Source organism: Zhongshania antarctica, assembly GCF_014202945.1.
Taxonomy (GTDB): Bacteria; Pseudomonadota; Gammaproteobacteria; order Pseudomonadales; family Spongiibacteraceae; genus Spongiibacter; species Spongiibacter antarcticus.
Genome location: NZ_JACHHW010000001.1, coordinates 288,356 through 519,041 on the forward strand (window position 1 = coordinate 288,356; position 230,686 = coordinate 519,041).

The window sequence follows — 230,686 nt, forward strand, 5'->3', positions numbered from 1 at the left end:
GCCTGTACCTCAGCTTCCATTTTCATGGCCTCGGTAACCAATACCGCCTGCCCCAGTTTGACCACGTCACCAAGCGCAACCAGTACTTCCACAATATTGCCTGGCATATTGGTGCTCACGTGGCCAGGCTTGCTGGCAGCGCCGCGACCACCACCGCCCTCAGCCTTGTATTCATTCAAGGCCTCGAACACTACTTCTTCCGGCATGCCATCTAAGGTCATGTAAATATGGCGTTTGCCTGTACCTTTAACACCCACACCGGTAATGGCCACCTGATAGCTTTCACCGTGCACATCAATCACAAACTCGGTTGGTGCGCCGCCGTCAGATACCGGACGCGAACCTCCACTACCAATCGGCTCTAAGACCTCAGGCGTGAGGGTGCCCGCTTCACGTTCAGTGAGGAATGCGCGCCCCAAATCAGGGAACATAGCAAAGGTTAGAACATCTTCCTCAGACTTAGCTAAGGCCCCAACATCAGCGCGCAACTTGCTCAGTTCAGGCGGCAAAAGATCGGCTGGGCGCACATCAATCACATCTTCGTTGCCAATTGCCAGCGCCCGCAAATTTTTGTCTACCGGCGCTGGTGCGGCGCCGTAGTGGCCTTGTAAATAGCGCTTAACCTCATTGGTAATCGTGGTGTAGCGCTTGTCGGCAAGAATATTCATTACCGCCTGAGTACCCACAATTTGCGAGGTTGGCGTTACCAGTGGCGGGTAACCAAGGTCTTTACGCACCGCAGGGATTTCTGCAAACACATCGCCAATGCGGTGTAAGGCGCCCTGCTCTTTTAGCTGGTTCGCCAAGTTCGACATCATGCCGCCAGGCACTTGGTTGATCTGCACGCTAACGTCTTCGCGGGTGAATTCGCTTTCAAACTGGTGGTATTTTTTGCGAACCCCCCACAGCTGGCTCGCAATATTTTGCAGGGCGGGCAAATCTAATCCGCTATCGCGCGGTGTGCCTTTAAGGGCCGCCACCATGGTTTCGGTTGCCGGGTGGCTGGTGCCATTAGCAAAGGCCGACATTGCGGTGTCGATAATATCGATGCCCGCTTCGACAGCCTTGAGCTGGCACAAGCCCGCCAAACCCGAGGTCATATGCGAGTGTAAGGCGAGCGGTACTTTCACTTCGAGTTTAAGCGCCGCAATCAACTCTGATGTGGCCGTGGGCGTAAGCAAGCCAGCCATGTCTTTTATCGCAATGGAATCCACCCCCATATTGACCATGTCGAGCGCTTGCTGCACAAATTTGGCGGTAGTGTGAACGGGACTGGTGGTGTAGCAAATGGTGCCCTGAGCGTGCTTACCCGATTTTTTAACGGCAGCCACCGCCGTTTCTAAATTGCGCACATCGTTCATGGCGTCAAACAGCCGGAAAATATCCATGCCGTTGTCAGCGGATTTTTGAATAAAGGCCTCTACCACATCGTCGGCGTAGTGGCGGTAACCCAGCAGATTCTGACCCCGCACTAGCATTTGCAATTTGGTATTGGGCAGCGCCTCGCGCAGCTTACGCAAGCGCTCCCAGGGATCTTCTTTCAAGAAGCGCACGCAGGCGTCGAAGGTTGCTCCGCCCCACACTTCCAGAGACCAGAAGCCGATCGCATCTAGCTCAGCGCAAACCGGCAGCATGTCTTCGGTACGCAGGCGCGTGGCGATCAGTGACTGGTGGCCATCGCGCAGGGCAACATCGGTGATTAGAACAGGTTTAACTTGGCTCATGATCAATATCCTTTGCGTTATAGGCCAGCGTGGGCGGCAATTGCCGCGGCCACGGCGAGGGCAATATCTTCTGGGCGGGTTTTGTCCGAGTACTGGGTCAGCTCGGGATGGCTTTCAACAAAACTGGTATCGAAATTACCGGCACGAAAGTCCGGGTGTTTTAAAATTTGTTGGTAATAGGTCGCGGTGGTTTTCACACCCTGCAGGCGCATATCGTTCAGTGCCCGAGAACCGCGATTTAACACCTCTTCCCAGGTCAGACCCCACACAATCAACTTTAAGCACATAGAGTCAAAATACGGCGGAATGGTGTAGCCCGTATAAATAGCGGTATCAACCCGCACCCCGGGGCCACCCGGCGCGTAGTAACGGCTAATTTTGCCAAAGCTGGGCAAAAAGTCGTTCTTAGGGTCTTCTGCGTTAATACGAAATTGCAGGGCGTAACCGCGATAAGAAATGTCTTGCTGGCGGTAGGCCAAGGGTAAGCCCGAGGCAATGCGAATCTGCTCGCGCACCACATCTACACCGGTAATTTGCTCGGTAATGGTGTGCTCTACCTGTACCCGGGTATTCATTTCCATGAAATAGATTTGGTTGTCGGCCAGCAAAAACTCCACCGTGCCGGCATTTTCATAGCCCACCGCTTCGGCTGCGCGCACCGACATATCGCCGATATACGCGCGCTGTTCTGGGGTTAACTGTGGCGACGGCGCGATTTCAATCAGCTTCTGATTACGGCGCTGAATTGAGCAATCTCGCTCAAACAGGTGAATGACATTGCCGTGGCTGTCGGCCAGAATTTGGGCTTCGATATGACGCGGATTAACAATGCACTTCTCCATAAACACATCAGCGCGACCAAAGGCCTTGGTAGCCTCGGACACCACGCGATCGTATTGACGGCGTAAATCTGCCTCGCTGTCGCAGCGACGAATACCGCGACCGCCGCCACCCGAGGTGGCCTTGAGCATTACGGGATAGCCAATGGTTTTGGCGAAGCTCACGGCTTCTTCCACGTCGGCCAAGTTACCATCGGTGCCCGGCGTGACCGGCACGCCAGCGGCCGTCATGGCCCGCCGCGCTTCAGTTTTATCACCCATGCGCCTAATGACTTCAGCGCTGGGACCAATGAAGGTAATGCCGCGCTCGGCACAGACGTCAGCCAATTCCGCATTTTCTGAGAGGAAGCCGTACCCAGGATGCAGGCCATCACAGCCCGTTTCTACGGCAAGCGCAACCAATTTCCTTGGGTTCAAATAGCCTTCTAAAGGATCGGCGCCAATATTGTAGGCCTCATCGGCACGCTTTACGTGCAAGGCAAAACGATCTGGCTCGGTGTAGATCGCTGCAGAACGTATGCCCATTTCAGCGCACGCTCGGACAATACGCACCGCGATTTCACCGCGATTGGCGATCAGGATTTTTTTCAACATAGCTGAACTCCCTATTGGGGAAGAATTCCCCCCTAAGCTCGTCTTGCAAGCGCCCAAACAAACACTGCAAAGCAATACACCTAGATTTGTATGCAGCCACCGTACCGAAAAAGCGTTAGAATAAAAAATTAATAATTGTATTGCTCAGTATAAGCAATAGCTTATATCTCGACATTGGCGCTGGGGAATTAAAATGGATGTCAGTTATTTAAACCGCCTCACCCTGCGTCAATTAGACGTATTCTTGGCCGTGTGCCAACATCGCAGCTATTCCAAAGCCGCACTGCAACTGGCGCTGACACAACCTGCCGTTAGCTCCCAGATCCGCAGCTTAGAAGAAGTGGTCGGCCAAGCCCTGTTCGATTATTTAGGCAAGCAACTGTTTTTAACCAGCGCCGGTGACGTTATGCTCCGCGCAGCCAGAGACCTAAAACAGCGCTTGGTACACCTTGAAATAGAATTAACGGAGCTTCATGGTCGCTTACAGGGCAGCCTTAATATTGCCATTGAATCCAGCGCCGAATATTTGTTACCGGCGTATATCAACGAATTCTGTGCACTGCACCCAGACGTTAACATCAGCCTGCACGTCGTTAATCACCAGCGCCTACTGGAGCGTCTTAACGACAATCTCGACGACCTTGCGGTAATGACCCAGGTACCCGAGGGCCGCGCCCTGATCTACACCCCCTTTGCCGAACACCAACTGGTGGTTGTCACTCACCCCCGCCACCCGCTCGCTAACAACACGGCAGTCAGCTTAATTGAATTACTGGAATACCCGGCGTTAATTCGCGAGGCGGGCTCAGGCACTCGGCAAATTTTTGAAAACTTCTGCCGCCAACACGGCTGTATCATTCAACGTCGTCGACAGATGGGCAGTCACCAGGCCATAAAAATGGCACTGGCCAGCCCCGACCACTTTGCCGTGCTTCCGCAAGCCATGGTTGCCCACGAGATTACAGCAAAGCAACTAAGCGCTATTGCCATTGCAGGCTTTCCGATTCGACGCTCCTGGTGCACGGTCTACCCCAAGGGCAAGCACCTAAACCCGCTAACCAAGGCCTTTCACGACTTTCTTCACCAACACAATATTTAGGGCTCAAACAACATTGCCAGCCTGCCGCGACTCCCCTAAGCTCTTAGCCAAAGGAATACTGGATTTGTAAATGGACAAGGAAATCAAACCGGTAACCGCGCTGCTGATCATTCTCATCTTCGTCGCGCCCATTGCGGTGCGCTATTGGGCTGGCGGTGAACACGCACTTGCCAAAGTCGGCGCCTATTTCCTTCAAGAAGATGCCCTAGGCCAACTCAGCTTACAAGCAGACCACCTGTTAGTTAGCGTGGCCGACCACGGCGTTCATGAAGACGTTTTTGACTTCACCCTCTTTATAAACACGCCGGACACTGCCGACATAATGGGTAATATCGCCTATTTCGCGAACAACGACGTACTACTCAGACTCAGTTCGGCCGACTACGGCCCAGACAGCTATTTAAGCTTGGCTAGCAGCCCAAATGCCGACGTTGAAGCCTTACGCCGCAGACTGAGCGACACCAGCAGCAGCCCTGCGCCACTCCTGCGCTGCGACCTCAAATCCAAACGCTGCCAAAACTTCCACAGCATTCAGGCGCCGTGGCGCTACCGCGTCTATATCGACACCACCAACAACATGTATTTAACCGAAGGCACCACCCACAAAGTTCGCGCGTTCAGCGACACGGGTCAGGCGCTCGGCAGCATCGAACAAGGCATACTCTTTCCCAAGCGCATCCGCCCTTATAAAGACGGGCTTTACCTTGTCGACACCAATCACCGCAGCCTGCACTTTTTAAATAAAGCCAGTCACTTCAGCGACACCAAGCATCAGCTTAAATTTGAGCGCGATACCGAGAACAACCGCCAGTGGTTACTCGATGCCGTCTATTTCGACACCCAGTGGTGGCTTATTTTGGCAGGCGATGGCATGCGTAACACCGCGCTCTACCGCGCCAATCAAGACGGCAAAATACTCAGTCAAATCCCGCTTAGCGCAGCAGCAGAGCCTTTCGATTTATTGATACACCAAGGCCACCTACTGGTTAGCGACCTGCACAGCGGCGCGGTTTACCAGCTAAGCCAACACGGCCAACTCATTGACACCATCCATTCCCCAGCCATCGCCAATTACTTTGCAGAATTAGCGGCAAGCCGTGCTTACTACCAAAACATTATTCATCTCTGCCACCTCGCCCTCGGCCTACTCGTTATATGCGGCATTGCCAGCGCAACCATCATTGCCCGTCGCCACCGCCAAGCCAACCCCAAAGTGCGTTATGATCCCAGCGCGCTACCCGCTTATTTAAACCCGCGACAAGCGCTCTACCAACCAAGCGCTAATCCAGAATCTGTCTATTCACTCAAGGAAACCGCAATGAGTAATTTTTTAATCAGCAATATCGAAATCATTCCCGGCAAAAAAGTCACTCAGCACCTTGGTCTCGTTATGGGCAGCACGGTGAGAGCTAAGCATGCGGGCAAAGACTTTATGGCCGGGCTAAAGAATATTTTTGGTGGCGAGTTGGGCGGTTATACCGAGCTATTGTCTGAAGCCCGCACCGAGGCCACCGAGCGCATGACCGAGCAAGCCAAGGCCATTGGCGGTAACGCCGTTATCAATGTGCGCTACTCCACTTCCTCAATTACCGCAGGCGCCTCCGAAATTTTGGCCTACGGCACTGCGGTTTTTCTTGAGGACAAATAATGGAAGCCCTCTTTCAAATTGGTATTTTTGCCCTATTGCTCGGCCTTGGCTTTATCTTCGGTCGCCGCGCCGAAGCAAAACATTATAAAAGCATCTTCGCCAGAGAAGACGCCCTACGCGGCGTAATTGTATCGACAGACCGCTTCCCGCCGGTTGAGTTTATGAACCACCACTCGGGCTTGGTGAGTGGCAATGTAGTGATCTCAGTCGATTATTTCAAAGTCGTCTCCGCTGGCCTACGAGGCATTGTTGGCGGCCGTATACGCAGCTACGAGACCCTGCTCGACCGCGCCCGCCGCGAGGCTTTACTACGTATGCAGGAGCAAGCACATGCCGCTGGTGCCGAGGCCATTATCAACACCAAGATCGAAACCAGCCGCATATCCGGCAATGGCAATAAAGGCATCGCCTCGGTTGAAGTACTCGCCTATGGCACCGCCTTAATCCCCCAACCCGCCAAAACAGGCTAAGGCTGAGATGTCCTTTGCAAAGCAAAATCCCAAAATCCCCGAAGGTATTAACACATCAAGTGAAAATCCCTTAAAGGAATTCACTATTCTGCTCGGCGGAATACTGTTCGTCATTTGCGCCATTGCTGCCCTGCTGCTGATATTTTCACATCAATTGGCACCACACATTCCCTTTCGCTACGAACAAGCCTTAGTCAATAAATTTAGCGAACTCACCAGCGACAATAACAGCACTGAACAGACAATGATCGACGCCGAGCTTGCACTCCAAGAACTCGGCCAGCAGCTCGCCGACAAATCGGCGCTAGCACCCGACATAGAGCTGCATTTCCACCTACTCGATGAGCCCGATGTACCCAACGCCTTTGCCACTTTGGGCGGCCATATTTTTGTCACCACCGGCTTGCTGCGCGAAGTGCCTTCAGAAAATGCCCTTGCCATGGTGCTAGCTCATGAAATTGCCCACATTAAATTTCGCCACCCCGCCCAATCCATTAGTGGCGGCTTACTAGTACAAATATTTTTAAGCATAGTGACCGGCCAAAATGCCGTCGCGCTGCAAGGCACCGTGCAACAAGCGGGCATCATGACCGTGCTCGGCTTTAGCCGAAAAATGGAAACCGCCGCCGACCGTGCAGCGCTCAGCACCCTAGAGCAACACTATGGCCACTTGGCTGGCGCCGAAGTCTTCTTTGAGAAGATTTTAGCCAAGCACCAACAAGCCAGCTGGCAGGCGATATTCGCCAGCCACCCCGATATGCAAAAGCGAATTGAACAAATTAAAAATCGAACAAGCAGTCGACCAAAATTAAAGACAAGCCCCATAGACCCACGACTACGCAACTTTTAGGCATCTACGCCTGAGCAGCCCCAATATAAATTAACCTTAGAAAACTCATCAGATTCAGCCAAATCCGGCACGGTGGTGGCGCGCTGATACGCCAACCATCCGTAGCCCTCAAACTGAAAATTCCGCACCCGCGAGTCGGCAATAAGCACTTGCGGCGCCCGCGCTAAAAACGCCGGTAATAACAGGAAATTGCTTTTATCATATAAAACGTCGGCCACGAGAATGAGATCGTATTGCTCATTACTAGCAAAGAAATCGTCGCTGTATTCCAGCGCTACGCCATTCAAGTCGGCGTTGGCGCGGCTGGCCAAAAGGGCATCGGGGTCGAGGTCGCAGGCAATCACCGAGGCCGCGCCCGCCAGTTTGGCGGCAATACCCGCCACCCCCGAGCCACTGCCAAAGTCCAATATGCGTTTGCCCTGTACAAGATGGGGATTATCTAAAATATAGCGTGCCAACACCTGACCACTGGCCCAGCAAAATACCCAATAGGCGGGGTAATTCATAATGCGCTGGGTTTGCTCTGGACTCAGGTCTTGTTGGGGATAGTCAGCGCTGAGCAGCCACAACTTCATCTCCGGCACTTCCGGCAAGGCAGTGCTCGCCAGTTGCGCATTGGGGATATATTCCTGTAATCGCAAGGTGAGGATCTCGCAACCTGTCGCCGAAGATGCTTGCTGCAAAGCGCATTTCCTTCTATGTTAGAGGTGTGTGTGATGGCGATATTTTAGCGGAGTGTGCTATGAGTGGCCTACCAATAAAGCAATTAGTTCATGATGTTCTGCTGCAAGTTCACGAGGCAGATCAGCACCAACTCATTTACTGTCAAGACTGCCAACGGCCAGTCACCGCCGAGAATTATCGGGTGCAGGTGCAAGGCGAACACCAACATCATTTTGTAAATCCCGACGGCGTGGTATTTGAGCTAAGCTGCTTTCAGGCAGCGCCAGGCTTGATTATTGCCGGTAAAGCTACCGACCACTACTGCTGGTTTCAGGGCTTTGAATGGCAGTACGCCCACTGCGAGTACTGCACCACCCAACTGGGTTGGTATTACGAGAACGCCTTAAGCGAATCCTTTTTCGCCTTGATATCCGGCTATTTACGCGCCGGAAAATAGCCGGCGTTTTCCGGTATACTGGCCGCCAATTCTCTGCAATCAACCAGTCTAATGAGCGCCAGCCCAGAAAACCCCAATGCCGATTTTATTGTGCCCTATTGCGAAGAGGCCATTGGCTATCTGCATTGCGACGATGACCTGCTCATTATCAACAAGCCCGCTGGCCTGCTGTCGGTGCCTGGCCGCCACCCCGACAACAAAGACTGCTTAATTAGCCGCGTTGCCGAGGTCTACCCCGACGCCACGATTGTTCACCGTTTAGATATGTCGACTTCGGGCCTAATGATTATTGCCCTACACAAAGACAGTCACCGCGCCCTGAGCCGCTTATTCCAAGACCGTAAAATCGAGAAAGAATACCAAGCCATAGTCTACGGCGAGCTTGCCAGTATTGAGGGTTTTATCGACTTACCGCTGGCCTGCGACTGGCCCAACCGACCCCGCCAAGAACTCAATTTTGTTTACGGCAAAAAGGCTCAAACCCATTACCTGCGCCAAGGCATTACCGAAGGCGGCCACAGCCAAATACTGCTCACACCGATTACCGGCCGCTCCCACCAATTGCGGGTGCACACCGCCAGCATTGGCCACCCCATATTAGGCTGCGAATTTTACGCCCACCCTGCAGCAAAGGCCGCCGCAGGTCGGCTGTTACTGCACGCCTCGCGCCTGTGCTTTACGCACCCCTACACTGGCGAAATACTGGATATTCAGCACAGCGCCGAATTTATCAATTAAAGTCTACAATGAGCGTTTTGGCGTGCTTATGGTAAAAATCAGGCAGGACACTTTATGGCATGGCAGCTTTTCCAGCGCAAACACTGGCAGGTGCTGGTAATAAGCAGACGGTCAAAAATACGTGATACGCTGCATTGACTTGTTAGCGCCAACTATTTCCGATGTGGCGCGCCGGAAAAAACGCGACATCGCGCCTGTTTCATCGCGACAGCGTTCTTCCCAGCTTACTTTCAGTCCAGCAGCACCACAATATGACCGATCTGTCGATTTACCTATAAAATGTCCTTTTTGGCCAGCTTATGGTCTAGCAGTTTTTGCAGTGCACAAACGAGGGCCGTTATTGGCCGATTCGCGTCGGTCGCCACTGGCAACGCCTGGCCCGTCAGCGATGGCCAGAAGTCACTCATAAAATCAATCGAATGACCCTAATGACGCCTCAAATTCCTTAATCGGTACTGGCTTGCCAAACAGATACCCCTGATAGCGGCTGCAGCCCATACCCATGAGTAGCTGTTGCTGCTCTTCGGTTTCCACCCCTTCGGCAATGACATCGAGGTCGAGGCTATTCGCCATGACAATGATGGTGCGAACAATGGCGTTATCGCTACTATCGACAGCAAGGTCGCGCACGAACGATTGATCTATCTTGAGCTGATCGAGCGGCAGCTTCTTAAGGTGTTGCAGGGATGAATAACCGGTGCCGAAATCGTCCAATGAGAACCCGATACCAATAGCTTTCAATGTATTCATGATTGTAATGATGCCTTCGATGTTCTTTGCCGACATGCTTTCGGTCAACTCTAATTTAAGCCGTCTCGGGTTGACGGCATGGCGATGCGCGGTAGCTTGTATTTGAGCCGCGAAATCGACCTGACCGAATTGCCTGGCACTGACGTTGACCGCCAGAACGAAGTCGCGGGTGAGTGGATCTTTCTCCCATGCCTTGAGTTGGGCGCAAGCTGTTTCCAGAACCCATTGCCCGATGGGCAGGATCAGACCAGTGTCTTCCGCCAACGGTATGAATTGGTCGGGCGGTACCAGACCGCGTTCGGGATGTATCCAGCGGATTAATACTTCTGCTCCCAATGGATGGTGCGAACTGTCCACCTGAATCTGGTAATACAAATGGAATTGGCGCTTCTCAAGTGCTTTGCCTAATTCGCCTTGGAGGGATGCGCGTGCGTTAATGACATCCTGCATTTCCGGATTAAAGAATATCAGCGCGTTGCGGCCTGCCTTCTTAGCCTGATACATAGCAATGTCTGCGCGTTTAATCAGTTCGTTCGTAGATTTGCCAAGATCGCTGAAAAGGGTCACTCCGACACTGAGCGTGCTGTGGTATTCGTGCTTGCCAAGCTGGTAAGGCTGGCTAAGCGTAGCGAGAATTTTTTCGCCGACGGCTTTCGCCCGGATAGCTGCGGCTTCAATGGGTTGCTTCCTCAGGCCTTCCAGTATCACCATGAATTCGTCGCCGCCCAGGCGGGCCACGGTGTCGCTTTTGCGAACACAGCCCTCCAAGCGCTGTGCCGTCTGCTGTAGCAGCAAGTCACCGATGTCATGGCCGAGGGTGTCGTTGATGTCCTTGAAATTATCCAGGTCAAGGAACAACAGCGCACCCTCCCGGCCGGTACGCGCGCTGGAAGCAAGTGCATGCTGGAGCCGGTCTACAAGGAGCCGCCGATTGGGCAGGCCGGTGAGCTGATCAAAGAAAGCTAGGTGCTCAATTTCACTATCGGCCTCAAGGCTGTGTGCTTCAGCGAGTTGCCGTTCGAGCACAGCTTGCTGGTTCAGCGGACGGAAAACCAGGAGATAAAGGGCGGGAGAAATAATCACGGCGAGCACGATGGGATCAAGTATATAGATCAGCTCTTCAAACGTACCGTTCAGGGTGATGGTATGGATATATTCGAGTCCCAGCATGATCAAAAACTCGCCTCGGTGAACTGCCAGCGGGGGCGTACATACCGCTCAATCGCCCGTACTCTGGGTTCGAAGACACACAACGCTGTTCGAACTCCCTCTGGGGAAAGCTGCCAATCTAGAACCGACCTTGGCAGCCACGTCTTGGTCAAACCGACAGCCATTTGAAGGCCAAGAAGCGTAATAAGCGGCCCAACAATAAGCGAAACAAACGGGATTACGCTGAAGATTGCAACCAGCACCAGCAGCATTCCAAAAGTTCGATCACCGAACCGTTCGGTTAGGCTCCGGAGCGTGACTTTGGGATGATTCGTGAACTCAATGAGAGTCAAGAGGACGTCAGAAGTTCGCGTTCGTGGCTTGGCCGGAACGGTGAACAGCCTCGGGGCCCCTTCTGATTTATTTGTCAAAATCTTGAGCTTCCTATAACACTCTGGTGAAACCTAACATTTGTATATCAAGCACGCACGGCTAGCCCAATGTGGCACAGCACAAAAACTAGCGCAACTTATTGGATCTATATTTAAATAAGGGGAATTTGTATTGAGCCGTGCTTCGACAAAGCGTGTATGTGCATATGTAATTATGCTGGGTCTCATATGCTTTGTCTCACTTCCCTATGTAATTTATTTTAAAATCCATTTTCGGTGAGAGCTGGCAAAATGAGCACTCTACTCCCGCAAGCCGAACATAAAGCCTAGCGATGAGAAAATATACCCTTGTCTTCAGCTATACAAGAAGCCTTTAGCTAGCAGTGTGTATGACCGCTATTGTGACGCTGAAGCCAGACATGCCGATGATTTGCAGGGGAGCTTCCTGGCTTGATGAGACGGCTAATCTCTAGCCAACCTACGCAGCATGCCCTCGACGATGCGATGCATGTTTTATGAGACTCTCTGCAGGAATTGAAAAAGTTTCATGTAAGCCTTCTATCATTCTGAGCGTCAGTGGGCGTTTACGCGCCAAAATTTCATAGACCCGATTTTTGCGACCAATCACTGGGACAAGGTCCTCCACTGTGAGGCCTTGCTGTTCCATACGAAATTTAATAGCTTCCACTGGATCAGGAAAATCTATTGGGTAGTGTTCTCGTTCATATGCTTCAACAAGCGTCACAAGAACATCCAGCCGATCACCTTCTGGGGTGTCCGCTTCCGCCACCATTAACAACTCAATTTCTTTAAGCGTTGCTTGATAGTCTGTCGGGGTTTTAATTGGACGAATTTCCATGGGTCACCTCAGATTGTCTGTGCATCAATTTCGTCATACTGTTTATGTGTACCAACAAAACGAATGTAAACCACTTTATATGGATAGTTGATCCAAACGACCAGTCGATACTTGTTGCCGGCAATGTTGAACACAACTCTTCCATCTTTGAGAATACTGGCGCTTGAAAATTTGGCTTTTACCTCATTCGGGGACGACCAATCCGCCTTTAATGTCTCTCTATACCAAGCCATTCCGGGCTCGATTGAATCCCCGTAAGCCGGAGAGATCGCCCAAAAGGCCTTCAAAGTTGAGAGAGCAATAATACGCATGAATATATACTAGTCCCATTTTGGGATCAACGCAATAGACGCTACGCTTGGGCGTGTATATCCGCTAATGTGACTTTATCAACCGTCATCTGGATAAAAAAATCGCCTAAAATGAAGACTCAAGGCGTATATCCAAGTTTTGGCCAATATATGTTTCACATGCTTGGCCAGTTTATGGGTGAACCAACAAACTCCACTTGGCGTAATTAACCAACAACCTAGGCTAAACCTTGACTCCCCACCCCCAGCGCGTATCCTTGGCGCCGATGTTTCAGGTGCTTGCGTCGCATAATGACTGCGCGCAGCTTAAACGGGAAACAGGTGCGCTGCGCTTAACTATTTACACCAGCAATGCCTGTACTGCCCCCGCAACGGTAAACAGAGAAAACTATTCCGTCAGGCCACCTAGGTGCTGACAGCCACTGCGTAAACCGTGGGAAGGCGAATAGTCACTGCGTGAGTTTTATCACGCACTCTGTGAGTCCGGAGACCGGCCCGAAACCAAAGAATAGAACGTGGCGGGGTGTCACACCAGATTCGCTTTTTGGCGCATAGCCATAGCTAAAACCATAGTCTGCCACGCCCCCAGCCCGCGTTTTATTCCCACCTTGTTCAATAGCCGTATGCGGGCGAGCTACGGCGGGGAAATGCTATGTCTGGCCGTATTCAAAATCTAGTCCGAAATCTATTTGCCTTACTACTGCTGCTTAACGCCGCCAGTGCTATGGCGATGAATATTACCGCGATTGTTTCAGACCGCTCGGCACCTACCCTAATAGCGGGCGCTCACCAGCTGTTAGAACAACGCCAAGATTTAACAATTCAAATTCGCACCGTGCAGCAAATAAGCAAGCTAAGCGACGAGGAGCTACAGGCTCTTATCAGCCACAGCGACCGGCTTTTATTAGTGGCGATATTTGGCGAAGACGTGCCGCGTTTATTGGCCATGAATTACCCCACCCAGCAGCTGCGCACGGTATTGCACAGCGACCGCGCCCTAATGCGCCTGCAACGGGATCGTCACGGTGAGATATTTAGTCAGGGCTTGCCAGAGGATATTCTCGGTGACAAAGCCGGTGTGCAAACCGCAGTCGCTCTAACTGAAAGCCAAAAGCAAGCGCCCCGCTACGCCGACTGGTTGCAAGCCCGCGCCTATTGGCTAAACCGCTCGGTGAACAATGCCGCCAGCCTCTTGCAAATGCTGGCCAACAGCAGCGCAGCATACCCCCGCCTAGAAGAAGTTGCGCCCCTGCGTTTTGCCCTGCACCACGGCGATGACGCCGACTGGCTCAGTGCCGCCGAGTTAAATGCCCAGCTCAAGCCCGCACAGCGCACCGTGTGGATTATCGACCACGACACCGCCGACTTAAGCGGCGACTGGGCCTTGCACCAGCAGCTTTGCGCAGCGCAAACATGGCAGTGTGTTTCGGTGTTGGCGGCTTGGGGCCAGCCCAGTGTCGCGGCGTTAGAAACCATTCAAACTGCCATGCGTGGCCCGCTTAAAAATAGCCCTGCGGCTATTATTGCCCTGCAAGATTTTGTGATTGGCGGCGGCGAGGGTCGCGAAGCGGTAACGGCGATTTTAGAAGAACTCAAGTTGCCAATCTTAAAAGGCATTCGCATCAGCGAGTGGTCTAGCGCCCAGTGGCAGCTCTCTGCCGAGGGTATTCCCCGCGACTCAGTACACTACCGCGTGGCCATGCCCGAGCTGCAAGGCGTGTCGCAACCCCAAGTGTTAGCGCTAGCCGCCACCGCTAAAATCGACCCGCGCACCGGCGCCAGTGTATACCGCAGCAAACCCCTTGCCGATGAAATCCAGCGCCAAACACGGCGGCTAGCCCGCTGGCTAAGCCTGCAAGAAAAACCCAATACCGACAAACGCGTCGCCGTGGTGTATTACAACCACCCACCGGGCCGTCACAATATTGGCGCCGACAATTTAAACGTGCCAGAGAGCCTGCTCGAAATACTCCGCGCCCTGCGCGCCGCTGGCTATCACACTGGCGAGCTGCCCGCCGATGCCGACGCGCTACTCGACGTACTCCAAGCCAAAGGCGTGAATTTACCAGAAGACGCCGCAGCGCTAGAAGCCATGGCTGGGCAAATTAATTCCGTCTCCAGCCACGCCTACCAGCAGTGGTTTAACACCCTGCCCCCAGCAGTACGCGCAGAAATGGTCAACGGCCCACTCGGCGAATTACAGCAAAGTTTACAGACCCAATTGGCCGCACTGGCCGAACTCAGTTCGGTTACCGAGCGCCAAGATCAGTTAGCGCTAATTCGCGCCCGCATGGAAAACACCCTCACAGATTTACACCACGCCTTAGATGGCGTGCGCCACACCGGCCGCAGCCGCGCCTTAAATTTACTCGCCCAACTGGGCGACGAATACCAGAATTTATTAGCACAGGCGGCCAGCGGCCAAAGCCTAAATTGGCAAGCCAACCAAGAACTCAACCGCGCCTTAATCGACATGGGGATTGAAGGTATTCGCGGCTGGGGTAAAGCACCCGGCAAGGTGATGGTGTGGGACAACAAGGTGCTCATTCCCGGTGTGCAATTCGGCAATGTTTTTCTTGGCCCCCAGCCACCGCGGGGCTGGGAGTTAAACGAAGAACTGCTGCACGCCAATATGTCCTTCCCGCCGCCCCACCAATATTTGGCTTTTTACCATTATTTGCAGGACGTGTTTAAAGCCGACGCCCTTGTTCACATTGGTCGCCACTCTACCTATGAATTTTTGCCCAAGCGCAGCGTGGGACTTTCTGCCAGTGACTACCCCAGTATTGCGGCGGGAGATTTACCGGGCATTTACCCCTATATTGTCGATGGCGTTGGCGAGGGCATTCAGGCCAAGCGCCGGGGCTTAGCGGTCATGGTCGATCACCTCACGCCACCACTTGCCGCCACCGAGCTATACGACAAGCTGCTCGAACTGCGGCAATTAATTGAAAGCGCCGAAGCCGCCAGCGACGGTAGTACCAAAGCCCGCGCCATAGAAACCCTGCGCCGCAAAGTAGATGAGTTTAATTTACGTGACGAACTTATTGCCAGTATGGACGAAGAACTGCAAGTGCGCGGCGTTGGCTTTGATGAGATTGACGACGATTTCTTACTCCACGAAATTGGTCACTACCTCACCAAGCTCCAAGAGCAATTTATGCCCTTGGGCCTGCATGTGTTTGGCCGCGACTGGCAGCCCAAGGCCATCGACACCATGCTCAATTCCATGCTGCAGGGCGAAGCCGCCGACAGCAGCAAGCGCAGCGACTGGCTGAGTAAACTCAGCGCCTCACCCGCCGCTGAAATGCGCGCCCTGCTCAACGGCCTTAACGGCCAGTTTGTGGCGCCCGGCAAAGGCAATGATCCCATTCGCACCCCCGAGGCCCTGCCCACCGGCCGCAATTTTTATGCGCTGGACGGCAGCCTCTTACCCACCCGCGTTGGGGTTGAGGTAGGCACGGCACTGGCCGCCAAAGTACTGGCTGGCGAGTCTGGCGTCGCCTTTGCCAATACCGATATTGCGAATAATAAGCAGGGCATTATTTTATGGGCCTCCGACGCCGTGCGCGACGAGGGCGCGATGATTGCCTTTGGCATGAAGCTGCTCGGCGTGCGGCCCATTTGGAATAGTCGCGGCATCATTAAAGGACTAGAGCGCCTGCCCCTTGGCCCCGAACAGCCCCGCCGTTTCGATGTGGTCTTTACCACCTCGGGCTTATTCCGCGATCTCTACGGACAGCATTTATTGCTGCTCGACAAAGCAGGATTACTCGCACTGGATGCCAGCAGCGACTTAATTCGTCGCGACTATCCTGCGCTGAGTTTGGCCCTGCAAGCAGCGCTGGCGCCCTTAGACGAAGCCCAAGAGGGCGGCAGCGAACCGCTAGACAAAAACCAAGTTGCCAATAACTGGGTGAACGAGGCGCGGGAATTACTCGCCGCCAGCCCCGCAATCTCGGCCGCCGACCTTGGCCGCCAAGCCAGTGTCCGAGTATTTGGTATTGCGCCAGGTGCCTACGGCGCAGGGGTTAACCGCATGGTTGAACGCAGCGGCTCGTGGCAGGACCGCAGCGAATTGGCCGAGGTCTTTGTTAAACGCATGGGCCACGCCTACGGAGTGGGTTTACAGGGCGAGTCTGCGCAAACCCTGTTCCGTCGCCAGCTCACGGGGGTGTCACAAACCTATCTGGGCCGCGCCAGCCATCTTTACGGTTTAATCGACAATAACGACGCCTTCGACTACCTCGGCGGTTTTAATTTGGCGGTGGAAACCGTGAGCGGCAAAGTACCGGCCAGCGCGGTAATCAATCACGCCGACAACCGCAATTTGCACATCGACACCCTGCCCGAAGCATTACTGTCGGAATTGCGTGGCCGCTTCTTTAATCCCCAGTGGATTAAGCCCCTCATGGCCGAAGGCTACTCCGGCGCCCGCACCATGGGCAGCGAATTTATTGAATACCTCTGGGGCTGGCAGGTGACTAGCCCCGACATTATCAATGACCGCGTGTGGGAAGAAGTGAAAGCCATTTATGTGGACGACGCCATGCGGCTCGGGCTGGCGGAATTTTTGGCCCAAGACAATAACCGCTATGTGCAAACCAATATTTTGGCGGTAATGCTGGTCGCCATCGACAAAGGTTTTTGGCAAGCCGACGCCGCCACAGTCAAGCAATTGGCCGAGCAATTTAGCGACAATATTATTGATCACGGCAACCCCGGCAGTGGCCACACCCACGCCAACCACCCCATGTACGCACTGGTAAAACAAAAGCTCAGCCCAGAGCGCGCCAAGGAGCTTGAAGCGGTACTGGCCAAGAGCCGAATGACACCGGAAGCACCAAGCACTAACTCGCCCAGCCATATTCAGGAAGTACAGCTAGACGCGAATACTACTGCGCAAATTAGCCAGCCGGCGACCGCGTCTAAGCAGGAATCAGCAGCGGCGTCAGCTGAACAACAATCACCAACCAGCGCCATCAGCCCCTACCTGCCATGGCTATTCGCAGCGGGAATATTATTGCTTCTCAGCGGCCTGTGGCGCGGCCGTCAGCCTAAATTCTAAATGGAGTTCACTATGGTTTCCGGATTATCTCAAGGGCTTATGCATCAGATCACCTCGCTGCTACTGGAGCCGGTGATTTGGGCATTATTATTTTTTGTCGCGTTGGCGATTTACGAAGCGGGCATTTGCATCGGCGAGCGCTGCGGCGGCATTCGCAAACTCCGCGACGCTGGCAACCGCGACGCGCTGGTACTCGCGGGTAAACGCCGTATTGAGCGCGCCGACTTTATTACCCGCCTCGCGCCGATGCTGGGTTTGATGGGCACCTTAATACCTCTCGGCCCAGGCCTAGCGGCGCTTGGCGAAGGTCAGTTGCGCATTCTCACCACTGCCATGACCGTGGCCTTCGACACCACGGTGATTGGCCTACTGGCTGGCATGATCGGCTTTGTCCTCGCCCGTCTGCGCCGCCGCTGGTACGACCAAGCCCTGCACCAGCTTGCCGCCTTGGGAACTACGCAACATGGATAAGTGGCGCGACAGCGAATTTCTCGACAATAACGACGACCCCCTTGGCCCGATGGCGAATTTGGTCGATATTATTTTAGTGTTTGCCTGCGGGCTTATCGCAGCGCTGGTTTCAATGAGTCCTGACCTGCAACAGCATTTTAAGACTGAGCCCCAGAAACAGGATATTTCACTAGGCAAAGAACTGCCGAGCGTGCCAACAACAGTTCAGCAACAAATTCAAAATGGAGACGGCTACGAGGCGCTGGGGCAGGTCTACCGCGACCCTAAGACAGGGAAATTGATTTTGATTGGTGGCAGTTAAAACTGGACTTTCGTCCGGCGTTAGCTGCCAAGCATATTAATAGTCAAAGATATGCTCCAGCTCAATTTGCTGCTCGCTTGCCTTGCTGGCAAGCGCTTCAAGAAAGCGTGTTAAATCTGCGACGCCAACTAGTACAAAAATCCGCTCACGCTCATCATCAGACACCAATACTGACCTGAATAACTCACGACCCGCTAGGCCCGACACATCGGCACCCGCCAAGCCGAGCAGTGACACTACAATTTGGTGGTTGCCAGAAATATCACTGATCGCCCACTCATCGCTAGCAAAGCGTGGCATTGTTTTGGTGAAGTCGCCCCGGCGGGGAACAGACATTAAAAAGTCGTCGCCTCCCCCGGCAAGCATCTCGACGCCATCAGGTTCTTTTGGCAATCGAATGCTATTGCTGATGACACGTTGAGCCGTAAGGTAAATCCGTTTATCCGTTTCGCCATAAGTGGATTGGGCGGCGTATTTAATGGCCTTGGCGTACAATGATTTCAAGCCAAACTCAGCACTGAAGAATAACTTGCGCTCCCATTTACGCAGAGGATGATCGCCCCACAAACTGGTTTCCGCCCAGAGCCGATCCCGCCAGCCTGCAAAATCAAACTCATACCACGGCTCGTCATAAATAAGTTCACTGTATGCGCGGTGGGCCTGTTGGATAAGCTTATCTTCCTCGGTGTCTTCACCACTCGCGGTCCAGCGGGTGAAGCGGCCGATGCTGCCCTCATATGCGCCCTTGGCTAAATATTCTAATGTCGTGCTAATACCAATAACCCGCAACATGGTGCGGTATTCCGTATTCGCTGGGTAACTCTGCCGACTAATGGCAATGGCCCTATCGTAAAGCACCCAATATTCCTCAATGCTTTCGTAAAAGGGGAAATTGCTAGGGTCGCGGCCCTGCGCTAAATAGTCGGCATATTCTTTGGGCTGGAATACTAAATACCATTCAGGGATCGTCAGAAAAGTTTGTTCTTCGCTGCGATAGTAATTACCTAGATCTGTTTTGCTTTGCGCCAGTAAATCCCGATTTTTAGGATAGTATTTTACCCAAAGTAAATTCACAAAGCGGTTGTTTGGATCGAGCCGACGCTTGAGTGCAAAATAGTCTGTCGCCTTGGGGTAGGCCGCCAGAAATTGTTCCGGACTAGCCTGCAGCTGATACGGCAAATAATAGGCGCCGCCCAGACTAATGGCAGCGTCGATCATCTCGCTGCTCCACACGCTCACCGCTTTCTTTGCGGCGGCGTCAGTGCCTTGGCGGTAGTACACAACAAACGCAAAAACCTCGGTTTTAGCCCAGTTGAGTATGGTATTGGGATCAGCCTTGGCGTGCCGAACGCTGACGTTGATAATATTGGCTTTATTGCGCTGGAAGATATCCCGCATCTGCACGTGAAATTCATCAAAGCGCTCTACCGGTACAAAATATTCACGCAGGCCATAGCTGTATTCCGAACGATCTTTTGGCTCCAATTCAGCGACGTCGTAACTGGCCTCGTAATTTCGCCACTCAACCCGCTCCGGGTAATACCAAACCGGGTCAATGATGTGTTCGCGCGTCCATTTTCCAAAGTTGGAGCTAGCAACAAACTCCGCCGTTTTAACCTGCCAGTAGTAGTCTTTATCTTCGGGGATTAATCGCTCGGCAACCGTTGGCGATTTATCGGTCGCAAGCCAGCTCACGTCGCGCAGACGATTGTAGTGCGGAGGGTAAATGTCGGCGTTGTGAAAAACCACATCGCTGTTGTCGCGCACATTATCACGAAAGTGTTGGGCATAGTCTTCAGTAGCCATTACTCGCACGCGGCGCTCTACAGCAATATTGTCTTCGAGCTGCAGGGTCGCCTCGACAATTACGCCTAAACCACCGTAACCGCCAATGGCGCCGTAGAAAATATCCGCATTGGTATTCGGCGAAGCGTCTACTACGCTGCCGTCGGCGAGCAGTAATTTTAATCTCAACACGGAGCCAACCAGGGGGCCCTCACCAATATAACGGCCGTGAACATTGACACTCAAAGAGCCGCCCACAGTGAAATTGGCGTAGGTTTGCATGATTTTAATGGCTAAATTATGCGGATCAATCGCGGCCTGCAGATCCCGCCAGCGAATACCCGGCTGAACAGTAACTGTTTTAGCTGCGGTGTCAATATTCAGCACCTTATTAAAGCTGCGCATATCCAGGTGAAGACTGTCTGGATAAGCGGTCTGACCGCCTTGGCTAAAGCGACCACCACCAATGGAAACACGGCCCGATGTTGACGCCAGCACGGCCTGCACATCCGCAATTGACTCGGGGCGAAGCACCTGCCCTACCCGCACTGCATTTAATTTACCAACGTTATTAACGGTCAGCGGCAATACCGGCGGCACAAAACTGTCGTCGCCACTGCGTAATACCGTCACCGCAGTGCTTACGGCCAAAACGACTATTAACAGGATAAGAATACTTGCCAGAACACGGAATACCCGCCAAAGTAATTGTGCTGGATTGACGCGATTGAACCGGGATCCTTTTAGCTTATACAAGGCCTAAACTCCAAATTTTTATATGAGTTGAGCGTGATGAAAAAAACAACAATAAAACTGGTATCGCGACGCCAATTCATCCAGTTTCTGGCGTTGCTCGGCACGGTTGTCGCCACCCCCGCACGGGGTCAAGCGCCTACCATCAGCACTGCGCCAGCTGCGCCATTCCCACGAGCAATGATATTGGGGTTGGCAACTTCGCCTATATTTACCGCAACCCCCAGCTTCGCGAAGAATTTTTTGCCTTCTTGGTCAAGGTCTTCCCTCTATACCCAGAACAGCAACTTCATCAATTAATTCAGGCCGCCTCAGAAGTTTATAACGCCGACGAAAATGTGTATCGTCAACTGCAAAAAAAGTTGACAGATATTAAGCCGTTTCTTGGCGAATTAACATTTTCGCTACCGGCTTTAAACAAACAAAAATCGACAATGGCTGCACAAACACTGCAATTATTAGATAACGTTCATCGTTACGAAGGTTATTTAGAGATTGGTTCAACCGGGCGCTATATTGACGCACTCGAAGAGGACTTCAATATTGTTGGTGAACGCTATTTTCTTGCCGAAAAAGCGCCGAGCTATTCCTTAAGCAACATCATTGATCGCAATCAAATTTGGCCGGCCGGCGCTTATCTTCCACTGGCAGACTACCGGCCAGACATCGGTAGACATATTGCCAATAACTCTTTAGATCTCGTCACCGTATTTAATGGCCTGCATCATTGCCCAATTCCACTGAGGGAGGAGTTTTTAAGCTCGATTCGTGACGCAATGAAACCCTGCGCCTATTTGGTGATTCGCGACCACGACGAAAGCTGGACGTACAACGCCGCTGAGTTACGCCATTTTTACAGTTTAAGGTTCTTAGACAATTGGCTGAGTAATTCTGGCTTTTTAGGGGATGGCCGCCGACTTTATCAAAGTGGCGACCCCACCCATAATGCCTTAATGGTATACCGCAAAGCCTAATTCTCATTCCGTAACGACACCGGTTTCTAAGATTTGCGGTCTTTCCCAAATCTGCTGCTAGACTCAAGGTAGCAAGGGAGACTTCGCTATGATTGATATCCGCAATAAAGAGCAGGGTTCAGAGATTATCCTACGCCCCAATTGCTCGGCAGACTGGTCGGAAAACCGGCGTATCATTCAGACCATCATGCTTTTTAATGCCGTACTCGGCATGTGCTTTGCTGCTAATGGGGCGTGGTTGGTTCTACCGTTTATCGGGCTAGAAATGCTGCTGCTATGGCTAGTGCTCGCAGCGGTGTTCCGCAAGCTGCAAGCCCAGGAGGTTGTCAGTCTTGACCCGCAAAACCTGAGTATTGACGTTGGCCATCACTGCTGTGAGCATCATTGGCAGTGGCCAAGGCAATCCAGCTTCGTCTTAGTCACCGTTCTCCCCCACCCTTGGGATCCTTTGCAAATCAGTATTAGCCATTGCGGCGAGTGCGTGAGCATTGGAGATTTTTTAAATAAAGACGATAGCCGAGAATTACTGAGCGCACTGCGCAATAACGGTCTGCCGGTCAGGCATTATTGTGGCCTGAGCACCATAGAAGCCTGAGCGCCTCTAAAAACAGCCTTTACCCGACAGGGAGGCGATGTTAAAACTCTTAAGTTTTAGGGCAGTACGTTGATTGCCAAGCTACCTAAGCCGGCAATCTCACCTTCGCACCGACCCGCCTGCAGCGGCAGCATTTGACCAATTGCACCGGTTAATAACCACTGATCTGGATAAATAACCCAGCCCTGCGCCACTCGGTCGTTAATTAAAGCCAACAAATTCTGCCATTGCCCACCGAGTATATCGCCACTGACGGCCGACAATATCACGTCATTATTGCAGCTCAGCTTAACGGCGAAGGTGTCAATATCAAACCCCTTAGTGGACGCTAAGTTCTGGAGCGCTTTCGCCTCGCCTACGACAAAACTGTGTGCTGCAGCATTTGCGCGCACAATACCTAAAGCGCCCTCGGCTGGACTACGCAACAGCCCCAGATCCGGCAATTCAAATGCGGGCGCAACGTCGGCAATCAGCACTTTTAAACTGGCAATATCGGCAATTTCACCGCTGACGGTTTGTGTTAACCGAAAAGCCATTTCCAGTTCGATCATTCCGCGACCAAAGACCGACAGCTGTATGGGCTTTTCACTCGCAATTTTTGTATAGGGGGGTAAAACCCCAAACACCGCGCGGTCACTATTAAACCTTTTCTGGCCCGCGCTGGAGGTTAGCCCGGCTTTAAAGCCAGCGGGACTAAGACCATCTAAACGGATAAACATGGCATCGTGCTGCTCTGCATAGGCACGCCGCCACGCGTCTTCACTAAAAGACTGATTCTCTGCACTCGACTCTGGTGCTAATGCGTCTTCTTGTGCCAAGGCCTCGGCGTGCACCATTAGCGATGCGCCGCCAACAAACAAAAGAGTTCCCATCAACGCGAATCTCATTGCGCTCGAAGCCTGTTTTACTACAATGCACAAGCCTTGCATTCCATCACCTCTTTGCTTTTTTGGTAAGTATTCAATCAGACAAATAATACTCCACCGTAGAGACCACCCGCACCTTTTTAACGTGGGGATTATTTTTATCGCGATCTTCAATAGTGAACTGCCCCTGCGAGGCGCGTTTAATCTTACCCAAAACACTATCAGAATCGGCGGCAAATTTCTCAGCCACAGCCCGTGCTTCCCGGGTCGCTTCTTCGATCATCGCGGGCTTAATCTCGTTTAAGCGGGTAAATAAATACTCGGTTTGCGCTTGATAATTATTGCCGGTAAAGGCAATACCCTGCTTACCCAGTGCTGATAGCTGCTTGCTCACCGTGCGCACTCGCTCAATATCTTCAGAATAAACCGTTACCGTCTGCTCGGCGGTATAACGGAACTCCGCATTAACATTGCCGCCGTATTGCTGGGCAGACTTATCCGTAATTGCTGGGGCCGACACGGTGACTTCCTCAGGTTTAAAGCCCTTTTCCAACAAAAATCCTTGAATCGTTGCAATGCGCTGATCCAGCAAGGTATAAAGTTTGGGAAGATCATTATTGGCCTCAGTGAACAAAATAGGCCAAATCACGACGTCGGCTGGGTATTCCCGCTCAGATAAGCCCTTTACCGCCACACTGCGCTCCAATTGGCGGTAATCGACGGCTGCTTTACCCATTAATAAGCCAAAAACAGACAATCCCAATACCAACGCCAGCCCCAAAATCACTGCACTTTTACTATTTTCATTACTGCTATTCACAGTCAACTCCTTGTTATTACCGATTAATCCACTTGTGCTATGGGCGCCAACAGACCGCGGGTCAAATCCAATAAATCCTGTGCCGCTAATTCAATCTCCAAGCCCCGCCGCCCGGCACTCACAAAAATCGTGGCAAACCCCGCCGCTGACTCGTCGAGCACGGTCGGCAATTGCCGTTTTTGCCCGAGTGGGCTTACCCCACCCAGCACATAGCCGCTGGAGCGCTCAACATCGGCCGGCGCCGCCATTGCGACCTTCTTTACCTTTAAGGCTTTCGCCATGGCCTTTAAATTTAGCTGCCCCGCCACCGGCACTACCGCAACCGCCAAACCTTTAGGCTCTTGAGCTACCACCAAGGTTTTAAACACCTGCGCAGGATTCAAGCCAAGCTTCTCAACCGCCTCAAGACCATAGGAATGACTAGCAGGGTCGTGACTATACTCATGCATGGTATGGGTAATTTTGTGCTTTTTGGCGAGGTTAATGGCTGGTGTCATGTGGGTTGCTCCCTGCTATCTCAGATTGACTGTTGTGCTATTGCGGAGTTCCCGTCCGACGTCTGGCGTCTGACGTCGGACGACCTCCAGCCACGATTCCGCGCCACTAATCACAGAAACATAGGCGCCAGCCCCCCAATCCGGTAAAATGCGCCGCTTAAAGCATTTCAGAGGTTTCTATGACCAATCCCAAAGTCGGTTTCGTGAGTTTAGGCTGCCCAAAAGCGCTGGTGGACTCCGAGCGCATTCTCACCCAACTGCGCATGGAGGGCTACGATATTGTGCCCACTTATGATGACGCCGACGTGGTGGTGGTCAATACCTGTGGTTTTATCGACAGCGCTAAGCAGGAATCGCTAGACGCCATTGGTGAAGCCCTCAAGGCAAACGGTAAGGTTATTGTCACTGGCTGCATGGGCGACGACGCCAAAATTCGCGCAGTACACCCCAATGTATTGGCGGTTAGCGGCCCCGCGGCTTACGAAGAAGTGGTCGGCGCAGTGCACGAATGGGCGCCGCCAGTAGTAAACCACGACCCCTTTGTCGATTTAGTGCCGCCCCAAGGCATTAAGCTCACGCCCCGTCACTACGCCTATTTAAAAATTTCCGAAGGCTGCAACCATCGCTGTAGTTTCTGCATTATTCCGTCGATGCGCGGGGACCTAGTTAGCCGCCCCATTGGTAGCGTGCTCGAAGAAGCAAAGCGCTTGGTTGATGCCGGTGTGCGCGAGATTCTGGTGGTTTCCCAAGATACCAGTGCTTACGGCCTAGACACCAAGTACAAGCTCGATTTCTGGAATGGCCAGCCGATTAAAACCCGCATGTTAGAACTGTGCGAGGCGCTGGGCGAAATGGGTGTGTGGGTGCGCCTACACTATGTTTACCCCTATCCCCATGTCGACAATGTCATTCCGCTCATGGCCGAGGGCAAAATTCTGCCCTATTTGGACATTCCTTTTCAGCACGCCAGCCCCAAAGTGCTAAAGGCCATGAAACGTCCAGCGCATCAGGAAAAGACCCTCGATCGCATTAAAAAATGGCGTGAAATCTGTCCGGATCTGGTGATTCGCTCAACCTTTATCGTCGGTTTCCCCGGCGAGACCGAGGAAGACTTCCAAATTCTGCTCGACTGGCTACAAGAAGCTCAACTCGACCGCGTCGGTTGTTTTGAATACTCGCCGGTCGAAGGCGCCACCGCCAATGATCTGGAAGACCACGTTCCGGACGATGTTAAAAAAGACCGCTGGCAGCGGTTTATGGTAGTCGCTCAAGAAATCTCTGCCCAGCGCCTGCGCGCGAAAATCGGTACTCAGCAAGAAATTCTCATCGACACCGTAGATGAAGAAGGCGCTATTGGCCGCAGTGTGGCCGACGCCCCTGAGATCGACGGCAAGGTTTACTTAGACGGCTTCACCGACGTGAAACCCGGCGATGCCTTGGTGGTAAATATCATCGACTCAGACGACTACGATTTGTGGGCTAAACCCGCTTAATGAATCTGCTGCTACTGCAGCCTGAAGACTTAGGCAACCATACCAATTGCATTAGGCTAAACGATGCCCGCGCAGCACATATTCGCAATGTGCTGCGCGCCGCAACTGGTGACACCCTCAAAATCGGTTTACTCAACGGCCTCACTGGCAGCGCGACCATCACCGCGATGACTGACGCCGGTATTAGCCTGGAATTTGAACTGCACACCCCGCCACCGGCAAAACTACCCCTAACACTGCTCTTAGCCCTACCCAGACCGAAGATGGCCAGACGAATTATTCGCGCCGCCACTGAATTGGGCGTAGCCGAGATCATTCTGTTAAACAGCTATCGCGTCGAAAAAAGCTATTGGCAAAGCCCGCTAGTCAGCGACGAAACACTGCACAAAGCCATGTTGGAAGGGCTGGAACAAGCTGGCGACACCCTATTGCCAATACTACGAAGAGCCACCCGCTTTAAACCCTTTGTTGAAGACGAACTGCCAAGCCTACTGGAAGACAAAATGGGCTTACTAGCGCACCCTTATGCCAACCTAGGCCCACCACAATCTGTTAAACAAAATTGCCTACTCGCCATTGGGCCAGAGGGCGGCTTCATTCCCTACGAATGTGACAAACTTATCGCAGCTGGCATGCAAAGCTTTAGCCTTGGCCCACGTATTTTAAAAACAGAGACTGCGGTATCTACCTTGATCGGGCGCTTATTTTTATAATCCTAATTTCAGCACAATTTACCGCAGAGCACGCTCCAGATACTACAAACGGTCCTGACCAACAAACATTTCATCACCCACCGAGAATCTCGGCGCACCAAACTCATGGCGCTCTATGGCCTCATTGGCAATCGCTTTTAAACGATCTTTCACCGCATCTTTCTCGCATATGGCAAGTACCGCTGCCAGATCAAAGCCTGCAGAAACCAAAACCTCGTTCACGCCTTCTGGCGCCGTCATGTCTTTTCCGTCGACCCAAAGTGTCGTAAAAACGGCGCTGATGTAGTCATGAAACCTCTGATTGAAATTTCTATACGATCGTCACTCTGCTAAAATACCTATTTTACCGCCAAGTAACAGGATCAACCCATGGCCTTTACTGATAAAACCGCCGTACCCTACAGCGGCGATGATCTTGTTCGCTATATTGAAAAGGCTTTACAAGTTAAGCCCCCAGCCTCACGCATGGTTAGGCTTGTAGACAAAGTCATTAAGCGGATGTTCGAGCCCAAACTTATCGGCACTGAGAATATCCCCAAGCAACCCTGCCTATTTATTGCCAATCACGCTATTTACGCTGTAGACGGTCCGATTATTGGCCTGCCAATGCTCATGGAACAAAAACGGTTTTTACGACCGCTCAGCGATAAATTCTTGTGGAACTCACTCAATGAGAATCTGCTACTCAACAACGGTATTGTTATTGGCCACCCAGACGTATGTACGGCGCTAATGGAAAACGGCAGCGATTTACTGGTGTTTCCCGGCGGCGCCCACGAAGCAACCAAGCCAGCTGAAGATAAATACAAACTGCTCTGGAAGGAGCGTTACGGCTTTATCAAGCTCGCCGCTAAGCACGGCTATACCATAGTGCCCACGGCCATTGTCGGCCCAGAAGAGTTTTACGGTCATTTGATTGAAGGCCAGGATCTCCCCAACACGCTGATTGGTCGCGCGTTAAAGCGATTGGGGGTTATCACAGAAAATACTCGGAGCGACTTATTCGGCCCAGTGCCTGTAGGCGTATTCGGCACATTGATCCCGAAACCCCAGAAATGCTATATCCAGTTTGCCCCACCCCTCGACCTAAGCAAATACAAGGGCAAGCGGCTCGCGCAAAAAACCATGGTTAGCCTCAGAGAACAGGTCGCCGGCGCGATTGATGGAATGATACCGCCCTTGCTAGAACGCCGTGACGAAGAATCTGCGAACATGGGTCAGATTCGCCGCCTGCTTACTCGCTAGTAAAACTCGGTTAAAATGGCGCTTATTTAGCGCCAGCTCTCATTCAATTTATCTAAAACTTTGCGACCAGGGCACAGCCCCGCCGCACCGAAATCCCGCAACGGGGTTTTGCTGGTGCCGAGAATTCCGTGTAAATCTTGGGATTTTTCGTCCATATACAATAAGCCAGTGAGGATTTAATCCTTGGCTTTGTAATCTTTAATCAAACGCAACGCCGAGCGGCGGCTGGTGATATCTCACTCGGGGTCGGCTTTATGCAAGTGCACCACCGACCGTATTCCCTCCATTTTTGCGTTTTGTCTCTGGGAGAAACCTGCTTTTTCAGCCGTCTGTGCTAGGGTAAGCGATGCACATACGACTAAGCTCATAGGAGTTCACCCATGCAGTCCACAAAACACCTGCTCTCGGATCTGATTTGCGGCGAGCAGAGCTACCAGTACTACGATTTGCAAAAACTGGGCGACGAACGCTTGGCCCAGCTACCCAAATCCCTCAAAATTTTATTAGAAAACCAGCTGCGCCATTTCGACGGCAAAACCATAAATGCCGACATCATTGTTGCCTTCTCGCGCTGGCTCGATAACGCCAGCGGTGGCGATGACCTCAATTTTTCGCCAGCCCGCGTATTAATGCAGGACTTTACAGGGGTACCTGCCATTGTTGATTTGGCGGCTATGCGCGACGCGGTGGCCAAGTGCGGTGGTGACGTGTCAGCCATTAACCCGCAGATCCCAGTTCACCTCGTTATTGACCACTCCGTAACCGTAGATCAATACGGCTCGCCACAGGCCTTTGGCGAAAACGTCGCCAAAGAAATGGAGCGTAACGAAGAGCGCTACCGCTTCCTTAAGTGGGGCCAATCGGCCTTTCGTAATTTCAACGTGGTACCGCCGGGCACCGGCATCTGCCACCAGGTGAATTTAGAATATTTAGCGCAAGTGGTCTGGGTTAGTGAAGACGGCACAATGGCCTATCCCGACACCGTGCTTGGCACCGACAGTCACACGCCCATGGTCAATGGCTTAGGCGTGCTTGGCTGGGGCGTGGGCGGCATTGAAGCCGAGGCCGCACTGCTGGGCCAGCCTTATTCCATGATGCTGCCCGACGTTGTGGGCTTTGAGCTCAGCGGCAAACTCAGCGAAGGCGTTACCGCGACCGACCTAGTACTCAGCGTGGTAGAAATTCTGCGCCGCGAGGGTGTTGTTGGTAAATTCGTTGAGTTCTTTGGCGACGGTCTCGCCGAGCTCAGCGTGGCTGATCGCGCTACCATTGCCAATATGGCACCGGAATACGGCGCCACCTGCGGCTATTTCCCTGTCGACGAGGCTACCCTCGCCTACTTAAAGCTAACGGGCCGAACCGAGCAGACCATCGCCCTTACCGAGCAGTATTGCAAAGCCCAAGGATTATGGCGAAACCCAGGCGACTACCCGGTATTCAGCCACAGCGTAACGCTGAACTTAGACACCGTTGAACCAAGCCTAGCTGGGCCTAGCCGCCCCCAAGATCGTGTCGCCGTCAGCGATCTTGGCAATGCCATGCGCGACTATTTAGCAGACAGCGAGCGTGATTTAAACGAAACCGCCGACATTGAGGACATGAAGCTCAAACTCCACCACGGCGACGTGGTTATTGCCGCTATTACCAGCTGTACCAACACCTCAAACCCCGACGTCATGATTGCCGCGGGCTTAGTCGCCCGCAAAGCCCGCGAGCGCGGTTTACGAGTAAAACCCTGGGTTAAAACCTCCCTTGCACCCGGCTCTAAAGTCGTCAGTAAATATTTAGCCGACAGCGGCTTACAAGACGACCTCAATTCGCTAGGCTTTGATTTGGTTGGCTACGGCTGTACGACTTGCATTGGCAACTCCGGGCCGCTGCGCGAGCCCATCGCCAAAGCCATCGACAGCAAAAATATGGTGGTTTCCGCTCTGCTGTCTGGCAACCGCAACTTTGACGGGCGCATTCATCCCCAGGTCAAAGCGAGCTGGCTGGCCTCGCCACCATTAGTTGTTGCCTATGCACTCGCGGGCACGACCCTGCGCAATTTGCAAGATGAGGCGATCGCGACCGACAGCAAAGGTGTGGAGGTATTTCTCAAAGACCTGTGGCCGAGCACTGCTGAAATTCACGAAATACGCAAAATTGTCAGCGGCGCCATGTACCGCGATGCCTATCAAGACGTCTACCTTGGCACTGAGGAGTGGCAGGCCATCGAGGTTGAAAAGAGCGATACTTATCCTTGGCAAGTTGATTCAAGCTATATTCGCTGCCCCAGCTTTTTTGACAAGCCGCAACTTGCTGGCGAAGAATTCCCCGTTTTGCGGAGCGCGCGCATTCTAGGTGTTTTCGGCGATTTCATTACCACAGATCACATTTCACCCGCAGGTAAAATTGCCACCGACAGCCCGGCGGGCCACTATTTGCAAAGCATTGGTATTGCGCCCAGCGATTTTAACTCCTACGGCTCTCGGCGCGGCAACCACGAAGTAATGAGCCGAGGCACCTTTGCCAATACGCGGCTCAACAATAAGCTTGTCGACCGTGAAGGTGGCTATACATTGGCACCTGACGGGGAAACGGTGCTGCCAATATTTAAAGCTGCAGTGAAATACCTAGAGATCGAAAAGCCCCTCGTCATTATCGCTGGCAAGCAATACGGCACCGGTTCAAGTCGCGACTGGGCCGCCAAGGGCACCTTATTACTTGGCGTTAAAGCCGTCATTGCCGAGAGCTTTGAGCGCATCCATCGCTCTAACTTGGTCGGCATGGGCGTTATGCCGGTGGAGTTCGACAAGGAGATACCTAGAGAAATGTTGGATCTGCAAGGCGACGAGCAAGTTGACATCATTCCCTGTGAAGAACAACTTAGCCCCAAACAAACAGTGCGTATTGTACTGTCGCGCAGCGACGGCAGTCGCCACGAGGTACTCGGCCGACTTCGCATTGATACCCAAGAAGAGCTGGGTTATTTCCGGCACGGCGGTATTCTGCAATATGTGCTAAGCCAACTTAATAACTAAATATTGCCTCCGATTTTGCCGCTAATGATTGACCCGGCAACTGCGGATGGCATACTCAATATTTGAATATGCGGGGTAGCAGAATATGAAAGTTCATCTCGAAATTGAAATAAGTCCAGAAGAAATGCGCCGTTTGGTCGGCCTGCCAGACGCCCAGCCATTATGGGATGCGGTCTACAAACGCATTGGCGAAGGCGATACCGAGATGGTTCAACAAATGGCCAAAACCGCCTTTACCGAGGGCATGAAAACCCTCGACCTGTCGGCACGAGTGCTTAAATCCTTAAGTGGCTTAGCCACCAATCGCAAATCAGCCGACAAAACCACTGACAAACCCAGCAGTGAAGCAAACAATGATAAAAATACCGAAAAAACCGCTGCAGCAAACACTACCTCAAACAAGGCGGAAGGCGTAAAGTCCGGCCCAGTTCGACGCAGCGCCAGCAGTAAAAGCAAAGCCTAATTCCCCTAGCCCAATTCAAGAGTTTATATCATGGCCAGAAACACCACGGGTGGTAAAAAAATTGCCTCCACAGGCAAAGTCCTGCGGGTCCGAAATGCAATGATTAAGGATATTCCCGCCATTGCGGCACTGTCTAAGCGGGTTTACGACGGCACGGGAATTGATCCCTATACGCGGGCAGAATTACGCGGTCAGCTCAATAATTTTGGTGAAGGTAAATTTGTTGTCACGCTAGAAGACGACATAGTCGGCTACTGCGCCACGTTTCGGATTAGTGGTGACGTCTGTTTAAAACCCCATAGCTGGGCGGCAATCACCGCAAACGGTTACGGCACCCGCCACGACCCCGAAGGCGAGTGGATGTACGGCATGGAAGTCTGTGTAGACAGTAGCGTGCGCGGCTATCGCATTGGCCAACGCCTCTATAACGCCCGTAAAAAGCTCTGCGAATCCCTGGGTCTGAAAGGTATTGTCTTTGTCGGTCGCCTACCCAGCTTATCTCGACGCATTAAAAAATACGGCAGCGCAGAAAACTACCTAGAAGCGGTTGTCAGCCAAAAAACCCGCGACCCAGTACTGTCATTTCAACTCCATAACGATTTTGAAGTACTCGACCTAGTACCAAACTACCTAAACGCCGACAAAGACTCACTGGGCTATGGCGTACATTTGGTCTGGCACAACCCCAAGGTCGAAACCGCCGCTGCAGCCGCCCACACCAAGCGTCACGGCGGCCGCCAACCCGACACCGTGCGAGTCGGCACCGTGCAGTATATGCAGCGTCGCGTGCAGTCCTTCACTGAGTTTATGTCGTTTATTGAATACTTTGTCGACGTGGTCGCGGACTACAAAGGTGATTTCGTGGTTTTCCCCGAATTGATCACCCTACAATTGCTGTCGATTGAAGATCAGGAATTAACGCCCATTCAATCTATAGAGGCACTGACCAAATACACCCCTCGCTATGTTGAAGCGATGCAAGATTTGGCGGTTCGCTACAACATTAATATTATTGGCGGTTCCCACCCAACGCGGGTCGCCAATGGTCGCGTTGAAAACATTTCCTACGTCTTTCATCGCGATGGTCGCGTTGATGAGCAGGCCAAAATCCACCCCACCCCTAACGAAGTGTATTGGTGGAATATTGAAGGAGGCAATGAATTACAAGTCATTGACACCGACTGCGGCCCCATTGGCGTGTTAATTTGCTACGACTCAGAGTTTCCCGAGCTGTCTCGCCACTTGGTCGACCAGGGTGCAGAAATTCTCTTCGTGCCCTTCTGCACCGACGAGCGCCAGAGCTATTTGCGCGTGCGCTATTGCTGTCAGGCACGCGCAGTCGAGAATCAGGTCTACGTGGTGATGTCGGGCAATGTCGGCAACCTGCCTAATGTAGCCAACATGGATATTCAATATGCCCAGAGCTGCATTCTCACACCCTGCGACTTCCATTTTGCCCGTGACGGCATTGCCGCCGACACGACCCCCAACGTCGAAACCGTGGCCATTGCCGATTTACGCCCAGAGGCATTAAGAGTCGCTCGCAATAGCGGTACGGTGCAGAACTTGCGCGACCGTCGTCATGATCTGTATCAAACAAAATGGCGGGGTAACTGATCGTCAGACGTCCGACGTCTGACGTCGGACGGATCCCCACTACAGCGGGCAGCTCACCCCCGTCCCACCTAAACCACAGTAACCGCCCGGATTCTTGTCCAAATACTGCTGGTGATAGTCTTCTGCATAGTAAAACTCACCAGCCATGACTATTTCAGTGCTAATTTCTGGCAAGCCCGCATTGCTTAAGGCTTGTTGGTATTGCTCGGCAGAGGCATTTGCCAGCGCCAGTTGAGCCTCATCTGAGCAGTAAATTCCCGAACGGTATTGAGTGCCAATATCATTGCCTTGGCGCATGCCTTCGGTGGGGTTGTGACTCTCCCAAAACACCGCCAGCAGTTTTTGCACACTAATGAGCTCGGGATCAAACACCACGAACACCACTTCATTGTGGCCGGTCATACCCGAACACACCTCCTCGTAGGTCGGGTTGGGCGTATGCCCACCGCAGTAGCCAACGGCGGTGGTGAACACCCCAGCTTGCTGCCAAAACTTGCGTTCTGCCCCCCAAAAGCACCCAAGACCAAACACTATTTGCTGATAAGCCTCTGGAAACGGTCCTAGCAGCGGAGTTTTTAACACGGTGTGTTTCGCCGCTACCCGCATTTTTTCACTGCGACCAGGCAGCGCCTGCTCTGCAGTAGGGATAACGGCGGGTTTGCGGTAGCGATCAAAAATACTCATGGCACAGCTTCCTTTAATATGTTTCCACAAACAGACAGCTACTATGCCTTGATTTACCCCCCTCAAGCCAGCGCCACAAAGTCATAAAACCCCAAGCCCTTCAATGACTTTGGCATAAGCCCAGCAAGGGGATTTTAACAGGATTTTTTATTGCTATTTAGGGGAAAACACGTTTAAATCGCCCGCTCTTTCACCTATGCGGAGGATTTATGCTAAATGAAAAGCCTAGATCATATGCCTTCTTTGGAGGCCGGCGCTGCCACGTGTAATCCGATTACACAGTCCGACGAAAATCTCGACCACCTTATAATTCGTGACGGCGTAGCGTACGCTGGAACCCATTTAATTATCGACCTGTGGGGCGCATCCCACCTCGATGAACTCCCCCGCATGGAAAAAGCCTTTATTGACTGTGTCAATGAATGTGGTGCAACACTGTTGCATATTCATATGCATCATTTCACCCCAAATGGCGGAGTTTCTGGCGTTGCGGTATTAGCCGAGTCACACATTAGTGTGCACACCTGGCCAGAGCGCGATTACGCTGCCTTTGACGTATTCATGTGCGGCGATGCGAAACCTGAATTGGCTGTAGAGATCCTGCGGAAGGCCTTTTCACCCACTCGTATCGAGGTGGGCGAAAACCTACGCGGGAGAATGGACGATGTCTGAGTGGTTTAACGAAACCCTCCACGGCGACTACCATCAAGGTTTTAACATTCGCGAGGTCTTGTTTGAAAGCAAGACCGACCATCAGCATTTAATCATCTTTGAATCCGGCAGCTTTGGCCGAGTCATGGCGCTAGACGGTATTGTTCAAACTACCGAGCGCGATGAATTCATTTATCACGAAATGCTGGCGCACACCCCGCTATTTGCCCACGGCAATGCCAAAAACGTGCTTATTATTGGCGGCGGCGACGGCGGTCTGCTTCGCGAAGTGCTTAAACACCCAGAAGTGGAGAGCGCCGTTCAGGTCGAAATAGACCAAGCGGTTATCGATATGTGCGTTAAATTCCTGCCCAATCACTCGGCTGGGGCCTATGAAAACCCCCGCGCCGAAATTGTGATTGGCGACGGTATCGATTTCGTTAAGCAGTGCGATCGCCAGTTTGATGTAATTTTGTCAGACAGCACCGATCCTATTGGTCCCGGCGAAGTTCTATTCACTTCGCCGTTTTACGAAGGGATCAAGCGCTGCCTGAAGCCTGGCGGAATTTTTGCCGCGCAGAACGGCGTTGCGTTTATGCAGCCCGATGAAGTCAGCACCAGCTATAAGCGCCTGTCACCCCTGTTTAGTGACACCGCTTTTTACACAGCAGCGGTGCCCACCTATGTCGGTGGCATTATGACCTTCGCTTGGGCCAGCAACGAGCCTAGCGCTCGCACCCAGGAACTAAGCACCTTGCAAGCTCGATCTACAGCTAGCGGCATTAAAACTCGCTACTACAATCCAGCACTGCACGTGGGCGCTTTTGCGCTGCCTCAGTATTTGCTCGACAGCATAGACTGAGCCTTTACCCGCCATACCAATGGCGGGTAAAGCGCCGATTTAACTCTCCAAGCCCCTACCAAAAACATTCCGTGCGTCCGCCGGTCTTATCCGTCAAAATATGCTCGATTTGACTGACAGCGGTCATGGATTATTGTTAGGGTATACAGTTAATCGTTGCCACCACCAAAATTGACATACAAAGCCGTGCAGCTGCCTTATATGACTAAGCCGCGCGATAGGACCCAGAGGTATTCTGGGAAAAGCCAACACCAACAATGGCCGTATAAATGAAATTTCGTTTCCCCGTCGTCATCATTGACGAAGACTTTCGCTCTGAAAACATCTCAGGCTCAGGCATCCGCGACCTCGCCGACGCCATAAGCAAAGAAGGCATGGAAGTTATTGGCCTGACCAGCTACGGCGATCTCACCGCCTTTGCCCAGCAAGCGAGCCGGGCCTCCTGCTTTATCTTGTCAATCGACGATGAAGAGTTTGGCGATGGCAGCGACGAAACCGTCAGTCAGGCCCTAGAATCCATCGGCCAATTTATGACCGCCGTACGCCAGCGCAACACCGACATTCCGGTGTTTCTCTATGGTGAAACCCGTACCTCGCGGCATATTCCCAATGAAATACTGCGGGAATTGCACGGCTTCATTCACATGTTTGAAGACACGCCAGATTTTGTGGCTCGTCACATTATTCGCGAAGCCAATAAATATTTGTCAGCCCTCGCGCCACCGTTCTTTCAAGCTTTGATGAACTATGCCAGCGACAGCTCCTATTCATGGCACTGCCCCGGCCACTCCGGCGGCGTTGCCTTCTTAAAAAGCCCAGTTGGGCAAATGTTCCATCAGTTCTTTGGTGAGAACCTGCTTCGCGCAGACGTCTGCAATGCAGTTGAAGAGTTAGGCCAATTGCTTGACCACACCGGTCCAGTTAGCGCCAGCGAGAATAACGCCGCACGTATATTCGGCTGCGACCACCTGTTCTTTGTGACCAACGGCACCTCGACCTCCAACAAAGTAGTGTGGCACTCAACCGTCGCCCCCGGCGATATCGTGGTGGTCGACCGCAACTGCCATAAGTCGATATTGCACAGCATTATTATGACCGGCGCGATCCCCGTGTTTTTAATGCCAACCCGCAACCATTACGGCATTATTGGCCCAATTCCAAAGAGCGAATTCGACCCAGCGGCAATCCGCAAAAAGATCGAAGATCATCCCTTTGCCCGCCACGCCGAAGACAAAAAACCGCGTATTCTGACCATTACCCAGAGTACCTACGACGGTATTGTGTATAACGTTGAAGAAATCAAAGACATTCTCGACTCCACTATCGATACCCTGCATTTTGATGAAGCTTGGCTGCCCCACGCCGCCTTTCACAGCTTCTACCACAATATGCACGCCATCGGCGCCGGTCGCCCGCGCTCCGACGACACCCTAGTCTTTGCCACCCAGTCTACCCATAAACTCTTGGCGGGCCTCTCCCAAGCTTCGCAGATTTTGGTACAGGACGGCACCCAGCGGAAGCTCGATACCCACCGCTTTAACGAGTCGTATTTAATGCACTCATCCACCAGCCCCCAGTACGCCATTATCGCTTCATGCGACGTAGCCGCAGCCATGATGGAAGCGCCTGGCGGCACCGCGCTGGTTGATGAATCGATTATGGAAGCCCTAGATTTCCGCCGCGCCATGCGCAAAGTCGATGCCGATTACGGCGACGATTGGTGGTTCCGCGTGTGGGGACCAGAAGTATTGGCCGAAGAAGGCATCGGCGACCGCGACGACTGGGTAATTCACTCCGACGACCGTTGGCACGGCTTTGGCGATATCGAGTCTGGCTTCAATATGCTCGACCCCATTAAGGCAACCATCATTACCCCAGGCCTTGATGTCGATGGCAACTTCGACGAAATCGGTATCCCCGCGTCAATCGTGAGCAAATACCTTGCTGAACACGGCATTATCATCGAAAAAACCGGCATGTACTCCTTCTTCATCATGTTCACTATCGGCATCACCAAGGGCCGCTGGAACTCGATGGTGACCGAACTACAGCAGTTTAAAGACGACTACGATCAGAACCTGCCGCTATGGCGGGTAATGCCCCAGTTCGCCGCCAAATTCCCCAAATATGAGAAAATTGGCCTGCGCGACTTGTGTAGCGACATCCACAATGTGTACAAAGAATACGATCTCGCGCGAATTACCACCGAGATGTACCTGTCTGAAATGGAAGCGGCAATGATCCCTGCGGATGCCTGGGCCAGAATGTCCCACCGCAAAGTTGAGCGCGTCCCCATCGACGAGCTGGAAGGCCGCATTACCGCCATGCTGGTAACGCCCTACCCACCCGGCATTCCGCTGCTGATTCCGGGCGAGCGCTTCAATAATATTATTGTGCGCTACCTGCAATTTGTGCGTGACTTTAACTCTCGCTTCCCCGGCTTCGAAACCGATTGCCACGGCTTAGTGAAAGAGAAAGTGAACGGCGTGGACCACTACTTTGTTGATGCGGTAATTGACGAATAAATTCGTATCGGTGGCACGTTATCGTGTCCGGATAATTTAACCGCAGCTGCGTAATTATGCCCAGACTTACATTGAGCCTGGGCATTTTCTTTAGTGGTATATCGTTTTATGAACGTCGAAAAACAGGCTGTATTTTACTAACAGTAACACTACTGCACTTACACCTACCTAATACAAAAAACAAAAATTTCTATATCACATGTACCAAAAAACTTCAAAAAACAAAGCCCACACCAAGAACAAATACACAAATAAGGGAGAAGGTCACGTTATTGCTGGATCGCACATTTGTAAATTTGTTAGGCTTTCACCATAAGCAATATGTACTCAATTTTTTCTGGGAAATCGTCTCCATGATCCAGCACCGCAAACACAAACTGACCGCAGCAATACTGCTCACCAGCCAGCTGAGTTATGCACAATCTATTATTGTCATTCCGAATCTTTCCGGCAGTGATAGCGGGAGCCTCTTATCACCAGTGACAGAACCAATCGGTCAATCTTTACAGCCGACAATAAACACCTTGGACATTACGCTAGACCCTCTCACCAATCCCATCGACGCACAAATCGGAGCACCACTAATAGATGTCGCATCGCCCGTCATCACGCCGGTCCTAAAGGGCCTCGAGCCGATTATTGGCCCTGTTGATGGAATATTCCACGACATCAGCGAAGGTAGTCTTTCTGACGCACTGACAAATTCCGACCAAAATACAAGCGATGGTAACGGCATCACCAATGACTTACTTGGCGGCAAAAAAAATCGTAACAAAACCAAAAATTCCGAAACCGCATTGCGTACAGGCAACCCTGCAGAGGGCAATAATGGCAATGACAAGCCCGTTGGTAATGCCCAGGGCAAGAAGCCCAAAAACAAATCGCCAATCGAATCCGTCAGCGCCCCACTCGGGCGCAGCCTAACGCCACTGATCGACACCGTTGACGAGAGCCTTGACCCCATCACAAATGTGATTGATGACGAAATAGCAGAACCTATATTAAGCGCAGGCGCGCCTGTCATTGATCCACTGCTCGAAGGTCTTACCCCTATCACCAACCCAGTAGACGGTATCGTCTCCGATCTGAGCGGCGGTAGCCTTGAAGACGCCTTAACGACGCAAGATTACAACGACGAAGACGGCCAGGGGCCCATAAACGATTTACTGGGTAACGGGCGCACCCAAAATAGTGGCCGCGAAGCAGGTGAAAGCTCGCCCCTCCCTATTGTCACACGCCCACTTGGGCAAGCCCTAGACACATTGGTAACTGATCTCGACGAAGGCCTAGACCCGCTAACCGACGTGGTCGACAGCCAATTACTTGCTCCGGTATTGGACGTCGTGGCGCCCATTACTGAGCCTATTTTGGCAGCGGCTGAACCACTTACTGATCCAGTCGATGGCAGCCTAGCCGACCTCACCGGCGGCAGCGTTGAAGACGCATTAACAAACGATGACGACAATCGCAGCGACGGCAACGGCGTCGCCAACGATTTACTTGGCGGCAAAAAAAATCGTAACAAAACCACCAATTCCGAAACAGGATTTGGCACAGGCAACCCTGCCGTCGGCAATAACGGCAACGACAAACCCGTGGGCAATGCTCAGGGCAAGAAGCCCAAGAACAAATCGCCAATCGAATCCGTCAGCGCCCCACTCGGGCGCAGCCTAACGCCGCTGATCGACATCGTTGACGAGAGCCTTGACCCCATCACAAATGTGATTGATGACGAAATAGCAGAACCTATATTAAGCGCAGGCGCGCCTGTCATTGATCCACTGCTCGAAGGTCTTACCCCTATCACCAACCCAGTAGACGGTATCGTCTCCGATCTGAGCGGCGGTAGCCTTGAAGACGCCTTAACGACGCAAGATTACAACGACGAAGACGGCCAGGGGCCCATAAACGATTCACTGGGTAACGGGCGCACTCAAAATAGTGGCCGCGAGGCAGGTGAAACCTCGCCCCTCCCTATCGTCACACGCCCACTTGGGCAAGCCCTAGACACATTGGTAACTGATCTCGACGAAGGCCTAGACCCGCTAACCGACGTGGTCGACAGCCAATTACTTGCTCCGGTATTGGACGTCGTGGCGCCCATTACTGAGCCTATTTTGGCAGCGGCTGAACCACTCACTGATCCAGTCGATGGCAGCCTAGCCGACCTCACCGGCGGCAGCGTAGAAGACGCATTAACAAACGATGACGACAATACGACCGACGGCGACGGCCTCGTGAATGACTTACTCGGTGGTGGTGGCAGCGCACCAGCACCCCAGCCCGCCCCCGGCGACAGCAGCGGCTCACCCTTAGCGCCCGTGACTGTGCCCCTTGGTGAAGCCCTTGCGCCGGTCATTGACGCAGTTGATACCGGCTTAGATCCGGTTACCGACACCGTCGACAGCGAAGTTGGCGTGGCTTTACTCGACGCTCTGGCCCCGGTCACTGAGCCCGTGGTCGACGGCGCTGAACCCATCATCACCCCAGTCGATGCGATCGTCGGCGAGCTTACTGGCGGCAGCGTGTCTGATGCCCTGAGCAATTCCGACGCCAATACCGCCGACGGCGATGGCTTAGTGAATGACTTACTCGGTGGTGGCAGCAGCGCACCAGCACCGGCGCCCAGCAGCGGCTCACCCTTAGCGCCCGTGACTGTGCCCCTTGGTGAAGCCCTTGCGCCGGTCATTGACGCAGTTGATACCGGCTTAGATCCGGTTACCGACACCGTTGACAGCGAAGTGGGCGTGCCTTTACTCGACGCTCTGGCGCCGGTCACTGAGCCCGTGGTTGACGGCGCCGAGCCGGTCATCACACCCGTCGATGCCATTGTTAACGAACTCACTGGCGGCAGCGTGTCTGATGCCCTGAGCAATTCCGACGCCAATACCGCCGACGGCGATGGTTTGGTTAACGACCTACTCGGTGGCGGCAGCAATGCACCGGCACCCAGCAGCGGCTCACCTTTAGCGGCTGTCACTGTGCCCCTTGGCGAAGCCCTTGCGCCAGTCATTGACGCAGTTGATACCGGCTTAGATCCGGTTACCGACACCGTTGACAGTGAAGTTGGCGTGCCCTTGCTCGACGCTCTGGCGCCGGTCACTGAGCCCGTGGTTGACGGCGCTGAACCCGTCATCACGCCAGTCGATGCCATTGTTAACGAGCTCACTGGCGGCAGCGTGTCTGACACCCTGAGTAATTCCGACGCCAATACCGCCGACGGCGATGGCTTAGTGAATGACTTACTCGGTGGTGGCAGCAGCGCACCAGCACCCCAGCCCGCCCCCGGTGACAGCAGCGGCTCACCCTTAGCGCCCGTGACTGTGCCCCTTCGCGAAGCCCTTGCACCAGTTATTGATGCGGTGGATACCGGTCTTGATCCGGTTACCGACACCGTTGACAGCAAAGTGGGCGTGCCCTTACTCGACGCTCTGGCCCCAGTCACTGAGCCCGTGGTTGACGGCGCTGAGCCGGTCATCACACCCGTCGATGCCATTGTTAACGAACTCACTGGCGGCAGCGTATCTGATGCCCTGAGCAATTCCGACGCCAATACTGCCGACGGCGATGGCTTAGTGAATGACTTACTCGGTGGTGGCAGCAATGCGCCAGCACCGGCACCCAGCAGCGGCTCACCCTTGGCACCAGTGACTGTGCCCCTTGGCGAAGCACTTGCACCAGTTATTGATGCGGTGGATACCGGTCTTGATCCGGTTACCGACACCGTTGACAGCGAAGTGGGCGTGCCTTTACTCGACGCTCTGGCCCCAGTCACTGAGCCCGTGGTTGACGGCGCTGAGCCGGTCATCACACCCGTCGATGCCATTGTTAACGAACTCACTGGCGGCAGCGTATCTGATGCCCTGAGCAATTCCGACGCCAATACTGCCGACGGCGATGGCTTAGTGAATGACTTACTCGGTGGTGGCAGCAATGCGCCAGCACCGGCACCCAGCACCGGCTCGCCATTAGCGCCCGTGACTGTGCCCCTTGGTGAAGCCCTTGCGCCGGTCATTGACGCAGTTGATACCGGCTTAGATCCGGTTACCGACACCGTTGACAGTGAAGTTGGCGTGCCTTTACTCGACGCTCTGGCGCCGGTCACTGAGCCCGTGGTTGACGGCGCTGAACCCATCATCACGCCAGTCGATGCGATTGTGAGCGAACTCACTGGCGGTAGCGTATCTGATGCCCTGAGCAATTCCGACGCCAATACCGCCGACGGCGATGGCCTAGTTAACGATTTGCTAGGTAATCGCAATGCAAACTCAGCAAATAACAATCCAAGTCCAAACGACTCGGACAACGACGGTATTGACGACGGTGCCTCGGGTGAATTCAATGTGGTTGCTCGTCAAGAGCAAGCAGGGTTTACTCAGAACACATTGAATTTAGCCATTACGACAACAGCTGTCGAGGAGCAATGTGTCGATCAGGACGCAGATGGTGTGTGCGACCAAAAAGACCGCTGCGAAAATACACCTAAGGCGAGCCTTGTTCTCAAAGATGGTTGCGATCTCGGCAACATCGAGCCCGCGCGCCTCAAAAGCGTCAACTTTGGCTTTGACGATGACACGCTTAGCCCAAAGGCAACCGCGACGCTTGACGAAGCCATCTCCTTATTACAACGGTCCGAATACAAGACGATAGAAATTAATGGTCACACCGACCATTTCGGTAAGCAAGATTACAATCTACGCCTATCTCAGCGACGCGCGAACAGTGTAAAGGATTACCTTATTGAGCATGGCATAGATGCTAATCGTATAAAAATAAACGGCCTCGGCGATCAGTCTTTAATTGCTAAGATAGAAGACAAAGACCAAGCCGAGCTAAATCGTCGTGTTGACTTCACTATAATCAAATAATTTTTTATACAATTATCTTTCGGGGAGATACACAATGGCGATAGATTTGCCACCAGCATTACCGCCGGTACAAGCAACGGAAGTGCAAGTAAAGAATTACGCTAGCAACCCAGCGAGCGCAATAACCGCGAATATAAACGACATTCAACTGAAGGTGTTCGGCGACACTCATCTTGGCAATGAAGAAATCGTCCAATTGATTGAGTCATCCAAAACACCATCGGATGCCATTATTCGCCTGTCTAATCGGTATTACGAAGCAGGCCACCTGCTGATGAAAATTCGCTACTACCGCAGCTTGGACGCTATATATGTCTACGTCGATCAGCTGCGTTTAGCCGAACTACGTGGCGCAAGCCAAGTCACCGACCACTTTACTAATTTAGTGGGCGACAGCGATCTTACGATGGAGGAATTTTACAGCTCTCGAGTTATCGCCGACTTACAGGCCAAACGCGCCGGTTATCACTACAGCGTGTCCTACGAAGAGCAAACCAACAACGATCTCGTTATGGTGTTTAATCAAAAAGCTGTCGAGAATTACGACGCCACTGACTACATCTTAGAAGCCAACAACAAAGGCAACCGCTTCCTTGGCCGATATTTTGGTTTGGCGGGAATTAACCACCGTTTTCAAACCGGTACGCAATTGTCTGTGGCCTACCAGACGGCTTTCGCCGATTTGGGCGAATCCAGGGACGGCGAAAACCTTGATCAATTCAGCCTCGGCATAGACCACCCTTTTGTTAATGGACTTTATGGTGTTGAGCTCAGTTATGTAGAGTATGAGCGCAGCCCAAGTACAGAGCAGAGCAGCAGCGCCTCCTGTCTCCTCGGGGCTCTCTGCCTATTGCCCGGCACAAGTACAAGCACCACCAGCAAAATTGATATCGATGCGGAAATACTACAAGCCAGTATTCACGGACAGCAAATACTCTATAGCACCACGAGAAACCAATTTGTTCTGAAAGAAAGGCTGCAGCACATCGACTCCAAGGTTCAGCGCACAGGTCAGAACGAAAAATTACTGGAAGAAAAATACCAAACACTAGAAATTGGCGGGGAATACTCCAGAACCCAATACGACTCACAAATTACAACCGCATCGCAGCTTAATTTAGCACTCAGCGCACGAGCAGGTTTAGGGGGTAGCGGCACACTTGAGGACTACGAATCATTTAAAGCGCGGTATATAGCCGAAAATCCAAACTCAGCTGTGCCTGAAGTTGCCCCCGCGGCACGCAGTGCTGATTTCTTTACCTTGCTGCCAAGCGCAAGCTATCAAACTCGGCTATTCAGCGACACGTCGCTAAAACTCAATGCCAGCGGCCAATTCACCAACGAACAATTGCCGCAGCAGCAGCAATTTGTACTTGGTGGCATGGGCAGCCTAAGCGCCTACCTGCCAGGCGTATTAGTTGGTGATGAGGGTTATTTGCTCACAGCAAAAATCGAACGTAGATACAAATTTAATAAATTTGAGTTAACACCTGGCGTTTTTAGCGAATACGCCGGTAGCTGGTACAAAAACACCTCGTCAGCACAAAAAAATGATGACAGTCTCGCCGACGCCGGTTTAAGCCTGAGCTTAAGCTACGGCGAAAGCCTCTATACTGAGCTTGTCGCAGCGGTACCGGTTTACGACGATGTTGCGGACGAGCAGCGTTTAAACGCCCTAGAAGCCGATTTCTACTGGCGCATCCGTCTTACTTTCTAAATCACAAACCACTGACAATGGGCACGTGCCAGCGTGCCCATTGTGTTTTCGTCCTAAAAAAACATCTAACATACTTATACGCTCTAGCAACATCGCAGCGGCGATAACATCGAGTGTCGTATTGCGACATTAATCTCACCTTCTATTTATTAGGCCCCGAACCAGAAAGCCCGAATTGACATTAACAGAGCATTTCCACTACGCGGCACTTTTCACGAGCGCGCACCAATTTGAGACAGCGCTGAGCATCTCAGAGAGTCAATATTATTCAGCAAAAACAGCCCGTCTCCATATTGCCAATTAAAACCAAAACCCTCGCAAAGCCCCACTTCAAGAGGGTTTTGAGCCTGCCAAATCAAAAATAGGCGATATATCGCTAGGATACACATTTAATATTTGCTTACTGGCGTGAACTTTGCTAGCTTCAAGGTGTCCGATCAATAGTTGAGATTAGTCGTATCAGAATTAGCTTTTACCGCGTAGTAAACACCCACGTACGGAAAAGCAGTTAGCAGCAAAACACCTCGCTGTATACTGAGAACAAATCAATGGCCAGCTTGTATATGGCCAAATCGGCAAGACCCGACACTGTTTTAACCGAAAATAATACGCCATGTAATTTGGTGTCGCTTAAATTCTAAGCGTCAAAATTTTACGACGGCATAAATCGCAAAAATAGTGTCGAAAACTGAATGCTGTCATACATTTGTCATCGCAAGCAGCGATAGTGACCGACAGCAAAACAATAAATGAAACACCGTTTGGCAATGGAAGAAGGCGCAGAAGCGCAATGGAGAAAGACAATGAACAAACAGAATCAAGAAGTGAATGTTAAAAATCTGTGTAGCCGCAAATTGTGGGAACTATTAAAGAACGCCGAATGGCAGGACAAGTCTGAGCGCTTTGCAATTGAACGCGAATTATCCGGTCGTCGTCACTACATAAAGGAACTCGAGCAACTTACTGCCCGAGAAACCATGCATTAAGCACGACAATAAACGGTAACACGCCCAGTAATAGCCAGGGTAACCACCCCGCCCAAAACAGTAATTGTTCCTCACACGCTCGATGAATCGCCAGGCCCAATAGGGCCGGCACTTGTTTTGCGTCTCGCATTTCTGACACTGGAGGCATAGTGACACCCTCCAGAATCCCGCTACTTAGCAAAGCACTCGAAAATCGCCCGCCAGCCTCAACCTCACTCGCCAACTTAAAATAGCGGCTATTCACTGGCGCCTCGGGTAAACGCCGCGCGGCTTGTTTTAAGGCTTGGGGTAACGAAAAGTCAGCGCTGATACAGTCAGCCAAATGATTCATATAATGGTAGTTTTGATATTGCGTCAGCGCGGAACCCAGTCCCGGCAAGCGATAGGCTAAACCGACACAGGCGCGCCTAAACCGCGCCGAATACTGCGCCGCCTGCCAAAGCCCATAGGCTGCGCCTAACGGCAATAAGCCTACCATCGCAAGCCCAACCGCCTGCGGCATGCTGATAAAGCCACCGCTCAGCACCATCAACGGTAAGCCTAAGGCGCAAGCCACCAATATTAAAACCGGCCCCCACAAATGACGGCGCAGATTCCGCCTAAACTCGCTTTGCAAGCGATAGTGTTCAGCAAGGCGCAAATAGATTTTTGCTAAATTGCCCACTGCCAAACCCAGTCGCATAAATTGCAGCTCCCACGGGGTGAACATGCCGCCCTCACGAAGTTCGTCCAATACAATGCGCTGGCCACTGGCAAACTGATCAGCAAGTTCATCTAATTGTGCCCGCTGAGCGGCGCGCTGCCCCTTGCTCAATAAAGCGACCACCTGATCCCAATTGTTTTCGCCAGACTGACTGGCTTGATAGAGCGCTTGAAATAAGACAAAACGTTGCGCGGGGCTAGATCCTGAAACCATGAACAAATCCATTGAATACTATTAGTGGGTCTATCGCCCACAAGGCTTTATACTTTAGCACAGCTTAATTCACGGGTAGCCGCCTGCACAGGCAATTACACCCCAGTAAGGACTTAGCATGATCATTCGTTTACTTTTTGCAGTGCTTGTTCTCTACGGCCTGTATCGTTTTGTAAAAACCGTACAAGCCAAACCCGCCAATGAGCGCCGAGGCTACTATATAAGCCTAATTATTGGCTTAGGCGCCGCTGCGCTGGTACTGCTGTCAGTAACCGGCAGAGTTCATTGGATTGCGGGCCTCGTTGGTGGCGCCCTGCCCTTTTTACGGCAGTATATTCTTAAGCATATATACCATCGCATCAGCGCTAAAACCAAGGGCAGCGCGCAAGATGAGCAGGCACCACCACATCGCACTAGTAGCAATATGAATCAGCAGCAAGCCCTCAATGTCCTCGGCCTTAAACCCGGGGCCAGTGACGACGAAATCATCACCGCGCATCGTCAATTAATGCAAAAATTCCATCCTGATCGCGGGGGCAATGACTTTATCGCCAGTCAGATAAACGACGCCAAGGATGTCCTGCTCGGCAAACGTGGCAGCTGAAACGCGATTCAATTGCTCACTTAAACGCGCTAAAATTCGCCCCGTTTTGACCACCGATCATCCAAACAAGGGATTCAATGGCTACTATTTTTGTTATCCAAAACCAGCACGGACACTACCTCGGCAAACAGCAGCAGTGGCTAGATGGCCGCGATAAGCGCCTGCTATTCCGAACCACTCACAGCGACGAAGTGGCAAACGTTATTTTTGAGCAAAGCAGTAAAGATATTCACCTGCGTGCCCAAGCCTTAGCCTGCGAACTTGATGACAATAATCAACCCATAGTTAAACCCGGGCCGCCGATCCTGAGTGACACGCCCTCACTCTTCGACGATGAAACGACCGCGACAGCAGATGACACGGCCCCGCCAGCAAGCGATGATGATATTTCGGATACATGACTTGAAACTCATTGGCTTAGCCTCCATCTAAGTTCTGCCCTTAAACATTGGAAGTCTGCGTCATGATGCGAATTCTGTTATTTCTTGCCACCAACTTGGCGGTTGTTTTCGTTGCTAGTATTACCCTGAGCCTACTCGGCGTAGAAAGTATTATGGCCAGCAATGGCGTTGATCTTAACCTCAGCTCGCTGCTGGTTTTCTGCGCGGTTTTTGGCATGAGTGGGTCGCTGATCTCCTTACTCATCTCTAAATGGATGGCCAAACGTGCTACGCATGCGCAGGTCATTACAACGCCCAATACCAGCGAAGAGCGCTGGTTACTCGAAACAGTTGCCGAACTTGCGCAAAAGGCCGGTATCGGTATGCCTGAGGTCGCGATATTCCCTTCGCCGTCGGCGAATGCCTTTGCCACCGGTTGGAACCGCAATGCAGCACTCGTTGCGGTATCAGAAGGCCTGCTGCGGCAAATGCGTCGCAATGAAGTGCGTGCGGTGCTCGCCCACGAGATTGGCCACGTCGCCAACGGCGATATGATTACCTTGACGCTAATTCAAGGCGTGGTGAACACCTTTGTGATGTTTTTTGCCCGAATTATTGGCCACACAGTAGATCGCACGGTGTTTAAAACCGAGCGTGGTCACGGCATCGCTTTTTACATCACCACGTTTATTGCTGAAATGGTCTTGGGTATTTTAGCATCAACGATTGTGATGTGGTTTTCCCGCTGGCGGGAGTTTCGCGCCGACGCCGCGGGCGCCAGCCTAGCCGGACGGGAAGATATGATCGCGGCGCTACAGCGCTTGCAAGCCCAACAGGGCTTACCGACTGACCTGCCTGGCGAGATGAGTGCCTTTGGCATTAGCAGCCAGACCAAGTCAGATCTTGCCGCGCTATTCAGCTCTCATCCACCACTCGAAAAGCGCATTCAAGCCTTACGGAATGGCCTGTAATGGCCTTCACAGTAGAGCGCTCGCAACTGGTTGCCGCCCTGCATGGCATGAGCAATAGCAGCCTAAGCCCTGGCGCCAGCGGCAATGCCTCGGTACGCACCGCAGATGGCGGCATGTTAATCTCGGCCAGTGGCCAGTTGGCGGGCAATACCCGCCCCGGCGATTTAGTCTATATCGACAGTGATGGTGACATTCCCAAGAACCAGCGCAAGCCTTCTAGCGAATGGCGAATGCACTGGCAGGTTTACCTCGACCACCCGGAAGCGGGTGGCATTGTCCACTGCCACTCCCGCTACGCCACCGTACTGGCGTGCCAGCGCCGCGCGATCCCCGCGTTTCACTATATGGTTGCTATCGCGGGCGGTGACTCGATACCCTGCGCTCAATACGCGGCGTACGGCACTCAGGAATTATCAGATTACGTTAGCACCGCACTGCAACAGCGTCGCGCCTGCCTCATGGCCAATCATGGCCAAATTGCCTACGCCGCAGATCCACTGCGGGCACTCGCACTGGCAAAAGACATTGAAGAATTAGCCGCCAACTACTATTTAAGCCTACAGGGCGGTGAACCGGTGATTCTCAATGAGGCAGAAATGGCCGACGTGTTAAGCCGTTACGCCGATTACGGCCAACAAAATCAAGCTTAGAACGCTGCCCGTCCCCAGCTAATGCACAGTGAATTTTGCCCTCAAAATTCTAGCTCCCGGCGGTTTTTTATTTTAAAAGCCTGTGCTAATCTCAAGCGCACCAATATCGACCATAAATATAATACAGATCGATATTGGTGCAAGTGTGTGCACTTAAAAATGTCACACAATCATAAAGAGCCTGTCATTAGCCAAGACTATATTGGCTGACAACTGTTCATAACGGGGATGTAAAAAATGAAAAAGACTCTATTAGCCAGCGCCATTGCGATTGTGGCAACCAGCCATGCCTATGCCGACTATCAATTTGAGCTTGGCGCTGTTTATGCTCAAGGAGAAGTTGCCGACACCGACTACGACGGTTTTGGTATCGGTGGTGAATTTCATTTCGACAAAGTAGATACCAGCAAAGGCCCGCTGGCCGAAGCCAGTTTTCTCGACAAATCCTCTTCCCTAAGCTTTATCTTTGTGAGCCTAGAGCCCGATGTCGCAAACGCTGACGAAGAAGAAACGACTAATATCGGCGGCCGCTTTGTTACCGCAACCAACATCATTATCGAAGCCGACTGGACAACAGAAGACGATGGTAATTCAGACACCGACACGATCCGCGTTGGTGTGGGTACCTACTTAAATGACAATACAGATGTCGTTGTAAGCTACACCACTGAAGATGACAACAACGCCGACGTAGATTACCTCGACGTTACCTTCCACGGTGTAAACCCGCTGAACCAAAGCGCGTCAGTTGCTTTTGACGTGGCGGTTGGCTATATCGACACTGACGACGACAGCGGCTACCAAATTGCGGTAGGTGGTACTTATTACTTCAACACCATGTTCGGTATTGGATTGAACGCAGGCATTACTGACGTCGGTGATGTATCTAGCGACACAGTTGGTATTGATGCGAGCTTCTTCCCTAGTGAACAAGTTGAGCTTACCCTGTCGATCTTTGACTCAAGCACCGAGTTTAATAATATTGACGTGGATTCAGACGGCATCATGTTTGGCGCCGCTATGCGCTTCTAAATTAAAATCACTTGTCACTACCCTTAAAACCGCCGCTAAACCGGCGGTTTTTTTATATCAGGTCCCGCGCGGTTTAAGTCGCGCAGTGGGCAGGCTTTCTAAAGGATTTTCTGGCCAGGGGTGCTTGGGATACCGGCCCTTCATTTCTTTTTTTACATCGTGATAACTGCCCTGCCAAAAGCCCGCCAAATCTTGCGTTACTTGTAGGGGGCGCCGCGCTGGCGACAGCAGATGCAAGAGCAAGGGCTGACGTCCATTGCCCACGGCGGGGTTCACCGTGCAACCGAACATTTCTTGCAGTTTTACCGCCAGTACCGGCGGCGTTTGGCTGTAATCAATTTTGATATGTGAACCCGATGGCACCGCAAAGCGCTCGGGAAACAACGCATCCAAGGCTTGGCGTTGGGGCCAGTCTAGGCTTGCAGCGAGAATATCGCCCAAATTTAAACGCTTAAAATCGTGCAATGAATTGACGCCATCCAAATACGGTGCCAGCCATTCTGCAAGCGTATTCATTAGCGCTTCATCACTTAAGTCGGGCCAGTTGCCGGGCTGACAATCCAATTTAGCGGCCAGCATTAGCCTCGCCCGCCATTGGACTAGTGACTCCGGCCAATCAAATACCGACAAACCCCGGCGCTGTACGAAAGCAAGCAAGGCGGTAATCTTTTGCTCGGCAGAAATCGTATTCAAAATCTGCCGCCGCCATACCAAGCTACCAACGAGGTCACTACGTTCGGCAATAAAGCGGCCTTTGTCGTCGTTCCAATCCGCTTGCTCTAACGTTTTTACCTGGTTCGCCAACAGCCCGCCAAAATGCGCAGGATTCAGCGGCGACGCGAGTTGAATAAAATCGCTACGCGCGCCCGCCGTGCCCCCCAAGCTCGCCACGACCAACCAAGGCGACGCATTCAAGGCATCGGCCTCGTTCAAGCTCGCGGCGCGACCATTGCTCAGCACATAATCGCGGCCACGCTCGCGACGCTGTTTGGCAATACGATCTGGATAGGCATAAGCCAGTAATACGCCAGCATCAATATCCGTAGCACTGCCCTTGATGTCGGCACTTTGCGCTAAGATTCGCATGTATTGCTGCTGTTGTTTTTTCAGGCGAGCAACAATACCTTGTTGCTGACGATCCGCACGCTGCTCCCCAAGTAGCACGGCAAGCCGTGATTGAATGTCGGCACTGTCGCGGGGGCCAAAATCTCGCTCACTGAGCAGCGCAGCAATTGCACAGGCTAGCGGCGCGGCACCAAATTCACCGCCCTTTAACAACATATGTGCTAAACGAGGGTGTACCGGCAAGCTCGCCATCGCTTCGCCATGCGCGGTGATTTGCAGGCGATTATCATCGCGACACAGCGCGCCTAGGGCCAACAGTAAATCCAGCGCCTGCTGAAAAGCCGCGTCTGGCGGCGAGTCTAACCACATTAATTGACCCGGGTCAGTAACACCCCAACGCAGTAGCTGCAGCGCAAAGGCGCTTAGATCCGCCTGTAAAATTTCTGGCTCATTGTAAGCCGCCAGTTCGGCTTGCTGCGACTCACTCCACAAGCGGTAACACACGCCCTCACTTAAACGGCCCGCCCGCCCAGCGCGTTGCTGAGACGATGCCTTGGACAAACGTTTGGTGGTGAGGCGAGTCATACCCGTGCGCGGATCAAAGGCGGGCAGCCGCGCTAAGCCGCTGTCCACCACCACGCGTATGCCCTCAATGGTCAAACTACTCTCGGCAATGCTAGTTGCCAACACCACTTTGCGCTGGCCTAGCGGCGCTGGTGCGATCGCCAAGCGCTGCTCAAGCAGACTTAAATCACCATACAGCGGCGCAATAATCACATCTTTAGCAACGCTATTTGCCAAGCTCATCGCACAGCGGCGAATCTCGCCCTGCCCCGGCAAAAAGACAAGGATACTGCCCGTCTCGTCTCGCAAGGCGTCTTGCACAACCGCGCAAACACGGTCAACAGTGTTTTGCTCATGACGGTAGGCATTGCCATAGCGCAGACTCACCGGATACTGGCGTCCCTCGCTGCGTAACACCGTGGCCTGAGCCGCATCATCGCGATTAAATAAATCGGCAATACGCTGGCCATCCAGTGTCGCTGACATCAATAGCACTTTAAGTGGCGCGTCCCGCAGCTCGCCAAACAAGCTTCGCCCCTCAAGGGTGAGCGCGAGCCCCAAATCTGCGTCAAGACTGCGCTCGTGGAATTCGTCAAAAATAACGAGGCCGATACCCGCCAATGAGGGGTCGTCGTGCAACATCCGTGTCAGCACGCCCTCAGTGACCACTTCAATACGCGTTTGCTTGCTTACTGCGCTGTCCATTCGCATGCGGTAGCCGACGGTTTGCCCCGCTGTTTCTCCGATCACCTCGGCCATGCGTTCAGCGGCGGCTCGCGCGGCAATACGGCGGGGCTCCAGCATTAAAATACGCTGTCCCGCCAACCACGGCTCATCTAGCAAAGCCAAGGGCACCCGCGTGGTTTTACCGGCGCCGGGCGGTGCTTCCAGAACCAATTCGTGGCGATTTGCCAGGGCTAGACGAATATCGGGGATTAAGCATTCGATGGGTAGGTCAGCCATGTGCGGCTTAGACTCCAAGCTGGAATTACAGGTTTTTCTGGATTGGCAGTATAAAGCAGTTTGCCACGATTGACGGATGGTGGGAGACGCAAATAAAAAAGCTTCGGCTTCTAGCACCCCGCCAACTTAGCGACCTCAGTTTGGCTTAGATCTCGACTCTCGCCGGGCGCCAAACTCACATCCAAATCTAGACTACCAATGCGGTGGCGATGCAGTGTTAAAACCTCATTTTGAAAACGACCAAACATGCGTTTGATTTGATGATAGCGGCCTTCGCATAAGCTGACCTCCGCCACATAGTCAGACACAATCGATAACTGCGCGGGGCGAGTGGTGATGTCCTCATACTCAAAATACATACCCGCCGCAAAGGCCGCCACATAATCAGTGTTTAAGGGCTGGGCAACCGTCACGGTATATACCTTTGCTATTTGACGCTCCGGCAAGCTTAGCTGCCTAGACCAGTCTCCATCATTACTCAACAACAGCAAGCCCGTGGAATTGAAGTCTAGACGGCCGGCAATATGCAGTTGCTCCCGGTCATCACGCTGCAGGATATCAATAACGGTAGTATGTTCTGCATCTTTTGTCGCGCTGACCACCGCTGCGGGCTTATTGAGCATGACATACAAAGCTTGCTGCGCTTGGAGGCTACGACCGTCGAAAGTAACATGGGAAAACTGGTCAATTTGCTGCGCAATATCCCTCGCCACATGGCCGTCTACCAGCACTCTTCCCTGCGCGAGAATCGACCTAACATCGCCGCGTTTAATACCAACCTGGCGGCTAATAAAGCGGTCTAGTCTTGACTTAGAGGAGGACAAATGACGACCGGTTTAGTTTTCTTCAATTGATTTTGGGTGCTTTACATAAAGTAAGCTGCCAGTGTCAAAACCCAGTGATCGCGCTTGATTCACAAAGCGACTAATCACCTCGTCACTCACCACCGGCGTTCTGGCCAAGAGCCAGAGATAGGATTTGTTATAACCGCTAACAAACGCCGTTTCATAACGCGCTTTGTCTGCAGCAAGCCCGAGATCAAAGACCACATACGATGAGTAGAACGGGCCAAAAAATGATACTTTTAAATGAGCTGTCGATTCATCATCAATAAAGTAGGCCCGACCTTCTGCCTCACGCCATTCGCCATCCGCTGCCGAATAGCCACGATTAACAACGCGAATGCCGCCATCATCGCGCAAACTATAGTCCGCCGTCACCTGACTCAAGCCGGCCTCAAAGCGCTGATCTAAACGGGCTATTTCATACCATTTACCGAGATATTTGTCTTTATCAAAGTCGTACACCGGCGTCACGCCACTCGGCAATTTTGTGCAAGCCGCCAATAAAACCAATACAGCTAGGCAAATAAATTTAGGCATACTCCCCCCCATCAACGCTATGTCCGAGGCACAGAATATCACAGAAAAAAAATCGGGCGGTGCTTTGCGCAATTACGCCCTAACACAGCCCGATTAGCAGCGCGATGCAATGCGCTGCGACGTCAAATAGGCGACCTACAATTAGCTGTGGTCGTCTATTTCGTCTTGCACTTCTTCGACACCTTCGTTGTAAGCATCTTTGGTGTCTTCAACACCCTGATCGATACTTTCGCCCGCTTTCTCAGCAGGTCCCTTTTCACAAGCGCTAATCGCGAACATTGCGCTGGCCACAATAAAAAAGGCAACCAAAAGTTTGCTGCTTTGCGTCGATTTTAAATTTTCAAGTAATGCTTTCATGTTTGATACTCTCCATGAGTAGATTCAGTTTTAGGGATTTTCGTACTGAAAAAACTTACTTTTACTGAAATAAATATCACCTTATACGATTTTTTTCAGCCTGACATTCAACCTAGCAGGTCCCTATAAAGTAAGTTTGAAATACAACACGCGATCACAAAATAGCTCGCCTAGAAATGTCTGCATTCGGAGTTTATGACCGCGCCACCCAGCGCTATGTTCCTGAGATAGGCCATTTTTTTCCGCAATCCGCATTAATACCAACACGCCTTATCGAATAAAATGGCCATTCATCCTCAGTTATCGCCAAACCGCATCTGCAAGGCCAGCTCAATGCCACGGCCTGCTTCGGGGGCGTAATCGCGAATAAATGAGCTCGCACTGCGAATGTCGTCGTCACCTAAATTCCGGCCTTTAAGCATTATCGTGTATTGCACGTCGGCAAGATCAAAGGCCCGCGACACGGTCATATCAATGCGTTTATAGCTCGCTGTAGGCAGCTCATTGGCCCCTGGCTTGGTCTGCGCTTGAGCGTAAACCACACTTAAATCAGCCTGCCAGTTCTGTGCTTGCCAATTAAGGCGCACACCGTCATGTCCGGGCGGCAGACGAGGGGCGCTATCGCCGTTATCCAACTCACCTTTTATACGATCACCAAATAAGCTCAGGCTATAAGTCTGATTAGCACTACGGTAAAACGACCAATCAAGCTCATACTCAAGCCCTTGAAAGGTTGCATCTTGTTGCCGGTACGCGAGGACGTCTACGCCATCCACCTCGTTGCCCGTATTTTCTAAATAAATAAAATCATTAAATTGATTCGAAAATACGGCGATTTTAGCGCTGACCATCTCATACTCAGCGCGCAAGCTCAGGTCAATATTCTGCGCCTCTTCGCTGTCCAATTGCTCATCACCAAGTTCAATCGCGCCAGTGGCACCATGCACAACGTAGCTGCCGGCGGCATTGCCGATATTTGAAAAACGCTCCTCTGCTGTCGGCGCCCGACGAGAGCTAGAAAGCGATAATGACGCCGTCCAGCTATCATTCAACTCATATAAGCCCGCAAGTGAAGCGCTGATGCTATCGGTATTGTGGTCTTTTATACTGTTCTGGTCTGCAGAAAGGCGATCCATATCCGCACGCAAGCCCGCCTCAAGCGACCAATTTTTAGCGTGATAGTCCTCTAGCCAAAATAAGCCCAGCTGGCGAGTGGTGTTTGCGGGTACAAAGGACTCTTCGCCGAGCGCCGAGAAATCAGCCTCCAACCACTGCGCACCAAATACACCATGCCAGTCACCACCCCAATAGCTAAACGTCTGATGCGCCAATTCCAGCCGTCCCGTCCACGCTTCTTTATTGAATGTAGTGCCAACGTCGCCGCTGGCTTCTATCTCCTGGTGTTGATAATCGCTATACGCCAGCCGCCAGCGCAGTAGTTCCAAAAAGCCATCAAAATGTTGATCACCGGCAAGATCCCAGCGCTTTTGACTTACCGCGAGATTGACACCCTCTTCAGCCTCTTCGTCTACTACTGCGCCCACGCCGTTTTCCTCATCATGGTGATGATACACGCCAGCGGGAATACCATAGACATTGTCTAGCTCGCTATAACTTAGCCCAAAGTAGCCATCTTCAAAATGGTAGGCACTGCCTAATGTCGTGCGACGGGTGCGACCGTCGGCATTGGCAATAAAGCCCTCACTGCTTTCGTCGGTGTCCTCGATATTACGTGAATTAACCGCTAAACCCGGAATCTCTGGGTAGCCCCAGTCGCGATACAGCGAGTCAATATGCACCGCCCAGTTGCCATCACCAGCATCGACCCGAAACATCCCACTGCGACCGTCATCGACACTGCTGTGACGCAGCTCTGCCGCGCCGTTCACACCCTCAATCGCCTTGCTGGGCACTCGGCCATCCAAGACATTAATGACCCCACCAATTGCACCACCGCCATACAGCAAGGTCGCTGGGCCGCGCAGAATTTCAATACTCTCGGCCAATATTGGTTCGACGGATACAGCATGATCGGCGCTATTGGACGACACGTCTAAGCTTGGCAAACTATTTTGCAGCACCTGCACTCGCGGCCCCTGCTGGCCCCGAATAACCGGCTGCCCTACTGCAGGCCCAAAGCTGGCACTGCTCAATCCCGGCGAATGATTTAGGGTTTCGCCAATCGTCGCTGCCGCCTGACGGCGCAACTCCTCGCCACTTAGCACAGTTAAAGGCAAGGCGGTCTGCGCTTCGTTTTTATGAATAGAGGTGGTCACCAAGACATGTTCCATATGGCGATTATCTTCTGCCAATATGTTTAGTGGCTGGACACAGACGCCCGCCAGAGCAATTTTCATTTTCCAGTTCATTGTGTGTTCCTAAGTACCTAAGGTCTTAAATGGCTATTTGCACAAGACTCAACAGCCTTACCCTGCAACATAGCGCCGCAAATTGTTCTGCAGAAAACATCCAACTTAAAACCGCCGCAACGACACGGGCACACCGCGCTGATTTTCAAGCGCAAGCGGCTTATGGTCCAAGCTAATGTTTCGCGTGATGCGATTTAGACAAAAAATACCGGAGGTGCACGTGCGGGCGGACGCAGCACGATGCTTGCGCGAAAAACGCTGGGTAGCGCCAAGTCATGAGGGCTTGGCAGAGCCGCGGGAATATAGAGGCTAAAGGAGTCACTAGTAGCCGCAGCGCCACTGTAATGACAAACCGCACACTCACTGAGTGGGCTGTGCTCAGCCACATGAATATGATTACCTTGCAGCCATAGCGACCAACTGAGGCACAGTAATAACAGTGCCGCCAGTGATAGGCGTTTATGCTGAAGACTAAGTTTCATGGAGGCCAGGCAATACTGCGTTAACAAGCGAGTGGCTATGCTAACGCAGTGCGGTGAGATTGAGCAAGGATTTGCGCGCTGACGATTTACGCGTCGAAATCGATACCCAAACGGCGACCAACTAACTCGTAGGATTCAACCACATTACCAAGGCCTTGGCGGAAGCGATCTTTGTCGAGTTTCTCGCGAGTGTCTTTGTCCCATAAGCGGCAGCCGTCTGGCGAGAATTCGTCGCCAAGATGGATTTCGCCATCGCTGAACACACCAAACTCCAGCTTGTAGTCAACCAGTAGCATACCAGCGTCGGCAAACATCTTTTGCAGTACGTCGTTAACTTTAAAGGTTAATTCCTTCATGCGATCGAGCTGAGCGTCGTTTGCCCAGCCAAATGAGCGAATATGGTATTCGTTGATCATAGGGTCATGTAGGGCATCGTTCTTCAAGAACATTTCAAAAGTTGGCGGATTGAGTTCCAGACCTTCTTCTACACCCAAACGCTTCACAATAGAGCCAGCAGCGATATTGCGTACAACACACTCTATGGGCAACATATCCAATTTTTTAACCAGCGCGTCATTATCTGACAGCAGCTTTTCAAAATGGGTTGGAATACCAGCCGCCTGCAAGGCGTTCATAATGAAGGCATTGAACTTATTGTTCACCATGCCTTTGCGATCCAGCTGCTCTACCCGCAGACCATCGAAGGCCGAGGTATCATTTCTGAAATTGAGGATATAACGGTCTGGATCATCAGTTTTGAATACTGACTTTGCCTTACCGGAATACAACTCTTCGCGTTTTTCCATGGTTTGCCTCATTAGCACAAAAAGATCACGCTATATCCAGCCAGTCGAAACCAGCCTCTTGGTCGGCAGACAGCAGCGCGTCACTGTTTACCAACATCGGTTCAATCGCCATTCTCGCCAGCGCGGGCGTGTTGTTCTTTTCACTCAGGTGGGCAATGACCACGTGTTGAAGCCGGGCAACCTCGGCGTCTTCTAGCAAACTCGCGGCCTGCTGATTGTTCAAATGGCCCCAATCACCGCCAACCCGCTGCTTTAAGGAATAGGGATAAGGACCATTGGCCAACATAGTCACGTCGTGGTTACACTCAAGTAAAAGCGCATCACAGCGTTGATAGTGCTCTCTAACGACGGGCGTAATACTACCTAAATCCGTGAGCAGCCCAAACGTTTTTTTTCGGTAACTGAACACAAATTGACAGGGTTCACGAGCATCGTGGGGAACCGCAACAGGCATCACTGAGATTCCACCAATGTCGATTGCCGCGCCCAACTCCAAATGCCGCCAGTGGTGCGAAAGCCGCAACTGGCCATGCTCACCCGTGCCGTAACTGCAATACACCGGCACCTTGTATTTACGCGCCAGCGGCAACACCCCTTTGATGTGGTCGCTGTGTTCATGCGTAACGAGAATAGCGGTCAAGTCACTTGGCGCGCGCCCCAGCCTCGCCATACGCCGCTCGGTTTCCTTAATGCTGAAACCGCAATCGATCAGGATACAGCTTTGCTCGGTTTCAAGCAGGGTAGCGTTTCCTTTACTGCCACTACCCAGAGATGCGAAGCGCACTAATACATATACCCCATAATACGCTTAAGGAGATTTTCGCGTTCGGTTTCCCGCAGACGGCGACCTTTTTGGTAATTCAGGAAAATCAGCGATTCAGCCTTATCGTCGCCCACAGGGCGCAATTCCACTACGTAGCGACTCAAATTTGGGCGGCGGGCACTGAAAATTCGCGAAAACCAACCCATCTCCTCTGCATCAGGATCAAGATAGGTGAGCCAGTATTTATTCACTTCGCGACGATCATCTTCTATCTCAAAACCGGCTTTAACCAACGCTAAACCCAGAGCAGCCCACGCGCGATCTTCTGGTAAGAGAAGGCGTAAATAGCGGCCGTCAGCGCCGTCTTCGGCGCCCTCTAGAAAAATCTTACCCTTGCCATCGCTACGCTGAGCCAGCATCGACACTGACGCGTCGGCCTCGCTATCGGCTAAATACTGGGCGACAACCCGCACCATCTGCGACTCACGTTCTAGCGAGTCGGACGCCACCGGCCAAGCATCACCGCCGTTGATCTGGGTGAGTATATGAATTTCACTGGTGCCTTTTTGCACACCTTGATCTAGACGGAAACGAAAACGCTCACGCGTGCTGCCGTCACCGTTCGGATCACGCCACTCGGTTTCTATTATTGCAGTAGCGCCATCGGCACGCGCCACTTTCAATCCAGCACGACCAAGGAATACCCGCATCCGCGGCCAAACTTGATTTGGATCTCCGTCCAGCAATATCCAGCTCTTACCTTCTAAAGTTTGAATTTTAACTTCAGCAGTACCCACATTTTTAGTAAGTGGTTCAGGGCGTGGTAAATCAAATTTACCCGGCAATACCGTGTGGGTTTGCAAACCAGGCACGACATACTTATCGTCCAGCGAGGCTGAACTGATTTCGGCTGGCAATTCCAGTGGTGCACTTAATTTTGCCTGACGGTAGTCGTCTCCGCGATCACGAAATGCGCCATTATCGCCAAACATACAGCCGGACAATACCACCAGCCCGAGACTCGCTGTCATCAATCGAAATACGGTGCTGTGCATAGTTTCGCTCATTTAGTCTAATAATCCCGATTGTTTCAGGGCTTCTGCCACTTGGGGTCTAGCGGCTTCGCTAAGCAGTGTTAAGGGTAAACGAATACCGTCTTCCATCAGGCCCATCGCAAGCATGGCCCACTTCACCGGAATTGGGTTTGACTCCACAAACAGGCGTTCATGTAAAATTTGCAGGGGTGCGTCCGCCAGTTCTGCCGCCGTTTTGTCGCCAGCCATGGCCGCCACACAAACCGCTTTTACCGCTGCCGGCGCAATATTAGCAGTAACGGAAATATTGCCTTTACCGCCAAGGAGCATTAGTTCTGCCGCCGTCGCATCGTCGCCAGAAAAGACACTGAGCTTGTCGCCAACGGCATCGATAAGCGCTTTACCCCGCGCCATATCACCCGTCGCATCTTTTATCGCAATAATATTTGGGTGCTCAGCCAAACGGATAGTCGTGTCATTAGCCATATCACAGGCGGTACGACCTGGCACATTGTAGAGAATTTGGGGAATGGCCACCGCATTGGCTATCGCCATATAGTGCTGATAGAGGCCTTCTTGGGTCGGCTTATTGTAATAAGGCGTCACCAATAAGCAGGCATCTGCGCCCACTTCGCGGGCAACCTCGGTCAGTTCAATGGCCTCAGCCGTCGAGTTGGCGCCAGTACCGGCAATCACTTTCATCCGCCCAGCCACTTGGTCAACACAGGCTTTAATCACCATTTTGTGCTCGTCCATGGCCAGTGTTGCAGACTCGCCGGTAGTGCCGACTGCCACTATACCGTCAGTGCCCTGCTCGACATGCCAGTCGATTAAGCGTGCCAAGGCCTGCCAGTCTATGCTGCCATCGCTGTGCATCGGTGTTACTAGGGCGACAATGCTACCCGAAATCATGCCTGTATCTCCAAAAATGGTGCAAGCCGCCAATGGTACTGGCCTGTGCCACGCAGCTCAAGGGACAAATCACTGTAAGGCAGCGGAATCTCGAACGAATCCGTGCAAACATGGTCTATAACATATGTCTTGATGGCGTTAAGACCTATAATGCACCGCGTTTTGCCCATGTGAGACAGGAGAAAAGCCAATGCGTTTCCTAGTAATAGTATTTCTGTTTATTTTGGCGCCTATGAGTATTGCCGACCCGTGGCGCACCGACCCGATCACACCCATGGACGAGCGTTACATGGACAACAGCCGCAAGGAACTCAACGACCTTGCCCGAATTGAACTGGGCCGCAGCTTTGGCCAAGGCCGCGACAGCGACCTAAGACTGATACAAACCCTGCTTGACCGCAAACTCATCAGGGGCGACCAAACCTCACTACTGCAGGCCATGGGCATAGTGTTAGGCGATCATCTGCGCAAAGAACACAATTTAAAGTGGGTGATATATATTGATCGTGTCGGCCGCAGTCGCGCGCTAGAAGTTCCTTTTAAAGACGAGGCCATATTTCCCGTCACCCAAATTTCTAGTCGCGCTGCGGTGGGCGCCGATATTGACGTTAAGGCAATTTACGAACGTTTAGAGCGCGAAATTGTCCGCGCCAAAAAGAAGATTATTGTCCGTTAAATCGCGTTCAGTGCACACCGAGAAAATAGAGTAAAACGGGGATGCTGACAAAGCTGATCAGTGTTGAGCTAACCACCATCCCCGCCACGGTATCTGGCTCACGCCGATACTGCATCGCTAGCAAATAATTAAACACCGCTGCCGGTGTTGCCGATTGCAGCAATATCACATTGCGCAACATACCCTCTAGCTCCAAGACGTATACCGTCACCACGCCGCCACCCAAGCCAACCAGCAGCCGTAAACACCCCAGGCCCAGCGACTTTCCGGCCCCCTGCAGACGCAAGCTGCTCAAGGAAACCCCAAGGGTGATTAACATCAAGGGTATCGACATGCCACCCAGTAAACTCAAGCTATTTTGTATCGACAGCGGCAAGGTCCAGTGATTAAAAATCAAAATGCAGGCAAGTGCCCCGGCGTAGATAATCGGCGAGCTGAGCATACCCTTCACCATTGCCTTGCCGCTGAGTACAGCAACGCCAAACGAGAAGTGCGAAATGGTGGTCACCAAAAAAATCCCTAAACCAATGGCCAAACCTTCTTCACCAAAGGCAAACAAACACAACGGCAGCCCCATATTGCCGAAATTACCAAAGATCAGGGGGATCAAGAAATCGCGCACATTCAGCCGGAAAAACACGCACACAGCGGCGGCAAACGCGGCGCTAAAACCCAGCATGCAAAAACTGGCGAGCAAGACCTGCTGCAGCAACTCGGCCGAAATAGCGGTTTTACTAAGCGTACCGACTATCAGGGCTGGCGCGCCAATCCACAGCACAATTCGACGCACAAATTCGTGGTCGAAGGGCTGTTTAAAGCGCACCCAAAACACACCAATGGCAGCACAGAATATCACCGGCAGAACAACCGGCACTAAAGGCGAGATTAAGGACATGGGTTTCCGACGAGAGGTGCAGTTTGTGTGGCTAAGGAAAAGGCATTATCACGGGATATAGCGCAAATTCCAAGGAGCTGCAACGCATCCATTCCTCGTCTTACAACGTAAACACCACTACGTCACGATTGCCTAGGTTCTCAAAATGAATGCTGTTAACCCCAAGAAACTGCTCAATAGTAAATGGACCGCCGTTAGCCCCCAAAATAAGGAGAAACATTTTGTTATTACCGAAGTCGAGTTCGATGAATACCAAACCCTATACCACTGCATGATCGAAGCGGTAATGAGCAAACGCAGCTACACTTTACAGTGGCGAGAACTACGTGATGCCAACCAGTGGCTCTGTGGGTGGCAGTAAACCCACTTTCCTATGTTTAAAATTGGTCTGGACGCAACATGGCGTCGTGACCGCCATCAACGAATACGATGGCGCCAGACATAAAACTGGCTTTATCACTGAGTAAAAAGCACACCACCTCCGCTATTTGATCTGGCTGGCCAATGGCACCCAGGGGTACGCTGTCGCCAAAATCCCTCATAACCTGCCCTAAATCCTTATCGGCTAGCACTTTGTCGCTCAGCGGTGTGTTGACAATACCCGGTGCTACCGCGTTGATCCGCACACCCTGACGCGCGTAATCTGGCGCGTTGCGACGCAACCAACAGCTCAACGCGTGTTTAGAACCCGCGTAGGCCGTGTGAGCATCTTTACTCGTGATCATCTCACCGGCGGCAGCTTCGTCATCAGCCAGCAATAATTTCACGTAGTCGTCGTGAGCGGTCATGACAGCGGAGTTAGATGAAATCATCACAATACTGCCCTTGCGCCGCACCAGTAAGTCTAAAACCCCTTCCGTGACCGCAACCGCAGCGAAATAATTCACCTGACTAATTAGCGACAGTGGCCGCACCGACGGGCCAAGCCCCGCACAGGGTATAAAGCCGTCTAAGCCCGCTGGAGCGAGCGCGCGGATTCCATCAATGGCCTTTTGCCGCCCCGACGCATCTGCGAGATCAACACAAACATCGCCCTCGTACAGATCGACCACAATAACCTCGTGGCCCAAAGCCCGAAGCTGCGTTTTTATAGCCGCACCAATTCCGGTGGCACCACCCGTTAGAGCATAAATTCCCATTATTTTTATTTTCCTTGGATGGATATGCCGCTGCGTCAAGCAGCGGTCGATTAAAGCTCTCAGCTCGTGGCGATAACATCCTCGGTGCTGATTTGCTTACTCCGCTCATATTTATGCGCTGGGGTGTTCACCACCTCGCTAAGTGGTGCGGCACTGCGTGAACGCAAATTCTGCTGCGGATCGGCTGAGCCGTACAAGGTATTACGCTGAAAGGCTTGCCGACCCGCACGCCGAATACGCCCTTCCATCAGTTCAGGCGCAGCCTCTTGACCGTGAACAGCACCTGCCGCACGAGTAATGGTTTCATTCATTAAGGTGCCGCCCAGGTCGTTTACACCGGCATTGAGCAATGCTTCGACCCCCTGCTCGCCCATTTTGACCCACGACGCCTGAATATTGTCGATCAAACCGTTAAACACCAAGCGCGCCACGGCGTGCATTAAAATAGCCTCGCGAAAACTCGGGCCGCGGCGAGCGCGCCCTTTCAGATAAATAGGTGCTTCTGGCGGCACAAAGGGCAGCGGCACAAACTCGGTAAAACCACCGGTTTTTTCTTGCAAGGTCCGCACCCGCAATAAATGCCGCGCCCACGACCGGTAGTTGTCTACATGGCCATACATAATCGTTGCCGTAGAACGCAGCCCAACTTTATGGGCTGCCGCCATGACGGCGAGCCACTGCTCGGTATTGATTTTATCTGGGCAGAGAACCGCTCTCACCTCGTCGTCTAAAACCTCTGCAGCCGTACCTGGCAAAGTGTGTAAACCAGCCTCTTTAAGCTGCCTGAGATACGTCTCGAGATCCAAGCCCAAAGTCTCCGCACCCTGCCAAACCTCTAAAGGCGAGAACGCGTGAATGTGCATATCGGGCGTCGCGGCGCGTAAAGTGGCAACAATATCTAGGTAGGTTTGCCCGGTGTATTCAGGGTGAATCCCGCCCTGCATACAAACTTCAGAAGCACCGCGTTGCCAAGCCTCTTTGGCCCGTCGGGCGATTTCTTCACCGGACAAATCATAGGGCCGACCCCGCAAATTTTCGCTCAATTTTCCCTTCGAAAAGGCGCAAAACTGGCATTTAAAATAGCAGACATTGGTGTAATTAATATTGCGAGTAACCACGTAGCTAACGCGATCACCGCAGCGCTGTTGGCGCAGGGTATTTGCGGCGCGGCACACCGCAGCAAAATCACTACCACGCGCCGTGAAAAGGCGAATAATATTGTCTTCACTCAACGCCTCGGCGCGCATGGCCGCCGCAAGGATGTTCTGTATGTCCGCCGAAACCGCCGGTGCCAGCTTACTGGCTTCACTGGCGAGCAGCGCCAGATCCACTGCAGGCGCTTCAAAGTCTTGCCCGGCCACCCAGTCATCTTCTTTCGGCAAGCCTTGGCCATCGCTATAGTGAAAAACCTTGGTGTGCAAGGCAGGATCAAGCCAGCGCGAGTAGTCCTGTACATAGCGCGGATAAATAGTTAAACGTTCATGCAGGTGCTTGCCCGCCGCCGCGGTTTCTCTTGCCAAAGTTTCTAGGTGCGGCCAAGGCGCCTCAGGGTTAACAAAATCGGGGGTTAAGGGCGACACGCCGCCCCAGTCATTTAAACCCGCCGCAACGAGCTGAGGCAATACGCCAGGGCTGAGGTTCGGCGGCGCCTGAATACTCATCTGCGAACCGAAAATAAGCCGTGCAACGGCAATCGTCCACAGCAGTTCATTTAAATCGGGCTCGGGCGCAGTGGCCATTTTGGTATTCGGTTTGGCGCGAAAGTTTTGAACAATCACTTCCTGCAAATGGCCGTAGCGGCGGTGTCGCGCGCGCAATGCCAGCAGTGATTCCACCCGCTCCAAACGAGTTTCACCAATACCAATCAAAATGCCTGAAGTGAACGGCACCGCCGCGCGCCCCGCCCGTTCAATTGTCGCCAAACGCAATTCGGGGTCTTTGTCAGGAGAGCCGTAATGCGGCATGCCTTTCTCGCAAAGGCGGGCCGATGCGGACTCCAACATAATGCCCATGGATGCCGACACGGGGCGCAACATGGCGATTTCTTCATCGCTCATGCAACCGGCATTAATATGGGGAAGTACATTGGTTTCGGTCAGGACTCTGCCGGCGACATGAGCGAGATATTCTAATGTGGTCGAAAAGCCCATTTGCGCGAGCGCTTCCCGCGCCGCGCGGTAGCGTAGTTCAGGCTTTTCACCCAAGGTAAACAGGGCTTCTTTGCAGCCCATGCTCTCAGCGACTTTCACTTGCGCTAGCACCTGCTCGACAGGCAAATACGCTTGTTCGATCTTTTTGGGCGTTTTCGCAAAAGTGCAGTAATGGCAAACATCGCGGCACAAATGTGTTAGTGGAATAAACACTTTACGCGAATAACTCACCCCATTATTAAAGCCGCGATCACGTAGCTGCGCGGCGGCCTGCATCAAGGCAGGGCTGTCGCTAAGCTCGGCTAGGCGCAAGGCATCTGCCTCACTTAATCCCTCCGCTGCCACTTCCGTTAAATAGCCCGTCGCTGTCATAAGGTATTCCACTCGGACAATGCCGATTCTGTATGGGCAATCAAGGCATCAACATTGGCTTCAGTGTTCATGGTATTAAGCCGTTGCGCGATGCCAGTGTCATGCAAAAATGTCAGGGTATGGGTGGCAACTCCAGTTCTAGGCAATGCCAACAAACGCAATAAATCCTCGCGCGTATCAATGTCTTGACCGATGCCGGGCAGTTGTAAGACCTGGGCGGGAATCCCTATTCGACGGGCTTCCTCGCGATGCAATGCACAGCTATCAGCACCATATGCGAGATTTAAGGGCCGCGCGGGGTCACACACTAAGATATTACTACCGCGCTGATGGCGATCGGTAACGATGCTCAAGCCGGAGTTACCTGCAGCGAGCAGCTGCTGGTGCTGACGAATTACCGTATCGAGTTCACTGTTACAGAGTAATGGTAAATCACCATGTACCACCATCACCGTATTTTGCTCGCCGACCGCAATAGACTGTATTTTCGCCAACGCGGCGGTAACCACCGCACTCAAGCCGCGCACCGCAAAACTGCGTTCAGACCAACACTCGACACGATAATGCTCCGCTAATAACTGCGCGGCGGGGTCATCTGAGACCAGCACCACTCGTTCAAAGTCGGGGTGGACCGACATCACCGTTAAAACGTCTTCGACCATCGCATGGAATAGGCCGCGTCGCTCAGATACCGTTAGGCTACCCGACAAGCGCTGTTTGGCCTGAACAAAATCTTTTAATGGCAGCAGTGCCCACATACATTTTTTCACTTTATAGATGATTTTTATTTTAATTGCGCAGCGCAATTCCTGCAGCAAAATCCAAAACAATCTCGGCCAAACGCATTTTACTGCTCACATCACTCATCATCGTGGGCGCGACACACACTTCTATTCCCAGCGATGCGACGTCGTCGGCGCAGTCGGCGTCTTGTTCATCCAAAACATAACCGTCGAGCAGATCACCATAATGCTGGGCCACCGCAGTCGCAGTGGCTGGCATCGCCAACTCCCGCATCATTTTCGCCGCAGGGCCTTTTACCGCACGGCCAGCAATTATCGGCGACACTGCGATAACAGGCGCTTTAGTCGCATTTAATAGCGCCCGACACCCTGGAATCGACAAAATAGGATCAACACTCACAAAAGGATTAGACGGACAAATAATTACTGCGGCGAGCTCGTCACCTTGCAGGAGATCGACAATAGCTGGGTGCAACTGCGCAGTCTCGATGCCATCAAAGGCCAAGCCACGCACTTCTGGTTCACACTTGTCGCGAACAAAATACTCTTGGAACTCGAGCCAGCCCTGATCGGTGTTAACTTTGGTGGCGACTTTATCTTCGCTCATCGGCAATAGGGTCTGTGCAATGCCTAAGCCGCAGCACAGTTTCTCCGTTACCTCAGCCAGACTAGAACCGGTCGCCAGCATTTGACTGCGAAAAATATGCGTTGCGGCGTCTTGGTCGCCGATTTGAAACCACTCGTCACCGCCGAGCCTGCGCATGGCAATCCCTGTCCGCCAGCTTTCGTCCTTTAACCCCCAGCCCCGGGTTTCATCATTTAGGTCAGCTAAGGCATACATGACCGAATCAAGATCTGGGCATATTCGCAGACCCCAATAATCAAAATCATCTGCGGTATTCGCAGCAATAGTGAGTTGACCGCCCTTGAGCACGCCAGCGAGTCCCCGCGCCAATTTAGCGCCACCCACGCCGCCGGTTAATGCCAGTATTCGCCCCTGAAAATCAGAGTCAGCTAAGTGATGAGTACTCATTAGCGAAACATGTCCCTATCTCGGTCACGAATTAAGGAAGCCGAACCATCATTCGAGGGACGCAATTTAGCGCCCCGCACCAACACTAATGGCATTGCCTCGCTGCCCTGCCCCATCAAAAAAGATGCCGCGGCGGCGAGTTCATCAGCAACCGCCACTTCGGTAATCTCTAGCGCACGACCGAAGAGATCCTGCTCACCGATACGATTTTCTACCGGTTCAAAACCTGCCGTGCCTATGGCAAAACCGAGGCTGCCATTGCGCCAAGCTCGCCCTGCGCTGTCGTTAATAATAATATTAACCTGTGCACCGGTTTTAACAGCCAGTGCCTCGCGCAAGCGTTGGGCGCTGGCATCTGGATTTTCTGGCAACAGCAACAAACGAGGGTTGCTGTCATCACTAAGAATATTAGAGCGGTCAATACCGGCATTAGCATGAACATAGCCTAATTTATGTTCAACAATAACCACCCCCGGCCGACGACGTAGAACAGCGCGCGACTCGCGCAGTAAAACCTCCATGTGACGAGGGTCTTTATCGCATTCAAGCGCTAAGGCATGCGCCTCGGGGCCGGGTTCCACGTCGTTTAAAAAAGCGTAGCGTCCCTCAGCCTTCGAGACAATTTTTTGAGCCAGTACCAAGACATCGCCGTTTTGCAACGCTAAGTTCGCTTGATTTAGCGCACTTAGCGTCAACGCGCAAAGATCGTCGCCAGGTTCCACCAGGGGAATACCCGGCACCGCATGTAATGTCAGAGCGCCTTGCGTCATATTAATCAGCGATCCAGACCGGTCAGTTTAATTCCGGCGTGACACTTATACTGCTTATTGATAAAAATGAGCAGCGAGGTCATCGCCTCCACTGCCGCCGCGTTGGCGATACTGCCGGCATGAAAGCCACGCAAGCCAACGGCTTCAACCAATTCAATTACCGCCGCGCGGGCCTCTTTATTATCACCGCAGACGAGAACATCGCATTCCATGCCCTGACCATCTTGCAGGTGCACCGCAGCAACATTCTGAAATGCCGACACCACATTGACCCCTTCACCCAGTAAATTTTGTGCAATTTGACCAGCGGAGCCCTCTGCCGGCAGCTGCACTCTCGCCACTTTCGGCGGCACGAGCGGCACGGTAACATCAATTAGAATTTTACCTTGCAGGGCCTCTTTAACACTTAATAAGGTGCTCGCGTGGTGAGCAAATGGCACGGTGAGGGCGGCAATATCTGCTGCATTCGCCGCAGCGATATTATCCATCGCAAGTACCTGAACCTGGCCAGCGCCACGCTCCTGCATAAGGGCGCGCAAATCTGCCGCGGCTTCCTCGGCCTTTTCTTGGCTGCGGGAACCAATAATAATTTGGTAGCCCGCCTCCGCCCAGCGCCGAGCCAAGCCTGTTCCCAAGCCTCCGGTTCCACCTAAAATCGCAACAACTGGTTTGATCTCGCTCATTATTGATACACCTTTATCGGTTGAATTCGCTCTCGACACGCTTTACTTATTCGATACCTTATCTAAATTACGGCCATAAACTAACAGCTTACAAGTCGCGACAACAACATCGAAGACCCTATCGCATTCTTACAATCTGTTAATCCTTAAAAAGCGCCCTAGCATTACGCTATTTTTCACTGCAGTGTATATCGCCTAGATATAGGTAAACATTGTCAAAAGAGTCTAACTTAGGTCAAAAACGGTCACTCTTAGCTATCATTAGGGTCTGCCAACTAGTCAATTTAGTGTATGAAAAAGTGTGACCGAGCACGTTACAATACGCTCTTCTCTAATAATTAAACAAAGTATTTCTTGGAGTTTGAATGCAGGCATCACTTGACTACAGCGGCAAAGTTGTCATTGTCACCGGCGGCGGCAAAGGTGTTGGCAAAGGCATTAGCGAGCGCTTTTTAAGCCTAGGCGCCACCGTCATTATTTGCGGTCGCACGGAGCCGGAGCAACTACCTCAAATAGGCGAAAATACCGCCATTTTCAGCAGTGTAGACGTGCGCGATGTCGACGCTATTTTTAGCTTTGTCGAGCATGTCGCTGCGGCTCACAAGCGTATAGATGTGCTGATCAACAATGCAGGCGGCGCGCCCGCCGCCGACGCGGCAACTGTTTCACCCCGATTTTCAGAGTCTATTATTCGTCTAAATTTGCTCGCCCCGTTAAACTTTTCCCAAGCCTGTAACGCAGTGATGCAACAGCAAGCCAGTGGTGGCGCGATCGTCAACATTGCCTCCGTGAGTGCAGTCAGACCTTCACCGGGCACAGCAGCCTACGGCGCCGCCAAAGCAGGCTTAGTCAGCCTTACCACCTCGCTCGCCGTAGAATGGGCGCCAAAAGTAAGAACAAACGCGATTATTGCCGGCTTAATTCGCACCGAGCAATCGCACTTACACTATGGCGATGAAGCGGGAATAGACGCCATAGCCAACACTATCCCCCTCGGCCGCTTAGCCCTGCCTCAAGATATTGGCGATGCCTGCGTGTTTCTAGCCAGCGATTTAGCAAGCTATATTAGCGGCTCAACACTGACAATTCACGGCGGCGGCGAAAAACCCGCATTTTTAGGCGCAGCAAACGTCGAGTAAATAGACATTGCGCCGGCGCCCTTGAACAGGTGACCGGCGCCAACCATCACGCGACTCAAGCTCAGCCACACAGCGTCGCCTACACACGCTTAATTACGGTAACTAGCTATACCCCCCTCGGTTAGCTCTAATAATCATCTACCGCTAAATCCTCTAGATTAAAACCCAAGATGAGATACACGCTTTTCAATCTCTCTTTATCCATTGCTTTTTGGCATCAATACGCGACCGTGAGGCGCTAGCCATGACACCGCATCAAATCAACTGTATTCAAAAAAGTTTTCGCACTATAAATGCCGTCAGCCGCCCCTTTGCCCGGCTTTATTACTTGCGCCTATTTCAATTATCCCCTGAGTTAAAGCGACATATTAATAGCCAAGCCGACTACAAAGGCCGAAAATTTGTCGCCCTGCTCGGTACCGCTGTTCGCTCGCTCAACAATATTGACGGTTTAAAAGTGGTTGTCAGCAGCCTAGGTCGGCGTTATACCGCTCAAGGCTTGCATGATCACCACTTCGCGTTAATGAATCAGGCTTTACTTGAAACACTGAAAATGGCATTAGGTGATGAATTTTCCGGCGACGTTGCCGCCGCCTGGGCTGCCGGCGGCGCACTGCTACTGGAAACGCTCAGCGAGTCCGCAGCAAAAACCACCTTAGAACACTGCCCCTGGGGTAAGGAAATTCCTACTGCCTTAGCCGTGGTGACCTAACCACAACAATTAGGCCACAGATAAAAAAGGCGCCACAAGGGCACCTTAATTCGCTACCCGCTGGTGCTAGGCAACTCTGACAATCTTCAAGGTATTGGTGTGACCGTCAACACCCACCTCATCTCCGGTAGTGCCAAGAATTAAATCACCGCTTTCAACATGGCCTCGCGCCTGAATTTTTTCAACACAGCTCATAATTTCAATGCCCACCGCCGGACTGGATATCGCATAGACACCACGATACAAGCTCACGCGATTACAGGTTGTTGGGTTGCGACTGAAAGCGAAAATAGGAATTCCCGAGGTTAACCGCGACATCAGCAAAACCGTGCGTCCAGTTTCTGTCATTGACACAATTGCCTTTACACCAACCTGATGGTTTGCTGCATAAACAGCGCTCATTGCCACGGTTTCTTCTACAGACTCAAATTTACGCTCAATTCGATAACTTGATTTCCTCGCCGAAGGATACAATTCCGCGCCTTCGCAATTGCGCGCCATTGCCTTAACCGTCTCCACCGGATACATACCGGAGGCCGTTTCTGCCGACAGCATAACAGCGTCTGTTCCGTCCAATACTGCATTAGCAACGTCAAACACCTCAGCGCGGGTTGGGACTGGGCAACTAATCATAGACTCCATCATCTGCGTCGCAGTAATCACCGGCCGATTCAAAACCCTCGCCCGCTTGATAATGTGCTTTTGCAAACCAATTAAACTGGCGTCACCAATTTCTACGCCCAAATCACCCCGTGCCACCATTACGCCGTCACAGGCGCGAATCAACTCATCGAGGTGTTCGTCATTAGCCACCGCTTCGGCGCGTTCGATTTTGCCAATAATATGGGCAAAGCACCCCGCCGCTTCAAGCTTTTGACGGGCATCAATAATATCTGCTGCACTACTGGGAAATGACACCGCAATAAAATCGAGGCCGATATCAGCCGCAAGTTTAATGTCTTCCATATCTTTGTCGGTCAGCGCGGGTGCCGACAGGCCGCCGCCCAAACGGTTAATCCCTTTACGGGAATGCAGTTTGCCTGCACTTTCAGAGCGGCAATGTACTTTTTCGCCAACGACCCGATCTACCAGTAAACGCAAGCGGCCATCGTCTAGCAGCAGCGTATCGCCCGCCGTCACCGAGCGCGCCAACGGTTCGTAATCGACACCGAGGTGATATTCACCGCCCTCACCGTCGGCCAGTTCGGTATCCAAAATTACTTCCGTGCCTTTTTTCAGCTCGACAGGATCAACGGCTAATTTGCGAAGTCGAATTTTCGGGCCTTGCAAATCACCCAATATTCCCACAAAGCATTTGGCCTCTTCTGCCAATTCACGAATTAACAGCGCCCGCGCGCGATGCTCATCGCCATTGCCGTGGGAAAAATTCAACCGAAACACATTCACCCCGGCGCTAATCATCTCAGCAAGCACTTCGCGAGAGTCACAAGCGGGTCCGACCGTGGCCACAATTTTAGTACGACGCATGAAAACCGCTACCCTTTGAATAAATGGTGAGTTAAAGCCCTATGTTACACCCCTCACCCCGCTACAGCGACATATCGCGCGATCAGTTTTAACAGCAAAGACCCGCAGTCATTTATTCAGACATAAAAAAACCCGGCAATGCCGGGTTTCAAAACTAACTCATATCAGACTTAGATGAAGTAATCGCCGTTATCCATACCCAAGTCAACACCACCTAAATTACGCGCAAAGCTGGTGGGGTTATTGGCAACGTGCGCTCTAGCAGTGTGGATATCTAAAAATCGCTGCTGAATCTCACTACCCAGAAATACTGACTGACCGCCAGCAACTTCAAACAAGGAGTCGACAATCGCAATACTTTTACTAATCACTACAGAGGCGTGGTAGCGGTAACGCACCCGATCTTCCACCGGCACCGGCTGTCCAGCTTCGGCCAAGGCCATCATCGCATCGAAGTTGCGGAATAACAGCGCTTCCATTTCGTCGATGCCATTCACCGCTGCGGCAATACGCTCTTGCACCTGAGTATCACCGGCGAGCTTAGTCGGGTCGCCACTGGCCTTGTTTAGTACCGCATGCTTATACAGCCCAACCGCGGCCTTACAGGCGCCAATGGCTGGCGTGCAGACCACGCGGATAAAGGTTTGCGCCCAAGGCAATTGGTATAACGGCGCAGTGTTCACCGCCTGACCTGGATTCGTACAGGCAAAACCATCACTCTGCTTGTGGGTCATATAATCAGGAACAAAGGCGTCTTTCACCTCTATGTCATTACTGCCCGTACCTTCTAAGCCCATCGACTGCCAGGTATCAATAATCTGATAATCACCTTTGGGAACAAGAAATGTACGGTAACCGTCGCCAGGAATTATTGCGCCCAGTAGCGCCCATGTGCAGTGATCGCTACCACTAGACCAGCCCCAGCGCCCGCTAAGCTTAAAGCCGCCGTCAACGACAGTGACCTTACCCATAGGGGCATAAGACGATGAAACTCGAGTATGAATATTATCGCCCCAAATAGCCTGCTGGGCACGATCATCCATCACCGCTATTTGAAACGCGTGCACGGCGATGATACCGCCGGCCCAGGCTGTCGACATACAGGCTTCAGCGAGTGCAATTTGCATACGGAAAAAATCTTGGGGAGACAATTCCAAACCGCCGTAACGCTTTGGCTGTAAAGCCAAGAAAAAACCAAGCTCTTGTAACTCATCAATTGAGGCCTGCGGCACTTTACGCAGCGCTTTAGTCTCTGCCGCCCGCTCGCGCAAACGCGGTTGCATTGCGGTTATAGCAGCCATCATCTCGGCAACGATTGAGCTCTTGGCTGCGTCTTTAGCTTGCGCTTCGCCCATACTGTATCTCCTGTCATTATCTTCAATTGCACCATAGGGTGCTGCTTTCGCTAGGCCTTAATACTCGTGGTTTAAGCGTCGGGCATATTAAATTTGTGGCCCCACAAACTCGGCAAGCTCGTTACCGTTGGGGTAAACCCATCCCAATTCATTTGCAGACCGTCGGTGCCGAATTCCATTGCAAACCCAGCAGGCGTCGCCATATAAAAGGACAGCATATTGTCATTGGTGTGTCGGCCTAAGGTAGACACTACCGGTATGCCCGCCGCTTCGACGCGATCAAGGCAATAACCAACTTCATCTACTTCTGTGACTTCCAGCATCAAATGCACACAACCAACCGGGTTCGCCGCGTCTTCATATAGCGCTAAGCTGTGGTGACGCGGATTATTAACATGCATAAAATTCAAGCCTTGACCCGGATCATTGGGATCAGGCGAAAAGTGAAAATGCATGTAATCGCTGTCGCCAAAACCCAAAACGTCGGTGTAAAAAGCGTGAGTCTCAGCCAGCTTGGACGCTGGCAATACGGCATGACCAAAGCCCATATCACCGTTAAATCCGGTTTCAAAGCCAGAGATCCCCTGTGGCGAAATAAACTTACCGTAATCCAGCTCGCCACCCCAATACAACTCTAGCTCGTTGCCGGACGGATCTTGCAACTGAATTAAACCACGCACGCGACGCGATTTAGCACGGGCGGCAGATCCTTCAGTAAATTCAATACCCGCGGCCTGTAATTCTTCTTTCGCTTGTTTAAAGCCGGCTTCGTCGGCCAATTCCCAACCGCAATAACGAAGTCGGTTTTGCTCAGCTTTCACTATGGCAAAACGATAAGGCCGCTGATCCATCTTAAGGTAGACGCTACCGTCGTCACTCGGCACGTTCATCAACCCCAGTATATTTGTACCGTAATCCTGCCATTCCGACGGATTAGTCGATTCAATAACAACATAACCTAAGCTGCGAACATCCATCATTTATTCCTTTATTATCAAAGCTGGCAAGCCACGCTGTTTAGGTATTGCGCAACGCGTAATCCACCACATATTCACGACGCTCGGCAAATACTTCCGGCACGTCAGCAACATTGACGTAAAACTGTTGATACCACTGACGTAGGCGATTTATCGGGCCATCACCATCACACAGCACCGGATTGTCCACCCGCGTTTTGGTATGCCATATATGGACATCTTGGAAGAAAGCTGTGCGATTTTGCTCGGTATACTGGCGCGCCATTTCATTATTTTGCTCATCGCTCATGCCCGCAATTTTCTTCACGGCAACGCCAAAACGCAGATCAAAACTATTCAGATCAATCGGCACATGCGTCACTAACAAACGTGACGCAACTTCCATACCCTCGACCTGCCCGGTCATATACGTGTTCATATACGCGGGGCCGTGGTAAGTCGCTTCTGACTTCAGCTCGCCATCTTCAGCCAGCAATTCAGAGCCACCGGTTAACTGCTGGCAGTAGGTGTGCTTATGAACAATATTTTTAAATTCTTTAATTGGCGCACCATGTATTGGACCAAAATGTGCGACGTCAGCCATATTGTCAATTAGCTCACGTGCATTGGTATTGATGCTCATTACATCCATTTGCCAAATTGTCCACTCATCACTGAATACGTCATCTATGCGCGGTGGGCGCTGCTCTTCTATCGGCGGATTCCCTTCTGGATCAAACCACACAAACAATAGGTGATTTTCTTCCAAGGTGGGGTATGAGCGAATTACTGCCTTGGCCGGTATACGCTTAGCGTAAGGAATATCATCGCACACGCCGTCGGCACCCCAGCGCCAAGCGTGGAATGGGCAGCGGATCGAGTTACCCTCGACACAACCTTCGCTTAGGTCTGCTCCCATATGCGGGCAATATCCGTCAAGTACATGCATTTCGCCATCTTCACCGCGATAGGCAACCAAGCGCGTGCCAAAATAGTTGAGCTTAACGGGTGTGCTGGTATATTCACTGGCCAAGCCGAGGCAATACCAACCACGCGCATAGCGGTCAGGTAATTCTGCCGCTTCAATTATATGCGGCTGACGCGACACTGGCGCTGGCTGACTCATGGTAATTCTCCTGATTAAACTCTGATCGCAATGGACTTAGCATGGTGAAAAATTTTCACACATGCCCCCACGGCGCACCATCCTCCGTTTAGACGACCTGAAAAATCACTGTAATCATCTGTTTTTTATAATTATTTTTAAAATAAATCGCCGCTAAATAAAAATGTTTAGACTCCCCCAGCGAAACAGCTCACCCCGCGACGAATACCCGAGCACTCCCTAGCGCTGCACCTTCACTTTATCGAGCATTATTCACACACATTGACCATTGCAGCAAAATAGTCCAAACGCCAGATACAAAAAAGCCCTCACATGAGGGCTTTTTTGTCAGTGTAAAACCGTCACTGCAGTGACGGAAACACTTACCTCACAAATAGCATTTCGGCATACTTAGGCAGTGGCCAAAGATCATCGGCAACCAAGCCCTCAAGAGCATCAGCATGACCGCGCACCTCTAGCATTAAGCTACGTAAAGTGCCCGCTGCATACTGCATATGCGCCTCTGTAGAGTCAAAGTCATGCACGGCCAAAGCGGCACTCAACTTAGTCACTGCAGCCATCATGGCATTAGCTTCATTCGCTACCGCAGTCGCCACACTGTTATCTAGCTTAATACCCAAGGACGACATTGCAGAGCTGGTGGTCGTCAGCTGCGACAGATACTCGACAGCGGCGGGGTAAATACTTGTAGTGGCCATATCAACCACTAACTTACCTTCTACCTCAATCGCTAGCAGGTACTGCTCAGAGTAAACTTCGAAGCGGCTTTCTAGCTCAACAGGCGTGAATACACCCGTGCTTGAGAACAGCTTAACAATCGCCTCATCACGCAAGTAAGGTAGCGCGTCTGCGGTCGTTGGCAGATTTTTCAAGCCACGGTCTTCAACTGCAGCACGGTGCCATTCAGCAGAGTAACCGTCGCCACCGAAAATAACATTGCTATGCTTTTCCATCAGCACTTTAATTACTTTGATCGCCGCTTCAGCGACATTGGTACCCGCGGCTAATTCAACCTCTAACTGATCCGCAATCCAGTTCAATGAATCAGCTAGCATGGTATTCATCGCAACCAAGGGACCTGAAACCGAGGCAGAAGAACCCACAGCACGGAACTCAAAACGGTTACCGGTGAAAGCAAATGGCGAAGTGCGGTTACGGTCACCAGGATCGCGCTCAAACTTCAGAATCTGACTCAAACCCAGATCCATAAGGCCACCCACTTCCGACTTCAGTAATTTACCTTCTTTGATGTCATTGAAGACACGCTCAAGCTGGTCACCCAAGTAAACAGAAAGTATCGCTGGAGGTGCTTCGTTGGCACCCAAACGGTGATCGTTCGACGCAGAAGCGATAACAGCACGCAAAAGCGGTCCATAAAGGTGCACTCCGCGAATTACTGCACCACAAAAGAGCAAAAAGTTAATATTGTCGTGTGGCGTACTGCCCGGATCCAGCAAATTACCCTGAGTCGCGTTACCAACCGACCAGTTTACGTGCTTACCTGAGCCGTTTACGCCAGCAAAAGGCTTTTCGTGCAGCAAACATACAAAGCCATGACGCTTAGCAGTCAGCTTTAACAAGGTCATCATCATTTGCTGGTGGTCAGAAGCGATATTCGCTGCCTCATAATAGGGCGCGATTTCAAACTGACCGGGTGCCACCTCGTTATGGTGCGTCTTTGCCGGAATACCAAGTTTATAAAGCTTGTCTTCCAAGTCCTGCATGAAAACCTGCACACGTTCAGGGATTGCAGCGAAATAGTGGTCGTCAAACTGCTGACCTTTAGCCGGTGAAGCGCCAAACAAGGTGCGGCCTGCCATGCTCAGATCAGGGCGACTAGCGGCGAAGTTAGCGTCGATCAGGAAGTATTCCTGCTCAGCGCCACAGCTGGCATTCAACGTAGCGATTTCCGTTTCGCCCATCAGCGCCAACACGCGCTGACCCGCTTTATCCAAGGCCGAGTTAGAGCGAAGCAAAGGTATTTTCTTGTCTAGTGCCTCACCGGTCCAGCTCATAAATACGCTTGGAATCATCAAGGTAGAGCCGTTTTCGGTGTGCATGATATACGCTGGGCTCGTTGGATCCCACGCTGTGTAACCACGCGCCGCATTGGTCATTCGCAGACTGCCGTTTGGGAAAGAGGAGCCATCTGGCTCGCCTTTAATCAACAAACTGCCAGTAAACTCAGTGATCGCATGACCTTCAGAGTTAGTAATGATAAAGCCGTCGTGCTTTTCAGCCGTGGCATTGGTCATGGGGTAAAAAATATGCGAGAAAAACTTAACGCCTTTGCCTGTCGCCCAGTCTTTCATAGCCGCAGCAACCACATCGGCCGTCGCAGCATCAAGCGGTGCGCCGGTTTGCACGGTCTTTTTCACTGCTTTAAAAGCATTCTTAGAAAGACACTGTTCCATCTTTGCAAGATTGAAAACATCGCTTGCCCAGATTTTACTGAGTGGCTCAGGCATCGTAACGGCCTTGGGCGTACGATTAGTAATCTGGGAAATAGCTTGAACGCGCGCTTGATTGCGACTCATTAAGGTGACCTCGCCTTATAGAATATTTAAGTAATGGGTATCACTTGAGCTGACTGAGATTCAGAAACTGAAATGACTGCCGTTGTGCTAGCAATAATTGCACCAGCTTAGCGCAATTCCGACTAAATTGATAAAAAATTAATAGGCCAGCGCTTTAACCGGCGCAGTATAGCGCTAGCCGCCACAAATACTAGCCAGACAATAGCAGCCTAGGCCACAGTTATGCCCGCTGCCATATTTACCGCTATACTGCGCGCCAAAATACCCTCTACAAAAGTGACACCGCTGCCGTGCAATTTGCCTCCAACCACTTCGACGTGATCATTCTTGGTGCAGGCGCATCGGGCTTAATGTGTGCGCTGACCGCCGCCCAGCGTGGCCGACGGGTATTAGTATTAGAAAAAGCCAATAAAGTCGGCAAAAAAATCCTGATGTCCGGCGGCGGGCGCTGCAATTTCACCAACCATTTTGTAGAAGCCGACAATTTTATTTCTGCCAACCCTCACTTTTGCAAGGCGGCACTTACCCGCTATACCCAGTGGGACTTTATAGGCATGGTAGAGCGTTACGGCATCCCTTATGAGGAGCGTAAACACAGCCAATTATTTTGCCTAGATTCCGCCAAAGACATCCTTAATATGCTGCTGGATGAATGCGCCCAAGCTGGCGCAGAAATCCGCACTCACTGCTGCATCGATAAAATATCGCCACTGCCCGAGCGTGCCCACTCCGACAAGCATCAGCCCGAAGACCGACGCAGTCGTTATCAAGTCGCCCTACACCAAGGCCAACAGCCATTAAAGCTCGAGTGTCACTCACTTGTCATCGCCACCGGCGCGCTATCCATTCCCAGCCTCGGCGGCAGCGGTTTAGGTTACGACATCGCGAATCAATTCGGCATTGCCCTCACTGAGCGCCAAGCAGGCTTGGTACCCTTTATGTTCAGCGATGCAATGAAGCCTCTATGTGAGCGCCTTTCGGGGCTCGCGCTAGAAGTGGAGGTGAGTTGTAATCAGCGTAGTTTCACCGAAAATCTGCTCTTTACCCATCGCGGCATCAGTGGCCCAGCGATACTGCAGATCTCTAATTACTGGAACCCCGGCGACGAGATCCTCATCGATCTACTACCCAGCCTCAGCGCCACAGACTGGCTACTCAGCGCGAAACAGCAACAAGGTAAAAGCTTATTGCGCACGGTGCTTGCACAAAAGCTATCTAAGGGCCTAGTAGCAGAACTGCAAACCCTGTGGTGGCCTGATAGCGCCGACCAGGCAGTCGCCGGCTACAGCGACAAACAACTTATCGCCATTGCCGAAAAATTTCACGCTTGGCGGCTTAAGCCCTCGGCAACAGAAGGCTACCGCACCGCCGAAGTCACCCGCGGCGGCGTAGATACGGCTGCGATTAGCTCCAAAACCATGGAAGTAAAATCCTACGCCGGTCTGTATTTTATCGGTGAGGTGCTGGACGTTACCGGCCATTTAGGTGGTTTCAACTTTCAGTGGGCGTGGTCATCGGGGTATAGCGCTGGCCTCGTTTGCTAATTTATTGCACATCATTAAGCGTGAGCCATTGTTCAAGCACCTAAAACCCACAATCGTGATAAAATCCCGCGCTTAAAGACAAAACCGGAAATACACTGCGTTCATGCTAAGACTCACCGACATCAAACTGCCCCTACATCACAACGACACCGAGCTACGCAGCGCCGTACTCAGCAAGCTGCCCGTCGCTGAGCATGAATTACTCGGCCTCCATATATACAAGCGCAGCTACGACGCCAGAAAAAAGCACAACATCCTACTTATCTATTTATTAGATATTGAGCTCAGCCCCAGCGCAGAGCAACGCGTGTTAACACAGTTTTCCGGTAAATCCTTTATTGGCTCCAGCCCCGACACCCACTACCACTTTGTTGGTCATGCCCCCAGTAACTTTCCTAGCCCCGAGCAACAGCGGCCCATTGTGATTGGCTTTGGTCCCTGCGGAATTTTGGCAGCGTTAGTCCTAGCGCAAATGGGCTTAAAACCGATTGTATTAGATCGCGGCCAAGACGTTCGACAGCGCACTAAAGACACTTGGGGGCTATGGCGGGAGCGCAAGCTCAACACCGAGTCGAATGTGCAATATGGCGAAGGCGGCGCAGGCACGTTCTCAGACGGCAAGCTTTACAGCCAAGTTAAAGATCGCCGCTTTCTCGGTCGCAAAGTCATGACTGAATTTGTAAAAGCCGGCGCGCCAGAAGAAATACTTATGGTGAGTAAACCCCATATAGGCACATTCAAACTGGTTAAGATGGTCGAAAACATTCGCGCCGAAATCACCCGCCTCGGCGGCGAGATTCGCTTCAATAGCAAAGTAGAAACCTTACACCGCGATGCTGGCGACGATAAAAACGGCCACATCACCGGCGTCACGCTCAGCGACGGCAGCCACCTCCCCAGCCGCCATGTAATTTTGGCTGTGGGTCACAGCGCCCGCGACACCTTTGAAATGCTCTTAGCGCAGGGGGTTTACCTTGAAGCCAAGCCTTTCTCCATAGGCTTTCGTATTGAACACCCGCAATCGGTAATCGACGCAGCCCGCTTTGGCGACAACGCTGGCAACCCTATTCTCGGCGCCGCCGATTACAAGCTGGTTCATCACTGTAAAAATGGCCGCAGCGTCTACAGCTTTTGTATGTGCCCCGGCGGCACCGTGGTCGCTGCCACATCGGAAGAAGGTCGCGTGGTTACAAACGGCATGTCGCAATACTCCCGCAACGAACGCAATGCCAATTCTGCCATTGTGGTGGGTATTGAACCTGAAAAAGACTACCCCGAACACGTACTCGCGGGTATCGACTTGCAACGCCAGCTCGAAAGCTTGGCTTATCAATTGGGCGGCGAAAACTATAATGCGCCCGCTCAACTGGTGGGCGATTATCTGCGCAATACGCCCTCTACAGAATTGGGCAAAGTCATTCCATCCTACAAGCCCGGTGTGAGCCTCGGCGATTTAAGCCTCGCCCTGCCCGATTTTGCCAATGCCGCTATTCGCGAAGCCATCCCCGCCTTTGATAGGCAAATCAAAGGATTTGCCATGAACGACGCAATTCTCACCGGCATTGAAACCCGTACATCGTCGCCGATCTGTATTAAACGCGGGCGCGACTATCAAAACCTAAATACCAAAGGGCTCTACCCTGCCGGTGAAGGCGCAGGTTATGCGGGGGGAATTTTATCGGCGGGGATCGACGGCATAAAAGTGGCCGAGGCAGTAGCGATTGATTTATTGGGCCTGGACATGGCCATTCCTGACGGGCGCTAAGACAGTCTGTCAACCGCGTCGACTTGCGCACAACCGGTGAACCGTTACTTGGCCAAATTCTAAAATGGCCTCTTACCTCGGTGACGACAAAGCCTATACCGGCCTCCTCACACGCTACTTTATCGGCAGCGTCGAATTCTTACCGGTGCAAAAGGGTATTTTAGCGGGGCGCCGCGACGCATGGGTAAACTCGCAGCCTTAGAAAAATCAGATCGCTGCAACGCTGTATAACGCGGTTTGAAGAGCAGCATCCCAACTCGACGAAAGCCTTAGACTTTGTGAATGGATACTTGCCTACGCAGGCATGACTCACACGTGGATCCTGAGCGTGATTATATCGTCACTCCTGCGAAGGCAGGAGTCCATCTCTGCGGCGTAGTGCGGCATAAATGTTTGAGCGTGCGGTGCAGATTACAGCGGATATTGCCTGCTATCGTCGCCACCCAATTACGCAAAGCCGTGGCTCCGGTGATATCGCGGCACACAACTACGAAAAAATTAATTGGCTTTTGTCTACGCCATTTACACTAAGCAGCTCGACGATTTCAAATTTTTCTCTAAAGCCATCGCGAGCCACTGCGAGCTGTAGGTGCCGTGAAAGACCCCCTAGCGACACTCTTTTTATAAATCTAAGTTCCGCGTCAGCACTTCAGCAGATTTAATAATGCGGCTAACACGGTAAAGCTCATCGTGCTTTTCTTCATCAGAATAACCTGCAGGCTCGCCTGTTCCGGCGTTAACGAGCCAAGAGGTTTCAGGTCTGCGCGTACCCAGCAGCTTCTTTAATTCAGGAGCGGTAATACCTAATGCTTTAGCTGCTGCACTATTGCTGCAACGGGTCTGATTTTCGTTCAGATAATCGAGTATTAGGGTAATTTTATCTTGCATTACAATAGGATCCTTACAAAGCTAATATGCGACAAAGTGTCCACCCTTGCGAGCTGATTAACTCTGTTATCAATAAAACGGGAGTTGGATCGATCAGTATACCGCATTTCTAAGGCAATTATCTTGTTACTGTCACGAAACGGTGTCATCTGAGGTGGCATGATATTCGCGTCTCGACGTTAACATCCGCTACTCAGCCTTACTACAAATGGCTACTTCACAGTCCACCCGCCATCCAAGACCAACTCTTGGCCAGTCATATTTCTCGCAGCATCACTAATAAGGTAATTTACCGCGCCGCTGAGCTCGTCCATTTCGATAAAACTTTTTTTAGGCATCGGCTCAAGCATAATTTTGTTAATGACCTCGGCTTCAGAAATGCCGTGAACCTTAGCCTGATTGGCAATTTGCTGCTCAACGAGCGGTGTTTTCACATAAGAGGGGCACAGCGTATTAATGGTGATATTTTGATCTGCGGTTTCTAGCGCAACAACCTTAGAAAAGCCGAGTAAACCGTGTTTAGCGGCAACATAAGCACTTTTATGGGGAGATGCCACCAAGGAGTGAATGGAACCGATATTAATGATGCGGCCAAAATTATGGCGGCGCATTAAGGGCAGTAGGGCGCGGCTTAGCATTGCAGGGCCTATAAGTAAGATTTCCGTGATCAGTTTCCAGCGATCTACCGGAAAGTCTTCTAGCCTCGCAACATGCTGAATGCCGGCGTTATTCACCAATATATCGGCATAACCGCCTGCAGCCTCAAGACTTGCCACCGTCTGCGCTATATCCGTTTCGCTCGTTACATCAAGCTTCAAGGCGTTTACAGCAAAGCCCTGATCTCGCAAGTTTTTTGCAGCGCCCTCCGCCGCCTCATATTGGCTATCACTCAGCCACACAGCATAGCCTTGCCGGGCTAAATCACTGCATATCGCCAAGCCTATGCCACTGGCGGCGCCAGTCACTAACGCGACTCTCTTTCTCATTGCTCACCTGTTTTTAATTATTGTTTCTTTCCCGCACACCGCCCTAAATCCCGCCGCCATGAACGGAATCATGCGTTGATACGCTGCCTCAAAGTCGGAAGACTGGCACTTACCCCCAGACAAGCGATCAATACGCCCAGTTTGTGCCAAAGTTAACGCAAGGGCACCAGACACATAGTGGTAACACCAGTGCAGATCCGCTTCCCGCGCCTTGGGAAAAATTACTTTTAAGGCCTCAATAAACTCGCCGACATGCTTGTCAAAATTGTCCTTCATCAAGGTTTTGCTCCATACCGGCGAGGTCATTACATACGCTAATAAGGCCATGTAATTTTTCCAACCAGGATCACCACTCTCTTGCGCAAATTTCAGTGGCAATAAAAAAGCCTCGATAATTTGCTCCAAGGTTTGCGGTTGACCACTGGCAGCTTGCAGGCTATTGCGCAGCACTTCGCGACGGGTATTGCCTAATAATTCTGCCCGGCGATGAAACACCGCATAAAACAAATCAAGTTTTTTGCCAAAGTGATAACTGGCCAGCGCAACATCAACATTGGCGCCCGTCGAAATCTGGCGCATCGTTACGCCGTCAAAGCCATGCAGAGCAAACAGCTCTTCCGCGACATCCAGAATGCGCTCACTTTTTAGACCGCTGTCTTTTTTATTCATTGTTACACCCCAAGCACCAGCGAAAAATCGGTCTATGTGAAACGACGTGTCTTACGCCACCGGCCTGTAAATAAATCTGTTTTAAAAGCCGCGCTTGTTTTTTCAACAAGCGTTGAATATAGTGGCTCACGAATAATTAAAATACAAGGCGGATATTACATGAATTCGGCAGAAGTCTTTAAATATGTGCTGACTGGCGCGTACGTGATACTTGTTTATGGACTCTCTTGGATAGGGATGCGCCGCACCAAAGACATCAGTGGTTTCGCCATTGGCAATAAAGACATGAGCCCCTACCTCATCGGCATAACGCTCGCGGCATCCATCGCGTCAACGGCGACCTTTGTCATTAACCCGGGCTTTGTCTATGCCCACGGCTTGTCTGCCTATCTCCACTACGGCGTTGCAGGCTCAGCGGGGATACTTACCGCGTTTATCGTTTTGTCCCGAGGCTTTTTGCGCTTGGGCGAGGAAAGCAAGGCGCTGACAATTCCCCAATGGATATACCATCGCTATCACCATCGCGGCTTTAGCCTGTTTTTTGCCTTTATCAATTTATTATCGATCAGCTTTGTGGTGTTGATTTTAGTTGGCTGCAGCCTACTCATGACAGGTATTTTCCCAATAGAACAAAAGTCCGCCTTAATCGTGGTACTGGTCTTTGTATTCTCTTATGTATTAATGGGCGGCACCTACGCCCATGCCTACACCAACACCCTGCAAGGCATCATGATGATCATCGTGACCTTGTTATTATTTATTCAAGGCTTCCACTATTTCAACGGCGATATTTTAGGCGCATTGCGCGACATCAGCCCCGGCTATGGCGCCGCCTTCAACCCCGAAAGCAATCTTTATTACGATTTTTTCTCGGTGTTTGGCGGCGGCTTTATTGTTACCTTTGCGCTAATGCTCCAGCCCCATATTTTAACTAAGGTGCTGTATTTGCGCAGCGAAGCCGACATTGGTAAATTTATTGGCACCACCGTTATTGTCGGCACACTCTTTACTTTAATTTTAATGGTCGGCTTTTACGCCCGCCTTGCCGGCCTAGAGATCCCCACCCAAGACACCGTCGTAAGAGAATACTTGCTACATGAATTCAGCGGCAGTCCCCTCGGCGAAATCACCCTAGTGTTTATTTTTATTACCCTGCTCGCGGCCGGCATGAGCACCTTAGACGGTATTCTCGTGTCACTATCAGCAATGGTGGTTAATGACATTGTCACGCCGCTGAGTAAGAGCCAAAACAACGGACTCGCCTGGTCGCGCTGGACGCTAATCGCGGTGGGTATCATCGGCCTGCTACTGGCCTGGAATCCGCCGCCACTGATCGGTTTATTCGCGCAAAAGGGCGTGTACGGCCTTGCCGCTGCGTCATTGGTACCAATGCTATTCGGAGTACTGATACGCAAAAAGCTACCCTTGCCACTGATTGCCAGCGCCTCGTTTATCGCGCTGTTAAGTCACTTCTACTTCAACTTATTTGGCGGTGTCGCCAACCCTGCGGTGTCGGCCAGCTATGCCATTATTGGCTCGTGCACATACACCCTCGCAGGGCTCGGCATACTCCACTTATTCCAAAGCAAAAAATAATTTCACTTTAGCTATATTGACTTTTCAACGGATGTTGAATAACCTCGATTACAAATTCAACAATTGTTGAGTTAAAACCGAGTAATCTACACCGCACTAACACATAATCATAAACCTAACGCAGGTGCCCCATGATAAATATAAGAAATGATAAAAAGCGGATAGCCATGTTAATCGCAATAAGCAGCGCGGCGGCCACATACCACAACCCAGCGTGGTCACAGCAAGGCGCAGCAATCGTGTTAGAAGAAGTACTGGTTACCGCGCAAAAACGCGAACAAAATCTGCAGGAAGTACCGGTCTCTATTACCGCGTTTACTGCCACAGAACTGGCAAGCAAGGGCATTACCACCATTACCGAATTGGAAAAAAGTGTGCCCAACACGCAGTTCCGTGCGAGTCGCGCCACCAACTCTACTCTCACTGCCTATATTCGCGGCGTTGGTCAGCAAGACCCACTCTGGGGGTTTGAACCCGGTGTTGGTGTGTATGTTGATGATGTTTACTACGCGAGGCCGCAAGCAGCTGTTATGGATGTATTCGACGTAGAGCGCATCGAAGTTTTGCGTGGCCCCCAGGGTACGCTCTACGGTAAAAACACGGTGGGCGGCGCAATAAAATACATTACCCGCCGAATGACTGGCGAAGCCGAGGGCACAGTTACCCTTGCCACCGGCGCCTACGACCAACAAGACATGAACATTTCAGCGCAACTACCCATTATTGATAATGAGCTGTATATCGGCGCCGCCATCGCCAGAATGGAACGCGACGGCTACGGCAGCGTAGACACCGGCTACAATATTAATACTGGCAACTACAGCGCCAGTGAAGAGAACTACAATAAAGATATTTTAGTTGCGCGAGTCAGCGTGGAATACAGCCCCACCGATGAGCTGTTTATTCGTGTAGCTGGCGACCGTACCGACGACAATTCTAATCAGCCCTGCGGCTCGCAATCTAACGCTAGCACCCTAACCCACCCGGCCAACGGACAGTCTTTTGCGCGATCGAGCAATCCGTTTGACGGCGCCTGCGGCACAACGCATCTGTCGAATGTCGAAAACAGCGGCTTCTCACTCACAGCACAATACCAGCTAACCGAAAACACCAGCTTAAAATATATATTCGCCAAGCGGGAAGGTGAAACCCAGCAGTTCATCGACTTTGACGGCACCCCCCTCGACGCCTTTGATGTACCCGCCAAATACACCGACGACCAAAAGTCCCATGAGCTGCAAGTCAACTACAGCATTGACCGCATCGCCGTGGTTGCTGGCTTGTACTACTTTAGCGGCAACTCAGCGGGCGCATTTGATGTGGTGTTAAACGGTTTGGGCGGCACCCCCTATATGGATGGCGAGCATTATGATCTGGCGATTGGCGGCGACGTCGACACCGAAAGCAGCTCCGCCTACTTCAATATTAGCTACGACATTCTCGACGATTTAACCCTCACCACAGGCCTGCGTTTAACCAAGGACGACAAAAACTCCAACATTAGACGCTATGCTTATAACACCACTAATTCATCACCCTATACCCAGACTCAAGGCACCAACTTCACCTATGGCGACGCCAGTAATGACACTCTGCTCTCGGTGGCCACCGACATTAGCGACAAAGACGCCGATAAAGATTGGAGCGAACTCAGCCCCTCCGTCAAACTCGACTGGCGCATGACTGACGACGTAATGCTCTATATTAGCTACGCCGAGGGCTTTAAATCTGGCGGCTTTGATATGCGCGGCAACGCCGCCACCAATCCCAATGTCGCCCAGGGCTACGACCCTGAGACCGTTGAAACCCTTGAAGCGGGCATAAAATCACAGCTGTGGAATGACCGCCTACGCCTCAACTTCACCGTGTTTAGCATGGACTACACCGACATGCAGCTGACGGTACAAACCGCCCAGCCCGCACCGGTGTTCTTCTCCTCTGACGTGGTTAACGCTGGTACGGCAGAAATACAGGGTGCTGAATTGGAAGCCTTATTCCAAGTCACCAGCAATATCAGCACCTCACTCTCAGTTGGCCACATGAACGCCGAGCTGACCGAGGTTATTTCCGGTGGTACGGACGTCTCCGACAGCTGGGAAATGCTCAACGCGCCCGATTGGACCGGCCAGTTCGCAATCAATTATGAGCGCGACCTCGGTGACGCTGGCAGCATTGCCCTGAACACTGCCGCCTCTTACCGTGACGCCTCCAGAAACTTTAATAATGTGGTGTGCAGCTGCGACCAAGATAAGTCCTACACCTTGCTCGATGCAGGCGCCAACTGGTATTCCGCAGACGAACACTGGACGGTTGGCCTGCACGCAAAAAATATTGAGAACAAGACATACAAAACCGGCGGTTACAATCTTGGCTCTGGTGAACTCGCCTTTTACGGCGCGCCAAGAACCTGGACCGCCAGCGTGGCCTACGCCTTTTAAAGCAAGGTTAAAAGGGTCATGGCAAGTACTTACCATGACCCTCATGCCCACCTTTTTAATACCCACCGATTCACCTTCTTTCGAGCCATAGCCAATGCAAAATTACAGCGACTACTGGTATCAAAGCAGCGACGGCTTACGCCTTTATGCTCGCCAATACGGTAAAAGCAACGCTGAACACACCATCATCTGTATTCCGGGACTCACCCGCAATTCCGCCGACTTCACCCCGCTGTGCGAGCACCTAGCGATGCGCTATCGCATTCTTGCGGTTGATCTGCGCGGACGAGGCAATTCCGATTACGACAGCAATCCCCAAAATTATCACCCCGCCACGTACGCCCGCGATATGATTTGCTTACTCGACGATCTTAAGCTGAACTCGGCCATATTTATTGGCACATCCCTTGGCGGTCTGGTTTCGATTGTATTAGCCGCCACGGCGCCAGAACACGTTGTGGCCGCCACCCTCAACGACATCGGCCCCGAGGCCGATCAAGCGGGCTTAGATCGCATTAAATCCTATGTCAGCAACCCGAACTCCGCCAGCAACTGGGCAGAGGCCGCAGCGAATACCAAATCGACGCTTGGCCACGCCTACCCAAACTTTAGCGACGACGACTGGCAACAATTTACAAAGAATATTTACCGCGAGAACGCCCAGGGTCAACCGGAGCTGAGTTACGATCCGAATATTGCCCTGCTCTTACAACAGCAAAATGACGTTCCCCCAACGAATTTATGGCCGCTATTTAGGCTTATTCGCGACACCCCCCTATTATTAATTCGCGGCGCATTATCCGATATTTTAAGCCCGGACTGTGTCGCCAAAATGCAAGATCAGCAAGTAGACATGCAGTTTATTGAAGTACCAAACTGCGGACATGCGCCACTGCTCAGTGAGCCAAGCGCGCTTGGGGCTATTGATCGCTTCCTAAATAAAATCAAAGCAAAAGATCAACACAGTTGACGTTAACGTAAACTAGAAGTAAAGTTGGCAAATCGCAACCACAAAGCCAACTAATTTATGCCCCAGCAGACTTTTAGCATTTCTGATTTGGCCTCAGACTTCGACGTAAGCACTCGCACCATTCGCTTCTATGAAGAAAAAGGCCTAATCAATCCTGAGCGACGGGGTCAAACCCGAATTTATAGCGCCGCAGACCGGATTAAGCTCAAGCTAATTATTCGGGGCAAGCGCATGGGCTTATCGCTGGAAGACAGCAAAGACATTATTGAAATGTACCAGCCCGAGCACGACAACAGCCCCCAGCTCATCAAACTCATCAATAAGATTCGAGAACGCCAAGTTCTACTTAAAGAGCAATTGCGCGACGTCGAAGCCATGCTCGCCGAATTGGACGACGCCGAAGAGCGCTGCGTTCAAGCGCTCGCAGAAATGCAAAACACACAAAGTAAAACTGGCTAAGTCAGCTATACATAAAATACTCAATTATAGGGCACCCTACTTATGAGCAACTCCTACCCCACATTGAATTTTGGCCTTGGCGAAGAAATCGACATGTTGCGCGACGCCACCTACCAATTTGCCCAGGCGGAAATAGCGCCCCGCGCCGAGAGCATCGACAAAGACAATGCCTTCCCCATGGACTTATGGCGCAAAATGGGCGATATGGGATTGCTCGGCATCACCGTTAGCGAAGAATTCGGCGGCAGCGATATGGGCTATTTGGCCCATGTTATTGCCATGGAAGAAATCAGCCGCGCCTCAGCGTCGGTGGGTCTTTCCTACGGTGCGCATTCCAACCTCTGCGTAAACCAGATTTTCAAAAACGGCACCCAAGCTCAAAAAGAAAAATACCTGCCCAAGCTCTGCTCTGGTGAACACGTCGGCGCGCTGGCCATGTCTGAGCCCAATGCCGGTTCCGATGTCGTGAGCATGAAACTCAAAGCCGAAAAACAAGGCGACCACTATGTGCTTAACGGCAACAAGATGTGGATCACCAACGGCCCCGATGCTAATACCTATGTGATCTACGCCAAGACCGATATCAACGCCGGCCCACGAGGTATGACCGCATTTATAGTAGAGCGCGACTACCCCGGTTTTAGCCGCTCACCAAAGCTCGACAAACTCGGCATGCGCGGTTCCAACACCTGCGAACTCGTGTTTGAAGACTGCAAAGTGCCCGCCGAGAATATCCTCGGCAAAGAAGGTGAAGGCGTCAAAGTATTAATGAGCGGCCTCGACTTTGAGCGCACCGTTTTGTCCGGCGGCCCCACCGGCATTATGCAAGCCTGTATGGACGTGGTCGTACCCTATCTTCACGACCGCAAACAATTTGGCCAAAGCATTGGTGAATTCCAGCTTATGCAGGGCAAGCTCGCCGATATGTATACCGAACTCAATGCCAGCCGCGCCTATTTATACGCCGTCGCTCGGGCCTGTGATCGCGGCGAAGCCAGCCGTAAAGACGCCGCTGGCGTTATTCTTTACGCCGCAGAAAAAGCCACGCAAATGGCCCTGCAAGCCATCCAAACCTTAGGTGGCAACGGCTACACCAATGAATTTCCCACAGGCAGATTACTGCGCGACGCCAAACTATATGAAATTGGCGCAGGCACCTCAGAAATTCGCCGCATGCTCATTGGCCGCGAATTATTTAAAGAAACCGTTTAAATAAATTACGCACCACTAACAAACGCCCAGCGAACAAAAGGCACAAGGGAAATGACCGTACTCAAATCCAAAATCAATAGCCGCGACCCCAGCTTTGCTGAAAACGCGGCACATATGCAAGCCCAGGTCGACGACTTACAAAAGATCATTGCCGCGACCACCTTAGGCGGCGGCGAAAAGTCCCAGCGCCGTCATACCGAGCGCGGCAAGCTGCTGCCTCGCGAGCGCATCAACGTTTTGCTGGACGTCGGCACCCCCTTTTTAGAACTGTCGCAATTAGCAGCATATGAGGTCTATAAAGAAGAACTCGCCGCGGGGGGCATCATCACCGGTATCGGCAGAATCTGCGGCCAAGAATGCATGGTGATTGCCAATGACGCTACCGTAAAAGGTGGCAGTTATTTTCCGCTAACCGTAAAAAAACACCTGCGCGCCCAAACCATTGCCCAAGAGAATCACCTGCCCTGTATTTATTTGGTGGACTCCGGCGGCGCAAATTTGCCCCGCCAAGACGAGGTCTTTCCTGACCGCGAACACTTTGGTCGCTTCTTTTTCAATCAGGCCAACATGTCGGCCATGGGTATTCCCCAAATTGCCGTGGTCATGGGCAGCTGCACCGCCGGTGGCGCGTATATTCCGGCCATGGCTGACGAATCGATTATTGTGCGCGAACAAGGCACCATCTTTTTAGCCGGGCCGCCGCTGGTAAAAGCCGCAACAGGTGAAGTCGTGAGCGCCGAAGATCTTGGCGGCGCCGATGTCCATTGCCGCACCTCTGGCGTTGCCGACCACTACGCCCAAAACGATCATCACGCCCTGCAATTAGCGCGCAACGCCGTAAAGCGTTTAAACCGTCGTAAACCACAGTCTTTAGACGTGGCCCCCAGCCAAGAGCCAGCCTACCCTGCTGACGAAATCTACGGCATCATTCCCAAAGACAGCCGCAAGCCCTACGACGTGCGCGAAATTATTGCCCGCGTCGTTGACGGCTCAGACTTTGATGAATTTAAAGCCCTCTACGGCACCACCTTAATTTGCGGCTTTGCCCGCATTTTTGGTTATCCCGTCGGCATCGTCGCCAATAACGGTATTTTGTTTTCTGAATCGGCCCAAAAAGGCACGCACTTTATTGAGCTGTGCGCCCAGCGCAAAATTCCGCTGATCTTTTTACAAAACATCACCGGCTTTATGGTGGGTCAGCAATACGAAGCCGGCGGTATTGCCAAGCACGGCGCAAAAATGGTGATGGCCGTGGCCTGCGCTAAAGTCCCCAAACTCACGGTATTGATCGGCGGTTCTTTTGGCGCCGGCAACTACGGCATGTGTGGCCGCGCCTACGACCCGCGCTTTATGTTTATGTGGCCCAATGCCCGTATTTCCGTTATGGGCGGCGAGCAAGCGGCTGGGGTAATGGCGCAAATAAAACGCGACCAATACGAGCGTGAAAATCAAGACTGGCCAGCAGAAGAAGAAAAAGCTTTTAAACAGCCGATCCTCGACACGTATGAGAAGCAAGGTCACCCCTATTACGCCTCGGCGCGGCTGTGGGACGACGGCGTGATCGACCCCGCCGACACCCGCATGGTATTGGGTTTGAGCTTGTCGGCCAGTTTGAACAAGCCAATTGAAGACAGCAAATTTGGCGTATTCAGAATGTAAATTCAATGCCTCGCCAAAAAGCGACACAACCGTATATTCCGTATTCCAAACAGTGGAAACGCAAACATGTTCGATAAAATTTTAATTGCTAACCGTGGCGAAATTGCCTGCCGTGTTATTAAAACTGCCCGCCGTATGGGTGTGCGCACCGTGGCCGTATACAGCGACGCCGATCGCAATGCCCTGCACGTGAGCATGGCCGACGAAGCCATTCACATTGGTGGCTCCGCAGCACGGGACTCCTACTTAGATATTGAGAAAGTCATCGCCGCCGCAAAGAAATCTGGCGCCCAAGCCATTCACCCTGGCTACGGGTTTTTATCAGAAAACGCCGCCTTTTGCCGTCGCTGCGCCGCCGAGAATATTGTTTTCATTGGGCCGCCTACGCCAGCGATTGAAGCCATGGGCTCGAAATCCGCCGCCAAACAAATCATGGAAAAAGCCGGTGTGCCACTGGTGCCCGGTTACCACGGCGACGATCAAGACCCTGAGATAATTCGCAAAGCCGCCAACGATATGGGCTACCCCGTATTGCTCAAGGCAACCGCGGGCGGCGGCGGTAAAGGTATGCGCCAAGTATGGAGCGCAGAAGAGTTTGACTCTGCCCTAGCGGCTGCCAAGCGCGAAGCCATGAACGGTTTTGGCGACGACACCATGCTAGTGGAGAAATACCTCACCCAGCCTCGCCATATTGAAATTCAAGTGTTCTGCGACAGCCACGGCAATGCGGTGTATTTATTCGAGCGCGACTGTTCTATTCAACGCCGCCACCAAAAAGTGGTGGAAGAAGCGCCCGCACCGGGCATGACCGAAACCCTTCGCGCGGAAATGGGGCAAGCCGCCGTGCGCGCCGCCCAGGCCATTGACTATATTGGCGCCGGCACCGTTGAGTTTCTCCTCGACGTTGATGGCAGCTTCTACTTTATGGAAATGAATACCCGCCTACAGGTGGAACACCCAGTCACCGAAATGATCACCGGCCTCGATCTGGTTGAGTGGCAGCTGCACGTTGCTGCTGGCGGCACCCTGCCCCTTAAGCAAAACGAATTGCAAATCAATGGCCACGCCATTGAAGTGCGTATTTACGCCGAAGACCCAGACAATGAATTTTTACCGCAAACGGGTAAGCTACACTTTTTAGAAACCCCCGCAGAATCCGAGCATGTGCGCATCGATACAGGCGTTATTGAAGGTGATGAGGTCAGCGTTTTTTATGACCCCATGATCGCCAAACTTATTGTCTGGGACAGCAATCGCCAGCAAGCCCTGCGCCGGCTAAGTACTGCATTAAAAGACTATCGACTAAACGGGGTCACCACCAATATCGATTTTCTCTACACCCTAATTAGCCACCCCGCATTTTGCAGCGCCGATTTCGACACGGGCTTTATTGGTAAACACGAAGCCAGCTTGTTCAGCAAAACCGCCAGCCAGCTAGGCGACAACCTGCCCCTAGCGGCGCTCTATTTAATAATGCGCCAAAAACAAATCATTGCCGAGCGCGCCAGCCATAGTGTGGACGCCAATTCGCCGTGGAATAACGCCCACAGCTGGCGCCTGAATCAGCCGGCCCAACATCAATTTGATCTGCAATTTGGCGAGCAAGTCATCGCCATTAGCGCCACCGCACAGTCATCCAACTCTAACGCCAGCTTTGTGATTCGCAGTGGCGACGCCGAATTCACGGTCAGCGGTGAATTGCAGGGGCGTGTGCTGCTGGCCGATATTAACGGCCACCGGCAGAGCGTCAGCGTGTCTGAACACGATGGCGGCTACAGCATGTACAGCACTGAGCGCGCCGTGCACTTCAATATAAAACGTCCGGACTTAGGCGACGACAACGGCGACGCGACCGAGAATCAATTAGTCGCCCCCATGAACGGCACCGTAGTCAGCCATTTGGCTACGGTCGGCAGCGCTGTGAAAAAAGGCGATCCGCTACTGATTATGGAAGCTATGAAAATGGAGCACACCATTCGCGCCCCAAGCGACGGCACGGTAAAAGCTTTTTATTACCAGCCCGGCGAATTGGTCAGCGGTGGCGCCGAATTACTGCAGCTAGAGGCCGCTGAATGATGAATGCCAATATCCCCAGCAGCGTCCGTATTGTCGAGGTTGGCCCCCGCGATGGCCTGCAAAACGAAAAGCAGCCTATTGATATCGCCACCCGTGTGCAGCTAATCAATATGCTCACTGCCGCCGGTCTCAACACCATTGAGGCTGGCAGTTTTGTGAACCCAGCGTGGGTACCGCAAATGGCCGGTAGCGAGGAGGTATTCAAGCAAATTGATCGCCTTCCCGGTGTTCGGTATGTGGCACTGGTACCAAATAGTAAAGGCTTTGAGCGCGCCACTAGCGCTAACGCCAATGAAGTCGCAATTTTCGCTGCAGCCTCAGAAGGCTTTAGCCAAAAGAATATTAATTGCAGTATTGATGAGAGCATTGACCGCTTTCTGCCAATCATGAAGGCAGCCAAAGCGATGGACATTCCGGTGCGCGGATACGTGTCTTGCGTACTCAGCTGTCCTTACGAAGGTGAAATAGACCCACAAAAAGTCGCTCAGGTTACCGCGCGTTTATTTGCGCTGGGCTGCTACGAAGTTTCCTTGGGTGACACCGTTGGCACCGGCACCCCCGCGTCGGTCAATCGCATGTTAGATGCCGTGCTAAAGATCGCCCCCGCCGAAAGGCTGGCAGTCCACTTTCACGACACCTACGGCCAGGCCTTAGCCAATATTTACGCCTCACTGCAAAGGGGCATAGCGGTCATCGACAGCTCAATTGCAGGCTTGGGTGGCTGCCCCTATGCCAAAGGCGCAGCAGGCAATGTCGCGACCGAAGACCTCGTCTATATGCTCAATGGCCTGGGTATTCACCACGGTGTGAATCTCAACAAACTCATCGCGGCGGGTCAGTTCATTAGTGAAAAACTAAATCGACAAAGTGGTTCAAAAGTCGCCCTCGCCGCTAGCCGATAAATAAGAATGGTGCCGAAAGCGAGTAGGTTTTGCCTGCACGCATCGCCCTAGCGGCCGCTAGGGCGGGAATTCCGTCAAACATTGTTCGTCATAACATAACCTTCCCAGCCCATTAATATAATCAAACTAAGGCTTGCACCTTGGCCTCCCGCTTGCCAAATCTCCCACAGCGTTTAGGTTTAAAGGGCTTTCCCGCCACACTCTCGCCACACGGCTAAATTAAATAATCGCCATTTAACGCTCAACTATTGCACAATAAATACACCTTAGTGTAATAATAGCCTAGCGTTTAAAAATAACAAAAGGCTGTTGCGCCACAGCCGCCAGAGAGGTATTACCACCGTGATTAGCCGACAAGCATTACCCGGCAAGGGTTTCATCACACTGTTAGTGCTGAGCGCGCTGAACTGCAGCGACCTCCACGCCGCCAGTGGTACGCTTGAAGAAGTACTCGTTACCGCCCGAAAGCGCAGCGAAAGCATGCAAGACATTCCAATTGCCGTAAGTGCAATTAGCGCTGAAGACCTCCGAGACCGGGGTATTAGCAACACCAGCGAGCTCACAAAATCCGTTCCCAGCTTGGAAATTCGCAAAGGCCAAGCGAATCAGATCTATATACGCGGTATTGGCGAACGCACCGGCTTCGCGCGTGTAGACCCCACTGTTGGCGTCTATCTTGACGACTTGTTCCTACCCCGCTCCGACGGCCAGTTACTCGACACGGTCGATATCCGCAGCATACAAGTACTGCGCGGCCCCCAAGGCACCCTATTCGGCAAGAACACCACGGGCGGCGCGATGGTTGTCAGTCTCCTCAAGCCCGATGACAGCGACGATGCCTACGTCGAATTAGGCCTCGGTAACTACGCAATGAATCGCCTAAAAGCGGGCATTAACATCCCAATTAATGATCATTTTTATACCCGGGCGGCTATCAATATCACCAAAGACGACGGTTATCTCGAAGACATTGGGCCCAGCGGGAACACACCGAGCAACGACCGTCAGTCGCTGTTACTGCAAACCCGCTGGGAACCCAGCGAAAGTTTTACCCTCGACACCCAGGCGTTTCTTGGCAAGACCCGCGAGATGATGACCGGCACCACCTGTACGCTCCCCAATGAGAACGCGCTCTACTACAAAGGCCTTTGGGTAGCACACAGCGGTGACACCGATCCGTCTAACCCGCGCGCGTTCAAGGAAAACTGCGAGTCTAACTCCCGCGCTCGCCTTGGTGACCTGAAGACCAACCTCGGAGACGCTCCTCGGCTAACCAAAGATCTAGACACCCTGTTACTGGCCGCAACCGCCGAATGGCAGTTATCTGAGTCGCTCAATCTTAAAACCGTGTTGGGCCTGAGGGGCGAAAAAGAGGGGCCCATCCACGCCAGCGACCCAGACGGTGGCCCTGCGCTGTGGAGTAGCTACATGAATACTGAAGATAGCGACCGGCGCTCTTACAGCTTTGAAATTCAGCTGAATGGCGATGCCATGGGGCAGCGTTTACGCTACACCGCAGGTTTGTTCGCCATGCAAGAAAGCAATACCGAGAATTTCTCAATATCCAATGCCTTTCGCGGCATAGACAGCCAAACCCTCGCCGAAATCGGCGCCAGCACTAATCCGACGCAACCGCTACCCGGCGGAACGGTTCCACTTGTTGGCTTTATCGGCGCGCCCTTAGTGGTATCTGATTTTGATCTGGAAAACAGCACTGGCGCAATATTCGCCCAAGTGTCTTTCGATATTACGGAGCTACTCGAAATCACCCTCGGTTATCGCGTCACCGCTGAGCGCCGTCACTCCGAGCTCAGCACCACTGAAGCTGATATGGACGCTATTGGCCAGCAGTTAACGACTGGCGGCCTGTTTGGCGCGGCGAGCAATATTGCGGTCTTTGGCCCTGGCGCATCAGGCTTTTATCCCTACTTGGGGCCATTGCGCTGGCTCGATGACCCCGTCGGCCTTGCCAACCAAATTTTTACCGACGCTGATGGCGACGCATTGATCGACTACCCGCTAGACCCCGATTCCAAACGCACGGAAATGCGTGAAGAGACGTTTAGCCAAAGCACGCCAATGCTGTCATTAGCCTACAACCTACCCGACAATTGGCTAGACAGTAGCCCCCTGAACAGTGCCATGGTGTACGCAACCTGGAGCCGCGGTTTCAAATCTGGCTTTTTCGAGCCTCGGGGCGTTGACGGCTTACAGCGCGTAGACCCAGAAGTGGTGACCAACCACGAGCTCGGTTTCAAGATCGACGCCTTTGACCGCAGTGTTCGTTTAAATGGCGCGGTGTACGCTATGGACTTTGAAGATCAGCAGCTCATCGCCGTTGGCGCCGACTCGGCCCAAAACGTGGTAGTGGTATTTGGCAACGCTGGCCAATCTGAAATTCGCGGCGGCGAGTTAGAACTACTTTGGTTACCGAGTGTTCAGCTACAGATTAACGCCAGCCTAAGCCTCAATAATTATCGCTACACGGACTTCAGCGAACTGGACTTACAGGGTGCTATTCTCGGCAGACAAGACATCGTCGACCGCCGCAACGAAACCTTCCCGGTATCGCCAGACAAATCGGCTGCGGTTGGTGTGCAATACAGCTGGTCTGGGGACTACGGCTCACTTATCTCACGACTCGATCTTAGCTATAAAAGCGAGATTTTCTATGGCTTCGATCCCGCGTCTTACGCCGCCTTTAAACGCGACGCAAAATCCGCTGGCCAACCCGCCTATCAACTGCTCGATGCTCGTCTTAGTTGGCAAAACCCAGAAGGTGATCTGAGTGTCTCGGCATGGGTTAAAAACCTTAGCGACGAGCGCTACCGAATCGGTGTAGTTGCCGTGGCAGACTCGTCTGGTGTTTACAACGAAGGTTGGGGCGAACCTCGTATGTTTGGCATTGATCTGCGCCAAGAGTTTTAAAAAAATAGCGTAAGTAGGTCGCCTCCTGTGGCGATCTACTTACTGCAGCAGCAAAATCAATAGCGTAAATCGACTACAATATTAGTTCGGAAATCCCGCAAAGCACTGAATCGCTTCTAGCGCATTATCCCAATTTGCCTTGCTCGCCGTAAAAAGGTGAGCTTGGGGCATAAGCGCGACATCACCGTCTAAACTACCCGCAGGAACAACAACCACGTCCTTGCCACTTAAAATATAGGGCAGCGCCGAACCACAAATCGAACAGAAGCTGCGCTGATGCCGGGTATTTGGCAATCCAAAAACGGATACGCTGTCTTTACCTTGTAACCATAGTAACTCTCCCCCACGGCCAAATAAATTAGCCCCATGAGCGGAGCCAGAACCTTTACGACAATACTCGCAATGGCAGAGAAAGAATTTTTGGAAGTCGCCAATAAATTCAAAAGCGACTTCACCACAGAGACAAGAACCTCGGCTTTTCATAATTAAGTACGCTCTTGTTAGAGGAGTATTCAATCAAAATTAAACCATCACCTTATTGCAATACCCCACTTTTACGCAAAACAAGGACCTCAATAAGTTAGGCCGGATAAAATACAACCACCGGAATTTCACGATCAGTTGCTGCTTTATAGCTGGCATAGGGCGCAAAATACGCTTCCATCAAATTCCACAGCCTTGCTCGCTCTTCACCTGCGGCGACCTTCGCAATGGCTTTAAACTCGTCATTGGCCACTTTCACGGTAATATCTTGATTCGCTTGCAGGTTTAAAAACCACGCGGGATGCGCTGGCGCACCGCCCTTGGAAGCGATTACACAAAAACCGCCATCTCCGCTTGGCCGGTAAATTAGCGGAATAATTAAGGTCTTACCGGACTTCCGGCCAGTGGTCGTCAGCAACAAGGTAGTTAACATCCCCTCGCCGCCACCCAAGCTCGCGTCCCAGAGATGAGCCGCTTCGCCATCGTTAAGATAGGCATTCACATGATCGCTCATCCACGACGGCAAATAATCCGGCAGTTTAATATCGCTCATTGTTATACACCTCGATTTGTTGATACCTCGTTCAGCTAATTTAATAGCTGAAAATTTGCCGGCACGGCGAATACGCTGTTAGCAATATAGACTAGACCGCTTGCCGGTATTTTCCATCGACAAGCGGCCTGCAAAATACGACATGGCTTGCTAAGCCCGCCAGAATTAAGCCAGCTGCCTAACGAGCGCCTCGCCAACCGCATGAGCACTTGCTGGGTTCTGTCCCGTGATCACTCGATCTGCTTCGATAACAAACACGCCCCAGGGCTGAACTTTGCTGTAAAGTGCTGCGCTGCGTGCCAGCGACTCTTCCAATAGAAAGGGAACATCAGCAATTGTTCCGTAATCGATTTCTTCTTCGCGCGTAAACCCCGTTACCGATTTGCTGGCTAACAATTTTTCACCCGTGCTTAATATAATTGGCAGCAAGGCCGCAGGGCCATGACATACCGCCGCCAATACACCGCCGCTCTCGTAATGTTTAGCGCTGAGCTTTGCGAAGTCTTCGTTGGTGGCTAAATCCGACAGCAAGCCAAATCCACCGGGATAAAACACGGCAGCGTAGTCCGCAATATTTACCTGCGAGACCGGTAGTGTGTTGTTGATCCGATTTTGAAACTCTTCGTTGTTTAGAATCGCCTCGTTAACGCTGTCGCCCTCAATATCGGTACCGTATAACGGCGCCTTACCACCTTTAATCGATGCGATATCGTAGTCTAGCCCCGCCGCCAAAAATACCTGTAGCGCATGCGTAAGCTCAGGTGAATACGTGCCATTGGCTTGATCTGTTTCACCTAATGTTGCGTGGTTTGTCACTGGAATCAATATTTTCTTCATTGCAATTCTCCTGCCTTAAATGTGTTGAGCTGGCGTATTTACACCATGAAGCTATCTTATTAGACTGCGCTTTCAGCAACAATATGGTAATTTGACAAAGCACTATTGCCAAACAGCAACAACGAGTCAGATATGAATAATTTTGACGGTATTATCGAATTTGTCGAAGTAGCAGAAAGCCAAGGCTTCTCTGCGGCGGCAAAGCAGATGAACTGCAGCACCAGCCATGTGAGCAGGCAGGTTTCCCGTCTTGAAGCGCGGCTCGGCAGCGCACTGCTCGCGCGCACGACCCGCAGCGTAAGTCTCACCGAAGCCGGTCAGGCCTATTACCGCCAGTGCCGCGACCTAGTCGACGGATTGCAACAAGCCAATGAACAAATCAACGCTCAGCAAGTTCAGCTCAATGGCACTCTGCGAGTCAGCGCGGCCGGCCCCTTTGCCGAGCGCTATGTTGTGCCAGCGCTGATCGAGTTTGCCCAACAGCACCCAGAGCTGACCGTCGACATTGACTTTAATAGCCACAAAATTAATCTCATTGAAGACGGCATAGACTTCGCCATTCGCTACGGGAAATTAGAGGATTCTGGCTTAGTGGCACGGCGCTTACTCCCCCGCCCCTTGATGGCCGTAGCCAGTCCCCAATACCTAAAACAACACGGCACCCCTACTCATCCCAATCAACTTAAGGCGCATAACTGCATTGTGTCCAACAACAACCACTGGCAATTTGAGCACGATGGCACCGCGCTTTACGTAAAAGTGAACGGTCGCTGGAAAAGCAATAATGCCCACGCAGTCGTAAACGCCTGCGAGCAACACCTCGGTATCGCCTACATGCCAAAGATCAATTTTTTGCAGTCGATTAATTCGGGCACATTGAGCCCAGTACTAGAACCCTATTGGAGCAAAGGCGCCGGCAGCTGGATCGTCTACCAAAATCGTCGGTTTCTGCCCATGCGGGCCCGACTGGCCATCGATCATTTGATAAATTATTTTAAGGATTGGGAGGAATAGACAATTGCTTCGATACAGTAAGGTATTAAGCTGATCGAGGCTTTGCATACCACGCCAATGACCTTGATACACCCCTGCTTGCGCTCACAATACACTTGCCAACGCTGTCTCTAAATATTCATATTTAAATTTAAAACCCAGTTGTTCAAGCTTAACGGGCCGCACCTGCTTGCCAGCCAGTATCAACTCCCGCCCCATCTCGCCCATTAAAACGTTTATGACAAAGGACGGCATCGGCAAGATGGTGGGCCGCTTTAAACATTTCCCCAAAGTGGTAGTGAAATCCTTGTTCGTCACCGGATTCGGCGCGGTACAATTGACCGGGCCCTGAATGTGGCTATTGGCTATGCAGTGGTCAATGATCCCGATGAGGTCTTGCAAATGTATCCACGGCATCCACTGCACTCCAGAGCCAATTCGTCCGCCAAAGCCCAAGCTAAAGGGCGGTATCATCTTTTGCAATGCCCCACCCTTGCCACCTAAAACAATACCGATGCGCAGCAAGCACGTGCGAATACCGAGAGCCTCGGCCGCTAGAGCGCTGGCCTCCCATTGGGCACAAAGGCGGCTGGCGAAACTGTCATCACCACCACAGCTTTCATCTATCACCTCGTCGGTGAGGCCAGTGCCGTAATAGCCTATGGCGGAAGCACTTATAAATACGGCGGGCCTTGTCTTGGCATGGGTTAAATAGGTGATAATTTCGTCTGTCACCGCTACCCGGCTGTCTACAAGCTTTTGCTTTTGTGAGTCTGACCATCGTTTATCCGCAATCGGCTCGCCAGCAAGATTGATGACGACATCAAAGCTGACATCCGGGCTAATCTCGCTCAGGTGCTCAACGCCCGTCATATTGTCGTTAATCAGTTCTGGGCGGCGAGTTTTAATGACAATGTAATGACCTTGCTGGCGTAGATGAGCACATAATGCGCTGCCAATAAAGCCGGTACCGCCAGTAATAAGAAAATTCATAGACAAGACCTTGGCTGTGTATTTGACGCTATATTTAGCATACGCCATTCATCAGCAAATAGATTAGGTCATTTTCCGGGAGAGCGCGTGCCAATAACGGCTTTCGTGCGTGGCAGCTGGTCAATGAGTTAAGCACCTATTGGCGATCAAGTACCAACATAGAAATCACATCTTAAAGTGCAGGAACATGAACGCGAAAACCCAAGCGTAGCACTCACGCTTTGCGAGGCACGCTTAGTACACTCCCCCCAGAGCAAAACTTGCCGTGGAGGGAGGGATAGCGCCTCTTAAGCCTTATCCAGCGCCTGGCTAACGTCAGCAATAATATCGTCGATGTGTTCAATACCCACTGAAATTCGAATCAAATCAGTACTGACACCCGCAGAAGCAAGTTCCTTTTCATTCAACTGTCTGTGGGTTGTCGAGGCCGGGTGACACGCCAGCGACTTTGCGTCGCCAATATTCACTAGGCGTAAAATCATCTGTAGCGAATCAATAAACCGCGTGCAGGCTTCAATTCCCCCCGTAACACCAAAACTTAAAATACCAGAGGCTTTGCCGTTAGTGATTTTCTGACAGCTTGCGTAATAAGGGCTATCGGGCAACGCAGCATAATTAACCCACTCAACCTTCTCATGTTGTTGCAGGAATACGGCAAGCTTCTCAGCATTTTCGCAATGACGTTCCATACGCAGACCCAATGTTTCTAAGCCCTGTAAAAGCTGAAAGGCATTCATTGGTGAGAGTGCTGCGCCAGTATTCCGCAGGGGCACAACACGACAGCGTCCTATATAGGCAGCTGCGCCCAAGGCTTCGGTGTATACAACACCGTGATAAGACGGGTCGGGTTCGTTTAAAATCGGAAAACGCTTTTTATTTGCCACCCAGTCAAACTTACCCGAATCAACTATCGCGCCGCCGATCGAGGTGCCGTGGCCGCCGATGTATTTGGTGAGTGAGTGCACCACAATATCTGCCCCCAACTCAAATGGTCGGCATAAATAAGGGGTAGCAACGGTGTTATCAACAATCAATGGCACGCCATGTTTATGCGCTATTTCAGCTAGACGAACAATATCAACAACATTGCCCGCTGGGTTACCTATAGATTCGCAAAAAATGGCCTTGGTCTTGTCGTCAATGGCATTTTCGAAGCCCGCATAATCGTCGTGCGAGATCATTCTCGCCTCAACACCCTGACGCGGCAATGAGTGTGCAAAGAAGTTGTAAGTGCCGCCGTACAATTGGCTGGTACTCACAATATTATCGCCAACTTCACATATGCACTGAATCGCGTAAGTGATCGCCGCCATACCCGAGGCAACACAAAGCGCACCAACGCCGCCTTCCATTGCCGCGATACGCTGCTCCAACACGTCCGTTGTGGGGTTCATAATACGGGTGTAAATATTACCCGGCACTTTGAGGTCAAATAAATCGGCACCGTGCTGGGTGTCATCAAAGGTATAAGAGGTTGTTTGGTAAATTGGCACGGCTGCGGCTTTTGTTGTTGCTTCCGACGTGTAACCTTGGTGCAGGGCGATTGATTCTAGTTTCATATTATTTCTCTCCTTAGGAATAACTTTTATTAAATGACAAAAGTACTGCAGTATAGCGATTGTTTAATCATGGTCAGATTTTGTCCCTGGCATTGCTAAGTAATACAAAATTCGCCCGCGACTATACCTTTGGCGTCTTGTTCAGCACCATAAACACACCCAAAGCCATTAATACTAGGCCGACGCCTCGTTGAGCACCGAACGCATATTTTTGAACACCGAGAAGACCAAAGTGATCGATAATAGTCATTGCGATGAGCTGCCCAAGCAACACAAAGGAAATCGCATTAGATACGCCAAAGCGCGGTGCAACCCACGTTATACTCAAAATATAGAATACGACAAAAAAGCCACCAAAATACAAGTACCGGGGAGTATCTGTACCAAACAAATTGGCCGGTAGGCCTACAGTTGCAAGCAGGTAGGCTGTTGCTAAGATCAAGCCTATAAAAAACAGTATGGCTGCCGCGTGGGCTGGGCTCTGTAGCCTTTCGCCCAGACCACCGTTGAGCGCAGCCATAACGGGAATACCCAATCCAGCGACCAGCATTACTGATGAATAAATCAGGGTGTTACTCATATATTTACCGCAGTAGATAATATTTCATACTAAATTCCCAGCCCCTAGGCCGAACTTACTTTAAGCATATTTCACGACTAGATAAGCGCCACTATCACACCGTAAAACAGAACAAGAAAACCAAGCACTTCTGCTGCGATAAGCATCCACATGTGTACCGAAATAAGTTTTGACGATATGCTAGCTTTACCAACGTGAAAAGGTGGCTTTAGTTGATTATCAGTATCTTGCAAAAGCCCATGGATAAAGTAAGTAAATATAGCGCTGGCAAAATAAAGCAAAACCGCGCTTACCGCGACGGTCTCTACCATGCTAGGCAGCTGACTTATTTCAACAAATTTAGCAAGTAAGATAGCGGCAAACGCATACAGCAATGACGAGCGATGACATATATCGACATAGGGATGCGCTTGGCCATTTTCAGAAGCCATAATTTGCTGGTATTTCCAGATACCGGACAACAAACCAACAAGGAAAAATACCCCCGCAGAGATCACTGCCACGCTTTCTGCTGTTTCCATGAATTTTACTCTCGACATCATTGCTAAAGACAAAAAAACGACTACACACATTATGTGGCAAAGCACAATTTAAACTAAATTCAGCAACGATTACTGCCATTAATAGCTGCGCGGTACTGTAACAGATCTTGTTATTTAACGGTAAAAAGCAGCTGCAACTTTGCAGTTTTTAAAATTCGCAAAAACCCACAACGTTCTGGTTTGGTAACTAGTAATGATGCGTAACACAATATCTTTGAGAGCAGCATATTGCTGGCCCTAAGTTAGCCATCCTTGGCTAGGCCATGTACTTTGAATGCGGGATTTATTTCTTGCGGCTAGGTAATATCCCCATGGTCTTACAAATAATACTGAGCATCACTTCGTCGGCGCCACCACCGATTGAGGTGAGCCGGCTATCTCGGTAGGCACGGGCAACGGGGTTGTCCCACATATAGCCCATGCCGCCCCAGTACTGCATGCAGCTGTCGCTGACTTCGCGCAGCAAGCGACCAACCTTTAGTTTGGCCATAGATGCTTTGCGGGTAACATCTTCGCCGTCGATATAGCCTTCTACGGCGTTGTAGACTAAGGCGCGCAGGGCTTCAACTTCGGTTTGTAGCTCCGCCATGCGGAAGTGCACTACTTGATTGTCGAGTACTGACTGACCGAAGATCTGGCGATCGCGAGTATATTCAATGGTTTTGTTTATGCAGTCTTCCATGCCCTTTAAGCCACCAGCCGCGGCAAATAAACGCTCTTCTTGAAATTGCAGCATTTGATAGATAAAGCCGTGCCCCTCTTCACCAATCAGGTTTTTTTGTGGCACTCGCACATCGTCAAAGAAAACTTGAGCGGTATCTGAAGACCGCATACCCAGCTTATTCAGGCGTTCAGAAAATGACACACCGGGGGTATTGGTGGGCACAATAATCAGCGATTTATTGAGGTGCGGTTTATCGTCACTAGTATTGGCAAGCAAGCACAAATAGTCGGCTTGGGTGGAGTTGGTAATCCACATTTTAGTACCGTTAATAACGTAATCATCACCGTCTTTTTTGGCCGTAGTTTTAATTGCCGCTACATCGGAACCGGCGTGGGGCTCACTCACAGCAATAGAAAATACCGCATCACCAGCAATAGCGGGAACTAAAAACTCACGGCGCAGTTCGTCGCTGCCAAAGCGCGCCAAGGCGGGTGTTGCCATATCGGTTTGCACACCAATGCCCATCGACACACCGCCGCTGGCGATGCGGCCCAGCTCCTCGGAGAACACGATTTGGTAGCTGTAATCTAAGCCCATGCCGCCATACTCGACGGGTTTAGCTATGCCCAGTAAGCCGAGATTTCCCATTTTTTTAAACAATTCATGGGCCGGAAAAATACCTTCGGCCTCCCACTGATCTGCATAGGGGTTAATTTCGGTATCAATAAAGCGGGCGATGGTTTCGCGTATGGCATTGTGTTCTTCGGTAAATTTCATGATGACTCCATATTATTTATATTTGCAGCGCTTAGCCGAATAAATTGGGTACATTCGCAAACGGATACGGTGTTGGCGAAAACAAGGACGTCTCTTTGCCAATGGCCTCAGTTTTTTGAAAAGCGGCTCTCGCCGTCATACGTTGAAAATAATCTAGCACTTGAGGTTCATAAAACTGCGACAGACCTAAACCATCACCGAGGTATAAGGCATAGGCCACGGCAATATCGGCCACCGTAAAGCGCTCAGCGCAGAGAAACTCCCGCCCTGCTATATGGTTATTCAAGCGTTTGAGCCGCGCTAAAAACCATTTGTAATAATCCTCTACCACTTGGGGCTGACGGCGTTCCGGCGGCTCTAATTGCGAATAGCGCAAAACCAAGGTTTGCGGAAAGGTGAGCGTGGCATCGCTGTGAAACAGCCAATTAAGGTAGTCGCCGTATTCCGGGTGGTCTACTTTCAAGCCAAAGTCATAACGCTGGTAGCGCTCTACCAAATACAGACCAATCGCCGAGGACTCCGTCATGTGGGTATCGCCATCGACAAAATACGGGACCGTGCCCAGTGCATTGACGTCGAGGTAGTCGCGCTGAAACATCCGCGGCGGGAACGGCAGCACTTCTAGCTCATGCTCAATTCCCATTTCCTCTAGCGCCCATAGTGCGCGAAGGGACCGTGAGGTGTAGCAATGCCATAATTTTGGTTTAGTTTTAGGGCTCAATATTGCTGCCATGATTGGTGTCCTTAAAGCTTATATTGGCGCGCGGCAAGATCGCGCATAATTTCTTCGGAGCCGCCACCAATGGCGTTAACCCGCACTTCACGATAAAAGCGCTCTACGCGATTGCCCCGCAAATAACTGGCGCCACCAAGTATCTGACTCGCCTCCCGCGCGCAGTACTCCATGGTTTCGCTGGCTTGAACTTTGGCCATAGCTAAATCGCCAGGGTCGCAGCGGCCCTCAATGGCGGCCTGAGTGAGGTATTGCAAGTAGGCTTGAGTGGCATTGATTTTTTGCTTCATGCTCGCGATCTTGTGGCGAATCACTTGGTGGTCGGCCAAACGTTTACCAAAGGTTTTACGCTGCTGCGCCCACTCTACGGCGTCTTCTAAACAGGCGCGCGCAGCCGCTTCCATGGTCACCGCCAAACTTAAGCGCTCTGGATTGAAATTGGTCATAATAACCCAAAAGCCCTGGCCCTCTTCGCCCAGTAAATTCTCGGCAGGTACTCGCACATTATCAAAATAAATGGTGCCGGTGTCGGCGCACCACCAACCCTGTTTTCGATTTAGCGGCGTTCTTGCCACTCCCGGTAAGTCGGTTGGGATTAATAACATCGACACACCTCGGCCACCCTCCCCGCCAGTGCGCACCGCAGTAGACACCCAGTCGGCGCCCATCACCCCAGAGATAAAGGTTTTACTGCCATTAACAATATAGTGGTCGCCGTCACGAACAGCCGTAGTGGTGATACTGGCCACATCTGAGCCACCAGACGGCTCAGTGATACCCAGCGATATACGCTTTTCTCCGGCCAGAACCGGCGGCGCGACCATTTGCTTTAATGCCTCACTGCCGTAATTCATTACTGGCGGCAGGCCAATACCGTGAATAAGTAAATTACTGATAAGCCCACCCGCAGAACCGGCGCGGGTAAATTCTTCATTTGTGATGTTGACGTGCCATTGGTCAATACCCTCTGAAATACCACCATAGACTTCAGGGTAACCCAGTTGCAACACACCAATGTCGGCAGCTTTTTGCCAGAGGCTGTCGGGCACTTTGCCCGCCTCTTCCCAGTCATCAAGAAATGGTACGACTTCCTTTTCTAACCATTTGCGCAGCTGAGTACGCCACTCTTCATGTTCGGGGCGTAAATAGGGGTTATACAGACGCGCGCTATCAAAATTTAATGACATTGTGTTCACTCACTTTAGCTTGTTATTTAAAACGCCAAGTTAGTCTAGCGGCTCTGCAGAATTAGGCTTGGGCAAAGGTGCCAGCAGAGTCGGGAATGAGTGCCAATGAGAGGCGCGAGGCTATTTTTTGCGATAATCTCGCGGCGACTGGCCGTGCCAGCTACGAAATGCGCCAGAGAAGGAGCTCTGATCCATATAGCCCAATAAAAAGGCGATATCAGTGATACTCAGGCGCTCATCACTAAGGTATTGAATCGCAAGCTCGGCGCGCAATTCCTGTAATACCTGTAAGAACTGGGTGCCCTGCTCAGCTAAGCGGCGCTGTAAGGTACGCCGCGAGATATTAAGAGCTTCAGCTGCCTTGTCGATGTTCATATCGCCACTGGGCAGCAAACGCAGCAGCGTTTTGCGCACGGCAACAATAAAGTCATTGCTGTCGCTATTGTCTTCAAACAAATAGCGAATCGGCTGAGCCAGGGCTTGAACCCAATTTGCATCCAATTTTATCAGGGCATAATCAAGACAGGCCCGATCTAAATACACGCAACTGGTTGGCTGATCAAAGCGTAAACAGTCACCAAACTGCTGTTTTAACAAATTCAGGTCGGCGGGCTCGGCGTAGCTGAAATGCGCAGCCCGTATCGGTATTGGCCGCACGCACACGGAATTCACAATCGCCGCCGCAACCGACAGGGATGAATCACTCAGGTAGCGCTGAATGGCGCTCTCTGGCGCCAAAGGCTGCCAATCTAAACGAATAAATTCGCCCTCTCTGCGTACCTTAACCTCACCAATATCGCCCACAATTCGCAAGACACTGGGCATGACATTGAGGTATTCACGAAAGGTTGTACAGGCGGAACAGGCGTAGAGCTGGAGGTTCAAGCGGTTGACGTAGTCGATGCGACCAATATATAGACCAATATCTGGGCTTGCGACTTTCTGGGCTACCAGTTCATAAAGACGGAAAAGATCGCCCACAGGGTAACGACGATCGCTGTCTTCTAGCTCACTTAGGGTGACGCCCATCTCACTGAACAATGCCGTAATATCAGCGCCCAAAGCTTCCGCCGCCTGAAACAAGGCTTTAAAGGCCGAGCTATTTACTGCTCGCTCCGACGCTGCTGGCAAATCTGACACTGGCATTATTATGGACACTGCACAAAAATCTAAGTGTATGCGAGGCGCTCGCTACTGGGTAGCCTTAATTCTGCTCCTTCGCAAACCTGGCCGCTAAGCGCAGACTTCGCCGTAAACATAGACCTGAACAGACACTCGGCTATAATGTTTGTCTTGCTAAAATTCGCACTGTTTACTCTGGAGGCTCCTTGCGCTGTTCATCACAAACCAACACTCATCGCTCGCTATCGCCGGTCATAAAAGCGCTTAGCGTAGCTCTAATCATGCTTGCTGCGACCGGTAATTTACAGGCAGAAGTCAGCGTATCGACGCACATCTCCACTATTGGGCCAGGCATTGAATTGGGCTATAAACTTAGCCCAGCTTTTGGTGTGCGGGCTGGCTGGCAGCAATTTGCGACTGACTTTGACTTTAAGCCAGAGGACGAAAACGGTGTGCCTGGCGATGAATTAACGTATGAAGGCGATTTAGACCTGAAAAATGGCAGCCTTATGGCGGATTGGTACCCATACCAAGGTCGGTTTCGACTCACTGCGGGTTTATTACTCAATAATAGTGGCACCAAGCTCACCACCAATTGTAAAACCAACACCGCTGGCACAGTGCCTGTCGCGAATAGCTGCGAGGTTGGCGGCAGCAGCGTATCCGGCAGTGATATTGGAGAGGTCGACATTACCATCGACTTTGAGGAGAGGATTGCGCCTTATATCGGCTTAGGCTGGGCATTTCAGCAAGGTAAGAGCTGGTTTATTAGTGCCGACTTGGGCGTGGCATTTTTAGGCAAGGCTAACGCCGACATACAGACCACCGGCTCGTGTAATAACACTGAATCCTGCCGTTCCCAGCTTGACGACGAGGAGCGGGAGATTGAGGAGGACATGGAGTCTCTGAAGTTCTTCCCAGTTGCCAAACTGGGCTTTGGCTATCGTTTTTAACGCACTCAACTAGCCGAAAGGCGACATAAATAAAGAGTTGAGCGCGACAGAGGGAGGCCGAGCATGAGTACATTTGAGTTCCACACTACCAAGTCGATTGTTGTAGAGCGGGGCGCGGCGGCCAATATCGCGTCTCGGGTGCGCGACTTACACTGTGAGTCGGTATTGATTGTTACCGACCCAGGTGTACTGGCCGCGCAGTTACTCGACGCTGCACTAACGGATTTTACGCAACATAATATTAAGGTCAGCGTATTTTCAGATGTGGTCGCCGACCCGCCAGAATCAGTCATTTTTGCCGGCATCGCCGCCGCGAAGGCCGCCAACGCCGACTGTGTTATTGGTTTTGGCGGCGGAAGCTCCATGGACGTTGCCAAGTTAATCGCCCTGCTTGTCTACGGCAGCCAATCGCTTGCGGATATTTATGGTGTCAACCAAGCCAAAGGGCCCCGCCTACCGTTAATACTGGTGCCAACCACCGCGGGTACAGGATCAGAAGTCACCGCCATTGCCATTGTTACCACCGGCGCAAATGAAAAAAAAGGCGTGGTGTCACCCTTGTTGTTACCTGATGTTGCCCTGCTCGACGCAAGGCTAACACTCGGCTTGCCCCCCGCAGTCACAGCCGCAACCGGTATCGATGCCATGGTGCATGCCATAGAAGCCTATACCAGCAAACGCCTTAAAAACCCCATTTCAGACGCCTTGGCCAAAGATGCCCTGCGCTTGCTCGCCGCCAATATTCATACCGCCTGCGAACACGGCAATAATATTCAAGCGCGGGAAAATATGCTGCTCGGCGCCTGTTTGGCGGGCATGGCCTTCGCCAACGCCCCTGTGGGCGGTGTGCACGCCCTAGCCTACCCAGTGGGTGCCCGCTTCCACGTTCCCCACGGTCTGTCTAATTCATTAATGCTAGGGCCGGTATTGCGCTTTAATAGGAGCGAGGCTGAAGCCCTGTACGCAGAACTCGCCGAGGTGGTCTACCCCGCCGCCAGCGGCAGCGGCTTTCGCCGGGCAAGTATGCTGATTGAATATTTGCAAACCCTGCCCGCTGAGCTGGGAATTGCCACGCGCCTTAGCGACGTCGGCATTAGCGAACAAGATGTCGACAATTTGGCTGAAGACGCCATGAAGCAAACACGGCTGCTCATTAACAACCCTAGGGAAATAAGTTTGGCCGATGCAAAAGCCCTATACAAGGAGGCCTTATGAGCGAGAAAGCCCCCGTGCCCACACGTGACGACTACCCCCATTTTTGTGAAATTCAAACCCGCTGGCACGACAACGACGTGTACCAACACGTAAACAACGTGATTTATTATTCCTTTTTCGATACCGCCGTCAATGAGCATTTAATTAACAGCGGCGTCCTCGATATTGCAACTAGCCCTGCGATTGGTCTAGTAATTGAAACTCAGTGCCAATACTTTTCTTCGGTGAGTTTTCCTGACAAAGTGAGTGTCGGTCTAAAGGTGGTCCATTTAGGTAATAGCAGTGTGCGCTATGAAACCGCGCTATTTCGCAATAACGACACAGACGCGGCGGCCCTCGGTCGCTTTGTCCATGTTTATGTCGACCGTCAAAGCAATCGGCCCGTGCCCATACCGGACCCAGTCCGCAAGGTATTAAAAAGCATTACCGTCAATTAAGACGACAAGGAGAGCTATTCATGTCAGACCCACTGCAGCAAGTCATCGCGCTACTCGGCCTAGAAAAAATTAACGAAAACCTGTACAGAGGACAGTCCGAAGCCACCGACTGGGGTCGGGTATACGGCGGCCAAGTTATTGCGCAAGCACTTTCCGCCGCGGCGCAACAGGTCGACCCCAAGCGCCACATTCACTCCTTCCACTCCTATTTTTTGCGGCCGGGGGACCCCGAACACCCCATTATTTTTGAGGTGGAAAGCAATCTCGACGCCGGCACCATCTCCAACCGTCGCGTTAAAGCGGTGCAGCGTGGCCAAACCATCTTTTTTATGACCAGCTCATTTCAGCTCAATATCGACAGCTTTGATCACCAATCAGAAATGCCTGACGTGCCGCCACCAGAAAACCTACCAAAGGAAATGGAGTTATCTGCGGAGGCGATACGCTTGACACCCGAAGAGTGGCTGCCCAAATTTAATGCCGTTCGCGCCATCGATTTTCGTGCAGTCGGTCATGACGACCCTAACATGCCAAGCAATCATAAGCGCATGTGGATGAAACCAAACGGCCCGCTACCCAACGATCCCTGCGTACACAATTACCTATTAGCCTACGCATCAGACTTTTGTTTTTTATCTACCGCGAGCCACCCTCACAATGTGTCGTTTATGACCGAGGATATGCGCATGGCTACCATCGACCACAGCATGTGGTATCACCGTCCATTTGATTTTAACGACTGGCTGCTCTACGACATGGACAGCCCCAGCGCCTCTAACGGCCGAGGATTTGTGCGCGGCAAGATTTATGATCGCGCCGGAAGATTAGTGGCCAGCAGCACCCAAGAGGGCATCATGCGTATGAAGCGGGGGAGCTAAAAAACCCCACAGCAATCCAAACGACAGCTGTTAGTGGCTTACAATTATTGATAGCGGCGACCTAAACTGTTTACAAAAAGAAGGTCGCCCCGCTATTTAGTCAAGCCGCTCTATCGCGGCAACGGCGCAGCATCTGCAACTCAATACATATTCTTTTTATAGTCCAAGGCCAAACCTTTCTCCATCGCGCCAGGCAAAGACACTGCTGCACGGGCGATTTTTGCTTGTATGGAGTTTTCTTTACTTTGTTTTATGTGCGACTTGAATATTTCTGAAGGAATCAGATCTTTAGGCGCCATTTGCGACGGCCACAGCGCAGATTCGGTAAGCGCTATGCTCGGTTTTATTTGCATTGCGCTAGGATTTATTTTTGTAACAATCAATGGCTCCTTGCCTTGGACTGTAAATCGCTGCAAGAGACCTTCGTCAGTACAAAGCGCCGCCGTGCCTCGCAGCACCAGTATGTCTTTACACCCTGGCACCATCGCTATAATGCTAACTTTTGGCTGCTCAATAATATTGCGAAAGCTGTCAATTCTGCGATTACCGGGCCTATCCGCCAAATAAATGATGCCCTCTTCCTCTTGTATTAGGAAGTTTTCCGGGTCGCCCTTAGGACTGACATCCGCTTGCCCGCTACTATTGATAGTGGCCAGCGCTAAAAATGTAGCCTGCTGTATATATTCCGATACCGCGTCGTTTGATCGTTCAAATGAGCGAGGTGCCCAAAAATTTGAGCGACGGAAGGCCTTGGCGCAATGCAAATAGCACTCGTCTACGCGCAAAGTCAGCAGGTCGTCAGCAACATTAGCGACCGTGCCATTAACCCGCAAGGTTTCATCCATACCGCTTACGATAAACAATGCACCAAAAGACAAACCGTTCTCGACAATACTCCCCGTATCTAAAGCGCTTAAAGGAATGAGTAAATGCCTAGCATCAAGCACAGATACAAAGCCCTCGCCGCCGCCAGCGGCTGAGAGCTGAATATGCCCATCGTTACCAAATCCGAAAAACCCGAAGCGGGTATATGACAGCCAGCGCCGAGCATGCTCGTCAATATGATCGATAACTTTTAAGTCACGAGGCGCAGGGAGTTTTCCCACTCTTTTCTGTACTTGTTCAAGGCTAGTCAACTTCAAAAGTATTTACTCTCTGAAAATCTTGAGCATAATCCCGCCGTAAAGTGCGCAAGGTACGAGCGTCGCATTTGACGTGCTTGTTACTTTTTTGCCACACTCTTAACTCGCCAAGCTGCAAGCCACGTTAGAGACATGTAGTGAAAAAAATGACGCTGAATCCCTTAATTTATAGCGATTTGTCACTTTTCCACCATCCATCCAGAGATAGTCGACGTAGCGAAGCATAACCCGCAACAACCAGTAATCCTGCCATGATTCCCAGATTTTTGACGAAATTCTGCATCTCACGAGCGACCATATCATCGCTCATACTCCAAAAATTGTGCAGCATGAAATTGACAAGCAGCACGTAAACTACAAAGCCATAGGCGACAATTTTAACGTGCCGACCGGACATCAATAAAATCCCGCCAATCACGCTCACTGCCCCTGCAAACCACAAAAATTTGGGTGCGAACGCAATATCATGCGACTGCATGTAGGCTTCCATTTTTTCTGATTCAGTAAACTTGCGTAATCCCGGCACGAAAAAATAGAGACCGAGGAGGAATCGTCCAAGAGTTATGCTGAATTTATCCATTTGTTACTACTCTTCGTTAAGGGGCTTATGGGGTCAGACATTCTACAGTTGGGTAACACCGGTAGCACGCGCGTTTTTATTGTGGCGCCAGAGGCGCAACGACAATATCGTGGCTGCGCCTACCATTGTTAAACATTAGTTGCTCTGTTGAAATGCCTTTTTAATTTTTACTTGACCACTACAGAAAGAGCGTACTGAGTTCGGCAGGCAGCCTACAATGCCGATAAGGAATTACGTCAACTCACGCTTTTGATGCTAGATAATAGACTCCGCAGTAAGCTGCGAAATCCAAAAGTTTCTTACAGTAAGCACCTAAAAGGTAATGACTAAATCTACGCGGGGCTGAAACCCACCTTGCGCAACAATGGGCTTTGCCTATTTTCTAAACTGTTTAAAGTCAGGTTTGCGCTTTTCCATAATGGCCATTACCGCTTCAATATTTTCTGGGCTGCCCGCCAATCGCGCCATACCTTCGGTTTCGCCGCCCATGGCGGAGTGAATGGCTGCGCGGTGAACATTGCGCATTAACTTTTTAGTTTCCACTAGGGAGTTGACCGGCCACTGGGCAATTTCGCGGGCTTTGCCCATTGCCTTGGCAAGGACCTCGTCATCACTAAACTGAGCCGTGGCAATACCTAAGCTGACTGCACGTTCTGCGTTTATCCACTCAGAGGTATACATTAGTTCTGCGGCTTTACGGGCGCCAATAATCGCCTGTAATTGATAGCTACTGCCCCACTCTGGCACCAAACCCAATGCGGTAAAAGGGAAGCGTAAACGCAGACTCTCACCGACATAGATCACATCGGTATGCAGCAATAAGGTAGCGCCGCCACCAACGGCAACACCACAGGCGGCACTGATAACAGGTTTATCGAAATCTACCAGCGCTTTTGCCGATATCGCAAAGGGATGTTCGCCATCTGACTCTGAAAAATCATTGAGATCTACCCCAGAGGAAAAGTCGTTACCTGCGCCAGTGATGACCACACAGGCAACTGCGGGATTCTCACCGGCGGCAATTAAAGCATCTCGAAACGCCAGCCACTGTTCATTACTAAAGGCGTTTTTTCTCTTGGGCCGGTTGAGGGTTAACAGCAATACGCCATCGTCGTCGAGTTGTTGTAGTACGGTGTCGCTCATTTAGGGCCTCAATTTTGGTCTTTTTAATATTAAATGGCGTCGTGCTTTTACAACGCACAGACTTTGAATTTTACGTCAGACGTCTGACGTCGGACGTCCGACAAAGGCAGCCTTAATCATAAAATCGCACGCAGTCCGCCAACGCCGCCCGTTCAGTTCGACAGCTATTCACCGAGTCGCTGGTGTCTTCATAGCCAAATGAAAGGCCAAACAGAAGCTTATTACTGGGGTCGATGCCGAGCTCCTCGCGCACTATGTCGCAGTTAAAACTCAAGGCAGTTTGCGGACAGCTGGCTAGGCCATGAGCAGTAAGACTAAGCATGAGGGTTTGAGCATACATGCCCAAGTCGGCGGCCTCACGCAGGCCGAAACCCTCAGGCAAGAAGAGAAAAGCGACGTGGGGCGCACCAAAGAAGGTAAAATTATTGGCAAACTGTTCGCTACGGGCCGCTTTATCATCGCGACGAATACCCATTGCGCCATACAATGTTGCGGCGGCGGCGTATTGCCGCTCTTTATAAACACCGGCGTATTTGCCGTCGTAGGGAAAGTCCATTGTCCAGGCGCCGCTGTTAAAGGCGTGTGGGATTTTATTGCGCAACCGTTCTATGGATTCACCACTTGCTACAGCGACCTGCCAAGGCTGGGTGTTGCAGTTGGAGGGCGCCTGTTGCGCGGAGGTGAATGCTGCCTCTAATATTGCGCGGTCTACTGGCGCGGGCAAAAAACTGCGCACCGAGCGACGCTGCTGTACAACTGCTGAAAATATTGCTGCTGATTCGGACATTTTAATCTGCCTGTTTTACGGCGCCGTTCGCCATTAGCTCTGCAATTACCGATGCATCGAAGCCGAGCTGCTGTAACAGTGCGCGGGAGTCTTGCCCCTCTGCGATGGGGCCGTGTTTGAGTTCACCCGGCGTACGCGAAAACCGTGGCGCGGGTGCCGATTGTAAAACGCCATCGCGGCGCACTAAGTTTTGACGGTGCTGATTATGGGCGTGGGTCTCCGCTTCGTCTAGATCTAAGACCGGTGCAAAACAGGCGTCGCTACCTGCAAAAACATCACACCACTGCTCGCGGGTTTTCTCTAGAAAACGCGCTGCCATCGCCGCTCTGCGCTCTGGCCACGCCGCTTTATTCATTTGGTTCAAATAGTCGGTGGCGCCAAAATCAAGCTCGAGCTTGTCTAGGAGCTGCGCATAGAAATGCGGCTCTACCGCGCCGACTGACACCGAGCGGCCATCTTTGCAGAGGTAGTTTCGGTAGTACGGCGCGCCGCCATCCAGTAAATTTTGCTCGCGTTGGTTTTCCCAAAAGCCAATGCCTTTCAGACCGTGAATGGTGCTGAGCAATGAAATTGCGCCGTCACAAATGGCTGCATCAACAACTTGGCCACGCCCAGATTGATGACGTTCTAATAAAGCCGACAATATTCCCAGCAATAAGAACATGGAGCCGCCGCCCAGGTCACCAATGACGTTAAGGGGCACCGGCGGCGCCTCATTGGCATTGCCAAAGCTGTCGAGCATTCCGGTTATAGCAATGTAATTAAGGTCGTGGGCGGCGGTTTTGGCCAGTGGCCCGTCTTGTCCCCAGCCGGTCATGCGCGCATAGACCAGGCGCGGATTGCGCTGAGCGCAAACGTCGGGGCCGAGCCCGAGCTTTTCCATGACACCGGGACGGAAACATTCAATAAGCACGTCGGCGTTTTCTAAAAGCTGCAATACAACATCGACCGCACCAGGCTTTTTGAGATCAAGGGCAATGGATTGCCGCCCGCGCGCCGTTACATCGCCGGGGTTCGCGCCCATACCGCCACCGCTGGCGCGGTCAATACGAATAACCTCGGCGCCCAGATCAGCCAATAACATACAGGCGTAGGGTGCAGGACCAATGCCTGCCATTTCAATAATGCGGATACCGCTTAGGGGGCCGGACATAGGAAAGAACCTTCGGTTGAGCCGGACGTCGGGCGTCGGACTTCAGACATCCGACGCCAGACCAAGCCTTATTCGCCCTTAAATACCGCGGGACGCTTCTCTTTGAAAGCGCGCATACCTTCTTTGGCATCTTTAGACGCGAATACTGGACCCGCCAGTTCATCGGATTTCTGCATGGCTTCGTCTTCGCTTAGGTGCTCGGTGTGCTCACGCAGAGAGCGCACCACTGCCTTCACGGCCAAGGGGCCGTTAGCGCAAATTTTAGCGGCAAATTTCTTGGCTTCATTAAGGGTTTCACCCTTGGGCACCACGCGGTTGATTAAGCCAAACTCCAATGCCTGTTGAGCGCTGACACGGTCGCCGGTTAGCAGTATTTCTGCGGCAATGCAGTAGGGAATTTGCTTGCGCAGGCGAATAGTCGAGCCCGACATTGGGTAAAGCCCGCGTGCCACTTCGGTAACGCCAAAGATGGCATCTTCGGCAGCGACGCGAATATCGGTGCCTTGCAGTATCTCGGTGCCACCGGCCAGCGCATAGCCTTCTACCGCCAGAATAATGGGCTTGCAGGGGCGATTTTCCCGCAATAACGCCTGCCAATGCACATTGGGCACCGTGGCCATAATAGTCATGAACTCTTCCGCGGTGGCTTGGTCGCCATCGGGACCAACTTTTAAATCCATACCGGCACTGAAGGTATCGCCCTTGGCCGTGATAATAGCACAATAAAGATTATCGTCTTCGTCGAGTAGACGCCAGGCTTTGTACATACCGAGCAGCATTTCTGAGCTAAACGCATTTTTCGCTTCAGGCCGATTTAAGGTAACAATTAAAACATTGCCCTCTTGTTCGACGAGGCAGTGCTTGGTGCTGATGTTTAATTCTGTTGGCATATTCGCTCCGTTTTCTTATTGCTCGATGCTGAACGGGAGATGGGAGACGCAAAACCCGACGGATCTGTGGTTTTTTCTTAGCTTAGCGTATACCGTCTCCCTTCAAGCGTCTCCCGCCTAGGCCACTGCGCCCTTGCCACTTTCTGCAAAAGCCTTGGCCGTCTTGTAATCTGGCTTGCCGCTTGGCGCACGTGGCAGCTCTTCAATAAGGTGAATTTCGCGGGGGACTTTATAGCCCGCAATATGTTTACGGCAGTGTTCTTGCACATTATTCAGGTCGAGTTTTATACCTTTACGCGCCTGAATAACGGCGCTAACACGACTACCCCATCGGTCATCAGCAACACCGACCACAAGTGCATCAAAAATACCTTCATGGGCTTTGAGCGCGACTTCAACTTCTTCGGGGAAGATTTTCTCGCCGCCACTATTGATGCAGTTAGAGCCACGGCCAAATACGGTTATTGAGCCATCGTCCTCGAGCTTGGCGGCGTCGCCAGTCAGTAACCAACGCTTGCCATCAACCTCCAAGAAGGTTTTTGCCGTTTTAACGGGGTCATTGTAGTAACCCATAGGGATATAACCCGCGCGAGCAAAAATACCGGTTTCACCCATTTCAGCATGGCGTGGGGCCTTGCCCTCTTCCTCGACAATGACATCCATATAATCTGTGCGGCTGACATTCCCCAAACCAGAAGCAGTTTTTTTGCTGCCGTTGTCCATACCCATTTGGCCGCCCTCAGAGGAACCAAAGGCATTGGTGATAAAGACATTGGGGAAAAACTTTTTAAAGGCGTCTTGTTTTGCTTCAGAAAAAATTGCACCACCAGAGCCAACATTGAATACATTGGATAAATCCCAGCGATCTGGGTTTGCGGCCAAGCTATCCAGCAGAGGAATAGCCATGGCGTCGCCGACAATCTGTACCGCATGCACTTTCTCATCGGCAACAATTTGCCAAACTTTATCGCCGTCAAAGGATCGGTTGTGATTCAGAACCAAGGTATTGCCAGCGAGCAATTGAATACAGGCATACCACCAAGAGGCGCCGTGCATCAATGGCGCCAGGGCGATCCCGCGCAAGGGATTTTCCATCACTCGCTCGCGAATATCCTCAGGCTTTTCGCATGCCCCCAGTGGCGAGAAGTGGCCACCGCCGCCCATCGCTGCAAAGAATACGTTTTTATGCGGCCACATTACGCCCTTGGGCATACCTGTGGTGCCACCGGTATAGAGAATAAAGTAATCCTCATCAGCGCGTTCGGCAAAATCACGGGCCTTACTTTGGCTTTCGCTAGCGTTGTGATAATCAACTGCACCAATTAGCGACAGATCTTCATTGGTTTCGTCGGCCACCGAAACAAAGATTTTCAGTTTTTTAGCCGCATCGCGAACTTCAGCAATGGCGGGGATAAATTCGCGATGATGGATACAGGCCACCATGTCGGCATTATCAAAAATATAGAGCAACTCATCTTTTACATAGCGATAATTTACGTTAATGGGTACCGCACGAATTTTAAAACAGGCGAGCATCGCTTCCAGATACTCACTGCAGTTGTACATATACAAACCGACATGATCACCAGCTTTTACACCCTGCGCCGCAAGATAATGCGCCATTTGGTTGGCGCCCGCATCTAAGTCTGCAAAGCTGCTGCGCCGATCGCCACAAACCAAGGCTTCGCGCTCAGGTACTTTGTCAGCTACGGCTTCGAATAAATCGGCAAGATTAAAGTGCATTCCCATAAGGCAGTCCTTTCTTATTTTCAAGGCGATACATCGTCGCGCCCTGCAGTTTTGCGTGATTGCTATTGCTACCGTTAACCACATCATTACTGACGAAAGTTAACGGTCACTAGGCTATTGTTCGATAAAGACCAATGTAGCAATCACTGCTAGTGCTGACCATCCTCCCAAGGGACGAGGCCAGCAACCAGCAGTGCCAATAGTAACAATTAAGGCTTGTCGGCACTCACTACCCACATTGAGAAGAACTGGGCACCACCGCCATAGGCATGACCTAATGCCGTTTTTGCGCCCTCTACCTGGTGGCCATGAGCTTCACCGCGCACTTGCTGAGCCGCTTCAGCAAAGCGAATCATACCGGAAGCGCCGATCGGATTTGATGACAAGACCCCACCAGAGCAATTCCACGGTATATCACCGCCTTCAATCAAGGAGGTTGCATTATTCATGGTTAATTCCCAGCCCTTGCCAACATCCGCAAAACCAAGGTTTTCAAGCCACATAGGTTCGTACCAGGAAAACGGCACATAGACCTCAGCGCAGTCCAGATCTTTGCGGGGATTGTGTATACCAGCTTGGGCATACACATCTTTGGCGCAGTCGATACCAGCCTGAGGGTTAACCTGTTCGCGACCAGCATACATGGTCGGCTCAGAACGCATAGCGGTACCGCGAATCCAAGCGGGTTTGCGCGGCGATTTTGTGGCCAAATCTTCATTGGCGATAATCATTGCACAAGCACCGTCAGAGGAAGGACAGGCTTCCAAAAAGCGCAGCGGCTCCCAGAGCATAGGACTGTCTTCCACTTCTTTCATGGTGATATTGGGCAGCTGCAAATGTGCCAAGGGGTTTCTGGCACCGTGTAGACGGTCCTTCACTGCGACTTTAATACCGGCGTCATAGGGCGCGTCGGAGCGGCGCATATACTCGCGAATAATTGGCGCGAAATAACCACCGGCACCGGCATTCAAGTGCGGCGAAAACGGCTGCGGGTTAGACAATGCCCACATGGCATTAGACTCTGACTGCTTTTCAAACGACACAGTTAATATGCGTTTAAACACGCCGCTCTGCACATAAGAAGCCGCCACAATGGCGGTAGAGCCGCCCACCGAACCCGCTGTGTGCACACGCAGCATAGGCTTACCGTTACACCCTAAGGCGTCGGTGAGGTAAAGCTCAGGCATGATAATGCCTTCAAACATATCCGGCGCTTTGCCTAGAATAACGGCATCGATGTCATCCCAGGTCAGATCAGCATCTTCAAGTGCGGCGATAGCCGCCTCGCGCACTAAGCCTGCAATCGAAACGTCTTTACGTTTGGTTTTATATTTGGTTTGGCCTACGCCAACAACCGCTGCTAACTGGGCCATTATTTCGCCTCCAATACGGTAACCAGATTTTGTTGTAGGCACGGGCCCGAGGTGGCGTGGGCAACGCCGCGCTTGGCTTCGCCGCGAATAATACGCATGGCCACTTCGCCAACGCGAGACAAGCCAGACGCCATCATCACATTGCCCGCCAACACCCCGCCTGAAGGGTTGATCACGGTGTCGTCGCTCAGACCCAAGGCCTGCTTGAGGATAATTTCCTGGTGACTAAAGGGTGCGTACAACTCAGCAACATCCACTGGCCCACTTGCCACACCAGCCGCTTTACCGGCAATTTCGGTCGACACTGAGCGGCTCAAATCCCGCGAGCCGATATGGTGAGTCTCAATACGGTGATCGATGCCTTTAATGACGGCATAGGGCTTACCCCACTCTTCGGCTTTTTCTACTGTGCAAATAATCATTGCGCAGGCACCGTCGGAAATTGGGCAGCAGTCATGACGACGCAATGGCGACATATACATTGGCTCGTCTAATAGACTCGCGGCGTCACCGTCACTTTTAAGCTGGGCATAGGGATTACTCAAAGCGTTATTACGCGAGCGGGCAACCACTTCGGCCATGTCTAACTCGGTGATCGCGCCGGAGTCCAACATGGTGCGCGCCTGCATCGCGGCAAAGGCGATGGAATCGACCCACAGAGGTGCTAGGTAGTAGGGGTCGAGCTGCTGGGACAAAACAATGGGTAGTTCACCCGGCGATGACTTGCCAAAGCCGTAGAGCAGTGCGGATTCCGCGTGGCCCATTTGAATTTTCAACCACGCTTCGTACAGCGCCCATGCCGCGTCCATTTCGACGTGGGATTCTTTAATTGGCGGCACCGCGCCAAGGGCGTCTACGCCGGCGACAAAGGCAAATGCCGCGCCCTGCTGGTAATCACAGCTACCAGAGCAGGTAAAGTCGACGTCTTGTGCATTCGTGATACCGGCCTGCTTATAGACTTCTTGCAGCACTGGCATAATCAGTTCTACTTCGTTTTGCGCACCAGCGTCGCGCTGGCAATTGGATTGCGCAAAGGCAACTATCGCAACATCACGCATCTTATTTGCCCTCGTCGATTAATTTTCCGATTTCGCTAAACGCCATATCCGGCTCGTCGATCGGTTTGAAATATCTGATGTTTTCCATGGCGTAGCCCCATTCTTCCTCGGGTTTCCACACGGCTTCAACCCGCATACCAATACGCACATCTTCGTTCTTACATTCACTGAGCAAATGCAAGAAGCTTAAATTCGCGCCGTCTAATACTAGGTTAGCAATTACATACGGAGGCTTGATCGGGTTGCCTGGAATTGGAATATAGACAATGGTGAAGGACTCCACTGTGGCTTTATTGCCCAGCACGACCTCTTCTACCGTTGGCACGCCACAGGCGGCACAGGAGCCACGCGGTGGAATATACACATTGCGGCAATTGGGGCAGCGCTGACCTACCAGTTGCCCTTTTTTAATGGAGTGTAAATACTGCGCCGTGGCCTTGCCCGCCGTAAAATTGTAGGTAAGGTAAATTGGCGCTTCCATACCAGTAATGGTGTCAGTTGCGTCATTGGGTTTTAAATCACCCAATAAGGCCATGGCATCAGGCACAAAGCCGTTGACATCGCCCATTAAACCCTTGGTTTCTTCGGCCCAGCGCACTTTAACGCGCATGCCCGTGCTCATTGCCACTTCCTCACCGGCGTCAACCCAGTGCAGCATGGGCGTGTCGGCACCATCGAGCTGGATCATTGCCCAAGCAAAAGGCTTATCACTAGGGTGAGCTTTGCGAGGATGACTAACCCAGCACCAAGTTTTGACCACACCACTGTCGGGAAGATCGACAAATTCAGTCAATGCTGCAGCACTGACTGGATCGAACTCCACTGGTGGCATGAGTACCTTGCCATCGCTGGCTTTAATACCCACCATTTTGCGATTACGCAATGAGGTCAGGAACTGACCGACAATAGGCCCTGTCGAACGGGTATACGTGTACCCGAGGGTAAAGGCCTGGCTAAGCACTTCAGCCGATGCAGCCATCTGATTTCTCCTTCACGATTAAATACGGTAAATTCCAACGCGCGCCTGAATTGTTAACAAAAACGATTGTTACAACAGCGTCGTCCAGAATGAGATATTCTGTAAGGAGTATCTCTGGGCCGCCAAAATCAGACAATGTCGCTGCTGATCAAGTCGCTGACAAAAACGATCATGCCCAGCCGCTTCATATAGGACCAACAATGCCGCCAAAAGCCCCATACCAACACCGCAACCCCATTGTTCGCTATGCGCTGTTCACTTTAGGCTGGATTTCCTTTGTATTAGGTATGATTGGCTTGCTACTGCCGGTGATACCGACATCACCTTTTTTATTGCTCAGCGCCGCCTGCTTTTTACGCAGTTCACCGCGTTTCTATATTTGGCTGACCGAGCATCGCTGGTGGGGCCGCTATATTCTTTACTTTTTGGACGGACAAGGCATTCCACGACGCATTAAAGTGCTCATACTCAGCATGCTGTGGATTATGATTTTGAGCAGCGCTTTTTTAATCGTTAAGATTATGTGGGTTTCAGTGACGATGATTATTATTGCGGGGGCGGTTTCTATTTATATTATTAAGCTGCCGGAGCCCCAGGAGTGACGGTGGACGGGAGACGCTAAAAGCGTCGGACGTCAGACCTCAGACCTCAGACCCCCGACGTCCAAAGCCTTAGCCATATTCGCCGCAATGCTACTGGCAACCCGCTTCGCGCGCTCGGTCTTTTCACCGTTAAAGCCCTCATCAGCAGTCACGATAAAATAGTGCAGCCACTGCGCGAAATCACTTGCCCGCAAGGCCTGTTTACCGTGTATCTGCCGATGAATATTCATCGTATGGCGCTGGTATTCATTATCGCCTAATAACAGTTTTTGCCAGTACGCTTGAATACGGGGAAAATGTTCACTGATATCGATATTCGCCACATCAATAAAAATAGGGGCTAATCTCGGGTCGGCAAGCAGACGCGCATAGAAAGCATCGACAAAGGCCGCAATATGTTCAGGGCTATCGAGATCAGGCTTGGGAGTACCAACAGAGGAATCAGACATCATAATTTAATATACATAGAGGCTTAAGGTTCACAGCTTAAGCCTCTAATTCAATTGACCATTAGCCAAATACCTTATTTTTTCTTCTTACTCGACTTTTTCTCGGTAAATTTCTTCAAGCGTTGCTTGTGCTCCACTTGTCGCTTTGTCAGCACATTTTTTTTGCCTTCAAAGGGGTTTTCCGAGGTTTTATACTCAATTTTGATCGGCGTACCCATCATCTTCAACTCGCGACGGAATACCTTTTCCAAGTAGCGAGTGTAACTACCAGGCACTTTTTCAGTCTGGTTGCCGTGAATAACAATGATCGGCGGGTTCTGACCACCGGGATGGGCATAACGCAGTTTAATACGGCGCCCATTGATCATTGGTGGCGAATGGCCGTGCACTGCGCCTTCCAAAATTGTGGTGAGCATCCGGGTTTGTAATTGCCGAGTAGCCGATTCATAGGCCTTCTCAACCGACTCATACAAATGACCAACACCCGTACCATGCAGTGCCGAAATGAAGTGAATCTCGGCAAAATCAATAAACTGCAAACGACGATCTAATTCGCTTTTTATATGATTTTTCTGATCGGCGGTGAGGCCGTCCCACTTATTGATGGCAACCACCACCGCACGCCCAGAATCCACCACCTGGCCGAGTAAGTGTAAATCTTGATCAACGATACTCTCACGACCGTCCATCACCAGAATGACAACGTGCGCGTCATCTATCGCCTTCAGCGTTTTAACAATTGAGAATTTTTCTACCGCTTCGGAAATATGCTTACGCTTGCGAATACCTGCCGTGTCAATCAGGGTGTAGTCTTCGCCTTCGCGCTCATAGTTAATATACACACTGTCGCGGGTCGTGCCCGGCTGGTCGTAAACCACCACGCGGTCTTCACCCAGCATGCGGTTAACCAAGGTAGATTTACCCACATTTGGCCGACCGACTATCGCGATTTTTTTACCTGTGGCCAATGAGGCCTGTTTGTCTTCAGCCTCTTGAGGAAACTTGGCGAGCACGTCGTCCATTAAGGCCCGCACGCCTTTGCCCTGGGTAGCCGTTAGGGGGTAGATGTGCTCCGCGCCAGTTTTGTAAAACTCAGCCTTGGCCACTTCGGCATCTACGCCGTCGACCTTATTCGCAACAAAGAACACCGGCTTGGAGCAGCTGCGCAGGTGCTTGATTAAACCTTCGTCGGCCGGCATTAAACCAGCGCGAGAATCTAGCATTAGCAATACCGCATCGGCTTCATCAATGGCCTGCATAGACTGCTGGGCCATAGGTCCATCTATGCCCTCTTCGTCGCCGTTAATACCGCCAGTGTCGATCACAATATAGCGACGACTGCCATGGCTGGCCTCACCGTATTTGCGGTCACGAGTGAGACCGGGAAAATTTGCCACCAATGCATCGCGGCTTTTTGTTAGCCGGTTAAACAGAGTTGATTTGCCAACATTGGGTCGGCCTACCAAGGCGATTACTGGAACCATAATATTTTACAACTCTGCTCGGCGCTAAGCCGGTATAAAACTAATCAAAAGAATCAAAGGTCTTGCAGTTTATAAGCAGCAAGCTCACCGCTATTTCCGTAAACGTACAATAATTTACCGTCAGCGATCATTGGCGCACGCAGACCGTCGCTATCAACCCGGGTACGCGCAATTAAATGGCCATCGACCTGAGCTAACATATGTAAATAGCCTTCGAAGTCACCTACGCCAATCGCACCTTCAAAGGCCACGGGCTCGGTTAACTCGCGACGAGCCAACACCGTTTGAGTCCAGCGTGCACCCTGGCCATTGCCATCGAGGGCGTTCACACTGCCGTCGGCTGCAACGACATAAATATTACCTAAGGCACTTGCCGCGCCAACATAGCTTGAGGTTTCTTTGCCCCAAAGTGGTCGACCACTGCCAATATCGATTGCCATAATCTGACCCTGGTAGCCTGTGGCAATCACTGTTTGGCCGTCTTCCAATACTAATAAGCGACCGTCGACATCAACTAAACGTTCAATTTCGGTGCTGCCCTGAGGAACAGATATCCGCTGCTCCCAGCGCACTGCGCCATTTTCTATATCAAAAGCAACGACGCGACCGTTGGCAAAGCCAACCATAACCACGCTGCGCACAATTTTAGGGGTGCTGGTACCGCGCAAAGTAAGGCGCGGGACTTGTGAAATGTAGTTCCAAAGGGGCTTACCGTCACTAATACTAAAACCGTGAACTTCACCGCTGTATGTTTGAGCAACGACAACGTCGCCGTCGCTTTGCGGTGCACTTAGCACTTCACTATTAACCGGTGTCGTCCAAATTATTTGGCCTGTCAGACGATCCAACGCCACCACTTCACCGTCAGAGGTGCCGACGAACAGCATAGTGCCTGACACACCGATGCCGCCCGAGATACGTAAATCGTGAGATTTTTTCCAGATTTTTTTGCCAGTCACTTTATTTAGCGCAGCAATCTTACCGTTGGACGAGGCAATAAAGATTTCCTCTCCATCAATAACTGGGGTAATCCGGTGGTATGCCTCAGCCTGACCGTCGCCTAGCGAATAAGACCAAGCTTCTTTCAGCTTTTTCTCGGCCTGAAAGTCGGTAAGTCTAGCGGGCTCACGACTGGTTGGGTCCGAGGCACAGGCAACGACCATCAGCGTAGTGAGTACAAGGCCGAGTTTACGAATAAAAACCATTAGTTAGTTCCTTTTTCAGTAGTAACGGCAACGCTTAAGTCGCTGATTTTTAAATCTAGCAAGGCGTTATTGCTCGGTACTTCCTGCTCACGCGCCAACGTTTTCGCGTGCTGATAGGCACTTAAGGCGCCCGGCTTGTCGCCCTGAGAAAACAAGATATCACCGCGTAACTCAGCGGCTTGAGCGGCGTAACCGCTGCCAGCAACATCCTCTAACAAAGCCAAAGCTGCGGCATGATCGTCCAATGCAAAACGCACTTGCGCTAAACGCATTTGCGCCTGCGCTCTTAATACCGGCTCTGGCCCTTTATCTAGCACCCACTCCAACTCGCTGGCCGCAAGGTCATACTCGCCATCTTGTACCGCGTATTTTGCTTTATACAAAGCAGCAAACTGGCCATAGCTCAAATTACCGTACTGATCTTTTAAGGTATTAGCTAAATGCTCAGCCGTATTACGACTAGTGCCGTCACGCTGTACTGCAGCATCGGCGACCATTAAATTATCGAAAATAGCGGAGGCTTCTGCGCCCTGATCTTTTACATGGCCCTGCCAGCCCTTCCATCCAAAAACGATGGCCAATGCTAGGGCTATGCCGAAAACCGTCGATTTACCGTTTTCCTGCCACCATCTTTTAATGGCTTCGACTTGTTCTTCTTCTGTACGAAACGTTTCCACTTAACTTCCTCTCCGACGTAGGCAGTGCCTTAAAAATAGTATGTTAAAACTTAGTAAAAAAATGTTTGCCAATATAATCAGGCAATTCGGCCAAGGCTACCAACTGTTGTTCACTTTGACTATCGCGTAGCGACTTTACCGCAGCGTGCCCCTGGGCCAGCTCATCTTCACCCAGTACAATCGCCAGCGCCGCACCGCTTTTATCCGCTTTTTTAAACTGACTTTTAAAGCTTCCGCCACCGCAATTAATTAATACTCGCGCGGTTGGTAGCGCAGTACGTATCGCTTCTGCAAGCGTTAAGGCCGCAATTTCAGCACCGTCACCAACTGAAACAATAAACACATCGGCCAGAGCTGGTATGGCTGGCGCTACCGCGAGGGTTTCTAGCAATAAGCACAGGCGTTCAATACCCATAGCAAAGCCCACAGCCGGCGTTGGCTTGCCGCCCAACTGTTCAACCAAACCGTCGTACCGGCCACCAGCACATACAGTGCCTTGCGCGCCGAGCTTGTCGGTGGTCCATTCAAACACTGTCAGGCCGTAATAATCCAGCCCACGGACCAATTGGGGGTTGAGCTTATAGGGAATTCCCGCAGCGTCAAGGCGCGCGCATAAACCGACAAAATGTGCGCGCGACACCTCGTCGAGATAATCTGCGAGCACTGGCGCTCCAAGCAATATTTCGCGGGTTTTCGGATCTTTGGTGTCGAGTATACGCAGCGGGTTGCTGCCAAGGCGACGCAGGCTATCTTCGTCTAAATCAGCTTTAAAGCCGGACAAGTAGTCGACGAGAGCCTGACGGTAATTAGCGCGCGATTCTGCATTGCCAATACTGTTCAGTTCTAAGGTCAATGCATCACTAATACCAAGTTCTCGCCACAAACGGGCACTAAGCAGAATCAACTCAGCGTCAATATCTGGCCCGGTCATGCCAAAAGTCTCTACGCCAACCTGGTGAAACTGGCGCAAACGGCCCTTTTGCGGGCGCTCATGTCGAAACATTGGGCCGGTATACCAAAGCCGTTGTATCTGATTGTGCAGCAGGCCATTCTGATCGCAGGCACGCACGCAGCTGGCAGTACCTTCAGGGCGCAGGGTTAAGCTGTCACCATTGCGGTCTTCAAAAGTGTACATTTCCTTTTCGACGATATCGGTCACTTCACCAATAGAGCGTTTAAAAAGCTCGGTATGCTCTACGATAGGGAAACGAATCTCACTATAGCCGTAGCGGCTAAGCACATCGCGAATGCGGCCTTCCAGGTACTGCCACAAGGGTGTTTCTGTGGGCAGAATATCGTTCATACCCCTAATTGATTGTATACGTGCCAAAACTGATTCCTGTTTGCCGCTGCTGCAGCACTGCTAAATAAATGCGAAAAGCCTCAGCTGCGCGCTATGAGGTCTTTTTCCTGTTCGGCTTTAACGGCAATTTTTTCCCGAATCAATTTTTCGAGATGATCCACCAAGCCTTCGTTCTTCACTTTGTGGTCAGGCTTACCCGCCACATAGACTAAATTATTAGGCGTGCCGCCAGTCAAACCGATCTCGGCTTCTTTCGCCTCACCTGGGCCGTTGACGATACAGCCAATGACCGCCACATCAAGGGGGATGGTCACGTCATCAAGGCGCGCTTCCAGCTCATTCATGGTGCTAATAACATCAAAGTTCTGCCGCGAGCAGCTTGGGCACGCGATAAAGTTGATGCCTTTAGTACGTAGCTTGAGGCTCTTCAGTATTTCGTAACCAACTTTCACTTCTTCTACTGGGTCGGCAGCCAGCGATACACGAATGGTGTCACCGATTCCGTCCATCAACAGTAAACCCAAGCCCACCGCCGATTTAACTGTACCACCGCGCAAGCCGCCTGCCTCGGTAATGCCTAAGTGCAAGGGCTGATCAATTTGAGTCGCAATTTGACGGTAGGCCGCAACAGCCATAAACACGTCAGAGGCTTTAACGCTGAGTTTAAAATTTTGAAAGTCTAACTTATCGAGAATATCGATATGGCGCATGGCGGATTCCACCAAAGCCTCTGGCGTCGGCTCACCGTATTTACGCTGTAATTCTTTTTCTAAAGAACCGGCATTCACACCGATGCGAATCGGAATATTGTGGTATTTGGCGGCATCAATAACTGCGCGTACTCGGTCTTCACGACCAATATTACCCGGATTAATCCGCAGGCAATCAACACCGTATTCGGCAACCTTAATCGCAATTTTATGATCAAAATGGATATCGGCCACCAAGGGCACCGACACTTGCTTGCGTATTTCGCGAAACGCTTCAGCGGCTTCCATACTGGGCACAGAGACCCGCACGATATCGGCACAGGCGGCTTCTAAACGCTTAATTTGCGCTACAGTCGCGGCTACATCACAGGTTTCGGTGTTGGTCATACTCTGCACCGATATCGGCGCATCGCCACCCACGGCGACATTACCGATATGAATCTGCCGAGAGACTCGACGCTTTATCGGAGAGGCCATTTTCATAATTCACCTACCTGCACACGCACTGCGTTACTATTTACCAAAGATTTCAACTCAATTTTCTGACCGTTATACTCACTAATAACAGCTGGCCAATACGCTAAACTGATCGTGACTGGCCCCTGCACATCAAAGCGCAGTTTTTCGCCCTTTTCCTGCACGCCACTCACCACAATATCATTATGAAAATCACGTAGTTCTATCCAAACGGCCTCGACAAACTCAAACTTCAATTCAGCGGCCTGAGCAGCGCCACTGTGCTGAGAAGTGGGCGCCTCGACGCTGAGACCGTCACCGTCAGACCCCAATAGTACTTCACCCAAAGACGGTTCAACCTTAATTACGCTTAGGGGCGCAAAGCGCTCAGCCAAGATATTGACCGATAACTCCGGCGCGGGTTTACCACCCAGCACCCATATGGCGATGCACCACAAAAACAGTGACATCAACAACGCTGATATCAGCGGCGCATTCCCCGGTGCCTTAGCAATACCTTGTGGACGAGTGGGCGTATGGTCTTTGTTGTCTTCTTCGCGCCGACAAACTCGGTCGCAATCTTTTAGTAGAGGCTCTTCATCGAGGCCCAGATAGCGCGCATAACTTTTAATATAACCGCGCGCAAATAGCGGTGAGTTAAACCGCGAGTAATCATTGTTCTCTAACGCTTCCACATAACTATTAAGTAGATTTAAGGCTTCGGCTACTTCGAGCACAGACTTACCGGCGCTCGTCCGCGCATCATGTAAAACTGAACCCGGTGGCCCCGGGTAGTAATCATCATTTCCCGGCATTTAAAATTCCTTAACGGCTAGCACTGTTACCCTGCTGTATATACGCTTTATACAACAGGTACTCTTCAGACTTAGGGTATAAATTCTTGAGTGCCAGTGCAAAACTCGCATGGGTATTTTTGTCATCAAATTTATCGGCGAGACGAATCCCTAACCACAGCGCACTGGCTGATTGATTGACGTTTTTGGTGCGAAACGCGTCGTAATAACGCTGGGCTTCGGCAAACCGGCCCATGCGAAAATACACTTCGGCCAAAGACATCAGCACATTGGCGTCGTCGCCCTGCATCAAAAATGCGCGTTTAAACGCTTCTTCAGCTTTTGGCAGTTCGTTCAATTGTAAATAACAGCGACCGAGATTCACAAAAGCCTCAACCCGCTTTTCGTAGAGTAATTCCTGCACCACCACTTCGAGCTGGCTCGCCGCCTCGGCATAGCGACCCCGCGCATACAAAAAAGCCGCATAATTATTGCGAACCCGAGACACTTTCGGCGCCGTTGCAATTGAGCGCTGATAGTATTTTTCAGCCATCTCCAACTCGCCGGTATTCTGAAATACCAGCGCTAAGGCTTCCAATGTTTCCGGGTTGTTTTTGTCTTTTTCTTCTACATACTGCAAATGCCGCTTGGCCTGATTCCAGTTGCCCTGGGAAATATAATTCCGTGCCAGTTGAAGAGATGTATCAAAGGCCTTTTGTTCATCTTTTTTAGAGGCGAAGCCCCCGTTTTTGGTAGTTACACAACCATGTATCGATGCTGCAGCCACCACGACAAACAAGACCCGGGCTAATACGGTGATGCCTTTTATTCTTAACCACGACATGCAGTACGCTCCCTTAAAAATTTAAACTAGACGAATTGGCTGCGCTAGCTCTGCCTTTTGGCGATGACGCTCACTGCGTTTGGTGCGGTCTTGAACCTGACCGGCTAATTGGCCACAAGCGGCGTCAATATCATCACCGCGCGGGGTACGCACGGTCGTTACATAACCCGCCTCCGTCATCACCAACCAAAACCGGTTTACGGCGTTATTACTCGGCCGTTTGTAGTTTGACAAAGAAAACGGATTAAAGGGAATTAAATTAACTTTGCACGGCAAGTCTCGCAACACCTCAGCCAACTCTTTGGCGTGCTCAACACCATCGTTAACACCTGCAATCAAGGTGTATTCAATGGTCACAACACGGTGAGTATCATCTTGCTTGGCAATATAGCGTTTACTGGCTGCCAGCAATTCGGCAATGGGGTATTTTTTGTTGATGGGCACTAACTGACTGCGCAATTCGTCATTTGGCGCGTGTAGTGAAATCGCCAGCGACACCGTCGACACATCACCGAGCTTGTCCAGCATGGGCACAACCCCTGAGGTGCTCAAGGTAACGCGGCGTTTCGACAAGCCGTAGCCGAAGTCGTCGAGCATCAGGCTCATCGCCTCGACCACGTTATCGAAATTAAGCAGTGGTTCGCCCATACCCATCATGACCACATTGGTCACAATACGCTTATTGCCATTATTAAAGCCGTCATAGGATTTAATCGCCAACCATACTTGGCCGATAATTTCGGAGGCAGTAAGGTCGCGCATAAAGCCCTGTTTACCGGTTGCGCAAAAACTGCAATCCAGACTACAACCCACCTGAGAGGACACACATAGGGTGCCGCGCTGACCGTCGGGGATTAATACGGTTTCAACCAGATTATTACCACCTACGGCGACCGCCCATTTGCGGGTGCCATCGATGGAGTCGAGCTGTTTTACTACGGTCGGAGGACGAATCTCGGCAAGCTCCTGGAGCTTGGCCCGCAAGGGTTTGCCGAGATTGGTCATTTCATCGAAATTGTCGATCCCCGAGTGGTGTATCCACTTGAGGATCTGCTGGGCACGAAATGGCTTTTCACCAATAGAGCTGAGGTAAGCCTCCATATTCTTGCGCGACATGCCGAGTAAATTCACTCGGGGCTGTGCTACAAGCTCGGTGGTTTCGGTTTGATTTTCTGTTGCCATTATCGTGCCCTGCAATGAGTGTGAACCTACTTAAACGCGGTCACACAGCTCACTGGTAGCGAAAAAGAACGCAATTTCCCGCGCTGCAGATTCTTCTGAATCAGATCCGTGTACCGCATTGGCATCAATAGATTCAGCAAAATCAGCGCGAATAGTGCCCGCAGCAGCTTCTTTAGGATTGGTTGCACCCATCAGGTCGCGATTTTTCAGTACTGCGCCTTCGCCTTCAAGAACCTGCACAGTCACAGGACCAGAAGTCATGAAATCAATCAGTGCTGGGAAGAAAGGACGACCTTTGTGCTCAGCATAGAAGCCTTCAGCTTGATCGCGGCTTAAACGCAGCATTTTAGCTGCAACAATACGTAAGCCGGCTTTTTCAAAACGGCTGTAAATTTCACCAATAACATTTTTGCTAACAGCATCAGGCTTGGCTATGGAAAGGGTGCGTTGAACGCCCATCGGTCTTTCTCCAAAAAGTAGAACAATAACAACGGGTAATTTACCCGGCGCGAAAAATCGTCGAATTATACGCGTATTAGAGTCAAATAGGTACGCGAGTGAGGCTCAGACAGCGGGATATAGCATGGGTTTCGGTCCAGAATGGTTTTTCTACCAGAATTAACCCTACGCTCTCGCCTTGAAACTTAATCTTGCTCGTCGAGCCACGCAGTTTGAATCGCTTCAAGCACTTTTTCACCGCTGCGTTTTGGGTCATCATCAAAATCGTCGAGCTCAATCACCCACTGCCGCAAATCGACGAAATTAACGTAAGTTGGGTCAATATCGGGGAATTTCTCCGCCAATTCGATGCCAATATCCAACACATCTGTCCACTTTAAGCCCATAGCCAGCCTCTCTTTAAGCACACGCCCTGTGGGCCATTAATGTTGTTCAGACACCATATTAATCGTGTAGCGAGGAATCTCGACCACCAAGTCGCGATCGGTCACCACTGCCTGGCAGCTGAGACGCGAATCCGGCTCTAAACCCCAAGCTTTATCTAACATATCTTCTTCAAGCTCGTCGGCCTCATTCAGCGAGTCTATACCCTCGCGAACAATGACATGACAGGTCGTGCAGGCACAGGATTTCTCACAGGCATGCTCGATATGTATGCCATTGGCGAGCATAACATCGCAAATGGTTTCGCCACTGGTGGCTTCGATTACGTCGCCCTCAGGGCACAGTGCTTCGTTTGGCAATACTATGATGCGTGGCATCGTGACATCCTTACAATTCGTCCACTCGCCGGCCGGCGAGTGCTTGGTTAATACTGGCGTCCATGCGCCGCTCGGCAAACAACTCGCTGGCCTTGCCGACGATTTCAATATGCTTGGCAATACTGGCCACAGTGCCCTGCTCACGCTCGTGGTGCAGAACCTCCATTTTAGCCAATAAATCCTGCTGCTCCACCTCGCTAAGCATGGCTTCTCCGTCTTGCAACAGCGCCGCTGACAAGGCTTGCAATAAGGAGTCCGCTTCAATTTGCTGCTCACGCAGCGCGCGGGCATCTTTGTCGTCTGCCGCCGCTTCCCAGGAAGACTTGAGCATGTCGGCAATATCGGTGTCATTCAAACCATAAGCAGGCTTCACCGCAATATGGCTTTCGACCCCAGTACTCTCTTCGGTGGCGAACACCTGTAACAAACCGTCGGCATCAACCTGAAACTTTACTTTGATCCGGGCCGCGCCCGCCACCATAGGTGGAATACCCTGCAACTCAAAGCGCGCCAGCGAGCGGCAATCTTCAACCAGTTCGCGCTCACCTTGAACCACATGAATGGCCATGGCGGTTTGACCGTCTTTAAAAGTGGTAAATTCCTGCGCCATCGCCACGGGAATTGTGGTGTTACGGTGAATCACCTTCTCCGTCAGGCCGCCCATGGTCTCGATACCCAAGGATAACGGGATCACATCGAGCAACAACATTTCGTCGCCACTGCGATTACCCACCAACTGGTCCGCCTGCAAAGCCGCACCCAAAGCAACAACCCGGTCAGGGTCTAAATCGACTAAGGGCTCGCGACCAAACCACTGCGCTACCCGCTCGCGCACGCGGGGCACCCGCGTGGAGCCGCCTACCATCACCACATTGGCGACGTCTTCGCTGCGCAATTTCGCATCGCGCAGGGCGCGCTTGCAGGCGCGAATCGCGGTGTCAATCAAGGGATCAACCAAGCTATTAAACTGCTCACGACTCAGGCATTGGCTCAATTCGCCTAACACCACATCAACAACGTCCGCCTCACTTAAGGCTTCCTTAGCCTGGCGTGCAGCAGTCAATAAGCTGCGCTGCTGAAACATGTCGAGATTTTCTAAACCTGTTGCAGCAACAAACCAATCGGCAATTGCATGATCAAAATCATCGCCGCCCAAGGCCGAATCGCCACCGGTAGACAGCACTTCAAACACACCTTTGGTGAGCTGCAACACCGAAATATCGAAGGTTCCGCCACCCAAATCAAATACCGCAATCGCCATTTCATCTTGCTGATCAAGGCCGTAAGCCACTGCCGCGGCAGTGGGCTCATTGAGCAGCCGCAACACATGAATTCCGGCAATTTTAGCAGCGTCTTTAGTGGCTTGACGCTGAGCGTCATCAAAGTAAGCGGGCACGGTAATAACAGCACCCGTCAGTTCGCCACCGAGCGTCTCTTCCGCCCGAGCGGCGAGACTCCTTAAAATTTCTGCCGACACTTGCACCGGCGATATATCACCAGCACGAGTGCGAATTTTGACCATATCTTGACCCTGATCCAACAGGTCATAGGGCAGCATTTTTGCCCCGGAAGCTGCCGTGCAATCAGCAAAGGAGCGCCCCATAAAGCGCTTTACGGACATCAAGGTATTGCGAGGGTCGGCACTTGCGCCTGCCAAGGCGGCCGCGCCCACTAGGGTTTCACCGGTCTCAGCGTAATACACAGCCGACGGCAATAGATGCTCGCCACCGAGGTCTGCCAAGGTATCTGCGTGGGCATTGCGGACACTGGCAACCAGCGAATTGGTGGTTCCCAGATCAATTCCCACCGCAAGCTTACGCTGGTGCGGCTCAGGCGTTTGCCCAGGTTCTGATATTTGCATCAAGGCCATAAGTGGTTTCTGAACTCCCGGCGATTTTCACGCCTCTTATCAGTAGTCGAGCAACTCGCTCTCTTTCAGTTCAGCTTCGCTGCGCAGTTTTTCTAAAAACTGGAGCTTGGCATAAGCCGCCAAAGCCAAATCGAATTGCTGTTGATTATACGATTGCGAAAAAGCCTCTTTCTGGCTCTTCGCCGCCTGATCAAGATCGCGATAAAATACATCTAGCGCCTGTTCAGGATCACTTGCATCTTGCAATTCTGACAGCTCTTCGCGCAGCTGCATTTGCTGCATCAAAAACTCTGGATCCTGAAAGGTAGTCGAGGACATATCACTATTCACCCCCGCCAATTTCAGCAAATAGGCAGCCCGCCGCGTGGGCGACACCAAGGTTTCGTAAGCTTCATTGATAAACGAGGATTGCTGCACCGCCAAACGCAAATCGCGCTCGGAGCCATTGGCAAAACGATCGGGATGCGCCTCGCGCTGCAGTGCGCGATAGCTGCTGGTCAGGGCCGATATGTCAAGCTCATAGGCCTGAGGCACCGCCAACAGCGCAAAGTAATTTTCTTGGGGATTAAATACAGACATAGGTATTGGCCAGCCAGCAGGCCGCTAGACGGTAAAGCTCTCACCGCAGCCACACTCAGCCGACACATTGGGATTGTTAAATTTCAGGCCTTCATTGAGACCTTCTTTAACAAAGTCCAACTCGGTGCCGTCTAAATAAACCATACTTTTAGGGTCGATATACACCGCAGCGCCGTCTTTTTCAAAGACCTGATCTTCGGCTTGGGGCTCGTCGACAAACTCCAATACGTAGGCCATACCGGAGCAGCCGGAAGTCCGCACACCAATGCGAATCCCCAAACCCCGGCCACGGCCGAGCATTTGCTTTTTAATGTGACTAGCTGCTGCACTGCTTACTGAAACTGGCATGCACTCTCCCCTAATATTTAATGCAAGCGATCAAATCAGGATACGGTTCGTTTCTGACGGTAGTCAGCAACCGCAGCCTTAATCGCATCTTCGGCCAAGACTGAACAGTGAATTTTCACTGGTGGCAACGCCAACTCTTGAGCGATTTCGGTGTTTTTAATTTGCGCAGCTTCATCAAGGGTCTTGCCCTTAACCCACTCAGTGAGCAGTGAACTAGACGCAATTGCCGAGCCGCAACCGTAGGTTTTGAACTTGGCATCTTCAATGATGCCCTGCTCATTTACCTTGATTTGCAGACGCATTACGTCACCGCAAGCCGGCGCGCCGACCATACCGGTGCCGATTTCATCCGCGCTGTCGTCAAACTTACCGACGTTACGTGGATTCTCGTAATGATCGAGTACTTTTTCGCTATAGGCCATGATCTCGTCCTCTCAATCTGAGCAGCTTAGTGAGCTGCCCATACAATACTGTCTAAATCGACGCCGTCTTGGTACATATCCCACAAAGGCGACAATTCCCGTAATTTTTCAACTGCAGCGCGTACCTGCTTAATGGCGTAAGCCACCTCTTCTGCCGTGGTAAAGCGGCCAAAAGAAAAACGCAGTGAGCTGTGCGCCAACTCGTCATTCAAACCCAGCGCACGCAGCACATAAGACGGCTCCAAGCTTGCTGAGGTACAGGCTGAGCCCGATGACACCGCCAAATCTTTCAGCGACATAATCAGCGATTCACCTTCAACAAAAGCCAAGCTTACGTTGAGGTTACCCGGTAAACGCTGCTCAAAGTCACCGTTTACAAACACCTGCTCCATGTCTTTCAGGCCGCCCCAAAACTGATTACGCAACGCTAAAGCATGCTCAGCATCTTGGGCCATTTCTAAGCGACCGAGCTCACAAGCCGCACCCATACCCACAATTTGGTGGGTCGGCAAGGTACCAGAACGCATACCGCGCTCGTGACCACCACCGTGCATTTGCGCCTCTAGGCGAATACGCGGTTTGCGGCTCACATACAATGCACCAATCCCCTTAGGACCATACATTTTATGGGCAGACATCGACAGCAAGTCGATCTTCATGGTCGCCATATCAATAACAACCTTACCCGCTGTCTGCGCCGCATCAACATGAAACACTACGCCATTGGCACGACATACTTCGCCAATCGCTGCGACATCGTTAATGGTGCCAATTTCGTTATTGGCGTGCATCACGCTGACCAACACAGTGTCATCTCGCAGAGCGGCCGAAATCGCTTCAGCGGTAATCAAGCCCTTATCAGTCGGGTCTAGATACGTCACTTCAAAACCTTCGCGCTCTAATTGGCGACAGGTATCAAGCACGGCTTTGTGCTCAATTTTAGAGGTAATAATGTGCTTACCTTTTTTGCTGTAAAAATGCGCAGCACCCTTGATCGCAAGGTTGTTTGACTCGGTAGCACCGGAGGTCCAAACAATCTCACGCGGATCAGCATTAAGCAGGTCAGCCACTTGGCGACGCGCATTCTCAACGGCTTCTTCCGCCTTCCAACCAAACATATGCGAGCGTGACGCCGGGTTACCAAAGGTACCGGTCGTGGTCAAACAAGCCATCATCTGCTCAGCCACACGAGGATCAACCGGTGTGGTTGCAGAGTAATCTAAATAAATTGGCAATTGCATACACTTCTCCAAAATCTCGGTGTGACTACCTCAGCACCGAGCTAATAACTAATCTACCGCAGTCAGAATAATTGACTGCGCATTGCGCGCCTTTTGTAACTGACGCGCCGAAACCGATTGCACATCGCGCCGCTCAACCAAACTCGCCAAGCTGATATCACTTAAAAAATGGTGGATCTGATCACTTAAATCGGTCCACAAATTATGGGTTAAGCAGGTATGCCCATCTTGGCAATCACTGCTGCCAGCACAACCGGTGGCGTCCACCCGTTCGTCGACCGCATCAATAATATCGGCAACGAAAATCTCTTCACTCGGGCGACTCAGGCGATAACCACCACCTGGACCACGACTGCTGGAAACCAGCTCTTTGCGGCGCAATTTGGCAAACAACTGTTCCAGATAAGACAGGGAAATGTCCTGCCGACTAGACACATCAGCCAAACTTATGGGACCTCGGTCGCCGTACAGCGCCAAATCCAGCATCGCTGTAACGGCATAGCGTCCTTTTGTCGTCAATCGCATAGCTATACCCGTTTAATCTACGGTGCAATTATGCAATAACCTAGCAAAATGGTCAACTATATAGCCGAGGAATTTAGTAGGGTTTAAAACGCGTGGGAGCGGCGATTATAATCACTCTGCCCCATCAACACCACTATTAGGCGCCGCAGTACCGCCCGCCTCTGACGACTCATCTGCTTTGGCTTTACGCACCCAATACTGAGTAGACGTTAAAATACCGCGCAAAATATTCACTTCCATTTCATCGAGTCGTGTACGCTGATAGAGACGACGCAGGCGGGTCATTAGTTTTTTAGGTGCTTCCGGGCGCAAAAAATTAATATCCCGCAAGGTTTCCTCAAGATGAACCAAGTAGCGTTCTAAGTCTTGAGCGCCGGCCACAGGCACGTCCCAGTCGGCCATATCATTATTATTAAGCTCACCACTGAGGTGCTGCATGCGCACTTCGTAGGCCAAAACCTGCACCGCCATAGCTATATTAAGGGAGCTGTATTCTGGGTTAGCCGGAATATGCACGTGCAAGTTACAGCGCTGCAGCTCTTCATTGGTTAAGCCCCGGTCTTCACGACCAAACACGAGCGCAATTTTATGCCCAGCGGCCGCCTCGGCGTAGCCCCGCTCCATACAGTGCCTAGGGTCGAGTAGCGGCCACGGCACGGTGCGCTCTCTGGCACTGGTGCCTATTACCAACTGACAATCGGCAATCGCCTCATCCAAGGTCTCGCACACCACCGCCGAATTAAGTACATCGTCGGCACTCGCCGCCCGCCAGGTCGCTTCATCGTGGGGGTATTTACGAGGTTCAACTAAATACAGCTGACTCAGGCACATATTTTTCATGGCGCGAGCAACTGCACCAATATTGCCAGGGTGAGAGGTATTCACCAGCACAATGCGGATATTGTCTAGAGGGTTTACAGCGGATTGGTCTACAGTAGTCATGGCTGGCGCTCTTTTTACGAGCTGCGCATTCTAGCAGACCCGAGCGACTAGGTCAGCGCCTCCGGCATCCAGTGTATATTCCAACCCGTTTCGTCCGCCTCGGCGCCAAACCCCTCACAAACAGCCAAGTCAGCCACCGCAGCCAAGATCTCACCGCAAAAGATCAGCGGCAGCTGCTCACGCTGCCACGGCGGCAACCCCCACTCTTGCAGAAGCTTTTTGAGTGGCCGGTGATGGGCGTGGCCCGCCAAACGGCAGCGTTCGCCGCCGCGGCGAAACCGTATCGACACCGGACCACGAGGCATAAAAGGTCCGCCAGGCGTCGCCAATAAGCGACCTACTCCGGGAATAAGCAGCTCGCTGTGTAAGTTCCACGCCAATTCGCTCGGCAGCGAGCTTGGCGCCTCAACCACACCTAGCTCACAAAACAACTGCTGATTATAGGCGCGCAACAACACACCAGCAGCCAAACGAAATTGCGGCTGACGGTCGCCACCCGCGTAAAGGAATTGTTCAACTATCGTCCCCAGCTGGGCCGACGACAGCGCTAGGTCACTGCGATTAATAATGAATTGCCGAAGGATCGCGCGCTGGCGAATTTCTGGTAGCGCCGCCAATTTATGCAAGTTCAGCGAACCATCTTCTGCGCACAAACTGGCTAGATCTTGGCTAATATAGCCATGCAATAGCTGGGCAGTTTCCGCCTGCAAAGCCGCCGCTCTGCCAAAGCTTTGACGGTAATCCGGCCAGTGCCGCGTAAGCTGCGGCAAGACTTGCTGGCGCAGAAAATTACGGCGGTAATGCGTGTCAAGGTTGCTGGGGTCGTCGACCCAGGATAAGTCCTGAGCCACCGCATAGGCTTCAAGCTCGGCACGTGAAGTTGACAGCAGGGGCCGATACAGTTCACCCGCTCCCAGCGCGCGCCTAACGGGCATTGCAGCTAAACCTGTCACCCCCGCACCGCGAAGTAAGCGCAGCAATAAGGTTTCGGCTTGATCATCAAGGTGATGCGCCAATAACAACAAATCCCCGTCACCTAACGTCGCTTCGAACGCTTGGTAACGGGCGACCCGCGCCAAGTCCTCCACACCGCGCCGACGCCCCTCAACATTCACAACTTTTAGGGTAAACGGAATATTATAAGCGACGCATTGCTGCTCACATTGGTCGGCCCAGGCCGTCGACGCTGCCTGCAGCTGGTGATCAACGTGAATAGCACGAATTTCTGGGAAGGAGGTATCGCTGGAGTGCGCCTGCTCGCGCAAACGCCAAACTAAATGCAGTAAAACCTGAGAATCTAAGCCGCCACTAAAAGCCAGCCACCAAACTCGCCGAGTTAAATACGGCGCGAGTGATTTTGTGATGAGGGGCAGCAGTTCTGCCATTGCCGACTCCGCGCCCCTCACCACCACTTCGACGCCTTAATCAGCTGGTGCCGTAGGACATCAGGCGGTCATAGCGAATCTCTAACAGCTCTTTTTCAGGCAGGGCCTGCAGACGCTTGATCTGGGTTAGAAGATGCTCGCGAACCCGCTCGGCACTGCTGTCGATATCGCGGTGCGCACCGCCTTGAGGCTCAGGAATAGTCGCATCAACAATACCCAATTCTTCAAGAATCGTTGAGGTCAGACCCATTGCCTCAGCGGCATCGGGTGCAAACTCGGTGCTTTTCCAAATAATATTGGCGCAGCCTTCTGGGGAAATAACAAAATAGGTCGAGTATTGCAGCATGGCAATATGATCGCCCACCCCAATACCCAAGGCGCCACCAGAGCTGCCCTCACCAATAACAACACACACTATTGGGGTTTTTAATCGCGACATTACCGCCAAGTTTTGCGCGATGGCCTCACTGATACCACGCTCTTCACTGTCGATACCGGGGTAGGCCCCCGGAGTGTCAATCAAGGTTACAATCGGCAGCTTGTAGCGTTCCGCCAGCTGCATTAGACGCAGGGCTTTGCGATACCCCTCAGGCTTGGGCATACCAAAATTGCGTTTAACTTTCTCGGTAACGCCTCGGCCTTTTTCCTGGCCGATCACCATGACGGGCATACCGTTGATTTTTCCAATACCACCAACAATGGCAGCATCGTCACCAAAATGCCGATCACCGTGTAACTCGTCAAAATCAGTAAAAATTCGGCGAATATAATCCAGTGCATAAGGCCGCATGGGGTGCCGTGCTATTTTAACGACATTCCAAGGCGTGAGATTGGAAAAAATCTTTTCCGTTAATTTGCTGCTTTTTTCCCGAAGTTTAGCGATTTCTTCACTAATATTCAGGTCATTATCGCTGCCAACTAACTGAAGCTCTTCAATCTTGGCTTCCAGCTCCGCAATGGGTTGTTCAAAATCAAGATAATTGGGGTTCATCGCTCACTTATTCACTTGTTGTCGTCAGTGAAGCCTATGCTATCCAAATGGTAAATAGGCTCATTTAATAGGGTGATTATACGTCAATCATAATTGATGACCACGTTATTTGCGCCACACTCCTCACCTAAGCGCAGTAATAACTCATCATTTGGCAGGATTCGCCAATTGTCACCAAGACGAATTTTGCCACTACCCTCAGGTCGCTGATAATTTATCACGACTGGGCAGCGGCCGCCCTTGGCAACACTTAGCGCGCCTTTTAAACGCGCAATGGCATCATCGTTGACCGCTTCCACGCTCACCGACAGCTGCAGCTCTCGGGCGTGCTGGTCCCGCGCCTCGGCAATGCTGCGCACCGCCTTCACCCGCATTTTTTTGCCGCCGCTGTACTCGTCGTTGCTACACACGCCCTCAACCACGATCACGGTGTCTTTTATGAGCTTTTCCCGACACTCATCGTAGGCATCGCTGAATAAAGCCACCTCGATTCGTGCACTGCGGTCATCCAATAACACAAAGGCCATGGTATCGCCGCGTTTGTTCTTCATGGTGCGGGTACTCATCACCAATCCAGCAATGGTCTGGGGATGCTTCTCGGGGTTAAGATCGACTATTTTCCTTGGCACAAAACGACGCAATTCCGCTTCGTAATCATCAATAGGGTGCCCGGTAACATAAAGACCTAGGGTTTCTTTTTCGCCGAGCAAGCGCTCTTTGGTTGTCCAGCGCCTGACATTTTTAAAACTCGCATAGACATCACCGCCTTCGTCTTCAACGGCGAGGCTACCGCCAAACAAGTCCATCATCCCGCTTTCGACGTTGCTTGCCGCCTGCTCCGCAGCTTGCACGGCATCGGGCATGGCCGCCATAAGTACCGCGCGATCTTCACCGAGATCATCAAAGGCACCTGAGCGAATAAGCGCCTCTATAGCGCGCTTATTCACTTTGCGCGGGTCGGTGCGTTCACAAAATTCAAAGAGGTTTTTAAAAGGCCCACCACTATTGCGAGCGGCAATGATATTTTCTACCGGGCCTTCGCCCAAGCCTTTAATAGCACCAAGCCCATAAACAATTTGGCCGCGATCATTCACCGTGAACATATACTCGCCTTCGTTTACCGAAGGCAGCTTGTAGTCCAGTTTCATTTCCCGACATTCTTCAATGAAGATAACAATCTTGTCGGTATTGTCTAATTCCGAACTCATTACCGCCGCCATAAAGGGTGCGGGATAATGGGTTTTCAACCAGGCAGTTTGGTAGGAAACCAAAGCGTAGGCAGCGGAGTGAGATTTATTAAAACCGTAGCCCGCGAACTTTTCCATTAAGTCGAAAATATTCGACGCCAGCTCTTCGGAGAAGCCCTTTTCGACTGCACCTGTCTGAAACAAGCTGCGCTGCTTATCCATTTCTGCAGCATTTTTCTTACCCATCGCGCGGCGCAATAAGTCGGCACCACCTAGACTAACACCACCCATCACCTGAGCGATCTGCATAACCTGTTCCTGATACAGGATAATGCCGTAAGTCGGTTCGAGCACGGGCTTCAAGCATTCGTGCTGATACTGAGGGTGCGGATAGGCCAGCTCGGCGCGGCCATGTTTACGATTAATGAAGTCATCAACCATGCCCGACTGCAATGGGCCAGGACGGAACAAGGCCACCAAAGCGATAATATCTTCAAAGCAGTCTGGCAGGAGCCGCTTGATCAAATCCTTCATGCCGCGGGATTCCAACTGGAATACCGCCGTGGTTTCTGCACGCTTCAGCATGTCGAAGGTCGGTCGATCCTGTAGCGGAATCGACATAATATCGAGAGGATCTTCACCCAGCTTGGCACGCTGAGCGTTCACAATTTTTAATGCCCAGTGAATGATGGTGAGGGTACGCAGCCCCAAGAAGTCAAACTTAACCAGGCCAGCTTCTTCAACATCGCTCTTATCAAACTGCGTAACCAAACCGCCGCCCGCGTCGTCACAATAAAGCGGCGCAAAATCAGTAAGCTTAGACGGCGCAATAACCACACCCCCTGCATGCTTACCCACCCCCCGCACAACACCTTCGAGCTGAGTGGCCATATCCCAAATTTCTTGGGCTTGTTCATCTGCGGCTAAAAACTCTCTAAGAATCTCTTCCTGCTCAAAGGCTTTCTCTAAGGTGATACCCACCTCAAAAGGAATCATTTTTGACAGTTTATCAGCAAGGCCGTAAGCCTTGCCCTGCACTCGGGCAACGTCCCGCACCACCGCCTTAGCGGCCATGGTACCAAAGGTAATAATCTGGCTTACTGCATCGCGGCCATAATTGTCGGCCACATAATTGATAACCCGATCCCGGCCCTCCATACAAAAGTCGACATCAAAGTCGGGCATGGATACCCGCTCTGGGTTCAAAAATCGCTCAAACAGGAGATCGTACTGAATGGGGTCAAGATCGGTAATTTTTAGCGCGTACGCAACTAGGGATCCGGCACCAGAACCCCGGCCGGGGCCAACCGGAATATCATGATCCTTAGCCCACTGAATAAAATCCATAACGATCAAGAAATAGCCTGGAAACCCCATCTGCAATATAACGTTGAGTTCAAATTCCAGACGGTCGCGATATTCGCTTTGGTGAGCTTCAAATTCTGGCGAATTACGATCAAACAAAAAATCCAGACGCTGATCCAAGCCATCATGGCAGAGCTGGCGAAAGTAAGCCTCTTGCGTCAAGCCCTCTGGTATTGGGTATTCTGGCAGATAATACGTGCCTAGCTGAATAGTAAGATTACAGCGCTTGGCAATTTCAACGCTGTTTTGCAGAGCCTCAGGAATATCGGCAAACAGCTCTGCCATGTCTGCTGGGCTGCGCAAATACTGTTGGTCGCTGTAATTGCGTGGCCTACGCGGATCATCTAGAACCCGGCCATCGCGAATACACACCCGAGCATCGTGAGCTTCAAACTCACCGGCATCCAAAAACCGAACATCGTTGGTGGCGACCACAGGGCAGTTATTGCGCTCAGCTAAGTCTATAGCAGCATGAATATAATCATCTTCGTTTTGACGGCCGGTGCGCTGCAGTTCCAGATAAAAACGGTCGGGAAATACCGCCAACCAGCGCGACAAACTATGTTGGGCTATATCAGCCTTACCGGCGAGAAGTGCTTGTCCAACATCACCCTCGCGACCGCCAGACAAAGCAATTAAACCCTCGCTAGCCTGCTCAATCCAACTGCGGTACGCATAGGCCTTGCCTAAATACTGGCCATCTTGATACGCGCGAGAAATGAGTTCGGTAAGATTGCGGTAGCCTTTTTCATTTTGCGCCAGTAGGCAGATGACCGTAGTCTGATCAGGGTCATCGTCATCACGCATCAGTAAATCGCAGCCAAAGATGGGCTTAACCCCAGCTCCCATCGCCGCCTTTTGAAACTTAATTAAAGCGTAAAAATTATTTAAATCCGTGAGTGCTACGGCGGGCATGCCCAATTGAGCAACTCGCTTGGTCAGCTCTTTAACCCGCACTAAGCCATCGACCAGCGAGTACTCCGAGTGCACCCGTAAATGCACAAAGCTGTCATTCATCATTGCTCCGACTCCAGCATGGCGCGCACCGGCGCGTAGCTACGCCGATGAATTGGGGTCACGCCCAAACGCTGCAGGGCCTCCATATGCACTTTAGTAGGGTAGCCCTTATGACCAGCCATACCGTAACCGGGGTAAACGCCATCAAGCGCGATCATCTCGCGATCCCGCGTTACTTTTGCCAATATCGACGCCGCAGCAATGGCAGGTACACGGCTATCGCCCTTCACAACCGCCTCGGCCTTATAGGGCCATTTTGGCACTTTATTGCCGTCAACTAAGACATACTCCGGCTGAATCGACAAACCAGCGACCGCTCGGTGCATGGCCAGTAAGCTCGCCTGTAAAATATTGATTTCATCTATTTCCGCCACTGATGCCCGCGCAATACAGAAGCTCAAGGCCTTTTCCTGAATTTCAGCAAAAAGCGCTTCGCGGCGCTTTTCCGTGAGCTTCTTAGAGTCATTCAAACCCGAGATCGGTCGCGCAGGATCGAGAATCACGGCGGCGGTGACGACGTCGCCACACAAAGGGCCTCGCCCCACCTCGTCCACACCGGCGGTTAATTCAGGCACATCAAATTCAGCAAACAAGTCATTAATCTGGGACATTACTCACTCCGGCGCAGGCCAAAACAACATCGGCGGCCCTTTCGCTGGCGGCTTGCGCCAGCTGGCGATGAATGCCTTGAAATTCATTAATCAAACTTTCACGATGATTGGCGTTGTTTAACTGTTCCAACAACAGTGGCCCCATAACTTCGGCTCGCACTTCGTCCTGCAGAACTTCAGGTACCAGCGCGCGTTGAGCCAATAGGTTTGGCAATGAAAAGAACGGCGTTTTAACCAAGCGCGACAGCAATTTATAAGACCACTTGCCAAAGCGATACGCGACAACCATAGGGCGCTGCAGCAACAGCGCCTCTAAGCTGGTGGTTCCCGATGCCATCAATACCACATCTGACGCGGCCATTACTGTGCGCGACTGACCACTCACCACCCGCACGGGCAAGTCTTGGGAAAATGCGCCAATCGCCTGCAAAATTTGGATTTTGCGCTCGGCATTGGCGGCGGGAATCAAAAACTCTATATTGGGTTGAGCACGGCGCAGCCATTGCGCAGTCTCCAGAAATGGCTTTATCAGCTGAGCGACTTCGCCGCTCCGGCTGCCGGGCAATATTGCCAACACTGGGTGTCCGTCTTCAACGTCCAGCGTCGCTCGCGCCGCACTGCGCTGATCCGTCAGTGGAATTTGATCTGCAAGGGGGTGCCCCACACAAGTGACCGGAACACCATGCTCTTGATAAAAGCGCTCTTCAAAAGGGAATAAGGTCAGCATATGATCCACCGACTTCGCAATACCCTTTACCCTACCTTGACGCCATGCCCACACAGACGGGCTTACGTAGTGCAGTGTTTTAATACCGCGCTCACGCACATATCGCTCTATGTTTAAGGTGAAATCTGGCGAGTCGATACCAATAACTATAGCGGGTTGCCAACTTAAAAAATGGGACTTCAAGAAGCGACGCAGGCGTAGTAATTCAGGCAAGCGCTTTAAGGGTTCCACAATACCCATTACTGACAGGCGGTCCATATCGCAGAGACTGCGGCAGCCCTGCTCAATCATTAAGGGGCCGCCGACGCCTTCGAACTCCGCGTTGGGGTAACGTGTTTTGATTGCGCGAATTAAATCAGCGCCTAAAATATCACCGGAAGCTTCTCCGGCGATAATACCGATTCGTAATGGAGTCATAGAGTTGCCATTTTACGCAGCAGAAAAACGCAATTTAGCGCACAATACCGCGCTGAGATTGTTGCAAAGAGTCCGCCAATAATTGCACGTCTGGAAACTCGGCAATCAGCGGCGCCAATGCCGTCAATGCCTCTTCCACCGTGTTGTTCTGGCGATAAATAATTTTGTAAGCGCGACGAATTGCCGCAATGCTCTCGGCAGTAAAGCCTCTGCGTTTTAGGCCTTCGCTATTGATTGTTTTTGCCTGGGCTGGGGTGCCGCTCACCGTAACGTAGGCTGGCACGTCTTTACTGATGCCACAGCCAAAACCGGCAAAACTGTGGGCACCGATCAAGCAAAACTGATGTACTAGCGTATAACCACTCAATATTGCCCAATCACCAACCACAACATGGCCAGCAAGCGAGGCATTGTTTACCAAGATACAATTATCACCAATCACCGAGTCATGCCCCACGTGAACATAGGCCATCAGTAAATTCTTATTACCAATTATAGTTTTACCGCGATCTTGTATCGTTCCGCGATGAATCGTCACACCTTCACGAATCACATTATCGTCGCCAATAATGAGTTCAGTTTTCTCACCCTTGTATTTCAGGTCTGGGGTGTCGTCACCAATCGTCGAAAACTGAAAAATACGATTGTTTTTTCCAATTTTGGTCGGCCCCATCAACACAACATGAGAGCGAATTTCACAAGATTCGCCAATTTCAACATCGGCGCCAACCATCGTCCACGGACCAATCGTGACCCCAGCACCGATCACCGCACTGGGATCAATAATCGCACGAGGGTCTATAACAGCCGTAGCGTGGATATTTTCAGTCACAATCACTTACTCTTCCGGTCGATACACAAAATTGTCGCAGACGCAGCCAGTTTGTCTTCCACATAGGCCTGGCATTCAAACTTCCACAAGCCGCTTTTATCTGACACATACTGCGCTTTGAGAATAAGTTGATCACCAGGCACCACCTGACGCTTGAACCGCGCTTTATCAACGCCAGCGAACATGTAGATCGAGCCTTCCGCCGGTTTTTTATCTAGGGTTTTAAACCCTAGAATTCCCGCTGCTTGCGCCATCGCCTCTATAATCAAGACACCGGGCATAATTGGCAGTTCGGGAAAATGGCCATTAAAATGGTTTTCATTGCCGGTTACATTTTTCAGAGCAACGATTGATTCACCTAGCGTAAGCTCAAGTACCCGGTCAACTAAAAGAAACGGATAGCGTTGCGGCAGGTATTCTTTAACTTCATTGATGTCCATCAGCATGACTCAGCTTTCATCCTTTACTTGTTTTTTAACTTTTTTTCCAGAAACATGACTCGCCGAAACAATTCGTCGAGCTTCGCAAATCGCGCAGCATTTCGCCGCCAAACACTCGTCTCCATCATTCCCGTACCGCTAGAATAGGAGCCCGATTTCATAATAGATCTAGTAATTAATGCTCTGGCCGTAATATGCACTTGATCGGCAATTGTTATATGCCCCACCACGCCCACATTGCCGGCAAAAGTACAGCGCTCCCCGATAACCGTACTACCCGCAATCTGGCACGCCCCTGCCATTGCCGTACCATTCCCCACAATCACGTTATGCGCAATCATCGTGTAATCATCGCAGATCACATCGTCACCAATGACGGTATCTTCTAGGGCGCCGCGATCAATGCAGGAATTGGCCCCGATTTCGACTCGATCGCCAATTCTAACGCCGCCTAACTGGTGAATTTTTTGCCAACCTTGGACGCTTGCTGCAAAGCCGAAGCCATCGGCACCGATCACAACACCAGAGTGAATGACAACGTCACTACCGATACTTACGCCGTGATAGATCGACACATTGGCGTGAATATAACAATTATTACCGATTCGTGAATTAGCGCCTATAACCGTACCGGGACCTAACACCGTGCCTGCGCCAATGACAGCGCCTTTCTCAATAACACAATTTGCACCAACACTCACCGAGTCATCAACGTCTTCCGCAACAACGACCGCGCTAGGATGCACTCCTGCTCGGGGCTTTTCCAAGGGGTCAAACAGCGCGCTGGCCTTTGCATAAGCGAGATAGGGGTCCGCTGCTAGCAAGCAGTTACCACGATAATTGACAGCAAGTTCAGGATGGAGAATCACCGCGCTGGCAGAGCTATTCTGCAGCGCGGCTTTAAATTTACTATTTGATAAAAAACTAAGATCACCATTATTGGCGGTAGCAAGAGGCGCTATACCGGCCAATATGGTTGCGGCGTCACCCTGAAAATCTAATTCCAAGACCGCCGCAAGTTCAGCTAGGCTGAATGTTTTCGCCGCGGACATTACTTAGCGTTGTTCAACTTATCAGCCACTTTAGCGGTAATATCGTAACTGCTATCAGCGTGAAGTACTGATTTACGTGGTAGTAACAGGCCGATGTTTTCGTCTTTAACCAGCTGAGGCAGAATCGCCTGCAGTTTTGGTCCCAGCTCTTGCAGAATAGACTGTGCTTCCTGCTGATTAGCACCTTCGATCTTACGGGCTAAATGCTCGCCATCAGCACGCGCGGCGTCTATTTTGTTCTTAGTCGCTTGACGTTGTTCAACGCTAAGAATATCGAAATCTTTCTGGAACTGCTCAACAATCTTGTCGTAGTTCTTCTTTAAAGACTCTAATTCAGAGACATTCTTTTTATAGTCAGCTTGATTGCGCATAGCGGTTAAACGCTTTTTCGCCATATCGGTATTCAGCACTGCAGCTTCAACATCAAAAACCGCTATCCGACCTTCTGCAACAGCGCCGCAAGCCCATAAAGCCATAACAGCAACGGCAACTACCTTATAAAACTTCATGAAAAACTCCTATCCATTATTTTACTATCAGTTAGAAACTACGACCCAATGAGAACTGAAAGATTTCAGTATCATCAATTTTTTCTGGATTCAGCGCCCGACCTAAGCTAAAGGTCAGCGGTCCAAAGCCGGTAATCCAAGTTGCCCCGACCCCTGCTGAATACCGTAAATCCGATACACCCGGTGTACTGCAGTTAAGCTGAGTAGCACCACAACTCGTGCTGAACACATTGCCCGCATCAATGAAAAAGCCGCTGCGAACAGAGCGTTGATCTTTTACAAAAGGCAACGGGAAGAGCAATTCAATACTGCCTTCAACGAGCACATTGCCGCCGAAGGGGTCTGGATCGCGACGACGGCCACTGGTGCTATCAACCACCAGCTGCCCAGTAACAGGATCTAGAACGTAGGCGCCTTGCGCAGATAGCGCACGGGCATTGCCGTCGGCGTCTATCGCGGTTGCCGCTTGGCTTATGCGGTAAATGTCAGCAGTTGAGCTGCGCGGACCAAGGGTATTACTTTTATAGCCCCGTACCGAGCCAAAACCACCGGCATAGAAGTTTTCATAGAAAGGCAGTTCATTTAGCTCACCATAGCCGTCGCCATAACCTAATTGGGTACGGAAGCGGAAGGTAAAGCTATTCGTTAACGGTACATATAGCTGGCCTTCGTAGCCTAATTTAAAGTACTCCAGATCAGAACCGGGAACCGCGACTTCAACTGACAGCGACTGGGAGGCACCTCGGGTAGCTAATAGGCCACGGTTCAAGGTCGACTGGCGCCATGACATACCGGCGGTAAAGTTATTAAATTCTTCACCGTATTTATCTAGAAAGCCTTCTTCCTCGGGTTCTATTAAGGCGCCTGGGTAATCAGTTTCAAGCGAAGCAATATTTTCAAGCACTTCGGCAACGGTATATTTCCCAGTGGTAACGTCCTTGGTACTGACAAAATAGTTATCGATAATATCTAAGAGCCGCGGACTGGTTTTGATCTCTTTAACGGCACTTACACCAGCTTCTATTAAGGTGCGATTAAAGCCCAAACTAAAGCCCAAACGCTCAGTTTCAGAAATAGGGTAACCAAAGTTCACGCTACTACCGTAAGTATCAGTCGTATAGCTCGCTACGTTAATTTCTTCGTAGTCTGTGGTGCGGTAATACACTGAGAAACCACGGCTAACGCCATCTTCGGTGAAGTAGGGGTCTGTGTAATTAAAGTTAACACTGGTGGCAAAGTCGCTGCGCGAAACGCCGAAACCAACCTGCTGACCAGTACCAAAGAAATTGTTCTGTTGAATATTCGCGCTCAGTAGCAGGCCGCTATCCTGAGAGAAACCCAAGCTGGCGCCAAGACTACCAGAGCTTTGCTCTTCTACTTTATAGTGCAAATCAATCAGATCATCGCTACCTGGTATTTCTAAGGTATCAACCTTAGCTTCCTTAAAGAAACCTAAGCGCTCCAAGCGTACCCGCGACAATTCAATTTTATCAGCCGATGCAGGCGCGCCTTCAAATTGACGCATTTCACGGCGCAGTACTTCGTCTGAGGTACGTGAGTTACCTTCGAAATCAATACGGCGAACATAAGTCCGCTTACCAGGATCGATAAAAAACTTTAGCGCGACAGTTTTTGCGTCTTCATTGCGCTCTGGAATGCCGCGCACCTTGGCAAAGTTATAGCCTTCATTACCTAAGCGCTTGGTTAAAAACTCTTCGGTACTGGTCACGAGAGCTTGCGAGAACACTTGGCCTTCTTTTACTAAAACAAAACGTGACAAGTCGTCTTCAGGTAATACCAAATCGCCGGACAGTTCCGCGCCGCTAACGGTGTATTTTTCACCCTCTTCCACATTCACGGTGATATACACTGACTTTCGGTTAGGGCTAATGGCGACCTGAACCGAGTCGGCATTAAATAATAGGTAGCCGCGGTCCAAGTAGTAGGAGTTAAGCTTTTCGAGATCGCCTTTTAGCTTCTCACGAGAATATTTGTCTGCGCTGCTGAAGAAGGAAAACATGCCGCCTGTCTTCAATTCAAATAGATCGAGTAGGGTCTCGTCGTCGTAAATGGTATTGCCAACAATATTGATGTGTTCGATGGTCGCGTTGCTGCCTTCATCGATAATAATGCTAATCGACACGCGGTTGCGAGGCTCAGCAACCACATCGGTTTCAATACTAGCATCGTAGCGCCCCTGAGAAACGTACTGCCGAGTTAGTTCCATGCCCATGGTTTCTAGCGTCGAGCGTTTAAAGACCTGCCCCTCTGCCAGCCCCGCCCCTTTAAGGCCGTCCATCAGCGCCTCTGTCGCTAGCGCTTTGTTGCCTTCCAAGCTAATGGCGCTGATTGCAGGGCGTTCAACCACCCGCACCACCAGCACATCACCGTCAACACCAATTTGAATATCATCGAAGTTACCGGTATTGAACAATGCCCGCGAGGCATTCGCCAAAGATCTGGGTTCAATTTGGTCACCGACGCTGATCGGCAGCGCCGAAAACACCGTTTCCGATGAAATTCGTTGCAAACCCTCAATACGGATATCCGTCACTGCGAGTGAATCTTGGGCCGAGGCGAAAAAGCTCGCCGACCACAGAAAAAGACTAAGTGCTAAAAGGCGTTTCATCAACAGCTAAAAACCAAGGCTCGGGGCGACTGCCAAAACATAACCAACAGCGCCAATATGTAAGATAAAAAGCATCGCATAGACCAAAAATTACAGCCGCAACACATCGTTATATAAAGCAAATACCATGACAAAAACTACCAACACCAAGCCCAGCTGATTCGCCCAGATCTGAACTTGTTCAGCGACGGGCTTACCGGTCAGCCACTCAAAAAGCGCGTAAACTATATGTCCGCCGTCCAAAACAGGAATTGGCAGTAAATTCAGTACGGCAAGACTAACACTCAATAGCGCCAAAAACGTCAGCCAAGAAAAAAAGCCGTACTGCACTGAGGAGCTGGCCACTTTAGCAATGGTTATAGGCCCACTCAAGTTTTTTGGTGATAACAGCCCAGTCAGCATCTTTTTAATAGATGTCAACGTAAAAACGCTCATCTGCCAAGTTTTATCGACTGCCGCTACGGCGGCACCCAAAATGCCGTAATCTACGGTACGCTGCATCTCTTTCGGCCATTCTGGCATTGCAACACTGACGCCCACATAACCGTAAGCATTGGCAGACTCATCAAGTTTGCGTTCTGGGGTAATCTGTAACTGTCGCTGCTGACCATTGCGATCAACCAAAAGAGTCGCACTTTGCTCGGGTATGCCCCGCACATAGTCAACCCATTCAGACCAACTAGCAACGTCCTTACCGTCAATAGCCAACACCACATCGCCCGACAGAAGACCTGCACGCTCAGCGGGACTATCGGGCATAATTTTATCCAGCGTGGGCAACAGCGCCGGTCTATACAGGGTCACACCTAATTCCCGAACCGGGTTGGGTTCCTCGACACCTTGCATCCAGCCACTTAACGCTACCGTGCTCTCGTACACCAGATCCGAGTCGGGGTACTTGAGCGACAAATGAATATCGCCGTCCTCGCCAATGCGCTCTAACAACTGCATTTGGAGGGTCTCCCAGGTAGGCGTCGCCGTACCATCTACTGCAATAAACTCCTGCCCTGCAACAATCCCGGCCCGCGCCGCGAGAGATCCTGCCTCAACTTCAGCCACAATAGGCGCTACACCCGTCACACCATTTAAAAATATCAGCCAATATACGAAAATCGCCAAAACGATATTCGCCAGCGGTCCAGCCGCAGCAATCGCAATTCGTGATTTTGGGGTAGCGCGATTAAAGGCCTGACTTTGCAGCTCAGTGGGAACTGGAGCTTCGCGCTCGTCCAGCATTTTAACGTAGCCGCCTAGCGGAATGCCTGCGACGACGAACTCCGTACCACTGCGATCAGTCCAAGTCAGTAAAGGACGACCAAAGCCCACGGAAAATCGCAAGACTTTAACGCCGCAGCGTCTCGCCATCCAAAAGTGGCCATACTCATGCACGGCAACCAGTATTGCCAAGGTTGCTATCGTCACCAAAATTGTTTGTAAAATATCTAGCACGCCTGTCGTCCCTTATCTGAGCCTGTAAGCAGCCTTGGTAAAAAGCATTTCATTATATTACGTACTAAGCCCGAATTTTAGCGCTAATAAGATCAACAGCTAAGGCCCTCGCTGCCGAGTCCGCAGTTTGGACATCAAGCAAAGACTGGGGTTCACCAATATTTGTCTGCGCCATCACGTCAGCGATGACCTGCGCAATATCGACAAAGGCGAGCTCACCATCCAAAAATGCCGCCACTGCAATTTCGTTCGCGGCATTTAATACTGCTGGCGCCGTGCCGCCACGAATCGCGGCGTCCCTGGCCAAGCGTAAACAAGGAAAACGCTCCTCGTCTGGCGCTTCAAAATCGAGACGGGCCTGACTTATTATATCCAGGCTCGAGACCCCAGAATGAATGCGCTGCGGCCATGCTAGCGCATGGGCAATAGGGGTTCGCATATCTGGATTACCCAACTGCGCCAATACCGAGCCGTCCACATACTCTACCATCGAGTGAATTACACTCTGGGGGTGAATAATAATTTCAATCGTCGCTGGGTCTGTCTGAAACAGCCAGCAGGCCTCGATGAGTTCAAGGCCTTTGTTCATCATTGTCGCAGAATCAACTGAAATTTTGCGCCCCATCGCCCAGTTGGGGTGGGCACACGCCTGGTCTGGTGTAACGGTAGCAAGTTCATCGAGGGGCGTAGCGCGAAATGGCCCACCAGAACCGGTTAGCAATATGCGCTGAACGCCCTGGGCTTTAATGCCGCCCTCCGCGGCTAGGGGCAAGCATTGAAAAATAGCATTATGTTCGCTGTCGATAGGCAGCAGGGTAGCGCCGCTTTTAGCGACGGCATCAATAAACAACTGACCAGCCATTACCAGCGACTCTTTGTTCGCCAACAAGACCTTTTTACCCGCTTCGACCGCTGCCAGTGTCGGCAATAAGCCCGCTGCGCCAACAATCGCTGCCATTGTGATGTCAGCAGCAGCAGCGACCTCACACAAACCGGCTTCGCCGCTCAACACTTCCGTGTTACTGCCGGCGACGCGCAGCCGCTCCGCAAACTCTGCAGCCAATCCCGCTTCACGTAATACAGCGTAACGTGGGGAAAATGCCATAACCTGCGCAAACAGTTCGTCCGCGCTCGTATTGGCAGTGAGTGCGTAAACAGAATAGCGATCTGGGTGGCGAGAAAGTACATCAAGCGTGCTAATGCCAATTGAGCCAGTAGAACCCAGCACTGTAACTGACTGCATTACACCCATCCCGAGACAATAAGGCCAAGCGCAAATACCGGTGCAGCGGCGGTAATACTGTCGATCCGATCCATAATGCCGCCGTGGCCAGGCAGCAGATTACCGCTGTCTTTAATACCGCGATGGCGCTTGATCATGCTTTCCAATAAATCACCCAGCACGGAGGCCAAACCGGTAACCAGGGCTAGGCCTAACGCTGCGGGCAAGCTTATTGGCATACCCTCGGGCCAAATTCGCCACAAAATCGCCATCAGCGTCAGGCAACTGACCAAACCGCCCCAGAACCCGGCCCAAGACTTGCCCGGACTCACGGCAGGAGCCAACTTAGCTTTGCCAAAGGCTCGCCCAGTAAAATAAGCGCCAACATCGGCCGCCACAACCAAGCCAATCACCACCAGAATGAGATAGACGCCTTCGGGCAAACTCCGCAAATAGCTCAGTGCCAACCACGCCGGCACCAACACCAACAGCCCCATTACACTGCGCGCACCTTTAGAACCCCACAGACCGGAGCTTAAGGGGTAAGCTTTAACCCACAACAGAGCAATAGCCCACCACAAACAAGCGGCAATAAAAATCTCGCGTAGCACCAAAAAGTTTTGCTCGGCGTACAAACCAGACTGCCAGGCAAGCAAAGCCATGCCCAGCGCGCACACCGCAACATAGATACTGCGGCCAGTGCGGCTGACAAAGCCGCTAAGATTCGCCCACTCCCATGCCGCTATTAATACTGCCAGCGCAAAAACGCCAGATAAAGCCGCCACTGACAAATATGCCAAGGCCGCAAAAAGCGCTAATACGATCAGCACCGCGGTGATGATCCGCTGCTTTAGCATAATTTGACTCCCTTAATTTATGATGGCCGCATTATTATTCTTCATCTCGACCACCGAAGCGTCGATCTCGCTGAGCATACGCCAGCAAGGCGCGATCTAACTCGGCCGCATCGAAATCTGGCCAAAAACAATCGGTGAAATACAGTTCGCTATACGCCAGCTGCCACAGTAAGAAGTTACTAATGCGCTGTTCACCCGCGGTGCGAATACAGAGGTCTGGCTTGGGAACATCGGCCAAAGACATATGTCGATCAAACAATTCAACATCAAAATCATTCGGCGCCAGCGTGCCAGCCTGCACTTGCTCGGCAAGCGATTTAGCCGCGCTCACAATATCCCACTGGCCGCCATAATCCACAGCAATCACTAGCTGGGTATCGCGATTAAATCGGGTTAGTTGCTCGCTGTAATCCATTTGCTTGCGCAGGTTTGCCGAGAATTGATCGCGCTTGCCAATAAAACGAATGCGCACACCATCGGCGTGAAGCTGCTTGGTTTCCGAGTCTAGGTAACTCGAAAATAAGCGCATCAAAGCCTGAACCTCAAGACTCGGCCGCTGCCAATTCTCACTGGAAAAAGCAAACAAGGTCACAACCTCAACACCGCGCTCACGAACCAATTTCAGCAGTGGCCGAATGACTTCAACACCGGCGCGATGGCCAGCCGAAGACTTGAGTCCCTGGGCTTTGGCCCACCGATTGTTGCCATCCATAATGATGGCAACGTGGCGAGGAATACTTAGAGATGCGGCTGGCCGCGTAGATACTGCCATGACAAGGATTTTCGCCGCTTAGATAACCATTAGGTCAGTTTCTTTGGCCGCAAGCGCCTTGTCGACTTCTGCAATAAACTGGTCGGTAATTTTCTGAACTTCGTCTTGGGCGCGACGCTCATCATCTTCGCTAATTTCTTTTTCTTTTAGCAAATCTTTGATATCAGACAGTACATCGCGACGCGCATTGCGAATCGATACACGCGCACTCTCTGCTTCATGACGTGCAGTCTTGATATAGCCCTTGCGGGTTTCCTCAGTCAGCATCGCCATGGGAATACGAATGACGCTGCCAGCAGTACTTGGATTTAAACCCAAGTCAGACTTCATCAACGCCTTTTCTACGTCGGGAACAATATTCTTTTCCCAAGGCGTAACGGTTAAGGTCCGCGCGTCTTCAATACCAATATTAGCCACTTGCGACAGCGGTGTATCGGTACCGTAATAGGACACGCGTACACCGTCGAGCAGGCTCGGATGCGCGCGACCGGTGCGAATTTTGTTAAAATTGCTGCCTAGCGCCTCAATGGCCTTGGCCATACGTACTTTGGCGTCTTCTTTCAGTTCATTAATCACGCTGTCTTCTCCTCGCGCTTAGTGGCGGCCACTAACGTTCCTTCTTCGCCACCAACAACAATATTCAAAAGAGCACCCTGCTGCTCCATCGCAAATACCCGCAAAGGCATATTATGATCCCGGCACAAACAGATGGCCGTAAGATCCATTACCTCGAGCTTTTTGTCCAACACCTCATCATAGCTGAGGTAATCGTATTTAACGGCACTCGGGTCAAGCATTGGGTCTGCACTGTAAACGCCATCGACCTTAGTTGCTTTAAGTACCAGGTCGGCGTCCATTTCAATACCGCGCAGACACGCCGCTGAGTCGGTAGTAAAAAACGGATTACCAGTACCGGCGGCAAAAATAACCACCTCACCACGACTCAAGGCCCTAATCGCTTTGCGGCGATCATAGTGATCTACCACACCACTCATGGGTATGGCCGACATCACTGAAGATTTTATATTACTTCGCTCCAACGCGTCACGCAGCGCCAAAGCATTCATGACTGTGGCCAGCATGCCCATGTGGTCGCCGGTCACTCTGTCGAGCCCCGCCGTCTGCAATGCTGCGCCACGGAATAAATTACCGCCACCCACCACCAGACCAACCTGCACACCAATACCAACCAATTGCCCTACTTCCAGCGCCATGCGGTCCAAGACCTTGGGGTCAATTCCAAACCCCAGACTCCCCATCAGAGCCTCGCCACTTAACTTCAGAAGTATGCGCTTGTATTTCTTATCCCGGCTTACGCTAGACATTTTCTACCCCACCACATTGCACGATATTTTTAAGATTTGTATATCGCCTATAGTAAATCGGGGCCCGTAGGCCCCGTTTACTGAGTGGCTTAGCCTTTCAGCTGAGCAGCCACCTCGGCGGCAAAATCCACTTCTTCTTTCTCAATACCTTCACCCACTTCAAAGCGGACAAATTCTTGTATATCTGCGCTGCTGTTTTTCAGCAACTTGCCTACCGTCACTTCAGGGTCTTTAACAAAGGCCTGATCAACCAGTGAGCTTTCGGACAAGAACTTGCGAATACGGCCGTCGATCATCTTCTCAATGATTTCAGCAGGCTTGCCGCTTTCTGCCGCTTGGGCAGTGAAAATCTCACGCTCTTTGGCAATTTCTTCCGCCGGCATGTCTTCCGCTTTAGCAACACGTGGGTTAACTGCAGCAACGTGCATTGCCACATCGCGAGCCAACTCAGCATCGCCGCCTTTTAGCGCAACCAAAACCGCGATACGGTTATTAGAGTGAACATAGCTATCCACTACGCCATCTTCGGCAGTAACCACCAGCGCACGACGCACACCAATGTTCTCACCAATTTTCTGAACTAGCGCTTCACGCGCAGATTCCAACTCACCAGCCATCAGCACAGCAATATCAGTTTCTTTACTGGTGAACACTTTATCAGTAACCAATGCCGCAAAGGCAAGGAAACCTGGCTCACGCGCAGCGAAGTCAGTTTCGCTGTTCACTTCAACAACCACGCCGTAGCTACCGTCTTCGGCAACTTTAGTGGTCACAACGCCATCAGCCGCAGTACGACCGGCCTTTTTAGCCGCCTTCATGCCGCTTGATTTACGCAACTCTTCAATTGCCAAATCGATGTCGCCGTTGGACTCATTGAGTGCTTTTTTACACTCCATCATGCCCAGGCCAGTGCGATCACGTAATTCTTTAACCATTGATGCTGATACAGCCATCCTAAAATCCTCGTATTTGAGCTTAAGCACGGCCGTTCAAACTGACCCTACTCAATATATATCCAAAAAAAGGGGGCCGCGCCCCCTTTCGCAGACTGCTTGGCGGCGAGTATTACTCGGCAGCGCTTTCGCCTTCTGGGCTTGCAGCAACTTCAACAAACTCATCTTTTGCTACAGCGTCGTTAGCGGCGGCATTGATAGCCACGTCAGCAACAGCAGTAACATAAAGTTTGATGGCGCGAATCGCGTCGTCGTTACCAGGAATAACAAAATCAACACCGTCTGGGTTGCTATTGGTATCCACGATTCCAAAAACTGGAATACCCAGCTTATTGGCTTCTTGAATCGCGATCCGCTCGTGATCAACGTCAATAACAAACAGGGCGTCTGGCAGACCAGCCATATCCTTAATACCACCAATGGAGCGTTCAAGCTTCTCCATATCACGGCGACGCATCAGGGCTTCTTTCTTGGTCAATTTGTCAAAAGTACCGTCTAACTGCTGAGCTTCAAGCTCACGCAAACGACGCACTGACTGACGAATGGTCTTGTAGTTGGTCAGCATGCCACCTAACCAGCGGTGACTTACAAAAGGCATACCCGCGCGGGCGGCCTGCTCACCAATGATCTTGCTTGCAGCACGCTTAGTACCAACAAACAGGATTTTGTTCTTATTTGCTGCCATCTTGGCAATTGCATCCAGCGCGCTATTCATCGCAGGAACAGTATGCTCAAGGTTGATTATGTGGATCTTGTTACGAGCACCAAAAATATACGGTGCCATTTTTGGGTTCCAGTAGCGAGTCTGGTGACCAAAGTGAACGCCGGCTTGCAGCATTTCACGCATGCTTATATGTGACATGATTTTTCCTTAATTAACATCGGGTTACAAACTTGCAGAGACCCCGTAAGCCAACCCCAGCTTTACTGGAGCACCCGGGATTACGTGTCGGTTTCTGCGCGTCATTTAACCAATTACAGCAGACGCCATAATTGGGGCGCGTATTTATACCACAGAGCCCTCGTCACATAAAGCCAAAACCGCTTTTGACGCTAAAATTCCCCGCCACCTTCGCCACATTATAAGCGATGGTTTACAATAGCGTGCTTTGGTCGCCTGACACTTGCGAATATCGGTACTCTATTTATGAATGTAAGCATTAAAACCCCCGAACAAATTGCCGCCATGCGCATTGCTGGCCGCCTTGCCGCAGATGTCCTTGAAATGATTACCCCCTATGTAAAGCCAGGCATCAGCACCGGCGAGCTTGACCAAATTTGTCACGACTATATTGTTAATGTTCAAGACGCCATCCCCGCGCCCCTAAACTACAACGGTTTTCCCAAGTCAGTGTGCACCTCGTTGAACGAAGTGATCTGTCACGGCATCCCGTCAGACAGCAAAGTGATAAAGGACGGCGATATCCTAAATATCGACGTCACGGTCATCAAAGACGGCTGGCACGGCGACACCAATCGCATGTTTTATGTTGGCAATGTGCCTGAGCACGCCAAGCGCCTGTGCGTCGTCGCTCAAGAATGCTTATATCAAGCCATCGAAATCGTTCGCCCCGACTGCAAACTCAGCGATATCGGCACTATTATTGCCAAGCACGCCCGCGGCAAACACTACAGCGTAGTTGAAGAATACTGCGGCCATGGCATTGGCCTGGTCTTTCACGAAGATCCGCAGGTTCTGCATTATGGCGAGGGCTATAACCGCCGCAACGACCTGGTATTAAAAGAAGGCATGACATTTACCATCGAACCCATGATCAATGCGGGCAAAAAGCACACCAAACTCAATATGAAAGACGGCTGGACAGTAACCACCAAAGACCGCCGCCTTTCGGCCCAATGGGAACACACCATGGCAGTGACCAGCGATGGCGTAGAAGTTTTAACGGCGCGACCTGACGAACCTTTTTACCAGGAGTCCAAATGAGTAATTTGGTTCTACCGGATGCCCAGTTCCTAAGCCAGCAAGCCCCAAACACCAGCAAACCCATCAAGGTATACAAGACCTACCTAAAAGAATTAGCCAAAGACCTTAAAGAGCGCTTTGAAGCCAAAGAAAGCATTCGTGAACTGGTGGCATTGCGCTCAGCTCGCATCGACGCCCTATTGCAAAATATTTGGGCCAGCTACCAATGGCAGAATGACATCAGTCTAATCGCGGTTGGCGGTTATGGTCGAGGTGAACTACACCCCTACTCCGATATCGATTTACTGATTCTGACCACCGATGACGCCGGTGACTACCGCGACAATATTGAAAGCTTAATCACCCTCCTATGGGATATTAATCTTGAGATCGGCCACAGCGTCAGAACCATTACCCAGTGCTGTAAAACCGCCGCCGAAGACATTACCGTTGCCACCAACTTAATGGAGTCACGCCCACTGGCGGGTAACGACGTCCTGCACACCGAGCTAATGGCGCTAGTTGGACCCGATCAAATTTGGCCTAGCAGCGAATTTTTCCGCGCCAAGTGGGATGAGCAAATCCACCGCCATCGCAAATTCGCCAACTCAGAATACAATCTGGAGCCCAACGTCAAAAGCTCCCCCGGCGGCCTACGCGACATCCAGATGATTGGCTGGGTGGTAAAGCGGCATTTTGGCGCCCAGTCTATTGACGAATTATTAGAGCGCCAATTCCTCAGCCAAGACGAATTAGACACGCTAAAAGAAGGCCAAGATTATTTATGGCGCGTTCGCTTTGCACTGCATCTACTAGGCGGCCGCGAAGAAGACCGCCTCTTATTTGATCATCAGCGCACTCTTGCAGAATCCTTTGGTTTTACCGACGGCAACGGCAAGCTTGCCGTTGAACAGTTTATGCAGCAGTACTATCGCTGGGCCATGCACCTTGGCGAACTTAACGACGTGCTCATGCAGCATTTTGATGAGACCATACTGCGCGCCTGCGAGGCTGAAACCGTACTCGAGATAAACCCGCGTTTTCGCATTCGCAATGGCCATATAGAAGCCGCAAACGACAAAGTCTTTAGTAAAACGCCCTCAGCACTCATGGAAATTTTTGTGCTCATGGCCAATCACGAAGGCATTGACGGCGTCAGGGCTAGTACCATCCGCCTCATCCGCAAGTCGCGCCATTTGATCGACGACCGCTTTCGCGCCGACCCAAAGAACAAACGCTATTTTCTGGAGTTACTGCGCTCACCGAATCGAGTCGCCCTGAATTTACGGCGCATGAAACGCTTTCGCATTCTCGGCAAGTTTATTCCGGCCTTTGCCCACATCGTCGGCCAGATGCAGCACGACCTCTTCCATATCTATTCGGTCGACGCCCATACTTTAGAGCTAATCAAAAATATTAGCCGCTTCCGCTACCCCAGCATGGTGGCGCAGTACCCCATGGCCTGCCGGATAATGCAGCGCTTACCCAAGCACGAGCTACTGTATCTCGCTGGCTTATTTCACGACATCGCCAAAGGCCGTGGCGGCGACCACTCCAGCCTTGGCGCGGTAGATGCCAGAGAGTTTTGTGAATATATCGGTCTCAACAAGCGCGACGGTAATTTAGTCGCGTGGTTGGTCGAAAAGCACCTTGAGATGTCCTCAGTATCCCAGCGCAAAGATATTCAAGACCCCGAAGTCATTCGCGATTTTGCCCTAACCATGGGCGACATCCAGCACTTGGATTATCTGTTCTGCCTGACCGTAGCCGACATCAACGCCACCAACCCCACCCTGTGGACGTCCTGGCGCGCCTCGCTAATGCGCCAGCTCTACGCCGAAACTCGGCGCGCACTGCGCAGAGGCTTAGAAACCCCCATCGACAAACAAGAGTGGATTGACGAAACCCAAGCGGGCGCCATCGAAAAACTCGAAGACTACGGCTTCACCGAAACCGAAATCCGCACCCTGTGGGCCGACACCGGCGAAGACTATTTTATTCGCGAACAGATCGATGACATCGTTTGGCATACCCGCGCAATCGCGCAGCGGACCAAATCCAGCGCCAGCGTGGTCCTGGTCAAGGAAGGCGGCTTACTTGACCACGAGGGAGCCACCCAGATTTTCGTTCACACCCGGGCTCGGGGCGGGCTGTTTGCCCTTCTCGCGGAGGCTTTAGAGCAACTTGACCTTAGCATTCAGGATGCGCGTATCTACAATAGCGGCACTGGCTTCACCCTAGATACCTTTTATGTGCTCGGCGCCGATGGCGAATCCATTGGCGACAATCCCAGCCGGATCGCTCATATTATTGAGTTCATGCAGGAACACCTAGAACACCCCGAGCGTTTCCCTGCCACGATTGAGCGCCGTACGCCGCGACAAATGCGTTTGTTCTCAATACCCACGCGCACCAGCATGGCCACCGACCTTAACAAGGGCCACACCGTGCTCGAGGTCATCACCCCAGATAGACCGGGATTACTGGCGCGTTTGGCGCGAATATTCAATCAATACGATATTCGTCTGCAAAACGCCAAAATTGCCACCCTTGGCGAGCGGGTTGAAGACGTGTTTTTTATTACAGACGAAAATCAGCGGCCAATTGACGACCCCAAGCTCTGCGAAGAAATTCAGCAGGCCATTTGCCGAGAACTAGACGAAAAAGCGAGCAGCATTACCGTATGAACCCCAATTTGACGGCTCTACAGGCCTACCCCTTTGAAAAATTGCGCGCCTTATTTGCCGACATACGCACTCCCGCAATGGCCCATATTGCACTGTCTATCGGTGAGCCCAAGCACGCCTCACCAGATTTTGTCGCCAATGCCATTAAGGATAATATCGACAAGCTCAGTAACTACCCCACCACCAAAGGCATTCCAGAGCTAAGGCAAGCCATTGCCCATTGGGCAACTCAGCGCTTTAGCTTAAGCACGCTCGACCCAGAGACCGAAATACTGCCGGTTAACGGCACCCGCGAAGCGCTATTTGCCTTTGCCCAAACCGTGGTCGCACCCAGCCCCGACGCACTCGTGTGCAGTCCCAACCCTTTTTACCAAATTTATGAAGGCGCAGCATTACTGGCCGGGGCCCAACCCGAGTTCCTAGCCTGCCGCGTAGAAAACAACTTTATCCCGGACTTTGCGGCGGTCAGCCCCGACGTGTGGCAGCGCTGCCAACTGCTTTTTATCTGCACTCCGGGTAATCCCAGCGGTGCCGTAATGAGCAGCGCGCAATTAAAAGCGCTTATCGCGCTGGCCGATCAATACGACTTTGTGATTGCCAGCGATGAATGCTATTCCGAACTGTATTTTGACGAAGCTAGTCCGCCCCCCGGCCTACTGCAAGCTTGCGCCGAACTTGGCCGCAATGACTACGAGCGCTGTGTGGTCTTTCATAGCCTGTCAAAGCGCTCTAACCTGCCGGGCTTACGCTCTGGCTTCGTGGCGGGCGACGCCACAATCCTCAAAGATTTCCTGCTCTACCGCACCTACCACGGCTGCGCCATGCCGGTGCAACACCAGTTGGCCAGCGTTGCCGCGTGGAACGACGAAGCTCACGTTAAAGCCAACCGCGACCTCTATCGTCAGAAATTTGCCGAGGTACTGGATATTCTGGACGGCTGCTTAGATGTTAGTCAGCCCGATGCCTCATTCTATTTGTGGGCCAAAACCCCGATCAGCGACACCGAGTTCGCCAAGGGCCTTTTCGAACAGCAACATGTCACGGTATTGCCCGGCAGCTATTTATCTCGCGAAGTCGACGGCTACAATCCCGGAGCGAACTACGTGCGCATGGCGCTGGTGGCTGAAGCCGCCCAATGCGCCGACGCCGCCCACCGCGTAAAAGCCTATGTGCAAAGTTTAAAAGAGCGTGGCGCATGTTAAAGAAAGAACGCGCCGCATTCATTGAAAAACGCCTGCAAGAGCTGTATCCGGAACAGCTCATTCCACTAGACCACAAAGACCCCTACACCCTCTTGGTTGCGGTTTTGTTGTCGGCCCAGTGCACCGATGCGCGGGTAAACCAAATTACCCCCGCGCTATTTGAATTGGCCGACAATCCCTTTGATATGGCCGTGCAAAATGTGGAGGTTATCCGCCAAATCATCCGCCCCTGCGGCTTGTCGCCACAAAAATCCAGCGCCATAAAACGCCTGTCAGAAATTCTGGTCGAAAAGTTTAACGGCGTTGTTCCCCAAGATATGGCGGCACTGGAAACCCTGCCCGGCGTCGGTCACAAAACCGCCAGCGTGGTAATGTCCCAGGCCTTTGGCGTGCCCGCCTTCGCCGTCGACACTCATATTCACCGCTTGGCCCAGCGCTGGGGCCTGACAAACGGCAAAAACGTGGTGCAAACCGAGAAAGACCTCAAATCCCTCTTCCCCAAGGAAAAGTGGAACCCGCTACACCTGCAAATTATTTTTTATGGCCGCGAGTACTGCAGCGCCAGAGGCTGCGACGGCACGGTGTGCGAGATATGCACCACTTTGTACCCCAAGCGCAAAAAGCCGCCAACAGTGTACAAACCTTAGTAGACGACATGGCGCCGTGAACCACAGGCCAGAATTTGTTATCCTTAGCGGCTGAATTTTTCAGCCCACATGCAACAAGAGCAGAACCATGAGCACCACACTCTACGGCATTAAAAATTGCGATACCGTGCGCGCCGCGCGCCGCTGGCTAGAAACGCACAACGTCGACTTTAGCTTTCAGGATGTTCGCGACACCCCGTTAACGGCGTCACAGCTAAAAACCTGGCTACAAGTATTGGGCGTAGACGCGCTAGTCAATAAACGCAGTACCACATGGAAACAACTCAGCCCCGCGCAACGCGATGGGCTAAACCCAGACACAGCTATTGCCCTACTTTTGGAACACCCGACCCTAATGAAACGCCCCCTGCTCGACACCGGCAGCGAGCTACACCTCGGCTTTAAGGCCGAGCATTATCAGTCACTGTTCACTCATCACACCCTTTAAGCCATTTAAGAGACCTTACAATGACTCAAGCACACTTCGCACTCGGCCTCGGCCTCGGCACCCAAAATCGCAAAGGCGAGTGGTTAGATACCTTCTATGCCCAGCCCGTACTCGCCCCAGCCGCCAAAATGGTCGACGCCATCCTTAGCGTTATTGAGCCTGTCGAAGGCAATACCGCCAGCGCAGTAACAAAAGACCAAATGGCGCAGATCGCTGAAGCCCTAAAGGCTGCAGGCAACAAAGACCAAGCGGAACTCGCGGTGCAGTTGGCCAGCGGCAGCCAACCCTTAGTCGTTACCCTGCTCGCCACCGACGACGCGCCAAGCTCAGTACCTGAAGGCTATTTAAAACTGCATTTGCTATCACACCGTTTGGTAAAGCCTCACAGTATTAACCTAACCGGCCTCTTCGGCGCACTGCCCAATGTGGCGTGGACCAATAAGGGCGCGGTTGATATCAGCGAGCTCAAGGGCCGTCAGCTCGATGCGCGCCTTCGCGGTGAAATGCTCGAAGTGATGTCCGTAGACAAATTCCCCAAGATGACAAACTACGTTGTGCCAAGTGGCGTGCGCATTGCCCACACCGCGCGGGTTCGTCTTGGCGCCTACCTCGGTGAAGGCACCACCATTATGCACGAAGGCTTCGTCAACTTTAACGCGGGCACCGAAGGACCGGGAATGATTGAAGGCCGGATTTCAGCGGGCGTGATGGTTGGTGCGGGTTCCGACCTCGGCGGCGGCTGCTCAACCATGGGCACCTTGTCTGGCGGCAATAATATTATTATCTCGGTAGGCAAAGAATGCCTCATCGGCGCCAATGCTGGCGTTGGCATTCCGCTGGGTGATCGCTGCACAATTGAAGCCGGCCTGTACATCACTGCCGGATCGGTACTCACCATCATCGACGCCGATGGCGCGGTTGCTGGCACGACTAAGGCGCGCGAATTGTCTGGTCAGTCTGACTTGCTGTTCCGTCGCAACTCTAAAAATGGCGCGATTGAGGTATTAACCAATAAATCCGCTATCGCCCTTAACGAGATGCTTCACGCGCACAACTAAGCGCAGTTCACTGTGCTCTAGCGCCCCTTGGCGCTAGAGCTAGCCTTGCCAACTACTCGCCATAGCCCATCGCATCGTTTAAGCGCATTTTGCTGCGCACAAATATGCCATTGCCACGACCCACCTCATTACCGTCACTATCATAAACAACCGCCTCAACAATAAATTGCGATTTAGTGCGATTAACAACTTTGCCCACGGATCTCAAACGACCCTCAGACACCGGCCTTGTCAAATAGGTGGTGAATGACGTCGTCAACACAAAGTAATCGGGCTCTAATGAGTTCGCTGCAAAAAACGCCGCATCGTCGAGCATTTTAAAATACACCGAGCCGTGCACCGCTCGAGCGGAGTGGAATAGCTTTTCCGACACCGCTATCGAAATCTCAGACTCACCCTCGGTAACGCCTATTTCAGGCAAGTAAAAGGCATTCACCGGCGCCGCTTTATACATTGTTTCAAGTGCACGGTAATGGGTTTCATTGTTCATATCTAGGTTTCCTATGTGCTACCGGCCTTTCGCCGCGCCATACATTCCAGTGGTATTCGTCGCCAAAGGCTCAAGGCCAAAACAGCGACCACATAAATATAACATAATTACTGCCAATACTTTACTTCTTGCCCCATTGTGGTAGTTTGCATCTTAGATCTGTTCGGTAAATATAAAAATTATAAGTCCGGCGCGCTTAAGAGCGCCTTTTCTGGAACTCAATATGTATAAAAATAAGCCAAGTGTTAGCTTCTCTCTACGGCCACTGGTATTCGGTATATCCGCTGCCTTACTCGGACCCGCGGCTGCGACCTCAGCCGCTCAGCTCGAAGAGGTCATCGTCACGGCCCAAAAGCGCGCCGAAGACATGCAGACCGTCCCCGTCTCGGTGTCCGCCTTAACAGCCGACCAGCTTGCCGATATTGGTTTTAATGACATTAGCGATATCGCCGCGCAAGTGCCGTCGCTTATCGTACTCACCAATATTAGCCCGCTAGCCACCACCTTCAGAATTCGCAATATCGGCAACGCCGGTAACATCCCCAATTTTGAGCCGGCGACTGGCCTGTTTATCGACGGTGCCTTTCGGTCTCGCTCAGGCATTGGTATGGGCGACTTGGTGGATGTGAGTTCCGTTGAAGTCTTAAAAGGCCCCCAGAGTACCTTACACGGTAAAAACGTCACCGCCGGGGTGATTAGCGTCGCAACGCAGGGCCCAACTGAAAACTTTGAAGCCATGGCGGAAGTCAGCTTTGGCAGCGATAACCTGAAACAGATAAAAGCCTATGTGAGCGGGCCCTTTAGCGACTCAGTCGCAGGTCGACTCAGCATCGTCGACACCGGCCGAAGCGAGTTAATTGAGAACGCAGCGGGCCCCAAAAGCGAAGGTTTGAACGGCTACGCGATTCGCGGCCAGTTGCGCATGGACTTTAGCGACGCGCTGTATGGCCGCCTCATTGTGGGTTACGCCGACAAAGACATGAACACCACAACTGGCGATGTATTTTTGAGTGACGCCAGCAGGCGAATCTTAAGGAACGCCGGCGCTAGTCTAACCATCCCCAACGACCCCTCTGACAGACTCATCGAATACAGCGAAGGCAGCGGCTATATTGGCGATTCCAACGACATTATTTTCACATTGGAATACAGTGGCGATGGTTATTCATTAACCTCAATAAGCAGTTACGATGACTACGACGGCCTGACTATTCTCAGTGATGTCGAGCAGACGAGCTTACTCCTCGCCGATTTTAACGACCGCCAAGCGGGCGAGTCACTGTCTCAGGAGTTCCGGATCGCATCAGACACCGAAAGCCCGTTCAGCTGGCTCGCGGGTACCTTTGTTTTTACCAATGAGTTCCGTCGCGGCGACAAAGACCTACCTGAGTTCCTAGCCCAACAAGACATAGAAGAGTATGGCGCAGCACTCGCTGGGGAATTGATCACAAGAGGTGTACTGCCCATTAATCTCTCCCCCCTCGCATTGCCACTACTCGGTGTCGAGGGCGATCGAGGCGATTATGACATCACTCAAGACACCGATAGTTTTGGCTTGTTTACCAAATTCGATTACGAGTTTAGTGATGCTTGGAAGGCGGCCCTTGGTCTGCGTTATTCCTATGAGAAGAAAGCCGGTGTGGTGATTCAAACCACCGAGCTGTCTGCGCTCGGCTGCGTTCCACCTTTAAATACCAACCTAATCTGTCTCGTTACCCCCGACGGCAATAATTTCGACGATTCCCAAAGCTTCGACGCCATCACCGGCTCCATATCCAGCAGCTATTTTGTGAATGCCGACACCATGTTTTACGGTGTGATATCCACCGGCTTTAAAGCGGGTGGTTTCAGCTTACAAAACGGCACCGCGACTGACGAAATGCGTCCCTTCGGTGAAGAGGAAGTTATCAACTTTGAACTGGGCGCCAAAACCGAGTTCTTAGACCGCCGCGCACGGGTCAACGCGTCGGTGTTTCACACCGAATATAAGAATTTCCAGAATGCCAGTTTTGCCGGTTTGGTTTTCATCATCAACAATGCTGAACTTGTTACTGTTGACGGTATCGAGGTTGACTCGACCATCATCCTCACCGAAAACATGTCGACGACCATCAATTTCGCCTATATCGACACCGTTTTCGACAGCTACGATGGCGGTCAGTGCTACTACGGCCGCGAACCAGATAACGACTTAGGACAGTGTATTTTAGATGGCGAGGAGCTGGCCTCCGCCACCAAACTCAAAGGCAATATCGCCATTAACTGGCGCTATCCCGTTGGCAGTGGCGACATCTACACCCGCATGGACTACGCCTACTCCGGCGCAGCCAATGCCAGTTCGGCGCTAGACCCACGCTTTGACCAACCGGCGTCAAATACCCTCAACCTCAGGCTCGGCTGGCGAAATAGCAATATTGACGTCGCCTTCTGGGGGCGGAATCTCACCGACGAAATCGATATCGACCAAGTCGCCCCCGCCAATATCTTTACCACTATCGACACCCGCGTTGGCTCGCCAGTCGGCTCATACCAAGCCTTTACTAGCCAGCCCTTATCGCTGGGCTTAACCGCCCGCTACACCTACTAAACCGGTCGGCAATCACGACACAGGCAGCCTTACGGCCGCCTGTAGTCAAACACACTCCATGATCAATGCTTTTAGCCAGTTGTGGCCCTTGTCTTGACTCATGGCGCGGTGCCAAATTAAATAGATTGGCAGCGACGGTAAGCCGAGGGGCAACTTGAATATTTTTAGCCGGTCTTTATACAAAAAGAACTCCGCCATTGGCCTGGGAACAATAGCAATGCCGTCAGACTGCATCACCACGGTTGGCACCGCAATATACTGATTCACTTCAGTGAGTATCTTGCGAATGCCGCCCTGCTCTTCCATAAACTGCTGAAGCAGCTCACGGCGGTCGCTGCCAAAACTCATGACGATGTGCTTTTCATCGAAAAACTGCTTGGTACTGATCGACGACTTTGCACCTAAACGAGGATGATCTCGACGGGCAATCACCACGATTTCTTCAGGTTTGAATTCGCAGTAATCCAAACGTTTGTCCTGCGGCGAGATAAAGTCAAAACAAAAATCAATCTTGCCGTCCTTAAGTGATTCAAGGCCGGTTTCCTGGTCATCTAAGTGGGAGTAAATACTGATATCGGTTTGCACCTGATTTACTTTCTCAAGAATACGCGGCAATAAATTCAACTCACCGTAACGGCCAAAGGCAATTTTAAAGACGCGATCTGACTCCGTCGGCTCAAAATACTTATTCGAATCCAGCGTGTCGCGAATTTTGAGCAAAACCTCTTGAATCGGCCCCGCTATCTCAATGGCTCTAGCCGTCGGCTTCATGCCATTGCGGGTGCGAATAAACAGCTCATCGTCAAAGGTCTGCCGCAGTCGTTTAAGAGCGTGGCTAGTCGCCGGCTGGGTCATGTGTAGCTGCTGCGCCGCCTTCGACATTTGGCCGTGACTCATTATGGCATCAAAGATGGTCAGTAGATTGAGATCAACGGATCGTAAATTAAGTTTCATGCATATCACTTATACTTTTATTGAATTGTACTAATATTATCAAATTGCTTAAGGTCTCACCATGGCAACACTGTTTGAGACGAGACCGAGGCCCTAAATGGACAATGTGGAAAATGGCTATACCAATTGGTCACTCGGGATAATTGTCTTTTTCATCTTGTATGAAATAGCCAAAGGCGCCACCAAAAATGGTAAAAAAATTGGCAAAGACTGGCAGATGTTGGGCATCGCTGTCACCTGGCTGCACTTTATAGAGCGGCCGCTATTAATACTGTGTAGCTTTGGTCTTTACACCCTAGTGATGCCTGAGTATGCCGGCGCATTGGCGTGGATTGAAGATCAACATCTGATTGCCGGCATCATTGGCTTTGTCATGATCGACGAGTTCCTACATGGCTGGGTACATAATTTTTCGCACTCGCGCACCCCAAAGAATCCTATGCTCGCCAAATTACAGCGCTGGTATAAGGTCACCCACAGAACCCACCATTTACACGGTGGCGCCGATAATCGCGGCGAGCTAGGCGTAAGCCAAACTATCGTTGTCGGCTGGGGCTGGGCTTTTACCCTACCCAATTACTGGTTTGGTTATCTCTGTCTGTACCTTGGTCTATTCCACGTCTGGGCCATTGGCACCGCCATTAAGAGCATTTGGGGAATCCACACCCACGCCAATCTCGACTACGACTTAAAGCTGTTAAATCACCCAAATCCGATCATCGCTAAAACCATGTATGCGCTTTGCCATATACTGACCTTTCCAACCCAGCACCATCACCATCACAGCCGCAGCCCCACTTCGGCCTGCAATCTACAAAATATGCTGGCGCTCTACGATTGGCTGCTCTGGAAAAAACTCGCGATTGAATTTGAGCGCCCAAAAATTTACGGCTGGCGCAAAAATGAAAAAGAAGAAAACAGCGTGCTCTACCGCTATTTTTATCGGCCGCTCAACAAGGGCTAGCAATACACTCTCAAAAATAACGCCCTAAAGCGACTCTAACGCGGGCCAGAATTGGATTAATAGAATAATGGATACGTCGACAACAAAGACTTCTGCAGAGAACAAAATTGCGTTTCACGAGACCATTGTTATCGGCGCGGGCGTTTCCGGCATTTGCGCGGCAATCAAACTCCGTGAAGCCAAGGTCGATTTTATTGTGCTGGAAAAAGCCCGGGAAGTCGGTGGTGTCTGGCGCGAGAACATCTATCCCGACTGCGCCTGCGATGTGCCCTCGGCCTTGTATTCATACTCGTTTGCGCCAAATCCAAATTGGAGCCGTGTTTTTGCCAGCCAAGACGAAATAAAGGCCTACACCCAAGACACCGTAAAACGCTTTAGTATTAACGAATACATCCACTTCAACTGCACCCTTAACAAGTGCGAATGGCAGGAAGCCGATAAATGCTGGCAGCTGGAAACCAGCGCCGGCGTGTATCGTGCACGTTTTGTGATTATGGCCTGCGGACCAATGCACATACCGCTGATACCGCATATTAAGGGCATCGAGACCTTTCCGGGCACTTCATTCCATTCTGCAACCTGGGACGCAGATTACGATTTAAGCGGCAAGCGCGTTGCCGTCATTGGCTCCGGTGGTTCGGCCATTCAGTTTTTGCCCGCGATCCAGCGCAAGGTAAAGGAGATCACACTATTCCAACGCACGCCGCCTTGGGTGCTACCCAAAGTCGACACCAAGATATCGGATCGCTGGCGGACTATTTTTACGCGCCTCCCCTTTACCCAAAAATTATTCAGAAAAATACTTTTTTTCCAGTTTGAATTTCTCAATCACAATCTCAAAAACAAATGGTTCTCCCAACGTTTAGAAACAGCGGCGGTCAAACACATTGCCCGAGGCGTCAAAGACGAGACCCTGCGAGAAAAACTAAAGCCCGATTATTCACTCGGCTGCAAACGCATACTGCTGTCAAACAACTGGTATAAGGCCCTCGGCAAGGACAATGTCGAAGTAGTACCAGGCATCACCGAAATTCAAGGCAATAAGCTAATTGCCAGCGACGGTTCCAGCTGCGAGGTTGACGTCATTATTTATGGCACGGGTTTTGAAGTTTCTGATCCGCCAATTGGCAAACTCATCTATGGTCGCAATGGCCGCAGCCTGTCTAAGCAGTGGGCGGGATCGCCGTCGGCCTACCTAGGCACTATGGCCGAAAACTGCCCTAACTTGTTTTTAACCTTAGGCCCAAACCTCTACACCTACACCTCGGCCTTTGTGATTATTGAAGCCCAAGTGAAATATATTCTCAGCGCCATCACCAAGGCCCGCAAAAAGAAAATTGCGACAATTTCTGTTGATGGCGACACCAGCGCAAAACTAAATAAAGACCTACAAAACGCCCTGCAAGGCACGGTTTGGAATAGTGGCTGTGCCAGTTACTTTATTGATAAAACCGGGCGCAATAGCGTGAACTGGCCTTGGACAACCATGAAAATGCAGCGCCGCTTGCGCAGGATCAAACTCGCCGATTTCCAAATAGAGAAACACCAATGAACGCCGCACGCTGGTCCACGGCAAAACTCGTTTTAGTCTGGCTTGGTCTTAATTTTAGCCTTGGCATAGCCAATGGCCACGCCGCGCAAGGGGATAGCAGCGGCAGCGCCCTTGCCGCTAAGCCGCCGAATATTGTTCTTATTCTCGCCGACGATCTCGGCTTTAGCGACACCGCACCCTACGGCAGTGAAATTCAAACGCCCACTATCTCAGCCCTCGCTGACATGGGCATGCAATTCACCAACTACCATACCGCCGCGAATTGCGCGCCCTCACGGGCAATGCTACTCACCGGCGTCGACAGCCACCGCAACGGTGTGCCCAATATTCCAGAGACCATTCCACCAGAGCAAAAACGTCACCCCCACTACCAAGGCACCCTAGACACCAAGCTGCTTACCGTCGCCCAGGCGCTGCAAGCAGCGAGCTACCACACCTATATGGCGGGTAAATGGCATCTGGGCAATGCCCCCTCGGAATTGCCCAGCCAGCGCGGTTTCGAGCGAAGCTTTGCCCTCGGCGCTACCGGTGCCGACAACTGGGAGGACAAACCCTACCTGCCAATTTACGACCGCGCCGAATGGTTCGCCGATGGCAAAGAAACCACGCTGCCAGACAAATTTTATTCATCAGAATTTCTGGTGGATAAAACCATCGAATTTATCGACTCTAATATACAAGACGCAAAACCCTTCTTTGCCTACATTCCCTTCCAAGCCGTGCACATCCCCGTGCAAGCGCCGCAGGAATTCACCGACAAATACGCGGATGCCTACCACGATGGCTGGCAAGCACTGCGCGAAGCGCGGCAGGCAAAACTAAAGGCGCTGGGCATCGTGCCAATGAACAGCAATATGGTGCAAATGAGCACCATGGGCGACTGGGATACGCAGACAGAAGAACAAAAACGCTATCAAGCAAAACGCATGGCCGTGTATGCGGGCATGGTCGACGCCATGGATTTTCACATTGGTCGCCTTGTCTCGCATTTAAAAGCGATAGGTGAATTTGACAATACCGTGTTTATTTTCACATCAGACAACGGCAGCGAAGCCACTGGTCACAATAATTCCCGCAATTTCTACGGCCGCGCGCTGGTTAAGTTTCTTGGCTACCGGAACGACTACGATACCCTTGGCCTAAAAGGCAGCATGAATACCATTGGCCCGAGCTTTGCCAGCGCCGCAGCCTCACCGTTAGCCTACTATAAATTTTACGCCGGTGAAGGCGGTATGCGGGTGCCACTTATAATCGCGGGTAAGCCTCTGCAATTAAAACAAAAAACCATCAGCACTAGCTTCAGCTTTGTTACTGATATTACACCGACTATTATCGAGATCGCCGGCACCGAGATTGTTAGCGACGCCAAAGCACTCATCATAGGCCGGAGCCTGCTACCCCATATTAAAGGGGAGGCCGAAACTGTCTATGGCCCAGACGACGCTGTGGGTTATGAGCTAGGCGGCAACGCGGCGCTGTTTCGTGGCGATTACAAGCTAGTCAAAATAAACGGCAAGATCGCCGACGGCCAATGGCATTTATACAATATCGCCAAAGACCCTGGCGAGACCAAAGACTTAAGCAGTGCAATACCAGAACTACGCGCCGCGATGCTGGTTCAATACCAGCAGTACGCCAAAGACAATCACGTGTTAGACATGCCCACTGGCTACGACCATGAGCGCCAGGGCATCATTAACGGCATCAACGCCCGGCTACCCAATCTGCGCGTTTACGCTAGTGTTATCAGCGCCCTGGTAATACTCTTGGTAACAGTAAGAATAATTCGTGCCCGCCGCAGGCAGTAGCAGGCCATACCCGAATTCGACACTTGAGGTTTCAATATGAGCTGGCAGAATTTTATTCTCAGCGCTGTCATCCGCCGTCGCCAAAGCGGCACAATGAAATTAACGCCGGAGCACCGATTCAAACGTCAAAGAAAGTTTATGGCGATGGCTATCGGCAAGCCCAACCCCGCAGTTACCAGCAAGGCAGATAAGATCAGCGGCGTCGCGGTTGAGTGGCTCGTACCCAAGGGCCTCGACAGTAGCCCGAGTGCGCCAGTGTGCGTTTACTACCACGGCGGCGCCTTCATTATGGGCGGTATGAATAGCCACCGCCACATGTGCAGCCAACTTGCCGTAGACGCGAATATCGCGGTGCTCATGGTCGACTACCGGCTCGCCCCCGAACACCCCTACCCAGCCGCAACTGAAGATGCCGTCGCGGTCTATTTGGCACTGATCGACGCGGGCTATTCAGCGGCAAAAATAATCATCGCCGGCGACAGCGCTGGCGGCAATCTGGCGCTCACCACCTTGCAAAAACTGCGTGACGAAGATCAACCAAGCCCGGCCGGCGCCATACTGTATTCACCATGGCTAGATTTAAGCCACAACAGTGAATCCTTCACAGACAATGCGCACAGCGATGTACTACTCAACCAAACCCTGCTCGACGAAGCCGTGGCCATGTACGCCCCCGAATTGTCCCGCGAAGACCCCCGCATTTCGCCGCTATTCGGCAATGTTGCCGAGCTGCCGCCGCTATTCATTATTGCCAGTGGCGTCGAAGTATTACTGGACGACGCCAAGCGCCTACAGCAAATTATCGAACATCAAGACGGCAATAGCACCTACCTGGAATGGCCAAAATCACCCCATGCCTTTCCTGTAATGAGCGGTTTTTTGCCCGAGGCGCGGGCAGCCCTAAAACAGTCAGCCGCCTTTATTAGCAAGCATATTGCCTAGGCAGAACCCTCACTTTCGTGCGCGGCCACGCTTATCCATGGCTAGCCGCCCACGCTTCCATAATGAGACCATCTATTATATATTGGCACACCAAGTGTCATTATATGAGCCGAACGGATCACATCATGAAAAACAAAATAATTATTACCGTCGCAATACTGATTAGCGTTGCAGCCCTAAGCCGTTTAGCCCTACCCACAGCCCTCCACAAAGCTGGCCTGCACCCAGACTACAACGGCCCGCGCTATGACATCGCCGCTGGTAAAAAAGCCCTTATCATCGGCAGCAATCATGCAACACTGAATGCACCGGGCAAAACCGACGGTGATGCGACGGGCGTCGCCATCTCGGAAATAAGCCACCCCTACTACAGCTTTTTAGAGGCCGGTATGCAGGTAGACGTTGCCAGCATTAACGGTGGCAATATCCCCGTCGACCCGATGAGTCTCAAGTTTTTTATTATCAGCGAGCACGACGAGCGCTACCTTGAAGACCCAACGCTACAAGCAAAAATGCAGAATTCCCTCGCCGTGGCCAACCTTGATATGCGCCAGTACGATGTTGTTTTTATAGCTGGAGGTTGGGGCGCAGCCTATGATCTCGGCTATTCGCCAGAACTCGCCAGTAAAATAAGCGAGGCCTACTACGCCGAACACCAGCCGGTAATCGCCGGGGTTTGCCACGGCGTGCTCGGACTCATCAATGCAAAAGACCGCGACGGTCACCTGCTTATAGCGGGCCGCCGGATGACCGGCGTGACCGACAAGCAAATAAAAGAACTGGGCGTTGCCATAACACCACTGCACCCCGAAACCGAACTCAAAAAGGCCGGCGCCAAATTTGAGGCTAAAACCGCCTTTCGCGACTTTTTTGCCACGCATGTGGTCGTCGACGATGAAAAACGCTTTGTCACTGGTCAGAACCAAAATTCCGGGCTAGAAGCTGCTCATAAGGTGCTCATGCTGCTCGCCCAAAAATAAGCATGACGATAAAAAATAAATCTGTTAGGAGATCACTGTGAAAAACACCCTAGGCTCAAAAATACTGCGCGCAATTGTGTGTATTCCCGCCATTATTTTTATCGTCACCGGTCTGCAATTTCTCTTAGATCCGGCAGCAGCGGTAAAGCAGTTCGGTATGCCCTTATTAGACGGTGTCGGTCGCAGCAGCCAAATCGGTGATATGGCAGGGTTTTTCCTGACCTGCGGACTATGTGTGCTCATTGCCGTGAGTACCGGCAAACGCGTGTGGTTTTATCCCGCCGCAATGCTCACCAGCATCACCGCCATGGGCAGAATACTGGCATGGCTGCTCCACGACGCCGCGCTGGCGATAAACCTAATTGTCCCCGAAATTATTTTCACCACATTATTTCTGTTTGCCGCCAGCCGTCTGTCTGCGCCCGGCGCGCCCAGTAACGTCGTCAGCCAAGCCACGTCAGACTCCGAGTGAGGCCAGCGCATGTTCACTAACACTTTACGACCCCTAGCCAACGCCTTGCTGCGCCATACCGTCGCTACCGCGCTTATCGCTGGACTCTGCACGCATGTCTCGGCGACTGTGGCGGCCGAACACACTAGCAAACACCCGAATATTGTCCTGATCTTGGCCGACGACTTAGGCTTTACCGACAGCGCGCCCTACGGCAGCGAAATCAGCACCCCCGCATTATCTGAGCTCGCCGACAACGGCATTAAATTCACCAATTACCACACCGCCGCCAACTGCGCGCCGACACGCGCCATGCTCCTGACGGGTGTCGACAATCACCGCGCAGGCGTGTCCAATATTCCAGAGATGGTGCCCCCAGAACTACAAAGCCACCCCCACTACCAAGGCACCCTCGGCAATAATATTGTGACGGTGGCGACACTGCTTCAAGACGCGGGCTACCACACCTACATGGTGGGTAAATGGCACTTAGGCGCCACGCCCGATCTGCTGCCCAGCAGTCGCGGCTTTGAGCGCACCATTACCCTGGCCGACTCCGGCGCCGACAACTGGGAACAGAAACCCTATTTAGCCATTTACGAAAAAGCCAATTGGTTTGCCGACGGCGAGCGCTACACTCTGCCCGAGGATTTTTACTCCTCGCAGTTTATCGTCGACAAAACCATCGAATTTATCGCCAGCAATGCGGCAGACAATGCGCCGTTCTTTGCCTACCTTCCTTTTCAAGCGGTACACATGCCGGTACAAGCCCCACAAGAATTTATCGACCGTTATATGGGCGTGTACGACATGGGCTGGACGGCACTGCGAGAACAGCGCTTACAGCGCGCCGTCGCACTTGGTATTGTGCCGCAAAGCACTGCGACCACAATTATGAACACCACCAAAGACTGGGAGAAACTCAGCGCTGACCAAAAGCGCTATGAGGCCAAGCGCATGGCTGTTTACGCCGCCATGGTCGAAGCCATGGACTTCCACATCGCGCGCTTAGTTACGCATTTAAAGCAGACAGGCCAATACGACAATACCATTTTCATTTTTGCCTCCGACAACGGCAGCGAGGCAACCGGCCCAGCCAATGCCCAAGCCGCAGCACTGCGCTTTGCGCTGCGCCAACAGGGGTATAGCAACGACTACGACACCCTCGGCCTCAAGGGCAGCTTTAATTCCCTGAGCCCCAGCTTTGCCAGTGCCTCTGCCTCGCCACTTGCCTATTACAAGTTTCACACTGGCGAGGGCGGCATGCGGGTGCCACTGATTATTGCCGGTCAACCCATTGCCGCCAAACGGCAAATCAGCCATGCCTTTTCATTTGTTACCGATATCACTCCGACTATTCTGGAGTTAACGGGGGTAACACCACCCCAAGTAAAGCATGGCAAGCTGCGCTATGGTGGCCGCGAAGTCGAAGCCATGATTGGTCGCAGTTTATTGCCGCTAATACGAGGCGACGTTGAGCGTCACTACGGTGACGCCGACGAAGACGCCGTGGGCTATGAACTGGCTGGGCACGCAGCACTGTTTCTTGGCGACTACAAACTGGTGCTCAACAAGCCGCCGGTCGGTGACAACCAATGGCATTTGTACAATATTGCTACTGATCCCGGCGAGACCACCGACCTAAGTGGCGTTGACGCCCCACGCCTACAAAGAATGCTTAATCTGTATCAACAGTACGAAAAGCGCAACGACATCCAAGTGATGCCAGCCGGTTTTGTCGGTGCCCGCCAAGTGGCCCTTAATGGTCTGCGCGACCGCTTTGACGCCCAGATTATTATCGGCATTATCACCCTTATCATTCTGACGTCTTTCTACGCAATTTATCGGCAAAACAACTATGAGTGAAACCCTGCACATCGACTCAATCGAACCCAGTGCCGAACAGCTAAAAGCCCTGCAGGCAATCGATCCAGAAGGCCCGTTTCACTTTGTGAATTTTCTGGCGTTTAAAGACCACGCTGAATATCCGGCGGAGCACAAACTGGCAAACGCTGCGCTCAGCGGCAGCGACGCCTACGACAAATACGGCGCCGTCGCTCTTCAACAAATTATTCAACGGGGCGGACGACTCATCACCCTAAATACGGTTGAACTCGAAGTGATTGGATCGCCTGGTCCTTGGCATCGTGTTGCCACCATGGAGTACCCGAATATTGCGGCCTTTCTTGGAATGATCGCAGACCCTGACTACCAAAAAGCCTTAGTCCATCGCAATGCGGGCCTCAAAGACACCATCGTGTTAGTGACAAGGCCACAACTCAAAGCGCCCAATGGATAAGTGGGCTACCACTAGGAGAGAAATAATGATTAAAGTTTATGGTGTACACGGTTCACCCTTCGTTCGCAAAGTGCTTATTGCGCTAGACATAAAAGGCATTCCCTATGAAGTCGTTCAGCAAATGCCCTTTTCTCGCGACGCCGAATACCTCAAAATCAACCCTCTCGGCAAAGTGCCCGCGCTGGTAGACGACGATCTCACCCTGTGCGACTCAAAAGTCATTTGCCAGTATTTAGAAGATGCCTATCCCGAGGTAGCACTCTACCCCAAAAATCCTAAGGAACGAGCACGCGCACACTGGTACGAAGACCTCTGCGCCGGTCGCGTAGCCGAGCTTGCCTCGGGCATATTCTTCCAGCGCTTTATGCGGCCCTTTATCCTCAAGCAAGAAGCCGACGAAGTACTGGTCGCCAAAATCATCGACCGCGATCTACCGCCAATGCTCGATTATTTAGAATCGCAAATCCCTGCTGACGGCTTTATTTTCGGCGATTTCATGATGGCCGACCTCAGCGTCATCAGTCCCTTTATAAACGCAGGCTACGCTGGTTACCAAGTCGATGCGGCACGTTGGCCAGCCGTGGCTGGGCTAATTGCGCGAGTAAAACAACAGCCGCAGGTTAAGGCGGTGTTGGAACTTGAGGCTAAGGCTTTGGGATTAGGATAATTTATTAAACCGGCTAAAGTCTCATCTTTTACTTCTATGTAAAGATTGAGACCTTAGCCAGTTTGCTCATCCACGCCCCGTTGAATAAGCTCAGCAACACAATCACCCCACACCGTGTAAGCCTCGGCACCTGGATGAAAGCCATCTGCCGCGATCGCGCTAAGATCACCCGAATACGGAATTGGCACGTAAATACACGAACGCTCACTTTCAGCCACAGCGCTCATTAGCACATTGAATTGATTCGCTCGCAAACCCAACCACCACCGCAATGGATTGGGCAGCGCAGGGAACAGATGCATAGGTGGAATGCTGGACAGATAGACCCTACGCACACCGAACTTCTCAGTGAGCAGTTGCACGATTAGCCGCACATTTCCAGCCCAAGCGCTCGCCCGAGTGAGCCCGGTCACATCGTTAACACCAATAGAAACCACCGCGCTATCAAACTCTTCCTGCGGCATTGCATGGAGCCTGTCCAGTAATTGACGAGAGGTGTCACCGGATTGAGCAATAAGCTTCCAGCTCACTGCATTCGTTTTACTCAGTGGTGCGACAAGTCTGCCGGATAGCGCCCGCTGCTGATGATCAACCCCAACACCCGCTGCGGCAGAGTCGCCAACAATGAGTAGACTTAGCCCTTTACCCTGCCCCACTTGCCCATGGCGATGCCCCTCCGGCTCAGGAAGTTTTGGTGTCACTCTTTTAACGTACTTACCTTGAACAAAAAGAACCGGGCCGATCAGGATGAATCCAAGATGATATAGCACTTACTTTCCCAAAAAAGCGAACAGTGAATTGAAATGACGCCGACAATATATCACCGTCGCGGAAATCGGCCCCAATATCAATTCGGCCAATAAACCGTTTCGTCACTTGGCGTCACCGGCTCTGCCAAGGTCTTATCTATCGCCACCGGTATCTCAGCAACATAGGGATAAAGGACTGGGGTTCTACCGGCTTGATGTTCTTGCAGCATCGCGGTGAGCTTAGCCACGACGTCTGGCTGCTGAGCGGCTAAATTAATTTGCTCGGTGGGGTCTACGGACAAGTCGAATAGCCACTGCCTTTTGGGGTTCTCGGATACTTGCAGTTTCCAGTCTTTATGGCGCACAACCTGATAGTAGCCGCTCTGCCAAAACAAGGTGTCTCTTGTCCACTCTGCCGCGGGCGCGCCGCTTGCGTCAACTCCCGTCGCTAACGGCAATAAGTTTTCACCGTCGATGACGCGATCTTCCGGCAACTTAGCTTGGGCGGCAGCGACCAAGGTTGGCAAAAAATCGATATGGGCAGCTGGGGTGTCGACTTTGGTGTCTCGCGGGATGTGTGCTGGCCAGCGCATGAATAAGGGCACGCGAATACCGCCTTCAAACATAGTGAGTTTCCACCCGCGATACGGGGCATTAATATCTGGTATGCCGATGTAACCGGCGCCGCCGTTATCGCTGGAGAACACTACAATGGTGTTGTCAGAAAGGCCTTCTTCATTCAGCGTTGCTAAAATGCGGCCAACACTGCGGTCTACTGCCCGTACCATCGCGGCGTATACCCTTGCCCGGTGAGGCTTAATGTCGCCAACGGCTTCATAGTCTTCACGGGTTGCCTGCAAGGGTGTGTGCGCACCCCAATGAGCGAGGTAGAGAAAGAAGGGACGATTTTTATTGGCCTTGATAATTTTTATCGATTCATCGGTCCAGTAATCGGTAAGGTAGCGCTTAGGTTCAAAGACCGGCCCGCCATCATTAAAAGCGGCAGCGTAGCGCATTTTTGCCCACAGAAATTGGTCGATTGGATCAAAGTCGACTTTGGCATTGACCACATCGGGATGGTCAACCGGCAGATACAAGCCGCTGTGCATTAATAAACTTTGCTCAAAGCCCTGCTCCTCTGGGCTAAAACCTTTGCCTCGACCCAGATGCCATTTACCAATATGAGCGGTGTAGTAACCGCGATCGCGCAGGATTTCGGCAAGGGTAATTTCAGAACTCGGCAGGCCTTGCTCGTCAAAGGATGGGATTTTGTTCGCACCGGCTTTATTGTAAATGCTCGGCGGCAGGCCGTTATCATGGGACGAGGCAATCATGGTTGCCATTGCCCCCATACCGTCTGGTGTCGGCGTAAATTCAAATCCGGTACGTGTTGGGTAGCGGCCGGTTAAGAGCATGGCCCGCGACGGCGCGCAGGTCCCTGCGCCGGAATAGGCCTGGCTAAAGTTAGCGCCACTGGCGGCCAGTTCATCAATATTGGGGGTTTGCACCTGGCCGTTGGCCAGACCGCCGCCATAGGTAGATATGTCGTTAATACCTAGGTCATCGGCCAAAATCACAATGACATTGGGCGGACGATCTTGGCTCGCCGCGTCTGCCTGCGCTGGCCCCTGCTGCCAGTGTATGTCGCGGTTGGGCGCAACCTCATAAGCTCTGGCAGTCTGGAACTTCACCAAGGCCAACATAAGGTCGATTCGGTTCAGCCAAGCGATGCCCAATGCGGCGGGAATCACGATAAAGGAGGCAATTATTATTTTTTTCATTGAGCGATCCTTTTGCCAAATCGAACAGTGCTATGCCACTAAACCTTAGTTTGTACTGGTGACTTAGGACTATCTGTTCCACGCTTGGCGTTAAATTAAAACAGCGACAGCATTATTATGGCACTTATAGTGTCATTTTATTTAAGTACTGTAAACACCCCTAGAAATCCGCCCAGAGGCGAGCGTCTAATTTATCATCCGTCACTATTTGATTAGGGCGTTTCCGGCGTCGCGACCACTGCGCTTTTGCAGGTAAAGCGATAGCAAATCGCTCGTTAAGGGCGAGGCATGGCCTCGACTCGCGACGGTCTTTAACACGGTAATCGCCTCGTCGAGTTGCCCGCGATTTTCCAAAGCAACCGCATAGCCATAGGCGAACTCAGGGCGATGGGGTGCGAGATCAAAAGCCTGCTTTAAACCGGTCAGCGCCCGCGCATACTCTTTTGCCCGAACCCAATACAAGCCAAGTTGATACGCCGCATCCGCAGATTTAACATCTGCCTGCTGAGCCTCTTGCAACCAACTCAATTCCGCATCACTGCCCCTTGTCAGCATGGCCAGTTGCAGATACGGGTACACAAACGCCGCATCCAATTTAATTGCCTGCAGGTAGAGCTCACCGGCTTCCGCCATACGCCCTCGCGCTAATTGGTAGTTGGCAAAATTAGCGGCAATTTGTGGGCTGTCCCGGTGGGTGTTCATCAGCGACTCATACTCCGTAAACAGCGCTGCCAGCTGAGCCGACTGCGCTTGGCTCAGCTGCGCGGGTGCGGTACCGGCCAGCACCGGAGCCAATTCCATTCGCAACATTTTACTGTTGTCTGCCAATAGCGCGGACAGGCGGCGCCAGCGCTCCGCACTTGGCGCTTGCGCAAATGCCCGAACGCCAGCTGCTCTCACCAGCGGTGATGGGCTTTGAAGTTTGCTGAGCAGCACATTTTGCTGGGCATAATCGTAGGGTGACAGCTGCGCCAATAAACTGGCCTCACGTATTGGCGACAAGGTATCAGCAATGCTTTGGTAAAGTGCCATATTAGCCGCCCCGCCGTCCGCCAACGTGGCAAAATCCCGAGTTTTAATCTGCGATGGACTCGCGACTTTGGGTAAGCGCTCCGACAACTTCGCCATTGGCATTTCAGCGTGGCAGCTGCGGCAGGCATCGGGACTGCCCAATGCCTTGCTTAAAGCCGGATCTGGAATCACAAAGCGATGATCCCGACGCGCATCGACGCCCATATATACGGTTGCGGGCATATGGCAGTCAACACAGCCCGCCGAGCCAGTCTGGTGGCGGTGATGGCTGGGCACGGCAAAGGTATCGGCCTTGTGGCATTGCAGGCACACGCCGTCGCCCTCGGCCCGCAGTTTCGCACTGTGGGGCTCGTGGCAATTGCTGCACACTACGCCTGCGGCATGCATACGGCTCTGCAGGAATGAACCTAGCTCAAAGACTTCATCGCGAATTTGGCCGTCTTGGTAATAAAAGGGCTGGTGCGGTAAAACCGGACTAACATGGTCAAAGAGTTCAGCCTTAGGGTGCCAGCTACCAATTTGCTCACTGCGAGTGTGGCATTGGGCGCAGCTTGAAAGCTGCGCGCCCACCGGCGGCGATTCACGACTAGCGATGGCTTGGTCTTGATCCCAAGCCCATTGTCCCCCGTCTTTTAAGCTGGCGGCAAAGCCAGCATTTAGCTTATCGAGCTTAGCGCCAGCCGCCCAAGCGAGGTGTGCTTTTGCGTCGCCATGACAGGCCGCGCAGGAAACATTCACTTCATCAAAGCGCGTTGCGAAACTATCGCTGGCTGGGTCATAGGCCTTTACTAAATTGGTAGAGTGACAGCTCGCACAGGAGGTATTCCAAGTAAAACCGGGGTGGTCCCAGTTAAGATCGGATTCCAGCGCATACCAGCGCTGGCCGCCTTCAAATTGCGGTCGCGTATCCCAGGCAACGGGAATCGCCTGGTAGCGGCCTCTTGGCAAACGCGCAAGATATTGTTGCAGAGGCGTGAAACCAAATACGTAGTCGATAGCATAGGTTTCGGCTGTTGTGCCCTCACCGATACTCACTTGATAGCCGAGTTCGCCAATCGTAAAGCGAAACGCTAAGTCCTTATAGTGGGTAACGGAGCCGTCAAACACCCCCGCAACGGTTTCCTGCGTCGCGGGCAACATGGCCTTGGCGTGGTGGGACTGTTCCCAGAGTGCGACTTCTTTTGCATGGCAAGCCCCACAAGCGCTATCGGCCACGGCCAAGGGCGCGTATAAAATAGCGAAAAGACACAATATTTTTAATCGTAAGCAAGGGGTATTCAACAGACCTTTTCCTCTGTACGCGACAGTCGCTTTGTCGCACTCGAACTTAGCACCACTATAGTCACTGCAGATAGATGCCATAAACGTATTATTAATTCGCTTTTAACGGCGCTGAAGCGGTAGCGGCCATCGCTCCCGCATTATATTGACACAGAATGTGCCAAAATGTTATTTTCCAGCGACGATTATCGCTCACAAGGCGCAAGCATGAGTACACCTTATAAGCTTTACGGCATCCCCGCCTCGCTGTATACCGCGAAAGCGCGTAGCTACTTGCGCAAGCAAAAAATCGACTTTGTGGAGTATGCGGTATCTGATCCGCACTACCAAAAAAACATTATCCCGCAGCTTGGGCGAATGATTATGCCCGTACTTGAAGCGCCAAACGGCGAGATCATTCAAGACAGCGCAGACATTATTCGTTACATCGAAACAGTGGACGCAAGCTTATCGCCAAGCCTGCCTAAAACACCGCTATTACAAGCTGTTGCCCATCTTTTTGAGTTATACGGCGGTGAGGGTTTACTCCGCCCCGCCATGCACTATCGCTGGAGTTTCGACGAGTTAAATTTACACTACCTCCATTCAGAATTCGCTTGCTTGGCCCCACCTGGCACCGACGATGCGAGCTACCAACAGATTTTTGACTTCGGCAGTGGCCTCATGCGCAAGGCCGCGCATTCCTTTGGGGTAAATGAAAATAGCGCGCCGCTTATTGAATCTTCCTACCGGGAGTTTTTAGATCTATTCTCAGCCCATTTGCGGCTACACCCCTATTTACTCGGCGCGAAGCCGACGCTGGGCGACTACGCTTTTATGGGGCCGCTCTACGCTCACTTGTACCGCGACCCTAAGCCCGGCCAATTGATGCGTCAGCATGCACCGCTGGTGGCGCGCTGGGTAGAGCGAATGAATGCCCCCGAGAATAACTGGGCAGACCACTGTGCAGACCAAGCGGAGTTTGAAGTCGACAATGAACTGCCAGAAACCCTCAACGCACTAATGCATTACATCGCGACAGACTTCCTGCCCGAGATATCTGCGCACATTAATTTTGCTAACAACTGGCTTGCCGAAAGGCCAGATCTTAAATCAGGCAGCAATGGCTGCGACAAGCCCAGTCAACGCTTTATAGGCAATGCCGAATTTGCATGGCGGGGCACAAAGCTCAGCACAGCGGTACTGCCATACCGCTTTTATTTATTACAAAATTTGCAGGATCATTTTGACTCGGCGCCGAAGCCAGATAAAGCCCTCATCCAAAACGTTTTCAAAGCCTGCGGCTTAGCTGACTTACTTACACTGCGAGTAGCACGGCGTGTTGAGCGTCACAATCATCTAGAGGTGTGGGGGTAAACCCCTCCACTCAGTTTGCACCGCGAAATAAATACGTAACGCAATTATTTTAGCTAAAAGTAATTTACCCGCAATTTTGGAGTCACAATAATGATCGACCTTTATACCGCCCCCACGCCCAACGGTCACAAAGCCTCCTGCACCTTGGAAGCCCTTGGCTTTGAATACAACACTCACTTTGTGAACATCACCGAGGGCGAACAGAAAAAGCCGGCATTTTTAGCGATTAATCCTAACGGGCGAATTCCCGCCATTGTCGACCGCGACTTGGGCGATTTCCCGATTTTCGAATCTGGTGCCATTATGATTCACCTCGCCGAAAAGGCAGGACGCTTACTGCCAACAGACGCGAAAGGCCGTGCAATGGTCATGCAATGGCTTATGTTTCAAATGGGCGGCGTAGGGCCAATGATGGGCCAAGCGAATGTATTTTTTCGCTATTTCCCTGAAAAAATACCTGCTGCAATTGATCGTTACCAAAATGAAAGTCGCCGCTTATTCGAAGTATTAGACAAGCGCCTGAGCGAAAGCCAGTGGCTAGCCGACGATTACTCGATAGCCGATATCGCCAATTGGTGCTGGGTGCGCACCCACAAATGGTCTGGGGTATCTGTCGACGGCCTCGATCATTTAGGACGCTGGCTAAATACCATGCGCGAGCAGCCCGGCATGCAAAAAGGCATTGAGGTGCCGTTTAGTCTCGATAATTTATTAGAAGACAAAGACGCGCAGAAGAAATTTACCGACAACGCAAATAAGCTCTTACAAAAATAGGGGCGCGGCCAATTAGTGTCGTACCCCAGTCAAATAGACAGTAACAATGTCACTAGTTACAATGCCCTAAATTCAAAGCCAGCGTTGCAATACAGCGTCTCATTGCGCCTATCGCGGCTCCAACAATCATACTCGCTAAGCGATTAATTATGCCTAAAGACGCAACACCAGTAGAAAGTGATGGCCGCCGTCAACGCACCGAGCGCAGCCGCAGCGCCATCATTAATGCCGCCCTCGAATTAATCGAAGAAGGCGTACTCATCGCGACGGCTCAACAAATTACCGACCGTGCCAACGTCGGCATTCGCACCTTTTTTCGCCACTTTGAAGACATGGGCGCCCTCGCTCAAGCGGTTGATGAAAGTATTCGCGGGCAATACGAAGCGGCCATGCTCGACGCCGACCGCAGCGGCACACTTGAGGAGCGCATTCTGCATGCAGTGGAGCGTCACGCCGACGTCTACGAGCAAAACTACAATATAATCTTAGCGACGACTGCCCAGCGCTGGCGCCTTGAAGTATTGCAGCAAAACTACGCCCGCGTGCAAAAAGGCCTGCGCAAAGATCTTGATAATTGGCTACCGGAACTCAAGACCATTGCCTCGTCACAACGCGAAGCCATAGATGCTATTGCCTCTTTTGAAATGTGGCACCGGCTTCGAGAACATCAGGGCCTAAGCGTCAAAACCTGTATAGAGATAATTAACGGCCTGCTGCTAAACCTGACCCAAAGCGCTTAAACACCTCGACTGCAATATTTGGTCGTAAGGTGTAAGCCCTATTCGCAAAACAAGGATCATATATATGAGCACTAATCTGTTTGATTTAACTGGAAAAGTGGCGCTGGTTACCGGCGCAAGCCGTGGCATCGGCGAAGCCATTGCCCGACTTTTGGCCGAGCAAGGGGCCCATGTTATTGTCTCTAGCCGCAAAATTGACGACTGCCACACTGTCGCCAATAGCATTATTGCCGCTGGCCACAGCGCTGAAGCCTTGGCCTGCCACGTTGGTGATATGGAACAAATTGCCGATATTTTTCAAACAATTCGTAAGCAACACGGCAAGCTCGATATCCTAGTGAATAACGCTGCCGCCAACCCCTACTTCGGCGACGTGCTCGATACCGACTTGGCGGCTTACAATAAAACGGTAGACGTAAATATACGCGGCTATTTCTTTATGAGCGTCGAAGGCGGCAAAATCATGCGCGACAACGGCGGTGGCGTCATTATTAACACCGCCTCAGTCAACGCGCTACAGCCTGGTGATATGCAGGGCATTTACTCTATTACCAAGGCCGCCGTGGTCAATATGACCAAGACCTTTGCCAAAGAATGTGCAAAACACAATATCCGCTGCAACGCGATATTGCCTGGTTTAACAAAAACAAAATTCGCCAGCGCACTTTTTACTCACGATAAAATATACGAAGCCGCAATGGAAAAAATCCCCATGCGTCGCCACGCCGAACCACAGGAAATGGCCGGCACCGTGCTGTATTTGGCGTCCAACGCCAGCAGCTATACCACGGGCGAGTGCATTGTTGTCGACGGTGGTCTAACACTTTAAACAAGCAAGGGATTCGCCGCGCTGTGACAAGCGCGGCGAAACTCAGCCAGCCTTAAGCAAACGCTGAATTTCGCGGCTAAATAACCAAAGGCGATCTTGACCCCACAGCGCCAACACTTGATTACCGTTCTTATCTAACAAACGAAAACTCGGCACGCCCCATAAACCAGCGTCGTACATAGCCAGTCGATTTTGTTCGACCATCGCTTCCCAGCGCGTATCCGCCAATTGCTCCTTAGCCACCTGCCAGTCCAATCCCGCCTGCTCAACAACCTCCTGCAAACCACTCAATTTATTAGTATTCACCCCTTCTGCAAACGCCAAACGCAAAAAGCTGGATAACAGAGCATTGCCCTTACCCTGCTCACACGCCCAGGGATAGATTGCATAACAGCGCCGCACTGGGTCTCCAATAGGGTCGTAAATAGGACCGAATGGCACGCCGCTCGCCCGCGCCTCACGACCGCAATCGGTCATAATATAAGCCCCCTTGACCCGCGTTGCCGGAACACCGCGCATGACCATTGGCAATACCGGCCGCACTACAAGCTTAACGCCACAGTCTGCGGCCAGTTTTAGTGCCCGATCAAAGATGATGGCGGTATAAGGGCTACGCAAGGAGGGATAAATTTCAAAGGTTAGCGAGCCATTATCTTTTAGCTCACCGATTTCTACCGCTTTACGTGGTGCTAACGGCGCGGCATTTGGCTGCTTATCGACGCCGAGCGCCGCCAGTCGGGCTTCTAAATGGTAAAGACGGTCAACGCCCCAATACCACTCCTTGCCATAGTAAAACATCGCGCCCGAATAATGACCGAGCACAGCGCGTTGCGCATTACCCTGCTGAATACGCGCCGCGGTGTCACTATGGTTAGCAGCACCCAAACGCTCAGCAAGCGCGGCCAGCGTCGTCTGATCGTGATTCCATAGCGCTGTGCTCACGTCAGCGAGGCAATCAATAAATCCCTGAGCAGTTTGCTTAGCCAGTATCGCCTGTGCTTGATCCACAAGCGCCTTAGGCGGCTGGGTGTTGCCATTGGGGAAATGCAAACCGTAGTGTGGCGCAATCTGAATGGCATCTTGCCGAGCAAGGTCACTCAGCAATTGGGGCTCGGGGGCGTTTGCGTCTTGTGACGCGGATACCAAATGGCAGACCAACGCCACGTCGTAGCGCTTACTGATTGCCGACAATAACTGCGCGCTGAGGTGGCTGTAGCCATCATCAACTTGATGAAAGTACTCCACAATATGTGGAGAGCCAGCGCTAAGACGACGGCGCTCAAATTTAGCGCGCAGTTTAGCTTGGTAGCGCAAACTCGCGAGTCGCGACATAAACAGTGTTGAGGTCAGCCAGCGATATAATCGGCTCGGTTCAGAGCTTGATACGCCGCCTTGATTTTTAAAATTTTCAGACATGGTCGACCTCTTTCGTCCATCGTCACTTTATAGCGCGACAATCATTATTATTTATTCAAAAAGCGATTTTTAATACACCACGTAAATCGGCCATTGACTCTTTTCTTTACAAATGACATGTTACCCGCAAGTATTGACACTCACAATGCCAATATAAGCATTCTAATATTAATAAACGCCAATTGATGCCGGAATAGGTAATGAAAAAATACAATAAATTGATAAGCCTGCTGTTCCTTTGCGTTCTTACTGGCTGCATGCCGTCGGGCCTCAGCAACCTGATTCTCGAAAAAGGCATGACGGCGCGCATGTCGGCCAATACCCTAGCTGAACTCAACGACGGCCTGCACCTTGCGCTTTGCGGCGCCGGCGGACCGATGCCAGCGCCCAATGCGTCTGGCCCCTGCGTACTCGTTATTGCTGGCGAGCGCATGTTTGTTGTTGATGCGGGCACCGATGGCGTTAGAAACATTGCGCGCATGGGCTACCCGATTAACCAGCTTGAAGCGGTTTTCCTCACTCACTTTCACTCCGATCACATCGACGGCTTAGGTGAAATGGGTACGCTGCGCTGGGCGAGCGGCGCAAACGCATCGCCACTGCGCGTTTATGGTCCCGATGGGGTCGACAATGTTGTCGACGGTTTCAACCTCAGCTACGGCCAAGATGCCCTTTACCGCCACGCCCACCACGGCGACGTCGTCGCGCCAATGAGCGGCGCTGGGCTGGTGGCGCAGGGATTTAGCAAACCAGCGCAAGGTGAGCTTACTGTGCTGCTTGCAGATGAAAATTTGACCATTGAAGCCTTGGCCGTTAACCACGCCCCAATTGATCCGGCGGTTGCTTACCGCTTTAGCTATAAAGGACGCACACTGCTGATTAGCGGCGACACGGTAAAATCAGCAAACATTGCAAAATTTGCGAAGAACATCGACCTGCTCCTGCACGAAGCACTGGCGCCCAATTTGGTTACCATGATGAACGAGGTGGCTCATAAGACCGGCAATACCGTTATGGAGCATATAACACATGACATCTTGAATTATCACGCCAGCCCCGTCGAAGCCGCAGAAACTGCGCGAGATGCGAACGTTGGCCACTTAGTGTATTACCATATTGTGCCGCCGCTGGTGATTCCTGGACAAAAAGCGCTTTACCTTAATGGCGCAGAAAAAATATTTAAAAATTACACCATTGGCGAAGACGGCGTAGCCTTCAGTCTGCCTGCAGGCTCCAAAAAAATAATTCAGACGCAACACGGACTATAGGCAGGCACCAAACATAGTCTGCGTCGCTTAGCGGCGACTACATCCCTATAACATAGCGCGGGGAAAATCGGCCTCTCGCTATGGCAAATTTAAGCTAATTTCTTCTGAACGCACATTTTTAACAAAGCTGCTATACCTTGTAGCGACAGTGTGATGACCACTTTTTGCCAATGTGATTTGCCCTACTCGTGGCGGCGTTGATTAAGAATCAGTGAACTCCTAGCGGCAAAGTGGCTCTAAGCTTGCGTTGTCACCATCTGCTATTATTCATCTCTCAGCGACAATTTTTAGGTTTTAAACGGGGAAAAACATGGAACTTCAGATTACGGGTGTACTCGGATTTCTTATTTTTATCGCCGATATTTGGGCCATTCTCAATATTGTGCAAAGTAAGGAAAGCTCCGCCACCAAGTTATTATGGATTGTCTTAATCCTGTTTTTACCTGTGCTCGGCCTAGCTATCTGGTGGTTTGCCGGTCCTCGCGACCCACGCTAACTTCACCAATAAATGCATTAATCAACGCTAGGGAATAAACCTCCCGTGGAAACCATGCCCCAAAAATCGGCTAATTGGCCGCTTAAAATCATTGCTATTCTGGCCATACTCTACACCCTACAGGTGGCCAGAGACGTCATGCTGCCAATTACCTTGGCGCTCATTTTTTCGCTGTTATTAAGCCCCGTCGTAAGTCGCTTACAAGCCTTGCGCCTACCGCGCAGCCTCGCGGCGCTGCTGGTGATGGGCGTTTGCCTAGGCATAGCCGGTGCTGGTGTTTACGCCCTAGCCAAACCCGCAAGCGAGTGGCTACAACGTGTGCCGGAGGCGGTTGAAATTGTTCGTGAGCAGCTGAGCAGCGTCAATGCCGACAGTCCCGACGTTGATGCCGCCACCCGCAGTATCGACTCGCTCGCCGAAGAGCTCAGTACCACCCCCGGCAATCCCGGATTAACCAAGGTGGTGATTAGCGATGCGGGCTGGCGCTCGGAGCTGGGCGAAACCGCGAAGAATTTTGGGGTTTACGGTACGCTGAGTATTATTCTCTTATTCTTCCTACTAACGTCTGGGGAAGCTTTAATGCGGCGTTTTATTCATAGCCTACCCACACAGCGCGACAAAGCCGTGGTCACCCGAATAGCCGAGCGCGCCCAAACTCAGATGTCCCGCTATTTAATGACGATTACCGCCGTCAATGTTTCAGTCGGCTGTATAACGGCACTTGCATTATATGTCTTAGATTTTCCTGACCCCGCGCTATGGGGCGCAGTAGCGGCATTGTTGCGCTACATCCCCTATCTTGGGGTCAGTATGACCTTGATTCTGCTGAGCATAGTAAGCGCGGTGAGCTACCCGACCGCCGCCGCCATGATCGTAGTACCAGTAAGTTATGGGCTGTTTACCGCTGGCATTGGCCAGTTTGTCGACCCCTTCGTACACGGCTTCCGCTTCAGCCTCAATCCGATTGTGGTGTTTCTGTGGATTTTTTTCTGGGGCTGGCTGTGGGGGGCACCTGGCGTATTGCTGGCAGTGCCACTCCTCACGCTGTTCCAAGTGGTTTGCCAGCACACAGAGCGCCTGCTCCCCATCGCCCATATTATAGGAAATACCGATGACTAAGCCCTTAGATGCCTATCGCAAGCAACTTTGGCCACTGCCGATACAATTGCATACCCATACCGGTGATGTGCGCCGACTCGGGGTGGAAATTGAATTTACCGGCATGGAAATAGACGCCATTGTCGACAGCATTATTAATCAATACGGTGGCCGCGCCGAACCTCTCTCTGACTACGAGATCAATGTTGTGGAGACGTCGCTGGGCCAATTTGGTGTTGAGCTAGATTTTTCATACATCAAGCGCATCAGCCGCGAGCGTCATGAATCTGCCGACAGCAACGACCTTGAAGAATTGGCCGAAGCCATTGTGGGCGCTATCGCCAAACAGTTGGTGCCCTTTGAAGTTGTTGCGCCACCCATCGACATGACGGATTTATGGCAGCTAGAAGACCTTTTTCTAACGCTGCGCAATAGCGATGCCCAAGGCACCCACGCCTCGGCCAAAAACGCCTTTGGCCTGCAGCTCAACCCCGAGATGCCAGATTGTGAAGCCGCCACTATTCTCAATTATTTGCGCGCCTTTTTATGTCTGTACGAGTGGCTAAAAATGCGGTGCGATGTCGACTTCAGTCGCCGCTTAACTTCCTATGTTGACCCTTTTGGCAAAGACTATATACGCAAGATTCTCAAACCCAGCTATGAACCCACTATCGAAGAGCTGATTGACGATTACTTGGAGTTTAACCCTACCCGCAACCGCGCCTTAGATATGCTGCCATTGTTCGCCCATATCGACGAGCCACGGCTGCGCGCCAAAGTGGATGACGACCGCGTGAAAGCCCGGCCGACCCTGCACTATCGCCTGCCTAATAGCTTAATTGACGATCCGCAATGGGGTTTAATTCACCCCTACCGCGACTGGCTGCAAGTGGACAATTTGGCCATGGACAAAGCCCGTCTCGAAACGGTGTGTCGGGCTTACCGCAATTATTTAGATAACCCAACCGCCAATTTATTCACCAATTGGTCGCACAGCGTTAGCCAATGGTTAATACCGGAGCTACTGTGAGTCGACCATTAATTGGCGTTACCGGCGACGACACGCGCCTGCCGCTGGCATGGTGGTTTATTCGCTTGGCGCTACAGCGCTGTGGCGCTGAGGCCTACCGCCTCACACCAAGCCACAGCGCCATACCCAAAAGTCTGGACGGTATCATTATCAGTGGCGGCGACGACATTGATCAGCGCCTCTATATGCCAGACGCGCCGGAAATTGCGCCGATTAACCGCGAGCGCGATCGTTTTGAAATGATTGCCTTAGAACTTAGTCTGAGCCGAAATTTGCCAATACTCGGCATCTGTCGCGGCGCGCAATTAATGAACGTGGTGCTCGGTGGCACCCTGCATATCGATTTAGGAGAGATGCGCCGCCTAACCTCAAACAAACGCATGTTGCTACCGCGTAAAACTCTACACGTAGAAACCTATAGCAAGCTTTTCGATATTCTTGGCAAAGAGCAATGCAAAATAAATAGCCTTCACCACCAAGCCATTAAAGATCTTGGCGAGGGCCTGCAGATTGCAGGCCGTGATTCAGATTTTATCGTACAAGCCGTAGAAGACCCCGAACACCGCTGCCGTATCGGTGTCCAGTGGCACCCAGAATACCTGCCTTTTCAAGCGCGGCAATTACATTTATTCCGGCATCTGGTTGCGAGTGCCCGCCTGTGATTTCCTCTTATCTACTCTTGTTTACGGTTGCCTTTGGCGCCGCCACCCTGCTGCCCTTTTACTCTGAGATTTTATTGGTAAGCCAGTTGCGCGAAGGCCTGCACCCCGGCTGGCTATGGCTGGCCGCCACCACCGGCAATACCTTGGGCGCCGGCGTGAATTGGTGGATGGGCGCAAAACTTGTGCAATACGCTGACCGGCGGTGGTTTCCGGCCCGCAAGGCAGACATCCAGCGCGCCCAAAACTGGTTTACCCGCTACGGCCAATGGACCTTACTCATGTCGTGGATGCCCATTGGCGGGGACGCCCTCACCGTGGTTGGCGGTATGATGAAGGTGCCCGCCCCCGCTTTTTTCATCTTGGTTGGCATTGGCAAAGGCGTGCGTTATGCCCTGGTAATTATTGGTTTAGCCGCCTTTTAAGCGCAAATCAGCGTAGAATAAGGCCTCCTGAAATACCGCGAGTTAGCCCATGGCCTTAAATGCCACGCTGTTCAAAACCACCCTCGATGTCAGTGATATTCGTCGGCACTATTATCAAACCCATCAGTTTACGGTGGCACGCCACCCCTCAGAGACCGATGAACGCATGATGCTGCGAATTCTCGCCTTTGCGCTTTATGCCGATGAGTATCTTGAGTTTACCAAGGGCCTGAGCACTGACGACGAACCCGATTTATGGCTTAAGTCGCTTACCGGCGAAATAGACCTGTGGATCGAACTCGGCCTCCCCAGCGAAAAACGCATGCGCAAGGCGCGCGGCATTGCCAAACAAGTTGTACTGTTAATTTACGGCGGTCGCACGGCACAAATGTGGTGGGACGAACACGGCGCGAAAATCAGTCGTTACGGCAATGTTCGGGTCATTGAAGTGAACCCAGAAGACTCCGCTGTGCTCACCGCGATGGCTCAGCGCACCATGAAACTACAGTGCACAATCGACGAAGGCTCGGTGTGGTTTTCTGACGCCACCAGCAATGTTGACGTACAACTGATTAACCGCTGCTAAACAAAAAAGAGGGCGAGAACCCAAGCTCTAAAATGACTGTATTTACGTAGAGACTGGGTCTTCAATCACTTATGCAAGGCTCTTTTAAAGAGCGCACCGGAGAGCGCATATGTTTCGTTTTTTAATAGTCATCGGCGTCAGCGCACTAACTGCCTGTAGCAATGCCCCGATAAAAAGCAAGGCCAGCACGCAATTCGCTCCCTGCCCCAGCGCCCCCCACTGCGTATCCAGCTTAGAAACCGGCAGTAAACACATTGCCGCCATTTCGATTAATTCAGCTCAGGAGTGGCAGCGGCTGCAAGCAACGCTATTAGCCATGCCCCGCACCGAGGCCGTCGAGCGCCAAGCCCAATACCTCCACGCGGTGAGTCACAGTGCAATTATGCGCTACAAAGATGACATTGAATTGCGCTATAGCCCAAATGAAAATCGCGTCGATGTACGCAGCGCATCACGCATTGGCTACTACGATTTTGAGGTTAATCGCACACGCATCGAAGCACTGCGCGAGCAGTTTAATGCCGGGCACGCACCTTAAGTCGAGATCTGCTGCTGATAACGCCGCGGAGACAAACCGGTTTCCCGCTTAAATGCGCGATTAAATGCGCTTTGTTCTGAATAGCCTAACAATAGTGCTATTTCACTTAAGGTGAGCCGCTTATCCCGCAGATACTCCTGCGCTAACTGAGTGCGGGTTTGCGCCAAGATCACCTTAAAGCTCAAACCCTGCTCGCTAAGGCGTCGAAACAAGGTGCGCTCCGACATATTCAGGGTCGCTGCGACCTGCGCAGAATTGGCGCGACCACTTTGCATGGCCCGCAGCAGCGCTTTGCGCAGGCCTTGAATAAACCCTTCGCTATCGGGCAGCACGGCGAGCGCCGCTTGCGCCTGACGTTCTAATAGTAATTTCAAGCCGGGGTCGCTATTGCTTACCGGCAAATCTAAATACGCCGTGGGAAATTCCAATGCCGTACAGCTTTGCGCAAAGCCCACCGGCGCGCCAAAAACGTCGATATAGGCTTGGCAATCGTCGGGCTGCGCAAAGGTAAAATTCACCGCCAGAGGGCGCAGGTCGGGGCGGCCAGTCATTAACCGCAAAAAGCGCAGTAATCCGCCGACGAGTACCTCGTCCGACAAGCGGGTAGACGGCCCGTAATTTGCGCTCCAACTCAAGATCATGCGTTCACCCTGCAATTCAATGCTGGCCTTGTCGCCGTCGTGCAGCAGGCCTTGATAGCGCTGAAACTCCAGTAGCGCCTCGGCTACCGTATCGCTGGCGAGGGTCAAATACCCCAACATGCCCAAATGGGCGGGCTGCACGCGCTGGCCTAAGTCCAAGCCGATATGGCGACGGGGAAAACGCTGTTGCAGGCGGTCTAATAAAGCCCACCACTGACCAAAGCTAATCCGACTACTGGGGCTAAAGCTTTGCAGCTGGGCATATAATTCGCAGTGAATATCACCTTCGCTGCGTATAAAATCGCGAAGCAAACCGGCCAAATCGCCGCTGACCTGCAATTCTGCTAGTTGTAATGCCGCCACCCGTCGCACTCCCAGTATTTGCTCTGAATAGCCCACATCATCGGCATAATGGCAGGAAATGTCAAAAAGGTGTCTGGCTTAGTCAATTTATTTCCGTCAAGACCGCCTATTCTTAACACTCCAGCGATCATGTACTCTGCTGTTTGCTTATTAACGAGGCTTTCTCATGCAAGACGTTCTCCACGCCCTGTTTTTTGTCACGGCCTTTGGGGCACTCTTTCTCGCGATTATTGGCGCGGAATACCTCTATGTGCGTAAAACCGGCCAAACCGGGGTTTACCACCCCCGCGAGACGCTGGCCAATTTGACCGCGGGCCTGTCCTATAAGGTGGTCGACGGTATTGCCATTGCGCTGTTCATTCAGGCTTTTTACCTAAGCGTTTCCGAGTGGGGCTTGCAGTGGCAGCCCGAGGCGTCGGTACTGAGTATTGCGGCGCTCATTGTGTTTATCGATTTTTGCTTTTATGTAAATCACGTCATGATGCACAAGGTGCGCTGGTTTTGGAGCGGCCATATAACCCACCATTCCTCAGAGCACATGAACTTTTCGACCGCACTGCGCCAAAACTTTACCTTTGCCCTGTCGGGCACCTGGGTATTGTGGTGGCTGCCCGCCGCCTTAGTCGGCTTTGATAAGGACTGGGTGCTATTGGCGATTGAAGGTAACTTACTCTATCAGTTCTTTTTGCACACCGAGCAAGTGGGTCGATTGGGCTTTGTCGAAAAAATCATGAACACCCCGTCCCATCACCGCGTTCACCACGGCAGTAACCCCGAGCAGATCGATCGCAACTTCGGTGGCATTTTTATCTTCTGGGATAAAATATTCAACACCTTCCGCGACGAGGCCGATGCCGGAGTAATCAAATACGGTGTTACGCACATGCCAGCTAAGCCCTACAACCCTTGGTATTTACAAACTCACGGCTGGGTGGAATTGGCGCAGGATGTGTGGCGTTATAAAGATTTACGGATTTTGTACAAGCACCCTGAATGGGTCGACGAAGTCTATGCGAAAAAGGCAGTCAAAACCGAGTGGGTGGGCGAAAAGGCCTGAACACCTCAGGCCATCGTAAGCTAGGCTGGCTCGGACCACACCGCAAATTCATTGCCACTGGGTTCAGCAAAATGAAAACGGCGACCGCCGGGAAAGTCGTAAATTTCTTTTAGAATAATCCCACCAGCCCGCACCACCTCGTTGCGGGTTTCTTCTAGGGTCGCGCTGTAAAATACCAGCAAAGCACTGCCGTTTTCCGCTTTGGCACATAGAGGCGCGCGGTAAAAGCCACCATCTAAGCCCTCACCGGCAAACGCGGTATAATCTGCACCGTAGTCGGTAAAAGACCAGCCAAAGGCTTTGCTAAAAAAGGCCTTGGTGGCCTCGATATCCGTCGCCGCTAGTTCGACATAATTGAGTTTGCCGTGAGTATTCATATACCACCTCGTTTAATCGGCTGCGTGTGCCTAGGCGCTTAGTGCAATATTTCGATAATTTCTAAGGTTGCCGCGAGCAAGCGCAGGCGCCGATCTTCGATTTCAACGGTGACATAGCCGTAATTATCGATTGGCTCGATTATATGGCCATGACTGTATATATCGCGATCCAAATGGTGACCCACCGCTAACTTCTTCTGCCAACCTGGCGGCAGCGATCGGCCCTCCGCGACTTTTTTCTGTAAGCCCGGTGGCAATGACTTACCCTCTTGTTTGGCCATGGCTGGCGTTGTCGCCAGCAACAAACCAGACGCCATAATAATGCCTAACATCGCTTTTATTTTCATGATGAGCCAACCTCATTAAACGTCGAAAAAATCGCTATCACAGCTCAGACCACCAATAGTGAACTAAGTGCTATTACGGTCTGCACTTGGAATTTTAGCTCGCCACCGGCATTTCCCCTATACTGGGCGGCCATCCTCGCCAAGATTAACCTGTACTATGCGCAAAAAAGACAAGAAAGCTGAAAACGACATCATTGAGGTATTAACCCAAGCCTGTGATGAAGCCTTAAGCACCTTTGCCGATTTCCGCTGGCTCAGCCACGAACTGGACTACAGTAACATCCAGCAAAGCTTGACCGTGCGCTGTGTGTTTGATGCCGATGCGGACCTGAAGACGCTAAGCAGCAGCCCCGAGGGCTTAGCCTTGAAACAGTTGATTCGCGACAAACTTCGCAGCGTCGGCTATTTGCCCGGCAATAATATGAATTGGATCGAGTTTGAACTTGCCAGCCCCAAAGGCAAGCGCAAGGGCACGGCTAGCGAGCGCAAGGTTCACTAAGCAAGCCGTGACGGGCTTAGTATATTTATACCACTTCTCAAGCTGTCGTTGCCGCGATATTGTTATTGACCTGTAACTCAGGCGACAATACCGCTTACCTAAACTCGTGTCTTTAATAAAAAGGAAATCACTATGTTTGAACCCTCGGCAATTCTCGCGCCCATTATGGTTTTGGTCATGTGGAGCTTTGTCATGATGATTTGGATGGCGGTGACCCGCCTGCCCGCAATCCCGAAGCTTAAATTGGGTCGCGATGCTGGCCAGCGCACCAGTGATTTGGGCAAACAAATGCCACCCCATATTCAGTGGAAGGCCGACAACTACAACCACCTAATGGAACAGCCGACCATTTTCTATGCAACCGCTATCGTCTTGGCGCTGCTTGGCGCCGGAGAAGGTTTTAACCTAATACTGGCATGGTTTTATGTTGGCGGTCGTATTGCGCACAGTCTTGTTCATGCAACAAGCAACGTAGTTATGGTGCGCTTCAGCCTGTTTTTCTTAACGTCACTCGCGCTAATCATTATGGCGACCAGAGCTTGCCTGCTCATCTTTTAAGGCACTACAACTAGGTCTTGAAGCACAGAGGCAGCAAAAGGCGCTGGCTAAGCCCACCTATCGGCAGGGCTTAACAGCGCTTTCTTATTATTCAATCCTACTTAACCTTATACCGCTTCGGTAATTAATGCGTTACTGATGCGAACCGCGCGATGGGGCTGAAACTGTGGCCCGTTTAGCTGCTCTATTTTCCCACCGCCGTTTAAAAACTCATCGACCTGCCGAGAGATCTCCGCTCTCAAGCTTTGCTGATATTGATTAGAATGGGTGCCGTGTTGCTTTATATAACGATCCATACCTTAACCCCTTAACAATTAAGCCTACAAGCCACCTGCTCAGCGGCAAAGAGAATGCTATAGGGAAGAAATGACATTTTAGGGATGGTTTTATGACAGCTTTAAAAAAATAAAGGCCGCAATGCGACCTTTATTTTCAGAATGGCGTAAATCTAAGACTACACCGCAGGCATGTCGTCAGCCATTTCCCGCAAGAGGTTTTTAGCCACTTTATCTAAGGTTGCACGGGGAAATTCATCAACAATATACACGGCGCGCGGCACTTTAAAGTCGGCCAAATTCGCCTTGCAGTGGTCGATAATGGTTTGCGCGAACACCGCGTTATCCTCTGGCGCCCCCCAACCTTTAATAACAAACGCCACCGGCACCATGTCTAACATGTCGTGGGCTTTCGCAACAACCGCAACTTCGCCAATACCACCACCAGGCACTTGCATACATACTTCTTCGACCTGACGCGCAGAGACATTTTCGCCCCCCACTTTTAAAGCGTCTTTATCGCGATCGCTGAAATAGAAGTTACCCTCGTCGCCGACATGCACCATATCGCCGGTTTTAAACCAGCCGTTAGGTGTAAACGCTTTGGCCATGGCCTCGGGGTTTTTATAGTATTCCAAAAACAAGTTCACTCCCCGTGTACCCTGCACCCACAGCTCGCCAATTTCGCCCTTTTTACAGGTCGCGCCAGTCTCTGGATTCACAACCGCAAGGTGATAGCCCGGTGTCGGCTTACCAATAGAACCCTGCGGCCAATCACTGACAAAATCAGAGCGCGTTGCGTGGGTAACGGTTTCGGTCATACCCCAGCTGGCAAATGACTTGGCCTTAAGCCACCCTTCAATGTCTTTCCAGATAATGCCCATTGGCATGACCTTTAAGCTGTGCTGCTCCGGCACTGCCTCCATACCAATCGCCTTAAAGACAAAAGGAATCATCGAACAGTGAGATACTTGGTATTTCTCAATCACTGCCCAAAACCGGCTGGCAGAAAACTTGGGCATCAACACTGCCGTGCCGCCCACCCCGAGCGAACCCCAAAATGCCCAGCTTTGGCAGTTAACATGGAAGAACGGTAAAAAGCCGAGGTAGACGCTGTCGCCATTCATTCCCATGCTGCTGGAACCCATGGTTCCCGACCACAGCGCATTGGCGTGGGTGTGCACCACCGCCTTAGGTAGCGAGGTCGTTCCCGACGTAAACATAATGCCGGCAGGTAACATCGGTTCTGCAGAACGCGCCGGCAGGCTTGCCGCATCGCCATACAGACTGGCAAATTTATCACCGCCACTAGGCGCGTCCGCCGTCTCGCCGGAATTATCGTCGGTAACCACAATCCACTTCAGTGCTTTGGCGTGGGCCTTTATTTCTTCATAAAACTTGGGCTGCGTAATTGCGCCCACCGCTTCGGTGTGGCCTGCAAAGTAGGCGATTTCGCCACCCACCGAGCGGGTATTGGTGGTCACACCAACAGCCCCGATTTTGGCACAGGCATACCATGCCAAAACCATTTCCGGGCAATTCTCCGCGTGAATCATGATTTTGTCATGCTTGCGTACGCCTTTAGCATACAAGCCCGCCGCAATCCGGCTCGTCTCTGCATCAAAGGCGCTATAGGTCCAGCGCTTGTCCTCGCCGGAGCGCGGTTCCCAAATCATAAATGGATGATCCGGCTTAACTCGCGCCCAGTGACGTAGCCGCTGGGGAATATCCTGATCGGCAAAGTCAAATTCGGCGGCGCCAACCGCAATATCCAAATCCATGCTCATAAGCCTTCCTCTGTTATTTGTGTGCACTGACTAAACTGCAGCCGCGTGGCGTAAGCGCGACCAGATAAGCCATCTTAACCAAGCCGGAAAATGGGCTCTATGACATTTCCACTCAATTCCCCCGCCAGTGAGTGATTCGGTCAGTCAGCAAAGTTCTGTTAGAATACGCCACTTACATCTGCGCCCGCCGCAACACCTATTTACGCCACAGAAGTCGACACCCTATGACAGCGCTCTCCCCCACCCTGCAACTGGCCTGCGAACTCATTGAACGCCCCTCAGTAACGCCCGCCGACGCCGACTGCCAAACCATTATGATGGCGCGCCTGAGCGCGATTGGCTTTGAGTGCCAATCGCTGCGCTTCGGCGATGTTGACAATTTTTGGGCGGTGCACGGCAGTAGCGGGCCAATATTCTGTTTTGCAGGTCATACCGACGTGGTGCCCACCGGCCCAGCGGCAAATTGGCAAACTCAACCCTTTGAAGCCGTTATTCAAGATGGCATGCTGCGGGGCCGTGGCGCCGCCGACATGAAGGGCAGTCTCGCGGCGATGATTACCGCCTGTGAAAACTTTGTTGCCGCCCACCCAGACCACAGCGGCCGCATCGCCTTTTTAATCACCAGCGACGAAGAAGGCCCCGCGATCAACGGCACCGTAAAAGTGGTTGAGTGGCTAGAACAGCAAAATGAAAAAATCACCTGGTGCTTGGTGGGTGAGCCCTCCTCAACCGACCACGTTGGCGATGTCATTAAAAACGGTCGTCGCGGCTCATTAGGCGCAGTCATGACGGTAAAAGGTATTCAAGGCCATGTCGCCTACCCGCATTTGGCGAATAACCCCATTCACCAAGCTGCGCCTGCACTGGCCGCCTTGGCCGCTGAGCAGTGGGACGAGGGCAATGACTTCTTCCCCGCCACCTCCTTTCAAATTTCCAATATCAATGGCGGCACCGGCGCCACCAATGTGATTCCCGGCGAGCTGGAAGTGGTTTTTAACTTCCGCTTTTCCACCGAACTCACCGCTGAGATATTAAAAGACCGCACCCACGCCATACTCGACAGCCACGGGGTGGATTACCACATTGACTGGAATTTGAGCGGCCAACCCTTCCTCACCTCAGAAGGTCCTCTGGTGGAAGCGGCGCAACACGCCATCAAAGCAGTGACGGGCAAAGACACCATTTTATCGACCGCTGGCGGCACCTCTGATGGACGTTTTATCGCCCCCACTGGCGCGCAGGTAGTCGAACTCGGCCCCGTAAATGCCACCATCCATAAAGTGGATGAATGCGTTAAGGCCGAAGACTTAGATAAATTGTCATTGATGTATGAGGGAATGATGCGGGAATTGCTGGCTTAAAATTTAATCGGCTCTGCAGCTCCCAAGGGCATTCGCTCACATGGATACCTGCCTGCGCAGGTATGACTTCATAGCAACAGCTAGGGCTTCGTAGCAACAGCTATAACATCGTAGTCAGGTATGACTTCGTAATAGCTAGGTGCGGCCCTGTATGAGGTAGCGGCAGGCATGAAGCAGTAACAAGTGTGATTGCGTAGTAGGCATTAAATTTAATGTCGCTCCTGCGTAGGCAGGAGCCCACCCCGTAACGGAGTGAAAGTCTGACGCATTCGCTATAAGCTGAAAAAATCTCATATTACAGACAAAGAGCTCAGCCAGAGCTCTTTGTCACACGCAGTCATACTGGGCCGCTAGATATCTGTGCGTTAAACTCAAGAAATAACACCGCGTCATTCACGCCATCGTTTAGTACCCGCTGACGCTAAAGTACCGATATAGGACTCATTGAAACTCGGCAGGGTCCGGTACTACGCCATTACCTCGATAACTTTTTTCAAGACCATTAATTCGTGTTGCACTATCGTGCAAATAAGAAAGATGCGGGTGACCACCCTCTAGCACTGACAATGCAGAGGTATCACCACGCAAGTAATAGTTCATCCAAGCCAATGAGTAGCTAGCAGCGATGTCCCGGCCCCAGGTCGCGGTTGGTATTAAGGGGTAATTGGTGTGCTGACCGTGACTGGAGGCTTCCGCAACAATAAATGCCCGATCACTGGCAAAGCTATCGTAAAGCGGCCTAACTACAGCCGGGTTTGCAAATGGAATGGGGGCAATGGGGCCGTCGTGGTCGCCGGTCTGGATCATGATGGGAATCGGGCTCGCGCTCACCGACTCACCCACTGGTGCAGCCGCCACACCAGCCTTGATCCGCACAGGATTGGGCTCCGTCGCGTTTGCCGCCTCCTGCTCCTGCACCCGCAAAACCGCACCCGCGCCCATGCTATGACCGATGACACCTACTTGCTCTGCATTGAGTACACTGGCAACCGACGACTGCTTAAACAGATAGTTCATGGCGTCTTGAGCATCATGCAAATTATTGCCAGGATCACCGTCAACCTCATCGTCAGAATGACCTTGGCCACTAAAATCAAAGGCAAACACCATATAGCCATTGTCCGCAAATAAACGATGCCACCAGCGGTACATACCCACATTGGTATTCAGACCCTGTAGGGCGAAAATAACGGGAAACGGCCCCTCTTTAGGACTGCCTTTTGCCGCGTAAGGCAAAACGATTTCACCATATAATTTAGTGCCATAGCGATTCAGGAACTCTACTGGTATTAAAGCGACCTCGGCATTCTCATAAGGGTGGCCATACCAGTGATAGGCATGCTGCAGACGCGACCCATCTTGCAACTGAGCGAAGGTGGAGCGCACCATGTGTTCGACAATAACCGGATCACTAATATCGTTTATGGTGTAACCGAAGGCGGCGGGGTCAAACAGACGATTGGCGACATTACCCGGCAGCATACTAGCTAGTTCGTCGCCATTGCTGATAATGGGTTCAAACTGTTCAGGCGCCGGCGGCGGATTTTCACCCTCCTGAGACGCTGGCCACGACGTCAAACCACTTGCGTTAGTCGCCCCGCCAGCGTTTGAACTACCTGAGTTTGAGCTGCCGCCACAGGCAGCCAAGATAGCACTGGCCAATATCACACACACCAATCGCACTATTATTTTCTCCATCGTTATTAAAATTCCGATTAAATCTACATTAATTAAAATAGGACGCTAAAACGGATTTAAGTGAATCCACACTAACCGCTTTGCCCCCTATTTATCACTGACTGATTAACTAGGGATACTATGCAAACACTGAGTAGGTTTGAATCACTATTTAAGGTAATTCAGCATAGCGCATAGGTTTAACTCCATAATGCGCTGAGCGGTGTACTTGGCGTGAAATGCGTTGCGCACTGAGCTTGAAGTAACTCGCCGCAGGCTAATGCATCAGTTAAGGCATGATGTTGTCGATAATAGGGCAAATGATAGCGAGTACGGCTATCCGTGAGCCGAATCGAGCTAGGTTGGCGCCCCATTAAGCCATTCCACAAGGTTTGGCGCCACGTACGACTATATCTCGCCTCAATTTCCATCGTATCGATAACGGGAAATTCTATACCTTCTTGGATATGGCGCATCAATGCCGCATGCAGAAATCGTCGCTCAATCGCGCTGTAATGAACAACAATCATCTTGCCCTGCAAGTGCGCGAGCAGCGTATCGATAACAGTGGAGAATTCAGGGGCATCTTCCACAACGGAATGCGTAATACCATGAATCATGACAGAGCTTGGATGTAGACGCGTTTCTGGCTTAATGACCCAATGTTTTGCACCATTACAGCGTATCCGACTTATGTTCATAGGCACCAAGCCGATACTCACAATGCTATCGCGACGTGGATCTAAGCCTGTTGTTTCAAAGTCCAAAGCCACCAAAGACACCTCGGTAATTGGGGTGGACGCGGCAACTACGCCTTGTTGATAAAACGCCTTTAAGCTTGGGTGTTTGCTCGCTTCAGCCAAAAAAGCAAAACGACTAGGCCAATCCAATCGTTTGCCCTGCGGCATAGCTCGAGCTTGGCCAGACATTTGATCTTTAGCGAGATAAAACATAAAAGCCTCTCAACCAACCCTGCCCGGCTGATACCTGAATTTCAGAAAACGTTGGGCATTGCTTAGTATTTGAAACGCCTCTTTAAGATTTTTCCGTTCAAAATCCGACAAATTCTCAGGCTCAATATTGTTGTCTGGCTCACGTTTCAATTCAATATCTAAGGCTTGATGGCGAATCCTCACCATCGCAATAAATTCCAGTGCGTCACGCAAATCAAGTCCCCGACCGGGCGGCAGTATTCCTGCTGCAATAATATCTTCTAGGCGTTCAAAGGTATTGCGCGCCGACGATCCCACCGCCAAGGTATGCACGCGCACAAGGTCGGCAATGGGGCCGGTCCCTCGACGCTTCATATTGATGGAATTCGTTTGGCGACCATCGGTTTCCATCACAAAATCTTTAAAGAAACCCAGTGGCGGAGTTCTGAGCAAGGCATTACGAGCCATACAGGCTAAAAATCGCGCATTGGTTTGCGCCTTTTGGCGAATCAACTGATTCAATTCTTCTGCCCAGTGGCACTGCCCCCATACGCCTTCTAAATCAAAGAAAATAGCGCTGTGTAATAATGATTCTGCGGTGGGTTTCTCAACCCATTCATTAAAATATTGCTGCCAAACAGCTAATGGTTGGCGCCACTTCGTGTTGCTGGCCATTATATTGCCAGTGCAATAACTGTAGCCACAGCGTGCTAAGCCGTCACTGACAAAGTTCGCCAAGGCGCTAAAATACGCGTCGTGCTGCTCGGCAACAAAGCTGTTATCAAGAATAAGGGCGTTGTCTTGATCCGTCACGATAAGCTGTTCACCCCGCGCCATTGAGCCCAAGGCTAAAAAGCAATAAGGCACAGGAGGAACGCCCAACTCGGCCTCGCCCAGCTCGCATAAGCGCTGTTTAAAACTGCGGCCTATCACCGCCATCGCACTCCCAATCATTTGGGAATTGGCGTCCTGATGAACCATGCGCGCGAAACACGCTTGAGCTTCTGGCAGAAGCACCGCAAGTTCATCAACACTCTGGGCATTAAAAATACTTTTAACGACAAACAAACTGTTTTGCGACTCGTAACGCAAAATATCAAGATGACTAATCAAGCCCACCGGTACGCCTTTTTTCAATACTGGCAGATGCTGCACCTTGTATTTGAGCATTAGCATCATCGCGTCGAAGACAAATTGATGACTTTGCACATAAATCAATTCGGTGGTCATAATATCTGCCACCGGAATGTCGCTGCTTAAGCCCATCGCCACTAGGCGCCCGCGAATATCCAAGTCTGTAACAATACCAACCACCTGAGCTGGCCGCCCTGGCGAGTCCTGTTCGTTAAGGGTGATTAGCAACGAGGATACGTTTTCCTCAGTCATGCGAATCGCGGCCTGATGCACGGTCGTGGTGCTCGACACAGTAACGGGTAAGGTGGTGATTAAAGTGCTTATTTTAGCGGTAAGCAAAGAGTCGTCGTCTTCGCCTTTGGCGATAGATTGACGCAAACGCGTCTGGTCTTCTACTTCAACAAAGTCAGCAAAATGCTCGAAATTATCGAATAAATAATTAAATGTCTCGTCACTAATGAGGTATACCAAGGTATCTTCTAGGGCTGTCACTGGAAAGCGAACAGGGCGATTTAACATTAAGCTTTGCTCGCCGAAAAATTCACCTAAACCTAAACGATTATAAAGTTGGCCGTCTCGTCGAAAAACCTCAACCGCGCCACTGCGGATCACATACCATTGATGATTATCTTGTCCTAAGGCCAAAATAGCAGACTGCGCCCGGTAATACGCGACCTCAACATTTGCAGCTACCGTAGCCAGCACGTCATCCGGTAAATTTGCAAATGGCGGGTGACGTCTGAAAAAATCCAATACTTCGGATTGCTCCGCCAGCATTATCCTACTCCGTGATTTATTGTTTAGGCCCAGCCAGAATCCATAATGAACGCCAAACGGGCCACCACCAAGCTAAATTATTACCTGGGCTCAGACATCAGGCCCTTAATCATCGAAAATGCAGCAACCAGCAGAACCAAGGTAAAAGGTAAGCCCGTCGACACTGCCATTGCCTGCAAGGCGACCAGCCCGCCACCCAAAATAAGTGCTACAGCAACCAAGCCTTCAAATAAACACCAAAATACGCGCTGCGGCGTTGGCGAATCGACCTTGCCCCCTGCCGAAATCACGTCAATCACTAGCGATCCGGAATCCGACGAGGTAACAAAAAATACGATTACCAACACAATTGCGATAAACGACGTGATGCTGGATAACGGCAATACATCGAGCATGCTAAATAGCTGCAAGGGCAAGTCCGCGTCAACCACTTTCTGATAACCATCAGTCACAACTTGCTTGATCGCAGTGCCACCAAATGCCGTCATCCAAAATACACAGGCCGTAGACGGTATCAGCAACACAGAAATAATAAATTCCCGCACCGTGCGACCACGCGAAACCCGGGCGATAAACATCCCCACAAATGGGCTCCACGATATCCACCACGCCCAATAAAATGCCGTCCAACCGGAGGCAAAATTACTGTCTTCGCGGCCTACCGGGTTGGCTAGTTCCGGCAAGTAGCGGAAATAGGCAATGATGTTATCAATAAAGCCGGTGGCGATAGCCAGCGTTGGACCAACAATCACCACAAAAGCTAGCAACAGCATCGCGAGCATCATATTGATTTCAGATAATTTTTTTACGCCCGCGTCCAAGCCCTTTACCACAGATATCAGCGCGATGGCGGTGATTCCGATGACAAGCAGGATTTGGGTGGTTCCACCCAAGGGAATACCAAATAAATAATTCAAACCGGAGGCCGCTTGCGATGCCCCTAAGCCCAAGGACGTCGCCAAGCCGAATATCGTTGCCAACACGGCCAAAATATCGATGATATGCCCAGGCCAACCCCAAATCCGCTCACCTAAGAGCGGGTAAAATACGGAGCGAATCGTTAACGGCAAGCCCTTGTTGAAAGAAAACAAGGCTAAACCCAGTGCCATTACCGCGTAAATAGCCCACGGGTGCAGCGCCCAGTGATAAATTGTAGCGGCCATCGCCAAGCGTTCAGCTGACTCGGCATCGCCCACTGCACCACCTAAAGGAGCCCAGTCGCTGCGCACGCCATTCTCAGCTGCGGTACCGGCAAATGAGGTCGTAAAATGCGTAAGGGGCTCCGAAACGCCGTAAAACATGAGGCCAATACCCATGCCAGCGGCAAACAACATCGAAAACCAACCTAAATAGCTATAGTCCGGCGTTGCCTCCGTACCACCCAAACGCACACGCCCTAGTGGCGAGACCACTAGCACCAAACATATCAGTACAAAAACATTTGCTGCACTAATAAAAAACCAATCTAAGTTAGACGTTAGCCAATTCCGCACGCCACTGAACATCGGCTCGGCTTGCTCTTGAAAAAACAGCGTAAGCGCAACAAAGGCAATTACCGCGAAAGCCGAGATAGCAAACACCCTATTGTGTATATCTAAGCCAAATGGCCCTATATTCAACACAATATTGTCTTGGCCTACTTGATAGTCGGTATCTATTGGAGTGACCTGGCCATCAGGAACCATGGGATCCTTATTATCTGTCATCAGATTATCCTTAGTACGTGTGTTAGTTTATGGGTGTATGCATTTCCTAAGCTCAAAAGTAGTATCCAATATTGATATTAAAGCGCTGCTCGTAATCGCCGCTATCACCGGCACCACTGCCACCCACAAAAGGCTGATTTTTCGCATGCACCCAGTCAAAGTATGTGAACAAACCACCTGCCGCGACTGACACCCCAGTAACGTTCATTACCGTATTCGCGGTGTCATCTGACTTGTCGTAAACAACACCGTAGTTATTATAAAATTGCAGACCTGTTACTGCGCCAAAGTTGACGGCTAAATCGTAAGCGACATTTAGCGTGGTAGACGTCGCTTCTGCAGCAATGGTGTCGTAGAACGAGTAGGCGCCAATGGCAATTTGCTCTAGTTGATCAATGTCGTAGCGATATTCACTGTGTTGCAGCTGCAAATGCCAGCGTTGATATTGGCTATTCGCGTGCAATGCCAAGGCCTGATAATCGCCCGCCCTGCTCTCACCGTCATGTATACCACCACTCAGCGCAGACACACCGACTTCTGTCGTTAACTCGCCTTGTTTAAAATGATAGGCAAAGCGTCCACTAAAGGTGTTGTATTCAGCCAAGGTTTGACCCGGCTCATCGTAAATTCCTTCACCTGCCGTACGAGCGCCAACAATATCGTAAGAATAGCGATCTGAACGATTATCTACGTATCCATCTACGCCACCGAGCTCATCATTTTTAAAGAAGCCTAAATCTAACTGCCAATTATTAGCAATACTACGCTTGAACACGACGCCCAGATCAAAATCATCTTCCAAACCGAGGTAATAATTGGTACTGAAAAAATAGTTTTGCGAATTATAAGGGCTATTGCCAAAGGGCACCTTAGTGATGCCTGCGTTCACTTCCCAGTTTTCGCTAAATTGATAACCTACATAAGCGTATTTAATCGCCGTCATATAATCAAAGAAGCGAATTTCGCCATTAAGCGATACATCGCCGATTTCGCCTCGCAGATTCAGTCGAAAGATATCGAAATCGAAATCGCCGCCACGATCCTTATTGCCTTCGCTATAGGAGGTATAATTAAAATTGGTGCGAATCGCACCCCCTACCGTGATGCCATCCTCAGACTTCGCTTTCTCCGACGCAACGCTAACAGGCTTCTGCTCAGCAAGTGTTTTAGCATTTACCGCCACACTTGTCGTATTGGCTTTTGCTTGCTCTTCAATTTCGGCCAGTTTGGCCTGCAGTGCAGAGATTTGGGCTTTGAGGCTATCTAACTCTGCCGCGGAAACGGACATAGTTTGAGCATATGCCGGACCAACAAAAGCACTGGCGAGCAAAATCGATAATAAACGATGCTTATTCATGATTATTTCCTACGATTAAAAATGGGACTAAGCTAGCGAATCGGCTATCACTTCTGAATTCATTTAGCGGAATATAAGAAATGCGCTTTTGGTTCAGCGCAAATAATGGACGCAATGTGACTGGGGAGGCTTTTCATTTCAGAAATCAACCGTCCTGCTCCATAATATTAATTCGACATTCACATTAGTGAGTTTTTATAAACTTGCTTTTATGCGACGAAATAGCATTATTAGGTCTCGTCGCCGATCTCGTACTCGCCTAACCTTTCCTCTAACGATCTATACCCCTACGCTCAATTTTCAACAACATCTAAAGTAAGTGCCAACGCTGACACCCTACCACCTTAGCATTAGTGACGCTGATTCGCGACAGCTGAGCACGTCAGCCAATTTTCTATTATTATTGCCACTCAACGCATTGCCAACAATACGCCTCAGGATAATTTTTATAACCCTCGACCTGCAGCAGTAAAGTTGAGTATAGACCAGCACACCGAGTCCGCCAGCTTTCAACTTAACTTGAACTCGGGAAGCGATTTCACACGGCCACTATGTCTCTTTTCGTGCTTTTATGTTGACTACCGCTTGAAATCCGTCTTGGTTATCGGTAATGGAAACACCCGACACGGAGTATTTTGAATCACTTATCACCAAGCCCACACCAGCTCTAACTCTGACTCGACTGGTTATTGGCTTTGCTTGCTTCGCGAAGTCCTGAGACTTAATTTCATAATCATCGGCAATATCAACACCGGTGCTGCTCATAACACCGGATATCACCTCAGACAATGCCTCTGAATCGATGTACTGAGAAGATATATCCTTTATCTCTGCTATAGACGTAATTTCTGATGAATTAATTTTTTCAGTAATTTTCTCGTTCAAATCAGCAACATCTTGAGAATCTTCAATTTTCGAACTTATTCCCTTCAATATAGAGCCACATATCTTTGCGTAGGATTTTGACGTTGCTCTTGGCGATACCTTTAGAAAGGAATCCTTCCAGTATTTGGTCTTCTGCCCAAGATTGTCGACGACAAAAACACCTTGTTCATTAGGAAGCACTAAGGCTCCCTTTTGTATTTTATTCAGCGATATACCCGATCTTTCAATAATGTCAAATGAATCCGATGATTCAGCTATTTCAAGAAAATAATCTTTATTTTCTATTTTCAATATTGCAAGACCGCTAGACTCTACATCGTCAACTTTAAGCCCAGTAAAGAGTAAAAAGACAAGATCACCAGAGGAGATATTTTGATGTGTTGATGTTGCGTATAAGTGTTTGGCGATCGCCTGTGTTTGCAGTACAAAGTCACTCTGTTCAGCAAATAGTTTTCCAGTAATATTGGAAACAGTATTCAGTGACAAGTCTGACTCATGGAAGAAGTCATATATTTCTCTCTGCTTTGCGAGCGGACTTAAGTAGCTTTTAATAAGCAGTTCAGCCAATGACTCACTGACTTCCGACTCATTTTCTGCAAGACGCATACCCTCTTCGCGAGTTTTATTACCAACTCGGTGCACCACGATATTACTTAGTCGCGCAGAACTTACATCAACCATTACTTACTCCACTCATTACAAATAATTGACAGCCATTCAGCCCCAATCAATATTAAACACACATATGGTTTTGAAATATGCCGCCAGCAGATTATTTCCGCTAGAGAAATTGGAAAATTCTGAAACGCTACTTAGCGTTGCATACTGTGCTTATTGTACCGACACCAGGAGATTGTCGCAGTAATCTGTACGACATTAATTAATTCAAGCAGATAGCGCACCCGCTATACCGCTATTTCGGCTGATGATATCCCCTGCACAGGCGGATTCAGCTGCAAGCAGATGACGGAATGCCCTATATCAGAGATCACCCGCCGAAAGTGAGTGCATTTGCGAATGAGCGCTTATTAAGGCAACAAACTGAGGTAAAAGCGGTACTGGTAGATCGTGGCCCATGCCATCAAACAATTCAAGACTCGCATTGGGGATATGTTTTGCGGTGTCTATGCCGCCAACGCGACACAGAATGACTCCGGCCACGAGACCATCGGCATGCCGAGGCCCATAATCAGCACAATAGCCTGGTGTCCGGCGTCACCAAACTCCTGAACGGCCAGCTCAATATCCCCCACTTTTATGCGCTTTTCAGTGTTCATGAGACCTCGAATGACGGGTGCTTCTGCACCTAAGGAAATACATCTAGGGCATGCTAGCCAAAGTAAAATTTGACTGCCAGCGTTTCTACGTTAGTGACATGCGCCCTACACGCCGACACCACCCAGGTTACCAGTACATTAAAGCGCAATGATGACGATACCTCTCAATATTTTGCTAGCGCTAACAAGGCGACTAACAACGGCGAAAATTCAGGCCGTTTCACGAAACGTGATTTAAGCCGGGCCGCAATGACTCTGTTCAAGTGCCGTTAAGGCAGCAGCGGCCTCGCCTATTGCCGATACCCGCAACAGCATAATGCCCCGCTGACTTGGCGACTGTATAACGTCACCGGAGTAGTCCTCAGGATTACTGTCAGGACCTATCAAGGTCACCTTAACGAACGTACCAATGCGGTAATGCTCATCGCGGCGATTGCTCATACCGGCGTAGTTATCGGTATTCATCTGGTAAAACTGCATAGACCAATAGCGCTCTGGCACTTTCGCTTCAATCAACAGCGGCCCTTCAGCCAAGTTGTAGATACAACTACCATAGAATAGATCTGGACTGGGCCGCACCACCTCACGGCTCGCTTCGTCCGCGCGCGGTTTAATATACAAGGTGTTGTAAGCCTGCTTTACCCCACCTCGATGGTAGAGCACCTCCATTACAAGATTCGGTAACGCAAGGGCTAACAGGTACTGGCCAAGATAGGCACAAAGCAGAATACCGAGACACCACTTGAGAAATTTCATGAGCAGCTCTCCAAAATAACCCTCGGCAGGGGAGCCGAGTGCGGTCGCTCAAGGTAAGCCTTACCAGGCGTATAGAGGCGCAATAACAAATCAAAGTTGTGCCCTGAACGCTTGCGCCAAGACGGCGCCCCCGAAGGCCCGACAGGTAGCCAGTTTGCAGCTTGCTCCTCGGCAGCCACATAAATCACCCAGCTGCCGTCTGGGCTGCGGAGGATATTCTCGTTATTGAAGGAGTAGCGCTTTTGCGGGTTTGGTATCAGAAAGTTGTCCCAGCCATAAGCCGTGATACTCCACCAGTCGGCATCGTAATCATTACCGTCGACTCGATAGCGACAATTCAGGCGCAGCGCTTGCCCGTCGACCGAGTTGAGCCGGTAGTACATCGAGTTTTCGCGAGTGGATGCCAGCAGGCCGCCAATAGCGATAGTCGCCTTCAGCATGATTCCGGCGTCAGTCGAGCCAGTGCTCACATTAGTGACCCAGTTACCGTTTTGCACGCTCATCGCACCGAGACCACTGCCGATGTTGCGTACCAAAAAAAAGATCGATAGCGCCAGTATCAGCAGCACCGCTGCAAGCACACGAATCACCTTCATTTACGGGTGGCTCCTTATTATTGATATATCAGCGCCCTATAATGCCGTGAATACGAATGGTAGCCTAGCCATTGCAACATAAAACGCGCTTTAAGCCGTGCGGCCCAACGCCTACAATTCAATAAATCTAGGGCGAATTCTTCGACGGATAAGCTAACCGCACTAAGGTCATTCAAAACACCTTAAAAACCATCTCCCCCCATTCTTACTTAGCAAAAGCCATACCCAGCAATGGCTCGCTGAGCCTCACCATGGACCGCAGCTGATTTCTTCAAAACTTGGCCGCTTAGGCTTGCTCATTGACCTAATTCCCCCTCTCTTATCACATCTTTCATTGATAAGGTTGGCAATCTATCGCCGTCAAAAATCTCGCACGATCAAAAAGTAAAGGCCGCGCGTATCGGCAACACAGGAGAGGAAATAAAATGAGTCAGTGCCCTTTTGCCAATCTACTGAGCTTGGATACCTATCAAAATGGAATGCCCTACGACGAGCTAGCCCGTATTCGAGCGCAGGGGTCAATGATGTACATGGAAGATCCAGAGAATGGCGTGCCATATTGGGCCGTGGTTAAGCGTGACGCGCTAGACTTTGTCTCTCAGAATCCAGACTTATTCTCTTCAAATTTGAAGGGTGCATTCCCAATGGAAGTGCACGAAGGCGAGGAAGAAATCCAAGCAATTATGCAGGAGAACATCATTATCTCCATGGATCCGCCGAAACACATGAAGTACCGCAAAATTGTCAGGGATGCCTTTACACCCAAAGCAGTGAACAATATGGAAGCTTGGTTGCGCCAGAGCGCACGCGCCATTATTGATCGTGTTGCCAGCAAAGGGGAATGTGAGTTTGTAGAAGATGTGGCTGCGGAACTGCCCTTGATGGCCATTCTTGAGCTACTTGGTGTTCCACAGGAAGACCGTAAGCAGTTTTTTGAGTGGACGAACATCATGGCCTTCGCCGATGATCCAGACCTCGCCACCGGTCGCGACGAAGCCAACACGGTAAGCTTTGAAGTGATGGGCTATGCCGCTGAACTCGCCGCCAAGCAGCGTGCAAACCCAACTAGCCAAGTTGTAGAGGCTTTACTAAACGGCGAAGTTGACGGCCAAAAAGTCACCGAAGAAATGTTCGCCTGGATGTTTATATTGATTATGGTTGGCGGTAACGAAAGTACCCGCACCGCAACGGCCCATGGCATGCGTCTGTTAATGGAGCACCCAGATCAGCTTCAACACCTAGTCGACCACCCAGAAGATATCGCCGATGCCGTTGAAGAAATGCTGCGCTACAACACGGCGTTTATTGCGATGCGCCGAACTGCAACCCAAGATATTGAATGGAACGGATACAACATAAAGAAAGGCGATAAAGTCGTATTGCACTACCATGCAGTGAATCACGACGAAGATGTGTTTGGCGACGACGCAATGAAATTTGATATTCACCGCGCCAAAAAAATGCCAACACTACGCCGCGAAATGCGCGCATTTGGCATTGGTGAACATTTTTGCTTGGGAATGAATTTAGCCCGAATGGAATTGAATATTATCTTTGAAGAACTTATTCCACGTATCCGCAACCCTAAATTTGCCGGTGACGTGACCTATATGCGTTCATTCTTCATCAACACAATTAAATCAATGCCAATCACCTTTGATCCTGTCTCTGCATAAAATGGCAAGCGTTTGCTAAAGGCTATTTAAAAGCAAAGAAACCGTCTGTCGTGGTCCGCCTATTTACGCAGGGCCACGACAGACGATCCGAAGCGAACTATCAAACACCGACAGTATCCTGAGCAGAATCCTTGATCTATTTGCGATCACAGCCAAGCACAGCATTGCCCTCAGCCAGCTTGCAACATTGTCCTAAAGCGGCCTGGCGCCTGACCATACCAACGTTTAAATGCCTTTTGAAAAGCACTTTGGTCGCTAAACCCTAGCGCCGCCGAAATATCTAACAAAGCCAGCTCACTCTGAGACATCAGTCTAAGTGAGCGCTCACGACGAGTCGCATCAACTAGGCTTTTGTAGCTTGTTGCAGTGCTGTTTAAACGACGCTGCAATGTGCGTGTACCTATACCAAGCTGCGCCGAGATATCCTCAAGGCGAGGCACACCGTCAGCCAACTGATCAATAATACAGTCGCGCACCTCTTTTATTAAACGCACTTCATACTGCAAATTTGACATCTCAATGCGGGCAGCCTGATCTAAAGATTTGTATATCGCCGGGTGTGGGTACAGTGTTGGCTGGTCCAGTAATTCTCGGCCAAAATGAACCGCATTTACTTTTTTGCCAAATTTAACCGGCGCCTCAAACAAATCAGCCATTCGCTGTTCACGACCGCCACCACCATGGGCAAAATGCACTTCTCTACGCGTTCCACCTTTATCTAACATGGGTTTATTCACGCGGTACCAATTCGCAAAGAAAAACTCAACGACATGGCGGGAAGCCTGTTTACGCGCGGGCAACAGCCAACTCAAACACGCTGTTTCGCTGTTAATCTCGCTGAGCACCATATCGCCATGATCAATTAGTAAGCGAGAATAACGCTGCATGGCATCTACCGCCTCACGGCTATTCGCCGCACTCATGCCGAGATAGTCCACCATCCCCCATGGCGTGCGAGAACAATGTGTACCCGCATGGGCACCTAAGCAAGGGTCATTCAACAAACTTGCACCGGCGTCGAGGGTTAATTCAAATAATCGCAGCGGCACCCTGCCCTGCTCACTGAGATGACCCAGCGGGTCTAAGCGCAGCACTGACTGCAACTGCCGAGCACTGACACCCTGGGTGCCAAGATACGCTAATAGGTTATCGAGATAATCTTTACACACTGTAGGCGTTCGCATTGTCCACTCCATCTAGTATGACTGCTGCCGCGGCCATACCAACACGCGGCTATTATTCGTAGGCGGCTAAAGCAAGCCTTTGTCACCCACAGACTAACAAGTTAAGACATAAACTTGTCCCCCTACGCCCCCTAAAGTATTATCATTAGTGACCGTCAATTTTTATCATTTATGGCCAAAATAGTTTATTCATTGTGCAATTAATCGAAATGGAACAGCTCGGCGCCCGATTACTGCGGGTTCTGTGGCGCTTATTGCAACAACACTACCCCGAGATCGACTGCGCTGAGCTAGGCCGGCGCTGTAATCTTGGCGAGGAGTGGTGGCAGAACCAAAGCAGCAATAAGCTGGTAAATACCCTGATGCTACTAAACGCCTTGCGCAGTCATGACGCACCGGCCATTGCCTTAGAGTTGGGTGACCTCGCTGAGCTCAGTGACCTAGGCTTACTCGGCTATGCCATGCTGACTGCCGCCAATTGCGAGCAAGCAACGAATATTAGTTGCCACGCATTCAGCGAAGCCAGCTTTTTAGTAATAGCCAAGCTCGAGCGCGCCGAGCAACATGGTCTAATCCAGTTTCAACTTACCGAAAATGCGCTGCCAATCGAGCAACTTATTTTAGAGCTGTGCAGCGTCGCCGCATGGCGTTATGTCCAAGCCATATTGCCTGAGGGTCGGTCTGCCGCACCGGACTATGTTGAATTTAGTTGCAGCCCACCAGATCACGCCGCTCGGTATAGTGAGCTACTGGGCTGCACTGTACATTTTGACTCACCAAGAAATACGATCGCTCTGCCAATAGAGTGGTTGTCACGCCCCATCCCCAGCGGCAATGAGCAAGCGCTCATTGCTTGCTCTCACCATGTCCAACACATGCTCGGCGACAGCTATCGCAGTGCCGGGATTGTTCCTCAAGTAAAACGCCTCTTAATGGCAAGACCTCAGGACTGTCACTTTAAACTAGAAAACACCGCCAAATTACTGCGCCTAAGCCCGCGCAGCTTGCGACGGCATTTAGATCAATCAGGCAGCAGTTTCCGAAAAATTTGCCTCGACGTGCGCATGGAGCTAGCCCGTGAATACTTGAACAATACGCGAATGAGCTTAAAACAAATTGCGTATCAGCTTGGCTACAAACACCCCAGCAACTTCAATCGAGCCTTCAGTGACTACTACGGAAATTCACCCCAAGCTATGCGCCGAGCCAATCACGCCGCATTCAAGCAAGAGTAAACAGCCCTGGCACAGCCCGACATAATTGGCATCACCAGCGCTACTGTTACCGCAGTCAAGACCTCACAATATAAAGTGTAGCGGAGCCAAGTTCTGCGCTTATTCGCTCTATATTATTGAAACGGGATTACTTATGAATGCAGCCGACAACACCCCCATACTGGTCGGCGTCAGCCAGCGGACGTATCGCGACACCGGTAACACGAATCGCACGCCCACTGATGCCCTGCACGATGTCTTGGAGCTAGCCCTAAAAAATAGTGGACGCGGTGAAGCACTGCGCGGCGCCATCGACACCTTGTGCACTGAGCCCAGCCTGCTCGAGGTATCCGCTGAACTCGGTGCATTAATCAGCCGTTTTCCCGGCCCAGAACTCGCTAAGCGCCTTGGACTCAAGGACGCGCGCTGCCTGAAAGCGCCCGATGGCGGAAACGGCCCGCAGATGTTGATTAACCATTTTGCCAAGGAGCTAAACCAGGGTCAGCGCCGCGCTGTGGCTATTTGCGGCGGCGAACTGACGGCCAGCTTCAAGAACTTACTCGGCGGCGGTGGCGACATAAGCCACTGGCCAAGCGACGCGGCTGGCGAAACACAACAGCCATGGGCTGAGCGCAGCGGGACCCACGCAGAAGAACTCCGACACAATTTATGGCTGCCTACCCATATGTACGCGCTGTTTGAAAATGCCCTTCGCCACCGCTACGGACACAGTTTAAGCGAGCACCAAGAACACATGGGTAAAATTATGCAAGGCTTAAGCGACACCGCCGCCGCCAATCCAGATGCGTGGTCTTACCAACGACCACGCAGCGCTAAACAGCTCGTCAGCTTCGAAGAACGCAGCCCTTGCCTCGCACTACCCTACAACAAATACCTCTGCGCCCAGATGAATATCGACATGGCCGCCGCCGTCATCATGACGACTGTCGGTACCGCCCGCGAGCTGGGTATCAATGAAGATCAGTGGATCTATCTCAACGGCTGCGCGGACGTCAACGAAGTGTGGTACGTCGCCGAGCGCGCTGACTTATCGCGCTCTAGCGCAGTTGCCCTCGCTGGCGAAACCGCACTTGCACGCGCCGGATGCCATATTGACGATATCGCCTTAATGGACATTTATAGCTGCTTCCCCTCTGCGGTAGAAATGGCTTGCGAAGCGCTGAATATAGACCCATTTGGTGAGCGCCCCCTCAGTATAACCGGCGGCCTGCCTTATTTTGGCGGCCCCGGTCATGGCTATAGCCTGCACGCCGTTGTCACGCTAGTAGAGCAACTTCGTGAACGCCCTAATGACAATGGGCTAATCACGGCTAACGGCTGGTATATGACCAAAGAATCTATCGGCATTTACAGCGCAAAGCCAAGCGAGATGCACTGGCAGCGCGGGGACGACGCGGCACTGCAAACTCAAATTGATGCCCAGCCCCACCAGCTCATCGACGACACCCCCAACGGCAATGGCCGCGTCGACAGTTTTACTGTGGTCTGCGACAACAATGGACCAAAGCAGGGTATTATTATTGGCAGCCTAGACAGTGGCGCCCGCTTCATCGCCCATACTGAGCAAGACAATGCGCTATTTGCACAGCTGATGACCGAAGACGTGATCGGCCAACGCGGTGTAGTCTCCAGCGGTGAACAACACAATTTATTTCGTTTCAAGTAACAAAAAATGACGCATAAAAAAACCGGCAATTGCCGGTTTTTTTATGCGTCTGAAAACCAACGCTAGGCAAATTCAGCAGCTCTCTCGGTCGTGCTTAGCAATGTCGCTAAAATAGCCTGGCACTCTGCGCGGCTCATCAAAATGGGCACCGGATAAGCTGCACCTTCCTTAACCGCAGCGGCAGCAATGGCAGGGATATCCGCTTTGTTTAAGTTATCTAAATACCCAGGAATACCTAAGCGTCGATTTAAGTCAGCGACAGCATCAATGAATTTCTCAGCCGCTTTTTCATCACTGTCGCCACTGCCAGCCACGTCGATAAGTCGCCCTAATCTCGCCAGCGGCTCCTGTGCAGCCTTTGCCATAAAACGCAGAACTTCGGGCATCACCAAAGCGTTAGCTAAGCCATGAGGCGTTCCGTACTGACGACCCAGCTGATGCGCAATTGCATGCACATTCCCCACCCCGGCATCATTGATTGCCATACCAGAATAATAGGCTGCAATTGCCATTTGCTCGCGGGCAACCGCATCACTACCGTCACGATAGGCGCGGGGCAAATACTCAAAAATCATTTTTACCGACGCGTAACCGTAGGCGTTACTACTGTCGGTGCCCCATAGACTAATATACGTTTCGATTGCATGGGTCAAGGCATCCATTCCGGTTGCCGCGGTGATAGCTCCCGGCATGCCAAGCAGTAAATCGGCGTCGAGCGCAACGGCTTTTGGCAGCATTTTTGGGTCGGCAATAAAAAACTTTTCATGGGTTTGCTGATCAGAAATTACCGCGGCAATCGTCGCTTCTGAGCCAGTGCCGGACGTTGTTGGCAGTGCAAATAAAGGTAAGGGCGCCTTCTTCACTTTAAAGTAGCCAACTAATTTCCTACCATCTCTACCATTACTCGCCGCTGATGCTATGGTTTTCGCGCAGTCAATTGACGAGCCGCCACCAATAGCCAGTACCGCATCGCAGCTATATTCGGCTTGCAACGCCAACCCCGCATCGACCATGGAAAAAGTCGGATCGGGCAATGTTCCATCGTAAATCGTACAGACAACCCCTTCCTCTGTCAGTACATCAACCGCACGGGCAACGATACCCAACTCAACCAAGGGCTTATCACTCACCACGAGAACTTTTCGGATACCCTGGCGTGCAATGTGCCGACATAGCTGCGCCGTGCTACCTTGGCCAGTAAAGGCCATATACGCCAGCGACGGCATCAACTTAAAGGGAATAGCAATCAATGCTAAATAGGTGCGTTGTAATAAGGTTCTTAAAAACTTACTCATTTTAAACTCCAGTTGGTCGATGACCGAAAACCACTTCACTTATTGCGGTATCAGCTTGTTCAAACTAAGGTGCCTTAGTGGCCACTAGACCACTTCGCCTTGGTATTTGGGAACAATGTTAGCCCGCAGCTCTTTTTTCAATATTTTGCCGCTTGGGTTCCTCGGCAGCGCAGCCACGTATTCCAAGTACTTGGGCGTTTTAAAACCCGCCAGCGACTCTCGACAATGACTAATCAGCTCCTCAATTGTAATCTCGCCTTGATCACCAGCCACTATAACCGCCAATGCAACCTCGCCCCACTTCTCATCAGGCACACCGATCACAGCAACATCTGCAATTTTGGGGTGGCTCATAAGTACGTTTTCTATTTCAGCAGGGTAGATATTTTCCCCCCCCGATATAATCAAATCCTTCACCCGATCCTTAAGAAACAGGTAGCCATCTTCGTCGAGATAACCGGCATCGCCCGTGTGCAACCAGCCATCGACAAGCGTCTTAGCGGTTGCTTCCTCACACTTCCAATACCCCTTCATCACCTGTGGACCACGCCCTAATATTTCGCCGACTTCACCGATCGGCAGGGTATTACCCTTGGCATCAACCACCCGCAGCTCTGTGCCAAACACCGCTCGACCACACGAGCGCAGCAGTTCAGGCTTGCCCTGCAAAGCGCGCATGTGGTCTTCGTTAGTTAAAAAGGTCAACGCCGTGGTGGACTCAGTCTGCCCATAGCCTTGATAAAACTCGCAGTCAAACACCGCTAAACAACGCTTTAGCAAATCAACCGATATCGGTGATGCGCCGTAGTTAATCCAACGTAAATTAGAAAAATCGTATTTCTCAATATCCGGCACACACGCTAGAGAAAATTGCAGCATCACGGGAACAACTGACACATAGGTAATATTCTCGTTAGCCATTGTCTCTATCATACCCACCGGATCGTAGTCCCGGTGTAGGACTAGATCACAGCCGTAATACATTGCCATCAAGGCCCCGACCAAACCTAAGGCGTGGAAGGTGGGGGCAATGATCAAAGCGCGATCGCCGGCACGGGGCGCGCGTCCCGTTGTCAGAGGCGCTTGGATACTATTACAGATCAAATTACGGTGGGTTAGTAAAGTGCCTTTGGGCAGGCCGGTGGTGCCACTGGTGTACATTTGAAACAGCACATCATCACCGTGAATAACCACTCGGGCAGGCTCACCAGCATTCCCAAGCCAGCGATCTAAAGGTGTCGCCCCATCCAGCTCACCAACGATTGAAACCTGCTCCACCCCCGCAAGATAGCTGCCGACCAAGGGCGCAAATTCGCCGTCGATGAACAACACGCGAGCTTCGGCATTTTCCGCGATAAAACCCACTTCATCGGCGGTAAGTCGGTAATTAATGCCGACCGGCACCACGCCAGCTCGCGCGCACCCTAGGAAAACCAGCAGATTATTCAGCGAATTTTTACTGAGTATCGCCACTCGCTCACCTTTAGCAACACCGCCAGCCTGCAAGCGGGCTGCCACCCGGCCAATTTGCTGCCAAGCTTGCGCATAACTCAGTTGCTCGTTGGCATCACTACCAAATGATGCATCGGGCCGCATTTTCACTTGAAAGGCCAAATAATCCACAAAACTATCAAACATCTATTCATTCCTCTTTGTATCATTACACGAGCGGCAAAAATGACGGTAAAAAATAATAGCAATTACACTTTTGGAAAAAATTCTTAAGAAAAATCGCGGATATCAACGTCACTTTTTATTATTAATAGCCAAGAAAATATCATAAGACCTAGGCTATCAGTGTCTCGAAGTAGGAGTTAGTCCTGAGGTGCCTGAAGTTGGCAGCGCCCGACCAAAGGCACAGTCTATGACACATTCATAATTGCGATTACCCGCGTCCTTAGCGTTGTTGGCACATACCGACTAAGGCCGTCGCGCGCCGACTAGACCCCATTACGCCGCTGCCATAGTGTGCCCGCTAGAAAACGCCACCATACAATGGCGAAGGTCAGTAATGAGGAAAAATATGAACAGCCCGAGCATTGATCAAGCAGACTTTCCACGACGTCCAAATCGCAGCCTTTCCCACATCCCTGGCACGAGCGGGCTTCCTGTCTTTGGCCAGACCTTTAGCTTTTTGCGCAATTACAAAGCCTTGACTGAACTGCGCTTCAAAAAATACGGAAAAATTTCCCGAGGCAATACCCTCTTCCAGCACAGCCTTACCTTACTTGGACCTGAGGCAAATGAAATTGTACTCAAAAACAGCGAAGCGCAATTTTCCAGCATGCTGGCATGGAACCCGCTGCTTGACCGCTTATTTCCAAATGGCTTAATGCTTAAAGATGCCGAAGCGCATCGCTATGATCGCAAAATTCTTCAGGGCGCCTTCAAAAAAAGCGCCATTGAAGGCTATTTAGACACTATGAACCCCCAGCTTGAACGCGGCTTAGCCGCGTGGCCAAAAGGCCAAGAATTTCATTTCCAGCACACCGTAAAGCAATTACTACTGGAAGTAGCGGCCGAAGTTTTTCTCGGCGTTGAAATGGGGCCCGAGGCCAGCGGCGTCAATCAGGCGTTTGTCGATACCATGTTGGCGTCAATGGCGGTGGTGAAACTCCCGATACCCGGCACCCTTTGGCACCGAGGTCTGCGTGGCCGACAACACCTAGAAGATTTTGTAATGGCGCACATCGACACCAAGCGCCGCGAGCAGGGCCGCGATATTTTTTCCCAGATATGTCATGCCACGGATGAAGACGGCAATCATTTTTCCGATGAAGCGGTTCGCGACCATATTATCTTTTTACTATTTGCGGCTCACGACACCACAACAAGTACGCTTTGCTCAATCATTTTCGCCTTGGCTAAAAATCCCGAGTGGCAACAGCGACTTCGGGAGGAGTACAAGGCCGTTGGCAAGACCCAGTTAGAATACGACGACTTAGGCCAACTGGAGGACAGCAAACTGGTCTTCAAAGAAGCCCTGCGCATGTATCCGCCAGTCCCCGCCATTCCGCGGCGCACCCTAAAAGACATGGAGCTTTTCGGTTACCAGATACCCAAAAACACAGCAGTAGCGATATCGCCGCTCTTCACCCATTACATGGAAGAATATTGGAGCGAACCTACCAAGTTTGATCCAGAGCGATTTTCTAAAGCGCGCGCCGAAGACAAGAAGCACTTTTTCCAATGGGTGCCCTTCGGCGGTGGCGCCCATAAATGCCTGGGCTTAAATTTTGCCGAAGTGCAAACCAAGCTTTTCCTTTTCCACCTGCTGACCCGTTACCAAATACAGGTAAAAGAGGGCTACGACATGCCGCGCAGCTGGGTGCCCCTCATCTTCCCCGCAGACGGTTTGCCGGTGACATTTAAACCCTTATAACGCCTACTCACTATCAAACTAATCGCGGCGTCCGGCAACGGCCGCCGCTTTTTATTGCCCTACACTATTGGACACCACCCCATGACAAACACCTTCTTTCCGCACTGTGATGAATCTCACTGGCAAACTATGCCAATGGTGGCCGGACGTTCTTTCGACGCCAAAATGGGCGCGTTTGAATTTCGTAAAGTTTCCACGAGTAATGCGCAGGCGCGATTCATCACGAATGAAGACTGTCGAAATATTCAGCACGGCTTGCACGGTGGCTTCCTCGCGGCCTGCGCCGAGCAAGCGTTCTACCTACCCTTATACACAAACCGCTGCGTTGCCCTCGGCCGCGTTGTTACCATTGATTTCAATATGCAGTTTCTCCAGGGCGGCGAGATTGGCAAAGACATCATAGCCGATATTGAACTACTGAAAGAAACAGGACGAATGGGCTTTATCCGGGGCACGCTTAGTCAAGGTGGCCACTGTTTATGTAGTTTCAATGCTACGCTCCGCAAACTGCCACCCCAGGCATAAAAAAGCCCAGCGAATGCTGGGCTAAATCACAAAGACGGCAATATTTAAAAGCGCAACACACCCTCTACCGCAACACTGCGCGGCGCATCGGTTGCCGCAAAGTGAGCACCAACAAATAATGGAACATCATTGCCGCTTGAGCGTGTCATTTCATTCGTTAAGTTCTTGGCAATCAGCGCGACTTCCCAACCCTTGGCAAAGTTCAGCAGTGATAGGCGACCATTGATTTTGTAGTAGGCTTCCTGCAAATCAGACTCGTCGCGATCTTGGGTGTAAAAGTATTCATCGCTGTAATTTAGGTCCAGCTGCACACGCAATTCCATAGCATCGCCAATAGGCTGAATATACTGGCTGGTTAAACTCGCCGACACCTCAGGCGCATAATCCGTCCCCGCGCCAGACAGATCCTGACGACAATCGGGATTACCGGCCCGGTAGGCCGCATCGGTTTGCTCCGCATTACACGGCCCATCGACAAACGAGGTGAAGTAGGAATCCAGCCAAGCCATTGACGCACCCACGGTTATGCGCTCGCTCAATGCCCAGCGCAAATCAGCCTCAACACCTTGCGTAATAGATTCAGCCGCATTGCCAGCCACATAGCCTGTTAATGTAAAGTTACTGACTTGGCGATCCATAAATTCAGTATAGAATACGGCCGCATTAAATGTCGCCGCACCATCGAGTAAGGTGGTTTTTATGCCCAACTCAAAAGTGTCGGCTTCTTCATCTTCATAGGTAAATGCATCTTGGCTGGCCGTGGTATCGCTGGCATTAAAGCCACCGTCTTTAAAGCCTTTGGCATAACGAAAATAGGTCATTACGTCTTCGACGGCATACCATTGCAGATTAAACGCCGGTGAGACATTAGCCACTTTGCGCGCATTGCTAATATTGTGATTTTCCGAATTATTTAACGCGCCAGCAATAATCGCATACAGCGGATTTACGGTGCGCTCTTTAGAACGAAACTCGGCAACATCTAAATATTTTTTCGCCACTTTTTCGTCCTGCCCCCAACGAAGACCGAAGGTCGCGCTGAGCGTCTCGGTGATATTCCATGTCGCTTGCCCAAATACCGCCACGCTGTCGGTGGTCTGATCAAATTCGGTATAGGTCGCCAACTGGGTTGGCAACGACAAGCTTAGCCCCGGAATCGGCAATGTACTTGGTATACCCAGCGCGGCAAAATCCAAGTTAAGCCATAGTGTACTGTTTAGTTCTTGGGTGTGCGCGTAAACACCGGCGATAAAGTCGATACGCTCGCCAGCGCTACCAGCAATCCGAAATTCCTGACTCAGCTGGGTGAAATCCTCAGTATTTTCAGTGCCGATAAATTCCAGATCAGTAAAATCAGCATCTAAATTAAAGGTAAAATCAAACTGTGAATAACCGGTAATACTCGTCAGAGTAAGCGTATCTGACACCTCATAGTCTAAAGTCAGTACCGCAGCATCACTGTTATTTTGAGTCATCGCTGGCTGCCAAGCAAACTGCCTGTCAGATTTTCGACGATCAAGCTGGCCATCCTCACGAGGATCAATTTCATCCTCCAAATTAAATGACAGCAGGGGCAGGGGTAATGAAATAGGTAGGTCAATTGGCAAGGCAATATTGGATTGGTACAGGTTAAACGTACCGGTATTATCCGTAAGCTGAAAGCTAGTGCCCGTTAAACCAAAATCAGATCGCTCCATCTTAAGATTCACATCTAATTTGTCACTCGCGTCCCAGCGCAATGCTAAACGCAAGGATTCATCGGCGCGCTGCGCTTCATTGCGATCAAGAATAAAATTCTCGACATAACCTTCTTCATCAAGCCGCTTGTACGCCGCACGAGCAGAAAAGCTATCCCCCATGGGAATATTCAATACGGCAGTCACTTCATTCGCACCGAGCTCGGAATTGTGCTGATAGCTCAGTTCACCGCTAAGCTCCTCAGTCGGGCGGCTAGTAGTAATATTCACTGCGCCAGCGATGGTGTTTTTCCCAAATAGTGTACCCTGCGGCCCTTTCAGTACTTCAACTAGAGCAATATCAAGAAAAGGCGCTTGAAATTGTTGGCCTCGTCCTGCGTAGATACCATCAATAAACATACCTACCGATTGCTCAAAGCCGCGGTTATCACCCGAGCCAACGCCACGGATGTACACTGCGTTACCCTGCCCGGTTACCGCCATTTTAAAATTAGGCACATAAGCAGCAAGCTCCTCAATACGCTGAAGCCCCGCATCACGTATTTTAGCACCGTCAACTGCCGCAACCGCAATCGGCACGTCCTGTAAGCTCTGTTGCTGCTTTTGGGCCGTAACAATCACCTCTTCGAGCTGTGTGCGGTATTTTTCTTCAGCGGCGAATCCGGCAGCGGGGATCACCATCAGCGCCAATGCGCTACCCCATAGTTTGCTGTTCAGCATAGTCCTTCCCGTATCGGTATTATTGAGCAAGATAGTGTCACAATGTCTCACAGGAGGATTGTTTAGCAATGTCAGCTGTGTCGCCAAGCGACATTCCAGCGAACGACAAAACGTGTCCGCCACTTAAATCCCCGCACCTATGACACGCCAACACAAAAAGATGCTTTAAGAGAAGGGTAATAATACTTAGGAAGTTAATCACGTAGACCCAGTTATCTAAAGCCGCCTAAGGATAGCCGCCCATCACGACAACTATCTCTACACCACGATAAAACCTCGTGAATCCGGCATGCCTCTATGGCGTAACAATATTTTTAATTAAGGCTTTGATCTGATGACGATCATAGCCAAGTACCGCCATATCCTCAGCCGCTGGCTCATAGCTCACCGTAGCTCCGGCGCCTGCAAACATAATGACATTAGGGAACATAGGATGATCGTCTTCTCTAACCTCAAGTTCTAGCGGATTTCCCACTGCCTCGAACCACAACTCAAGATACTCTTTCCAGCTATAATTTTCATCGCCAAGCAGATAGGCCTTGCCCGACTCACCATGATTCAAGGCATTGAGCGCGGCCTGAGCAAGGGAGTGGGCGCTGATATGGTTGGTGCCGCCTTTAGGTGCGAAAACAGGCAA

The 230,686-nt window shown here is 51.5% G+C and carries 209 protein-coding genes and 1 riboswitch (2 of these 210 cut by a window edge); of the genes, 86 read left to right on the top strand and 123 right to left on the bottom strand.

Translation table 11 applies throughout. The features are described 5' to 3' along the window. On the bottom strand, positions 1-1,724 hold the 5' portion of the coding sequence (gene oadA, locus HNQ57_RS01320) for a sodium-extruding oxaloacetate decarboxylase subunit alpha (protein ID WP_184460821.1). It extends 91 nt beyond the left edge of the window; the window shows 1,724 of its 1,815 coding nt (coding positions 1-1,724); it begins with the start codon at positions 1,722-1,724; the stop codon falls past the left edge of the window. Between the two features lie 17 nt (positions 1,725-1,741). Beyond that, positions 1,742-3,157, bottom strand: a complete 1,416-nt coding sequence (locus HNQ57_RS01325; RefSeq protein WP_184460822.1) for an acetyl-CoA carboxylase biotin carboxylase subunit — start codon at positions 3,155-3,157, stop codon at positions 1,742-1,744. 193 nt (positions 3,158-3,350) lie between these two features. Between HNQ57_RS01325 and HNQ57_RS01330 the strand changes: the two genes are divergently transcribed. The 4 genes from HNQ57_RS01330 (at position 3,351) to HNQ57_RS01345 (ending at position 7,224) form a co-directional block, all read left to right on the top strand. Next, entirely contained in the window at positions 3,351-4,256 is a 906-nt protein-coding gene (locus HNQ57_RS01330) for a LysR family transcriptional regulator (protein ID WP_184460823.1), read from the top strand. A gap of 70 nt (positions 4,257-4,326) precedes the next feature. Beyond that, positions 4,327-5,904 (top strand): YbjQ family protein, encoded by a 1,578-nt coding sequence (locus HNQ57_RS17795; protein WP_226968255.1) that lies wholly within the window; start codon positions 4,327-4,329, stop codon positions 5,902-5,904. After that, positions 5,904-6,374, top strand: a complete 471-nt coding sequence (locus HNQ57_RS01340; RefSeq protein WP_184460824.1) for a YbjQ family protein — start codon at positions 5,904-5,906, stop codon at positions 6,372-6,374. Before HNQ57_RS17795 ends, HNQ57_RS01340 begins: the two co-directional genes overlap by 1 nt. Before the next feature lie 7 nt (positions 6,375-6,381). Beyond that, a complete protein-coding gene (locus tag HNQ57_RS01345; protein ID WP_184460825.1) occupies positions 6,382-7,224 on the top strand; it encodes a M48 family metallopeptidase in 843 nt (280 codons plus the stop codon). On the opposite strand, the gene HNQ57_RS01350 is transcribed toward HNQ57_RS01345, so the two are convergent. Further along, positions 7,221-7,907 (bottom strand): class I SAM-dependent methyltransferase, encoded by a 687-nt coding sequence (locus HNQ57_RS01350; RefSeq protein ID WP_184460826.1) that lies wholly within the window; start codon positions 7,905-7,907, stop codon positions 7,221-7,223. The two genes, HNQ57_RS01345 and HNQ57_RS01350, sit on opposite strands and share 4 nt — an antisense overlap. 59 nt (positions 7,908-7,966) lie before the next feature. Here HNQ57_RS01350 and HNQ57_RS01355 point away from each other — a divergent pair, with 59 nt between their 5' ends. Beyond that, positions 7,967-8,344: a cereblon family protein gene (locus tag HNQ57_RS01355; RefSeq protein ID WP_184460827.1), complete on the top strand. Its 378-nt coding sequence runs from the start codon at positions 7,967-7,969 to the stop codon at positions 8,342-8,344. 51 nt (positions 8,345-8,395) lie between these two features. Further along, positions 8,396-9,082: a pseudouridine synthase gene (locus tag HNQ57_RS01360; protein ID WP_221301532.1), complete on the top strand. Its 687-nt coding sequence runs from the start codon at positions 8,396-8,398 to the stop codon at positions 9,080-9,082. A gap of 411 nt (positions 9,083-9,493) precedes the next feature. Here the strand turns inward: HNQ57_RS01360 and HNQ57_RS01365 are convergent, their stop codons facing one another. The 4 genes from HNQ57_RS01365 to HNQ57_RS01380 form a co-directional block, all read right to left on the bottom strand. Beyond that, a complete protein-coding gene (locus tag HNQ57_RS01365; RefSeq protein ID WP_184460828.1) occupies positions 9,494-11,002 on the bottom strand; it encodes a putative bifunctional diguanylate cyclase/phosphodiesterase in 1,509 nt (502 codons plus the stop codon). Positions 11,003-11,004: 2 nt separating this feature from the next. After that, positions 11,005-11,412, bottom strand: a complete 408-nt coding sequence (locus tag HNQ57_RS18210; protein WP_184460829.1) for an exopolysaccharide biosynthesis protein — start codon at positions 11,410-11,412, stop codon at positions 11,005-11,007. A 439-nt stretch (positions 11,413-11,851) separates the two neighbouring features. After that, positions 11,852-12,232 carry a helix-turn-helix domain-containing protein gene (locus tag HNQ57_RS01375; protein WP_184460830.1) on the bottom strand — a complete coding sequence of 127 codons (381 nt, stop codon included), beginning with the start codon at positions 12,230-12,232 and terminating at the stop codon, positions 11,852-11,854. An 8-nt stretch (positions 12,233-12,240) separates the two neighbouring features. Further along, the gene (locus tag HNQ57_RS01380; RefSeq protein ID WP_184460831.1) at positions 12,241-12,543 is read right to left on the bottom strand and encodes a type II toxin-antitoxin system HigB family toxin; all 303 of its coding nucleotides are present in this window, start codon (positions 12,541-12,543) and stop codon (positions 12,241-12,243) included. Between the two features lie 256 nt (positions 12,544-12,799). Beyond that, positions 12,800-13,056: riboswitch (cobalamin riboswitch) on the top strand. 139 nt (positions 13,057-13,195) lie between these two features. On the opposite strand from HNQ57_RS01380, the gene HNQ57_RS01385 reads away from it, so the two are divergent. From HNQ57_RS01385 to HNQ57_RS01395, 3 genes are read left to right on the top strand one after another with little or no spacing between them, the layout of a single operon-like run. Beyond that, on the top strand, positions 13,196-17,611 hold the full coding sequence (locus HNQ57_RS01385) for a cobaltochelatase subunit CobN (RefSeq protein WP_184460832.1): 4,416 nt from the start codon (positions 13,196-13,198) through the stop codon (positions 17,609-17,611). Positions 17,612-17,623: 12 nt separating this feature from the next. Next, positions 17,624-18,082, top strand: a complete 459-nt coding sequence (locus HNQ57_RS01390) for a MotA/TolQ/ExbB proton channel family protein (RefSeq protein WP_184460833.1) — start codon at positions 17,624-17,626, stop codon at positions 18,080-18,082. Next, the gene (locus tag HNQ57_RS01395) at positions 18,075-18,383 is read left to right on the top strand and encodes a DUF2149 domain-containing protein (protein ID WP_184460834.1); all 309 of its coding nucleotides are present in this window, start codon (positions 18,075-18,077) and stop codon (positions 18,381-18,383) included. Before HNQ57_RS01390 ends, HNQ57_RS01395 begins: the two co-directional genes overlap by 8 nt. A 36-nt stretch (positions 18,384-18,419) precedes the next feature. On the opposite strand, the gene HNQ57_RS01400 is transcribed toward HNQ57_RS01395, so the two are convergent. Continuing rightward, positions 18,420-20,924 carry an FAD-binding oxidoreductase gene (locus tag HNQ57_RS01400; RefSeq protein WP_226968254.1) on the bottom strand — a complete coding sequence of 835 codons (2,505 nt, stop codon included), beginning with the start codon at positions 20,922-20,924 and terminating at the stop codon, positions 18,420-18,422. 248 nt (positions 20,925-21,172) lie between these two features. On the opposite strand from HNQ57_RS01400, the gene HNQ57_RS01405 reads away from it, so the two are divergent. Together HNQ57_RS01405 and HNQ57_RS01410 are read left to right on the top strand one after the other, a co-directional pair. Further along, complete coding sequence (locus tag HNQ57_RS01405) at positions 21,173-21,895, top strand: class I SAM-dependent methyltransferase (protein ID WP_184460835.1); 723 nt, start codon at positions 21,173-21,175, stop codon at positions 21,893-21,895. Positions 21,896-21,983: 88 nt separating this feature from the next. Beyond that, positions 21,984-22,490 carry a DUF2244 domain-containing protein gene (locus HNQ57_RS01410; protein ID WP_184460836.1) on the top strand — a complete coding sequence of 169 codons (507 nt, stop codon included), beginning with the start codon at positions 21,984-21,986 and terminating at the stop codon, positions 22,488-22,490. A gap of 56 nt (positions 22,491-22,546) precedes the next feature. On the opposite strand, the gene HNQ57_RS01415 is transcribed toward HNQ57_RS01410, so the two are convergent. The 3 genes from HNQ57_RS01415 to ybaK form a co-directional block, all read right to left on the bottom strand. Then, positions 22,547-23,377 (bottom strand): 2-keto-4-pentenoate hydratase, encoded by an 831-nt coding sequence (locus HNQ57_RS01415; RefSeq protein WP_184460837.1) that lies wholly within the window; start codon positions 23,375-23,377, stop codon positions 22,547-22,549. Positions 23,378-23,450: 73 nt separating this feature from the next. Further along, on the bottom strand, positions 23,451-24,176 hold the full coding sequence (locus HNQ57_RS01420) for an SIMPL domain-containing protein (RefSeq protein WP_184460838.1): 726 nt from the start codon (positions 24,174-24,176) through the stop codon (positions 23,451-23,453). A 23-nt stretch (positions 24,177-24,199) separates the two neighbouring features. Continuing rightward, on the bottom strand, positions 24,200-24,673 hold the full coding sequence (gene ybaK, locus HNQ57_RS01425; protein ID WP_184460839.1) for a Cys-tRNA(Pro) deacylase: 474 nt from the start codon (positions 24,671-24,673) through the stop codon (positions 24,200-24,202). A 179-nt stretch (positions 24,674-24,852) separates the two neighbouring features. Here ybaK and rimO point away from each other — a divergent pair, with 179 nt between their 5' ends. Together rimO and HNQ57_RS01435 are read left to right on the top strand one after the other, a co-directional pair. Then, the gene (rimO, locus tag HNQ57_RS01430) at positions 24,853-26,166 is read left to right on the top strand and encodes a 30S ribosomal protein S12 methylthiotransferase RimO (RefSeq protein WP_184460840.1); all 1,314 of its coding nucleotides are present in this window, start codon (positions 24,853-24,855) and stop codon (positions 26,164-26,166) included. Next, a complete protein-coding gene (locus HNQ57_RS01435) occupies positions 26,166-26,879 on the top strand; it encodes a 16S rRNA (uracil(1498)-N(3))-methyltransferase (RefSeq protein ID WP_184460841.1) in 714 nt (237 codons plus the stop codon). Before rimO ends, HNQ57_RS01435 begins: the two co-directional genes overlap by 1 nt. A gap of 42 nt (positions 26,880-26,921) precedes the next feature. Here the strand turns inward: HNQ57_RS01435 and HNQ57_RS01440 are convergent, their stop codons facing one another. Beyond that, positions 26,922-27,161, bottom strand: a complete 240-nt coding sequence (locus HNQ57_RS01440) for a DsbA family protein (RefSeq protein ID WP_184461117.1) — start codon at positions 27,159-27,161, stop codon at positions 26,922-26,924. An 87-nt stretch (positions 27,162-27,248) separates the two neighbouring features. Between HNQ57_RS01440 and HNQ57_RS01445 the strand changes: the two genes are divergently transcribed. After that, entirely contained in the window at positions 27,249-28,124 is an 876-nt protein-coding gene (locus HNQ57_RS01445) for a lysophospholipid acyltransferase family protein (RefSeq protein ID WP_184460842.1), read from the top strand. A gap of 26 nt (positions 28,125-28,150) precedes the next feature. Here the strand turns inward: HNQ57_RS01445 and HNQ57_RS17990 are convergent, their stop codons facing one another. Then, a complete protein-coding gene (locus HNQ57_RS17990; protein ID WP_264299225.1) occupies positions 28,151-28,279 on the bottom strand; it encodes a hypothetical protein in 129 nt (42 codons plus the stop codon). A gap of 225 nt (positions 28,280-28,504) precedes the next feature. Between HNQ57_RS17990 and acnA the strand changes: the two genes are divergently transcribed. From acnA to HNQ57_RS01460, 3 genes are all read left to right on the top strand, one after another. Beyond that, positions 28,505-31,147 (top strand): aconitate hydratase AcnA, encoded by a 2,643-nt coding sequence (gene acnA, locus HNQ57_RS01450; RefSeq protein ID WP_184460843.1) that lies wholly within the window; start codon positions 28,505-28,507, stop codon positions 31,145-31,147. A gap of 85 nt (positions 31,148-31,232) precedes the next feature. Next, on the top strand, positions 31,233-31,610 hold the full coding sequence (locus tag HNQ57_RS01455; protein WP_184460844.1) for a DUF6489 family protein: 378 nt from the start codon (positions 31,233-31,235) through the stop codon (positions 31,608-31,610). Between the two features lie 30 nt (positions 31,611-31,640). Beyond that, on the top strand, positions 31,641-33,227 hold the full coding sequence (locus HNQ57_RS01460) for a carbon-nitrogen hydrolase family protein (RefSeq protein ID WP_008249092.1): 1,587 nt from the start codon (positions 31,641-31,643) through the stop codon (positions 33,225-33,227). Between the two features lie 39 nt (positions 33,228-33,266). On the opposite strand, the gene msrA is transcribed toward HNQ57_RS01460, so the two are convergent. After that, on the bottom strand, positions 33,267-33,911 hold the full coding sequence (gene msrA, locus HNQ57_RS01465) for a peptide-methionine (S)-S-oxide reductase MsrA (RefSeq protein ID WP_184460845.1): 645 nt from the start codon (positions 33,909-33,911) through the stop codon (positions 33,267-33,269). Between the two features lie 216 nt (positions 33,912-34,127). Between msrA and speD the strand changes: the two genes are divergently transcribed. From speD to HNQ57_RS01495, 6 genes are all read left to right on the top strand, one after another. Next, positions 34,128-34,583, top strand: a complete 456-nt coding sequence (speD, locus tag HNQ57_RS01470) for an adenosylmethionine decarboxylase (RefSeq protein ID WP_008249090.1) — start codon at positions 34,128-34,130, stop codon at positions 34,581-34,583. Next, complete coding sequence (speE, locus tag HNQ57_RS01475; protein WP_184460846.1) at positions 34,576-35,424, top strand: polyamine aminopropyltransferase; 849 nt, start codon at positions 34,576-34,578, stop codon at positions 35,422-35,424. The genes speD and speE overlap by 8 nt, the downstream gene beginning before the upstream one ends. Before the next feature lie 269 nt (positions 35,425-35,693). Further along, a complete protein-coding gene (locus tag HNQ57_RS01480; protein ID WP_184460847.1) occupies positions 35,694-37,949 on the top strand; it encodes an Orn/Lys/Arg family decarboxylase in 2,256 nt (751 codons plus the stop codon). Positions 37,950-38,302: 353 nt separating this feature from the next. After that, a complete protein-coding gene (locus tag HNQ57_RS01485) occupies positions 38,303-42,817 on the top strand; it encodes an OmpA family protein (RefSeq protein ID WP_184460848.1) in 4,515 nt (1,504 codons plus the stop codon). Between the two features lie 34 nt (positions 42,818-42,851). Then, positions 42,852-44,534, top strand: a complete 1,683-nt coding sequence (locus tag HNQ57_RS01490) for a ShlB/FhaC/HecB family hemolysin secretion/activation protein (protein WP_184460849.1) — start codon at positions 42,852-42,854, stop codon at positions 44,532-44,534. Positions 44,535-45,337: 803 nt separating this feature from the next. Beyond that, entirely contained in the window at positions 45,338-45,520 is a 183-nt protein-coding gene (locus HNQ57_RS01495; protein ID WP_008249084.1) for a hypothetical protein, read from the top strand. Here the strand turns inward: HNQ57_RS01495 and HNQ57_RS01500 are convergent. Then, positions 45,495-46,436: a type II secretion system F family protein gene (locus tag HNQ57_RS01500; protein ID WP_184460850.1), complete on the bottom strand. Its 942-nt coding sequence runs from the start codon at positions 46,434-46,436 to the stop codon at positions 45,495-45,497. The genes HNQ57_RS01495 and HNQ57_RS01500 overlap by 26 nt on opposite strands. Positions 46,437-46,554: 118 nt before the next feature. Between HNQ57_RS01500 and HNQ57_RS01505 the strand changes: the two genes are divergently transcribed. The 5 genes from HNQ57_RS01505 to HNQ57_RS01525 all read left to right on the top strand — a co-directional run bounded on the left by HNQ57_RS01505 (position 46,555) and on the right by HNQ57_RS01525 (position 50,073). Continuing rightward, positions 46,555-47,040 (top strand): DnaJ domain-containing protein, encoded by a 486-nt coding sequence (locus HNQ57_RS01505; protein ID WP_184460851.1) that lies wholly within the window; start codon positions 46,555-46,557, stop codon positions 47,038-47,040. A gap of 77 nt (positions 47,041-47,117) precedes the next feature. Continuing rightward, positions 47,118-47,441, top strand: a complete 324-nt coding sequence (locus HNQ57_RS01510) for a hypothetical protein (RefSeq protein ID WP_184460852.1) — start codon at positions 47,118-47,120, stop codon at positions 47,439-47,441. Between the two features lie 62 nt (positions 47,442-47,503). After that, positions 47,504-48,391: a protease HtpX gene (gene htpX / locus HNQ57_RS01515; protein ID WP_184460853.1), complete on the top strand. Its 888-nt coding sequence runs from the start codon at positions 47,504-47,506 to the stop codon at positions 48,389-48,391. Then, complete coding sequence (locus HNQ57_RS01520; RefSeq protein WP_184460854.1) at positions 48,391-49,041, top strand: class II aldolase/adducin family protein; 651 nt, start codon at positions 48,391-48,393, stop codon at positions 49,039-49,041. The genes htpX and HNQ57_RS01520 overlap by 1 nt, the downstream gene beginning before the upstream one ends. 237 nt (positions 49,042-49,278) lie before the next feature. Further along, positions 49,279-50,073 (top strand): putative porin, encoded by a 795-nt coding sequence (locus HNQ57_RS01525; RefSeq protein ID WP_184460855.1) that lies wholly within the window; start codon positions 49,279-49,281, stop codon positions 50,071-50,073. Between the two features lie 57 nt (positions 50,074-50,130). Here the strand turns inward: HNQ57_RS01525 and hrpB are convergent, their stop codons facing one another. The 10 genes from hrpB to dapA form a co-directional block, all read right to left on the bottom strand. After that, positions 50,131-52,665, bottom strand: a complete 2,535-nt coding sequence (gene hrpB / locus HNQ57_RS01530; RefSeq protein WP_184460856.1) for an ATP-dependent helicase HrpB — start codon at positions 52,663-52,665, stop codon at positions 50,131-50,133. Between the two features lie 110 nt (positions 52,666-52,775). Continuing rightward, entirely contained in the window at positions 52,776-53,489 is a 714-nt protein-coding gene (locus HNQ57_RS01535; RefSeq protein ID WP_184460857.1) for a pseudouridine synthase, read from the bottom strand. A 12-nt stretch (positions 53,490-53,501) separates the two neighbouring features. Next, positions 53,502-54,047 carry a lipocalin family protein gene (locus HNQ57_RS01540; protein ID WP_184460858.1) on the bottom strand — a complete coding sequence of 182 codons (546 nt, stop codon included), beginning with the start codon at positions 54,045-54,047 and terminating at the stop codon, positions 53,502-53,504. A gap of 141 nt (positions 54,048-54,188) precedes the next feature. Continuing rightward, positions 54,189-54,404: a hypothetical protein gene (locus HNQ57_RS01545; protein WP_184461126.1), complete on the bottom strand. Its 216-nt coding sequence runs from the start codon at positions 54,402-54,404 to the stop codon at positions 54,189-54,191. 296 nt (positions 54,405-54,700) lie between these two features. Then, on the bottom strand, positions 54,701-56,773 hold the full coding sequence (locus tag HNQ57_RS01550) for a TonB-dependent receptor (protein ID WP_184460859.1): 2,073 nt from the start codon (positions 56,771-56,773) through the stop codon (positions 54,701-54,703). Between the two features lie 194 nt (positions 56,774-56,967). Beyond that, entirely contained in the window at positions 56,968-57,255 is a 288-nt protein-coding gene (locus tag HNQ57_RS01555; RefSeq protein ID WP_184460860.1) for a hypothetical protein, read from the bottom strand. 86 nt (positions 57,256-57,341) lie between these two features. Beyond that, on the bottom strand, positions 57,342-58,061 hold the full coding sequence (purC, locus tag HNQ57_RS01560; RefSeq protein WP_184460861.1) for a phosphoribosylaminoimidazolesuccinocarboxamide synthase: 720 nt from the start codon (positions 58,059-58,061) through the stop codon (positions 57,342-57,344). Positions 58,062-58,086: 25 nt separating this feature from the next. Continuing rightward, on the bottom strand, positions 58,087-58,845 hold the full coding sequence (locus HNQ57_RS01565) for an MBL fold metallo-hydrolase (RefSeq protein WP_008249044.1): 759 nt from the start codon (positions 58,843-58,845) through the stop codon (positions 58,087-58,089). Beyond that, positions 58,845-59,891: an outer membrane protein assembly factor BamC gene (bamC, locus tag HNQ57_RS01570; protein ID WP_184460862.1), complete on the bottom strand. Its 1,047-nt coding sequence runs from the start codon at positions 59,889-59,891 to the stop codon at positions 58,845-58,847. Before bamC ends, HNQ57_RS01565 begins: the two co-directional genes overlap by 1 nt. Then, the gene (dapA, locus tag HNQ57_RS01575) at positions 59,892-60,770 is read right to left on the bottom strand and encodes a 4-hydroxy-tetrahydrodipicolinate synthase (protein WP_184460863.1); all 879 of its coding nucleotides are present in this window, start codon (positions 60,768-60,770) and stop codon (positions 59,892-59,894) included. A gap of 190 nt (positions 60,771-60,960) precedes the next feature. Here dapA and HNQ57_RS01580 point away from each other — a divergent pair, with 190 nt between their 5' ends. Further along, positions 60,961-61,446, top strand: coding sequence for a DUF3806 domain-containing protein (locus tag HNQ57_RS01580; RefSeq protein WP_184460864.1), 486 nt, complete (start codon positions 60,961-60,963; stop codon positions 61,444-61,446). A 7-nt stretch (positions 61,447-61,453) separates the two neighbouring features. On the opposite strand, the gene HNQ57_RS01585 is transcribed toward HNQ57_RS01580, so the two are convergent. Beyond that, positions 61,454-62,341 (bottom strand): AEC family transporter, encoded by an 888-nt coding sequence (locus HNQ57_RS01585; RefSeq protein ID WP_184460865.1) that lies wholly within the window; start codon positions 62,339-62,341, stop codon positions 61,454-61,456. Between the two features lie 145 nt (positions 62,342-62,486). Here HNQ57_RS01585 and HNQ57_RS01590 point away from each other — a divergent pair, with 145 nt between their 5' ends. Next, entirely contained in the window at positions 62,487-62,702 is a 216-nt protein-coding gene (locus HNQ57_RS01590) for a TIGR02450 family Trp-rich protein (RefSeq protein WP_184460866.1), read from the top strand. 16 nt (positions 62,703-62,718) lie between these two features. On the opposite strand, the gene HNQ57_RS01595 is transcribed toward HNQ57_RS01590, so the two are convergent. From HNQ57_RS01595 to npdG, 6 genes are read right to left on the bottom strand one after another with little or no spacing between them, the layout of a single operon-like run. Further along, positions 62,719-63,480: an SDR family oxidoreductase gene (locus tag HNQ57_RS01595; RefSeq protein ID WP_184460867.1), complete on the bottom strand. Its 762-nt coding sequence runs from the start codon at positions 63,478-63,480 to the stop codon at positions 62,719-62,721. Between the two features lie 59 nt (positions 63,481-63,539). Continuing rightward, positions 63,540-66,002: a 5-amino-6-(D-ribitylamino)uracil--L-tyrosine 4-hydroxyphenyl transferase CofH gene (gene cofH / locus HNQ57_RS01600; protein WP_184460868.1), complete on the bottom strand. Its 2,463-nt coding sequence runs from the start codon at positions 66,000-66,002 to the stop codon at positions 63,540-63,542. After that, positions 65,999-66,760: a 2-phospho-L-lactate guanylyltransferase gene (cofC, locus tag HNQ57_RS01605; RefSeq protein WP_184460869.1), complete on the bottom strand. Its 762-nt coding sequence runs from the start codon at positions 66,758-66,760 to the stop codon at positions 65,999-66,001. Before cofC ends, cofH begins: the two co-directional genes overlap by 4 nt. A gap of 31 nt (positions 66,761-66,791) precedes the next feature. After that, positions 66,792-67,778: a 2-phospho-L-lactate transferase gene (gene cofD, locus HNQ57_RS01610; protein ID WP_184460870.1), complete on the bottom strand. Its 987-nt coding sequence runs from the start codon at positions 67,776-67,778 to the stop codon at positions 66,792-66,794. After that, positions 67,778-68,548 (bottom strand): coenzyme F420-0:L-glutamate ligase, encoded by a 771-nt coding sequence (gene cofE / locus HNQ57_RS01615; RefSeq protein WP_184460871.1) that lies wholly within the window; start codon positions 68,546-68,548, stop codon positions 67,778-67,780. Before cofE ends, cofD begins: the two co-directional genes overlap by 1 nt. Positions 68,549-68,553: 5 nt before the next feature. Next, positions 68,554-69,231 carry an NADPH-dependent F420 reductase gene (gene npdG, locus HNQ57_RS01620; RefSeq protein WP_184460872.1) on the bottom strand — a complete coding sequence of 226 codons (678 nt, stop codon included), beginning with the start codon at positions 69,229-69,231 and terminating at the stop codon, positions 68,554-68,556. A gap of 365 nt (positions 69,232-69,596) precedes the next feature. On the opposite strand from npdG, the gene HNQ57_RS01625 reads away from it, so the two are divergent. Together HNQ57_RS01625 and HNQ57_RS01630 are read left to right on the top strand one after the other, a co-directional pair. After that, positions 69,597-70,370 (top strand): SDR family oxidoreductase, encoded by a 774-nt coding sequence (locus HNQ57_RS01625; RefSeq protein ID WP_184460873.1) that lies wholly within the window; start codon positions 69,597-69,599, stop codon positions 70,368-70,370. A 244-nt stretch (positions 70,371-70,614) separates the two neighbouring features. Then, entirely contained in the window at positions 70,615-71,082 is a 468-nt protein-coding gene (locus HNQ57_RS01630) for a globin domain-containing protein (RefSeq protein ID WP_184460874.1), read from the top strand. A gap of 66 nt (positions 71,083-71,148) precedes the next feature. On the opposite strand, the gene pyk is transcribed toward HNQ57_RS01630, so the two are convergent. From pyk to HNQ57_RS01655, 5 genes are all read right to left on the bottom strand, one after another. After that, positions 71,149-72,570 carry a pyruvate kinase gene (gene pyk / locus HNQ57_RS01635; protein WP_184460875.1) on the bottom strand — a complete coding sequence of 474 codons (1,422 nt, stop codon included), beginning with the start codon at positions 72,568-72,570 and terminating at the stop codon, positions 71,149-71,151. Between the two features lie 170 nt (positions 72,571-72,740). Further along, positions 72,741-73,925, bottom strand: a complete 1,185-nt coding sequence (locus HNQ57_RS01640) for an acyl-CoA dehydrogenase family protein (RefSeq protein ID WP_184460876.1) — start codon at positions 73,923-73,925, stop codon at positions 72,741-72,743. A 71-nt stretch (positions 73,926-73,996) separates the two neighbouring features. Next, on the bottom strand, positions 73,997-74,905 hold the full coding sequence (locus HNQ57_RS01645; protein ID WP_221301534.1) for a VOC family protein: 909 nt from the start codon (positions 74,903-74,905) through the stop codon (positions 73,997-73,999). Between the two features lie 37 nt (positions 74,906-74,942). After that, complete coding sequence (locus tag HNQ57_RS01650) at positions 74,943-76,007, bottom strand: 3-ketosteroid-9-alpha-monooxygenase, oxygenase component (RefSeq protein WP_184460878.1); 1,065 nt, start codon at positions 76,005-76,007, stop codon at positions 74,943-74,945. A gap of 362 nt (positions 76,008-76,369) precedes the next feature. Beyond that, positions 76,370-78,544: a glutamine synthetase III family protein gene (locus HNQ57_RS01655; RefSeq protein ID WP_184460879.1), complete on the bottom strand. Its 2,175-nt coding sequence runs from the start codon at positions 78,542-78,544 to the stop codon at positions 76,370-76,372. A gap of 290 nt (positions 78,545-78,834) precedes the next feature. Between HNQ57_RS01655 and HNQ57_RS01660 the strand changes: the two genes are divergently transcribed. Next, entirely contained in the window at positions 78,835-80,088 is a 1,254-nt protein-coding gene (locus HNQ57_RS01660) for a BaiN/RdsA family NAD(P)/FAD-dependent oxidoreductase (RefSeq protein ID WP_184460880.1), read from the top strand. Positions 80,089-80,191: 103 nt separating this feature from the next. Next, positions 80,192-81,853: an NAD(P)/FAD-dependent oxidoreductase gene (locus tag HNQ57_RS01665; RefSeq protein ID WP_184460881.1), complete on the top strand. Its 1,662-nt coding sequence runs from the start codon at positions 80,192-80,194 to the stop codon at positions 81,851-81,853. Positions 81,854-82,474: 621 nt separating this feature from the next. On the opposite strand, the gene HNQ57_RS01670 is transcribed toward HNQ57_RS01665, so the two are convergent. The 3 genes from HNQ57_RS01670 to HNQ57_RS01680 all read right to left on the bottom strand — a co-directional run bounded on the left by HNQ57_RS01670 (position 82,475) and on the right by HNQ57_RS01680 (position 84,396). After that, on the bottom strand, positions 82,475-82,741 hold the full coding sequence (locus tag HNQ57_RS01670; protein ID WP_008249006.1) for a hypothetical protein: 267 nt from the start codon (positions 82,739-82,741) through the stop codon (positions 82,475-82,477). 212 nt (positions 82,742-82,953) lie between these two features. Next, positions 82,954-83,727 (bottom strand): 3-hydroxybutyrate dehydrogenase, encoded by a 774-nt coding sequence (locus HNQ57_RS01675; RefSeq protein ID WP_184460882.1) that lies wholly within the window; start codon positions 83,725-83,727, stop codon positions 82,954-82,956. Between the two features lie 3 nt (positions 83,728-83,730). Continuing rightward, a complete protein-coding gene (locus HNQ57_RS01680) occupies positions 83,731-84,396 on the bottom strand; it encodes a TetR/AcrR family transcriptional regulator (RefSeq protein WP_184460883.1) in 666 nt (221 codons plus the stop codon). A gap of 159 nt (positions 84,397-84,555) precedes the next feature. On the opposite strand from HNQ57_RS01680, the gene HNQ57_RS01685 reads away from it, so the two are divergent. From HNQ57_RS01685 to HNQ57_RS01725, 9 genes are all read left to right on the top strand, one after another. Next, positions 84,556-85,992: a sodium:solute symporter family protein gene (locus tag HNQ57_RS01685; protein WP_184460884.1), complete on the top strand. Its 1,437-nt coding sequence runs from the start codon at positions 84,556-84,558 to the stop codon at positions 85,990-85,992. A 167-nt stretch (positions 85,993-86,159) separates the two neighbouring features. Continuing rightward, positions 86,160-88,430, top strand: coding sequence for a TonB-dependent receptor (locus HNQ57_RS01690; RefSeq protein ID WP_221301535.1), 2,271 nt, complete (start codon positions 86,160-86,162; stop codon positions 88,428-88,430). A gap of 94 nt (positions 88,431-88,524) precedes the next feature. Beyond that, the gene (locus HNQ57_RS01695; RefSeq protein WP_184460886.1) at positions 88,525-89,400 is read left to right on the top strand and encodes an alpha/beta fold hydrolase; all 876 of its coding nucleotides are present in this window, start codon (positions 88,525-88,527) and stop codon (positions 89,398-89,400) included. A gap of 57 nt (positions 89,401-89,457) precedes the next feature. Further along, positions 89,458-89,859, top strand: coding sequence for a MerR family transcriptional regulator (locus HNQ57_RS01700; protein WP_184460887.1), 402 nt, complete (start codon positions 89,458-89,460; stop codon positions 89,857-89,859). Between the two features lie 42 nt (positions 89,860-89,901). Beyond that, the gene (locus HNQ57_RS01705) at positions 89,902-91,071 is read left to right on the top strand and encodes an isovaleryl-CoA dehydrogenase (protein WP_184460888.1); all 1,170 of its coding nucleotides are present in this window, start codon (positions 89,902-89,904) and stop codon (positions 91,069-91,071) included. Between the two features lie 51 nt (positions 91,072-91,122). After that, complete coding sequence (locus HNQ57_RS01710) at positions 91,123-92,730, top strand: carboxyl transferase domain-containing protein (protein WP_184460889.1); 1,608 nt, start codon at positions 91,123-91,125, stop codon at positions 92,728-92,730. Positions 92,731-92,796: 66 nt separating this feature from the next. Next, positions 92,797-94,806 carry an acetyl-CoA carboxylase biotin carboxylase subunit gene (locus HNQ57_RS01715; RefSeq protein WP_184460890.1) on the top strand — a complete coding sequence of 670 codons (2,010 nt, stop codon included), beginning with the start codon at positions 92,797-92,799 and terminating at the stop codon, positions 94,804-94,806. Next, on the top strand, positions 94,806-95,708 hold the full coding sequence (locus HNQ57_RS01720) for a hydroxymethylglutaryl-CoA lyase (protein WP_184461118.1): 903 nt from the start codon (positions 94,806-94,808) through the stop codon (positions 95,706-95,708). The genes HNQ57_RS01715 and HNQ57_RS01720 overlap by 1 nt, the downstream gene beginning before the upstream one ends. A 342-nt stretch (positions 95,709-96,050) precedes the next feature. Then, positions 96,051-98,636, top strand: a complete 2,586-nt coding sequence (locus HNQ57_RS01725; RefSeq protein ID WP_184460891.1) for a TonB-dependent receptor — start codon at positions 96,051-96,053, stop codon at positions 98,634-98,636. An 81-nt stretch (positions 98,637-98,717) separates the two neighbouring features. On the opposite strand, the gene HNQ57_RS01730 is transcribed toward HNQ57_RS01725, so the two are convergent. The 3 genes from HNQ57_RS01730 to HNQ57_RS01740 all read right to left on the bottom strand — a co-directional run bounded on the left by HNQ57_RS01730 (position 98,718) and on the right by HNQ57_RS01740 (position 100,509). Then, complete coding sequence (locus HNQ57_RS01730; protein ID WP_184460892.1) at positions 98,718-99,119, bottom strand: GFA family protein; 402 nt, start codon at positions 99,117-99,119, stop codon at positions 98,718-98,720. Positions 99,120-99,216: 97 nt separating this feature from the next. Further along, the gene (locus HNQ57_RS01735) at positions 99,217-99,672 is read right to left on the bottom strand and encodes a nitroreductase/quinone reductase family protein (RefSeq protein WP_184460893.1); all 456 of its coding nucleotides are present in this window, start codon (positions 99,670-99,672) and stop codon (positions 99,217-99,219) included. Between the two features lie 165 nt (positions 99,673-99,837). Then, entirely contained in the window at positions 99,838-100,509 is a 672-nt protein-coding gene (locus tag HNQ57_RS01740; RefSeq protein WP_184460894.1) for a type 1 glutamine amidotransferase domain-containing protein, read from the bottom strand. Positions 100,510-100,641: 132 nt separating this feature from the next. Here HNQ57_RS01740 and HNQ57_RS01745 point away from each other — a divergent pair, with 132 nt between their 5' ends. Continuing rightward, entirely contained in the window at positions 100,642-101,523 is an 882-nt protein-coding gene (locus HNQ57_RS01745) for a LysR family transcriptional regulator (RefSeq protein ID WP_184460895.1), read from the top strand. 84 nt (positions 101,524-101,607) lie between these two features. Here the strand turns inward: HNQ57_RS01745 and HNQ57_RS01750 are convergent, their stop codons facing one another. From HNQ57_RS01750 to HNQ57_RS01785, 8 genes are all read right to left on the bottom strand, one after another. Further along, positions 101,608-102,495 (bottom strand): TIGR01777 family oxidoreductase, encoded by an 888-nt coding sequence (locus HNQ57_RS01750; protein ID WP_184460896.1) that lies wholly within the window; start codon positions 102,493-102,495, stop codon positions 101,608-101,610. A 287-nt stretch (positions 102,496-102,782) separates the two neighbouring features. After that, positions 102,783-104,054, bottom strand: a complete 1,272-nt coding sequence (locus HNQ57_RS01755; RefSeq protein WP_184460897.1) for an O-acetylhomoserine aminocarboxypropyltransferase/cysteine synthase family protein — start codon at positions 104,052-104,054, stop codon at positions 102,783-102,785. A gap of 121 nt (positions 104,055-104,175) precedes the next feature. After that, the gene (locus tag HNQ57_RS01760) at positions 104,176-104,634 is read right to left on the bottom strand and encodes a DMT family transporter (RefSeq protein WP_184460898.1); all 459 of its coding nucleotides are present in this window, start codon (positions 104,632-104,634) and stop codon (positions 104,176-104,178) included. A 77-nt stretch (positions 104,635-104,711) separates the two neighbouring features. Continuing rightward, the gene (locus tag HNQ57_RS01765; RefSeq protein WP_184460899.1) at positions 104,712-105,155 is read right to left on the bottom strand and encodes a hypothetical protein; all 444 of its coding nucleotides are present in this window, start codon (positions 105,153-105,155) and stop codon (positions 104,712-104,714) included. A 304-nt stretch (positions 105,156-105,459) separates the two neighbouring features. Further along, on the bottom strand, positions 105,460-106,617 hold the full coding sequence (locus tag HNQ57_RS01770) for an acyl-CoA dehydrogenase family protein (RefSeq protein WP_184460900.1): 1,158 nt from the start codon (positions 106,615-106,617) through the stop codon (positions 105,460-105,462). Positions 106,618-106,648: 31 nt separating this feature from the next. Further along, on the bottom strand, positions 106,649-107,350 hold the full coding sequence (locus HNQ57_RS01775) for a glutathione S-transferase family protein (RefSeq protein ID WP_184460901.1): 702 nt from the start codon (positions 107,348-107,350) through the stop codon (positions 106,649-106,651). Between the two features lie 11 nt (positions 107,351-107,361). Then, the gene (locus HNQ57_RS01780; RefSeq protein ID WP_184460902.1) at positions 107,362-108,537 is read right to left on the bottom strand and encodes an acyl-CoA dehydrogenase family protein; all 1,176 of its coding nucleotides are present in this window, start codon (positions 108,535-108,537) and stop codon (positions 107,362-107,364) included. Between the two features lie 120 nt (positions 108,538-108,657). Next, positions 108,658-109,683: an AraC family transcriptional regulator gene (locus tag HNQ57_RS01785; RefSeq protein WP_184460903.1), complete on the bottom strand. Its 1,026-nt coding sequence runs from the start codon at positions 109,681-109,683 to the stop codon at positions 108,658-108,660. A 182-nt stretch (positions 109,684-109,865) separates the two neighbouring features. Here HNQ57_RS01785 and HNQ57_RS01790 point away from each other — a divergent pair, with 182 nt between their 5' ends. The 4 genes from HNQ57_RS01790 (at position 109,866) to HNQ57_RS01805 (ending at position 113,142) form a co-directional block, all read left to right on the top strand. Continuing rightward, positions 109,866-110,612 (top strand): hypothetical protein, encoded by a 747-nt coding sequence (locus tag HNQ57_RS01790; protein WP_184460904.1) that lies wholly within the window; start codon positions 109,866-109,868, stop codon positions 110,610-110,612. 63 nt (positions 110,613-110,675) lie between these two features. Continuing rightward, on the top strand, positions 110,676-111,827 hold the full coding sequence (locus tag HNQ57_RS01795) for an iron-containing alcohol dehydrogenase (protein ID WP_184460905.1): 1,152 nt from the start codon (positions 110,676-110,678) through the stop codon (positions 111,825-111,827). After that, a complete protein-coding gene (locus HNQ57_RS01800; protein ID WP_184460906.1) occupies positions 111,824-112,264 on the top strand; it encodes an acyl-CoA thioesterase in 441 nt (146 codons plus the stop codon). Before HNQ57_RS01795 ends, HNQ57_RS01800 begins: the two co-directional genes overlap by 4 nt. Positions 112,265-112,284: 20 nt before the next feature. Further along, complete coding sequence (locus tag HNQ57_RS01805) at positions 112,285-113,142, top strand: acyl-CoA thioesterase (RefSeq protein ID WP_184460907.1); 858 nt, start codon at positions 112,285-112,287, stop codon at positions 113,140-113,142. 140 nt (positions 113,143-113,282) lie between these two features. On the opposite strand, the gene HNQ57_RS01810 is transcribed toward HNQ57_RS01805, so the two are convergent. The 10 genes from HNQ57_RS01810 to HNQ57_RS17800 all read right to left on the bottom strand — a co-directional run bounded on the left by HNQ57_RS01810 (position 113,283) and on the right by HNQ57_RS17800 (position 123,996). Next, the gene (locus tag HNQ57_RS01810; protein WP_221301536.1) at positions 113,283-114,284 is read right to left on the bottom strand and encodes a pyridoxamine 5'-phosphate oxidase family protein; all 1,002 of its coding nucleotides are present in this window, start codon (positions 114,282-114,284) and stop codon (positions 113,283-113,285) included. A 166-nt stretch (positions 114,285-114,450) separates the two neighbouring features. Beyond that, positions 114,451-114,864 (bottom strand): DoxX family protein, encoded by a 414-nt coding sequence (locus HNQ57_RS01815; protein ID WP_184460908.1) that lies wholly within the window; start codon positions 114,862-114,864, stop codon positions 114,451-114,453. Positions 114,865-115,239: 375 nt separating this feature from the next. Then, positions 115,240-116,007, bottom strand: a complete 768-nt coding sequence (locus HNQ57_RS01820; protein WP_184460909.1) for an enoyl-CoA hydratase-related protein — start codon at positions 116,005-116,007, stop codon at positions 115,240-115,242. 112 nt (positions 116,008-116,119) lie between these two features. Next, the gene (locus HNQ57_RS01825; protein ID WP_184460910.1) at positions 116,120-116,794 is read right to left on the bottom strand and encodes a nitroreductase; all 675 of its coding nucleotides are present in this window, start codon (positions 116,792-116,794) and stop codon (positions 116,120-116,122) included. A gap of 1 nt (position 116,795) precedes the next feature. Beyond that, on the bottom strand, positions 116,796-117,947 hold the full coding sequence (locus HNQ57_RS01830) for a CaiB/BaiF CoA transferase family protein (RefSeq protein ID WP_184460911.1): 1,152 nt from the start codon (positions 117,945-117,947) through the stop codon (positions 116,796-116,798). A 68-nt stretch (positions 117,948-118,015) separates the two neighbouring features. Beyond that, complete coding sequence (locus HNQ57_RS01835; RefSeq protein ID WP_184460912.1) at positions 118,016-118,837, bottom strand: crotonase/enoyl-CoA hydratase family protein; 822 nt, start codon at positions 118,835-118,837, stop codon at positions 118,016-118,018. A gap of 117 nt (positions 118,838-118,954) precedes the next feature. Continuing rightward, entirely contained in the window at positions 118,955-120,586 is a 1,632-nt protein-coding gene (locus HNQ57_RS01840; RefSeq protein ID WP_226968252.1) for an acyl-CoA synthetase, read from the bottom strand. A gap of 209 nt (positions 120,587-120,795) precedes the next feature. Beyond that, on the bottom strand, positions 120,796-121,959 hold the full coding sequence (locus HNQ57_RS01845) for a thiolase domain-containing protein (RefSeq protein WP_184460913.1): 1,164 nt from the start codon (positions 121,957-121,959) through the stop codon (positions 120,796-120,798). After that, positions 121,959-123,017 carry a thiolase domain-containing protein gene (locus HNQ57_RS01850; RefSeq protein WP_184460914.1) on the bottom strand — a complete coding sequence of 353 codons (1,059 nt, stop codon included), beginning with the start codon at positions 123,015-123,017 and terminating at the stop codon, positions 121,959-121,961. Before HNQ57_RS01850 ends, HNQ57_RS01845 begins: the two co-directional genes overlap by 1 nt. A 1-nt stretch (position 123,018) precedes the next feature. Continuing rightward, a complete protein-coding gene (locus HNQ57_RS17800) occupies positions 123,019-123,996 on the bottom strand; it encodes a Zn-ribbon domain-containing OB-fold protein (RefSeq protein ID WP_184460915.1) in 978 nt (325 codons plus the stop codon). Between the two features lie 89 nt (positions 123,997-124,085). On the opposite strand from HNQ57_RS17800, the gene HNQ57_RS01860 reads away from it, so the two are divergent. Then, on the top strand, positions 124,086-124,598 hold the full coding sequence (locus HNQ57_RS01860) for a YbaN family protein (RefSeq protein WP_244966072.1): 513 nt from the start codon (positions 124,086-124,088) through the stop codon (positions 124,596-124,598). Positions 124,599-124,630: 32 nt separating this feature from the next. Here HNQ57_RS01860 and HNQ57_RS01865 read toward each other — a convergent pair whose 3' ends face one another. From HNQ57_RS01865 to rpsB, 37 genes are all read right to left on the bottom strand, one after another. Next, positions 124,631-125,050: a group III truncated hemoglobin gene (locus HNQ57_RS01865; RefSeq protein ID WP_184460917.1), complete on the bottom strand. Its 420-nt coding sequence runs from the start codon at positions 125,048-125,050 to the stop codon at positions 124,631-124,633. A gap of 71 nt (positions 125,051-125,121) precedes the next feature. Next, the gene (der, locus tag HNQ57_RS01870; RefSeq protein WP_008248921.1) at positions 125,122-126,531 is read right to left on the bottom strand and encodes a ribosome biogenesis GTPase Der; all 1,410 of its coding nucleotides are present in this window, start codon (positions 126,529-126,531) and stop codon (positions 125,122-125,124) included. Positions 126,532-126,584: 53 nt separating this feature from the next. Next, positions 126,585-127,736 carry an outer membrane protein assembly factor BamB gene (gene bamB, locus HNQ57_RS01875; protein ID WP_184460918.1) on the bottom strand — a complete coding sequence of 384 codons (1,152 nt, stop codon included), beginning with the start codon at positions 127,734-127,736 and terminating at the stop codon, positions 126,585-126,587. Continuing rightward, positions 127,736-128,413, bottom strand: a complete 678-nt coding sequence (locus HNQ57_RS01880; protein ID WP_184460919.1) for a YfgM family protein — start codon at positions 128,411-128,413, stop codon at positions 127,736-127,738. The genes bamB and HNQ57_RS01880 overlap by 1 nt, the downstream gene beginning before the upstream one ends. Before the next feature lie 43 nt (positions 128,414-128,456). Next, positions 128,457-129,743, bottom strand: coding sequence for a histidine--tRNA ligase (hisS, locus tag HNQ57_RS01885; RefSeq protein WP_184460920.1), 1,287 nt, complete (start codon positions 129,741-129,743; stop codon positions 128,457-128,459). A 53-nt stretch (positions 129,744-129,796) separates the two neighbouring features. Then, positions 129,797-130,909 (bottom strand): flavodoxin-dependent (E)-4-hydroxy-3-methylbut-2-enyl-diphosphate synthase, encoded by a 1,113-nt coding sequence (ispG, locus tag HNQ57_RS01890; protein WP_184460921.1) that lies wholly within the window; start codon positions 130,907-130,909, stop codon positions 129,797-129,799. After that, a complete protein-coding gene (locus HNQ57_RS01895) occupies positions 130,906-131,697 on the bottom strand; it encodes a RodZ domain-containing protein (RefSeq protein ID WP_184460922.1) in 792 nt (263 codons plus the stop codon). Before HNQ57_RS01895 ends, ispG begins: the two co-directional genes overlap by 4 nt. A 10-nt stretch (positions 131,698-131,707) precedes the next feature. Continuing rightward, positions 131,708-132,520: a type IV pilus biogenesis/stability protein PilW gene (gene pilW, locus HNQ57_RS01900; RefSeq protein ID WP_184460923.1), complete on the bottom strand. Its 813-nt coding sequence runs from the start codon at positions 132,518-132,520 to the stop codon at positions 131,708-131,710. A 21-nt stretch (positions 132,521-132,541) separates the two neighbouring features. After that, positions 132,542-133,702 (bottom strand): dual-specificity RNA methyltransferase RlmN, encoded by a 1,161-nt coding sequence (rlmN, locus tag HNQ57_RS01905; RefSeq protein WP_184460924.1) that lies wholly within the window; start codon positions 133,700-133,702, stop codon positions 132,542-132,544. Positions 133,703-133,732: 30 nt separating this feature from the next. Next, complete coding sequence (gene ndk, locus HNQ57_RS01910; RefSeq protein ID WP_008248907.1) at positions 133,733-134,161, bottom strand: nucleoside-diphosphate kinase; 429 nt, start codon at positions 134,159-134,161, stop codon at positions 133,733-133,735. Positions 134,162-134,346: 185 nt separating this feature from the next. Next, on the bottom strand, positions 134,347-134,547 hold the full coding sequence (iscX, locus tag HNQ57_RS01915) for a Fe-S cluster assembly protein IscX (protein WP_184460925.1): 201 nt from the start codon (positions 134,545-134,547) through the stop codon (positions 134,347-134,349). A gap of 36 nt (positions 134,548-134,583) precedes the next feature. Then, a complete protein-coding gene (gene fdx, locus HNQ57_RS01920) occupies positions 134,584-134,922 on the bottom strand; it encodes an ISC system 2Fe-2S type ferredoxin (protein WP_184460926.1) in 339 nt (112 codons plus the stop codon). A gap of 10 nt (positions 134,923-134,932) precedes the next feature. Further along, a complete protein-coding gene (hscA, locus tag HNQ57_RS01925; RefSeq protein ID WP_184460927.1) occupies positions 134,933-136,792 on the bottom strand; it encodes a Fe-S protein assembly chaperone HscA in 1,860 nt (619 codons plus the stop codon). Between the two features lie 39 nt (positions 136,793-136,831). Beyond that, the gene (hscB, locus tag HNQ57_RS01930; RefSeq protein ID WP_184460928.1) at positions 136,832-137,371 is read right to left on the bottom strand and encodes a Fe-S protein assembly co-chaperone HscB; all 540 of its coding nucleotides are present in this window, start codon (positions 137,369-137,371) and stop codon (positions 136,832-136,834) included. Positions 137,372-137,395: 24 nt separating this feature from the next. Then, the gene (gene iscA, locus HNQ57_RS01935; RefSeq protein ID WP_008248901.1) at positions 137,396-137,719 is read right to left on the bottom strand and encodes an iron-sulfur cluster assembly protein IscA; all 324 of its coding nucleotides are present in this window, start codon (positions 137,717-137,719) and stop codon (positions 137,396-137,398) included. 35 nt (positions 137,720-137,754) lie between these two features. After that, a complete protein-coding gene (gene iscU / locus HNQ57_RS01940; protein ID WP_008248899.1) occupies positions 137,755-138,141 on the bottom strand; it encodes a Fe-S cluster assembly scaffold IscU in 387 nt (128 codons plus the stop codon). A 26-nt stretch (positions 138,142-138,167) separates the two neighbouring features. Then, positions 138,168-139,382, bottom strand: coding sequence for an IscS subfamily cysteine desulfurase (locus HNQ57_RS01945; RefSeq protein WP_184460929.1), 1,215 nt, complete (start codon positions 139,380-139,382; stop codon positions 138,168-138,170). 48 nt (positions 139,383-139,430) lie between these two features. Next, the gene (locus tag HNQ57_RS01950; protein ID WP_040803085.1) at positions 139,431-139,907 is read right to left on the bottom strand and encodes a Fe-S cluster assembly transcription factor; all 477 of its coding nucleotides are present in this window, start codon (positions 139,905-139,907) and stop codon (positions 139,431-139,433) included. 111 nt (positions 139,908-140,018) lie between these two features. Continuing rightward, positions 140,019-140,849 carry a tRNA (cytosine(32)/uridine(32)-2'-O)-methyltransferase TrmJ gene (gene trmJ / locus HNQ57_RS01955; protein WP_184460930.1) on the bottom strand — a complete coding sequence of 277 codons (831 nt, stop codon included), beginning with the start codon at positions 140,847-140,849 and terminating at the stop codon, positions 140,019-140,021. Between the two features lie 47 nt (positions 140,850-140,896). Further along, complete coding sequence (tilS, locus tag HNQ57_RS01960) at positions 140,897-142,234, bottom strand: tRNA lysidine(34) synthetase TilS (protein ID WP_184460931.1); 1,338 nt, start codon at positions 142,232-142,234, stop codon at positions 140,897-140,899. A gap of 40 nt (positions 142,235-142,274) precedes the next feature. Then, complete coding sequence (gene accA, locus HNQ57_RS01965; RefSeq protein WP_184460932.1) at positions 142,275-143,225, bottom strand: acetyl-CoA carboxylase carboxyl transferase subunit alpha; 951 nt, start codon at positions 143,223-143,225, stop codon at positions 142,275-142,277. An 83-nt stretch (positions 143,226-143,308) separates the two neighbouring features. Then, entirely contained in the window at positions 143,309-146,794 is a 3,486-nt protein-coding gene (gene dnaE / locus HNQ57_RS01970; RefSeq protein WP_184461121.1) for a DNA polymerase III subunit alpha, read from the bottom strand. After that, positions 146,794-147,405: a ribonuclease HII gene (rnhB, locus tag HNQ57_RS01975; RefSeq protein WP_184460933.1), complete on the bottom strand. Its 612-nt coding sequence runs from the start codon at positions 147,403-147,405 to the stop codon at positions 146,794-146,796. The genes dnaE and rnhB overlap by 1 nt, the downstream gene beginning before the upstream one ends. Next, entirely contained in the window at positions 147,392-148,549 is a 1,158-nt protein-coding gene (gene lpxB / locus HNQ57_RS01980; protein ID WP_184460934.1) for a lipid-A-disaccharide synthase, read from the bottom strand. Before lpxB ends, rnhB begins: the two co-directional genes overlap by 14 nt. Positions 148,550-148,583: 34 nt before the next feature. After that, positions 148,584-149,387, bottom strand: coding sequence for an acyl-ACP--UDP-N-acetylglucosamine O-acyltransferase (gene lpxA / locus HNQ57_RS01985; RefSeq protein ID WP_184460935.1), 804 nt, complete (start codon positions 149,385-149,387; stop codon positions 148,584-148,586). After that, positions 149,384-149,824 carry a 3-hydroxyacyl-ACP dehydratase FabZ gene (gene fabZ / locus HNQ57_RS01990; protein WP_184461122.1) on the bottom strand — a complete coding sequence of 147 codons (441 nt, stop codon included), beginning with the start codon at positions 149,822-149,824 and terminating at the stop codon, positions 149,384-149,386. The genes lpxA and fabZ overlap by 4 nt, the downstream gene beginning before the upstream one ends. Positions 149,825-149,844: 20 nt before the next feature. Next, entirely contained in the window at positions 149,845-150,873 is a 1,029-nt protein-coding gene (gene lpxD / locus HNQ57_RS01995) for a UDP-3-O-(3-hydroxymyristoyl)glucosamine N-acyltransferase (RefSeq protein WP_184460936.1), read from the bottom strand. After that, the gene (locus HNQ57_RS02000) at positions 150,873-151,382 is read right to left on the bottom strand and encodes an OmpH/Skp family outer membrane protein (RefSeq protein WP_184460937.1); all 510 of its coding nucleotides are present in this window, start codon (positions 151,380-151,382) and stop codon (positions 150,873-150,875) included. Before HNQ57_RS02000 ends, lpxD begins: the two co-directional genes overlap by 1 nt. A gap of 31 nt (positions 151,383-151,413) precedes the next feature. Beyond that, the gene (bamA, locus tag HNQ57_RS02005) at positions 151,414-154,011 is read right to left on the bottom strand and encodes an outer membrane protein assembly factor BamA (protein ID WP_184460938.1); all 2,598 of its coding nucleotides are present in this window, start codon (positions 154,009-154,011) and stop codon (positions 151,414-151,416) included. Between the two features lie 90 nt (positions 154,012-154,101). After that, positions 154,102-155,460, bottom strand: a complete 1,359-nt coding sequence (rseP, locus tag HNQ57_RS02010; protein ID WP_184460939.1) for an RIP metalloprotease RseP — start codon at positions 155,458-155,460, stop codon at positions 154,102-154,104. Between the two features lie 64 nt (positions 155,461-155,524). Continuing rightward, positions 155,525-156,703, bottom strand: coding sequence for a 1-deoxy-D-xylulose-5-phosphate reductoisomerase (gene ispC, locus HNQ57_RS02015; RefSeq protein ID WP_184460940.1), 1,179 nt, complete (start codon positions 156,701-156,703; stop codon positions 155,525-155,527). After that, positions 156,703-157,539, bottom strand: coding sequence for a phosphatidate cytidylyltransferase (locus HNQ57_RS02020; RefSeq protein ID WP_184460941.1), 837 nt, complete (start codon positions 157,537-157,539; stop codon positions 156,703-156,705). Before HNQ57_RS02020 ends, ispC begins: the two co-directional genes overlap by 1 nt. A gap of 34 nt (positions 157,540-157,573) precedes the next feature. Continuing rightward, positions 157,574-158,311, bottom strand: a complete 738-nt coding sequence (gene uppS, locus HNQ57_RS02025) for a polyprenyl diphosphate synthase (protein ID WP_184460942.1) — start codon at positions 158,309-158,311, stop codon at positions 157,574-157,576. Positions 158,312-158,329: 18 nt separating this feature from the next. Continuing rightward, positions 158,330-158,887 carry a ribosome recycling factor gene (frr, locus tag HNQ57_RS02030; RefSeq protein WP_184460943.1) on the bottom strand — a complete coding sequence of 186 codons (558 nt, stop codon included), beginning with the start codon at positions 158,885-158,887 and terminating at the stop codon, positions 158,330-158,332. Next, on the bottom strand, positions 158,884-159,636 hold the full coding sequence (gene pyrH, locus HNQ57_RS02035; RefSeq protein ID WP_008248856.1) for a UMP kinase: 753 nt from the start codon (positions 159,634-159,636) through the stop codon (positions 158,884-158,886). The genes frr and pyrH overlap by 4 nt, the downstream gene beginning before the upstream one ends. Positions 159,637-159,725: 89 nt before the next feature. Continuing rightward, the gene (gene tsf, locus HNQ57_RS02040; RefSeq protein WP_184460944.1) at positions 159,726-160,589 is read right to left on the bottom strand and encodes a translation elongation factor Ts; all 864 of its coding nucleotides are present in this window, start codon (positions 160,587-160,589) and stop codon (positions 159,726-159,728) included. A gap of 112 nt (positions 160,590-160,701) precedes the next feature. Beyond that, positions 160,702-161,451: a 30S ribosomal protein S2 gene (gene rpsB, locus HNQ57_RS02045; RefSeq protein ID WP_008248852.1), complete on the bottom strand. Its 750-nt coding sequence runs from the start codon at positions 161,449-161,451 to the stop codon at positions 160,702-160,704. 285 nt (positions 161,452-161,736) lie between these two features. Here rpsB and map point away from each other — a divergent pair, with 285 nt between their 5' ends. The 6 genes from map (at position 161,737) to dapD (ending at position 168,555) form a co-directional block, all read left to right on the top strand. Next, a complete protein-coding gene (gene map, locus HNQ57_RS02050) occupies positions 161,737-162,534 on the top strand; it encodes a type I methionyl aminopeptidase (RefSeq protein WP_184460945.1) in 798 nt (265 codons plus the stop codon). Continuing rightward, positions 162,531-165,200: a [protein-PII] uridylyltransferase gene (locus HNQ57_RS02055; RefSeq protein WP_184460946.1), complete on the top strand. Its 2,670-nt coding sequence runs from the start codon at positions 162,531-162,533 to the stop codon at positions 165,198-165,200. Before map ends, HNQ57_RS02055 begins: the two co-directional genes overlap by 4 nt. Beyond that, complete coding sequence (dapC, locus tag HNQ57_RS02060) at positions 165,197-166,402, top strand: succinyldiaminopimelate transaminase (protein WP_184460947.1); 1,206 nt, start codon at positions 165,197-165,199, stop codon at positions 166,400-166,402. Before HNQ57_RS02055 ends, dapC begins: the two co-directional genes overlap by 4 nt. Beyond that, positions 166,396-167,049, top strand: coding sequence for an endonuclease III (gene nth / locus HNQ57_RS02065; protein WP_184460948.1), 654 nt, complete (start codon positions 166,396-166,398; stop codon positions 167,047-167,049). Before dapC ends, nth begins: the two co-directional genes overlap by 7 nt. An 88-nt stretch (positions 167,050-167,137) precedes the next feature. Beyond that, positions 167,138-167,497: an ArsC family reductase gene (locus HNQ57_RS02070; protein ID WP_184460949.1), complete on the top strand. Its 360-nt coding sequence runs from the start codon at positions 167,138-167,140 to the stop codon at positions 167,495-167,497. A gap of 20 nt (positions 167,498-167,517) precedes the next feature. Then, positions 167,518-168,555, top strand: coding sequence for a 2,3,4,5-tetrahydropyridine-2,6-dicarboxylate N-succinyltransferase (gene dapD / locus HNQ57_RS02075; protein ID WP_184460950.1), 1,038 nt, complete (start codon positions 167,518-167,520; stop codon positions 168,553-168,555). Between the two features lie 52 nt (positions 168,556-168,607). Here the strand turns inward: dapD and HNQ57_RS02080 are convergent, their stop codons facing one another. Beyond that, positions 168,608-169,045 carry a PaaI family thioesterase gene (locus tag HNQ57_RS02080; protein WP_184460951.1) on the bottom strand — a complete coding sequence of 146 codons (438 nt, stop codon included), beginning with the start codon at positions 169,043-169,045 and terminating at the stop codon, positions 168,608-168,610. A 223-nt stretch (positions 169,046-169,268) separates the two neighbouring features. Between HNQ57_RS02080 and HNQ57_RS02085 the strand changes: the two genes are divergently transcribed. After that, entirely contained in the window at positions 169,269-171,632 is a 2,364-nt protein-coding gene (locus HNQ57_RS02085; RefSeq protein ID WP_184460952.1) for a TonB-dependent receptor, read from the top strand. A 45-nt stretch (positions 171,633-171,677) separates the two neighbouring features. Here the strand turns inward: HNQ57_RS02085 and HNQ57_RS02090 are convergent, their stop codons facing one another. Beyond that, entirely contained in the window at positions 171,678-172,586 is a 909-nt protein-coding gene (locus HNQ57_RS02090; protein WP_184460953.1) for a LysR substrate-binding domain-containing protein, read from the bottom strand. A gap of 97 nt (positions 172,587-172,683) precedes the next feature. On the opposite strand from HNQ57_RS02090, the gene HNQ57_RS02095 reads away from it, so the two are divergent. From HNQ57_RS02095 to HNQ57_RS02135, 9 genes are all read left to right on the top strand, one after another. After that, positions 172,684-173,550, top strand: coding sequence for a sterol desaturase family protein (locus HNQ57_RS02095; protein ID WP_184460954.1), 867 nt, complete (start codon positions 172,684-172,686; stop codon positions 173,548-173,550). Between the two features lie 67 nt (positions 173,551-173,617). Continuing rightward, positions 173,618-175,102: a flavin-containing monooxygenase gene (locus HNQ57_RS02100; protein WP_184460955.1), complete on the top strand. Its 1,485-nt coding sequence runs from the start codon at positions 173,618-173,620 to the stop codon at positions 175,100-175,102. Then, positions 175,099-176,910, top strand: coding sequence for an arylsulfatase (locus HNQ57_RS02105; RefSeq protein WP_184460956.1), 1,812 nt, complete (start codon positions 175,099-175,101; stop codon positions 176,908-176,910). The genes HNQ57_RS02100 and HNQ57_RS02105 overlap by 4 nt, the downstream gene beginning before the upstream one ends. Positions 176,911-176,946: 36 nt before the next feature. Continuing rightward, positions 176,947-177,852, top strand: coding sequence for an alpha/beta hydrolase (locus tag HNQ57_RS02110; RefSeq protein WP_184460957.1), 906 nt, complete (start codon positions 176,947-176,949; stop codon positions 177,850-177,852). A gap of 125 nt (positions 177,853-177,977) precedes the next feature. Beyond that, a complete protein-coding gene (locus HNQ57_RS02115) occupies positions 177,978-178,832 on the top strand; it encodes a type 1 glutamine amidotransferase domain-containing protein (RefSeq protein WP_184460958.1) in 855 nt (284 codons plus the stop codon). Between the two features lie 37 nt (positions 178,833-178,869). Further along, the gene (locus HNQ57_RS02120) at positions 178,870-179,304 is read left to right on the top strand and encodes a hypothetical protein (RefSeq protein WP_184460959.1); all 435 of its coding nucleotides are present in this window, start codon (positions 178,870-178,872) and stop codon (positions 179,302-179,304) included. Between the two features lie 9 nt (positions 179,305-179,313). After that, positions 179,314-181,149: an arylsulfatase gene (locus HNQ57_RS02125; protein WP_184460960.1), complete on the top strand. Its 1,836-nt coding sequence runs from the start codon at positions 179,314-179,316 to the stop codon at positions 181,147-181,149. After that, entirely contained in the window at positions 181,142-181,582 is a 441-nt protein-coding gene (locus HNQ57_RS02130; RefSeq protein WP_184460961.1) for a DUF1330 domain-containing protein, read from the top strand. Before HNQ57_RS02125 ends, HNQ57_RS02130 begins: the two co-directional genes overlap by 8 nt. Positions 181,583-181,607: 25 nt before the next feature. Beyond that, positions 181,608-182,249, top strand: a complete 642-nt coding sequence (locus HNQ57_RS02135) for a glutathione S-transferase family protein (RefSeq protein ID WP_184460962.1) — start codon at positions 181,608-181,610, stop codon at positions 182,247-182,249. 53 nt (positions 182,250-182,302) lie between these two features. On the opposite strand, the gene HNQ57_RS02140 is transcribed toward HNQ57_RS02135, so the two are convergent. The 3 genes from HNQ57_RS02140 to HNQ57_RS02150 form a co-directional block, all read right to left on the bottom strand. Further along, positions 182,303-183,019 (bottom strand): SGNH/GDSL hydrolase family protein, encoded by a 717-nt coding sequence (locus HNQ57_RS02140; RefSeq protein ID WP_184460963.1) that lies wholly within the window; start codon positions 183,017-183,019, stop codon positions 182,303-182,305. A 77-nt stretch (positions 183,020-183,096) separates the two neighbouring features. After that, on the bottom strand, positions 183,097-184,779 hold the full coding sequence (locus HNQ57_RS02145) for a sulfatase (protein WP_184460964.1): 1,683 nt from the start codon (positions 184,777-184,779) through the stop codon (positions 183,097-183,099). Between the two features lie 204 nt (positions 184,780-184,983). Beyond that, complete coding sequence (locus tag HNQ57_RS02150) at positions 184,984-187,092, bottom strand: tetratricopeptide repeat protein (protein WP_184460965.1); 2,109 nt, start codon at positions 187,090-187,092, stop codon at positions 184,984-184,986. Between the two features lie 207 nt (positions 187,093-187,299). Between HNQ57_RS02150 and HNQ57_RS02155 the strand changes: the two genes are divergently transcribed. The 4 genes from HNQ57_RS02155 to HNQ57_RS02170 all read left to right on the top strand — a co-directional run bounded on the left by HNQ57_RS02155 (position 187,300) and on the right by HNQ57_RS02170 (position 190,791). Continuing rightward, a complete protein-coding gene (locus HNQ57_RS02155) occupies positions 187,300-188,448 on the top strand; it encodes a glutathione S-transferase family protein (RefSeq protein ID WP_184460966.1) in 1,149 nt (382 codons plus the stop codon). Positions 188,449-188,538: 90 nt separating this feature from the next. Continuing rightward, on the top strand, positions 188,539-189,222 hold the full coding sequence (locus HNQ57_RS02160) for a glutathione S-transferase family protein (RefSeq protein ID WP_184460967.1): 684 nt from the start codon (positions 188,539-188,541) through the stop codon (positions 189,220-189,222). Between the two features lie 149 nt (positions 189,223-189,371). Beyond that, entirely contained in the window at positions 189,372-189,962 is a 591-nt protein-coding gene (locus tag HNQ57_RS02165) for a TetR/AcrR family transcriptional regulator (RefSeq protein WP_184460968.1), read from the top strand. A 64-nt stretch (positions 189,963-190,026) separates the two neighbouring features. Next, positions 190,027-190,791 (top strand): SDR family oxidoreductase, encoded by a 765-nt coding sequence (locus HNQ57_RS02170; protein WP_008248817.1) that lies wholly within the window; start codon positions 190,027-190,029, stop codon positions 190,789-190,791. Positions 190,792-190,833: 42 nt separating this feature from the next. On the opposite strand, the gene HNQ57_RS02175 is transcribed toward HNQ57_RS02170, so the two are convergent. Next, positions 190,834-192,207: a DsbA family protein gene (locus HNQ57_RS02175; protein WP_184460969.1), complete on the bottom strand. Its 1,374-nt coding sequence runs from the start codon at positions 192,205-192,207 to the stop codon at positions 190,834-190,836. Between the two features lie 200 nt (positions 192,208-192,407). Here HNQ57_RS02175 and HNQ57_RS02180 point away from each other — a divergent pair, with 200 nt between their 5' ends. The 8 genes from HNQ57_RS02180 to HNQ57_RS02215 all read left to right on the top strand — a co-directional run bounded on the left by HNQ57_RS02180 (position 192,408) and on the right by HNQ57_RS02215 (position 198,307). Continuing rightward, positions 192,408-193,475, top strand: coding sequence for an MBL fold metallo-hydrolase (locus tag HNQ57_RS02180; RefSeq protein WP_184460970.1), 1,068 nt, complete (start codon positions 192,408-192,410; stop codon positions 193,473-193,475). Between the two features lie 310 nt (positions 193,476-193,785). Beyond that, positions 193,786-193,971 carry a PLD nuclease N-terminal domain-containing protein gene (locus tag HNQ57_RS02185; RefSeq protein ID WP_184460971.1) on the top strand — a complete coding sequence of 62 codons (186 nt, stop codon included), beginning with the start codon at positions 193,786-193,788 and terminating at the stop codon, positions 193,969-193,971. A gap of 54 nt (positions 193,972-194,025) precedes the next feature. Further along, entirely contained in the window at positions 194,026-195,090 is a 1,065-nt protein-coding gene (locus tag HNQ57_RS02190) for an AI-2E family transporter (RefSeq protein WP_226968271.1), read from the top strand. Next, complete coding sequence (locus HNQ57_RS02195; protein WP_184460973.1) at positions 195,083-196,099, top strand: amidoligase family protein; 1,017 nt, start codon at positions 195,083-195,085, stop codon at positions 196,097-196,099. Before HNQ57_RS02190 ends, HNQ57_RS02195 begins: the two co-directional genes overlap by 8 nt. After that, positions 196,096-196,761 (top strand): gamma-glutamyl-gamma-aminobutyrate hydrolase family protein, encoded by a 666-nt coding sequence (locus tag HNQ57_RS02200; RefSeq protein WP_221301537.1) that lies wholly within the window; start codon positions 196,096-196,098, stop codon positions 196,759-196,761. Before HNQ57_RS02195 ends, HNQ57_RS02200 begins: the two co-directional genes overlap by 4 nt. After that, a complete protein-coding gene (locus tag HNQ57_RS02205) occupies positions 196,758-197,183 on the top strand; it encodes a YqaA family protein (RefSeq protein WP_184460975.1) in 426 nt (141 codons plus the stop codon). Before HNQ57_RS02200 ends, HNQ57_RS02205 begins: the two co-directional genes overlap by 4 nt. A 49-nt stretch (positions 197,184-197,232) precedes the next feature. Then, positions 197,233-197,769: a YaeQ family protein gene (locus HNQ57_RS02210; protein ID WP_184460976.1), complete on the top strand. Its 537-nt coding sequence runs from the start codon at positions 197,233-197,235 to the stop codon at positions 197,767-197,769. A gap of 109 nt (positions 197,770-197,878) precedes the next feature. Beyond that, positions 197,879-198,307: a DUF1499 domain-containing protein gene (locus HNQ57_RS02215; protein WP_184460977.1), complete on the top strand. Its 429-nt coding sequence runs from the start codon at positions 197,879-197,881 to the stop codon at positions 198,305-198,307. Here the strand turns inward: HNQ57_RS02215 and HNQ57_RS02220 are convergent. After that, positions 198,304-199,311, bottom strand: coding sequence for an AraC family transcriptional regulator (locus HNQ57_RS02220; protein WP_184460978.1), 1,008 nt, complete (start codon positions 199,309-199,311; stop codon positions 198,304-198,306). The genes HNQ57_RS02215 and HNQ57_RS02220 overlap by 4 nt on opposite strands. Before the next feature lie 166 nt (positions 199,312-199,477). On the opposite strand from HNQ57_RS02220, the gene HNQ57_RS02225 reads away from it, so the two are divergent. Next, a complete protein-coding gene (locus HNQ57_RS02225; RefSeq protein ID WP_184460979.1) occupies positions 199,478-200,368 on the top strand; it encodes a sterol desaturase family protein in 891 nt (296 codons plus the stop codon). A 20-nt stretch (positions 200,369-200,388) separates the two neighbouring features. Here HNQ57_RS02225 and HNQ57_RS02230 read toward each other — a convergent pair whose 3' ends face one another. Both HNQ57_RS02230 and HNQ57_RS02235 read right to left on the bottom strand, forming a co-directional pair. Then, entirely contained in the window at positions 200,389-200,745 is a 357-nt protein-coding gene (locus HNQ57_RS02230) for a VOC family protein (RefSeq protein WP_184460980.1), read from the bottom strand. Between the two features lie 38 nt (positions 200,746-200,783). Continuing rightward, positions 200,784-201,092 (bottom strand): hypothetical protein, encoded by a 309-nt coding sequence (locus tag HNQ57_RS02235; protein WP_184460981.1) that lies wholly within the window; start codon positions 201,090-201,092, stop codon positions 200,784-200,786. Positions 201,093-201,249: 157 nt separating this feature from the next. On the opposite strand from HNQ57_RS02235, the gene HNQ57_RS02240 reads away from it, so the two are divergent. Next, a complete protein-coding gene (locus tag HNQ57_RS02240) occupies positions 201,250-201,591 on the top strand; it encodes a Fis family transcriptional regulator (RefSeq protein WP_184460982.1) in 342 nt (113 codons plus the stop codon). Between the two features lie 132 nt (positions 201,592-201,723). Beyond that, positions 201,724-202,149: an MAPEG family protein gene (locus HNQ57_RS02245; protein ID WP_184460983.1), complete on the top strand. Its 426-nt coding sequence runs from the start codon at positions 201,724-201,726 to the stop codon at positions 202,147-202,149. A gap of 107 nt (positions 202,150-202,256) precedes the next feature. Here HNQ57_RS02245 and HNQ57_RS02250 read toward each other — a convergent pair whose 3' ends face one another. Continuing rightward, the gene (locus HNQ57_RS02250) at positions 202,257-202,445 is read right to left on the bottom strand and encodes a hypothetical protein (protein WP_008248792.1); all 189 of its coding nucleotides are present in this window, start codon (positions 202,443-202,445) and stop codon (positions 202,257-202,259) included. Between the two features lie 158 nt (positions 202,446-202,603). Then, on the bottom strand, positions 202,604-204,211 hold the full coding sequence (locus HNQ57_RS02255) for a class I adenylate-forming enzyme family protein (protein WP_184460984.1): 1,608 nt from the start codon (positions 204,209-204,211) through the stop codon (positions 202,604-202,606). Between the two features lie 224 nt (positions 204,212-204,435). On the opposite strand from HNQ57_RS02255, the gene dapE reads away from it, so the two are divergent. Further along, a complete protein-coding gene (gene dapE / locus HNQ57_RS02260) occupies positions 204,436-205,572 on the top strand; it encodes a succinyl-diaminopimelate desuccinylase (protein WP_184460985.1) in 1,137 nt (378 codons plus the stop codon). Between the two features lie 441 nt (positions 205,573-206,013). On the opposite strand, the gene HNQ57_RS02265 is transcribed toward dapE, so the two are convergent. From HNQ57_RS02265 to HNQ57_RS02305, 9 genes are all read right to left on the bottom strand, one after another. Continuing rightward, complete coding sequence (locus HNQ57_RS02265) at positions 206,014-207,255, bottom strand: alpha/beta hydrolase family protein (protein WP_226968251.1); 1,242 nt, start codon at positions 207,253-207,255, stop codon at positions 206,014-206,016. 194 nt (positions 207,256-207,449) lie between these two features. Then, positions 207,450-208,202 (bottom strand): 3'-5' exonuclease, encoded by a 753-nt coding sequence (locus tag HNQ57_RS02270; RefSeq protein ID WP_184460987.1) that lies wholly within the window; start codon positions 208,200-208,202, stop codon positions 207,450-207,452. Between the two features lie 9 nt (positions 208,203-208,211). Then, positions 208,212-210,092: a DUF294 nucleotidyltransferase-like domain-containing protein gene (locus HNQ57_RS02275; protein WP_184460988.1), complete on the bottom strand. Its 1,881-nt coding sequence runs from the start codon at positions 210,090-210,092 to the stop codon at positions 208,212-208,214. Positions 210,093-210,172: 80 nt separating this feature from the next. Further along, a complete protein-coding gene (locus tag HNQ57_RS02280; protein WP_184460989.1) occupies positions 210,173-211,798 on the bottom strand; it encodes a BCCT family transporter in 1,626 nt (541 codons plus the stop codon). Positions 211,799-211,850: 52 nt separating this feature from the next. After that, entirely contained in the window at positions 211,851-213,155 is a 1,305-nt protein-coding gene (locus HNQ57_RS02285; protein WP_184460990.1) for a porin, read from the bottom strand. A gap of 549 nt (positions 213,156-213,704) precedes the next feature. Continuing rightward, positions 213,705-214,721, bottom strand: coding sequence for a nucleoid-associated protein (locus HNQ57_RS02290; RefSeq protein WP_184460991.1), 1,017 nt, complete (start codon positions 214,719-214,721; stop codon positions 213,705-213,707). Between the two features lie 443 nt (positions 214,722-215,164). Next, entirely contained in the window at positions 215,165-215,317 is a 153-nt protein-coding gene (locus HNQ57_RS02295) for an alpha/beta fold hydrolase (protein WP_184460992.1), read from the bottom strand. A gap of 234 nt (positions 215,318-215,551) precedes the next feature. After that, positions 215,552-216,073 carry a DUF1254 domain-containing protein gene (locus HNQ57_RS02300; RefSeq protein WP_184460993.1) on the bottom strand — a complete coding sequence of 174 codons (522 nt, stop codon included), beginning with the start codon at positions 216,071-216,073 and terminating at the stop codon, positions 215,552-215,554. Next, on the bottom strand, positions 216,070-216,669 hold the full coding sequence (locus tag HNQ57_RS02305) for a DUF1214 domain-containing protein (RefSeq protein WP_184460994.1): 600 nt from the start codon (positions 216,667-216,669) through the stop codon (positions 216,070-216,072). The genes HNQ57_RS02300 and HNQ57_RS02305 overlap by 4 nt, the downstream gene beginning before the upstream one ends. A 425-nt stretch (positions 216,670-217,094) precedes the next feature. Here HNQ57_RS02305 and HNQ57_RS02310 point away from each other — a divergent pair, with 425 nt between their 5' ends. Beyond that, positions 217,095-218,345, top strand: a complete 1,251-nt coding sequence (locus tag HNQ57_RS02310) for a cytochrome P450 (protein WP_184460995.1) — start codon at positions 217,095-217,097, stop codon at positions 218,343-218,345. Positions 218,346-218,515: 170 nt separating this feature from the next. Here the strand turns inward: HNQ57_RS02310 and HNQ57_RS02315 are convergent, their stop codons facing one another. Continuing rightward, a complete protein-coding gene (locus HNQ57_RS02315; protein ID WP_184460996.1) occupies positions 218,516-219,529 on the bottom strand; it encodes an AraC family transcriptional regulator in 1,014 nt (337 codons plus the stop codon). Between the two features lie 194 nt (positions 219,530-219,723). Here HNQ57_RS02315 and HNQ57_RS02320 point away from each other — a divergent pair, with 194 nt between their 5' ends. Next, entirely contained in the window at positions 219,724-220,764 is a 1,041-nt protein-coding gene (locus HNQ57_RS02320; protein ID WP_184460997.1) for a helix-turn-helix domain-containing protein, read from the top strand. Between the two features lie 133 nt (positions 220,765-220,897). Next, complete coding sequence (locus tag HNQ57_RS02325) at positions 220,898-222,430, top strand: hypothetical protein (protein ID WP_184460998.1); 1,533 nt, start codon at positions 220,898-220,900, stop codon at positions 222,428-222,430. Between the two features lie 62 nt (positions 222,431-222,492). On the opposite strand, the gene HNQ57_RS02330 is transcribed toward HNQ57_RS02325, so the two are convergent. Both HNQ57_RS02330 and HNQ57_RS02335 read right to left on the bottom strand, forming a co-directional pair. Further along, positions 222,493-223,725 (bottom strand): iron-containing alcohol dehydrogenase, encoded by a 1,233-nt coding sequence (locus HNQ57_RS02330; protein ID WP_184460999.1) that lies wholly within the window; start codon positions 223,723-223,725, stop codon positions 222,493-222,495. Between the two features lie 84 nt (positions 223,726-223,809). Further along, complete coding sequence (locus tag HNQ57_RS02335; RefSeq protein ID WP_184461000.1) at positions 223,810-225,363, bottom strand: long-chain-fatty-acid--CoA ligase; 1,554 nt, start codon at positions 225,361-225,363, stop codon at positions 223,810-223,812. A gap of 385 nt (positions 225,364-225,748) precedes the next feature. Here HNQ57_RS02335 and HNQ57_RS02340 point away from each other — a divergent pair, with 385 nt between their 5' ends. Beyond that, the gene (locus tag HNQ57_RS02340) at positions 225,749-227,107 is read left to right on the top strand and encodes a cytochrome P450 (protein ID WP_184461001.1); all 1,359 of its coding nucleotides are present in this window, start codon (positions 225,749-225,751) and stop codon (positions 227,105-227,107) included. An 81-nt stretch (positions 227,108-227,188) separates the two neighbouring features. Then, positions 227,189-227,632, top strand: a complete 444-nt coding sequence (locus HNQ57_RS02345) for a PaaI family thioesterase (protein WP_184461002.1) — start codon at positions 227,189-227,191, stop codon at positions 227,630-227,632. A 44-nt stretch (positions 227,633-227,676) separates the two neighbouring features. Here the strand turns inward: HNQ57_RS02345 and HNQ57_RS02350 are convergent, their stop codons facing one another. Continuing rightward, positions 227,677-230,049: a TonB-dependent receptor gene (locus HNQ57_RS02350; protein ID WP_184461003.1), complete on the bottom strand. Its 2,373-nt coding sequence runs from the start codon at positions 230,047-230,049 to the stop codon at positions 227,677-227,679. A gap of 295 nt (positions 230,050-230,344) precedes the next feature. After that, positions 230,345-230,686, bottom strand: the final stretch of a protein-coding gene (locus HNQ57_RS02355; protein ID WP_184461004.1) for an NAD-dependent epimerase/dehydratase family protein. The gene runs 558 nt beyond the window's last position; 342 of the gene's 900 nt are visible here — the last part of the coding sequence; the start codon falls outside the window, past its right edge; its stop codon occupies positions 230,345-230,347.

Excerpts from the sequence above, each read along its gene's own strand:
- HNQ57_RS01325 (WP_184460822.1), bottom strand. The coding sequence starts at position 3,157 with ATGTTGAAAAAAATCCTGATCGCCAATCGCGGTGAAATCGCGGTGCGT.
- HNQ57_RS01330 (WP_184460823.1), top strand. The coding sequence starts at position 3,351 with ATGGATGTCAGTTATTTAAACCGCCTCACCCTGCGTCAATTAGACGTA.
- HNQ57_RS17795 (WP_226968255.1), top strand. The coding sequence starts at position 4,327 with ATGGACAAGGAAATCAAACCGGTAACCGCGCTGCTGATCATTCTCATC.
- HNQ57_RS01340 (WP_184460824.1), top strand. The coding sequence starts at position 5,904 with ATGGAAGCCCTCTTTCAAATTGGTATTTTTGCCCTATTGCTCGGCCTT.
- HNQ57_RS01345 (WP_184460825.1), top strand. The coding sequence starts at position 6,382 with ATGTCCTTTGCAAAGCAAAATCCCAAAATCCCCGAAGGTATTAACACA.
- HNQ57_RS01355 (WP_184460827.1), top strand. The coding sequence starts at position 7,967 with ATGAGTGGCCTACCAATAAAGCAATTAGTTCATGATGTTCTGCTGCAA.
- HNQ57_RS01360 (WP_221301532.1), top strand. The coding sequence starts at position 8,396 with ATGAGCGCCAGCCCAGAAAACCCCAATGCCGATTTTATTGTGCCCTAT.
- HNQ57_RS01365 (WP_184460828.1), bottom strand. The coding sequence starts at position 11,002 with ATGCTGGGACTCGAATATATCCATACCATCACCCTGAACGGTACGTTT.
- HNQ57_RS01375 (WP_184460830.1), bottom strand. The coding sequence starts at position 12,232 with ATGGAAATTCGTCCAATTAAAACCCCGACAGACTATCAAGCAACGCTT.
- HNQ57_RS01380 (WP_184460831.1), bottom strand. The coding sequence starts at position 12,543 with ATGCGTATTATTGCTCTCTCAACTTTGAAGGCCTTTTGGGCGATCTCT.
- HNQ57_RS01385 (WP_184460832.1), top strand. The coding sequence starts at position 13,196 with ATGTCTGGCCGTATTCAAAATCTAGTCCGAAATCTATTTGCCTTACTA.
- HNQ57_RS01390 (WP_184460833.1), top strand. The coding sequence starts at position 17,624 with ATGGTTTCCGGATTATCTCAAGGGCTTATGCATCAGATCACCTCGCTG.
- HNQ57_RS01395 (WP_184460834.1), top strand. The coding sequence starts at position 18,075 with ATGGATAAGTGGCGCGACAGCGAATTTCTCGACAATAACGACGACCCC.
- HNQ57_RS01410 (WP_184460836.1), top strand. The coding sequence starts at position 21,984 with ATGATTGATATCCGCAATAAAGAGCAGGGTTCAGAGATTATCCTACGC.
- HNQ57_RS01415 (WP_184460837.1), bottom strand. The coding sequence starts at position 23,377 with ATGAGATTCGCGTTGATGGGAACTCTTTTGTTTGTTGGCGGCGCATCG.
- ybaK (WP_184460839.1), bottom strand. The coding sequence starts at position 24,673 with ATGACACCAGCCATTAACCTCGCCAAAAAGCACAAAATTACCCATACC.
- rimO (WP_184460840.1), top strand. The coding sequence starts at position 24,853 with ATGACCAATCCCAAAGTCGGTTTCGTGAGTTTAGGCTGCCCAAAAGCG.
- HNQ57_RS01435 (WP_184460841.1), top strand. The coding sequence starts at position 26,166 with ATGAATCTGCTGCTACTGCAGCCTGAAGACTTAGGCAACCATACCAAT.
- HNQ57_RS01445 (WP_184460842.1), top strand. The coding sequence starts at position 27,249 with ATGGCCTTTACTGATAAAACCGCCGTACCCTACAGCGGCGATGATCTT.
- HNQ57_RS17990 (WP_264299225.1), bottom strand. The coding sequence starts at position 28,279 with ATGGACGAAAAATCCCAAGATTTACACGGAATTCTCGGCACCAGCAAA.
- acnA (WP_184460843.1), top strand. The coding sequence starts at position 28,505 with ATGCAGTCCACAAAACACCTGCTCTCGGATCTGATTTGCGGCGAGCAG.
- HNQ57_RS01455 (WP_184460844.1), top strand. The coding sequence starts at position 31,233 with ATGAAAGTTCATCTCGAAATTGAAATAAGTCCAGAAGAAATGCGCCGT.
- HNQ57_RS01460 (WP_008249092.1), top strand. The coding sequence starts at position 31,641 with ATGGCCAGAAACACCACGGGTGGTAAAAAAATTGCCTCCACAGGCAAA.
- msrA (WP_184460845.1), bottom strand. The coding sequence starts at position 33,911 with ATGAGTATTTTTGATCGCTACCGCAAACCCGCCGTTATCCCTACTGCA.
- speD (WP_008249090.1), top strand. The coding sequence starts at position 34,128 with ATGAAAAGCCTAGATCATATGCCTTCTTTGGAGGCCGGCGCTGCCACG.
- speE (WP_184460846.1), top strand. The coding sequence starts at position 34,576 with ATGTCTGAGTGGTTTAACGAAACCCTCCACGGCGACTACCATCAAGGT.
- HNQ57_RS01480 (WP_184460847.1), top strand. The coding sequence starts at position 35,694 with ATGAAATTTCGTTTCCCCGTCGTCATCATTGACGAAGACTTTCGCTCT.
- HNQ57_RS01485 (WP_184460848.1), top strand. The coding sequence starts at position 38,303 with ATGATCCAGCACCGCAAACACAAACTGACCGCAGCAATACTGCTCACC.
- HNQ57_RS01490 (WP_184460849.1), top strand. The coding sequence starts at position 42,852 with ATGGCGATAGATTTGCCACCAGCATTACCGCCGGTACAAGCAACGGAA.
- HNQ57_RS01495 (WP_008249084.1), top strand. The coding sequence starts at position 45,338 with ATGAACAAACAGAATCAAGAAGTGAATGTTAAAAATCTGTGTAGCCGC.
- HNQ57_RS01500 (WP_184460850.1), bottom strand. The coding sequence starts at position 46,436 with ATGGTTTCAGGATCTAGCCCCGCGCAACGTTTTGTCTTATTTCAAGCG.
- HNQ57_RS01505 (WP_184460851.1), top strand. The coding sequence starts at position 46,555 with ATGATCATTCGTTTACTTTTTGCAGTGCTTGTTCTCTACGGCCTGTAT.
- HNQ57_RS01510 (WP_184460852.1), top strand. The coding sequence starts at position 47,118 with ATGGCTACTATTTTTGTTATCCAAAACCAGCACGGACACTACCTCGGC.
- htpX (WP_184460853.1), top strand. The coding sequence starts at position 47,504 with ATGATGCGAATTCTGTTATTTCTTGCCACCAACTTGGCGGTTGTTTTC.
- HNQ57_RS01520 (WP_184460854.1), top strand. The coding sequence starts at position 48,391 with ATGGCCTTCACAGTAGAGCGCTCGCAACTGGTTGCCGCCCTGCATGGC.
- HNQ57_RS01525 (WP_184460855.1), top strand. The coding sequence starts at position 49,279 with ATGAAAAAGACTCTATTAGCCAGCGCCATTGCGATTGTGGCAACCAGC.
- hrpB (WP_184460856.1), bottom strand. The coding sequence starts at position 52,665 with ATGGCTGACCTACCCATCGAATGCTTAATCCCCGATATTCGTCTAGCC.
- HNQ57_RS01540 (WP_184460858.1), bottom strand. The coding sequence starts at position 54,047 with ATGCCTAAATTTATTTGCCTAGCTGTATTGGTTTTATTGGCGGCTTGC.
- HNQ57_RS01545 (WP_184461126.1), bottom strand. The coding sequence starts at position 54,404 with ATGAAAGCATTACTTGAAAATTTAAAATCGACGCAAAGCAGCAAACTT.
- HNQ57_RS01550 (WP_184460859.1), bottom strand. The coding sequence starts at position 56,773 with ATGAACTGGAAAATGAAAATTGCTCTGGCGGGCGTCTGTGTCCAGCCA.
- HNQ57_RS01555 (WP_184460860.1), bottom strand. The coding sequence starts at position 57,255 with ATGAAACTTAGTCTTCAGCATAAACGCCTATCACTGGCGGCACTGTTA.
- purC (WP_184460861.1), bottom strand. The coding sequence starts at position 58,061 with ATGGAAAAACGCGAAGAGTTGTATTCCGGTAAGGCAAAGTCAGTATTC.
- bamC (WP_184460862.1), bottom strand. The coding sequence starts at position 59,891 with ATGAGCGAAACTATGCACAGCACCGTATTTCGATTGATGACAGCGAGT.
- dapA (WP_184460863.1), bottom strand. The coding sequence starts at position 60,770 with ATGATTTCGGGTAGCATTGTCGCCCTAGTAACACCGATGCACAGCGAT.
- HNQ57_RS01580 (WP_184460864.1), top strand. The coding sequence starts at position 60,961 with ATGCGTTTCCTAGTAATAGTATTTCTGTTTATTTTGGCGCCTATGAGT.
- HNQ57_RS01585 (WP_184460865.1), bottom strand. The coding sequence starts at position 62,341 with ATGTCCTTAATCTCGCCTTTAGTGCCGGTTGTTCTGCCGGTGATATTC.
- HNQ57_RS01590 (WP_184460866.1), top strand. The coding sequence starts at position 62,487 with ATGAATGCTGTTAACCCCAAGAAACTGCTCAATAGTAAATGGACCGCC.
- HNQ57_RS01595 (WP_184460867.1), bottom strand. The coding sequence starts at position 63,480 with ATGGGAATTTATGCTCTAACGGGTGGTGCCACCGGAATTGGTGCGGCT.
- cofH (WP_184460868.1), bottom strand. The coding sequence starts at position 66,002 with ATGACAGCGACGGGCTATTTAACGGAAGTGGCAGCGGAGGGATTAAGT.
- cofC (WP_184460869.1), bottom strand. The coding sequence starts at position 66,760 with ATGTGGGCACTGCTGCCATTAAAAGATTTTGTTCAGGCCAAACAGCGC.
- cofD (WP_184460870.1), bottom strand. The coding sequence starts at position 67,778 with ATGAGTACTCATCACTTAGCTGACTCTGATTTTCAGGGGCGAATACTG.
- cofE (WP_184460871.1), bottom strand. The coding sequence starts at position 68,548 with ATGACGCAAGGCGCTCTGACATTACATGCGGTGCCGGGTATTCCCCTG.
- npdG (WP_184460872.1), bottom strand. The coding sequence starts at position 69,231 with ATGAGCGAGATCAAACCAGTTGTTGCGATTTTAGGTGGAACCGGAGGC.
- HNQ57_RS01625 (WP_184460873.1), top strand. The coding sequence starts at position 69,597 with ATGCAGGCATCACTTGACTACAGCGGCAAAGTTGTCATTGTCACCGGC.
- HNQ57_RS01630 (WP_184460874.1), top strand. The coding sequence starts at position 70,615 with ATGACACCGCATCAAATCAACTGTATTCAAAAAAGTTTTCGCACTATA.
- pyk (WP_184460875.1), bottom strand. The coding sequence starts at position 72,570 with ATGCGTCGTACTAAAATTGTGGCCACGGTCGGACCCGCTTGTGACTCT.
- HNQ57_RS01640 (WP_184460876.1), bottom strand. The coding sequence starts at position 73,925 with ATGGGCGAAGCGCAAGCTAAAGACGCAGCCAAGAGCTCAATCGTTGCC.
- HNQ57_RS01645 (WP_221301534.1), bottom strand. The coding sequence starts at position 74,905 with ATGATGGATGTTCGCAGCTTAGGTTATGTTGTTATTGAATCGACTAAT.
- HNQ57_RS01650 (WP_184460878.1), bottom strand. The coding sequence starts at position 76,007 with ATGAGTCAGCCAGCGCCAGTGTCGCGTCAGCCGCATATAATTGAAGCG.
- HNQ57_RS01655 (WP_184460879.1), bottom strand. The coding sequence starts at position 78,544 with ATGAGTCGCAATCAAGCGCGCGTTCAAGCTATTTCCCAGATTACTAAT.
- HNQ57_RS01665 (WP_184460881.1), top strand. The coding sequence starts at position 80,192 with ATGCTAAGACTCACCGACATCAAACTGCCCCTACATCACAACGACACC.
- HNQ57_RS01670 (WP_008249006.1), bottom strand. The coding sequence starts at position 82,741 with ATGCAAGATAAAATTACCCTAATACTCGATTATCTGAACGAAAATCAG.
- HNQ57_RS01675 (WP_184460882.1), bottom strand. The coding sequence starts at position 83,727 with ATGAGAAAGAGAGTCGCGTTAGTGACTGGCGCCGCCAGTGGCATAGGC.
- HNQ57_RS01680 (WP_184460883.1), bottom strand. The coding sequence starts at position 84,396 with ATGAATAAAAAAGACAGCGGTCTAAAAAGTGAGCGCATTCTGGATGTC.
- HNQ57_RS01685 (WP_184460884.1), top strand. The coding sequence starts at position 84,556 with ATGAATTCGGCAGAAGTCTTTAAATATGTGCTGACTGGCGCGTACGTG.
- HNQ57_RS01690 (WP_221301535.1), top strand. The coding sequence starts at position 86,160 with ATGTTAATCGCAATAAGCAGCGCGGCGGCCACATACCACAACCCAGCG.
- HNQ57_RS01695 (WP_184460886.1), top strand. The coding sequence starts at position 88,525 with ATGCAAAATTACAGCGACTACTGGTATCAAAGCAGCGACGGCTTACGC.
- HNQ57_RS01700 (WP_184460887.1), top strand. The coding sequence starts at position 89,458 with ATGCCCCAGCAGACTTTTAGCATTTCTGATTTGGCCTCAGACTTCGAC.
- HNQ57_RS01705 (WP_184460888.1), top strand. The coding sequence starts at position 89,902 with ATGAGCAACTCCTACCCCACATTGAATTTTGGCCTTGGCGAAGAAATC.
- HNQ57_RS01710 (WP_184460889.1), top strand. The coding sequence starts at position 91,123 with ATGACCGTACTCAAATCCAAAATCAATAGCCGCGACCCCAGCTTTGCT.
- HNQ57_RS01715 (WP_184460890.1), top strand. The coding sequence starts at position 92,797 with ATGTTCGATAAAATTTTAATTGCTAACCGTGGCGAAATTGCCTGCCGT.
- HNQ57_RS01720 (WP_184461118.1), top strand. The coding sequence starts at position 94,806 with ATGAATGCCAATATCCCCAGCAGCGTCCGTATTGTCGAGGTTGGCCCC.
- HNQ57_RS01730 (WP_184460892.1), bottom strand. The coding sequence starts at position 99,119 with ATGAAAAGCCGAGGTTCTTGTCTCTGTGGTGAAGTCGCTTTTGAATTT.
- HNQ57_RS01735 (WP_184460893.1), bottom strand. The coding sequence starts at position 99,672 with ATGAGCGATATTAAACTGCCGGATTATTTGCCGTCGTGGATGAGCGAT.
- HNQ57_RS01740 (WP_184460894.1), bottom strand. The coding sequence starts at position 100,509 with ATGAAGAAAATATTGATTCCAGTGACAAACCACGCAACATTAGGTGAA.
- HNQ57_RS01745 (WP_184460895.1), top strand. The coding sequence starts at position 100,642 with ATGAATAATTTTGACGGTATTATCGAATTTGTCGAAGTAGCAGAAAGC.
- HNQ57_RS01750 (WP_184460896.1), bottom strand. The coding sequence starts at position 102,495 with ATGAATTTTCTTATTACTGGCGGTACCGGCTTTATTGGCAGCGCATTA.
- HNQ57_RS01755 (WP_184460897.1), bottom strand. The coding sequence starts at position 104,054 with ATGAAACTAGAATCAATCGCCCTGCACCAAGGTTACACGTCGGAAGCA.
- HNQ57_RS01760 (WP_184460898.1), bottom strand. The coding sequence starts at position 104,634 with ATGAGTAACACCCTGATTTATTCATCAGTAATGCTGGTCGCTGGATTG.
- HNQ57_RS01765 (WP_184460899.1), bottom strand. The coding sequence starts at position 105,155 with ATGGAAACAGCAGAAAGCGTGGCAGTGATCTCTGCGGGGGTATTTTTC.
- HNQ57_RS01770 (WP_184460900.1), bottom strand. The coding sequence starts at position 106,617 with ATGAAATTTACCGAAGAACACAATGCCATACGCGAAACCATCGCCCGC.
- HNQ57_RS01775 (WP_184460901.1), bottom strand. The coding sequence starts at position 107,350 with ATGGCAGCAATATTGAGCCCTAAAACTAAACCAAAATTATGGCATTGC.
- HNQ57_RS01780 (WP_184460902.1), bottom strand. The coding sequence starts at position 108,537 with ATGTCATTAAATTTTGATAGCGCGCGTCTGTATAACCCCTATTTACGC.
- HNQ57_RS01785 (WP_184460903.1), bottom strand. The coding sequence starts at position 109,683 with ATGCCAGTGTCAGATTTGCCAGCAGCGTCGGAGCGAGCAGTAAATAGC.
- HNQ57_RS01795 (WP_184460905.1), top strand. The coding sequence starts at position 110,676 with ATGAGTACATTTGAGTTCCACACTACCAAGTCGATTGTTGTAGAGCGG.
- HNQ57_RS01800 (WP_184460906.1), top strand. The coding sequence starts at position 111,824 with ATGAGCGAGAAAGCCCCCGTGCCCACACGTGACGACTACCCCCATTTT.
- HNQ57_RS01805 (WP_184460907.1), top strand. The coding sequence starts at position 112,285 with ATGTCAGACCCACTGCAGCAAGTCATCGCGCTACTCGGCCTAGAAAAA.
- HNQ57_RS01815 (WP_184460908.1), bottom strand. The coding sequence starts at position 114,864 with ATGGATAAATTCAGCATAACTCTTGGACGATTCCTCCTCGGTCTCTAT.
- HNQ57_RS01820 (WP_184460909.1), bottom strand. The coding sequence starts at position 116,007 with ATGAGCGACACCGTACTACAACAACTCGACGACGATGGCGTATTGCTG.
- HNQ57_RS01825 (WP_184460910.1), bottom strand. The coding sequence starts at position 116,794 with ATGTCCGAATCAGCAGCAATATTTTCAGCAGTTGTACAGCAGCGTCGC.
- HNQ57_RS01830 (WP_184460911.1), bottom strand. The coding sequence starts at position 117,947 with ATGTCCGGCCCCCTAAGCGGTATCCGCATTATTGAAATGGCAGGCATT.
- HNQ57_RS01835 (WP_184460912.1), bottom strand. The coding sequence starts at position 118,837 with ATGCCAACAGAATTAAACATCAGCACCAAGCACTGCCTCGTCGAACAA.
- HNQ57_RS01840 (WP_226968252.1), bottom strand. The coding sequence starts at position 120,586 with ATGGGAATGCACTTTAATCTTGCCGATTTATTCGAAGCCGTAGCTGAC.
- HNQ57_RS01845 (WP_184460913.1), bottom strand. The coding sequence starts at position 121,959 with ATGGCCCAGTTAGCAGCGGTTGTTGGCGTAGGCCAAACCAAATATAAA.
- HNQ57_RS01850 (WP_184460914.1), bottom strand. The coding sequence starts at position 123,017 with ATGCGTGATGTTGCGATAGTTGCCTTTGCGCAATCCAATTGCCAGCGC.
- HNQ57_RS17800 (WP_184460915.1), bottom strand. The coding sequence starts at position 123,996 with ATGGCTGCATCGGCTGAAGTGCTTAGCCAGGCCTTTACCCTCGGGTAC.
- HNQ57_RS01860 (WP_244966072.1), top strand. The coding sequence starts at position 124,086 with ATGAGATATTCTGTAAGGAGTATCTCTGGGCCGCCAAAATCAGACAAT.
- HNQ57_RS01865 (WP_184460917.1), bottom strand. The coding sequence starts at position 125,050 with ATGATGTCTGATTCCTCTGTTGGTACTCCCAAGCCTGATCTCGATAGC.
- der (WP_008248921.1), bottom strand. The coding sequence starts at position 126,531 with ATGGTTCCAGTAATCGCCTTGGTAGGCCGACCCAATGTTGGCAAATCA.
- bamB (WP_184460918.1), bottom strand. The coding sequence starts at position 127,736 with ATGGTTTTTATTCGTAAACTCGGCCTTGTACTCACTACGCTGATGGTC.
- ispG (WP_184460921.1), bottom strand. The coding sequence starts at position 130,909 with ATGAAAATGGCCTCTCCGATAAAGCGTCGAGTCTCTCGGCAGATTCAT.
- HNQ57_RS01895 (WP_184460922.1), bottom strand. The coding sequence starts at position 131,697 with ATGCCGGGAAATGATGATTACTACCCGGGGCCACCGGGTTCAGTTTTA.
- pilW (WP_184460923.1), bottom strand. The coding sequence starts at position 132,520 with ATGTCGTGGTTAAGAATAAAAGGCATCACCGTATTAGCCCGGGTCTTG.
- rlmN (WP_184460924.1), bottom strand. The coding sequence starts at position 133,702 with ATGGCAACAGAAAATCAAACCGAAACCACCGAGCTTGTAGCACAGCCC.
- ndk (WP_008248907.1), bottom strand. The coding sequence starts at position 134,161 with ATGGGCGTTCAACGCACCCTTTCCATAGCCAAGCCTGATGCTGTTAGC.
- iscX (WP_184460925.1), bottom strand. The coding sequence starts at position 134,547 with ATGGGCTTAAAGTGGACAGATGTGTTGGATATTGGCATCGAATTGGCG.
- fdx (WP_184460926.1), bottom strand. The coding sequence starts at position 134,922 with ATGCCACGCATCATAGTATTGCCAAACGAAGCACTGTGCCCTGAGGGC.
- hscA (WP_184460927.1), bottom strand. The coding sequence starts at position 136,792 with ATGGCCTTGATGCAAATATCAGAACCTGGGCAAACGCCTGAGCCGCAC.
- hscB (WP_184460928.1), bottom strand. The coding sequence starts at position 137,371 with ATGTCTGTATTTAATCCCCAAGAAAATTACTTTGCGCTGTTGGCGGTG.
- iscA (WP_008248901.1), bottom strand. The coding sequence starts at position 137,719 with ATGCCAGTTTCAGTAAGCAGTGCAGCAGCTAGTCACATTAAAAAGCAA.
- iscU (WP_008248899.1), bottom strand. The coding sequence starts at position 138,141 with ATGGCCTATAGCGAAAAAGTACTCGATCATTACGAGAATCCACGTAAC.
- HNQ57_RS01945 (WP_184460929.1), bottom strand. The coding sequence starts at position 139,382 with ATGCAATTGCCAATTTATTTAGATTACTCTGCAACCACACCGGTTGAT.
- HNQ57_RS01950 (WP_040803085.1), bottom strand. The coding sequence starts at position 139,907 with ATGCGATTGACGACAAAAGGACGCTATGCCGTTACAGCGATGCTGGAT.
- trmJ (WP_184460930.1), bottom strand. The coding sequence starts at position 140,849 with ATGACTACTGTAGACCAATCCGCTGTAAACCCTCTAGACAATATCCGC.
- tilS (WP_184460931.1), bottom strand. The coding sequence starts at position 142,234 with ATGGCAGAACTGCTGCCCCTCATCACAAAATCACTCGCGCCGTATTTA.
- accA (WP_184460932.1), bottom strand. The coding sequence starts at position 143,225 with ATGAACCCCAATTATCTTGATTTTGAACAACCCATTGCGGAGCTGGAA.
- dnaE (WP_184461121.1), bottom strand. The coding sequence starts at position 146,794 with ATGAATGACAGCTTTGTGCATTTACGGGTGCACTCGGAGTACTCGCTG.
- rnhB (WP_184460933.1), bottom strand. The coding sequence starts at position 147,405 with ATGTCCCAGATTAATGACTTGTTTGCTGAATTTGATGTGCCTGAATTA.
- lpxB (WP_184460934.1), bottom strand. The coding sequence starts at position 148,549 with ATGACTCCATTACGAATCGGTATTATCGCCGGAGAAGCTTCCGGTGAT.
- lpxD (WP_184460936.1), bottom strand. The coding sequence starts at position 150,873 with ATGTCCGCGGCGAAAACATTCAGCCTAGCTGAACTTGCGGCGGTCTTG.
- HNQ57_RS02000 (WP_184460937.1), bottom strand. The coding sequence starts at position 151,382 with ATGAAGTTTTATAAGGTAGTTGCCGTTGCTGTTATGGCTTTATGGGCT.
- bamA (WP_184460938.1), bottom strand. The coding sequence starts at position 154,011 with ATGAAACGCCTTTTAGCACTTAGTCTTTTTCTGTGGTCGGCGAGCTTT.
- ispC (WP_184460940.1), bottom strand. The coding sequence starts at position 156,703 with ATGCAGTCAGTTACAGTGCTGGGTTCTACTGGCTCAATTGGCATTAGC.
- HNQ57_RS02020 (WP_184460941.1), bottom strand. The coding sequence starts at position 157,539 with ATGCTAAAGCAGCGGATCATCACCGCGGTGCTGATCGTATTAGCGCTT.
- uppS (WP_184460942.1), bottom strand. The coding sequence starts at position 158,311 with ATGGCAGTATCTACGCGGCCAGCCGCATCTCTAAGTATTCCTCGCCAC.
- pyrH (WP_008248856.1), bottom strand. The coding sequence starts at position 159,636 with ATGTCTAGCGTAAGCCGGGATAAGAAATACAAGCGCATACTTCTGAAG.
- tsf (WP_184460944.1), bottom strand. The coding sequence starts at position 160,589 with ATGGCTGTATCAGCATCAATGGTTAAAGAATTACGTGATCGCACTGGC.
- rpsB (WP_008248852.1), bottom strand. The coding sequence starts at position 161,451 with ATGTCACATATAAGCATGCGTGAAATGCTGCAAGCCGGCGTTCACTTT.
- map (WP_184460945.1), top strand. The coding sequence starts at position 161,737 with ATGAATGTAAGCATTAAAACCCCCGAACAAATTGCCGCCATGCGCATT.
- HNQ57_RS02055 (WP_184460946.1), top strand. The coding sequence starts at position 162,531 with ATGAGTAATTTGGTTCTACCGGATGCCCAGTTCCTAAGCCAGCAAGCC.
- dapC (WP_184460947.1), top strand. The coding sequence starts at position 165,197 with ATGAACCCCAATTTGACGGCTCTACAGGCCTACCCCTTTGAAAAATTG.
- nth (WP_184460948.1), top strand. The coding sequence starts at position 166,396 with ATGTTAAAGAAAGAACGCGCCGCATTCATTGAAAAACGCCTGCAAGAG.
- HNQ57_RS02070 (WP_184460949.1), top strand. The coding sequence starts at position 167,138 with ATGAGCACCACACTCTACGGCATTAAAAATTGCGATACCGTGCGCGCC.
- dapD (WP_184460950.1), top strand. The coding sequence starts at position 167,518 with ATGACTCAAGCACACTTCGCACTCGGCCTCGGCCTCGGCACCCAAAAT.
- HNQ57_RS02080 (WP_184460951.1), bottom strand. The coding sequence starts at position 169,045 with ATGAACAATGAAACCCATTACCGTGCACTTGAAACAATGTATAAAGCG.
- HNQ57_RS02085 (WP_184460952.1), top strand. The coding sequence starts at position 169,269 with ATGTATAAAAATAAGCCAAGTGTTAGCTTCTCTCTACGGCCACTGGTA.
- HNQ57_RS02090 (WP_184460953.1), bottom strand. The coding sequence starts at position 172,586 with ATGAAACTTAATTTACGATCCGTTGATCTCAATCTACTGACCATCTTT.
- HNQ57_RS02095 (WP_184460954.1), top strand. The coding sequence starts at position 172,684 with ATGGACAATGTGGAAAATGGCTATACCAATTGGTCACTCGGGATAATT.
- HNQ57_RS02100 (WP_184460955.1), top strand. The coding sequence starts at position 173,618 with ATGGATACGTCGACAACAAAGACTTCTGCAGAGAACAAAATTGCGTTT.
- HNQ57_RS02105 (WP_184460956.1), top strand. The coding sequence starts at position 175,099 with ATGAACGCCGCACGCTGGTCCACGGCAAAACTCGTTTTAGTCTGGCTT.
- HNQ57_RS02110 (WP_184460957.1), top strand. The coding sequence starts at position 176,947 with ATGAGCTGGCAGAATTTTATTCTCAGCGCTGTCATCCGCCGTCGCCAA.
- HNQ57_RS02115 (WP_184460958.1), top strand. The coding sequence starts at position 177,978 with ATGAAAAACAAAATAATTATTACCGTCGCAATACTGATTAGCGTTGCA.
- HNQ57_RS02125 (WP_184460960.1), top strand. The coding sequence starts at position 179,314 with ATGTTCACTAACACTTTACGACCCCTAGCCAACGCCTTGCTGCGCCAT.
- HNQ57_RS02130 (WP_184460961.1), top strand. The coding sequence starts at position 181,142 with ATGAGTGAAACCCTGCACATCGACTCAATCGAACCCAGTGCCGAACAG.
- HNQ57_RS02135 (WP_184460962.1), top strand. The coding sequence starts at position 181,608 with ATGATTAAAGTTTATGGTGTACACGGTTCACCCTTCGTTCGCAAAGTG.
- HNQ57_RS02145 (WP_184460964.1), bottom strand. The coding sequence starts at position 184,779 with ATGAAAAAAATAATAATTGCCTCCTTTATCGTGATTCCCGCCGCATTG.
- HNQ57_RS02155 (WP_184460966.1), top strand. The coding sequence starts at position 187,300 with ATGAGTACACCTTATAAGCTTTACGGCATCCCCGCCTCGCTGTATACC.
- HNQ57_RS02160 (WP_184460967.1), top strand. The coding sequence starts at position 188,539 with ATGATCGACCTTTATACCGCCCCCACGCCCAACGGTCACAAAGCCTCC.
- HNQ57_RS02165 (WP_184460968.1), top strand. The coding sequence starts at position 189,372 with ATGCCTAAAGACGCAACACCAGTAGAAAGTGATGGCCGCCGTCAACGC.
- HNQ57_RS02170 (WP_008248817.1), top strand. The coding sequence starts at position 190,027 with ATGAGCACTAATCTGTTTGATTTAACTGGAAAAGTGGCGCTGGTTACC.
- HNQ57_RS02175 (WP_184460969.1), bottom strand. The coding sequence starts at position 192,207 with ATGTCTGAAAATTTTAAAAATCAAGGCGGCGTATCAAGCTCTGAACCG.
- HNQ57_RS02180 (WP_184460970.1), top strand. The coding sequence starts at position 192,408 with ATGAAAAAATACAATAAATTGATAAGCCTGCTGTTCCTTTGCGTTCTT.
- HNQ57_RS02185 (WP_184460971.1), top strand. The coding sequence starts at position 193,786 with ATGGAACTTCAGATTACGGGTGTACTCGGATTTCTTATTTTTATCGCC.
- HNQ57_RS02190 (WP_226968271.1), top strand. The coding sequence starts at position 194,026 with ATGCCCCAAAAATCGGCTAATTGGCCGCTTAAAATCATTGCTATTCTG.
- HNQ57_RS02195 (WP_184460973.1), top strand. The coding sequence starts at position 195,083 with ATGACTAAGCCCTTAGATGCCTATCGCAAGCAACTTTGGCCACTGCCG.
- HNQ57_RS02210 (WP_184460976.1), top strand. The coding sequence starts at position 197,233 with ATGGCCTTAAATGCCACGCTGTTCAAAACCACCCTCGATGTCAGTGAT.
- HNQ57_RS02215 (WP_184460977.1), top strand. The coding sequence starts at position 197,879 with ATGTTTCGTTTTTTAATAGTCATCGGCGTCAGCGCACTAACTGCCTGT.
- HNQ57_RS02225 (WP_184460979.1), top strand. The coding sequence starts at position 199,478 with ATGCAAGACGTTCTCCACGCCCTGTTTTTTGTCACGGCCTTTGGGGCA.
- HNQ57_RS02230 (WP_184460980.1), bottom strand. The coding sequence starts at position 200,745 with ATGAATACTCACGGCAAACTCAATTATGTCGAACTAGCGGCGACGGAT.
- HNQ57_RS02235 (WP_184460981.1), bottom strand. The coding sequence starts at position 201,092 with ATGAAAATAAAAGCGATGTTAGGCATTATTATGGCGTCTGGTTTGTTG.
- HNQ57_RS02240 (WP_184460982.1), top strand. The coding sequence starts at position 201,250 with ATGCGCAAAAAAGACAAGAAAGCTGAAAACGACATCATTGAGGTATTA.
- HNQ57_RS02245 (WP_184460983.1), top strand. The coding sequence starts at position 201,724 with ATGTTTGAACCCTCGGCAATTCTCGCGCCCATTATGGTTTTGGTCATG.
- HNQ57_RS02250 (WP_008248792.1), bottom strand. The coding sequence starts at position 202,445 with ATGGATCGTTATATAAAGCAACACGGCACCCATTCTAATCAATATCAG.
- HNQ57_RS02255 (WP_184460984.1), bottom strand. The coding sequence starts at position 204,211 with ATGAGCATGGATTTGGATATTGCGGTTGGCGCCGCCGAATTTGACTTT.
- dapE (WP_184460985.1), top strand. The coding sequence starts at position 204,436 with ATGACAGCGCTCTCCCCCACCCTGCAACTGGCCTGCGAACTCATTGAA.
- HNQ57_RS02270 (WP_184460987.1), bottom strand. The coding sequence starts at position 208,202 with ATGTTTTATCTCGCTAAAGATCAAATGTCTGGCCAAGCTCGAGCTATG.
- HNQ57_RS02275 (WP_184460988.1), bottom strand. The coding sequence starts at position 210,092 with ATGCTGGCGGAGCAATCCGAAGTATTGGATTTTTTCAGACGTCACCCG.
- HNQ57_RS02280 (WP_184460989.1), bottom strand. The coding sequence starts at position 211,798 with ATGACAGATAATAAGGATCCCATGGTTCCTGATGGCCAGGTCACTCCA.
- HNQ57_RS02285 (WP_184460990.1), bottom strand. The coding sequence starts at position 213,155 with ATGAATAAGCATCGTTTATTATCGATTTTGCTCGCCAGTGCTTTTGTT.
- HNQ57_RS02290 (WP_184460991.1), bottom strand. The coding sequence starts at position 214,721 with ATGGTTGATGTAAGTTCTGCGCGACTAAGTAATATCGTGGTGCACCGA.
- HNQ57_RS02295 (WP_184460992.1), bottom strand. The coding sequence starts at position 215,317 with ATGAACACTGAAAAGCGCATAAAAGTGGGGGATATTGAGCTGGCCGTT.
- HNQ57_RS02300 (WP_184460993.1), bottom strand. The coding sequence starts at position 216,073 with ATGAAATTTCTCAAGTGGTGTCTCGGTATTCTGCTTTGTGCCTATCTT.
- HNQ57_RS02305 (WP_184460994.1), bottom strand. The coding sequence starts at position 216,669 with ATGAAGGTGATTCGTGTGCTTGCAGCGGTGCTGCTGATACTGGCGCTA.
- HNQ57_RS02310 (WP_184460995.1), top strand. The coding sequence starts at position 217,095 with ATGAGTCAGTGCCCTTTTGCCAATCTACTGAGCTTGGATACCTATCAA.
- HNQ57_RS02315 (WP_184460996.1), bottom strand. The coding sequence starts at position 219,529 with ATGCGAACGCCTACAGTGTGTAAAGATTATCTCGATAACCTATTAGCG.
- HNQ57_RS02325 (WP_184460998.1), top strand. The coding sequence starts at position 220,898 with ATGAATGCAGCCGACAACACCCCCATACTGGTCGGCGTCAGCCAGCGG.
- HNQ57_RS02330 (WP_184460999.1), bottom strand. The coding sequence starts at position 223,725 with ATGAGTAAGTTTTTAAGAACCTTATTACAACGCACCTATTTAGCATTG.
- HNQ57_RS02335 (WP_184461000.1), bottom strand. The coding sequence starts at position 225,363 with ATGTTTGATAGTTTTGTGGATTATTTGGCCTTTCAAGTGAAAATGCGG.
- HNQ57_RS02340 (WP_184461001.1), top strand. The coding sequence starts at position 225,749 with ATGAACAGCCCGAGCATTGATCAAGCAGACTTTCCACGACGTCCAAAT.
- HNQ57_RS02345 (WP_184461002.1), top strand. The coding sequence starts at position 227,189 with ATGACAAACACCTTCTTTCCGCACTGTGATGAATCTCACTGGCAAACT.
- HNQ57_RS02350 (WP_184461003.1), bottom strand. The coding sequence starts at position 230,049 with ATGCTGAACAGCAAACTATGGGGTAGCGCATTGGCGCTGATGGTGATC.